This is a genomic window from Pseudomonas sp. RIT-PI-a (genome assembly GCF_001187875.1).
Taxonomy (GTDB): Bacteria; Pseudomonadota; Gammaproteobacteria; order Pseudomonadales; family Pseudomonadaceae; genus Aquipseudomonas; species Aquipseudomonas coleopterorum.
This window is the reverse complement of the sequence record NZ_LGIR01000011.1, coordinates 625,174-854,624: the sequence shown is the minus strand read 5'-3', so window position 1 is coordinate 854,624 and position 229,451 is coordinate 625,174. Positions and strand designations below refer to the sequence as shown.

The 229,451-nt window shown below is 62.3% G+C and carries 209 protein-coding genes, 2 tRNA genes, 3 pseudogenes and 2 riboswitches (2 of these 216 only partly in view); of the genes and pseudogenes, 110 read left to right on the top strand and 104 right to left on the bottom strand.

What is annotated here, in order from left to right; genetic code table 11:
* The 3 genes from AC788_RS06090 to AC788_RS06080 all read right to left on the bottom strand — a co-directional run.
* Positions 1-1,507: the 5' portion of an ABC transporter substrate-binding protein gene (locus tag AC788_RS06090; RefSeq protein WP_049859705.1), read on the bottom strand. The gene continues 38 nt to the left of window position 1, outside the view; the window shows 1,507 of its 1,545 coding nt (coding positions 1-1,507); its start codon is at positions 1,505-1,507; its stop codon lies beyond the left edge, outside the window.
* Entirely contained in the window at positions 1,500-2,426 is a 927-nt protein-coding gene (locus tag AC788_RS06085) for a homocysteine S-methyltransferase family protein (protein ID WP_049859704.1), read from the bottom strand. Before AC788_RS06085 ends, AC788_RS06090 begins: the two co-directional genes overlap by 8 nt.
* A 279-nt stretch (positions 2,427-2,705) precedes the next feature.
* The gene (locus AC788_RS06080) at positions 2,706-3,620 is read right to left on the bottom strand and encodes a LysR family transcriptional regulator (protein WP_049859703.1); all 915 of its coding nucleotides are present in this window, start codon (positions 3,618-3,620) and stop codon (positions 2,706-2,708) included.
* A gap of 104 nt (positions 3,621-3,724) precedes the next feature.
* Between AC788_RS06080 and AC788_RS06075 the strand changes: the two genes are divergently transcribed.
* On the top strand, positions 3,725-4,603 hold the full coding sequence (locus tag AC788_RS06075) for an MBL fold metallo-hydrolase (RefSeq protein WP_049859702.1): 879 nt from the start codon (positions 3,725-3,727) through the stop codon (positions 4,601-4,603).
* Positions 4,604-4,809: 206 nt separating this feature from the next.
* Positions 4,810-5,394, top strand: a complete 585-nt coding sequence (locus tag AC788_RS06070; protein ID WP_082223580.1) for an AAA family ATPase — start codon at positions 4,810-4,812, stop codon at positions 5,392-5,394.
* Here the strand turns inward: AC788_RS06070 and AC788_RS06065 are convergent.
* Entirely contained in the window at positions 5,389-6,291 is a 903-nt protein-coding gene (locus AC788_RS06065) for a helix-turn-helix domain-containing protein (protein WP_049859701.1), read from the bottom strand. The genes AC788_RS06070 and AC788_RS06065 overlap by 6 nt on opposite strands.
* 306 nt (positions 6,292-6,597) lie before the next feature.
* Here AC788_RS06065 and AC788_RS06060 point away from each other — a divergent pair, with 306 nt between their 5' ends.
* From AC788_RS06060 to AC788_RS06040, 5 genes are all read left to right on the top strand, one after another.
* Positions 6,598-7,908, top strand: a complete 1,311-nt coding sequence (locus AC788_RS06060) for an ABC transporter substrate-binding protein (RefSeq protein WP_049859700.1) — start codon at positions 6,598-6,600, stop codon at positions 7,906-7,908.
* A 59-nt stretch (positions 7,909-7,967) separates the two neighbouring features.
* Positions 7,968-8,894: a carbohydrate ABC transporter permease gene (locus AC788_RS06055; RefSeq protein WP_049859699.1), complete on the top strand. Its 927-nt coding sequence runs from the start codon at positions 7,968-7,970 to the stop codon at positions 8,892-8,894.
* A 10-nt stretch (positions 8,895-8,904) separates the two neighbouring features.
* Positions 8,905-9,738 carry a carbohydrate ABC transporter permease gene (locus AC788_RS06050; RefSeq protein ID WP_049859698.1) on the top strand — a complete coding sequence of 278 codons (834 nt, stop codon included), beginning with the start codon at positions 8,905-8,907 and terminating at the stop codon, positions 9,736-9,738.
* Positions 9,739-9,832: 94 nt separating this feature from the next.
* Positions 9,833-10,930, top strand: a complete 1,098-nt coding sequence (locus tag AC788_RS06045) for an ABC transporter ATP-binding protein (RefSeq protein ID WP_049859697.1) — start codon at positions 9,833-9,835, stop codon at positions 10,928-10,930.
* 55 nt (positions 10,931-10,985) lie between these two features.
* A complete protein-coding gene (locus tag AC788_RS06040) occupies positions 10,986-11,759 on the top strand; it encodes an L-iditol 2-dehydrogenase (RefSeq protein WP_049859696.1) in 774 nt (257 codons plus the stop codon).
* Between the two features lie 43 nt (positions 11,760-11,802).
* Here the strand turns inward: AC788_RS06040 and AC788_RS06035 are convergent, their stop codons facing one another.
* The 4 genes from AC788_RS06035 to AC788_RS06020 form a co-directional block, all read right to left on the bottom strand.
* On the bottom strand, positions 11,803-12,933 hold the full coding sequence (locus AC788_RS06035; protein WP_049859695.1) for a Gfo/Idh/MocA family protein: 1,131 nt from the start codon (positions 12,931-12,933) through the stop codon (positions 11,803-11,805).
* A 181-nt stretch (positions 12,934-13,114) separates the two neighbouring features.
* Positions 13,115-14,212 (bottom strand): HlyD family secretion protein, encoded by a 1,098-nt coding sequence (locus AC788_RS21745; RefSeq protein ID WP_049859694.1) that lies wholly within the window; start codon positions 14,210-14,212, stop codon positions 13,115-13,117.
* Positions 14,209-15,777, bottom strand: coding sequence for a hypothetical protein (locus tag AC788_RS21740; RefSeq protein WP_049859693.1), 1,569 nt, complete (start codon positions 15,775-15,777; stop codon positions 14,209-14,211). The genes AC788_RS21745 and AC788_RS21740 overlap by 4 nt, the downstream gene beginning before the upstream one ends.
* A 200-nt stretch (positions 15,778-15,977) precedes the next feature.
* On the bottom strand, positions 15,978-17,060 hold the full coding sequence (locus AC788_RS06020; RefSeq protein WP_049859692.1) for a Gfo/Idh/MocA family protein: 1,083 nt from the start codon (positions 17,058-17,060) through the stop codon (positions 15,978-15,980).
* Between the two features lie 354 nt (positions 17,061-17,414).
* Here AC788_RS06020 and AC788_RS06015 point away from each other — a divergent pair, with 354 nt between their 5' ends.
* Complete coding sequence (locus tag AC788_RS06015) at positions 17,415-18,437, top strand: zinc-dependent alcohol dehydrogenase family protein (RefSeq protein WP_049859691.1); 1,023 nt, start codon at positions 17,415-17,417, stop codon at positions 18,435-18,437.
* A 59-nt stretch (positions 18,438-18,496) separates the two neighbouring features.
* Here AC788_RS06015 and AC788_RS06010 read toward each other — a convergent pair whose 3' ends face one another.
* Positions 18,497-19,405 (bottom strand): LysR family transcriptional regulator, encoded by a 909-nt coding sequence (locus AC788_RS06010; RefSeq protein ID WP_049859690.1) that lies wholly within the window; start codon positions 19,403-19,405, stop codon positions 18,497-18,499.
* Positions 19,406-19,578: 173 nt separating this feature from the next.
* Between AC788_RS06010 and AC788_RS06005 the strand changes: the two genes are divergently transcribed.
* The gene (locus tag AC788_RS06005; RefSeq protein ID WP_049859689.1) at positions 19,579-20,412 is read left to right on the top strand and encodes an SDR family NAD(P)-dependent oxidoreductase; all 834 of its coding nucleotides are present in this window, start codon (positions 19,579-19,581) and stop codon (positions 20,410-20,412) included.
* Between the two features lie 63 nt (positions 20,413-20,475).
* Here AC788_RS06005 and AC788_RS06000 read toward each other — a convergent pair whose 3' ends face one another.
* Together AC788_RS06000 and AC788_RS05995 are read right to left on the bottom strand one after the other, a co-directional pair.
* The gene (locus AC788_RS06000) at positions 20,476-20,769 is read right to left on the bottom strand and encodes a DUF1330 domain-containing protein (protein ID WP_049859688.1); all 294 of its coding nucleotides are present in this window, start codon (positions 20,767-20,769) and stop codon (positions 20,476-20,478) included.
* Positions 20,770-20,833: 64 nt separating this feature from the next.
* Entirely contained in the window at positions 20,834-21,667 is an 834-nt protein-coding gene (locus AC788_RS05995; RefSeq protein WP_049859687.1) for an enoyl-CoA hydratase/isomerase family protein, read from the bottom strand.
* Between the two features lie 518 nt (positions 21,668-22,185).
* Between AC788_RS05995 and AC788_RS05990 the strand changes: the two genes are divergently transcribed.
* Positions 22,186-24,372 (top strand): beta-glucosidase, encoded by a 2,187-nt coding sequence (locus AC788_RS05990; RefSeq protein ID WP_049859686.1) that lies wholly within the window; start codon positions 22,186-22,188, stop codon positions 24,370-24,372.
* Between the two features lie 65 nt (positions 24,373-24,437).
* Here the strand turns inward: AC788_RS05990 and AC788_RS05985 are convergent, their stop codons facing one another.
* From AC788_RS05985 to araD1, 4 genes are all read right to left on the bottom strand, one after another.
* Positions 24,438-26,018, bottom strand: a complete 1,581-nt coding sequence (locus AC788_RS05985) for an aldehyde dehydrogenase (NADP(+)) (RefSeq protein ID WP_049859685.1) — start codon at positions 26,016-26,018, stop codon at positions 24,438-24,440.
* A gap of 109 nt (positions 26,019-26,127) precedes the next feature.
* The gene (locus AC788_RS05980) at positions 26,128-27,681 is read right to left on the bottom strand and encodes a UxaA family hydrolase (protein ID WP_049859684.1); all 1,554 of its coding nucleotides are present in this window, start codon (positions 27,679-27,681) and stop codon (positions 26,128-26,130) included.
* Between the two features lie 55 nt (positions 27,682-27,736).
* Positions 27,737-29,056: an MFS transporter gene (locus AC788_RS05975; RefSeq protein WP_152965715.1), complete on the bottom strand. Its 1,320-nt coding sequence runs from the start codon at positions 29,054-29,056 to the stop codon at positions 27,737-27,739.
* A 70-nt stretch (positions 29,057-29,126) separates the two neighbouring features.
* Positions 29,127-30,125 carry an AraD1 family protein gene (gene araD1 / locus AC788_RS05970; protein WP_049859682.1) on the bottom strand — a complete coding sequence of 333 codons (999 nt, stop codon included), beginning with the start codon at positions 30,123-30,125 and terminating at the stop codon, positions 29,127-29,129.
* 103 nt (positions 30,126-30,228) lie between these two features.
* On the opposite strand from araD1, the gene AC788_RS05965 reads away from it, so the two are divergent.
* The 3 genes from AC788_RS05965 to dmeF all read left to right on the top strand — a co-directional run bounded on the left by AC788_RS05965 (position 30,229) and on the right by dmeF (position 32,501).
* Positions 30,229-31,158 (top strand): LysR family transcriptional regulator, encoded by a 930-nt coding sequence (locus AC788_RS05965; RefSeq protein ID WP_049859681.1) that lies wholly within the window; start codon positions 30,229-30,231, stop codon positions 31,156-31,158.
* Positions 31,159-31,279: 121 nt separating this feature from the next.
* A complete protein-coding gene (locus tag AC788_RS05960) occupies positions 31,280-31,555 on the top strand; it encodes a metal/formaldehyde-sensitive transcriptional repressor (protein WP_049859680.1) in 276 nt (91 codons plus the stop codon).
* Between the two features lie 7 nt (positions 31,556-31,562).
* Positions 31,563-32,501, top strand: a complete 939-nt coding sequence (gene dmeF, locus AC788_RS05955; protein ID WP_049859679.1) for a CDF family Co(II)/Ni(II) efflux transporter DmeF — start codon at positions 31,563-31,565, stop codon at positions 32,499-32,501.
* Between the two features lie 96 nt (positions 32,502-32,597).
* On the opposite strand, the gene AC788_RS05950 is transcribed toward dmeF, so the two are convergent.
* From AC788_RS05950 to AC788_RS05935, 4 genes are all read right to left on the bottom strand, one after another.
* Positions 32,598-33,395 carry an SDR family oxidoreductase gene (locus AC788_RS05950; protein ID WP_049859678.1) on the bottom strand — a complete coding sequence of 266 codons (798 nt, stop codon included), beginning with the start codon at positions 33,393-33,395 and terminating at the stop codon, positions 32,598-32,600.
* A gap of 77 nt (positions 33,396-33,472) precedes the next feature.
* Complete coding sequence (locus AC788_RS05945) at positions 33,473-34,231, bottom strand: alpha/beta fold hydrolase (protein ID WP_049859677.1); 759 nt, start codon at positions 34,229-34,231, stop codon at positions 33,473-33,475.
* 101 nt (positions 34,232-34,332) lie between these two features.
* On the bottom strand, positions 34,333-36,435 hold the full coding sequence (locus tag AC788_RS05940) for a putative bifunctional diguanylate cyclase/phosphodiesterase (RefSeq protein ID WP_082223578.1): 2,103 nt from the start codon (positions 36,433-36,435) through the stop codon (positions 34,333-34,335).
* Positions 36,436-36,725: 290 nt separating this feature from the next.
* Positions 36,726-37,820 (bottom strand): NADH:flavin oxidoreductase/NADH oxidase, encoded by a 1,095-nt coding sequence (locus tag AC788_RS05935; protein ID WP_049859673.1) that lies wholly within the window; start codon positions 37,818-37,820, stop codon positions 36,726-36,728.
* Positions 37,821-38,123: 303 nt separating this feature from the next.
* Between AC788_RS05935 and AC788_RS05930 the strand changes: the two genes are divergently transcribed.
* Positions 38,124-39,176, top strand: a complete 1,053-nt coding sequence (locus tag AC788_RS05930; protein ID WP_049859672.1) for an aldo/keto reductase — start codon at positions 38,124-38,126, stop codon at positions 39,174-39,176.
* A 55-nt stretch (positions 39,177-39,231) separates the two neighbouring features.
* Here the strand turns inward: AC788_RS05930 and AC788_RS05925 are convergent, their stop codons facing one another.
* Positions 39,232-40,290: an AraC family transcriptional regulator gene (locus AC788_RS05925; protein ID WP_236690470.1), complete on the bottom strand. Its 1,059-nt coding sequence runs from the start codon at positions 40,288-40,290 to the stop codon at positions 39,232-39,234.
* A gap of 270 nt (positions 40,291-40,560) precedes the next feature.
* Here AC788_RS05925 and AC788_RS05920 point away from each other — a divergent pair, with 270 nt between their 5' ends.
* Positions 40,561-41,529 (top strand): XdhC family protein, encoded by a 969-nt coding sequence (locus AC788_RS05920; RefSeq protein ID WP_049859671.1) that lies wholly within the window; start codon positions 40,561-40,563, stop codon positions 41,527-41,529.
* Positions 41,530-41,615: 86 nt separating this feature from the next.
* Here the strand turns inward: AC788_RS05920 and AC788_RS05915 are convergent, their stop codons facing one another.
* Positions 41,616-42,254, bottom strand: a complete 639-nt coding sequence (locus AC788_RS05915; RefSeq protein WP_049859670.1) for a hypothetical protein — start codon at positions 42,252-42,254, stop codon at positions 41,616-41,618.
* Between the two features lie 339 nt (positions 42,255-42,593).
* Here AC788_RS05915 and AC788_RS05910 point away from each other — a divergent pair, with 339 nt between their 5' ends.
* The 3 genes from AC788_RS05910 to AC788_RS05895 all read left to right on the top strand — a co-directional run bounded on the left by AC788_RS05910 (position 42,594) and on the right by AC788_RS05895 (position 47,237).
* Entirely contained in the window at positions 42,594-43,550 is a 957-nt protein-coding gene (locus tag AC788_RS05910) for an ABC transporter substrate-binding protein (protein ID WP_049859668.1), read from the top strand.
* A 52-nt stretch (positions 43,551-43,602) separates the two neighbouring features.
* Positions 43,603-44,928 carry an LLM class flavin-dependent oxidoreductase gene (locus AC788_RS05905; protein ID WP_049859667.1) on the top strand — a complete coding sequence of 442 codons (1,326 nt, stop codon included), beginning with the start codon at positions 43,603-43,605 and terminating at the stop codon, positions 44,926-44,928.
* 737 nt (positions 44,929-45,665) lie between these two features.
* Positions 45,666-47,237 (top strand): DUF4041 domain-containing protein, encoded by a 1,572-nt coding sequence (locus AC788_RS05895; protein ID WP_049859662.1) that lies wholly within the window; start codon positions 45,666-45,668, stop codon positions 47,235-47,237.
* Positions 47,238-47,932: 695 nt separating this feature from the next.
* Here the strand turns inward: AC788_RS05895 and AC788_RS22190 are convergent.
* Positions 47,933-48,100, bottom strand: a pseudogene (locus AC788_RS22190) (DUF6429 family protein); the annotation flags it as partial.
* Between the two features lie 444 nt (positions 48,101-48,544).
* Positions 48,545-49,315 carry a GntR family transcriptional regulator gene (locus tag AC788_RS05890; protein WP_049859660.1) on the bottom strand — a complete coding sequence of 257 codons (771 nt, stop codon included), beginning with the start codon at positions 49,313-49,315 and terminating at the stop codon, positions 48,545-48,547.
* 69 nt (positions 49,316-49,384) lie between these two features.
* On the opposite strand from AC788_RS05890, the gene AC788_RS05885 reads away from it, so the two are divergent.
* From AC788_RS05885 to AC788_RS05855, 7 genes are all read left to right on the top strand, one after another.
* A complete protein-coding gene (locus tag AC788_RS05885) occupies positions 49,385-50,668 on the top strand; it encodes a M20 family metallopeptidase (RefSeq protein ID WP_049859656.1) in 1,284 nt (427 codons plus the stop codon).
* Positions 50,669-50,761: 93 nt separating this feature from the next.
* Positions 50,762-52,333, top strand: a complete 1,572-nt coding sequence (locus AC788_RS05880) for an ABC transporter substrate-binding protein (RefSeq protein ID WP_049859655.1) — start codon at positions 50,762-50,764, stop codon at positions 52,331-52,333.
* A 15-nt stretch (positions 52,334-52,348) separates the two neighbouring features.
* Positions 52,349-53,296 (top strand): ABC transporter permease, encoded by a 948-nt coding sequence (locus tag AC788_RS05875; RefSeq protein ID WP_049859654.1) that lies wholly within the window; start codon positions 52,349-52,351, stop codon positions 53,294-53,296.
* On the top strand, positions 53,289-54,122 hold the full coding sequence (locus AC788_RS05870; protein WP_049859653.1) for an ABC transporter permease: 834 nt from the start codon (positions 53,289-53,291) through the stop codon (positions 54,120-54,122). Before AC788_RS05875 ends, AC788_RS05870 begins: the two co-directional genes overlap by 8 nt.
* Positions 54,119-55,753, top strand: a complete 1,635-nt coding sequence (locus tag AC788_RS05865) for a dipeptide ABC transporter ATP-binding protein (RefSeq protein WP_049859652.1) — start codon at positions 54,119-54,121, stop codon at positions 55,751-55,753. The genes AC788_RS05870 and AC788_RS05865 overlap by 4 nt, the downstream gene beginning before the upstream one ends.
* A complete protein-coding gene (locus AC788_RS05860) occupies positions 55,743-56,969 on the top strand; it encodes a M20 family metallopeptidase (RefSeq protein ID WP_049859651.1) in 1,227 nt (408 codons plus the stop codon). Before AC788_RS05865 ends, AC788_RS05860 begins: the two co-directional genes overlap by 11 nt.
* A gap of 90 nt (positions 56,970-57,059) precedes the next feature.
* A complete protein-coding gene (locus tag AC788_RS05855) occupies positions 57,060-58,307 on the top strand; it encodes an OprD family porin (RefSeq protein ID WP_236690469.1) in 1,248 nt (415 codons plus the stop codon).
* Between the two features lie 54 nt (positions 58,308-58,361).
* Here the strand turns inward: AC788_RS05855 and AC788_RS05850 are convergent, their stop codons facing one another.
* The 10 genes from AC788_RS05850 to AC788_RS05805 all read right to left on the bottom strand — a co-directional run bounded on the left by AC788_RS05850 (position 58,362) and on the right by AC788_RS05805 (position 69,091).
* Positions 58,362-58,832 (bottom strand): Lrp/AsnC family transcriptional regulator, encoded by a 471-nt coding sequence (locus AC788_RS05850; RefSeq protein ID WP_049859649.1) that lies wholly within the window; start codon positions 58,830-58,832, stop codon positions 58,362-58,364.
* 27 nt (positions 58,833-58,859) lie between these two features.
* Entirely contained in the window at positions 58,860-60,158 is a 1,299-nt protein-coding gene (locus tag AC788_RS05845; protein ID WP_049859648.1) for an NAD(P)/FAD-dependent oxidoreductase, read from the bottom strand.
* A gap of 70 nt (positions 60,159-60,228) precedes the next feature.
* On the bottom strand, positions 60,229-61,068 hold the full coding sequence (locus AC788_RS05840) for a transporter substrate-binding domain-containing protein (protein ID WP_049859647.1): 840 nt from the start codon (positions 61,066-61,068) through the stop codon (positions 60,229-60,231).
* 87 nt (positions 61,069-61,155) lie between these two features.
* Positions 61,156-61,926, bottom strand: a complete 771-nt coding sequence (locus AC788_RS05835; protein ID WP_049859830.1) for an amino acid ABC transporter ATP-binding protein — start codon at positions 61,924-61,926, stop codon at positions 61,156-61,158.
* A 54-nt stretch (positions 61,927-61,980) separates the two neighbouring features.
* The gene (locus tag AC788_RS05830; protein WP_049859646.1) at positions 61,981-62,946 is read right to left on the bottom strand and encodes an amino acid ABC transporter permease; all 966 of its coding nucleotides are present in this window, start codon (positions 62,944-62,946) and stop codon (positions 61,981-61,983) included.
* A 146-nt stretch (positions 62,947-63,092) separates the two neighbouring features.
* Complete coding sequence (locus AC788_RS05825) at positions 63,093-64,139, bottom strand: AraC family transcriptional regulator (protein ID WP_049859645.1); 1,047 nt, start codon at positions 64,137-64,139, stop codon at positions 63,093-63,095.
* 165 nt (positions 64,140-64,304) lie between these two features.
* Entirely contained in the window at positions 64,305-65,492 is a 1,188-nt protein-coding gene (locus AC788_RS05820) for an acetyl-CoA C-acyltransferase (protein ID WP_049859644.1), read from the bottom strand.
* A 15-nt stretch (positions 65,493-65,507) separates the two neighbouring features.
* The gene (locus tag AC788_RS05815) at positions 65,508-66,269 is read right to left on the bottom strand and encodes an SDR family NAD(P)-dependent oxidoreductase (protein ID WP_049859643.1); all 762 of its coding nucleotides are present in this window, start codon (positions 66,267-66,269) and stop codon (positions 65,508-65,510) included.
* Positions 66,270-66,284: 15 nt separating this feature from the next.
* Complete coding sequence (locus AC788_RS05810) at positions 66,285-67,925, bottom strand: AMP-binding protein (RefSeq protein WP_049859642.1); 1,641 nt, start codon at positions 67,923-67,925, stop codon at positions 66,285-66,287.
* Between the two features lie 203 nt (positions 67,926-68,128).
* Positions 68,129-69,091 (bottom strand): DNA-binding protein, encoded by a 963-nt coding sequence (locus AC788_RS05805; protein ID WP_049859641.1) that lies wholly within the window; start codon positions 69,089-69,091, stop codon positions 68,129-68,131.
* Between the two features lie 78 nt (positions 69,092-69,169).
* Here AC788_RS05805 and AC788_RS05800 point away from each other — a divergent pair, with 78 nt between their 5' ends.
* Positions 69,170-70,264: a site-specific integrase gene (locus AC788_RS05800; protein ID WP_236690468.1), complete on the top strand. Its 1,095-nt coding sequence runs from the start codon at positions 69,170-69,172 to the stop codon at positions 70,262-70,264.
* A gap of 120 nt (positions 70,265-70,384) precedes the next feature.
* On the top strand, positions 70,385-70,708 hold the full coding sequence (locus AC788_RS05795; protein ID WP_049859639.1) for an RcnB family protein: 324 nt from the start codon (positions 70,385-70,387) through the stop codon (positions 70,706-70,708).
* Between the two features lie 76 nt (positions 70,709-70,784).
* Here AC788_RS05795 and AC788_RS05790 read toward each other — a convergent pair whose 3' ends face one another.
* Positions 70,785-71,252 carry an Lrp/AsnC family transcriptional regulator gene (locus AC788_RS05790; RefSeq protein WP_049859637.1) on the bottom strand — a complete coding sequence of 156 codons (468 nt, stop codon included), beginning with the start codon at positions 71,250-71,252 and terminating at the stop codon, positions 70,785-70,787.
* A 184-nt stretch (positions 71,253-71,436) separates the two neighbouring features.
* On the opposite strand from AC788_RS05790, the gene AC788_RS05785 reads away from it, so the two are divergent.
* The 3 genes from AC788_RS05785 (at position 71,437) to aroQ (ending at position 73,881) form a co-directional block, all read left to right on the top strand.
* On the top strand, positions 71,437-72,579 hold the full coding sequence (locus tag AC788_RS05785; RefSeq protein ID WP_049859636.1) for a cysteine desulfurase family protein: 1,143 nt from the start codon (positions 71,437-71,439) through the stop codon (positions 72,577-72,579).
* A gap of 295 nt (positions 72,580-72,874) precedes the next feature.
* Positions 72,875-73,216 (top strand): hypothetical protein, encoded by a 342-nt coding sequence (locus AC788_RS05780; RefSeq protein WP_049859635.1) that lies wholly within the window; start codon positions 72,875-72,877, stop codon positions 73,214-73,216.
* Between the two features lie 212 nt (positions 73,217-73,428).
* Positions 73,429-73,881 (top strand): type II 3-dehydroquinate dehydratase, encoded by a 453-nt coding sequence (gene aroQ / locus AC788_RS05775; protein WP_049859634.1) that lies wholly within the window; start codon positions 73,429-73,431, stop codon positions 73,879-73,881.
* A gap of 254 nt (positions 73,882-74,135) precedes the next feature.
* Here the strand turns inward: aroQ and AC788_RS05770 are convergent, their stop codons facing one another.
* Positions 74,136-75,854: a thiamine pyrophosphate-dependent enzyme gene (locus tag AC788_RS05770; RefSeq protein ID WP_049859633.1), complete on the bottom strand. Its 1,719-nt coding sequence runs from the start codon at positions 75,852-75,854 to the stop codon at positions 74,136-74,138.
* A gap of 167 nt (positions 75,855-76,021) precedes the next feature.
* Here AC788_RS05770 and copC point away from each other — a divergent pair, with 167 nt between their 5' ends.
* Positions 76,022-76,381, top strand: coding sequence for a copper homeostasis periplasmic binding protein CopC (copC, locus tag AC788_RS05765; protein ID WP_049859829.1), 360 nt, complete (start codon positions 76,022-76,024; stop codon positions 76,379-76,381).
* A 2-nt stretch (positions 76,382-76,383) separates the two neighbouring features.
* A complete protein-coding gene (gene copD / locus AC788_RS05760) occupies positions 76,384-77,235 on the top strand; it encodes a copper homeostasis membrane protein CopD (RefSeq protein ID WP_049859632.1) in 852 nt (283 codons plus the stop codon).
* A gap of 148 nt (positions 77,236-77,383) precedes the next feature.
* Here the strand turns inward: copD and AC788_RS05755 are convergent, their stop codons facing one another.
* Positions 77,384-77,599: a TOBE domain-containing protein gene (locus tag AC788_RS05755; RefSeq protein ID WP_043189662.1), complete on the bottom strand. Its 216-nt coding sequence runs from the start codon at positions 77,597-77,599 to the stop codon at positions 77,384-77,386.
* A 160-nt stretch (positions 77,600-77,759) separates the two neighbouring features.
* Complete coding sequence (locus AC788_RS05750; RefSeq protein ID WP_049859631.1) at positions 77,760-78,302, bottom strand: DUF4946 domain-containing protein; 543 nt, start codon at positions 78,300-78,302, stop codon at positions 77,760-77,762.
* A 105-nt stretch (positions 78,303-78,407) separates the two neighbouring features.
* Here AC788_RS05750 and AC788_RS05745 point away from each other — a divergent pair, with 105 nt between their 5' ends.
* Together AC788_RS05745 and AC788_RS05740 are read left to right on the top strand one after the other, a co-directional pair.
* Positions 78,408-79,430, top strand: a complete 1,023-nt coding sequence (locus AC788_RS05745) for a GlxA family transcriptional regulator (protein WP_049859630.1) — start codon at positions 78,408-78,410, stop codon at positions 79,428-79,430.
* Between the two features lie 77 nt (positions 79,431-79,507).
* Complete coding sequence (locus tag AC788_RS05740; protein WP_049859629.1) at positions 79,508-80,632, top strand: mechanosensitive ion channel family protein; 1,125 nt, start codon at positions 79,508-79,510, stop codon at positions 80,630-80,632.
* 30 nt (positions 80,633-80,662) lie between these two features.
* Here the strand turns inward: AC788_RS05740 and AC788_RS05735 are convergent, their stop codons facing one another.
* Entirely contained in the window at positions 80,663-82,486 is a 1,824-nt protein-coding gene (locus tag AC788_RS05735) for a monovalent cation:proton antiporter-2 (CPA2) family protein (RefSeq protein WP_049859628.1), read from the bottom strand.
* Between the two features lie 89 nt (positions 82,487-82,575).
* Positions 82,576-82,799, top strand: a riboswitch (cobalamin riboswitch).
* A gap of 129 nt (positions 82,800-82,928) precedes the next feature.
* On the opposite strand from AC788_RS05735, the gene AC788_RS05730 reads away from it, so the two are divergent.
* From AC788_RS05730 to AC788_RS05710, 5 genes are read left to right on the top strand one after another with little or no spacing between them, the layout of a single operon-like run.
* Positions 82,929-83,120, top strand: coding sequence for a CbtB domain-containing protein (locus AC788_RS05730; protein ID WP_049859627.1), 192 nt, complete (start codon positions 82,929-82,931; stop codon positions 83,118-83,120).
* An 11-nt stretch (positions 83,121-83,131) separates the two neighbouring features.
* Positions 83,132-83,809 carry a CbtA family protein gene (locus AC788_RS05725; protein ID WP_049859626.1) on the top strand — a complete coding sequence of 226 codons (678 nt, stop codon included), beginning with the start codon at positions 83,132-83,134 and terminating at the stop codon, positions 83,807-83,809.
* Positions 83,810-83,814: 5 nt separating this feature from the next.
* Positions 83,815-84,240: a cobalamin biosynthesis protein gene (locus tag AC788_RS05720; protein WP_049859625.1), complete on the top strand. Its 426-nt coding sequence runs from the start codon at positions 83,815-83,817 to the stop codon at positions 84,238-84,240.
* Positions 84,241-84,274: 34 nt separating this feature from the next.
* Positions 84,275-85,021: a precorrin-4 C(11)-methyltransferase gene (gene cobM, locus AC788_RS05715; protein ID WP_049859624.1), complete on the top strand. Its 747-nt coding sequence runs from the start codon at positions 84,275-84,277 to the stop codon at positions 85,019-85,021.
* A 25-nt stretch (positions 85,022-85,046) separates the two neighbouring features.
* Positions 85,047-86,033, top strand: a complete 987-nt coding sequence (locus AC788_RS05710; protein WP_082223576.1) for a GlxA family transcriptional regulator — start codon at positions 85,047-85,049, stop codon at positions 86,031-86,033.
* 54 nt (positions 86,034-86,087) lie between these two features.
* Here the strand turns inward: AC788_RS05710 and nfuA are convergent, their stop codons facing one another.
* Positions 86,088-86,672 (bottom strand): Fe-S biogenesis protein NfuA, encoded by a 585-nt coding sequence (gene nfuA, locus AC788_RS05705; protein WP_049859622.1) that lies wholly within the window; start codon positions 86,670-86,672, stop codon positions 86,088-86,090.
* Between the two features lie 77 nt (positions 86,673-86,749).
* On the bottom strand, positions 86,750-87,772 hold the full coding sequence (locus tag AC788_RS05700; RefSeq protein WP_049859621.1) for an acyltransferase family protein: 1,023 nt from the start codon (positions 87,770-87,772) through the stop codon (positions 86,750-86,752).
* A gap of 273 nt (positions 87,773-88,045) precedes the next feature.
* Here AC788_RS05700 and metH point away from each other — a divergent pair, with 273 nt between their 5' ends.
* Complete coding sequence (gene metH, locus AC788_RS05695) at positions 88,046-91,738, top strand: methionine synthase (RefSeq protein WP_049859620.1); 3,693 nt, start codon at positions 88,046-88,048, stop codon at positions 91,736-91,738.
* Between the two features lie 220 nt (positions 91,739-91,958).
* On the opposite strand, the gene otnC is transcribed toward metH, so the two are convergent.
* Positions 91,959-92,597: a 3-oxo-tetronate 4-phosphate decarboxylase gene (gene otnC, locus AC788_RS05690; protein ID WP_049859619.1), complete on the bottom strand. Its 639-nt coding sequence runs from the start codon at positions 92,595-92,597 to the stop codon at positions 91,959-91,961.
* The gene (otnK, locus tag AC788_RS05685) at positions 92,594-93,883 is read right to left on the bottom strand and encodes a 3-oxo-tetronate kinase (RefSeq protein WP_049859618.1); all 1,290 of its coding nucleotides are present in this window, start codon (positions 93,881-93,883) and stop codon (positions 92,594-92,596) included. The genes otnC and otnK overlap by 4 nt, the downstream gene beginning before the upstream one ends.
* Positions 93,884-94,124: 241 nt before the next feature.
* Between otnK and AC788_RS05680 the strand changes: the two genes are divergently transcribed.
* The 5 genes from AC788_RS05680 to AC788_RS05660 all read left to right on the top strand — a co-directional run bounded on the left by AC788_RS05680 (position 94,125) and on the right by AC788_RS05660 (position 99,656).
* Entirely contained in the window at positions 94,125-95,498 is a 1,374-nt protein-coding gene (locus AC788_RS05680) for a homoserine dehydrogenase (RefSeq protein WP_049859617.1), read from the top strand.
* A gap of 74 nt (positions 95,499-95,572) precedes the next feature.
* Positions 95,573-96,922, top strand: coding sequence for a GntT/GntP/DsdX family permease (locus AC788_RS05675; RefSeq protein WP_049859616.1), 1,350 nt, complete (start codon positions 95,573-95,575; stop codon positions 96,920-96,922).
* 41 nt (positions 96,923-96,963) lie between these two features.
* Positions 96,964-97,773 carry a DeoR/GlpR family DNA-binding transcription regulator gene (locus AC788_RS05670; protein WP_049859615.1) on the top strand — a complete coding sequence of 270 codons (810 nt, stop codon included), beginning with the start codon at positions 96,964-96,966 and terminating at the stop codon, positions 97,771-97,773.
* A gap of 78 nt (positions 97,774-97,851) precedes the next feature.
* Positions 97,852-98,283 carry a DUF1810 domain-containing protein gene (locus tag AC788_RS05665; protein WP_049859828.1) on the top strand — a complete coding sequence of 144 codons (432 nt, stop codon included), beginning with the start codon at positions 97,852-97,854 and terminating at the stop codon, positions 98,281-98,283.
* A 185-nt stretch (positions 98,284-98,468) separates the two neighbouring features.
* Positions 98,469-99,656: an MFS transporter gene (locus tag AC788_RS05660; protein WP_049859614.1), complete on the top strand. Its 1,188-nt coding sequence runs from the start codon at positions 98,469-98,471 to the stop codon at positions 99,654-99,656.
* On the opposite strand, the gene AC788_RS05655 is transcribed toward AC788_RS05660, so the two are convergent.
* On the bottom strand, positions 99,650-100,687 hold the full coding sequence (locus tag AC788_RS05655; RefSeq protein ID WP_049859613.1) for an alpha/beta hydrolase family protein: 1,038 nt from the start codon (positions 100,685-100,687) through the stop codon (positions 99,650-99,652). The genes AC788_RS05660 and AC788_RS05655 overlap by 7 nt on opposite strands.
* Positions 100,688-100,972: 285 nt before the next feature.
* Between AC788_RS05655 and AC788_RS05650 the strand changes: the two genes are divergently transcribed.
* From AC788_RS05650 to AC788_RS05640, 3 genes are all read left to right on the top strand, one after another.
* On the top strand, positions 100,973-101,674 hold the full coding sequence (locus AC788_RS05650) for an OBAP family protein (RefSeq protein ID WP_236690486.1): 702 nt from the start codon (positions 100,973-100,975) through the stop codon (positions 101,672-101,674).
* A 91-nt stretch (positions 101,675-101,765) separates the two neighbouring features.
* Positions 101,766-101,987 carry a PLD nuclease N-terminal domain-containing protein gene (locus tag AC788_RS05645; RefSeq protein WP_049859611.1) on the top strand — a complete coding sequence of 74 codons (222 nt, stop codon included), beginning with the start codon at positions 101,766-101,768 and terminating at the stop codon, positions 101,985-101,987.
* 128 nt (positions 101,988-102,115) lie between these two features.
* Positions 102,116-102,625 carry a DUF4142 domain-containing protein gene (locus AC788_RS05640; protein ID WP_049859610.1) on the top strand — a complete coding sequence of 170 codons (510 nt, stop codon included), beginning with the start codon at positions 102,116-102,118 and terminating at the stop codon, positions 102,623-102,625.
* Between the two features lie 83 nt (positions 102,626-102,708).
* On the opposite strand, the gene AC788_RS05635 is transcribed toward AC788_RS05640, so the two are convergent.
* The gene (locus AC788_RS05635) at positions 102,709-103,152 is read right to left on the bottom strand and encodes a DUF1294 domain-containing protein (RefSeq protein ID WP_442965523.1); all 444 of its coding nucleotides are present in this window, start codon (positions 103,150-103,152) and stop codon (positions 102,709-102,711) included.
* Entirely contained in the window at positions 103,139-103,969 is an 831-nt protein-coding gene (locus tag AC788_RS05630) for an undecaprenyl-diphosphate phosphatase (protein WP_049859826.1), read from the bottom strand. Before AC788_RS05630 ends, AC788_RS05635 begins: the two co-directional genes overlap by 14 nt.
* A gap of 242 nt (positions 103,970-104,211) precedes the next feature.
* Between AC788_RS05630 and pnuC the strand changes: the two genes are divergently transcribed.
* Both pnuC and AC788_RS05620 read left to right on the top strand, forming a co-directional pair.
* Positions 104,212-104,775 carry a nicotinamide riboside transporter PnuC gene (gene pnuC, locus AC788_RS05625; RefSeq protein WP_049859609.1) on the top strand — a complete coding sequence of 188 codons (564 nt, stop codon included), beginning with the start codon at positions 104,212-104,214 and terminating at the stop codon, positions 104,773-104,775.
* Positions 104,772-105,299, top strand: coding sequence for an AAA family ATPase (locus AC788_RS05620; RefSeq protein ID WP_049859608.1), 528 nt, complete (start codon positions 104,772-104,774; stop codon positions 105,297-105,299). Before pnuC ends, AC788_RS05620 begins: the two co-directional genes overlap by 4 nt.
* Before the next feature lie 7 nt (positions 105,300-105,306).
* Here AC788_RS05620 and AC788_RS05615 read toward each other — a convergent pair.
* Positions 105,307-106,194 (bottom strand): annotated as a pseudogene (locus AC788_RS05615) (sigma 54-interacting transcriptional regulator); the annotation flags it as partial.
* A 253-nt stretch (positions 106,195-106,447) separates the two neighbouring features.
* On the opposite strand from AC788_RS05615, the gene AC788_RS05610 reads away from it, so the two are divergent.
* A complete protein-coding gene (locus AC788_RS05610; protein WP_049859605.1) occupies positions 106,448-107,140 on the top strand; it encodes a DUF421 domain-containing protein in 693 nt (230 codons plus the stop codon).
* A gap of 2 nt (positions 107,141-107,142) precedes the next feature.
* On the opposite strand, the gene AC788_RS05605 is transcribed toward AC788_RS05610, so the two are convergent.
* The 9 genes from AC788_RS05605 to AC788_RS05565 form a co-directional block, all read right to left on the bottom strand.
* On the bottom strand, positions 107,143-107,706 hold the full coding sequence (locus tag AC788_RS05605; RefSeq protein WP_049859604.1) for a vWA domain-containing protein: 564 nt from the start codon (positions 107,704-107,706) through the stop codon (positions 107,143-107,145).
* 92 nt (positions 107,707-107,798) lie between these two features.
* Entirely contained in the window at positions 107,799-108,800 is a 1,002-nt protein-coding gene (locus tag AC788_RS05600) for an ATP-binding protein (protein ID WP_049859603.1), read from the bottom strand.
* A 13-nt stretch (positions 108,801-108,813) separates the two neighbouring features.
* Positions 108,814-112,566, bottom strand: coding sequence for a cobaltochelatase subunit CobN (gene cobN, locus AC788_RS05595; protein ID WP_049859602.1), 3,753 nt, complete (start codon positions 112,564-112,566; stop codon positions 108,814-108,816).
* A gap of 3 nt (positions 112,567-112,569) precedes the next feature.
* Positions 112,570-113,634, bottom strand: coding sequence for a cobalamin biosynthesis protein CobW (gene cobW / locus AC788_RS05590; protein ID WP_049859601.1), 1,065 nt, complete (start codon positions 113,632-113,634; stop codon positions 112,570-112,572).
* 89 nt (positions 113,635-113,723) lie between these two features.
* A riboswitch (cobalamin riboswitch) is annotated at positions 113,724-113,919 on the bottom strand.
* 31 nt (positions 113,920-113,950) lie between these two features.
* A complete protein-coding gene (locus AC788_RS05585; protein ID WP_049859600.1) occupies positions 113,951-114,706 on the bottom strand; it encodes an ABC transporter ATP-binding protein in 756 nt (251 codons plus the stop codon).
* On the bottom strand, positions 114,703-115,743 hold the full coding sequence (locus tag AC788_RS05580; protein WP_082223574.1) for a FecCD family ABC transporter permease: 1,041 nt from the start codon (positions 115,741-115,743) through the stop codon (positions 114,703-114,705). Before AC788_RS05580 ends, AC788_RS05585 begins: the two co-directional genes overlap by 4 nt.
* Positions 115,740-116,768 carry an ABC transporter substrate-binding protein gene (locus tag AC788_RS05575; RefSeq protein ID WP_049859599.1) on the bottom strand — a complete coding sequence of 343 codons (1,029 nt, stop codon included), beginning with the start codon at positions 116,766-116,768 and terminating at the stop codon, positions 115,740-115,742. Before AC788_RS05575 ends, AC788_RS05580 begins: the two co-directional genes overlap by 4 nt.
* A gap of 218 nt (positions 116,769-116,986) precedes the next feature.
* Positions 116,987-118,159 (bottom strand): HlyD family secretion protein, encoded by a 1,173-nt coding sequence (locus AC788_RS05570; RefSeq protein ID WP_049859598.1) that lies wholly within the window; start codon positions 118,157-118,159, stop codon positions 116,987-116,989.
* Positions 118,156-119,817 (bottom strand): MFS transporter, encoded by a 1,662-nt coding sequence (locus tag AC788_RS05565; RefSeq protein ID WP_049859597.1) that lies wholly within the window; start codon positions 119,815-119,817, stop codon positions 118,156-118,158. Before AC788_RS05565 ends, AC788_RS05570 begins: the two co-directional genes overlap by 4 nt.
* Positions 119,818-120,125: 308 nt before the next feature.
* Here AC788_RS05565 and AC788_RS05560 point away from each other — a divergent pair, with 308 nt between their 5' ends.
* The 3 genes from AC788_RS05560 (at position 120,126) to AC788_RS05550 (ending at position 124,822) form a co-directional block, all read left to right on the top strand.
* Positions 120,126-121,181: a hypothetical protein gene (locus tag AC788_RS05560; protein WP_049859596.1), complete on the top strand. Its 1,056-nt coding sequence runs from the start codon at positions 120,126-120,128 to the stop codon at positions 121,179-121,181.
* 126 nt (positions 121,182-121,307) lie between these two features.
* The gene (locus tag AC788_RS05555) at positions 121,308-122,792 is read left to right on the top strand and encodes an ATPase domain-containing protein (RefSeq protein WP_049859595.1); all 1,485 of its coding nucleotides are present in this window, start codon (positions 121,308-121,310) and stop codon (positions 122,790-122,792) included.
* A 2-nt stretch (positions 122,793-122,794) separates the two neighbouring features.
* Positions 122,795-124,822: a hybrid sensor histidine kinase/response regulator gene (locus AC788_RS05550; RefSeq protein ID WP_049859594.1), complete on the top strand. Its 2,028-nt coding sequence runs from the start codon at positions 122,795-122,797 to the stop codon at positions 124,820-124,822.
* 1 nt (position 124,823) lies between these two features.
* Here AC788_RS05550 and AC788_RS05545 read toward each other — a convergent pair whose 3' ends face one another.
* From AC788_RS05545 to AC788_RS05525, 5 genes are all read right to left on the bottom strand, one after another.
* A complete protein-coding gene (locus tag AC788_RS05545; protein WP_442965533.1) occupies positions 124,824-127,241 on the bottom strand; it encodes a UvrD-helicase domain-containing protein in 2,418 nt (805 codons plus the stop codon).
* 247 nt (positions 127,242-127,488) lie between these two features.
* Entirely contained in the window at positions 127,489-129,129 is a 1,641-nt protein-coding gene (gene pgm, locus AC788_RS05540; RefSeq protein WP_049859592.1) for a phosphoglucomutase (alpha-D-glucose-1,6-bisphosphate-dependent), read from the bottom strand.
* A gap of 147 nt (positions 129,130-129,276) precedes the next feature.
* Positions 129,277-130,830: a galactarate dehydratase gene (gene garD / locus AC788_RS05535; RefSeq protein WP_049859591.1), complete on the bottom strand. Its 1,554-nt coding sequence runs from the start codon at positions 130,828-130,830 to the stop codon at positions 129,277-129,279.
* Positions 130,831-130,917: 87 nt separating this feature from the next.
* On the bottom strand, positions 130,918-132,279 hold the full coding sequence (locus AC788_RS05530; protein ID WP_049859590.1) for an MFS transporter: 1,362 nt from the start codon (positions 132,277-132,279) through the stop codon (positions 130,918-130,920).
* 314 nt (positions 132,280-132,593) lie between these two features.
* Positions 132,594-133,334, bottom strand: a complete 741-nt coding sequence (locus AC788_RS05525) for a FadR/GntR family transcriptional regulator (protein ID WP_049859589.1) — start codon at positions 133,332-133,334, stop codon at positions 132,594-132,596.
* A 215-nt stretch (positions 133,335-133,549) separates the two neighbouring features.
* Between AC788_RS05525 and AC788_RS05520 the strand changes: the two genes are divergently transcribed.
* From AC788_RS05520 to AC788_RS05490, 7 genes are all read left to right on the top strand, one after another.
* A complete protein-coding gene (locus AC788_RS05520) occupies positions 133,550-133,912 on the top strand; it encodes a YkgJ family cysteine cluster protein (protein WP_049859588.1) in 363 nt (120 codons plus the stop codon).
* Positions 133,913-134,045: 133 nt separating this feature from the next.
* Entirely contained in the window at positions 134,046-134,897 is an 852-nt protein-coding gene (locus AC788_RS05515; RefSeq protein ID WP_049859587.1) for an STAS domain-containing protein, read from the top strand.
* A gap of 4 nt (positions 134,898-134,901) precedes the next feature.
* Positions 134,902-135,264 carry an STAS domain-containing protein gene (locus AC788_RS05510; protein ID WP_049859586.1) on the top strand — a complete coding sequence of 121 codons (363 nt, stop codon included), beginning with the start codon at positions 134,902-134,904 and terminating at the stop codon, positions 135,262-135,264.
* The gene (locus AC788_RS05505) at positions 135,261-135,665 is read left to right on the top strand and encodes an anti-sigma regulatory factor (RefSeq protein WP_049859585.1); all 405 of its coding nucleotides are present in this window, start codon (positions 135,261-135,263) and stop codon (positions 135,663-135,665) included. The genes AC788_RS05510 and AC788_RS05505 overlap by 4 nt, the downstream gene beginning before the upstream one ends.
* Entirely contained in the window at positions 135,662-136,672 is a 1,011-nt protein-coding gene (locus tag AC788_RS05500) for a SpoIIE family protein phosphatase (protein ID WP_049859824.1), read from the top strand. Before AC788_RS05505 ends, AC788_RS05500 begins: the two co-directional genes overlap by 4 nt.
* The gene (locus AC788_RS05495; RefSeq protein WP_049859584.1) at positions 136,665-137,540 is read left to right on the top strand and encodes a sensor histidine kinase; all 876 of its coding nucleotides are present in this window, start codon (positions 136,665-136,667) and stop codon (positions 137,538-137,540) included. The genes AC788_RS05500 and AC788_RS05495 overlap by 8 nt, the downstream gene beginning before the upstream one ends.
* The gene (locus AC788_RS05490) at positions 137,530-139,494 is read left to right on the top strand and encodes a response regulator (protein WP_049859583.1); all 1,965 of its coding nucleotides are present in this window, start codon (positions 137,530-137,532) and stop codon (positions 139,492-139,494) included. The genes AC788_RS05495 and AC788_RS05490 overlap by 11 nt, the downstream gene beginning before the upstream one ends.
* A gap of 213 nt (positions 139,495-139,707) precedes the next feature.
* Here AC788_RS05490 and AC788_RS05485 read toward each other — a convergent pair whose 3' ends face one another.
* From AC788_RS05485 to AC788_RS05455, 7 genes are all read right to left on the bottom strand, one after another.
* Positions 139,708-140,166 carry an REP-associated tyrosine transposase gene (locus AC788_RS05485; RefSeq protein ID WP_049859582.1) on the bottom strand — a complete coding sequence of 153 codons (459 nt, stop codon included), beginning with the start codon at positions 140,164-140,166 and terminating at the stop codon, positions 139,708-139,710.
* Between the two features lie 85 nt (positions 140,167-140,251).
* On the bottom strand, positions 140,252-141,097 hold the full coding sequence (locus tag AC788_RS05480) for a glycosyltransferase family 2 protein (RefSeq protein WP_236690466.1): 846 nt from the start codon (positions 141,095-141,097) through the stop codon (positions 140,252-140,254).
* 1 nt (position 141,098) lies between these two features.
* Positions 141,099-141,746 carry a glycosyltransferase gene (locus tag AC788_RS05475; RefSeq protein WP_049859581.1) on the bottom strand — a complete coding sequence of 216 codons (648 nt, stop codon included), beginning with the start codon at positions 141,744-141,746 and terminating at the stop codon, positions 141,099-141,101.
* Positions 141,747-141,853: 107 nt separating this feature from the next.
* The gene (locus AC788_RS05470; RefSeq protein ID WP_049859580.1) at positions 141,854-142,999 is read right to left on the bottom strand and encodes a PQQ-dependent sugar dehydrogenase; all 1,146 of its coding nucleotides are present in this window, start codon (positions 142,997-142,999) and stop codon (positions 141,854-141,856) included.
* A gap of 32 nt (positions 143,000-143,031) precedes the next feature.
* The gene (locus AC788_RS05465) at positions 143,032-143,364 is read right to left on the bottom strand and encodes a hypothetical protein (protein ID WP_376787059.1); all 333 of its coding nucleotides are present in this window, start codon (positions 143,362-143,364) and stop codon (positions 143,032-143,034) included.
* A 125-nt stretch (positions 143,365-143,489) separates the two neighbouring features.
* Positions 143,490-143,981 carry a GFA family protein gene (locus tag AC788_RS05460; protein ID WP_049859578.1) on the bottom strand — a complete coding sequence of 164 codons (492 nt, stop codon included), beginning with the start codon at positions 143,979-143,981 and terminating at the stop codon, positions 143,490-143,492.
* 72 nt (positions 143,982-144,053) lie between these two features.
* Positions 144,054-145,205, bottom strand: coding sequence for an MFS transporter (locus AC788_RS05455; protein WP_049859577.1), 1,152 nt, complete (start codon positions 145,203-145,205; stop codon positions 144,054-144,056).
* 170 nt (positions 145,206-145,375) lie between these two features.
* Here AC788_RS05455 and AC788_RS05450 point away from each other — a divergent pair, with 170 nt between their 5' ends.
* Positions 145,376-147,409, top strand: coding sequence for a mechanosensitive ion channel family protein (locus AC788_RS05450; RefSeq protein WP_049859576.1), 2,034 nt, complete (start codon positions 145,376-145,378; stop codon positions 147,407-147,409).
* Positions 147,410-147,472: 63 nt separating this feature from the next.
* Here AC788_RS05450 and AC788_RS05445 read toward each other — a convergent pair whose 3' ends face one another.
* Genes AC788_RS05445 through AC788_RS05430 form a run of 4 tightly spaced genes read right to left on the bottom strand, consistent with a single transcriptional unit; the run spans position 147,473 to position 151,185 of the window.
* A complete protein-coding gene (locus AC788_RS05445; protein WP_049859575.1) occupies positions 147,473-148,474 on the bottom strand; it encodes an ABC transporter substrate-binding protein in 1,002 nt (333 codons plus the stop codon).
* Between the two features lie 29 nt (positions 148,475-148,503).
* On the bottom strand, positions 148,504-149,370 hold the full coding sequence (locus AC788_RS05440) for an ABC transporter permease (RefSeq protein WP_049859574.1): 867 nt from the start codon (positions 149,368-149,370) through the stop codon (positions 148,504-148,506).
* Between the two features lie 38 nt (positions 149,371-149,408).
* Entirely contained in the window at positions 149,409-150,290 is an 882-nt protein-coding gene (locus AC788_RS05435) for an ABC transporter ATP-binding protein (protein WP_049859573.1), read from the bottom strand.
* A gap of 13 nt (positions 150,291-150,303) precedes the next feature.
* Positions 150,304-151,185, bottom strand: coding sequence for a TauD/TfdA dioxygenase family protein (locus AC788_RS05430; protein WP_049859572.1), 882 nt, complete (start codon positions 151,183-151,185; stop codon positions 150,304-150,306).
* 279 nt (positions 151,186-151,464) lie between these two features.
* Here AC788_RS05430 and AC788_RS05425 point away from each other — a divergent pair, with 279 nt between their 5' ends.
* Positions 151,465-151,707 carry a DUF1654 domain-containing protein gene (locus tag AC788_RS05425; protein ID WP_049859571.1) on the top strand — a complete coding sequence of 81 codons (243 nt, stop codon included), beginning with the start codon at positions 151,465-151,467 and terminating at the stop codon, positions 151,705-151,707.
* A 4-nt stretch (positions 151,708-151,711) separates the two neighbouring features.
* On the top strand, positions 151,712-152,401 hold the full coding sequence (locus AC788_RS05420) for an endonuclease (protein ID WP_049859570.1): 690 nt from the start codon (positions 151,712-151,714) through the stop codon (positions 152,399-152,401).
* 28 nt (positions 152,402-152,429) lie between these two features.
* On the opposite strand, the gene AC788_RS05415 is transcribed toward AC788_RS05420, so the two are convergent.
* Positions 152,430-153,002: an SPOR domain-containing protein gene (locus AC788_RS05415; protein WP_049859569.1), complete on the bottom strand. Its 573-nt coding sequence runs from the start codon at positions 153,000-153,002 to the stop codon at positions 152,430-152,432.
* Positions 153,003-153,143: 141 nt separating this feature from the next.
* Here AC788_RS05415 and AC788_RS05410 point away from each other — a divergent pair, with 141 nt between their 5' ends.
* Positions 153,144-153,440 (top strand): DUF6388 family protein, encoded by a 297-nt coding sequence (locus AC788_RS05410; RefSeq protein ID WP_049859568.1) that lies wholly within the window; start codon positions 153,144-153,146, stop codon positions 153,438-153,440.
* Between the two features lie 88 nt (positions 153,441-153,528).
* The gene (locus AC788_RS21735; protein ID WP_161804287.1) at positions 153,529-153,702 is read left to right on the top strand and encodes a hypothetical protein; all 174 of its coding nucleotides are present in this window, start codon (positions 153,529-153,531) and stop codon (positions 153,700-153,702) included.
* 4 nt (positions 153,703-153,706) lie between these two features.
* Here AC788_RS21735 and AC788_RS22040 read toward each other — a convergent pair whose 3' ends face one another.
* Positions 153,707-153,835, bottom strand: a complete 129-nt coding sequence (locus AC788_RS22040) for a hypothetical protein (RefSeq protein ID WP_269082565.1) — start codon at positions 153,833-153,835, stop codon at positions 153,707-153,709.
* 164 nt (positions 153,836-153,999) lie between these two features.
* Here AC788_RS22040 and AC788_RS21245 point away from each other — a divergent pair, with 164 nt between their 5' ends.
* Both AC788_RS21245 and AC788_RS21585 read left to right on the top strand, forming a co-directional pair.
* Positions 154,000-154,233, top strand: a complete 234-nt coding sequence (locus tag AC788_RS21245) for a DUF6555 family protein (RefSeq protein ID WP_056842728.1) — start codon at positions 154,000-154,002, stop codon at positions 154,231-154,233.
* Positions 154,234-154,295: 62 nt separating this feature from the next.
* Positions 154,296-154,502, top strand: a complete 207-nt coding sequence (locus AC788_RS21585; protein WP_152965707.1) for a hypothetical protein — start codon at positions 154,296-154,298, stop codon at positions 154,500-154,502.
* Between the two features lie 63 nt (positions 154,503-154,565).
* Here AC788_RS21585 and AC788_RS05400 read toward each other — a convergent pair.
* Positions 154,566-154,642 (bottom strand) — tRNA-Val (locus AC788_RS05400).
* A gap of 173 nt (positions 154,643-154,815) precedes the next feature.
* Between AC788_RS05400 and AC788_RS05395 the strand changes: the two are divergent.
* Positions 154,816-156,099: pseudogene (locus AC788_RS05395) on the top strand (NAD(P)/FAD-dependent oxidoreductase).
* 254 nt (positions 156,100-156,353) lie between these two features.
* Here AC788_RS05395 and AC788_RS05390 read toward each other — a convergent pair.
* Positions 156,354-157,025 carry a hypothetical protein gene (locus tag AC788_RS05390; RefSeq protein ID WP_049859566.1) on the bottom strand — a complete coding sequence of 224 codons (672 nt, stop codon included), beginning with the start codon at positions 157,023-157,025 and terminating at the stop codon, positions 156,354-156,356.
* A 211-nt stretch (positions 157,026-157,236) separates the two neighbouring features.
* Between AC788_RS05390 and AC788_RS21780 the strand changes: the two genes are divergently transcribed.
* On the top strand, positions 157,237-157,419 hold the full coding sequence (locus tag AC788_RS21780; RefSeq protein WP_049859565.1) for a hypothetical protein: 183 nt from the start codon (positions 157,237-157,239) through the stop codon (positions 157,417-157,419).
* A gap of 69 nt (positions 157,420-157,488) precedes the next feature.
* Here AC788_RS21780 and AC788_RS05380 read toward each other — a convergent pair whose 3' ends face one another.
* Positions 157,489-158,244, bottom strand: a complete 756-nt coding sequence (locus AC788_RS05380) for a TerC family protein (RefSeq protein ID WP_049859564.1) — start codon at positions 158,242-158,244, stop codon at positions 157,489-157,491.
* Between the two features lie 181 nt (positions 158,245-158,425).
* Between AC788_RS05380 and nhaR the strand changes: the two genes are divergently transcribed.
* The 3 genes from nhaR (at position 158,426) to AC788_RS05365 (ending at position 163,533) form a co-directional block, all read left to right on the top strand.
* A complete protein-coding gene (nhaR, locus tag AC788_RS05375) occupies positions 158,426-159,328 on the top strand; it encodes a transcriptional activator NhaR (protein WP_049859821.1) in 903 nt (300 codons plus the stop codon).
* A 68-nt stretch (positions 159,329-159,396) separates the two neighbouring features.
* Positions 159,397-160,638, top strand: coding sequence for a cytosine deaminase (gene codA, locus AC788_RS05370; protein ID WP_049859563.1), 1,242 nt, complete (start codon positions 159,397-159,399; stop codon positions 160,636-160,638).
* Positions 160,639-160,860: 222 nt separating this feature from the next.
* The gene (locus tag AC788_RS05365) at positions 160,861-163,533 is read left to right on the top strand and encodes a two-partner secretion domain-containing protein (protein ID WP_152965706.1); all 2,673 of its coding nucleotides are present in this window, start codon (positions 160,861-160,863) and stop codon (positions 163,531-163,533) included.
* Positions 163,534-163,873: 340 nt separating this feature from the next.
* Here the strand turns inward: AC788_RS05365 and AC788_RS05360 are convergent, their stop codons facing one another.
* The gene (locus tag AC788_RS05360) at positions 163,874-164,581 is read right to left on the bottom strand and encodes a GntR family transcriptional regulator (RefSeq protein WP_049859561.1); all 708 of its coding nucleotides are present in this window, start codon (positions 164,579-164,581) and stop codon (positions 163,874-163,876) included.
* A gap of 154 nt (positions 164,582-164,735) precedes the next feature.
* Here AC788_RS05360 and AC788_RS05355 point away from each other — a divergent pair, with 154 nt between their 5' ends.
* The 3 genes from AC788_RS05355 to hyi all read left to right on the top strand — a co-directional run bounded on the left by AC788_RS05355 (position 164,736) and on the right by hyi (position 168,205).
* Complete coding sequence (locus tag AC788_RS05355; RefSeq protein WP_049859560.1) at positions 164,736-165,947, top strand: pyridoxal-phosphate-dependent aminotransferase family protein; 1,212 nt, start codon at positions 164,736-164,738, stop codon at positions 165,945-165,947.
* A gap of 96 nt (positions 165,948-166,043) precedes the next feature.
* The gene (locus AC788_RS05350; protein WP_049859559.1) at positions 166,044-167,330 is read left to right on the top strand and encodes an MFS transporter; all 1,287 of its coding nucleotides are present in this window, start codon (positions 166,044-166,046) and stop codon (positions 167,328-167,330) included.
* Between the two features lie 92 nt (positions 167,331-167,422).
* Complete coding sequence (hyi, locus tag AC788_RS05345; protein WP_049859558.1) at positions 167,423-168,205, top strand: hydroxypyruvate isomerase; 783 nt, start codon at positions 167,423-167,425, stop codon at positions 168,203-168,205.
* Positions 168,206-168,214: 9 nt separating this feature from the next.
* Here hyi and AC788_RS05340 read toward each other — a convergent pair whose 3' ends face one another.
* A complete protein-coding gene (locus AC788_RS05340) occupies positions 168,215-169,891 on the bottom strand; it encodes an NAD-dependent malic enzyme (protein WP_049859557.1) in 1,677 nt (558 codons plus the stop codon).
* Between the two features lie 244 nt (positions 169,892-170,135).
* Between AC788_RS05340 and AC788_RS05335 the strand changes: the two genes are divergently transcribed.
* On the top strand, positions 170,136-172,490 hold the full coding sequence (locus AC788_RS05335) for an FdhF/YdeP family oxidoreductase (RefSeq protein ID WP_049859556.1): 2,355 nt from the start codon (positions 170,136-170,138) through the stop codon (positions 172,488-172,490).
* A 130-nt stretch (positions 172,491-172,620) separates the two neighbouring features.
* On the opposite strand, the gene AC788_RS05330 is transcribed toward AC788_RS05335, so the two are convergent.
* Positions 172,621-173,517 carry a LysR substrate-binding domain-containing protein gene (locus tag AC788_RS05330; protein WP_049859555.1) on the bottom strand — a complete coding sequence of 299 codons (897 nt, stop codon included), beginning with the start codon at positions 173,515-173,517 and terminating at the stop codon, positions 172,621-172,623.
* A gap of 222 nt (positions 173,518-173,739) precedes the next feature.
* Here AC788_RS05330 and AC788_RS05325 point away from each other — a divergent pair, with 222 nt between their 5' ends.
* The 14 genes from AC788_RS05325 to AC788_RS05260 all read left to right on the top strand — a co-directional run bounded on the left by AC788_RS05325 (position 173,740) and on the right by AC788_RS05260 (position 186,913).
* On the top strand, positions 173,740-174,792 hold the full coding sequence (locus AC788_RS05325) for an ABC transporter substrate-binding protein (RefSeq protein ID WP_049859554.1): 1,053 nt from the start codon (positions 173,740-173,742) through the stop codon (positions 174,790-174,792).
* A gap of 70 nt (positions 174,793-174,862) precedes the next feature.
* Complete coding sequence (locus tag AC788_RS05320; protein WP_049859553.1) at positions 174,863-175,936, top strand: ABC transporter ATP-binding protein; 1,074 nt, start codon at positions 174,863-174,865, stop codon at positions 175,934-175,936.
* Positions 175,923-176,795 (top strand): ABC transporter permease, encoded by an 873-nt coding sequence (locus tag AC788_RS05315; RefSeq protein ID WP_049859552.1) that lies wholly within the window; start codon positions 175,923-175,925, stop codon positions 176,793-176,795. The genes AC788_RS05320 and AC788_RS05315 overlap by 14 nt, the downstream gene beginning before the upstream one ends.
* Before the next feature lie 6 nt (positions 176,796-176,801).
* Positions 176,802-177,599: an ABC transporter permease gene (locus AC788_RS05310; protein WP_049859551.1), complete on the top strand. Its 798-nt coding sequence runs from the start codon at positions 176,802-176,804 to the stop codon at positions 177,597-177,599.
* Positions 177,596-178,735: an NAD(P)/FAD-dependent oxidoreductase gene (locus AC788_RS05305; RefSeq protein WP_049859550.1), complete on the top strand. Its 1,140-nt coding sequence runs from the start codon at positions 177,596-177,598 to the stop codon at positions 178,733-178,735. Before AC788_RS05310 ends, AC788_RS05305 begins: the two co-directional genes overlap by 4 nt.
* Complete coding sequence (locus tag AC788_RS05300; protein ID WP_049859549.1) at positions 178,725-179,093, top strand: (2Fe-2S)-binding protein; 369 nt, start codon at positions 178,725-178,727, stop codon at positions 179,091-179,093. Before AC788_RS05305 ends, AC788_RS05300 begins: the two co-directional genes overlap by 11 nt.
* Positions 179,090-180,466 carry an FAD/NAD(P)-dependent oxidoreductase gene (locus tag AC788_RS05295; protein WP_049859548.1) on the top strand — a complete coding sequence of 459 codons (1,377 nt, stop codon included), beginning with the start codon at positions 179,090-179,092 and terminating at the stop codon, positions 180,464-180,466. Before AC788_RS05300 ends, AC788_RS05295 begins: the two co-directional genes overlap by 4 nt.
* A complete protein-coding gene (locus AC788_RS05290; protein WP_049859547.1) occupies positions 180,459-181,628 on the top strand; it encodes an NAD(P)/FAD-dependent oxidoreductase in 1,170 nt (389 codons plus the stop codon). The genes AC788_RS05295 and AC788_RS05290 overlap by 8 nt, the downstream gene beginning before the upstream one ends.
* 11 nt (positions 181,629-181,639) lie before the next feature.
* The gene (locus AC788_RS05285; RefSeq protein WP_049859546.1) at positions 181,640-181,993 is read left to right on the top strand and encodes a RidA family protein; all 354 of its coding nucleotides are present in this window, start codon (positions 181,640-181,642) and stop codon (positions 181,991-181,993) included.
* 372 nt (positions 181,994-182,365) lie between these two features.
* Positions 182,366-183,328, top strand: coding sequence for a LacI family DNA-binding transcriptional regulator (locus tag AC788_RS05280; RefSeq protein WP_049859545.1), 963 nt, complete (start codon positions 182,366-182,368; stop codon positions 183,326-183,328).
* Positions 183,329-183,393: 65 nt separating this feature from the next.
* Positions 183,394-184,176 carry a sugar phosphate isomerase/epimerase family protein gene (locus AC788_RS05275; protein WP_049859544.1) on the top strand — a complete coding sequence of 261 codons (783 nt, stop codon included), beginning with the start codon at positions 183,394-183,396 and terminating at the stop codon, positions 184,174-184,176.
* Positions 184,169-185,110 carry a sugar kinase gene (locus tag AC788_RS05270; protein ID WP_049859543.1) on the top strand — a complete coding sequence of 314 codons (942 nt, stop codon included), beginning with the start codon at positions 184,169-184,171 and terminating at the stop codon, positions 185,108-185,110. The genes AC788_RS05275 and AC788_RS05270 overlap by 8 nt, the downstream gene beginning before the upstream one ends.
* Before the next feature lie 81 nt (positions 185,111-185,191).
* Positions 185,192-186,496: an MFS transporter gene (locus AC788_RS05265; protein ID WP_049859542.1), complete on the top strand. Its 1,305-nt coding sequence runs from the start codon at positions 185,192-185,194 to the stop codon at positions 186,494-186,496.
* A gap of 141 nt (positions 186,497-186,637) precedes the next feature.
* Complete coding sequence (locus AC788_RS05260) at positions 186,638-186,913, top strand: DUF1652 domain-containing protein (protein ID WP_049859541.1); 276 nt, start codon at positions 186,638-186,640, stop codon at positions 186,911-186,913.
* On the opposite strand, the gene AC788_RS05255 is transcribed toward AC788_RS05260, so the two are convergent.
* The 3 genes from AC788_RS05255 to AC788_RS05245 all read right to left on the bottom strand — a co-directional run bounded on the left by AC788_RS05255 (position 186,900) and on the right by AC788_RS05245 (position 190,269).
* Positions 186,900-187,964: a hypothetical protein gene (locus AC788_RS05255; protein ID WP_236690465.1), complete on the bottom strand. Its 1,065-nt coding sequence runs from the start codon at positions 187,962-187,964 to the stop codon at positions 186,900-186,902. The genes AC788_RS05260 and AC788_RS05255 overlap by 14 nt on opposite strands.
* Positions 187,957-189,027, bottom strand: a complete 1,071-nt coding sequence (locus tag AC788_RS05250; protein ID WP_236690464.1) for a glycosyltransferase family 4 protein — start codon at positions 189,025-189,027, stop codon at positions 187,957-187,959. Before AC788_RS05250 ends, AC788_RS05255 begins: the two co-directional genes overlap by 8 nt.
* A gap of 189 nt (positions 189,028-189,216) precedes the next feature.
* Positions 189,217-190,269, bottom strand: a complete 1,053-nt coding sequence (locus tag AC788_RS05245) for an NAD(P)-dependent alcohol dehydrogenase (protein WP_049859820.1) — start codon at positions 190,267-190,269, stop codon at positions 189,217-189,219.
* Between the two features lie 170 nt (positions 190,270-190,439).
* Between AC788_RS05245 and AC788_RS05240 the strand changes: the two genes are divergently transcribed.
* Entirely contained in the window at positions 190,440-191,324 is an 885-nt protein-coding gene (locus tag AC788_RS05240; RefSeq protein WP_049859538.1) for an AraC family transcriptional regulator, read from the top strand.
* A gap of 90 nt (positions 191,325-191,414) precedes the next feature.
* Here the strand turns inward: AC788_RS05240 and AC788_RS05235 are convergent, their stop codons facing one another.
* Complete coding sequence (locus AC788_RS05235) at positions 191,415-192,431, bottom strand: LacI family DNA-binding transcriptional regulator (protein ID WP_049859537.1); 1,017 nt, start codon at positions 192,429-192,431, stop codon at positions 191,415-191,417.
* Between the two features lie 181 nt (positions 192,432-192,612).
* Here AC788_RS05235 and AC788_RS05230 point away from each other — a divergent pair, with 181 nt between their 5' ends.
* Together AC788_RS05230 and AC788_RS05225 are read left to right on the top strand one after the other, a co-directional pair.
* Positions 192,613-193,143 carry a gluconokinase gene (locus AC788_RS05230; protein WP_049859536.1) on the top strand — a complete coding sequence of 177 codons (531 nt, stop codon included), beginning with the start codon at positions 192,613-192,615 and terminating at the stop codon, positions 193,141-193,143.
* A gap of 105 nt (positions 193,144-193,248) precedes the next feature.
* A complete protein-coding gene (locus AC788_RS05225; RefSeq protein WP_049859535.1) occupies positions 193,249-194,601 on the top strand; it encodes a GntP family permease in 1,353 nt (450 codons plus the stop codon).
* An 81-nt stretch (positions 194,602-194,682) separates the two neighbouring features.
* Here the strand turns inward: AC788_RS05225 and araH are convergent, their stop codons facing one another.
* From araH to AC788_RS05210, 3 genes are all read right to left on the bottom strand, one after another.
* Positions 194,683-195,648, bottom strand: coding sequence for an L-arabinose ABC transporter permease AraH (gene araH, locus AC788_RS05220; RefSeq protein WP_043189427.1), 966 nt, complete (start codon positions 195,646-195,648; stop codon positions 194,683-194,685).
* Between the two features lie 21 nt (positions 195,649-195,669).
* Positions 195,670-197,169, bottom strand: a complete 1,500-nt coding sequence (gene araG, locus AC788_RS05215; protein ID WP_049859534.1) for an L-arabinose ABC transporter ATP-binding protein AraG — start codon at positions 197,167-197,169, stop codon at positions 195,670-195,672.
* A 76-nt stretch (positions 197,170-197,245) separates the two neighbouring features.
* A complete protein-coding gene (locus tag AC788_RS05210) occupies positions 197,246-198,247 on the bottom strand; it encodes a substrate-binding domain-containing protein (RefSeq protein WP_049859533.1) in 1,002 nt (333 codons plus the stop codon).
* 292 nt (positions 198,248-198,539) lie between these two features.
* Between AC788_RS05210 and AC788_RS05205 the strand changes: the two genes are divergently transcribed.
* Entirely contained in the window at positions 198,540-199,691 is a 1,152-nt protein-coding gene (locus AC788_RS05205) for an aldose epimerase family protein (RefSeq protein WP_049859532.1), read from the top strand.
* Positions 199,692-200,014: 323 nt separating this feature from the next.
* Positions 200,015-201,310: an MFS transporter gene (locus AC788_RS05200; RefSeq protein ID WP_049859531.1), complete on the top strand. Its 1,296-nt coding sequence runs from the start codon at positions 200,015-200,017 to the stop codon at positions 201,308-201,310.
* Here the strand turns inward: AC788_RS05200 and AC788_RS05195 are convergent, their stop codons facing one another.
* From AC788_RS05195 to AC788_RS22035, 3 genes are all read right to left on the bottom strand, one after another.
* The gene (locus tag AC788_RS05195; protein ID WP_049859530.1) at positions 201,311-201,580 is read right to left on the bottom strand and encodes a DUF1652 domain-containing protein; all 270 of its coding nucleotides are present in this window, start codon (positions 201,578-201,580) and stop codon (positions 201,311-201,313) included.
* Between the two features lie 141 nt (positions 201,581-201,721).
* Complete coding sequence (locus AC788_RS21845) at positions 201,722-201,889, bottom strand: DUF6021 family protein (RefSeq protein ID WP_167375933.1); 168 nt, start codon at positions 201,887-201,889, stop codon at positions 201,722-201,724.
* A gap of 50 nt (positions 201,890-201,939) precedes the next feature.
* A complete protein-coding gene (locus AC788_RS22035) occupies positions 201,940-202,065 on the bottom strand; it encodes a hypothetical protein (RefSeq protein ID WP_090358366.1) in 126 nt (41 codons plus the stop codon).
* 184 nt (positions 202,066-202,249) lie between these two features.
* On the opposite strand from AC788_RS22035, the gene AC788_RS05190 reads away from it, so the two are divergent.
* Together AC788_RS05190 and AC788_RS05185 are read left to right on the top strand one after the other, a co-directional pair.
* A complete protein-coding gene (locus tag AC788_RS05190; protein WP_049859529.1) occupies positions 202,250-203,536 on the top strand; it encodes a DUF2254 domain-containing protein in 1,287 nt (428 codons plus the stop codon).
* A gap of 120 nt (positions 203,537-203,656) precedes the next feature.
* Positions 203,657-204,196 carry a hypothetical protein gene (locus AC788_RS05185; RefSeq protein ID WP_049859528.1) on the top strand — a complete coding sequence of 180 codons (540 nt, stop codon included), beginning with the start codon at positions 203,657-203,659 and terminating at the stop codon, positions 204,194-204,196.
* 100 nt (positions 204,197-204,296) lie between these two features.
* Here the strand turns inward: AC788_RS05185 and AC788_RS05180 are convergent, their stop codons facing one another.
* Both AC788_RS05180 and AC788_RS05175 read right to left on the bottom strand, forming a co-directional pair.
* A complete protein-coding gene (locus tag AC788_RS05180; protein WP_043189409.1) occupies positions 204,297-204,545 on the bottom strand; it encodes a CsbD family protein in 249 nt (82 codons plus the stop codon).
* A gap of 160 nt (positions 204,546-204,705) precedes the next feature.
* Entirely contained in the window at positions 204,706-205,383 is a 678-nt protein-coding gene (locus AC788_RS05175; protein WP_049859527.1) for a glycosyltransferase, read from the bottom strand.
* 243 nt (positions 205,384-205,626) lie between these two features.
* Here AC788_RS05175 and AC788_RS05170 point away from each other — a divergent pair, with 243 nt between their 5' ends.
* A complete protein-coding gene (locus AC788_RS05170; RefSeq protein ID WP_049859526.1) occupies positions 205,627-206,277 on the top strand; it encodes a DUF2238 domain-containing protein in 651 nt (216 codons plus the stop codon).
* 13 nt (positions 206,278-206,290) lie between these two features.
* Here AC788_RS05170 and AC788_RS21730 read toward each other — a convergent pair whose 3' ends face one another.
* Together AC788_RS21730 and AC788_RS05165 are read right to left on the bottom strand one after the other, a co-directional pair.
* Positions 206,291-206,458 carry a hypothetical protein gene (locus AC788_RS21730; protein ID WP_161804286.1) on the bottom strand — a complete coding sequence of 56 codons (168 nt, stop codon included), beginning with the start codon at positions 206,456-206,458 and terminating at the stop codon, positions 206,291-206,293.
* A gap of 91 nt (positions 206,459-206,549) precedes the next feature.
* A tRNA-Ser gene (locus tag AC788_RS05165) sits at positions 206,550-206,640 on the bottom strand.
* 142 nt (positions 206,641-206,782) lie between these two features.
* Here AC788_RS05165 and AC788_RS05160 point away from each other — a divergent pair.
* The gene (locus AC788_RS05160) at positions 206,783-207,454 is read left to right on the top strand and encodes a Bax inhibitor-1/YccA family protein (RefSeq protein ID WP_043189407.1); all 672 of its coding nucleotides are present in this window, start codon (positions 206,783-206,785) and stop codon (positions 207,452-207,454) included.
* A gap of 159 nt (positions 207,455-207,613) precedes the next feature.
* Positions 207,614-208,978, top strand: a complete 1,365-nt coding sequence (locus tag AC788_RS05155; protein ID WP_049859525.1) for a nucleobase:cation symporter-2 family protein — start codon at positions 207,614-207,616, stop codon at positions 208,976-208,978.
* 11 nt (positions 208,979-208,989) lie between these two features.
* Here the strand turns inward: AC788_RS05155 and AC788_RS05150 are convergent, their stop codons facing one another.
* Positions 208,990-209,943, bottom strand: coding sequence for a site-specific integrase (locus AC788_RS05150; RefSeq protein ID WP_049859524.1), 954 nt, complete (start codon positions 209,941-209,943; stop codon positions 208,990-208,992).
* Between the two features lie 53 nt (positions 209,944-209,996).
* A complete protein-coding gene (locus AC788_RS05145) occupies positions 209,997-210,404 on the bottom strand; it encodes an SRPBCC family protein (protein WP_049859523.1) in 408 nt (135 codons plus the stop codon).
* A gap of 219 nt (positions 210,405-210,623) precedes the next feature.
* Here AC788_RS05145 and AC788_RS05140 point away from each other — a divergent pair, with 219 nt between their 5' ends.
* Entirely contained in the window at positions 210,624-211,823 is a 1,200-nt protein-coding gene (locus tag AC788_RS05140) for a hypothetical protein (RefSeq protein WP_049859522.1), read from the top strand.
* 21 nt (positions 211,824-211,844) lie between these two features.
* Here the strand turns inward: AC788_RS05140 and AC788_RS05135 are convergent, their stop codons facing one another.
* Entirely contained in the window at positions 211,845-212,978 is a 1,134-nt protein-coding gene (locus AC788_RS05135; RefSeq protein ID WP_049859521.1) for a glycerate kinase, read from the bottom strand.
* Between the two features lie 225 nt (positions 212,979-213,203).
* Here AC788_RS05135 and AC788_RS05130 point away from each other — a divergent pair, with 225 nt between their 5' ends.
* Positions 213,204-215,471: a heavy metal translocating P-type ATPase gene (locus tag AC788_RS05130; protein WP_049859520.1), complete on the top strand. Its 2,268-nt coding sequence runs from the start codon at positions 213,204-213,206 to the stop codon at positions 215,469-215,471.
* Here AC788_RS05130 and AC788_RS05125 read toward each other — a convergent pair.
* From AC788_RS05125 to AC788_RS05115, 3 genes are all read right to left on the bottom strand, one after another.
* A complete protein-coding gene (locus tag AC788_RS05125; protein ID WP_049859519.1) occupies positions 215,466-216,434 on the bottom strand; it encodes an XdhC family protein in 969 nt (322 codons plus the stop codon). The two genes, AC788_RS05130 and AC788_RS05125, sit on opposite strands and share 6 nt — an antisense overlap.
* 174 nt (positions 216,435-216,608) lie before the next feature.
* Entirely contained in the window at positions 216,609-217,010 is a 402-nt protein-coding gene (gene uraH, locus AC788_RS05120; protein WP_049859518.1) for a hydroxyisourate hydrolase, read from the bottom strand.
* Between the two features lie 14 nt (positions 217,011-217,024).
* Positions 217,025-217,492 carry a GlcG/HbpS family heme-binding protein gene (locus AC788_RS05115; protein ID WP_049859517.1) on the bottom strand — a complete coding sequence of 156 codons (468 nt, stop codon included), beginning with the start codon at positions 217,490-217,492 and terminating at the stop codon, positions 217,025-217,027.
* 134 nt (positions 217,493-217,626) lie between these two features.
* Here AC788_RS05115 and AC788_RS05110 point away from each other — a divergent pair, with 134 nt between their 5' ends.
* The 3 genes from AC788_RS05110 to AC788_RS05100 all read left to right on the top strand — a co-directional run bounded on the left by AC788_RS05110 (position 217,627) and on the right by AC788_RS05100 (position 220,343).
* Complete coding sequence (locus AC788_RS05110; RefSeq protein WP_049859516.1) at positions 217,627-218,301, top strand: heavy metal response regulator transcription factor; 675 nt, start codon at positions 217,627-217,629, stop codon at positions 218,299-218,301.
* A complete protein-coding gene (locus AC788_RS05105) occupies positions 218,294-219,718 on the top strand; it encodes a heavy metal sensor histidine kinase (RefSeq protein WP_049859515.1) in 1,425 nt (474 codons plus the stop codon). The genes AC788_RS05110 and AC788_RS05105 overlap by 8 nt, the downstream gene beginning before the upstream one ends.
* Before the next feature lie 94 nt (positions 219,719-219,812).
* A complete protein-coding gene (locus AC788_RS05100; RefSeq protein ID WP_043189385.1) occupies positions 219,813-220,343 on the top strand; it encodes a Dps family protein in 531 nt (176 codons plus the stop codon).
* Between the two features lie 47 nt (positions 220,344-220,390).
* Here AC788_RS05100 and AC788_RS05095 read toward each other — a convergent pair whose 3' ends face one another.
* The 4 genes from AC788_RS05095 to AC788_RS05080 form a co-directional block, all read right to left on the bottom strand.
* Positions 220,391-220,867, bottom strand: coding sequence for a copper chaperone PCu(A)C (locus AC788_RS05095; RefSeq protein WP_049859514.1), 477 nt, complete (start codon positions 220,865-220,867; stop codon positions 220,391-220,393).
* A complete protein-coding gene (locus tag AC788_RS05090) occupies positions 220,867-221,472 on the bottom strand; it encodes an SCO family protein (RefSeq protein ID WP_049859513.1) in 606 nt (201 codons plus the stop codon). Before AC788_RS05090 ends, AC788_RS05095 begins: the two co-directional genes overlap by 1 nt.
* Before the next feature lie 162 nt (positions 221,473-221,634).
* Complete coding sequence (gene glsB / locus AC788_RS05085) at positions 221,635-222,543, bottom strand: glutaminase B (protein ID WP_049859512.1); 909 nt, start codon at positions 222,541-222,543, stop codon at positions 221,635-221,637.
* A 236-nt stretch (positions 222,544-222,779) separates the two neighbouring features.
* Positions 222,780-224,591, bottom strand: a complete 1,812-nt coding sequence (locus AC788_RS05080) for an ABC transporter ATP-binding protein (protein WP_049859511.1) — start codon at positions 224,589-224,591, stop codon at positions 222,780-222,782.
* A 118-nt stretch (positions 224,592-224,709) separates the two neighbouring features.
* Between AC788_RS05080 and AC788_RS05075 the strand changes: the two genes are divergently transcribed.
* The 3 genes from AC788_RS05075 (at position 224,710) to AC788_RS05065 (ending at position 227,511) form a co-directional block, all read left to right on the top strand.
* Positions 224,710-225,783, top strand: a complete 1,074-nt coding sequence (locus tag AC788_RS05075; RefSeq protein WP_049859510.1) for an FUSC family protein — start codon at positions 224,710-224,712, stop codon at positions 225,781-225,783.
* A 115-nt stretch (positions 225,784-225,898) separates the two neighbouring features.
* Positions 225,899-226,204, top strand: a complete 306-nt coding sequence (locus AC788_RS05070) for a DUF6482 family protein (RefSeq protein ID WP_049859509.1) — start codon at positions 225,899-225,901, stop codon at positions 226,202-226,204.
* A 176-nt stretch (positions 226,205-226,380) separates the two neighbouring features.
* Positions 226,381-227,511, top strand: a complete 1,131-nt coding sequence (locus AC788_RS05065; RefSeq protein WP_049859508.1) for a lactonase family protein — start codon at positions 226,381-226,383, stop codon at positions 227,509-227,511.
* 9 nt (positions 227,512-227,520) lie between these two features.
* Here AC788_RS05065 and pcsA read toward each other — a convergent pair whose 3' ends face one another.
* Entirely contained in the window at positions 227,521-228,240 is a 720-nt protein-coding gene (pcsA, locus tag AC788_RS05060; protein WP_049859507.1) for a phosphatidylcholine synthase, read from the bottom strand.
* Between the two features lie 413 nt (positions 228,241-228,653).
* Between pcsA and ppnN the strand changes: the two genes are divergently transcribed.
* A protein-coding gene (gene ppnN / locus AC788_RS05050; protein ID WP_049859505.1) for a nucleotide 5'-monophosphate nucleosidase PpnN crosses the window boundary here: on the top strand, positions 228,654-229,451 show its 5' portion. Its footprint extends 576 nt past the window's final position; the window shows 798 of its 1,374 coding nt (coding positions 1-798); the start codon lies at positions 228,654-228,656; its stop codon lies off the right edge, out of view.

Here is a 229,451-nt window from a genome sequence, read left to right as displayed (position 1 = left end):
CGCTCAGCGGCACGCCAGGCACCGACTTGAAGCCCTTCACATTGCTGCGCGTGGCCGCCAGCGCGTCGGCGTACAGCGGGATGATTTCACTGCTCTGATCCACCAGCATCAGCTGGATGTCGTGGTAGATCTGGCGGCGCTTGTCTTCATCGGCTTCGCCGCGCGCAGCCTTGACCAGTTGATCGAACGCCGGGACCCGCCAGGCCGATTCGTTCCACGGCGCATTGCTGGTGAACACCATGGACAGCAGGGCATCGGCAGTGGGCCGCGCGCCCCAGTTGGAGGTGCAGAATGGCTTCTTCAGCCAGGTATCGGTCCAGAAAGCGTCGTTCGGTACGCGTTCGATGGCCAGGGGAATGCCGGCTTTCTGCGCCGACTGCTGATACAACTGGGCGGCATCCACCGCCCCCGGAAAACCGGCGTCTGCCGCGTGCAGCGTGAGCGGTCCGGCGAAGCCCGCCTTTTGCCAGTGAAAGCGCGCGCGATCGGGATCGTAGGGCCGTTGCGGAATGTCCTTGGCGAAATACCGGTTCGAGGGGAAGACCGGGTTGTCGTTGCCCACCGAGCCATAGCCGCCCAGCACCGTGTCGATCAGCTGTTGCCGATCCACGGCGTACTTGAGCGCCAGTCGCCCATCAAGGGAATCGAACGGCGCGACATTGGCCAGGCCCGGCAGCGTGAAGATCTGGCTGTCCTTGTCGCGGATCAGCTGGATCGACGGCATCTTTTCGATGCGACCGACAATGCGTGGGTTGACCCGATTGATGATCTGCACCGAACCGCTGACCAGCGCCGCCACCCTTGCGGTCGAATCATTCATGGCCAGGGTTTCGACCGAATCGACGTGGCCGCGGGAAGGGTTCCAGTGATTGGGATTGCGCCTGACCAACATGCGCACCCCCGGCTGGAAGTTTTCCAGGATGAAGGCCCCGGTACCGATGGCTTTTTCGAAAGGTTCGTTTTCGGCAGTGATCACGAAATGGACCGCCGAAAGCAATGCGATGAACTCGACGTTCGGATCTGCCAGCGTGATGGTGACTTCGTGCTCGGCGCTGGCCCGCAGGTCCGTGACCGGCTCCAGATACACCTTGACGGGCGACGACGATTTCTCGTCGCGGTGGTGATTGAGCGACCACACGACGTCCTTTGCGCTCAACGACCGGCCGTCATGGAATTGCACGCCTTTACGGATGTTCAACACCCATTTGCGGCCACCGTCGGCGCTGGACCAGGATTCGGCGAGTGAGGGAACTATGGCTCCGGTGTCATCGACTTCCACCAGCGCGTTGAACAGCTGGCTGCCGGTGACGTACATCCAGCTTTCGAACCAGAAGGCAGGGTCGAGGCGGTCGGTGGTGGAGGCGTTGTCCAACCCGACCACCAGATGCCCGCCTTTTTTCGGTTCCAGGCTGTCCTGTGCGAAGCCTCGCAAAGGCCAGGCAGAGGCCATCGCCGCCGTCATGGCCGCCGCACCGGTGCCCTTGATGAAAGAACGACGATCAAACATGCAAGGCATCCTGTGCAGCGGGGGCAAGGTCAGCGTCGACCAGGGCGCTCGACAGCGCGTGAATGTGTTCCGGGCCGATGCCACAGCAACCGCCGACGATACTTGCCCCTTGGGCGACCCACTCCTGAGCCCAACGCAGATAGTTGCCTGGCTCGGTGTCCCGCCGCATCGCACTGAGGCCGACGTTGGCCCCACGTTTCTGATCCGAAGGTTCGAAGGCGTTGGCATAGATGCCCAGCGCGGAATTGCTCTGGGTGCCCGCTTCGAGCAGGGCCGCACTCATGACTTCAGGCGGGCTGCAGTTGAACAGAATGGCCGCCGCGTTCAGCTGCGTCGCAGCCGCGACGGCTGCAGTGATGCTTTCCCCGGAGCGCAGTTGAGCTTTGCCCTGAGTATTGAGTGCATCATCCAGGGTGAAGGAAAACCAGCGCGGACGTGGGTCGTCCTTGAGCAGATCGGCGACCAGCCGCACCTCGGCAATGGAACTCTGGGTCTCGGCCAGCCACAGATCGACCTGATCACTCAAGGCATCGATCAGCACCTGAAGAATCCTGGCCGCCTGCACCGGCTCGAACAGATCCGGACGATACGAGCCCAGCGCAGGAGGTAACGACCCCGCAACCCGAACGCTCTGCGCGCTGGCATCGGCCGCATCGCGAGCGATGGCACCCGCCAGGCGCGCCAGGGCCGCCCCATCGCGTTCGAAGCGCGCATCGCCGATGTGAAAGGGCACCACGGCGTAGCTGTTGGTCGTGATGATCTGCGCACCGGCCTCGATGAAAGCGTCGTGGGCCCGCCGCACATATTCAGGTGCCTCGATCAACGCCAGTGCCGACCATTCCGGCTGCCGAAACGGTGCGCCATTGCGCGACAACTCACGGCCCATGCCGCCGTCGAGAATTTGAAGCTGTTTGGCCATTGTTGGTATCCGAGATCCAGATAAGAAGTAGGTCGGTCCTGCAGCACCGATAGATAAGTGCTGTATTAACGCGTAGGGGTCCGACACAAAGAGCAGCGATAGTGTGTTGAAGCCGCCGCCATACAAGGCGTGCTTAGATTGAATAGAAATATAAATGCTGCTGCAACTTCCATGGTGGAATAGCGAGCTGAGTTTTAGCTATATATTGAAGTGCTGTTTGCTGAGCAACAGTGATTCAACACTTTGCGATGTAGCGGATCATATTTTCGCTATTAACGATTAGCGTGCGACCACTGCGCTATCCCACGCAGGCTCTTCCGGAAACCGTACGACCAGAAAATCCAGCATCGCGCGCAATACCGCCGATACATGCCTGCGAGACGCATACACGGCATGGATGCTCAACGTCATGGGCTGGTAGTCGGGCAACAGGGCGACCAACTCTCCTTTGCGAACAAGAGGCGCTGCCAGGTAGGTCGGCAACAGCGCGACGCCTGACCCGCACAACGCGGCCTGCAAGGTCGTGACGGAGTCGTTGGTGCTGACATTGCCATTGACTGCAACACTGCTGGGCTCGCCGTTGCGGGTGAAATGCCACAGGCTGCTGCCGTGATAGGAATGCGTCAGGCAATTATGCAGGGAAAGGTCTTCGATCGTTTTCGGCTCAACGTGGGTTTTCAGATAGCTGGGCGCGGCGCAGACCACCGAGCGGCAGGTGGTCAGCCGCCGTGCGATGAGGTTGGGGTCAAGCTCGTTGGTGATGCGAATCGCCAGATCCACGCGCTCGTCGACCAGATTGACCGTGCGATCGAGCAGCTGCATGTCGATCCGTACCTTGGGGTAGCGTGCGACGAATTCGGTAACGGCCCCAGTGAGCTGGGCCTGTCCGAACGAGGTGCTGGCCGTGATGCGCAGCAGTCCTTCGGGCTCGTCTTCGGGATGAGTCGCGATCGCCTGCATGTCCTCGGCCAGGTCGAGCATTCGCCGGCACAGTGGCAGCATTTGCGCGCCCACTGCGGTCAGGGTCAGGCGCCGCGTCGTGCGGTGCATGAGCCTGGCGCCTGTCCAGTCCTCGAGCTCCGCCAGAAACCTGGAAATCACCGGCCGTGAGAGCCCGAGCTTATCGGCGGCAGCCGTCTGACTGCCGCAGTCCACGACGGTGACGAAGGCTTGCATCGCCAACAACTTATCCATGATTAGGTCTATTTCTCGAAACAAATATGCAGCAAATCTACTGTTTTTCGAGCGATAAATCTCATCTAACCTCCATCCACCTCAACCTTCGAGATGGAATGTCCATGATCCACTTCATCGCACGACGTGTGTTTGCCAGCCTGATCCTGCTGGGAGGCGCAGGCGCGGCCCTGGCCGCAGAACCTCTGCGCGTAGAGGTCTACAATCCGGGCCCGGAGGCGATTTTTCCGGTGTCCTCGGTAATCGTCACCGGCGAGAAAGAGGCCGTTTTGGTCGACGCACAATTTGCCCGGCCGCAGGCCGAAGAACTGGTCAATCGCATCCACCAGAGCGGCAAAACACTGACTGCCATCTACATCAGTCACGGCGATCCCGATTACTACTTCGGCCTGCAAACCATCACCGAGGCCTTTCCCAAGGCAAGAGTGCTGGCGACCGCGCAGACCGTCGCGCACATCAAGCAAACCAAGGACAGCAAGCTGGCCTATTGGGGCCCCCAAATGGGGGACGGCGCTCCAGGCAAACTCATCGTGCCGCAGGTGCTGGAAGGCAACCGTCTCGAACTGGAAGGTCGACAGCTGCAGATCATCGGCCTGGACGGCCCACAACCCGAGCGTACCTTTGTCTGGATACCGTCAACGAAAACGGTACTCGGCGGCGTTGTGCTTTCCAACAACATCCACGTCTGGATGGCCGACACACAAAGTGCGAAATCCCACGCCGACTGGCTGGCCACGCTGGCCCATATCGAGAAACTCCAGCCTGTAACTGTCATCCCCGGCCACTTTCTGCCCGGTGAACGCAAGCCAATCGACGCGGCACGCTTCACGGCGGACTACATAAAAACTTTCGATGCCGAAACAGTCAAAGCCAAAAACTCGAACGCATTGGTCGCGGCGATGAAGGCGCACTATCCGGCGTTGGGCGATGAGTCGTCACTGGAACTCAGCGCCAAGGTCGCCAAGGGGGAGATGGAGTGGTAGTTAACAAGCGGACCTATTAGCGCCACAGCAAGTTGACCTGGCTGGGTGTGTTTGGCGGAACAAAGCGTGGTTCAGGTGTTGGATATTGGACAGTAGACAGGCGATGCCTCGCCGATTTCATGGGCGTCAGGACGGCATGTTTTTTGTACACGCTTTCTGTACAGTAAAACGCAACATTGTCCCGCTCATGGGAGGCATCATCTTCAATGACACGAACTTTCGCCCTGTCGGGCCTGACCCATGTTTGTGCGTTCGGATCCGAGGAGCAATTCCATAACACCAACGGCGGCACCGCCGGTCTTCCAATAGTGATCAATCCCGATGATTTCCTGGAAACCGAGTCTGGCAGGCAGTTCACGCCGGAAAGGAATCGTCGTGCGTGGAAGCTCGCCTATGCGCGCTTGAACGAAGCGCTGTCGAAAGCGGCCGAAGGCACCCATGTTTATCTGGTGATGGGCGTGCAGGGGGCGGGCAAGTCTCGCTGGGTGTCCGAGAATCATGGCCGGTTGGGTGAGCGGGCAGTCGTGTTCGATGCGGCGCTGCCTGCGCAACGGCACCGGGAAAAGCTACTCGCCATTGCCCGCACGCATCAGGTTCCAGTCATCGCCGTCTTCGTGAAGGCTTCCCTGGAGCTTGCCCGAGCCCGGAATGCCCAACGCACTGCTGACAAGCGCGTTCCCGAGGAAGCCTTGCACAGCGTGTTCCAGATGCTCGAACCCCCTACGCAGGAGGAAGGGTTCGTTTGGGTACAGACCATTGAGCAAACCGCGAGCTTGCCCGCGTCGCTATAGAGCGTGCGGGCGAGCGCGCCGATAGTCACTGGGCGTCTGGGCCATTTCGTGGCGGAAGTGGCGATTGAAGTTGGAGACATTTTCGTAGCCCACTTCAAAGCAGATTTCCGCCACGGAGAGCTGGGTCTGGACGAGCAGCCGACACGCGCGCTGGATTCGGAGTTTGCGCATCAGGTCGATGAAACCGTGGCCGGTGATGCGTTTGAAGAAGCGCGAGAAGCCTGCCTCGCTCATGCCGACGCGCGCGGCGATGGTCGAGAGGCGCAGATCGGTTGTGAGCTCGTTGATCAGGTAGTCGAATGCCTGATTGATACGTTGCGAACTGCGTGCGTCCAGCGATGGCGAGTAAAAGGCGCTGGCCAACACTCGAACGTCGCGCTTGGGCGCTCTGGCCAACGTGGACAGCAATTGCATGAACGCAATCAGCCGCTGCAGCCCCTGGGCCTTACCAATGCCCTCCAGCAAGGCGGCCGCTTGCAAGGCAGTGCTGCCGGTAAATTCGATGCCGCGTCGTGCCTGTGCCAACAGGCCGTTCAGATCTGAAAGTTCAGGCAGCGAGCCACGCAGGTTGAGCAGGGCCGCGCCATCGAACTGCAGGACCACGTCACGGCCGTAGATGTGTTCACCGGGCGCAACGTCGCCCATCCAGTCATGGGGAAGGTCCGGCCCGATCAGCGCCACATGCCCTGCGCCGAAGGGGCCAATGTAGTCACCCGCCAGAAGCTTGCCGCTGCCTGCTCGGATCAGGTGGATTTCATACTCGGGATGATGGTTCCAGCGGGCGAGCTCGTAGGGGTAGTCGTGCTCATACCAGCGGAAACTCTGGTCAGGGCCAGGCAGGATGACCTCGAGATCGGCGGGCCGATGCTCGAACAGGGCAGCGCGGTTATCAGGCATCGAGTGCCCCTTTTTTGTTTGTGGTGCGGATCGAGTACAGCGGCTCCAATTCACGCACCATACGCTGACCCTGCCCTGAGCAGCTAGTCCCTGCGTTGCGCCGGTTCAATACTTTTTTGATCGCACGCGTCGATGGATAGGACGGTCAAAAAAGTATCGAAATGACGTTCGCCATTCGTTTGAGCGGGAATATCGGGGGTGATCTAATCGGCTCGTACAGCGCTGCGGCCACGGCACGATCCGCGCGGCGATGGTCGACAACAACAATAACAGCTCCGGTCGAATCGGCCGGGAGCGGAGAGCCCCATGAAGATTACCCCTGCGCTAATTCTTTCGGCTGGTCTGTCAGTCGCCTTCGCCAGCCATGCTGCCGAGACCCTGACGATCGCGACGGTCAACAACGGCGACATGATCCGCATGCAGCGGCTGTCGAAAATCTTCGAGCAGCAGAATCCCGACATCAAACTCAACTGGGTCGTTCTCGAAGAGAACGTGCTGCGCCAGCGCCTGACAACCGACATTGCCACCCAGGGTGGCCAGTTCGACGTGTTGACCATCGGCACCTACGAGACACCACTGTGGGGGACCAAGAACTGGCTGGAACCCATGCAGAATCTGCCGGCCGACTATGATGTCGATGACATCTTCCCTGCAGTCCGCCAGGGTCTTTCGGTCAACGATACTCTCTACGCATTGCCGTTCTATGGCGAAAGCACCGTCACCTACTACCGCACCGATCTGTTCAAGGCCGCGGGCCTGACCATGCCGGAGAAACCGACCTGGTCTCAACTGGGTGAATTCGCCGCCAAGCTCAATGATCCGTCCAAGGATCAGTACGGCATGTGCTTGCGAGGCAAAGCTGGCTGGGGTGAAAACATGGCATTGCTCAGCACCATGGCCAACGCCTTCGGGGCGCGCTGGTTCAACGAGCAATGGCAGCCCGAACTCGATAGCCCAGAGTGGAAAGCCGCGGCGAATTTCTACGTCGATACGCTGAAGAAATACGGCCCTCCCGGCGTATCCAGCAACGGTTTCAACGAAACGCTGGCGTTGTTCAACAGCGGCAAGTGCGCGATCTGGGTGGATGCCAGCGTGGCGGGTTCGTTCACCACCGACAAGGAGCAGAGCAGGGTGGTCGACAGCGTGGGCTTCGCGCCTGCGCCCACCGAGGTCACCGACAAAGGCTCGTCGTGGTTGTACGCCTGGTCGCTGGCCATTCCCGCCACCTCCAAGCACAAGGCGGCCGCCAAGACGTTCGTTACCTGGGCAACTTCCAAAGCCTACATCCAGTTGGTCACCGAGAAGGATGGCATCACCAACGTTCCGCCTGGCACGCGCCTTTCGACCTACAGTGACGCCTACCTGAAGGCGGCCCCATTTGCCGAAGTCACCTTGCAGATGATGAAGCACGCCGATCCTTCCAACCCGTCAGCCAAACCGGTGCCGTACGTGGGCATCCAGTACGTGGTGATTCCGGAGTTTCAGTCGATCGGCACCTCCGTGGGCAAGCTGTTCAGTGCAGCGCTGACCGGGCAGATGTCGGTGGATCAGGCACTGGCATCTGCTCAGTCCACTACCGAACGCGAGATGAAGCGCGCGGGCTACCCCAAGAAGTAATCCGCCCACGATACCCGCCGGCCCGACGCCGGCGGTCACCGCCGCACAGGTAAACGCCCATGAACACGTCCCTCGTTCGAGACCAGCCTTTGGTTTCGGCCCCGTCACGCACGCGCCGGCTCCGCAACCCAGGCTGGTTTCTGGTATCGCCCTCGGTTGCACTTCTGTTGCTGTGGATGATCGTCCCGCTGGCCATGACGGTTTATTTCTCGGTGATCCGGTTCAACCTGCTCAACCCAGGGGAGAACGAATTCGTCGGCCTCGAGAACTTCACCTATTTCGTCACCGACACGGGCTTTCTGCCCGGCGCCCTGAATACACTGGTCCTGGTGGTCAGCGTGCTGCTGATCAGTGTGGTTCTGGGCGTGTTGATCGCCGCGTTGCTTGAAGCGAGTGAGTTCTTCGGACGTGGCATCGTCAGGGTGCTGCTCATTTCACCGTTTTTCATCATGCCCACGGTGGGGTCGCTGGTGTTCAAGAACCTGATCTTTCATCCCGTTTCCGGCGTACTTGCGGCGGTTTGGAAGTTTTTTGGCGCGCAGCCGGTCGACTGGCTGGCGCACTATCCGCTCCTCTCGATCATCTTGATCGTCTCGTGGCAATGGCTGCCTTTAGCAATCCTGCTGCTGATGACTGCAATGCAGTCGCTTGATCAGGAGCAGAAAGAAGCCGCACGGCTGGATGGCGCAGGCCCCGTGGCGATCTTCTGGCACCTCACGTTGCCCCACCTGGCCCGGCCGATTGCGGTGGTCGTCATGATCGAGACGATATTTTTGCTCTCGGTATTCGCCGAGATCTTCACTACCACCAATGGCGGGCCAGGGTTTGCCTCGACCAACCTGGCGTACTTGATCTACAACCAGGCCCTGGTGCAATTCGATGTGGGAATGGCCTCGGCAGGGGGACTCATAGCGGTGGTGATAGCCAACATCGCGGCGATCGTGCTGGTACGCATGATCGGCAAAAACCTGACCGACAACGCTTGAGGACGACGCCATGATGACACTCAAACAATCCCGGCGGCTGCAAAGCATCGTGCTCGGTACCCTGGCCTGGGCCGCAGCCTTGCTGCTGTTCTTTCCAATTTTCTGGATGGTGCTGACCAGTTTCAAGACCGAGATCGACGCCTTCGCCACGCCGCCGCAGTTCATCTTCACCCCGACGCTGGAGAATTACCTGCACATCCAGGAACGCAGTGACTACTTCCACTTCGCCTGGAATTCGATACTCATTTCCTTCACCGCCACGGCGTTGTGCATGTTGATCGCGGTTCCGGCGGCCTATTCGATGGCGTTCTACGAGACCAAACGCACCAAGCAGACACTGCTATGGATGCTGTCGACCAAGATGCTGCCGCCCGTGGGTGTACTGATGCCTATCTACCTGCTGGCCAAAGGCGCCGGTCTGCTGGACTCGCGGCTGGCACTGATCGTGATCTACACCCTGATCAACCTGCCCATCGTGGTCTGGATGGTCTACACGTACTTCAAGGACATCCCGCGGGAAATCCTGGAAGCTGCGAGGTTGGACGGCGCGACGTTGCGGCAGGAAATGGTGCGCGTGCTGCTGCCCATCAGCAAGGGCGGTCTGGCTTCGACCATGCTGCTGTCGTTGATCCTGTGCTGGAACGAGGCTTTTTGGTCGCTCAACCTGACGAGCTCCAGCGCTGCGCCGCTTACCGCGCTCATAGCTTCCTATTCAAGCCCAGAAGGTTTGTTCTGGGCGAAGCTGTCCGCTGTCTCGACCTTGGCCTGCGCGCCGATCCTCATATTCGGCTGGATCAGCCAGAAGCAACTGGTGCGCGGCCTGTCCTTCGGTGCAGTCAAGTGACCCATACATTATTGTGCGACGCCCCCCTGTGGGAGCGGGTTCTACCCGCGAAGACGCCCGCTCGAACACCATCTCCTTCCAAAGGACCACACCCATGGCCACTCTGAAAATAAAAAACCTGAAAAAGGGCTTCGAAGGTCTGCAGATCATCAAGGGCATCGACCTGGAAGTGCACGACCGCGAATTCGTGGTGTTCGTCGGCCCGTCGGGCTGCGGCAAGTCGACCCTGCTGCGCCTGATCGCCGGGCTTGAAGAGGTGAGCAGCGGCACCCTCGAGCTGGACGGCCGCGACATCACCGAAGTACCACCGGCCAAGCGCGACCTGGCTATGGTGTTCCAGACCTACGCCCTGTATCCGCACATGAGCGTGCGCAAGAACCTGTCGTTCGCGCTGGACCTGGCGGGTGAGAAGAAGCCCGACGTCGACCGCAAGGTCGCCGAGGCTGCCCGAATTCTCGAACTCGGAGCGCTGCTCGATCGCAAGCCCAAACAGCTGTCGGGGGGACAGCGTCAGCGTGTGGCCATCGGGCGGGCCATCGTTCGCAACCCGAAGATCTTCCTGTTCGACGAGCCGCTGTCCAACCTCGATGCCGCGCTGCGTGTGCAGACCCGCCTGGAGTTGGCCCGGCTGCACAAGGAACTGCAAGCGACCATGATCTACGTGACCCATGATCAGGTCGAGGCCATGACCCTGGCGACCAAGGTCGTGGTGTTGAACGGCGGACGGATCGAGCAGATCGGCTCGCCTCTGGAGCTCTACCATCATCCGGCCAACCTGTTCGTCGCAGGCTTTCTCGGAACGCCCAAGATGGGTTTTCTGCAAGCCCGTGTGACGGCCGTTCACTCCACTGGTGTGGAGGTCGAGTTCACCGCCGGCGCAAGGCTGCTGATACCCCGCGCAAGCGGTGCGCTGTCCGTCGGCCAGGCCGTGACCATCGGCATACGACCTGAACATCTGAGCCTGGGCGAACAGGGCCATGTGCCGGTGACTACAGATGTCACCGAACGTCTGGGCAGTGACACCTTCTGCCACGTCAACATCGCCTCCGGGGAAAGCCTGACGGTACGTGTCCAGGGAGACTGCGAGGTGCCCTACGGCGCTGCGCGTTACCTGACCCTCGATGTTGCCCACTGCCACGTGTTCGATGACAGCGGCCTGGCCGTAGCGCCCGCTGCATCGCGAGCCGCATGAATTCCAACAGGCGCGCTCGTTGAAGCCACGCGCCCCGCACCTCAAGGTAGACCCAATGAAACGTCTCGAAGGAAAAAGCGCCCTGATTACCGGCTCGGCACGGGGCATCGGTCGTACATTCGCCCAAGCGTACATTCGCGAAGGCGCCACGGTCGCGATCGCCGACATCGATCTGGAACGTGCCCGGGCGACCGCGGCCGAACTGGGACCGCAGGCGTATGCGGTTGAAATGGATGTCACCGACCAGGCATCCATCGATGCCGCCATGGCGGCGGTGGTCACGCAGGTCGGCAAGCTGGACATCCTGGTGAACAACGCGGCGCTGTTCGATCTGGCGCCGATCACCGAGATCACAAGGGCCAGCTACGACAAGCTGTTTGCCATCAATGTCAGCGGCACCTTATTCACGCTCCAGGCCGCCGCCAGGCAGATGATCGCGCAGGGGCATGGCGGCAAGATCATCAACATGGCCAGCCAAGCCGGTCGCCGAGGTGAGGCCTTGGTGGGTGTCTACTGCGCGACCAAGGCGGCGGTGATCAGCCTGACCCAGTCGGCAGGACTCAACCTCATCAAAGACAAGATCAACGTCAATGCCATCGCCCCCGGTGTCGTGGACGGCGAGCATTGGGATGGTGTCGATGCCTTGTTCGCCAAGCACGAGAACCGTCCTCTGGGCGAGAAGAAACGCCTGGTTGGCCTCGAAGTTCCCTTCGGCCGAATGGGCACGGCCGAAGACCTGGTCGGGATGGCGGTATTCCTGGCCGGCCCGGAGAGCGATTACATCGTTGCGCAAACCTACAACGTCGACGGTGGCAACTGGATGAGTTGAGCATCGCAGGGATGCGCACCGGATATCGGCTGCGCATCGGGGATCAAGTCTGGTCGCCGACCTTACCCTCCAACTTTAGTCCGCCCAGATCGGTAGACTTCTGGACAGTGTCGAAGAAGCGATGCAGCCTCAACGCATCGGCAAACGTGGCAGCAGTGTGACTGCCACTTCGTAGGTCCTCCGCGAAGGCTTTATAGAGGTGCCCCAATTCGAGGACCGCCGAGGGTAGCGAGGGGTCGGATATCCATTCATAATCCAGAGGTATGTCCAACACTTTGAGACTCTGGCCTGCGTTATTCGAGCCCTGGATGATGTAGTCATCCCCAACTTCGCCAAATGCCGAACGATTTGTGATCCGAAGATCACCTTCGCGGCCGGTGATGTCGATCTGAACACCGAACCCGTTGGCTTTTCCGCCTTCAATATGGGCGGTTACCAGGGTGTTCGTGCCTTTCTGTCCTATCAAGACCAGTTGATCCGGACTGGTGGCCATGACCTTTTGGCCTTCTTCGTCCAGGACCGTGGGAAACTGGTTTTTCTGCAGGGCACTGAGGCTGTCAGGCCAACCAGTCGCCTCGAAAACCATGTCCAGAAAATGCCCGGCATAGATGCTTACGACATTCGAGAAGTTTTCGACCGGTGCTGTCCAGTGTGCAGCCTTTCCGCGTTCGGCTCCCAGCAGCGGGATACTGACGTGAACACGAATAGAGCGAATTTCTCCAATCCAGCCTCGGGCCAATAGGTCTTTGAGGTAGCGATTGTGCGGAGCCAGGCGACGCTGCAGGCCCACGGCGTGCCGAGCGTTCTTGCGCTGCGCAAGTTCCAGCAGTTCCTGCGCAGTGTCAGTGTTGGTCGTCAGGGGCCATTCGCAGTAAACATCCTTGCCTGCTTCCAAGGCCATTTTGACTGGATCGGCATGTTCAGGTGTCGTTGTCGCCACGACGACGAGATCTACTTCGGGATGTCTGCAGAGCTCCGCGACCGTGTTTGCCACGAATCTGAAACCATGATCGGAGGCAGCTTTTTCGGCGACTTCACGGCGTCGAGCGTACACCGCAACCAGCTCATACTCCGCAAGCAAGTTGAGCACTCTGACATGACCATGCAAGGCCCAAGTTCCAGCGCCCACCAGGCCGATACGAATTTTCTTTCCAGGCGATTTTGAGTCCGGCACTTTCAATCCTCACGGTAGACAATTATTCCAATAGGGTGTGAAAAGATCATATTCCGACTGCCTGTGTGGAAGAAGGCAGGTGTGATTCAGTGCATCCATGACAGCCTCGTCATTAATTTCGCGCCCGACAGTGCCTGTGCTGAGTGATTGAAGTCGCGTGGGCTCGATGCCTCAGGCGTCCCTATTGAGCATCGGTATCCACCCTTATCTCCACCGACATACCCGGCCGCAGGCGCTCGAACAGCGGCTGATCACGATCGATGGCGATGCGTACACCCAGGCGCTGGGGCACCTTGACGAAGTTACCGGTGCCGTTGTCGGCGGTCATTGCCGAGAATTCCAGGCCGGTGGCCGGTGCCATCCGTTCAACGATCCCGCTGAACGTCGTGCCGGGGAGGGCATCGACCTCGAAATGCGCGGTCTGGCCGAGGGTGATGCCATGGGTCTGCGCTTCCTTGTAATCGGCAATTACCCAGCGGTCCGTTTCGACCAGGCTGAACAGTGCAGTACCGGCGCCGACGTAGCGGCCGACATGGGATTCGACACGGCCGAGCTGACCGTCAGCCGGCGCCACGATTCGTGTCCTGGAGAGCTGTATCCGGGCCGAGTCCAGCGCCGCTTTGGCCTGCTGCACTTTGGCACTCAACCCCTGTGCCGCCACCTCTTGGGTACGCACGTCGGCGCGCGCCACCTTGATATTGGCCTGCGCTTCGGCAAGCGCGCCTTTGGCACTGCGCAACGCCGCCAGCGCGGTGTCCCTCTCCTGGATGGACACCCCACCTTCCTTGACCAGCGCTTCGCTACGGGCGTAATCCCCTTGGGCGCGAAGCAATTCTGCATTGGCGGTGCCGAGTGCCGCCTGCCGTGCGCTCAAGGTCGCCACGGCGGACGCTTGAGACTGGGCATTATTGGCCAGGTCGCTCTTGGCGGCGTCGAGGTCGGCGACCGCCTGCTCGACACTGGCGGCGTAACTGGCAGGGTCGATCTGCGCCAGCAACTGGCCTTCGTGGACAGTTTCATAGTCCTTGACCAGCACGTTGGTGAGGTGCCCGGAGACCTCCGGTGCCAGAGTCGTGACATAGCCACGCACGTAAGCGTTATCGGTGTAGGGACCGTCATCACTGAAAGGAAAGAAACGCCATATGTAAAGCACCAACGTCACCGCCAGCAACGCAACCAGGGCAATTGCACCGAGCTGGATCAGGCTGGGCTTGGCAGGCTTCCAGGTATCGTCGGACGACTCGGACGGTGACGATTCGGAAGGAGAGTCCTTGCTCACGTGGGTTTCCTCTTTGGATGGCGATTGGAGTAGCTGGAATAAGCGGCGGCGGCCAGCACCACCAGCGTGGCGGCCAGTGCAATCACCAATACCAGGCGAAAGCTGTTCAGGTAGCCGATCACACTGGCCTGGCGGCTCACCTCGCTGGTCAGCGTGGAAAGCGCTGACGGATCGACGCGCGGATCGGTTGCGCTCAGGCGATTGGCATAACCGGAGATCGCATAGCGTTGCGTTGCGTACTGGACGCTGTTGAGCAGGGCCGAGCCAATCACACTGCCCAGGTTCTGCGTGGCGGCGAAAATCAACACGGTCGGCACCAGTACCTGCGGCCCCTGCTTCAGCACCTGCGAGACGCTGTAGAGCAGCGCCGGGCCGACGAACAGCGTGGCACCGAAGCCGATCAGGCACTGGGACACGATCAGATCCTGCGGGCGAACCGAACCGTTGCTGAAGCACGCCAGCAGCGCGCCCATGGCAATGCAGCCCAGCGCGGCGACCATCTGATACAGCAACGAACGCGGGTTCAACGTCGCCAGCATGATCACGATGCCTGCCAGCATCGCCACGGACACCCAGCCAAACAGGGCATGGTACTGATCGTTGTTGAGGCTGCGCAGTGCGAACAGGCCGGGCACACTGCTGGTCTGCACCGCCAGCGAGACACGTTCCAGCAGCGCGATACCCATGAACGTACAAATATGGCGATTGCTCAGCCAGCCGATGTCGATCTCGGGTCGCTTGCGGCACGCCTCGACCAGCAGGGCTGCACCGATGGTCAACACAGCGCCCAGCATCAGCTGGCCAACGAACGGAGCATCGTTCCACCAATAGGTGGACGCGGTAGCCAGCGCGCATCCCAACATGACGGCGCCACATGCCACGAACACACCCGTGATCAGATCCACCCACTCGAAGGTCTTGATGCGGTAGGTGGGTGGTAGTGGATTCAGGGCCAAGATCACGATCTGCAGGACAGGTATCAACAGCACCAACAGACGCAGAGTGGTGTTGCCGTCGGCAATGAGAAAGTCGACCGGCACCAGGCGTGCCAGTGGCTGAGCCAACTGGACACAGGCGATAGGCGTCGCCACCGCCAGAATCCGTTTGCTCTGGGGCAGCGCCGACATGAGGTAATAGACACTTGAAGCCACCGCCGTCGAGGTGGCCAGACCGTTCGCAGCGCGGGACAGTATCGCGGTAGTCAGATTGGCGAACAGCACATCCGCCGCCGCGGCCAGCGCGTAGAGCCCAAGAGCGCCGAACAGCATGAGCGGCAACCCGAACTGCTGTCGCCCCTTGATCACGAACAGGTTGCTGCAGGCACCGACGCCGACGAACACCCCGGTAAGCCAGACCATCTGGGCCGAATACGCCGAATAGCCGCCGGCCAGTTGCGCCAGGTTTTCGGTGATCAAGCTGTTGCCGAACGTGCCTGACAGGCTCATCAGCAGCGCAACGATCACATAGGCCACCCGACGGCCAAGGGTGTGTGGCGGAAGATAGGGCGCACCGGCAACGTTCGGGCGCTGGTCCTCGGTGAAATGGTAAGCGTGGTCAGTGGACATGCAGGTGGGCTTCGGGAACTTGAACGATCTGAACTTTGGTTCAGCTGAAGCGATTTAGTTCGAGGCGGTGTGGCGGCCGGTGCGCGGCGGAACGTCGCGTGCCGTTTCAATGCGCAGTTCCCGATTCTCCAGAAGCGCTTAATGCGTCTGGAATGAGAGATGCTGCTTGCCCACGTATTGTCCAGCGATGACCACGTTATCTATCTCTCGTTTGCTGCGGACGATTCGACCACGCGATCCAGTAAGCGATGCATGCGCAACGCATCTTCGAACGTGGTGACGTCACTGTCGCCCTTGGTTTTGCTCCGCGCATAGGCATCGTAGAGATAGGCGACGTCTTGCGCGCTGGCATCAAGGTGCGTCACCGGCAACGAGTTGTAACGACCTGGTACCGGCAACTCCACGAACGCCGTCGCGCCATCTTTCATGCCATAGACCTGCCCATCGTCGACGTTTTGGAAACCCCGCGGATTAAGAATACGCAATACCCCGTCAGTGCCAGTGATTTCGATCTGCAATCCGGTGGGGTGCCTTTGTCCGCCTTCCAGTTGCAGCGTGAAGGTTCCACCGCTTGGGAACGTGCCGATCACCAGCACTTCGTTCGCCGCCGCGTAGGGAATCTGTTCGCCTGTCTCCTTGATTGTGGTCACAGGCAGTTGGTTCTGAGATAGGGAGACCAACTTCTCGGGAAATTCAAGCCCATGGAACAACATGTCGAAGAAATGACCGCCGTAAACCGGCAGCAAATGAGTGAAATTGTCAGGATCGACCGCCCATCTGGCTGCCTCTGGCATCACGGCGCTGAACGCCTCGACGCCTACGGACATGCGAACGGCTCTCAGTTTGCCAACATAGCCTTGGCGCACGAGATCGTGCCAGTACCGCGAGCTAGGCGAGAACCGCCGCTGCAACCCGACCACATGGGTTACACCTTCGGTCTGAGCCAGTGCCAAGACCCGCTCGGACTCGGCTGTATTGGTTGACAGCGGCCATTCGCTATAGACGTCCTTGCCTGCCTCGACGACCTTTTTCGACAGGCGACCGTGTTCGGGGGTAGGGGCGAGCACCACTACCAGGTCCACCTCGGGATGGTTGATCAATTGCTCGGCATCATCGAAGGCATGTGCAATACCGAACTCGTCCGCGTAGCCGCGCACCTTCGCCAGGTTTCGCCCTGACAATGCCACAACCTCGAAGGCGTCCAATGCTTGCAGCGTCGGGATGTGCCCGTAGCGCGCCCATCCTCCTGTACCGATGATGCCGACGCGAATCTTGTTTGCCATGATGGATGCTCCTTGTTCATGAGGGTCGCGTGCCACCCGCAAGGCCGTGTCTTGCCTGAGGTCGATCAGGCCCAGAGCTTGCGGAACGCTCGGATGACGTCTCATTCTAGTCATCGAGTTTGGTCTGATTAAGTAGGCAGCAGGTCACAGCTCAGGTGACAGGCCTTCATCAATTCCGTACGCCCTGGCTCAGGCTGGCGCCGACCCGAAGACCGGTGATTAATGACGCGCAAGTCAACACTGTTATTCGGACAGGATGGATTAACACTCGGCACTGTTGGCTCTAGGGTAGGGGCATGAAAGTGGCACGTTGCAAATAGCGCCTTTCTACCCATCCACACACTGAGGCATGACATGAAGGCATATCATCTAGGCGCTCTCGACGGGCTTGAAAGCTGGCGTCTGGTCGACGTTCCGGAACCTGTACCCGGTCACGGGCAGATCCTGATCCGAGTGCACGCGGTTTCCTTGAACTACCGCGACGTGGTGATCGCCAACGGTCACTATCCGTTTCCAGCGCCGACATGCGACATGATCCCGGTGTCCGACGGTGCAGGCGAGATCATTGGCGTGGGGCCGGGCGTTCGCGGCTGGAAAGTCGGCGATCGCGTCGCCGGCATCTTTTCGCAAAGCTGGCAGGGCGGGCGGCAGCCCGACGATGCCTGGATAACCACGCTGGGCGGCGCGGTCGACGGCATGCTTGCGCAACAAGTGGTCCTCGATCAAAGCGGTCTGGTACGGGTGCCGGCACACCTGACGTGGGAAGAGGCCGCGACGTTACCCTGCGCAGGGGTTACCGCCTGGAATGCCCTCAACGGCCTGGGTACCCTCAAAGCAGGTGATACCGTGCTGGCTTTGGGTACGGGCGGGGTGTCGATTTTCGCCACACAACTGGCGGCAGCGGCAGGGGCCAGAGTTATCGTGACCTCGTCAAGCGACGCCAAGCTGAAGCGCGCCAAGGTGCTGGGCGCGCACGATCTGATCAACTACCGTACGACGCCGGATTGGCACAAGGAAGTCCTCCGTATCACAGAGGGCCGTGGGGTTGATCGGGTCATCGAGATTGGAGGGTCGGGGACCATCGCCCAGTCCATCGGGTCGGTACGCCCCGGTGGGGTCATCGCGCTGATGGGTCTGTTGGCCGAAGGTGAACCGGTGGATCCGGGCGCCATCCTCATGGCAGGTGCGATCGTTCGCGGAATCATGGTGGGCTCGCGGGAAATGTTCGAGGACATGAACCGGTCTATCGGGCTGCATCGTCTGCGTCCTGAAATCCAGCGTGTCTATGCGTTCTCGCAAGCCCGGACCGCACTTGCCGATCTGGCCAAAGGGCAGCATGTGGGCAAGCTGGTCATCCGCGTCAGCGAAAGCGGATAGCAGTCCGGCGCTCAGCTGTGTTCAGCATCGAGTGGCAGTCGAGCGTTCGTCCGCGCACATCAGGCTTTCTTCTGCACAAGGCCAGTGGCGAAATGCTCGACCATGAAGTCGACGAAAACGCGCACCTTGGGTGCCATCTGCCTGCTGCTGGGCCAGACAACGTGAAAGGTGCCGCCACCGGTCAGATGCGTATCAAGCAGCAACTCGAGACTCCCTTCGGCTAGCGCATCCTTCACGGCGAAGTCAGGAAGGCAGGCGATACCACGACCAGCGATGGTCAAGTAGAGCAGCGCTTCTACATCGCTGCAGACCATGGCGATCGGCAGCGCGACGCCATTGTGCTGAGACGTTTTTTTCTTGAACGGCCATTGGTACAGTTTGCCGGAGTTGCGCCAGCGGTAATGCAGACAAGCGTGTTCCATCAGGTCTGATGGTTTGCTAGGACGACCCTGCTTCTCCAGGTAACCGGGAGCGGCCACCAAGCAAGGCCGATAGGGGCCAAGAGGCCGAGACATGAGGCGTGAATCGCTGAGGTCGCTGCCCCTGATGACGACATCGAAACCCTCGTCGATGACGTCTACCAGGCGATCGGTGAAGTCCAGATCGAGCTCGATTTCCGGGTATCGCTCCATGAATGCGGCCAGACACGGCAATGGCAGGCCTGCGGCCAGTGCCAGGCCCACCCGCAAACGCCCGCGAGGAAACTGAGTCATGGCCGAAAGGTCATCTTCAGCGGCTTGGATCTCGCTGAGGATACGCTTGCAGCGCTCCAGAAATACTTCGCCTTCGGTGGTCAACCTGACCGTGCGAGTACTGCGCTGGAAAAGCCGAACGCCAACGCGCTCTTCCAACCTGGAAATACTCTTGCTGACAGCCGAAGCAGAGATACCCAACTGCCGGCCAGTGGCGATGAAGCTCTGAGTTTGAGCTGTCTCTACGAAAATCCCGATACCACCCAAGGTTTCCACGCGCTGCTTTCCTATTGATGACTTGGCTGTCACTAGTGTTGTTCACCTTAGCGATCTTATAGGCCTGGAGTCAACTCGCTAACATGCAGGCGTTACTGATCGATACAAGACTTGCCCGCAGGTAAGTGACTTTCAACAACTTTCAGTTACCACGCTTAGAGGACATCAGACCCATGAAGGCAAACCCATCCGCAAAAGTATGGTTCATCACCGGCGCCTCCCGCGGCTTTGGCCTAATATGGGCGATGGCGGCACTTGTGCGCGGCGATAAGGTGGCTGCCACTGCGAGAAATATCGATAGCTTGGCAAGCCTCGTCGAGCGGTTTGGCGACGCTGTAATGCCAATAAGACTGGACGTCACTGATCGCACAGCGGTATTCGACGCTATAGCGCAGGCCAAGGAACAGTTCGGGCGAGTCGATGTAGTGTTGAGCAACGCAGGTTACGGTCATCAGGGTGCGGTAGAGGAGGTCAGCGAGGCTGAAGCCAGATCACAACTGGAGACCAATTTCTTCGGAACGCGTTGGCTCGCACAGGCCGCCACCGCTTTGTTTCGTGATCAACGGTGCGGCCATTTTCTAGCAGTTTCCAGTGTCTTGGGGGTGTTCTCGATTCCCAGTTTCGGCATCTACAGCGCTTCCAAATTCGCCGTCGAAGGGTTGCTTGAGGCGCTGGCACAGGAAACGGCTGGCTTCGGTATCAAAACGACACTCATCGAACCTGCGGGCTACGCAACCGATTTCAACGATTCCTCGTCTGCCAGATACTCCGAGCCGCTAGCGGTCTATCAGCCTGTACGTGAAGGACTGGCTGAAGCGTTCAGTAATTACGCCATGGGCAACCCTCAAGCTACCGCCGACGCCATCTTGAAGGTGGTGGACAGCCAGGAACCACCGTTGCGTATTGCGTTGGGCGGTACGGCTATAGATGAGTTGTCGGCCACCCAACAAAAGCGCATGGCCACTTGGGAGACTTGGCGAGAAGTTTCGGTAGCCGCTCAGGGCTGAGTCGCTGCGGAACCGGCCGCACGAGCGGTTCCGCAGTCTGGTTGGGTGTTACAAAAGCATCGATCAGGGCGCAATGCCCTCGACGATGAATACTCGGTACTTGGCACCGCGCAAGCGGTGCTCAAGTGCCTTCTGGTACAGGGGGCTTTCATAGGCCGCTTTCGCTTCGGTTATCGATGGAAATTCAACGACAACCGCGCCATCGACAGACGGGCCCTCCAGTGTTTCCACTCGACCGTAAAATGCCAGAGGGGTAACTGGATGGCCTGCCGAAGCCGCGGGGGCCAGTTCCTCATACTTCGCGAATTCGGCCGGATCCGTGATGCTGTCACGGACATAGATCATATAAGCGCTCATGCTCGAAACCTCGCTGCGGGCCGGCCACCAGACCGGCCCGCCTTCATACGTACTGGAAAGGCGTTCACCGCGGAGGCAAGTCGCCAAGGCGCTCGGCAAAATTGAGCTCAAAATCACCGACCTTGCCCAGTCCGGCATCCAGCATGTGCTTGAAGGCATCTTGCGCCTCAGGCCACAGATCCACACCCTGAAGAATATGATTGGACGTCCACAAGTCGCCTTCCGACGGAACCCCCGCCCGACCGTTGACCATTTTCTTTCCGGTTTCAAGTGCTCGTTTCTCGAAGCGACTCATCCGGGTCGCAAGCGCATCGACAAAAGCATTCAGTTCGGCATCTGGCAGCGCCCGATTGACGAAACCGTAACGCTCGCCAATGTCAGCATCGAAATCCTCGGAGCTGCAGACGATCTCCAGCGTACGCGAGCGGCCTACCAGCGCACTCAGCCACTCCACGCCGCCGCCACCGGGAATCGATGATCCACCCACCTCGATCAGCGCAAACCGGGCACGTTCCCTGGAAGCGAAACGCATATCGCAGGCAAGTGCAAATTCAAAGCCCTGAGCGCGAGCACGTCCGCGCACCTTGGCGATGCTGATGACGGAAGATTGAGCCAGACGTGTGACGAATCGCGGCCAGTTCCCGAAGAAGGGCATGGCACCAGGCTGGTCTGGAACCGTGGTGCGGTTTTCGACGTCATGATGATTCATGAAAAAATCCTCGTCGCCGCTTTCGAACACGACCACTTTCAGGTCTTCGTCTTGCTCGATGTCGTCCATCAATACATTCAGCTCGGCGAACGTCGAGGGGTCGAACAGGTTCAGCGGCGGATTACTGAACACCACACGCCAGTATGATTTCGACTCGTGGATGATGTTGAGGCGTTTTTCCGTATTCATGGGGCACTCTCGTTTGCAGTGGCAGGCTGCCGATGCAGGTCGGCAGACGTCGGTTGGACGGATTCATGCTACGTCGTTCAGTGCGGCTGATTAAGCCGGTCAAACCGCACAATACCAGTGACTTTATTGTCATCAATCGCGGTGCTTCGAGTGCGCAACACGACCGCCCTTGCATCCGTGTCTGTACCACTGCAGAACGTAGACGATTGGTATTGATTACGCTTCAGGCACAGCAGCACTGACACGTGCGTCCCGGAAATAATGCAGTGCTGAGCACTCAAAGCCTTGCACCGACTGAATCGCAGACAAATCGCTGGAAATTAGCTGAAACGGTTCTTCTTCACTACGGTCACTTTTTAAGTCCGTCATTGCCGGCAATCTAAAATGCCCGGTGCGTTGGTGAAGATCCTGCGAGTGATGCGGGGCACGCCTAGGCATTCAATCGGGCCATCGAGCCACCTTCAAACGGCTCACCACATTCACCCTGCAAGCCTGGAAGGCCAGTTGGAATTCGCCTTATGAAAAGTACACCGCAGAACAGTTTGCACCCTGCCATCTTTGTCGATGCTCAAACCCTGCGTGCGCAGGCTCAGCTTCTGGTCGCCGAGATGAGCGAAGACGAGAAGTTTTCCTGGCTGTCCGGCCCGATGGCCATTCCCGTCGGGGACACGCAGAAGCCTGCAGGTGCCATTGGCTCCGCCGCTTATTACCCAGCCATCCCGCGCCTGGGCATTCCGGCCTTACAGCAGGCTGACGCGAGCCTTGGCATAAGCAACGTCGGTAACGTGCGTCCGGGCGATCACGCCACCGGCTTGCCCAGTTCATTGGCCTTGGGTGCGTCTTTCAACACCCGGTTGGCCTATGAAAGCGGCGCTCTGGTCGGTCGCGAAGCGCGCGCGAAAGGATTCAACGTGCAATTGGCGGGCGGCATCAATCTGATCCGTGAGCCACGCTGCGGCCGAAACTTCGAATATGTTTCCGAGGATCCACTGCTCTCCGGTGTAATGGGAGGCCATTCGGTCGCCGGCATCCAGGCGCAGGGCGTGGTGTCCACGGTGAAGCATTTCATCGCCAACGGGCAGGAGACTGGGCGAGTGATGGTCAGCTCCAATCTGTCGGAGCCTGCCATGCGCGAATCGGACCTCCTTGCGTTCCAGATCGCCATCGAGTTGGGTAGCCCTGGCGCGGTGATGCCGGGATATAACCTGATCAACGGCGACTACGCGTCGGAGAACGAGTTTCTCCTGAACCACGTACTCAAGGGGCAGTGGCATTACCCAGGCTGGGTGATGTCTGACTGGGGCGCGACCCATTCCACGGTCAAGGCCGCGCTGGCCGGACTCGATGTGCAGTCGGGCGCCAACCTGGACGACCAGGAGTATTTCGGCCAGGCTCTGCGCGACGCAGTCACAGACGGCCGGGTGCCGCAATCGCGTATCGACGACATGGTCACCCGGATCCTCACCAGCCTACTGGCAGTGGGTATCCTCGACCAGGCCGGGGCTGAGTCGAAGCCTCAGCCGATCGATTTCAGCGCTCACAAGCTGATGGCGCAACGTCAGGCTGAAGAAGGCATCGTGCTACTGAAGAACGATGCCGGGTGGTTGCCGATCCCGCTGAAGCGCAAACGGATACTGGTCATCGGTGAGCACGCTGACCACGGTGTGCTCTGTGGTGGCGGATCTTCGGCCGTCACGCCGCTGGGCAGCCTGAAGAAGGAAGGCACTACGATCATGGGTGTTGGTGTGGACAAGGTCTATCAACCTGCTCCTTTGGTCGCCGCTATTGCCGAGGAAAGTTCGGCCGAGGAGGTGACTTTTCTCGACGGTAGCGACATCAACCGAGCGGTGGTCGAGGCCGGCCGCAGCGACGTGGTGATCGTATTCGCTCAGGAGTGGCGTTCCGAAGGCCTGGATGCCGTAGGCCTCGGTCTGCCGGGTAACCAGGACGCGCTGATTGGCGCGGTCGCAGCGGCAAACAGAGCTACCGTCGTGGTCATTCAATCCGGCGGCCCGGTGCTCATGCCCTGGAAAGATGAGGTGGGTGCAATTCTGGCGGCGTGGTACCCAGGTTCAGGCGCTGCCGCAGCCATCGCCGGGGTGCTGTTTGGCAGGGTCAATCCCTCCGGCCGTCTGCTGCTGACCTTCCCAGCCAGCGAAGCCCAATTGCCCAGACCCGAGCAGATAGACCCCGAAACCACCACTTCCAACCCCGGTATGCCGCGCAAGGGCGGTATCATCCCGATCGATTACGACATTGAAGGTTCGGACGTCGGCTATCGCTGGTTCGCGCGCGAGGGGCTCAAGCCATTGTTCCCATTCGGCTTTGGTTTGTCCTATACCCAGTATGAGATTTCCGGCCTGAACGTGGCATACGGGGAGCACATCAAGGCGTCTGTGCAGGTTATGAACAGCGGCAAGCGGGCGGGCAAGTTGGTCGTCCAGTGCTACGTGGCCAAGCTGGGCGAAAAGGGTTTCGTTCGCAGGCTGGCAGGCTTCGCCAAAGTCGACCTGGATGCCGGGCAGCACAGTATTGCCGAGCTGGAACTGGAGCCTCGGGTGTTCGCCAGGTACGAGGAAGGACCTGATGGAGGTTGCTTCAAGATAGGCAAAGGCACTTATCGGGTATGGGCTGCACAGCATGCCGAGGCAGAGGATGCCTATCAGGATATTGTGGTGGACGAGGACCGTTTCATCGCGCCTTGAGGCGTGGCAGCCCTGACAAGAACCGCCTTGGACAGGCGGTTCTTATTGCCGGCTCGACCTGACCGTCAAAGTGCTACATCGGTATGTTTCCCATCGATCAACCGTTGAATGCCCAAAGGGTTGGCGTTTTGCAGCGCCGGTGGCAGCAGGGCGTCCGGGTAATTCTGAAAGCAGATCGGGCGCAGGAACCGATCAATGGCCAATGTCCCCACCGACGTCCCGCGCGCGTCCGACGTCGCTGGGTAGGGTCCGCCATGCACCATGGTGTCAGTCACTTCAACCCCGGTGGGGTAGCCATTCAATAGAATCCGGCCAACTTTCTCCTGCAAAAGCTCAGTCAGCCATCGATATCTCAACAGTTCATCGGCCTCACCGATAACGGTGGCGGTCAATTGCCCACGTAGACCATCGAGCGCAGCACCTAGTTGCGCATCATCGGCGGCTTCGATGACGATCGTGGCGGGCCCGAATACTTCTTCTTGAAGCAGTTCATCACGCTCCAGCAGCAGGCTGACGTCCGCTTTGAACAAGTGTGGCTGGGCCTGTCTACCTTGTTGCGGACTGCCCGCCAGCTGTTTTACGCCTGAGTGGGCCAGCAAGTGTTGCAGTCCCTTGCCGTAGCTTGCCAAAGCACCGACATTGAGCATGGTCTGAGCCGCTTGCCTCTTCATTTGCGCCGTGAAGCGCTCAAGGAAGGCGGTGAAACCGGCTGATTGCACACCGATGATCAACCCCGGATTCGTGCAAAATTGCCCGCACCCCAAGGTGACCGAACCCGCAAGTTCGCTGGCGATGGTCTCGCCACGGGCATTTAGCGCCTCGGGAAGAATGATCACCGGGTTAATGCTCGACATTTCCGCAAAGACCGGAATCGGCTGGGAACGCTCCGCAGCCATCTTGCACAAGGCATTGCCACCTTTGAGAGAGCCGGTAAACCCCACAGCTTTGATGGACGGGTGCTTGACCAGCCATTCACCAACGCCTCCGCCATAGATCATATTGAACACTCCGGCAGGCATATCGGTGCGCTGCGCGGCACGCATGATCGCGTCCGCGACCCATTCGGCGGTGGCCATGTGGCCGCTGTGGGCCTTGACCACCACCGGGCAGCCCGCCGCCAGCGCAGAAGCGGTGTCCCCACCGGCCGTGGAGAAGGCCAACGGAAAGTTGCTCGCGCCGAACACGGCAACCGGCCCCACAGCGATTCGGAACTGGCGCAGATCTGGACGGGGCAATGGTTTTCGATCCGGGAGGGCGCGGTCTATGCGCGCCCCATAAAAGTCCCCTCGTCGCAGCACGTTGGCGAACAGCCGCATTTGCCCGCTGGTGCGGCCACGCTCACCTTGTATGCGCCCGGTGGGTAACGCCGTCTCCCGGCACACGGTGGCGATGAAATCCTCACCCAAGGCGTCCAGTTCGTCGGCGATTGCATTCAGGAAGTCAGCGCGCCGGAAGGCGGGCAGATTACGATAGCGCAGGTAGGCATCGGCGGCGGCTTTGGCAGCCGCGTCGACTTCCCCTTGCGTGGCCTGTGTGAAATGGCCTGGCAGCGCCTCATCCGTGGTCGCATCGAAACTTTGCAGTTGCACGCTGCCGGCGCCCAGTCGCTGTCCGCCGATGTAGTTCAGACCGATAATCCGGGTCATGTCAGGGCTCCTGATTTGATGATTGGGGACGTGTCGAAAACCGCTTCGGAACGCGGCACCGTGCCCTGCCGAGCGGTGGTGGCCGGATTGTCGAAGCGCACTCGAAGTCTCAAGTGATCGCACCGATCTGCCATGGCACAAACTCGTTCTGGCCGTAGCCATGCTGTTCGCTTTTGCTTTTGTCACCCGAGGCGATCCGCAGCATCATCCGGAAGATGTACTCGCCACGTTCTTCGATGGTCATGGAACCGTCGGCAATCCCGCCGCAGTTGACGTCCATGTCTTCTTCCTGGGTTTCCCAAAGACGACTGTTGGTGGCCAGCTTGATTGAGGGCGAGGGGGCACAGCCATACGCCGAACCGCGCCCGGTGGTAAAGGCAATCAGGTTGGCCCCGCCTGCGACCTGGCCGGTGGCCGAGATAGGGTCATAGCCGGGCGTGTCCATGAACACCAAGCCGTGTGCCTTGACCGTTTCCGCGTATTCGTAGACATCCACCAGGTCGGTGGAGCCTGCCTTGGCCACCGCTCCCAGGGACTTTTCCAGAATCGTGGTCAAACCACCGGCCTTGTTGCCTGCTGAAGGATTGTTGTTCAGCTCAGCATCCATACGCTTGCAATAGGCTTCCCACCACTGAATCCGTGCGATGAGCTTTTCCCCGACGCTTCGACTTACGGCACGGCGGGTCAGCAGGTGCTCGGCGCCATACACCTCTGGTGTCTCCGACAGAATGGCGGTGCCTCCTGCGGCCACCAGACGATCGACTGCATTGCCCAATGCGGGGTTGGCCGTGATACCGGAGTATCCATCCGATCCACCGCACTGCAGGCCGACGACCAAGTGCTTGGCGCTGACTGGCTCGCGGTTGACCTGGTTGGCTTCGGCCAACAGCGACTTGACCTGGGCGATGCCGCTGGCAATGGTTTTGGACGTGCCGCCTGTGCCCTGAATGGTGAATGTACGCAGCGAATCGCTGCTGGTCAGGCCCTGGGCCGCCAGCAGATCCGGAATCTGGTTGGTCTCGCAACCCAGGCCTATCATCAGCACCGAGGCGAAGTTGGGGTGAACGGCATACCCGCCCAGCGTCCTGCGCAACATGGCCAAGGCCTCGCCACCGGGGTCCACCGCGCAGCCCACACCGTGGGTCAGTGCGACGACGCCGTCGACATTGGGGTACTCGATCAATGCTTCCGGGTGGATGTCGCGGCGGAAATAGTCGGCAATAGCCCGTGCCACGGTCGCCGAGCAGTTGACGGATGTCAGGATGCCGATGTAGTTGCGTGTCGCCACGCGGCCATCGGCGCGTACGATTCCCATGAACGTTGCTTCTGTAGGCGAGGGTCTGCCTTTGGCGTCGACACCGAAGGCATAATCCCGAGAGAAATCGCCCATGACCACGTTGTGGACGTGCACGTGTTGTCCGGCGGCGATTGGCTGACTCGCGAAACCGATAATCTGCCCGTAACGGCGCACTGGCTGACCCACGGCTATAGGCCGAGCCGCCACTTTGTGTCCAGAAGGCACAGGCTCCAACACCTCGATACCTTCGTTGAGCACCAGATCTTTGACCAGCGGTTGCCGCGCAATCAACACATCGTCCAGCGTGTTGAGTCTTATCACGGCATTGGCAGCAGTTTCGCTGCCTGTTGTAGTTATGAGTTGCATCACGGTTGCCTCGCTTTTGCAATGGGCGCAATGGGAATGGAGCCTGCAGGGCAGCTCACGCCAATCCACGCTCGCGATAATCGATAAGACTGGAGAAAAGCATCAATCCCGACGCCATGACCACGAAGAAAATCAGTGCCAGGAAGTACGAGCCGGTGTATTGCACGATCAAGCCGATCAAAATGGGTACGATCACGCCGACCATGTTCCCGCAGAAGTTCATGCTTCCGCCAAGCACGCCGGCTTTGGACTGGCCGCCGAGGATGGCTGGCAGGCACCAGTACATGCCGCACCAGCGAATGAAGAACAGGGCCACGCACAGCAGCGAAATCACGGTCAGCGCGTCGCTGCTGTAAGCCACGGCGAGAATGCAGATGGCGGCAATCGCTGCAGAACCTGCGAACATGCTGCGCATGACGGTATTAGGTTGGCCGCCGGCCGCTTTCCATTTGTCGGAGATCCAGCCGCCGAACAATTCGCCGATGAAACCGCACATGAAGATCAGAAAGGTCGCACCGCCCATGGCCTTGATGTCCAGGTTGTGAGCTTTGTGCAAGTAGCTCGGCATCCAGGTGAGCAGCCCGTAGAACACGCTGTTGTAGCAGGCATACCCGGCAAACATGGCCAGCACCGAACGGCTTTTGAGCAGTTCCTTGAGGACCGCTTTGCGCCCACCCGTAGCTTTTCGGGCCGCTTCATTGGCCTCGGTAATGTAAGCCAGCTCTGCGGCGTTTACCTTGGGGTGTTCACTTGGATGGTTTCTGATGTACCACCAGGCCCATATCCCGGCGACCATGGTGCCAACGCCGGCAATGACGAACGCGATGCGCCACGAGTCGAGCCAGGTGATCAATCCTGCGATCAGAATGGCGCCGAACGCAGTACCCAGTGGTGCGCCGCCATCGACCAAGGTTGCGCCGCGCCCACGCTCGTTGGGCGTAAGCCAGGCACCGTTGAGCTTGGCTCCGGCGGGCATGATCGGCGACTCGGCGACGCCCAGCCCGATACGCGTGATCAGCAAGGTGACCCAATTGTGTGCGGCGCCTGCAAGGGCCTGGAAAAGCCCCCAGCCAACGGTTGCGATGCCGACGATGTTGCGGGTCTGAAAGCGGTCGAGCAGCATACCGCCAGGAATCTGCATCAATGCATACGACCAGAAAAACGCACTGAGCATCAATCCTTCAAGCGCCGGCGTCATGTTGAAATCAGCGGAGATCAGCGGCAGCGCCACCGACAGCGAGGCGCGGTCGATGTAGTTGATCGCCGAGAGGAGTAGTAGCAGCAGGAATATCCGCCAGCGCACCGTGGTTGGACGTGCACTCGCCGCATTCGTCGATGCAGCAGCCGTAGCGACCTGTACATTGCCAGTGGTCATATTCATCTCACTCTTATGTTTATTATGAAATGCGTTATTTGCAGGTGGCCCCCTCAGGGACTTCTACCCGTCACAGTGATTTCACGTCGCCAACGCTGAACGCCGAGGCGGCAACGTCGATGGTATTAACCAGCGATTTGCCGAACTCGTTCATGCTGACTTCGAAGCGATCGCCCGGCTGGGTTTTCACATTGTCCGCTACGGACAGGGTAGCCGTGCCGAAGAAGTGCACATGCACATCCCCCGGACGCAGGAACTGGTTGTACTTGAAATGGTGATACTCGAGGTTCGTCAGGCTGTGGCACATGTTGTCCTCGCCACTGAGGAATTCTTTTTCCCATAACACCTTGCCATCGCGCCAGATCCGGCTGGTACCGACCAAGTCGCGGGGTAATTCACCTACACGCAGCTCGGGCCCATAGGCGCAGTTACGCAACTTCGAATGCGCCAGATACAGGTAGTTGCGACGCTCCATGACGTGGTCCGAGAACTCGTTGCCCAATGCGAAACCCAACCGGTATGGCTTGCCGTCTTCACCGATCACGTAGAGGCCGGTCAGCTCAGGTTCCTCGCCCGCATCCTCGGCGAAGGGAGGTGACTGGAAGGCCTGGCCTGGACGTACCACGATCGAGCCGTCGCCCTTGTAGAACCATTCAGGCTGAGCGCCGACGGTACCGGCTGCCGGGCGGCCACCGTCGATACCCCATTGGAACATCCGTGCCGTGTCAGTCAGTGCGGCCTGATCGTCAAGCTTGTTCTGGTGCATCTTGTCGCGAGTCGAAGCGCTACCCAAATGCGTGAGGCCAGTGCCACTGATCAGGCAGTGAGCCGGGTCTTCATGGTCCAGTGGCGGCAGCACACGGCAGGCCTCCAGCAGCTGGGTATAACTTTCTGCACCCAGCGCGGTGCCCACGCTCTGTATTTCCTGCTGCAGGCTGCGGCCGTTGGCGATCGCGGCCAGAGCCAGGGTGCGAGTACTGGCAGTACCTTTGATGACTTGGATCGAGTCACCTTCGACCGCGCCCACGCGGCGTTCGCCGGAGGCATCTTCAAACTGGATCAAGCGCATGGTGAGTCCTTGATTTGTTGTTATCGTTGGGCCCACTTTAAATTTCCATGACCTTGTTGCCTAATGAGAGTTACGACCCTAGCGATAACTTTTAGGTATACCCATGCTCCCGTCCGTTTCATTGATCGTCTCTCGCCTGCGGCTCAAACAACTGAGACTGTTGATTGCTCTCGACGAGCATGGCTCTGTGCGCAAAGCTTCCGAAATCATGGCGTTGTCGCAACCGGGCGCCACCAAGGCATTGCAGGAAATCGAGGCCGTCTTCGGCTCTAGCCTCTTCGAACGCACCAGCAAAGGTCTGGAGGCCAACGATCTGGGGCGCTGCGTCATTCGCTATGCGCGTTTGATCCACACCGATCTGGAGCATCTTCGCGAAGAAATGGTCGGGATCCTAAAAGGGCAAGGCGGCCGCCTGGCCATCGGCACGATCATGGGGGCTGTGCCGGCGCTGGTAGATAGCCTGGGACGATTGCGTGAAAAACAACCGGAGCTGTCGATCAGCATCGTCGAGGACACCAGTTCGCGACTATTGAGCTTGCTGGATCAGGGGAGGTTGGACGTCGCGATCTGCCGAACCAGCGTGAGCCCACGCCCTGGTGCCTATACGACGCGCTTCCGCGCCCAGGAATCTCTGGTAGTAGTCACCAGCCCCGCCCATCGCCTGGCGCATGCGCAGGATCTGCAATTGGCCGACCTGATGGACAGCCGCTGGGTCGTCTTCCCGGTGAACATGCCCATGCGCTTGACACTGGAGCGAGAGTTTCGTCAGGTAGGCCTGAGTTTCCCGCTCTACGCGATCGAAACCTCTTCGACGTTCACGACGTTATCTTTGTTGCTCAAAGACCCCAACCTGGTGGCCGTGATGCCAAACGACGTCGCCCAAACAGCGCTGGACCACGGCATGTTGGTCAAGCTGGCGCTGACCATCGAATCAACTAGCGAGCCTTATGAGATCGTCACCCGGGCCAACGTTGAATACACGGCCTCGATGGTCTTGCTGATTGAGGAGATGACCGGGGCGGGTTTGCGCTGACCCTTCAGGAAGGTTCGCCGGGCGTGATCCAGAACATTGCTAGAAATGACCTTGCCGGTGACTTGCGACTGCCTCAGATACGGAGCATGATGCCTCCCACTATAGGGTAGGGGGGTATGGTATGGCGCACACCAAAGCGGCGAAAGAACAGTTGCTCAAACGGGTCAAACGTATCGCTGGCCAGGTCCAGGCCATCGAACGGGCACTCGAGGACGACGCCGAGTGTGCCAAGACCCTTCATTTGGTGGCAGCCACCCGTGGTGCTATGAACGGCTTGCTTGACGAGATCCTCGAGGACCATGCCTGGGAGCACGTTGCCAAGCCTGGCTTGAGCGATGAAGAACGAGCCAAAGGCACCGAGGAACTGCTCGAAGCCGTTCGCCGCTATGGGAAATGACATCGCCATGACCAACGCCTCGCTCCAGCACAGCCACAGTCATGACTTCCTCGGCGTCGACCATGATCACAACGCTCGGCGTACGCTGTGGGTTGTGGCACTCACCGTGGTCATGATGATCGGCGAAATCGCAGCTGGCTACGTCACCGGTTCGATGGCATTGCTTGCCGACGGCTTCCATATGGCCACCCATGCAGCTGCTTTGGGAATATCTGCGGCAGCCTACGGATTTGCGCGCAAACACGCGGCCAACGATGCCTTCAGTTTCGGCACGGGCAAGGTAGGGGATCTGGGTGGGTTCGCCTCAGCGCTCGTCCTGGGTCTGGTTTCGGCGGGTATCGGCGTCGAGTCAGTCATGCGCCTGTTCCAACCGACGTCGGTTCAGTTTGGCACCGCGACGCTTATTGCGGTTGTCGGCTTGATCGTCAATATCATCAGTGCGCTACTGCTATCGGCCGGCGGTAACAGCCATGGTCATGGTCATGGTCATGGTCACGATGATCATCATCATCACCACGAACCGGCCCATGGTACGGACAACAACCTGCGCTCGGCTTACGTGCACGTCATGGCTGATGCAGTCACGTCGGTGCTGGCCATCGCTGCATTGCTGGCCGGCAAGTTCCTGGGTTGGGTGTGGCTTGACCCATTGATCGGTCTGGTAGGTGCCGTGGTCATCGCCCGTTGGGCGTATTCACTGATGAAAGACACCGCGGCTGTCCTGCTGGACAGAACAGACGAGCATGTAGCGCAGGAAATTCGCGAACTGCTACAGGGCGAAGGTATTGAAATCACCGACCTGCACGTCTGGCGGGTCGGTCCGCAGGCGCGAGCGGCGATTGTCAGCGTGCACGGCGATTCTGGACGCTCTGCAGATGACGTTCGGACCGCACTGAAGTCTGTGCATGAGATCAGTCACCTGACAGTTGAATATCGACTGGCATGACACCTGGGCGGCGCAGATTTCGTCTACTTGAATTCATAGCCCGCTTGGCGGGCTACTGAATCCGGTCCTGAACTAAAACCAGCGATCCAACCTCGGTCAGTTCTGCAGCGCCTGCACCGAACCGCCGTCGACACGAAGGTTGCTGCCGTTGATGAAGGACGCGCGTTCAGACACCAGCAACGCGATGGCGGCGGCCACTTCTTCTGGCTTGCCACGGCGTTTCTGGACGATGCCAGGACGCTCTTCTTCGAGGAAGCTTTCAATGGCTTCTTCGAAGGACACGCCCAGTTCTTCGGCGCGCTTCTTCATCATCCCGTCGGTCATGGGTGTCTCGATGAACGCTGGAGCCACGGTATTGCACAGTACGCCGTGAGCGGCTTCTTTGTAGGACAGGTTCTTGATGAATGCACCCAGCGAGGCCTTGGCAGTGTTGTAGACCGCTTCTTCCCAGTACGGCTGCACGGCGTTTTCGGACGTGATGCAGACGAAGCGGCCCCAGTTGCGGGTGCGCATATCAGGGATGGTTGCCCGAGCGACGCGCACGGCAGAGAAGAAGTCCGTGTTCCAGGCTTCCAGGTAGTCCTCGTCCGAGAGCTCCAGCGGATCACCCTTGGCACCCGTGACGCCCGCAGTGTGAACGACGATGTCGATCTTGCCGAACTTGTCTCGACCAGCCTCGACGACGCGCGCGACCTGGTCCTGCTGAGTCATGTCGGCGGCCACGAACACGCTGTCGGCTTTCAACCAGGTGTAAGCCTCTTCCAGCTTCTGCTGATCCATGTCACTGAGCACCAGTTGCACGCCTTCTTCATGCAGCTGTCTGGCAGTCGCCAAGCCAACGCCGCCGCTGGCACCGGTAATGAGTGCAACGCGGCCTTTGATTCCCAGATCCATATTCACCTCGCTCAACGATTATGCCGACATGGCGGCGTTCAAATGCATGTTTCAAACCGGGTGTAGCTAGAAGATGGTCATTTACTGCACTGTTCCTTCGCGAACGTCAGCATCAACTTCGCCAGTGCTTGAGGCGTCTGCATCGGCATCAGATGACCCGCGTTCGGAATGACTTCCAACGTACTGCGCGTAAAGGCCGCCAGCGTGGTGAGGCGCTGCTCTTCGGGCCCCGGCACCTGCTCATCGAGCTCGCCACAGACCAGTAGCACCGGGTAATCGATCGTCCCCAATCGGGCAGTCCAGTCTTCACGACTGCCGTGATCGACCCAAGCGCACCAGGCATCGAGGTTCAGCCGTTGGGCATCGGCGATGGCGACTTCGCGAACGTCGTCAGGTAGGCGCAACGTGCTGGATTCATCGACGAAGGCTTCAGCCTCGGGACGCGTCTTGGCATAAGCGCGTTGCTGGTCTCGGTCGGCATCGCTCATCGGCTGTGGGCCGGGGGGCGAGGGCGCGACCAGTACAAGCCCGCTCAGGTAGTCGGGCCGGCGTGACGCCAGCACCACGGCGACCTTGCCTGTCATCGAATGACCCACCAACACGCAGTTCGTCAGGCCCAGTTCCCGGATGCATAGATCCACGTGCTCGACCATTGCTTCGACGCTATACCCCTCGACCTGCGCCGCATCGCCGAATCCCGGCGTGTTGATCGCTATGCACTCATGTTGGCCGTCGAGATAGGGAAGGGTAGGAAACCAGGTACGGTGGGACCCGCCCAGGTAATGCATCAGCACGAAGGTGGGCGCCCCGTGGCCTTGTCTGCTGTGTGGAAGCATGGATATGACTCGTGAGGGTTTGCCAATTGAGGGGGGCGAAGAAAGCAAAGTTCAGTCGGATTGCGAGGGCACGCCAGAGCAGGAAAATCAGATACGCATTATCAATGGCTGTCGAGAGCCGACGGCATGTCTATGCTGCCGGCGATGAGTAACGTGGTCATCTGGAGCTCGTTCAGTGGCCGGCTGAACAGATAGCCTTGCCCTTCATGACAGCCATTGCGCTGCAAGAAACCGAGTTCCAGGACATCCTCGATACCCTCCGCTACTACACAGTGCTGCAGGCTCGTGCCCATGGCGAGAATCGCGGCGACCACTGCAGCGTTATCTGAGCGCGAATCAACATGTCGAATGAAGGATTGATCAATCTTCAAGACGTCGAACGGCAGTTGAGTGAGATACGCCAGGCTGGAGTAACCGGTGCCAAAGTCGTCCAGCGCCAGACTCAGGCCAGCGCTCTTGAGACTCGCCAATATTCGGCGATTGAAGGGCAGGTCAGACATCAGCACGCTTTCGGTCAACTCAAGTTGCAGCGTACCTTGGGCGATCCCCGTTTCCTGGAGAATCGACTGGATGTCATTCACATAACCGGCGTGCGCCAACTCGATCGTCGACACGTTGACGGCAATGCAGACATTTTTCAGCCCCTGCTGCTCCCATCGCCGAATTTGCCGACACGCCGTCTGTACCACCCAGTTACCGATGGGAATGATCAACCTGCTGTCTTCGGCAATAGCGATGAAGCGTGAAGGGGCGATTAGGCCCTCGCGCGGATGTGACCAGCGCAACAAGGCCTCCACCCCAGTTATTTGGCCTGTACTCAGATCCACTTTGGGTTGGTAATAAAGCATGAACTGGTCAAGCCGCAGGGCATTGCGCAAGTCAGCTTCGATGGCCTGACGCTCCACAACATTGGCATTCATGGTGGGTCGGAAAAACTGATAGCGATTGCGACCTTTCACTTTGGCATCGTAAAGCGCGGTGTCGGCATGCTTGATCAGGTCTTCAACGTTGGAAGCATCGGTGGGGAAAAAGCTGATACCGATACTGGCGGATATATGAAGCGTACTTTGGTTTATCTGATGCCCCGCATTGATGGCTTCCAAAATCTTCTTGGCAATGACTTCGACGTTATCGTCCACCTGCAAAGCTGGCAGTAACACCACAAACTCATCGCCGCCCTGACGACTTACGGTATCCGAAGCCCGAACGCTGCGGGTCATGGCGGTCGCCACAGCGAACAGAAGTTGGTCGCCTACCGTATGGCCGAGCGAATCGTTGATGTACTTGAAATTGTCGAGGTCGATAAACATCACGGCCAAGCGCTGATTATCGCGCCGTGCGGTGCGGACGGCCTGTTCCAGACGATCCTGGAACAACACTCGATTGGGCAACCGAGTCAGGTAGTCGTGCTCGGCCAAGTAGGTCATTTTCACTTTCATGGCGCGCGCCTCGGAGACGTCATGAAACACCACCACGGCGCCAGTCAGATCACCCCGATCATCAATGATTGGAGCAGCTGAATCTTCGATATCCACCCGGTTGCCATTACGTTTTATCAGTACCGCCCCCGCACTCAGACCCGCTGCCGAACGCTGCTGCATAGCCAATTGCACAGGATGTAGCTCATCTCCAAGCGGGTCGTTGATATCAATGGACATCACTTTGGTGATGGATTGTCCTTTGGCCTCGGCGCTGGACCAGCCAGTCAGCACTTCCGCAGCCGGATTCATGAAATCGACGTTGCCGTTGGCATCGGCGCCGATCACGCCATCGCTGATGGCATTGAGCGTGACCTCGGCTCGCACCGCGCGCAGCTCCATTTGCCTGAGCATGCGAAAGCGCGAGATCAGATCGCGAATCAGCTGGACGCCGATACCCTGTTCTTTCGGCTCAGTGGAACTGAAACCCTGCGCACCCATAGCGACGAAAGCCTCGGCGGCTATGCGCTGGGCTCCCGTTCCACTCATCAAGATGGGTGTGGCCGACACCAATTCATAAAACGCAGCGAATCCTACGAGATCTCTGAATCGTCCGCGGGTCATGCTGACGATAATGAGTTCGACCGAATGCTCTTTCAGGTAGCTGACTACCGACGCGGTATTGTCGAAAAAGCTTATCTGCCAGTCTTCGCCGGCATCGCAAAACTGTTGAAGAAATCGAGTGTTTTCTCGAGCTCCACAAAGAATCACTATTGAGATAGTCATGCATCCTTGCCCCGTCACGATTTCAAAAGCATGAAATCAGAAATGCCTGTGCGGCAGGATACGACGCAGGGTGGGACGCACATTTCAACAACATCTCACCTCCCGAGCTAAATAGATAGGCAATTTCGGATTGAGGCTTGGATGAGCGAGCCTTTCGTATTCTCCATGGCGGGGCGCATCACGGTCACAGACATGACACGTGAGATGATGGTCGCAGCAAACGCCTGAGTCATTGAAGTCACGAAAAAAAAAGCCCCGATACCAACGGTATCAGGGCTTTCGAAACGCACTCAGGCCGACCAGTTCTGCAGCCAGAACGCATAGGGCGTGGGCAGCACCGCTTCGGGTTTCTCTATCCCCAGCTCCCGAGCAGCATGGAAGGGCCAATGTGGGTTGGCCAGTAGCGTACGAGCGAAGAACACCAGGTCCAGCTTGTGCTCACGGACGAAAGCGTCAGCTTCTTTCGGGTCAGTGATCATCCAGCTCGTCGCAACCAGCAGGCCTGTCTCCAGCCGCACGCGTTCAGCGTACGGGACCATGAAGTTAGGGCCCCAAGGTACCGGATCATTGGCGCTGGTGAGGGCCAGCCCTACGTCGACCAGGTCCAACCCCGCTTCCTTTGCCCACTTCAGAAGCTGCAGGGATTCGGAAAACGACTGATGTGTGTTTTCGCCGAATTCGGTCACGCCCAGGCGCATGGTCAACGGCAGATGTTCCGGCCACACCTCCCGCACCGCTTTCAGGGTTTCGAGCAGAAACCGGGCACGGTTTTCCAACGGACCGCCGTACTGATCCTCACGGACGTTCGATTGCGGTGACAGGAACGTTTGCCCGAGAAAGCCGTGTGCGAAGTGCAATTCAAGCCATTCGAAACCTGCTTGTCGTGCACGCACGGCCGCGTCGACGAAGTCTTGCTGAGTCACCAGGATCTGTTCCTGAGTCAGTTCCGCCGGTACGTAATCCGAGCCAGGCACATAGGGCAGGGCGCTGGGGGCTACCGGTGTCCATGCCTGCGGATCGGAGCGTTCCAGCGGCGCGCCTCCTTCCCAGGGTGGTGTGCAGCCTGCCTTGCGGCCTGCATGCCCGATCTGAATGCCGGGAACGCTGCCCGCCGCCTTGATCGACTTGGCGACGGCTGCGAAACCGGGTACGTGTTCGTTACTCCACAAGCCCGCATCGCCCGGCGTGATTCGACCTTCGGGGGCTACGGCGGTGGCTTCGACGATCACCAGCCCCGCACCGCCACGTGCCAGCATGGCGTAGTGGGCCTGGTGCCATTCGTTGAGCAGTCCATCCCGTGCCTGGTACTGGCACATGGGTGAGGCGACGATACGGTTACGCAGGGTGACGCCTTTTACGGCGAGCGGATCGAAAAGTGAGGCCATGACAGGGGCTCCGATAAAGGGGTAGCCCACGTTAGAAGGAATCACGAAATCGGGCTTGCCCTATTCAGGGTCATGATTGCCTAAAACGATTTTTTATTGGTCCTGCAGGGCTGGTGTGGCGCGTTCCTCATGGCGTCTCGGCAAACGTCGTCAGTATGGGCAATCATCAGCTTCGATCCGACAACCCAGAGCGTTGCTGCAAGGGGACACTGGCAATGGGGTCTGCACTGCAGGTCACCCTCCAAACCAAGTCCCGCGTCTTCAGGAATCACGAAGGCGGCGGCCTCAAAGGAGCAGGATCACATGAACTATCGAAAGTTGGGTCATTCCGGATTGTCCGTATCGAGCCTCATTCTGGGCACCATGGGGTTGGGTACTGAAACGAATGAGAAAGAGGCGTTTGCCATACTCGATGCGTATCTCGATGCCGGTGGCAACACCCTTGATACAGCCGACGTCTATGGCCAGGGTGCCTCCGAAGAGCTGATCGGTCGGTGGCGAAAGAGCCGGTCCGGCGACATTGTCGACCGCACCGTCATTGCTACCAAGGTTCGCTTCGGCACCGGGCCGGACGTTAACGATGTAGGGCTGTCACGCCGCCACCTGCAGCGTTCACTCGACACCTCACTTATCCGGCTCAGCGCACAAAGCATCGATCTGTACCAACTGCATGGTTGGGATCCACTGACCCCCGTCGAGGAAACGCTGTCCTTCCTGGATGCGGCATTGCGTGCAGGCAAAATTCAGTACGTGGGCGTCTCCAACTTCACTGGCTGGCAACTGCAACTTTTCATCTCTACCGCCAAAGCCATGGGCGTGCCTTTGCCTGTAACGATGCAGCAGCAGTACAGCCTCGCTTATCGCGAACTCGAATACGAAGTCATCCCGGCCGCCCTTCATAACAACGTCGGTTTGCTACCCTGGTCGCCACTGGCTGCGGGATTCCTGACCGGCAAATACATCCGCGATAGTGAATCCGGGCGCGGCGGCCGGCTGACTTCCGACAACCCCATGAATCAACACATCGCCAGGCAACTCCATATGAGCGATCGGAACTGGGCGACTCTCGACGTGATCAAAGACATTGCTCAACAACTCGGCGCTACGCCCAGTCAGGTGGCACTCAGTTGGCTGACATCGCAACCTTCGGTCACCGCTCCCATCATCGGCGCCCGCACCATCGAGCAGTTGCAGGACAACCTCGGCGCAGTGGATGTGGTGCTCGATGAGTCAGCGCTGCAGCGCCTGACCGAAGTCAGCGCGCCAACGCCTGATGATTACCCATATGGGCGTTTCGGTGCACTGCAGCGCAAGCGCTATATCGACTCCAGCGAACAAGCGTTGCGCGAGCTGTAAAGTCGCAGGAGCCCTGGAAGTCCGCGCCGGCATGATCGGAGTGGATTTCAAGGGTTCATTGAACCCGCATGCGCTTGATATCGCGCTGCGGTGGATGGCCGAACAGGCGGCTGTATTCGCGACTGAATTGGGAAGAACTTTCATAGCCCACCAGACCGCCTGCGCTACTGGCATCGATGTTTTCGCTGTACATCAACTGGCGTGCGGCCTGTAGGCGCAGTTGTTTCTGATACTGCAAGGGGCTCATTCCCGTGACGGTACGAAAGTGCTGGCGGAAAGTAGAAGGGCTCATATGGGCAATGGCCGCAAGATCATCCATGCGCAGCGCCTCGCTGTAATGAAGTTTGAGCCAGGCGACGGCTTTGGCGATGTTCTGGCTGGGCGACCCTGCGCTGACCACATGAAGCATATGAGGCCCGTGAGCGCCGTTCATCAGCCTGATGATGATTTCTTCCTTGATCAACGGCGCCAGCGATTTGAGCAGTTCGGGGTGATCAAACAAGGCAATCAGACGTTCGAGCGCCTCCAGCACCCCGCTGTCCAGTTCATTCACGGACAAGGGTTTGAAGGCTTCGTCCTTGAGCATCTGCGACAACTGCAGCCGCTCGGCGATTTCGACGACCAGCGCATTCTCGAAGGTCAGCATCATGCCCAGAAAAGGCTGTGCAACGCTGGCCTGGATGACATTGGAGATCACCGGCATATCGATGCTGGTGACCATCGATTGCCCCGGCCCATAGGTCATCAGATCTTCGCCCACGATCACCTGTTTGCGCCCTTGCACGGTCAGGCCCAGGCCCAGACCGTAGATACAGTGCAGGGGCATGGTGAGTTTATGGCGGCGGTGCAGCGTGAGGCCAGGTACGGGCGTTTCGTGATCGCCGTCGTTGCGTGCCCACCGGCTAAGGGCCTGGGCCAGCCTGCGGGTATCGTTGGCCACGAGCGGCTCGGCATTGCCGGAGGAGCTGCTTTGCAGCTCGATAGAATCGGTGGGGTGTTCACGGTGAGCCACAAGCTCTTCCTCCATGCTTGGTCTGGAAAGAGGCTGAAGAAAGCGCCAGAACGCCCTGATTAACGCAGCTGGTTCAAGAGCATCTAAACGGATCAGGCCCACGTTGCACGACTGGGTTTCATCGACGCCAGTATTGCAGGGCAATCGAGGGGCAAATTGCCTGAACAGACGTCTTTTTTGCCTATTCCGAGCGTAGACCGCAATAGTAAAGCCCGACCCAACGAGGTGTCAGCTCCGACCCAAGGTCCCAAGGAATAGGCAAGAACCCGCGTAGATCAGGCAATTCTGCGAGGCGACTGTCCCTCATACTAAACCGGGTAATTACGCCCCATTCGCCAGGGGATGTTGCCAACACAGCGGACCGTAACTCCCATGAACAGTCTCGACCTCCAAGTCGTCCAGCAAGCACAGCAATGGCTTGAGCAGGGACGATCCGTGTGCCTGTCTACCGTTCTGTCGACGTATGGCTCCGCGCCGCGCGGGCCGGGTGCGATGCTCGTTGCCTTGGCAGATGGGCGTTTCTGCGGATCGCTGTCGGGCGGGTGCGTGGAAGATGATTTCCTAGAACGCCTTAGCCGTGACGAATTCGGGCCTGACAACCAGGTCGTTCGCTATGGGGAAGGGGGCATGGCGCCGTCTTTGAAGCTACCCTGCGGTGGCGTGCTGGACGTCCTGGTTGAGCAGTTCGTCCCCGGCTGCGAGGCACTCGAGCATTTTTCCCTCATGTTGCAGGCGCTCCAGGGCCAGCAGCGGATCATCCGCACAGTTTCTCTGGACACCCTTGACCGGACACTCGACGTCTGCTCTGCACAGGGTTCGACGGTCGAACTGTCCGAGCGGCAAATCGCGATTCGCATCGGCGCAGCCCGGCGGCTATTGATAGCGGGACTCTCGCCCGTCGCAGAGTTCTGCGCAAGCTTTGCCGTGTCTCTGGGTTATGAAGTGATCGTCTGTGACCCTCGCACCGAGTTGCTTGCTGGCTTTGGCCTCGAAGGGGTCAAAGTTATCGAGCAGCTCCCGGCGACCTTCATCGCCAATGGCGGCTGCCACGCCAGTACCGCCGTCGTCGCGCTGACCCACGATCCCCGCCTGGACGACCTGACTCTACTTGAGGCGGTGAGAACGCCGGCGTTCTACATCGGCGCCATGGGCTCGCAGCGCACCAGCGAGAAACGCCTGGAACGCGTGCGCCGCATCGGCGGCCTGGATGATGAGGCGATCGAGCGGATCAGCGCGCCGGTGGGCTTGCGGCTAGGTAGCAAGACCCCGGCGGAGATTGCCTTGGCCGTGATGGCTGACATTGTTCGGGTGGGTAATGGGGTGGGTCGAGGCGCGCTGTGAGTGTTGAGTGCGATGCCTGGAAATCGGGCGGTATCAGGGCTTTTCAGCGGCACTCGCAACCCAGTGGTTCTCTGATCGGGCAATGATCACTGATCAGTCTCCGTCATCTGGGCTTGCAAGTTCAGGTATCGCTGCGCCCGTGTCACGATAAGGTAGTCGATACAGTCGGTCGCCAAATACCTTGCGAGCAGAATTGCCAATCCAAACAGCAATAGCCCGAAAATCCACATGAGAGGCACACCGGTACTGGCCATCAGAGTCATACACCCGACGCCCAACAACAGAGTGAGAAGTGTACTGATACCACCCGTCCAGGCGCTCAATTTATCCAAGGAGGTCACCGACAAGACTGGAGTCTCGCTACCAGGCTGCATCGCCAGAAACTTTGAAAGGCTTCGCAGCTGCATGCGGTTCCACCGCCCAGTTTCATCCAGCTCGAGCAGGTACTCCATCTTCGAGCGGCTAGTGCTGACGCCGGAGGCGATTCGAAACAGTTCAAGCTCCGTAGCGTCATCCAGATATCGAATGAGCCTCGTGTTGGTCGCACCCGATCGAATGTCTCTGAGGCGGGACAAGCGTTTGCGGACGAAGTGCTTATCGTGCCAGTCCATTGCCTTGATGATGTGAGATGCAATCTTCAGAAGCACTGCCAGCGTGGCTGCGGCTGCAACGAAAATGCTGTAACTGCTGTTGAGCAGTGGTTGTAGCTGCTGAATGACGTCCATGTGTTCGCTGCTTCCCTGTTTTGAGTGCGCGATTCTATCTCGACTTTGTCAGATGTTAATAAGCAGATCGGCATGAGCAGCAAGGGAATGATGCTGTCCTGCCTTCTCTATCAAACATCTCTCGCCTTCGCCCGAAAATGCGCACAACGCATCTTTAGTAATAGGATTATGCGCATTGGGTATTTCACCTCTTGCCCGAGCGTCTCTATCTTGTCGCAGCGTCCATGGGAGTTCTCCTCTCGAAGCGCTGGCGGCCTCGCTGCTGACCACATCCTAAATTCCCCGAGACCGTACCCGCGGATCGATCCTCACCGTCCTGAATGGGCTTTGGAGACAACCGTGCGTTACCTGAAGAAACTGGCGATCGGAGTAGCCACGTCCTTGCTCTGCCTTTCGGCGAGCGCGCAGACGCTGGTAGTGGGAGACCAGAGCTATAACGCACAAGCTGTCATGGAAGCGGCAGGCGTGCTGAATGACCTGCCTTACACCCTTGAGTGGAAACAATTCACAGCAGGATCGCCCGTTGCAGAGGCCCTGAACGTCGGCAGTCTGGATATCGGCTTGCTCGGTGACGCGCCTGCTCTGTTTCTGGGCGCCCTGGGTGCGCCGATCAAGGTGATTGCGGTAGGTCGCCAGAGCCTTGATGGCGTTGCCATCCTGGTAAGCAAGGACTCACCGATACGCAGTATCGAAGATCTCAAAGGCAAGCGCGCCGCGATCTGGAAAGGCTCCTGGAGCCAGCAGTTGTTATTCACTGCGCTGGATAAAGCGGGCGTTCCGAGAGACTCGCTTGACCTTCGCTATCTCAGCGCCCTGGACGCCTCTCATGCCTTGGACGGTGGTTCAGTGGACGTGATCGCCACCTGGGAACCTTACGTCACCCAGCAGGAAAGGCAGGGCGCGCGCATCCTGGCGACGGCAGACGGGCTGATTCCTGCGCAAAGTTTCATTGCCGCCAACGCCAAGGCCATCGATCCCAAGCGTGCACTGATCAGCGATTTCCTGCAGCGATTGAAGAAGGCTCGCGACTGGACACTGCAAAATCCTGCCAACACGGACGCCTATGCCGACGCCTGGTCAAAGCGCACCCGCGCGAACGCCGACATCTCACGAGCCTGGTTTGCCCGTGCGCGAACCACCATCGAGCCGCTGAGCCCACAAGCCCCCCTCCAGGCCCAGAAGACCGTGGACTTCTTCGCCAGCCTGGGCCTGGTCAAGGCCTACCCGGCGGCGAGTCTGTTCGATGATTCCTTCGCAGCGTCGCTCCAGCCCGCTGTGGCAAAAGCTCAACCCTGAACCGGCTGACAGCATCCCAGGCTTTTACCTACTCGCAAGGAACACGACCAACATGACGTCACGAAAGCTCAAACTCGGTGCTCTGACAATGGGCTGCGGCGGCCCGGGCCGGCACAACCTCTGGCTCGACCCCGAGTTGCCGGCTGACGCCAGTGTGAACGTCGATTGGTACATCGACATCGCGCAACAGGCAGAGGCCGCGCTGTTTGACCTGATGTTCATCGTCGACAGCCAGTTCATCACGCCAGGCTCTCCCTCGCACTATCTCAATCGGCTGGAACCCCTGACGCTTCTATCCGCGCTCGCGGTCACCACCCGACATCTGGGCTTGGTGGGCACGCTCACCACTTCCTACAACTCGCCTTACAACGTCGCGCGTCGACTCGCGTCGCTCGATCTGATCAGCAAGGGACGGGCGGGGTGGAACGTGGTCACCAGTGGCGATGCAGGTACCGCAGGAAATTACAGCAGGGACGAACATTTCGACTACGACACCCGATACAGCCGGGCTGCAGAGCATGTGCGGGTCGTCCAGGGACTGTGGAATTCCTACGAGGAAGATGCCTTCGTACGCGATCGGCAGACTGGGCAGTTTCTCGACGCGAGCAAGCTGCATGCGCTCAACCATACGGGTGAACATTTTTCCGTGGTCGGCCCGTTGAACATCCAGCGCTCCCCGCAGGGACAGCCCGTTATTTTCCAGGCCGGTGATTCCGAGCAAGGACGCGACCTCGGCGCCGCCACCGCCGACGTCGTATTCACCCATGCGGCCAGCATCGAGCAGGGCCAGGCGTTCTATCGCGATATCAAGGGGAGGGCGGAGCGCCTGGGGCGAGATCCCGAGCAGCTGTTGGTCATGCCAGGCGCTGAAATCCATGTCGGCGACACCGACGACCACGCGCGTGAAATCGAGCGGCACTACCATGAGGTCGACCACAGCTTCGAGCTTGCACTCAAGGAGTTCGGTCGCAACTTCGGCTGGCACGACTTCAGCCAGTACGATGTTGATGCACCTTTCCCACAGGAAAGCCTCGAAGCCGCGCGCAGCAGCTTCTTCACGGCCGCCAAACGGATCGCCGATCAAGCCTGGGAAAAAGGATTCACGCTGCGCCAAGCCGTGGAATTCGGCCGGCAGTTGCGGCCGGGTGCATTCGTGGGATCAGCAGAAACGGTCGCTCGAAAGATGGCGGACTGGTTCGAGGCTCGGGCGGTGGATGGGTTTAATATCTACATTGGGCACCCATCGCAGTTGAAGCGCTTCACTCAGGAGGTTGTTCCGTTGCTGCAAGAGCGCGGGGTGTACCGCACGGCTTACGAGGGGACGACGTTGCGGGAGAGTTTGGGGTTGGGGATTCCGGGGTTTGGTCGAACAGCCTGACTTGGTGGAGCGGCAAAAAATGGCGCCGGCCGCATTATTTCAATCTAGGCTTGGCGCCTGCGGGTGGCGAGGAAAAACTTAACGCCGTGTCCGGGGTTGGTTGACCACTACAACAAGGCGTTTGTCAGGGGCGCATTGGGGACCGCAGCAAGCATAGGCCAGAGTAGCTAGCTAGCTGAGGCGCTCAAATCTGAGCTGATCATCACCGCCATACATTCGCCTGGTGGTGACGACGGATGCTGCAGCGAATGAAGGGTTGTTACGTTTGGAGGCTTGTGAAGGAGTGATTTCCTGATACCCTTCGCTGATCGTATCGCACTAATAATTGCCAGCCGCTACGAGCGATCTGGCGATTGGCCATGCTCGCTTGTATGCTGAGCCACTTAACTTTGGAAACGGAATCCAAGATGAAATTCAGCGCTCGACTTGTCCTGCTGTCCATCACAGCCATCTCTGGTTATATACAAACTGCCTATAGCGAAAGCATCCCGGTCACCAAGAGTGCAAAAGGCCAGATCGTTCAAACGGTTGAGACTGAAACCGTTACGTAGCTTGGTCAGGGTTACCAAATAAGACTTGGGGAAATCCAAGGTGCTCAGCCCTAAGAAGCTGCCCGAGCGCGCTGGTGATCACTAGGCGTTCAATAGGTTATTTGTCGGCCCCCCTTTGAATAAACCATACCCTCAACCAACGTAGTGCTGTAGGAACACTTGTTCCTATAGAAGGGACGATCTCACATGGAACTCATTGCCCTCATTGCAGGCATAGCCACAGTCGTGCTTTTGATTAGAAGCACCAAAGCCAATGGCAAGGTAGCTCAACTGACTCTTGAGCTTAATGCGAGGAAAAACGACCTCGACAAAACTGAGGACGAGGTCAGCGAACTTCGGAAACAGCTTCAGCTACGAACCCGGGAGCTTGAACGCTTCAAAGATATCGTTGATGTTGAGGCAGAGGCCGCACGGCTTTCAACTACAGCGAGCTCTGAGCGTAACCGCCTGCTTCAGCTTGCCCAGTCCCGAGTCGATCAGGCCGAGACTCGCTTGGCTAAAGCTATCGCTGACGCCGACAAAATTGTAGCGACCGCGAACGAGCGTGCCCAGGAGATCGCCGGCGATGCTATGGAGGCTATGGGTAAAGCGAAGCAGTATGCCAATGCTGCCAAGGCCATGAAGAACATCATCGAAGGCTATGGTGATGCTTACATTGTCCCTACCTACCACCTCTTGGACGACCTAGCTGAGGAGTTCGGATTCATTGAGGCTGGGCAGAAGCTCAAAGAAGCCCGCGAACTTACCAAGGTTTTGGTGAAGACGGGCAGGGCGGCTAGCTGTGATTACGCCGAAGCGAATCGCCGTGAAACTGCAATTCGATTTGTGGCTGATGCCTTTAACGGCAAAGTTGACTCCATTCTGTCTCGCTCCAAATCAGACAACCACGGCAAGCTTGAGCAGGAAATCCTCGACGCAGCCGCAGTGGTCAACCAGTTGGGCGCTCCTTTCCGAAATGCCCGAGTGAATGATGAGTACCTCAGAGCACGCCTTGAAGAGTTGCGTTGGGGAGTGACCGCCAGGCTTTTGAAGGATCAGGAGCGCGAAGAGCAGCGACAGCTACGCGAACAAATGCGCGAAGAAGAGAAGGCCCGTCGTGAATACGAACGTGCCATTAAAGACGCTGCCAAGGAAGAAACGACACTGCGTAGTGCTTTGGAAAAGGCCCAAGAGCAGGTAGCCGCAGCTAACGCTGCAGAACGCGCCAAGTTTGAAGCTCGCCTAGCTTCGCTCCAAGACCAACTGAAAGCAGCTGAAGAGAAAAACAAACGAGCTCTGTCGATGGCCCAGCAAACGCGGGCAGGCCACGTGTATGTGATCTCCAATACAGGATCGTTCGGAGAGGAGATATTCAAGATTGGTATGACTCGCCGTCTCGAACCACTAGATCGTGTTCGTGAGCTGGGCGACGCCAGCGTCCCATTTGAGTTTGATATACACGCGATGATTTTCAGTGATGATGCGCCAGGCTTGGAAAAGCAGCTGCATCGCCATTTCCTAAGGGAGCAGGTCAACAAAGTGAATCCTCGCAAGGAGTTCTTCCGAATTGACCTACCGTCGATTCGCAAAGAGCTTGAATCACTAAATGTCGAAACTCAGTGGACGATGGTTGCGCAGGCACTCGAATATCGCGAAACCCTGCGGATCGAAGAGCAGATTCGTGAAAATCCAGCGGTCGCTGCTGAGTGGACGCGACATCAGTTGGCAGTCGAAGAAACCATTGCACACGAAGAAGAGGCAGCGTTGGAGGCTGTGTGAGCAAGCGTTCAGACTCCACAAGGCGGGTATTCGTACCTTCGTGTACATTGCCGAGTTTCTATCTTCAGTTTTCTAATCAACCCAGCTGCGCGTGCAGGCTGCTGTAGCATAAGCACTCATGGCGCTAGTAGAAGGTCATCATTCGCAGCACGGCTGTGACTGAGCGCGCAGGCCGTGAGGCCGAAGGCAGAAGTATTATAGGTGGGTGAAAGCGGCTAGGTGCTGATGGAAATATCTAGCATGGCATTTTATTTAACATAATATACATTATGCGTAACTTTATGATACGCGATCCGCATGGCAGGGTTGCCCCCGGTCTCCAGGCTTCGTTGCTGTACCAGACGATCCTGGTCCTCCGGTAACCTCACTCTCATACGCATCATAAACACTCGAGTACTCATCGCCCGCTGTGCCCATCGATTCGTGGGAGCATCTGCTCAGCCTCTGTCCATCCCACGTCAAGCGCTTGGGACCTGCGTAGCGTCAAGTACGTTTCGAAAGCTGTTAATCATCCTCGTCAAGATTCACGTCTTGCAGCCGCAGCGCTAAAGCTGCCCGTTGGCTGGCCAGTCAATCATGACTTGGGCATACCAGGTGTTATCACGCCTTCGGCGATCGTAAATCTGGGCGAGATCTCCGATAACTCAAAACCCGATTAATCCACAAACCTGTCCAACCTATTGGGGAGTATGCGGTCAGCTATCGGATTCAGATCTCCGGTCCGTTGGAGTTCTCATACCGAACAAGCGGTCGGCTATCTGTCGACCTCGGGCCAGTCCTTCATCTGTCACCCAGACAGATTTGTTCTTGTTGACCGGATCACTAATTAACCCGGACGCATGCAGTCGGTTCATGATTTCGAAGTCGAACCCTTTCTATGCATTGCCTGTATCGGAGCTGTAGGTTGCCAACAGCGCAAGCGCGGCATCTTCAACCAGTTGTCGTCGTATTCCATGTCGCTACCTACCCATGCCACATTGACTGGAGATCGGGTTCTGCGGTGCTGGCGAGCCATTCACGGCGGCAGAGCTCGTATTTCTCAATCAGCACAGCGTAGCCATCAACCAATACGCGGTTCCACAGGCAAAACTTACAACGTGACGACACGAATCAAGCGTACCTAGTCAACGCGTGAGTGACGCTCTTAAACTGAAGCGAAAATCCCCTATCACCGCTCAAAACTCTCCGAAAAAAACGATAACTCTACTAAATAAGCATTTAGTAGAGTTACTAGTGAAGCCCTTCCACGAGCTCCACCCGCCTGCCCCGAAGTCACACGCACAGCACGCTTTCCTTTAACGCCCTGATCACCGAATTTCGTTCACATACATGAAGTGCTCCGTACTCGCGCGCTGGTGCGTGATCATCACTGGCGTTGCCGTCTGGTCGAAGGATATGGCGTCGATGACCATCACGGCATGGGGCGCCTCCAGCTTCAGCAGCTTGCAGTCCTCTGCCGTGGCCAGGCCGGCGGTCAGCTGTTCGCGCACCGCCGCTACGCGTATGCCGTAGTGTTCGAGCAAGTGGCGATACAAGAGTTCGGGAAAGGCTTCCGGCCCGGGGAAGTCCGGGACTTTGCTTGCCACTACCGTGAAATGTTCGTGCATGGCGGCAACGCCGCCGATGGTGCGCAGTCGATGCAGACGGTAAACGGGACTGGCAGGATCGATGAGCAGTTTGTCGGCCTCCTCCGCCGTGGCCTTGCCTGTCTGGTAGTCGAGCAAGGAGGTGCTGGATTTCAGCAGTGCGCCTTCCTTGTTATGCAGCCGGAAGTACTGGAAGAAATAGCGCAGGTTGTGCAGCGGCGCCCAGCCGGTGACGACGGTACCGGTCTTGCGACGGCGCATCAGCATGCCTTCTGTCACCAGTTCGGCCAGTGCGCGGCGCACGGTGCCTACCGATACGCCGAAGTCTGCGGCCAATGCGTTCTCACTGGGGATCACTGTGCCACTCGCCCACTCCCCTAGCAGGATCGCCTCTGAGACGCGCCGCTTCACCACCTCATAAAGCGGTGCGCTGTCCTGTTCGCTCAGTCGGGCAAAGCTGGCGTCGGCAGCCGGTGCATTGCTGTTGGTCATCGTTTTTCCTTGACGGGCCATGCGGTGGTGTTTAACTATAAACTATATAGAAATACGGCGAGACTCAAAATGACGATGAATACGGCACTTGAGCAGGCACTCGAATCGATCGAGACGGATCATGATGGGCTGATCGACGATCTGCAACGCATGATCGCGGTCGATACCTGCTTCCCGCCGGGCGCAGGCTACGGCGCCTTCGCCGACTTGATGGAAACCCTGACTGCGCCGCTTGGCTTGCAGGCGACACGGGTTTCGGTACCCGAAGCTCTGTGGCAGACCCGCAGCGGCGAGGCCCATGGCGAACGCATCAATCTGATTGCCCGACATCCTGGAGACCAAGAGGTCTGCAGCCTGTATTTCCATGTCGACACAGTGCCGGCCGGTGACGGCTGGAACCACCCTCCTCTGCAGCTGACCGAAGCTGACGGCAAGCTGATCGGGCGCGGCACGGCCGATATGAAAGGCAGCATTGCCGCCACCTTGAGTGCCTTGCGTGCGGCGGCACGTTTCGACCTGCCGCTGCGCTACTGCCCTTCCCTGCTGCTGTGCACTGATGAGGAAGGCGGTCTTTATCCGGGTATCCGCTACCTGGCCGAACAACGCCTGGTCGAGGGCCATATCCTGAGTTTCAACGGCGGTGCCGCGCCGAGGATCTGGGCTGGGTGCTTTGGCAGTGTCGACCTGAAGATCACGGTCAAGGGTCGCTCTTCGCACTCCGGTGAACCGGTCGATGCCATCAACGCCATCGAGGAAAGCCTGCCCCTGCTCAATGCCTTGTACGCACTCAAGCAGCAGGTGGAACAGCGGGCATGGCCGATGCCGGCGCCGCCCCATTACAACGGTGCACCTCTGATTTCGCGCATGACCTTGGCCGCGGCCCATGGCGGTAGCAAAGGCTCTACCGTTCCAGCGCAGTTCGAGGTGCTGATCAACCGTCGCTACGCTCCGCAAGAACCCTTCGATCAGGTGCTGGCAGAACTGCACCATTGCATCGACACCGCCATGGCCGGAAGCGCGGCACTCGCGGTGGAAGCTGAAGTGATCGGCCATCTAGCGCCGGTTGCGGACCCGACCGGTCCTCATTGGCCGCGCTGGCAAGCCGCACTGGGCGTGGGTTTCGGTTTCACCGACGAGCAGTTTCAGTGCTATGGCTCCAGCAGCAGCTCGGATATGGGCTGGGTGCAACAGGCCGGTATCCAGGAGATTTTGTTGGGCGGCCTGATTCGCCCGCACAGCCGCATTCATGCCAGCGACGAATACACGACCCGCGAAGATCTGGTCGCCCTGGCCAAGTCGATCCTGGTCTACCTGGCTGCAGACTTCACCCCTGGGACCGCCGCAACAGGCTAACCCCAAGCGACCACCGAAGACTGGCATCAAGATCGGTCATCGGCACTTTTTACCTAGCTGCCCCACAATCTCTTTGCTAAGTGAAGTATCGCCATGACTACCGTTTTCCGGCTCAACCGTCGCCGCTTTCTTGCAACTACGGCCATCGTCACCGGCGCTGCCATGCTGCCGTTCTCCAGCACATTGTGGGCCGCCGGCGCCGCGCGCAAGGGCGGTACGTTGCGCATCAGCGTCGACCAGGCGGTGGGCATGCTCAATCCGCTGCTGGCTCGGGTCAATCCCGAGTACCTGCTCAGCGAACTGCTCTACAACGGGCTTACACGCCTGAGTCACGACATGCAGGCCGAGCCCGATCTGGCCACGTCCTGGAGCCACAACGAAGCGCTGACCGAGTGGACCTTCAGCCTGCGCGACAACCTGCTTTTCCACGACGGCAGCCGCTGCACATCCAGGGATGTCGTGGCCAGCCTGCAGGCGATCCTCGATCCCAAGACCGCGTCGCCCGGCCTGCGCAACATCGGCCCGATCAAGTCCGTGGAAGCGATCGACGAGCTTCACGTCAAGCTGACCACCACCATGCCCTACGCAGACCTGCCCATCAGCCTGGCCTACCCGGACGCCAAGATCGTGCCCGCGGCGATCGTCCAGGGGGATATGGCCCGCCTGACGCGCGAAGCCGTGGGCACAGGGCCGTTCAAGCTGACCTCGTTCGAGCCCGAGCGGCTGGTCGTAGTCACTCGCAACGAACAGTTCCACGACCACGAGCGTCCGTTTCTGGATCGCGTCGAAATCCGTGTCTATCCCGATCCGACTGCGGAGAGTTCTGCGCTGATGTCCGGCGACATCGATCTCATGCTGTCAGCCCAGGCCACCGAGTTCAGCCGCCTTGGCCAAGCCAGCGGCGTGACCGGACTGCGTGCACCTTCCGGGCAGTTCCTCAACATCAACATGGCCTGCGACCAGAAGCCGTTCAACGACGTGCGGGTACGCCAGGCGCTGTCGCTCTGTGTCGATCGGGCGGCACTGGTGGACTTCGTGGCGGAAGGCTTTGGCACGCCGGGCAACGATACACCGCTCAATGCCGCTTACCGTTACCACGCCGATATCGAACTGCGTCAGGCCGATATCGCCAAGGCCCGGGAGCTGTTGGCCGACGCCGGCTATCCCGATGGCCTGGACATCACCTTGGTTGCCTCCGATAAGCCCTCCACGCGCACCCAGTTGGGCATCGCCGTACGGGAAATGGCCAAGCCAGCCGGGTTCAATATCAAGGTCGAGACCATGGCCAACAGTACCTACCTGGATCAGGTCTGGAAGAAAGGCAATTTCTACGTCGGTTTCTACAACATGCAACCTTCGGCCGACGCGGTGTTTTCTCTGCTCTACACCTCGGACGCCGCCTGGAACGAAACGCGCTGGAACAACAGCGAATTCGATGTCGCCGTGGCCGCTGCACGGGGCACGGACGATCCGGTCAAGCGTGCGGCGCTGTACGGCACGGCCCAGCGCCTGATGCACGAGCAGGTGCCATCGCTGATTCCGACCTTCTTCGATGTGCTGGCGGCCCAGCGCAACTATGTTCAAGGCTATCGATTGCACCCTCGCGGCGCGGTGTTTCGCCTGGACCAGGCCTGGTTGGATGAAGGCGCCCCGAAGCGCGGATGAATCGAGGGTAATCCTGTGACTGCTGCCTACCTGACCAAGCGTTTGCTTCTGGTCGTCTATACCCTGCTGATCGTTTCGCTGCTGGTGTTCGCCATCACCCAGTTGCTGCCGGCCGATGCCGCCGTGACGCTGCTGGGCCAGAACGCCACGCCTGAAGCGCTCGCCGCCCTGCGCGCCAAGCTCGGGCTGGACCAACCGGCGTGGCTGCAATTCGGCCACTGGCTGATGGCCGTGCTGCAAGGCGATCTGGGCCTGTCGATGCGCAACGGCCAACCGGTGCTGGGTTCATTGCTGGACGCGCTGGGCCGCTCCTTGTTGCTGGCGGGATGTTCTCTGCTGCTGATGCTGGCCGTGGCCATTCCGCTGGGCATCCATGCCGCCGTACGGCGCGGGCGACCGGTGGACCTGATCATTGCCCTGTTCTCCTACATCGGCGTGTCGCTGCCCGAGTTCGTCACGGCAACCCTGTTGGTGCTGCTGTTCGCCGATGTCTGGCAACTGCTGCCGGCCACCGGTTACGTGCCGCTTTCGGAAAACTTCGGCGAGGGCCTGCGGCACCTGATCCTGCCCACGCTCACGGTGTCGATGATCATGGTCGCTCACGTGTCGCGGATGGTGCGCTCCGAGATGATCGACGTGCTCGAGACCGACTACATCCGTGCGGCGCGGCTCAAGGGATTGTCGCGGCGCCGGGTGCTGTTGCGTCATGCGCTGCGCAACGGCCTGTTGCCGACCATCACCATCGTCGCGCTGGACGTGGGCTATCTGCTGGGCGGCATCGTCGTGGTGGAAGAAATCTTCAACATTCCAGGCATCGGCCGGGAGCTGCTGGTGGCAGTCGCGGCCCGCGATCTGCCGGCCATTCAAGGCGGTGTGCTGATCCTCGCCGCGACCTATTGCGTGGTCAACTTCATCGCTGACCTGACCTATGCCTACCTTGATCGGCGGATTCAATATGCGTGACATCATCTACCGACTGCTGAGCTCGCCGCAGGGTCTGGTGGGCAGCATCATTCTGCTGCTGGCGATCGTGCTGGTCTGTGCCGGGCCGGCGCTGGCCCCCTACGACCCGGAAGCGATTTCCATCCTGGCCCGGTACAAGGCACCCAGCCTGGTGCATTGGCTGGGGACCGACCAGCTGGGGCGCGACATTTTCAGCCGCCTGCTCATCGGAGCCCGCGCGACCATTTCGCTGTCGGTGCTGGCCACCGCGATGGCGATGCTGCTGGGCGCATTGCTCGGCACGGCCAGCGGCTATCTGGGCGGGCGTATCGATGAAGCGCTGATGCGCACGCTGGACGCCGTAATGTCGATCCCCAGCCTGCTGTTCGCGCTGCTGATCGTCAGCACCCTGGGCAAAAGCGACCTCAACGCCGTGCTGGCGATCACTATCGCCTTCGTCCCCGGCATGGCGCGGATCGCGCGCAGCGTCGCCCTCGCCGCTCGCCGTCAGGACTACGTCAGCGCTGCCATTGCCCGCGGCGAATCCACTGCCTACATCGTGGTGCGGGAAATGCTGCCCAATATCGTTGCGCCGATCATTGTCGAGGCCACTATCCGCGTCGCGTTCGCCATCATGTTGTTTGCCACCCTCAGCTTCCTCGGCCTGGGTGCGCAACCGCCGCAGCCGGAATGGGGGCTGATGGTGGCCGAGGCCAGACGGTATTTCTTTCAGGCGCCGTGGATGATGCTCATGCCCGGCCTGGCCATCGCCATCATCGCGATTGGTTTCAATCTGCTGGGCGATGGCTTGCGCGATGCCCTCAATCCCAAGGGGCACCGCCAATGACTGCCGTGTTGCAAGTGGCTGACTACAGCCTCGACTATCAGCTGCCAGGCGGCCCGCTCCACGTCTTGCAGAACATCGACTTCCAGGTCGGTGCCGGTGAAGTCGTGGGCCTGGTCGGCGAATCCGGTTCGGGCAAGACCACCCTGGGCTTTGCCATCATGCGCTACCTGGCGAGCAACGCTCGCGACGTGGGTGGCAGCATCATTCTGCAGGGTGAAGACCTGCTGCAGATGCCGCAACGCCAGGTCGAGCAGTTACGCGGCGGACGCCTGGGAATGATCTTCCAGGACCCGAGCGCGTCGCTCAACCCGACTTTGAGTCTGGGCGAACAGGTAGTGGAAGTGCTGACCCGCCATCGCGACCTGAGCTATCGGGACGCCTGGGCCCTGGGTGAGCAACTGCTCGCCGATGTCGATCTCAAAGACCCGGCGGCAATGATGAAGCGCTTTCCCCACGAAGCCTCCGGCGGTGAAAAACAGCGCGTGCTCATCGCCACGGCGTTCGCCTGTCGCCCGCAATGCCTGATCTTCGACGAGCCAACCACGGCGCTTGACGTGATCAGCTCTGCACAGATCCTGCAGCTGTTCCGGCGTCTGCGCGAGGAAACCGGCGTGGCCTCGCTGTACATTTCCCACGACCTGGCCCTGGTATCGCGGGTGGCGGATCGGGTCTGCGTCCTGAATCAGGGGCGCATCGTTGAACAGGCGGCCGGTGCGCGGATCTTCAGCGCGCCCAGCGATGCGTACACGCAACGACTGGTAGCCGCCGTGCCGGCTGCGGATAAGCGTCTGCTAAGCGAAACCGTTGCGCCGAGTCTGCCGCTGCTGCACGTCAACGGACTCAGCGTGCGTTACGGTCGTCCTGGTTTGCTCGACGGTCTGTTGCGACGTGCCGCCGAGCCTTCCCTGGCTGCCCGGGACATGACCCTGAGCATGGCGCGTGGCGAGATCCTCGGCATCATCGGCGAATCCGGTTCGGGCAAGTCGACCTTGGCCAAGGCTTTGACCGGTCTGACCCCATTCACCGGAAAGGTGCAGTTCGAGGGCGTCGACATTCGGGGCGCCGCCGACATGAGCCGTGACTACCGGCGCAAGGTGCAGATCATCTTTCAGCACCCGGACGCCTCGCTCAATCCGCGTCAGACCATCGGCCAGATTCTCGCTCGCCCGCTGCGGCTCTATGGCCTGCCCGAGGGAGAAACCGAGCGCCAGGCCGTCGCCCGACTGCTGCGCGAGGTCCGCCTGCCCGAGGATTTCGCCGATCGCTATCCACACGCCCTGTCCGGCGGCCAGAAACAGCGGGTGGCGATCGCCCGCGCGTTCGCGGCGCGACCTGAGCTGGTGATCTGCGACGAGATCACCGCCGCGCTGGACGTGTCGGTGCAGGCCACGGTGATCGAGTTGTTGCTGGAGCTGCGCCGCAAGCATGGCACCGCCTACCTGTTCATCACCCATGACCTGAACCTGATCCGCCAGATCGCTCACCGCATCGCCGTGATGTACCGCGGCGATCTGCTGGAAATCCTGCCCGCGCAGGACATGGCCGAACAGTCCCGGCACCCCTACACCCGTGCCCTGCTCCAGGCAGTGCCGCAGCCCCTCACCGAAATGGAGCAACTCGATGACGCCTGATGCGCTGATCCACAGCATCGATGAGGCCTACTGCCTCGACTTTCTTGCGCGCATGGTGCAGCACAAGAGCTACAGCGCCACTGCCGAGGAGCGTCGGCTGGCCGAATACATGGCTGGGCAGATGAGCGAGCTGGGGCTGCACAGCGAGCTGATGCCGGTACCCGGCGAACGCCTCAATGCCATTGGCACGCTCAAGGGTCAGGGCGGTGGTGGCCACAGCCTGTTGTTCAATGGCCATCTGGACACCAACCCAGTCACCGAAGGCTGGACCGTGGACCCGTGGGCCGGCAAGGTCGATGACGAGTTCATCTATGGCATCGGCGTCTCCAACATGAAGGCCGGTGATGCCGCCTACTTCTGCGCGCTGAAAACCTTGATAGACGCCGGGGTCAAGCTCAAGGGCGACGTGATCCTGACCTATGTGGTCGGCGAGCTGCAAGGCGGGATCGGCACCATCGCGGCGATCGAACAAGGCGTGAAAGCCGATTACTTCATCAACTGCGAACCGACCGACCTGCAGGCGGTGACCCTGCACGTGGGCTCGCTGATGTTCGTCATCGAGCTGACCGGCGACACCCGCCACCTGTCCAAGCGCGAAGAAGCGGTGGACGTCATCACTGCAGCGGTGCAGCTCATTCCGCAGATCAACGGCATCACCTTCAGCGGCGCCCGCACGCCGGAACACGAGCAGGTCAACCGCGGCCACATCGGTGTGGTCCACGGCGCCCTGGGTCGCGACCTGGAAGAGTGGCGTCCGCCGCAGGTCGCCGACTTCCTGCGTCTGCGCGGCTCAGCCCGCTACACCCCTGGGCAGACCGTCGAGTCGGTGCTCGCCGACCTGCAAGGACTGCTCGATCGCCTGTGCGAACAGTTTCCGGGCCTGCAAGCCAAGCTGATCAACGACAGCGACAACCAGCCGCTGATGCCGCCTTTCGAAGTGGCGCTCGACTCGCCCATCGTCAAGGCGGTGAACGCCGCCTATCAGCAGGTGCGCGGTGAACCGCAGCCCACCGGAATCATCACCCCGCCGGCGTACTTCGGCACCGATGCCGCGCATTTCTACCAGCGTCTGGGCATGCAGGGCGTGGTCTGCGGGCCTGGTGGCAAGTTCAACACGATGCCCGACGAGCGTGTTCACAAGCGCGATTACCTGGACATGGTCCGCGTCTACATCCTGGCCATTCTGAGCATCTGCGAAGTGGCCGAAAGCAACTGATTCACCGCTGCAGGGCATGGACGCCCCATAACAATAATCTTGCTTCAAGCCTTCGCCATCTGCTGATTATTCTCGATAAGGGTCAACACCATGCGGTCAGCTTTAATGCTTGGCAGTGCAACACTGTGCGCGGCCATTTCCCCTGCGGCTTTTGCCGACGACGTGCTCGACAACCCGTTCTTCAAAGACAGCAGCACGCAGGTCATGGCGCGCAACTTCTACTTGAACCGGGATTTCCACAACACCGGCCCGAACGCGCAGAGCTATCGCGAAGAATGGGCCCAGGGCTTCATCGGCACCTTCACCTCGGGCTTCACCCCAGGCACCCTGGGCCTTGGCATAGACGCCATAGGCCTCTATGGCATGAAACTCGACAGCAGCTCGGACCGCATCGGTACCGGCCTGCTTCCCAGCAATGGCCGGCACACGCCTGGGGTCGATCGGGCCGAGGACGACTACTCCCGCGCCGCGGCTGCGGTAAAGCTCAAGGTCTCGAACACGGTACTCAAGTACGGCGAAATGACCCTCAATCTGCCGGTCTACTCGACCGGGGACAGTCGCCTCTTGCCCGAGACGACCGAAGGGTTCTACCTGAGCAGCAAGGAAATCGACAACCTGCGCATCGATGTCGCCCACCTCACCTCGCTCAGCACGTACGCGCAAAGTGGCCACAATGCCGGCGGCATGACCCGTGCGGACGTCTATGGCGCCACCTACAACTTCACCCCGGCCTTGACCGGCGCGCTGTATGCCTCGGACGTGCAGGATCTGTGGAAGAAGAAATACGCAGGGCTGAGCTGGGTCAAACCCATCGATGACCAGCAGGCGTTTTCCGCCGACTTCCGCTTCTACAACCAGAAGAGCACCGGCACCGAGCGCGGCGGGGATATCGACAGCAATTCGTTCAGCCTCAAGACCGCCTACAGCTACGGCACGCACAAACTGACGCTGGCCTATCAGGCCATCACCGGCAAAGGCGGTTATGTCTTCTACACCGACGGCGGCAATACCAACTACATGGCCAACTACGTGCAGTACGCCGAATTCACCCGCGAGGACGAACGTTCATGGCAGGCACGCTATGACTTCAACTTCGCCGGCCTTGGGGTGCCGGGGCTGGATGTGTTCGCCCGCTACCTGCGTGGCGACAACATCACCCTGGCCAACGGTGCGAGTGGCCAGACCGAATGGGAACGTGACCTGGAGGCAGCCTACACGGTGCAGAGCGGTCCTCTGAAAAACCTGACCTTCCGCCTGCGTCAGGCCACCTACCGCAACTCGTTCAGCGGCGATCTGGATGACGTTCGGTTCATCACGCAGTACCCGATCAATCTGTAGGTGACTCCGCAGGCACTCCGCCCGGTGAAATCTCTCGCCGGGCTTTTGCCCCTGCTACACACTCAACCGACGACTGAACTTGGTCTCCATCACGATATGCGACGCGGTGTGCGCCACGCCCTTGATCATGTTGATCCGGGTCAGCTCGGCATTAAGTTCGCCCAGGGTCCCGGTGGCCAGGTGAATGATGAAGTCCGACTCCCCAGACACCGCGTACACGGCCTGCACCGCGTCGATCTTGCGCAGCGTCGTCATGACATCGGTGTAGCTTTTGTTGGTGCACGAAGTCATGGTGAAGCAGTTGATGGTCGGCTGTATCCGGTCGTGGTCGATGCGCACGCTGTAGCCGGTGATGATGCCGGCTTTCTCCAGCCGCTGGATGCGCTCCTGCACCGAGGAGCGCGACACGCCCAGCTTGCGTGCCAGCGACGCGGTCGGCTCGCGAGCGTTGGCCTGTAGTAGCGCCAGCAACTGGCGATCGTTCTCGGTCAGGTTGAACAATGTACGGGGTGAGTGTGCTTCCATGCCGTATCGACCTTGCGTGAGGAGGCGTTAGCGCGGCCCTGCGCCGGCGTGTCGTTCCTGGAATCTGTCCATCATCTTCAAACCGGTATACACCAATTGCGCCGCCGGTGGCCCGAATGGGCCACCATTCCATTGCAGACCATAGCGATCGAACAGGCGGTAGCGATCCGATTCACCGCAGATGGCCTCGGCGATCACCCGCCCGCCTGCTGGCGCAGTGTTCATACCGTGCCCCCCGAACGAAGCGCAGGACCACAGCCCTGGGCCGATTGGGCCGATGTGGGGCATTTTGTGCCGCGCATAGCCCATCAGTCCAGACCATGCCTTGTCGATCCTCAGGCCTCGAAGTTGCGGGTAAACGTCGAGGATATCGGCAGTGAGCAGTTGTGCCAGGCGCTGTTCGTCCTGCAGGTTGTGGGTAGTGATGTGGCCGCCCCATAACAGCCGGTCGCCGTCGACGATACGGTAATAGTCCGAAGCACGGCGGGAGTCACCGACGGCTTCTGAAGTGCGCACCGCCTGCTGCAGGCGCGCGCCCAGCGGCTCGGTGAGGACCACGTAGGTGGCAATGGGCAGGAAGGCGCGGTGCAGTTTGCCGAACTCAGGGCCGCCGTAGCCGCCGCAGCAGTACACCACGTCAGCGCAATCGACACTGCCGTGGGCGGTCGATACCTGCGAGCGCCCTGCCCGGCTGACGACTTCGAGCATGGCGCACTGCTCGTGAATCATCCCGCCCTTATGCTCGATCAACTCGGCCAAGCCAAGGCAGTAGTTCAGTGGGTGGAAATGGAAGCCGTGGGTATCACGCAGCCCCTGATGGTAACGCTGGGTGTTGAGCAGAGTGCGCAAGGCATCGCGGTCGAGGTAGTCGAGGGTAAAGCCGAAATCGCGGTCCATGCGCTCGCTGAAGCGCTTGAGGCTGTCGGAATTGTCGAAGCGGCTGACACTCAGCTTGCCCCGACTGGGCGCGCAGCCGGGCAACTGGTGCCCGATGATGGTCTCGCGCACACTGTCCACGCCCTCCAGGGACAGTTTGAACAGGGCCCCAGCGGTGTACTTGCCGCAGCGCTGCTCGATGGCCGACAGGCCTTCGGACCAACCCTGCAGCACGAACCCGCCATTGCGACCCGACGCCCCCCAGGCGACCCGCGCCGCTTCCAGCACGACCACGGACTTGCCACGCGACACCAGCTCCCATGCCGTGCTCAGCCCCGCCAGGCCACCGCCCACGATGCACACGTCGACGCTGACTTGGCCAGCGAGCGGCGGGCGCACGGGGGCCGCGCGCATGGTCGCGGTGTAATAGTTGTCGATATAGCTGAACATGAAGACCTCGTCCTTCGTCGGGCGTCTACCTTGCGCGTGCCGGGCCAAGGGACACGCGCAGGGGATTGGTTCACTGCACCTTGGTGAGGTCGGCGCCGTACCATTTTTCGGACAGCTGCTTGAGAGTACCGTCGGCTTTCATCTCTTCGACGATTCTGGTCAGCGCCCCGTTGAAGGCGTCATCGCCCTTGTCAACGGCGATCGCCAGCGGCTCGTAGTAGGCCGGCTTACCCTCGACCTGAACGATCGGGTAGCCGTTCTTGATGGCAGCGGTGATGGTCGGCAGGGCCGACAGGGTCGCGTTCAGACGCACACCGTTGCCCATGCGCAGATCATCCAGCGGGCCCATGCTGTCGCCGTAGGTTTTCACTTCGCCAGGCTCCACGTCATAGGTGAAGGACGGCACGTCGGCCGCATCGATGGTCAGCCGACGATTGATGTAGTCCTCCGACGTGGTGCCGGCCTCGACGCCGATGATCTTGCCATTGAGGTCTGCGGTCTTGGTACCGGCCGCGGCCTTGTGCACGGCGAATACATACGGGGTGTAGTAATAGACCGCAGGGAAATCCAGAACCCGGCCGCGCTCGCGGGTCGGGGTCATGGAGCCGACGGAGATGTCCCAGCGGTTCGACCAACGCCCGGCGGTGATGATGCCGTACTCGGGCGTGACGAACGCGACCTTGCTACCGAGTCGCTTGCCGATCTCGGTGGCCACGTCGATATCGAAACCCTGCAGGGCATTGTCCGGCCCGAGAAACGACTGCGGTGGCCAATTGGCCGCCGTGGCCACTTTCATGACCTTGGTCGAGTTGATGCGATCCAGGGTGGTGCCGGCCCAGGCAACTCCGGCCCCGGTCATGAAAACACCAGCCAGTGCGGCAGCGGTGAACAAGCGAGTCAGCGACGTCATGGTGAACCTCCAGAGAGCAGCGATACGCAGTTGTCGTTGTTGTGGCGTGTGCAGCGTTTGAAGCCATGTCCGGCCCTGACGGATCACTCAGTGGCTGAGAATCTGCGAGAGAAACTCGCGGGCACGCTCGTGTTGCGGGTTGTCGAAAAACGCCTGCGGCGAGGCCTCCTCAACGATGCGGCCCTGGTCCATGAAGATGATCCGGTCGGCAACGCGCCGGGCGAAGCCCATTTCATGGGTGACGCAGAGCATGGTGATCCCGTCCTCGGCCAGTTCGCCCATCACGTCGAGCACCTCCTTGACCATTTCCGGATCTAGTGCCGAAGTCGGTTCATCGAAGAGCATGATGCGCGGGCGCATGCACAGCGCCCGGGCAATGGCCACGCGTTGCTGCTGGCCACCGGACAGCTGGCCGGGGTACTTGTCGGCCTGGTTGCCGATACGCACCCGTTCCAGGTACTCATGGGCCAGAGCGCGGGCTTCGGCATCGCTGAGTCGGCTGACCAGGCGCGGCCCGAGCATGAGGTTGTCAAGTACGCTCAGGTGCGGAAACAGGTTGAACTGCTGAAAAACCATCCCGACCTGGCGGCGTATGCCCGCCACGCACGCCGCGCCGCGGGTCAGCGGGGTATCGCCGATGATCACCTCACCTTGCTGGAAGTCTTCCAGCAGGTTCAGGCAACGGATCAGCGTGGACTTGCCGGAGCCCGACGGCCCGCAGATCACCACGATCTCACCGCTGGCAATGTGCAGATCAATCTCTTTTAGCACATGAAACTCGCCATACCACTTGTTCAGCCGACGCACCCGAACAGCGGCTGAACGGGGGGACGCAGCAGGGACGGTCGATCGATTCATGGCAAGCTCCAGGTTCATAGCGGGCGCCTTTTTCATATCAAGAACTGGCCCTACTCAGCGGTGGGCACGGTTGAAGTGCTTTTCCAGGCGGGCCTGGACCGTTTCCAGAACGATCGACAGCAGCCAGTACAGCACCGCCGCAGTGATCAACATCTCCAGATGGCGAAACTCCGCGCGGCCTTGGGTACGCGCCAGGAACATCAACTCCCAGACGCCTATCACCGACACCAGCGAACTGTCCTTGAGCATCGAAATGAACTGGTTCCCGGTGGGCGGGATGATCAGCCGCATGGACTGCGGCAAAATCACCCGCATCATGGTCTGCAGCGGCGACAGGCCTATGGCTCGCGACGCTTCCCATTGCCCTCGGGGAATGCTGCTGATGCCAGCACGGAAGATCTCGGTCATGTAGGCGCCATAGCACAGCGACAGAGCCAAAATACCCGCAGGCACCGCGCCGACCACATAGCCCAGTTGCGGAATGCCCAGGTAGATGAGGTAGATCTGGATCAGCAGCGGCACACCACGAAAGAACGAGGTGTAAAAGCTGGCGATCGCGATGGCGAAGCCGTTGGACGACAGGCGTGCGGTCGCACCCAGCAGGGCAAGCACGAAAGCGATGGTGATGGAGATCGCCGACACATACACGGTCGTGAATACCCCTTGGGTAATCATGAAGCCGACCTTGGTGGCGATGAATGAATAGGAAAGGTCAAAGGTGTCGAAGAACAGCAGGAACATCAGCAGCAGTTCGCACCACACAGTGATGATCTGCGCCCGCAAGGGGAAGCGACCGAGCACGAACAGGTTGAGGACCAGCGTCAGGGTGAAGGTGACCGCCACGGCCACGTCCCTTGCCAGGGGCGCCTGCAGATCCAGCAGTACGGGTGCCATCAGCCGGGCCAGGCCACTCTCGCCGAGGCCGGCGAACAGCGTCACCGCGAAGCACACGGTGGCTACTGTGCCCATGAACACCGGACTGTCGGTGGCGCGGGGCTTGACGATGTGGTCCTTGAACATGGCATGGACACCTTTGTTGTTGTGTTTTCATTATGGGCGCGCAAAACGCCGGACGGCACCCTGCGTTATGGGTCCATTCAACGATGAATGAAGCGGATTTGCCGGCTTTACCCTGACAAATGCAAGAACATACCGGCGGATGATTTTTAGCGGATCGTCTGTTGCGGCAGCACGCGCGGCCTGGTGAATGGTGGATCCTCCGCATCGAGAATCAGACTGCGGTAATGCCCGGGACTGGCACCGGTCCACTTGCGAAACGCCTTGTAGAAGGAGCTGGCATCGGCGAAGCCCAGGCGCTCGGCGATGTCTTCGAACGTTGCCTGGGGTTCAGCCAGCCACAGCACCGCACGCTCGCGGCGCACGCTGTCCTTGAGGGCCTGATAGCCGGCGCCCTCCTCGGTCAGGTGCCGGCGCAGCGTGGCCACCGAAACGCCACAGTGGGCCGCCATCGCTTCGATGGCTGGAAAATCGGCAGCCGGCAGGTTGCGCAGGTGTTGGCGGATGCGCCAGCCGAGGCTGTCGGGATCGCGGTAGCGCACCAGGATGTTGGCCGGGACGCGGGCCAGGAAACGGCGCAGCTCCGTTGCGCTGCGACGGACGGGAATGTCGAGGTGCTCGGCGGCGAAGATCAACCGCGTGCGCGGCCGCTCGAAGCGCAGGTTGGGCGAAAACATCACCTGGTAATCACCGACGTATCGAGGCGCAGGGCCGCGCAGTTCCATCGCCAGGATCGGGATACGCCGGCCAGCCAGCCAGCAGGCGATACCGTGCACGATCATCCAGTAGGTGAAACAGGAAAATGCGCGTTTGGGGTCGGCGCTGCGCTCACGTAGGACGATTTCCGCAAGCGACTGCTGGGTCGCCAGACGGCCGTCGTAGTCGCTGAGCATCAGTGCAAGGAACTCCAGCGCCAGCTTGAGCGCGGCGCCCACGGTCGGCTGTTGCCGGCAGGCCTGGCACAGGAAGGCGAAGCTGCCGCGGCGCAATGGCCGCGCATCCATGGCGAAGAACTCGTCATCCAGCGCCCTGGCCAGTTGTCGCCAGAGCCGGGCGTAATGCTGAACGGGGACCCGGGCCTGATCATCCAGCAGCAGCTGTCCATCGATGCCCGCCGCCTGAAGGATTCGCTCCAGGTCGACATGGCTGTCGCGTACGGCTTCACGTACCAGGTGGATCGAGATCGTGTCGCGCATCGACGGGCTGTCGAGCGGTGTTCGGGTCAGGCTCACTCATCCTCGCTCACCGCTTCTGCGCGAAACGGACCGAATAGGCTGCGGGGCAATCATTGCCCCGCCCCTGCGGTCGTCATTTCTAATCCATCCGTTGGCGCCGAGCAAGCACCCCGACCACAGGCCTCCTCAATAGAGGCATTCGACCGCGATGGCCGTGGCTTCACCGCCGCCGATACAGATGGCAGCGATGCCGCGGCGCAGGTTGCGTTGCCGCAATGCCGCCAGCAACGTCACCACGATGCGCGCCCCGGACGCGCCGATGGGGTGACCCAGTGCGCAGGCGCCGCCATTGACGTTGACCTTGCTTGCCGGCAGGTCGAGGGCCTGCATGGCGGCCAGGGTGACCACGGCGAACGCCTCGTTGATCTCGAACAGGTCGACGTCTTCCAGCGCCCAGCCGGTGTTTTCCACCAGCTTGCGAATGGCACCAATGGGCGCCACCGGGAACAGGTGCGGTGCATCGGCGAAGGCGGCATGCCCGTGAATGACCGCCAGCGGCGCAAGTCCGCGAGCCTGGGCTTCGCTTTGGCGCATCAGCAGCAAGGCTGCGGCGCCATCGGAAATCGAGCTGGAATTCGCCGCCGTCACGCTGCCGCCCTCACGAAAGGCCGGTTTCAGCGTGGGGATCTTGTCCGGGTCGGCCTTGGGCGGCTGCTCGTCATCGCTGATCATCTGTGGCTGCTTGTTGCGGATGACCTGCACCGGCACGATCTGCGAGGTGAAACTGCCGTCGCTGATGGCCTGGCGTGCGCGGGTCAGCGAAGCCAGGGCGAATTCGTCCTGCGTCTGACGGCTGAAACCGTGCGCCTGGGCGCAGTCCTCGGCAAAGGTGCCCATCAGGCGACCGGTTTCGTAGGCGTCTTCCAGGCCATCGAGGAACATGTGATCGAGTACCCGGCCGTGGCCCATGCGATAACCATCGCGGGCGCGATCCAACAGGTAGGGCGCGTTGGACATGCTCTCCATGCCCCCGGCCACCACCACCCGAGCGCTGCCTGCGAGCAAGGCGTCGTGGCCCAAAAGCATGGCTTGCATGCCCGACCCGCACATCTTGTTCAGGGTGGTGCAAGTCGTGGCATGGGACAGCCCGGCGCCCAGTGCCGCCTGGCGCGCCGGTGCCTGGCCCAGCCCGGCCGGCAGCACGCAGCCGAACAGGACCTGGTCGACGCTGCCGGCATCGATACCGGCGCGCTCGACGGCGGCCGCGATGGCCGCAGCGCCCAGCTGAGGCGCGGTCAGGCTGCGCAGGTCGCCCTGAAAGCCACCCATGGGTGTGCGCACGGCGCTGACGATAACGATCGGATCTTCATTCATCTGTAGTTTTCCTTATTACCTGGCCGCCATGCGCAAGGCGCCGTCGAGACGGATCACCTCGCCATTGAGCATGCTGTTTTCGATGATATGGCGCACCAGAGCAGCATATTCCTCCGGCTTGCCCAGGCGCGGCGGAAAGGGCACGTCGGCGCTCAGCGCAGTGCGCACCTCATCGCTCATCCCGGCCATCATCGGGGTTTCGAAGATGCCCGGCGCGATGGTCATCACCCGAATGCCGTAGCGCGCCAGTTCCCGTGCCGCCGGCAAGGTCAAGCTCGCCACCGCGCCCTTGGATGCGGCATAAGCGGCCTGGCCGACCTGACCGTCGAAGGCGGCCACCGAGGCGGTGTTGATGATCACGCCGCGTTCGCCCTCGGCGTTCGCGGTGCTCTTGGCAATAGCCTCGGCGGCCAGGCGCAGCAGGTTGAAAGTGCCGATCAGATTGATGTTGATGATGCGGCTGAAACTGTCCAGCCCGTGGGCGCCCTGCTTGCCGAGGATCTTCTCGCCGGCCACCACGCCGGCGCAATTGACCAGCCCGTGCAGTCCGCCAAAGCTGGTCATGGCCATGTCTACGGCGGCCTTGGCGGCATCGGCCTGAGTGATGTCGGCTACCGCGTAGCCGGCTTCCAGTTCACTGGCCTGCGCCTTGAGCGCCTCGGCGTTGAGGTCCACCAACATCAGGCGTGCGCCTGCACGGGCCAGCATCCGCGCGGTGGCGGCACCGAGCCCGGATGCAGCGCCACTGACCATGAAAACCTTGTCTTGGATGTGCATGAAACGGTCTCCTCGTCAGGCGCTGGACGCCTGCTGCTTGGCAATTTCCTGGTTGCGCAGGATGAAGCGCTGCAATTTGCCGCTGGGGGTTTTGGGTAGCTGTTCGACGAATTCGATCTCGCGCGGGTAGGCATGGGCGGCGAGCCGCTGACGTACGTGCAGGCGAAGGGTTTCGGCCAGCTCGGGGCCTGCCTCGAAACCCGCCTGCAGCACCACGAAGGCTTTGATCACTTCGGTGCGCTCCGGGTCGGGCTTGCCCACCACGGCGGCCTCGACCACCGCCGGATGCTCGATCAAGGCGCTTTCCACATCGAAGGGCCCGACTCGGTAGCCTGAGGTGGTGATGACATCGTCGTTGCGGCCCACGAAGCTGATGCTGCCGTCGGCATTGAGCTCGACGGTGTCGCCGCTCAGGTAATACTTGCCTTTGAACGCCTTGGTCGGCATCCCCAGGTAGCCGCCGAACCAGCACAGCGGCGAGCGCTCGCGGTCTACCGCCAGCACCCCGGGTTGACCGGCCTCCAGTTCCTGCAGGTCCGCGTCGAGCACCACGATGCGATGGCCAGGCACGGCAAAACCGGCCGAGCCTTCGTGCACGGGATGATCGAGGTCGTGGTGGTTGCACAGCACCATGCCTAGCTCGGTCTGGCCATAGTGATCGTGGACCACAACGCCCAGCTGTTCGGCGAACCAGCGGATCACCTGCGGATTGAGCGGCTCTCCGGCGCTGCTGGCAATGCGCAGTCGCCCGCGCACCCCGGCCGCGAAGCGATCACCAGCAGCGATCAGCATGCGATAGGCCGTTGGCGACCCGGCGAGGTTGGTGATCGCGTACTTGTCGATCACTCGGCAGGTGCTGTCGACCGTGAAGCCGCCGTCGTAGAACAAGGTGGCATGACCCAGGGCCAGCGGGCCGGCCACGGCATAGTAGAGCCCATAGGCCCAGCCCGGATCGGCCAGATTCCAGAACCGATCGTCGCTGCGCAGTTGGACGGCATCGCGCAGATAGCCTTTGAACGCCAGCAACGCGCGCAGCGGCACTTCCAGCGGTTTTGCCGGCCCGGTGGTGCCGGACGTGCACATCAGCATGAAAGGCGCATTGCCGTCGAGCATCACGGGCTCGCATTCGCGGCTCTGCCCTTGCAGTGCCGTCCAGAAGTCGTGTTCGCCGGTGCCCGCAATGGTGCAGCCCACGGTCATCACGTTGGGACGGTGATCAAGTTCGTCGAGCTTGTGGCGATTGTGCTGATCGGTCACCACCCAATTGGCCCCCGAGCAATGCAGGCGCTGCTCGATGGCCTTGGGACCGAACGCGGTGAACAGCGGCTGATAGACCGCGCCGATGCGCCAGGTACCCAGTATCGCGATCAGCAGTTCGACCGTGCGTGGCATCAGCCCGGCAACGCGATCACCGGGCTTGACGCCCTGACTGCGCAGGAAATTGCCGAACTGTGCCGCATGGATCTGCAGGTGCTCGAAGGTGTACTGCGTGGCAACGCCTTGCTGCGACTCGCAATACAGGGCCACTGCCTGTTCGCCCACGTGGCGGTCGCAGCATTCGACACAGGCATTGAGCTGATCGAGGTTGCCGTGCAGGTCCTGCGCGGCAGTTTGCGGGTAATCGAACGCCTGAGCGGTGGTGAAATAATCGCGCATCACATGACCCTGCTTGTTGTTATGGGATCTGGGTGTTGTGAGATCGTTGTGACCTTGAAGGCACTGGCCGATAGTGATCCGCCTGTGCTTTCGCGACAATGTTTTCAGCGCTCAGACCGTTTGAGCGGTTTAGCCAGTGCGGATATTTTTGAGCCCGCATTCTTCGAGCACTGCGGCTGTTACACGCTTGCTGGAACCCCCCCTCATTCCGTCTTCCGACTCCGCGTCTTGCGCGGCGGCAGGCGCAGCAGGGCCAACTGGGCGTCCAGAGTCTCGGCGCGTGCCTGCTGGGCGGCGGCGGTTTGCAACGCTGACGCCTGCCCTGCTTGCGCGGCCTGAAGCTGGGCTTCGAGCTGCTGTCGTGCATGCTCCCCCTGCTCTACCGCCAATGCCGAGCGTGCTTCACGGGCCGCCGCCTGTAGCTGCGCTTCGCCAAGCGCGATTTGCGCGTGCTCCAGACGCTTCTGCAACGCTTCGAGTTGCTTGTGTTGCTCACGGGCCTCGAGGCTGCGCGACTTGAGGTCTTCGCGGGCGCGGTCGACCTCGCGGTGCGAACGCTCTTCGACGCCCCGCACATAGGCCTCCTGAGCCAGGCGATTGTGCTCGGCCTGCTGCTGTTGCTCACGGAGCGCTTTTTGAAGGGCCGCTAGATCGGCCTGCAACTCGCTGCGCGCGCCCTGCAGATCGACGCGCTGATGCTGCAGATCGTCGATCTGCTCCTGGCGCTGGGCCAGCAATTTCTCCAGATCGGCCAGGCGGGTTTCGGCGTTGCCACGGGCCGTTTCCGCCTCGGCCACCTGGCGACGAGCCTGGGCAGCGTCGCGGCGGGCTTGTTCCTCGACCTCCGCGACCCGCTCGTACTCTGCCGTCAGTTGCTCACGCTGGGCCGCCAACGAGTGTTCGACAACACCTTGGGCCAGCGTCGTTGCCTGCTGCCAGATCGCAACGAACGCCTGGGCCACTTCAGCCGGCAACCCCGGCAGCCTGGTTTCCCCGCGCAGCCGCTCGGCCAAGCGCCCCCACCACTGATCCAGCAAGGCGCCGACCCTGGCCGGGCTGCCGCGACCCAGCTCCAGGCGCACACGTTCAACCGTTGGCCGCTCTCCTCGGGCCAGCACGGCATCTGCCGCGGCAAATACGTCATTTTCCGGTACGCCTACTGCCATGGCCTGCTCTCCGTTGGATTAGGTATGATAATGAAAGATTATCCGACCTTATAAATCTGAAACTAAGAATATAATACGTTGAACGTAATGAATAGTACATATGACATCTCAGCGGTTAATGCAAACCCTCTGGACCTATATTCATTGGCGGAAAGCACCGCTCGTGCGGCCCAGGCTTTTGTTGCTGCGGGCACTGCAGCGAATACGGTACGCAGCTATCGCAGTGCCCTGGCGTACTGGTCCGCGTGGCTGAAGCTGCGTTACGAACAGGTGCTGGGTGATGCTGCACTGCCCGCGGCGGTGGCGGTTCAATTCGTCCTGGACCATCTGGCCCGGCCGCTGGAGGACGGCACCTGGAATCACCTGCTGCCCGAAGCCATCGACACCGCTTTGGTCGAGGCCGGTGCCAAGTCACGGCTGGGTGCTTTGGCCTACAGCACCGTGCAGCATCGTCTGGCGGTGCTGGGCAAGTGGCATCGGGTGAAGGGCTGGGACAGTCCGACCGAGTCGCCAGCGCTCAAGACCCTGTTGCGCAACGCGCAGAAAGCCCAAGCACGCCAAGGCGTGACCGTGCGCAAAAAAACGGCCATGGCCTTGGAGCCGCTGCAGGCCATGCTGGCAACCTGCACCGACGGCCTGCGCGGCACCCGCGATCGCGCCCTGCTCCTGTTGGCCTGGAGTGGCGGTGGTCGGCGCCGCTCCGAAGTGATCGGGCTACAGGTGGGTGATGTGCGGCGTCTGGATGCCGACACCTGGGTCTACAGCCTCGGTGCCACCAAGACCGACACCGCCGGTACGCGACGAGAGAAGCCCCTCCGCGGGCCTGCGGCCCATGCCTTGGCGGCGTGGCTGGCTGCCGCGCCGGCGACCACGGGCCCGCTGTTTCGTCGTCTGTACCGTGGCGACAAGGTGGCAAGCCAAGGCCTGGGCGGCGATCAGGTGGCGCGTATCGTCAAGCGTCGGGCTCAGCTTGCAGGTCTGGAGGGGGACTGGGCCGCCCACAGCCTGCGCTCGGGTTTCGTGACCGAAGCGGGCCGGCAGGGTGTGCCGCTGGGCGAGGTGATGGCGATGACCGAGCACCGCAGCGTGGCGACGGTCATGGGTTACTTCCAGGCCGGATCGTTGCTCAACAGCACCGCCACGCAACTGTTGAAAAGCAAGGATGAGGAATGAGTTCTTGGCAGGTTGTTGAAAGATGGACGGAAACAAAGTCATCAGCGTCGGTCAATAGTCTGTCGACGCTGACGCTTGCGCGTACCGCGTCGCCCTACTCGAACATCCAGGATAATCATTATGACCACTTCCAAGCTGTTGCCTCGCCTTGCTCTCGCTGCCCTTTGCGTCTTGAGCGTACCTGCCTTCGCAGCCGAAACCGGCGCCAAGGAAGAAAGCGTCACCTTGGACCGTCCAGGCAACGGTGATCATGAAATCAAAGAGGGCGACAAAGTGCCCGACTCCTACAAGCGCAAGGAACTGGCGATCGATCCAGCCAAGCATGGCTTGAAGCAGCCCGACGAGAACGAGCAGTGGGTCGAGATCAAGGACAAGTACGTGCGCGTGAACATTCCCAACGGCACCATCGTCGAGATGATCGACAAGTCTTCGGTCAAGAAGTGAGTTTTTGGCCCCGGCTTGGGTAATTCCAGGCTGGGGCCGTTTGCCTGGGTACCTGGTTCGCGGCCGGTGACCGCCCCTACGGGCGCTTGGCGTATTGCAGCGGCAAGACCGTGGTCGACTTGATGCGCTCCATCGCAAAGGTCGAGCTGATGTCGGAAATGCCCTCCACCTGAATCAACCGTTTGTACACCGCGTCATAGCCGGCGATGTCCGGTACCACAATACGCAGCATGTAGTCCGTATCCCCCGCCATTCGATAGCACTCCACCACTTCGGGCAATGCCTCGATGACCCTGTGAAAATCCTCCAGCCATTGCGCGTTGTGCCGTTGCGTGCGCAGCTCGGCAAATACCGTTACGGCAACATTCAACTCGCGTGCATCGAGCAGCGCGACGCGCTGGGTGATGACCCCCTGCTGTTCGAGCTTCTGGATGCGACGCCAGCAGGCAGTGCCGCCCAGGCCGATCTGCTCGGCGATGTCAGCCAGCGGACGGGTGCAGTCTGCTTGCAGGATATCGAGGATGGCCATGTCGAACTTGTCCATGAAAATGCGAGCCTGAGTGGGTCTTTATGGGTGGCGATCAGTATGCCGGAAAATATTTCTCCCATATCGTCAATCTAAGCAATAGTTTTGCGTACCTAACCGGTCGATCAGTACAGATATCAAATTTTTTCACCGCGTTCATCGCTAGCATAAGTGGTACGAAATCAGCACTGGTCGAGACGCTATGCCTACCCTCCCCGTATACCTGGATTACGCCGCCACCACGCCCATCGACGATCATGTCATCAGCGCCATGCTGGCCTGCATGGGGCGCGATGCCGTCTATGGCAACCCCGCCTCCAGCGCCCACGCCTACGGCCAACAAGCGTGCCAGGCCGTTGAACTGGCGCGGCGGCAAGTGGGCGAACTGATCAATGCTCCAGGCGAGGATATCGTCTGGACTTCGGGCGCTACCGAGTCCAACAACCTGGCGATCAAGGGCTGTACCCGTCCCGGCGATCACATCATCACCAGCGTGCTGGAACACAAGGCGGTCATCGACACCGTGCGCGAGCAGCAGGCGGCCGGCTGCGAGGTCACCTGGCTCAGCCCCGACGAACGCGGGCTGATTCAACCACAGGCCGTGGCATCGGCACTGCGACCCAATACGCGTCTGGTGTCGCTGATGTGGGTGAATAACGAGCTGGGCACACTGACTGATGTTGTGGAGATCGCACGACGGGTACAGGCGCATGGCGCGCTGCTGCATGTGGATGCCGCCCAGGCGGCTGGCAAGGTCGAGATCGACCTGGCTCAGGCCGGCATAGATCTGCTGTCCCTGTCCGCCCACAAGCTGTATGGACCCAAAGGGATCGGCGCCCTCTATGTCGGGCCATGCGCTCGCCCGGTACTGCGCGCGCAAATGCATGGGGGTGGCCATGAACAGGGCCTGCGTTCAGGCACGCTGCCGACGCATCAGATCGTCGGCATGGGCGCAGCATTCGCCCAGGCCAGCGCGCAGATGCAGAGCGATAACCGGCAAATCCAGGCACTGGCCCGACGATTACGCGAAGGATTGCTGGCGCTGCCAGGCGTATCGCTCAACGGGTGCGCCGAGCATCGGATTCCCCACACGCTCAACGTCTGCATCGACAGCCCGACCTTTTCCATGCAGGCGGTGGCCGGACGTATCGCGGTGTCTTCGACCTCGGCCTGTAATTCGGCAAGTGCCGCCGCGTCGCACGTGTTGTTGGCACTGGGTTTGAGCCAGGCTCAGGCGCTGAGCAGCTTGCGGGTGAGTCTGGGTCGCTATAGCACGCAGGACGATGTCGACCGAGCCATCGCCGTCATCAACGACGCCCTCCAAGCCCCCGCGCCATTCTGGTGATCCCCGGATCGCATGCATTCATCAAGGCCCCCCAATCCCCGTAGCAGCGGCGCAAGCCACGTCCGGCCGCACCGCGTTCATTCAGGCGCACCGCACACACCGCCGACGCGGCTCGCGCCGCTGCTACAGCGACCGCGTGCGCCTGTAGCAGCGGCGCGAGCCACGTTCGGCCGCACCGGGTGTATGGATGGGGTCGGGGGGGATCCTGGGTGCTACCGTTCGTCGGAATTGCGGCACCGATCATGGCCATTCACTGCCCAAATCTGCGTACCGATTCCTATAACGGAGAAATACCATGGTCACTCGCACAATTACTCGCTTTGCCCTCGTCGGCCTGCTGTCTGCCACCAGTATGTATGCGTTGGCCGGTTCGGTGCCTCCAGGCAAGGAAATCAGCCCTTCGTCGCCAACCACCAGCACTGACACCCGCACGGGCAACCAGATGGGCAGTGGTCGTACCAACGACGCCAACAGCAGCAGCGGCACCACCACCTCCGGCACCCCGAATGGCTCGGGCACCTTCAGCAATGGTACCGGCAACAGCAGCGGTAGCGGTGCGGTAGGCAGCGGTACTGGCAATGGCGCCAGCTCCGGTAAAGGCGCAGGCAGCGGCGCGGGTGGCAGCAGCGGTAACTGATCAAGCGGCGGCTCGAGGGCATTGCGTTCGAGCCTTCTGCGTTGCCGTGATCCAAGCGGGTGGCTGGGCCAAGATGCGTATCACCGCATCCGCTCAGGCCACCCGTTTTCACATCCATTCCTTTTACCGTTTTTTTGGGTATTCTTCCGGTCTCGATGCCACGGTGCAGCCGCCCTGCCCCATGGCCCCATCACCTCCGACCAGGAAGCCCCATGTCCCAGATCATCCTCGTACTCAATGGCCCCAACCTGAACATGCTGGGCTTGCGTGAGCCTGCCGTGTACGGCAACGAAACCCTGGCCGATGTAGAAGCCATGGCGGTGCAGAGCGGCCAGGAATTGGGTCTGAGCATCGAATGTCGACAGACCAACCACGAAGGGCAAATGATCGACTGGATCCACCAGGCCCGCCAGCGCGTGGCCGGCATCGTCATCAACCCGGGTGCGTGGACCCACACCTCAATCGCCATTCACGATGCACTGATCGCCTGCGAAGTACCGGTGCTGGAAGTGCATATCTCCAACGTCCACCGCCGTGAAGAGTTCCGTCACCACTCATTCGTCTCGAAAGTGGCGGTCGGTGTCATTGCCGGTTTCGGCACCCACGGCTACAAGCTGGCGATCAGTCACTTCGCCAAATTGCTGAACGCCAAGCCCGCCATCTGATCCGGTTTTTTCAGCGCCTTCTGGATCTGTTTTACCTTGCTCGGAACGTCCATAGTCACCTGAACGAAATTTCATGTTCTGGAGGTGTGTTATGGACGGTGTGATCATGTTGACCATCATCACCGCTACGCTCGGCTCGTTCGGCTACGTGATGTACCTGATCCATAAGGAGAGCAAGGAAAACAAATAGCCTGAGAACAAAAAGGCCGCTGCGTTCGCCGCAACGGCCTGGTCTGTACTGCTTGCCACCGCGCTTACTTGATGAAGTTGTCCACCAGCATGTGCGCCACGTCATCGGCGCGCCCGCTGAGCATGGCCTTGGCTGAATACAGGGCCATGTTCGAGACTTGCGAAAGCTCGATCTTGGGCGGCATCACCAGTTCTTCCGGGTTGACCTTGACGTCCAGCAACGCGGGGCCGGGATGACTCAGAAAGCGCTGCACGGCCTGCTCCAGGCTCGCGCCGTCCGAGACCTGTTCGCCGTAGAAACCCATCACCTCGGCCAACTTGGCGAAATCGGGGTTGTGCAGGTCGGTGAAGTTGTCCAGCAGGCCTTCGACCTTCTGTTCGATCTGGACGAAGTTCAGCGAACTGTTGTTGAACACCACCACCTTGATCGGCAATTTTTCCTGAACCGCTGTGAGCAAGTCGCCCAGCAGCATGGCCAGGCCTCCGTCGCCAGACAATGATATGACCTGGCGCTGCGGGTAGGCCTTCTGCAGACCCAGCGCCTGTGGCATGGCATTGGCCATGGTGCCGTGGCGCAGGCTGGTGAGCGTGCGACGTTGGCCGTTGGTGTTGATATGGCGCAGCACCCAGACCATGGGCGAACCGCCGTCGGCGGTGAACAGCGCATCTTCGCTGGCATGCTTGTCCAGCAGATGGGTCAGATACTGCGGATGGATCAGATGCCCGTCGGTATGACGCTGATCGTGGGCCAGGGTCTTGAGAGTCTTCTGACGCACCTTGAGGCAGTCTTCCAGAAAGCTGTGCTCGGTACGCTCGGCCAGCAAGGGCAGCAGCGCCTTCAGGGCGGGCAATACGTCACCGACCACGCCCAGATCGATGGGATGACGACGTCCCAGATGGGCGCCCTTGCGATCCACCTGAATGATCTTGGCGTTCTGCGGATAGAACTGGCCCCAGGCGAAGTCGGCACCCAGCAACAGCAAGGTGTCGCACTCCATCATGGCGTGGTAGCCGGACTCGACCCCGAACACGCCCGTCATGCCCATGTTGTAGGGGTTGTCGTACTCGACGAAGTCCTTGGCACGCGAGGTGTGAGCGATGGGCGCTTTCAGGCGCTGGGCCAGTTCGATCAGTTCGTCGTGGGCGCCTTCGCAGCCAAAGCCGGCATAGATGGCGATCTTCTTACCCTTGCCCAGCATGTCGGCGATTTCGTTCAACTCATCCAGGCTGGGTTGCAACACCGGACGCGGCTGATGGACGCTGAAAGGACGATCGTTCTTCACCTCGGCGGAGCTGATGTCCGACGGCAGGATGATCACCGCCACGCCGCCTTCATTGAGCGCGGTCTGCGCAGCCAGCGTGGTCACCCGGCGTGCCTGCTCCGGGGTGTACACCTGCTCGCAGAACACCGTGCAACTGCCGTAGATGGCTTTGAAGTCTACTTCCTGGGGAAAGTCCATGCCCAGTTCGCTGGTGACGATCTGGCTGGCGATCAGCACCATGGGCGCGTGGTTGCGCTGGGCTTCGAAGATGCCGTTGATGAAGTGCAAGCCGCCAGGCCCGCACGATCCGGCGCAGGCCGTCAGGCGACCGCTGATGAACGACTCGGCGCCAGCGGCGAATGCGGCCGCTTCTTCATGGCGGACGTGCACCCATTCGATCTCGCTGCGCGAAATCGCATCGGTCACGTGATTCAGCGTGTCGCCGACGATGCCGTAGCAGTTGCGCACACCTGCTTCCTGCAGGGTCTGGATGACGATGTCGGCTACTTTCTTGCTGGCCATGAAGGCCTCCTGGTCAGTGAGTCATGCAGCTTAGGCTGGAGCACGCCTAGGGAGTTCAGCCCGACTGGCGCCTCGCCATGCCTTCGCGCGTCGAAACCGGGCGGCGTTGCCCAACGGTGCGGATCATGCTTTATTGGCGGCCTTTTTCACTGTTCAAGGCCCTCGTCATGTCTGCCCGCAAGTTGCTCAGCGCCGCCCTCCTCGTGCTTGTTTCCCCCCTGGCCATGGCCCATGCCCATCTGACCCATCCGGTGCCCGCCGCCGATGCCTCTGTCGCTGCGCCAGCGCAAGTGAGCCTGGGCTTTTCCGAAGCCATCGAAGTGGGCTTCAGCAAGGTCACGCTGACGGCCGCGGGCGGTGAGCCGGTCGCTTTGCAACCCTTGGCCAGCGCCGTCGACGATCGCAAGACCCTGGTGGTCAAGCCTGCCGCGCCATTGGCGGCTGGGCAGTACACGGTGCACTGGCAGGTGGTGTCGGTGGACACGCACAAAAGCGCCGGTGAGTACCGCGTCACCGTGAGTCCTTGAGCATGAGTGTGTTGATCGTTCTGCGCTTCCTGCATTTCACCAGCCTGATGCTGGTGTTCGGCGCCTGCATGTTCCGCCCGCTGCTGCTCGATCAGCCCGCCCAAAAAGGTCGGCTGCGCAACCTGATCGATCCCCTGGTGTGCCTGTTGGCAGCGCTCGCGCTGATCAGCGGTGTCGCCTGGCTGTTCGCCGTGGCCTTCGAGATGGGCGGGTCGCTGGACATGGCGCTGGTGCGCCGGGTCCTGGGTGAAACCTTTTTCGGCAAGGTCTGGACCCTGCACCTGTTCGCCTGTGTGGCGGTCCTGGTGTGCCTGCGAATTCCTCATCCAAAACTTCAGGTGGTGGCCCGCCCCCTGAGTGCATTGGCCCTGGCCACGCTGGCACCGGTCGGTCATGCAGCGATGTTTGAAGGCTCGGCGGGCACCTGGCTGGTGATCAACCAGTTGATCCACCTGCTATGTGTCGGCGCGTGGCTGGGCGGCCTGATGCTGTTGATGTTCGTGCTTGCACGCCCCGGCGATCAGGATCTGCGCGTGGTGCTGGGTCGCTTCAGTGGCGTGGGGTGTGTGCTGGTGGCGGGGTTGCTGGTGACCGGGCTGATCAACACCCGGGCGTTGACTGGCTCCTTCCTGCCGGTGCCAGGTGCGTCCGGGTTCGCCACGGTTCTGGCAGTCAAGCTGGCGCTGGTGCTGGCCATGCTCGGCCTGGCTGTGTGGCACCGCCGGCAACTGGCTCGGGGTCCGCTGGACGTGCAATCGTTCAAGCGCACGGTCACCCTTGAATGGGCCTGCGGACTGGGCGCGGTGGCGGCTGTCGCCCTGCTCGGCACTCTGGCGCCGACGCCGCTGGGGTGAGTCACCTGCGGCGCATACAACCTGCGGCGAATAAAAAAAGGGCCGTGCTCCCCTGCAAGAGCACGACCCTCAAGATTCTTTCGGCTTCAAACGTGACAAGACACCACGTGGTCAAACGTGGGGACCGAATCAGTATGCGGGTGAATTGTTACAGTTTGGCGATGGACACTTCGGTGGATTTCACGAAGGCGATGACTTCGCTGCCGATCTGCAATTCCAGCTCGTGCACCGAGCGGGTGGTGATGACCGACGTCACGATACCGGCTGGCGTCTGCACATCGATTTCCGAGACCACCGGGCCTTCGATGATTTCCTTCACGGTGCCTTTGAACTGGTTGCGTACGTTGATCGCTTTGATGGTCATGCAGTCATCCTCGTTAGACATTCGGTCGCACCGCAGTGCGTGAGGTAGAGATTGCACCTTCGGCCGAATATTTAAAAAGAATAAATAATGCTTTTTATATGTCTTTTGGAGATATGCCACCCTGGATGCCCGTGTGCGATACAGGCGTCAGCTCGTGAGCTTATTCGGACTTGGCAAAGCGTAGACCCTGACGGATCCCCATCACTTCGGCTTCCAGCTGCGGATAACCCACTGCCGAGCCGGCATAGCTGAAGCCATAGGCCATGCCGGGCTGCACCGCCGCAACGAGGGTCTGCGTGATGGCCAGGGTGCCGTTGCGGGTGACCTTGCAGGTGGTCTGCGCCGCCGGCAGGTTGCCCAGCGTCGTCGATTTCACCTTGGTGCACACACTCTGGTAGCCGGAGCGGGAAAAGTTGATCTGGATCGCTTTGCGCATCTCCAGCAACACCGCTTCCAGGTTCACGGCATGGTCCTGGGCCAGGGCGCCACGGGTCATTTCCACAATCATCAAGGGGTCGCCATTGGCGTCCGTCTTGGTCGCGCGCTGTCGGCTGCCGCTGGGCTGGCCCTGGGCGTCGGACGCGTCAGGCAGGATCTGCACGTCCCAGTCGGCCGGCCAGACGATCACGCTGTCGTCGGCCCAGGCCGGTGCGCCGATTAGCCAGCACAACAGCAGGCAGTGGGCGTGTCGCAGATAAGGCATCGCAGTTTCCTCCACGGCAAAAGGGCCATCAGTCTCGCAGACCCGCGGGCGCAGCACTACGGTAATATCCGCAGCGATCGATGGCCATTCAGGGAGCAGGTGTCAATGACCCAACGGATCTTCAGCGGCGCCGGGCAAAGCAAGAACCTGCTGTACCTGGCTTCGGCCAACGAGCGCCTGCGCGACGGCACCCAGGCCAGCCTGCGCGTGGGGTTCGTGTTGCTGGAGCATTTCTCCCTGGCGGCCTTCACCGCCAGCCTCGACACCCTGGTCACGGCCAACCTGATCAGCTCGGGCGCCTATGCCATTCGTTCCTACGGGCTGGCGCCCGGGCAGGTCATCAGTGACCTGGGCATCCTGCTGCAGCCGGATGCGCCGTTGATGCCTGGCGTGCATGACGGACTGGACCTGTTGATCATCTGTGGGGGCTTCCGGACCCCGCTGCGCGCCTCCGTGTTGCTCAATCGCGTGCTCGGCGACTGTGCTCGACGCGGCATCGCCCTGGGCGGTCTGTGGAACGGTGCCTGGTTCCTGGGTCAGGCGGGCCTGCTCGATGGCTATCGCTGCGCGGTGCACCCGGAGAACCGCGCTTCGCTGGCCGAACTCAGCCCGCAGATCACCGTCACTCCGGCCAGCCAGGTCATCGACCGTGACCGCTTCACCGCCGCCAGCCCCAACGGCGGCTTCAGCATGATGATGGCGCTGATCCGCGCCCAGCGCGGCGACACGCTGGCCGACGGCGTCGAGCATATCCTCGCCTTCGAAGGGCTGCGCTTTCGCCGCAGCGGCGCGCAGGCCAGTGGCAAGCTCAGCCAGCCGCTGCGCAATATCATCGACCTGATGGAGAGCAATCTGGAGGAACCGCTGTCGCTCGACCAGCTGGCGGAGTTCGTCGGCCGCTCGCGGCGCCAGATCGACCGATTGTTTCAGGACCAGCTCGGCACTTCCCCCCATCGCTACTACATGGAACTGCGGGTCACCGAAGCACGGCGACTGCTGCAGCATTCACAGCTGTCGATCATGGAGGTGGCGATCGCCTGTGGATTCGTGTCCGTCAGCCATTTCAGCAAGTGCTACAGCGGCTATTTCGGCCACTCGCCATCGCGTGAAAGCCGCCTGGCAGACTGATCGGCTGCGGGTGACGGGGAACCGTAGCGGCATCTGCCGGTCGACTTCAGTTCATGCCACACGCGAGCCTTCGACCCATGGAATACGCCCTTCCCGACTCCTTGCTCGCCCGCGTGCCGCTGCCCTGGCTGAGCACGCTGATTGCCGCGGTCCTGGCGGTATGTGTCGTTCTGCTGATCCGCTGGGTCGGCCTGATCATCCTGCGCCGCGTATCGAAGTCATTCGTCCTGGCCCGGCAGCTCATTCTGCGGGCCGAGCAGCCGACGTTGTGGCTGATGCCGCTGATGAGCCTGCAGGCGGTGTGGACCTCGGCGCCCGACGACCTGCTGATGATCAACACCGTGCGCCACCTCAACGGCATGCTGGTGACCGCCTGCCTGACCTGGCTGGGCCTGCGTTGCGTCAAGGCCGTAGCCACCACCATGACCATCAAGCATCCGCTGGACATCGAGGACAACCTGGCGGCGCGGCGGATTCAGACCCAGGTGCGGGTGCTGGTGCAGTGTCTGAACGTGCTGGTGCTGATCTTCGGCATTGCCTTGATCCTGATGACCTTCCCGGCCGTGCGGCAGATCGGCACCAGCCTGTTGGCGTCCGCTGGCCTCGCGGGACTGGCCGCCGGCTTTGCCGCCAAGCCGGTGCTGGGCAACCTGATCGCCGGTTTGCAGATCGCCATTTCCCAGCCGATCCGCATCGATGACGTGGTCATTGTCGAGGGCGAATGGGGGCGCATCGAAGAAATCACCGGCACCTATGTGGTGGTGAAAATCTGGGACGAACGGCGCATGGTGGTGCCGCTGCAATACTTCATCGAAAAGCCCTTCCAGAACTGGACGCGCAGCACGTCGAGCATCATAGGCTCGGTATTTCTCTGGGTGGACTATTCGGTGCCGCTGGAAGCGCTGCGCGCCGAAACCCGGCGCCTGTGCGAAGAAATCCCGCACCTGTGGGACGGCCGCGTCGAGGTGTTGCAGGTCACCGACACCAGCGACAAGGCGATGCAGTTGCGCATTCTGTTGAGCTCGGTGGATTCGTCGCGCAACTGGGACGCGCGCTGCTATGTACGCGAGCGCTTGATCACCTTCGTCAACAACCGCTACCCCGAATGCCTGCCGCAGCTGCGCGCCGAGATGTCGACGCGCACCCTGCACCCGGCGAACGAGGAAGGCCCGAGCGACGTGGTTCGCCAGCCGCCGGTCTGAGGTTCACCGGCGGCTTCTTAACACTGGACATCAGCGGCGCGGAGCATCCTTCGCCGCCGCTTTTTCGTCCTGGCGATCGGACTCGAACAACCGCGCCAGCTCGGCCCGCGCTTCCTGGGCGGTCTGCATGACCTTGGCCTCATCGTCGTAAATCGCGTGCTGGGCCTGCAGCACCTGTTCATCGTGACGTTTGAAGCGGTTGATCCGCGCATCGGCCTGGGATTGGCTCAGACCCAGCCCCACCAACGTTCGCCGGGTGATCTCCAGGCTTGAGTAGTAGGTTTCGCGAACCGCCTGCGCGCCGTGGTCGACCAGCCGGTGCACATGCTGGCGGTTACGCGCGCGGGCGATGATCTTCACGTGCGGGTACAGGCGGTGGACCAGTTCGGCAGTCTTGATGTTGATTTCCGGATCGTCGGTGGCGATGACGAAATACTCGGCCTGCTCCACCTTGGCCGCGCGCAGGATCTCGGGGCGCAGCGGGTCGCCGTAGAACACCGGCAGGTGGCCAAAGCTGCGCGAAAACTCGATGGATTCCACCGAGGTGTCCAGGGCCACGAAACTGATCTTCTGTGCACGCAGGATACGCGCCACGATCTGCCCCATCCGGCCCATGCCGGCAATCACCACGCGGGGCGCGTCGCTGTCGATCTCCCGGTATTCCTCGGGCACTTCCACTGGCGGCGTCTTGGTCCGCAGCAGCCGTGCGCACAGCAGCAACAGCAAGGGCGTGAGCGCCATGGACAGGGTGATGGTCAGCAGCAGCGTGTCGTACAGACGCGCATCGAACAGCCCCTGCTCGCGGCCGATCTTGAACACCACGAAGGCGAATTCGCCACCGGCGGCCAGCACGATGCCCAGGCGCACCGCGCTGAGCCGACCCAGACCACCGGCCAGACGCCCGATCAGCATCAGCAGCGGCAGCTTGATCCCGATCAGCAGGACTGTGAGGCCCAGCACCAGTGCCGGGCTTTCGAGTAACAGGCCCAAGTTGGCGCCCATGCCGACACTGATGAAGAACAGGCCCAGCAGCAGCCCCTTGAAGGGTTCGATCTGTGATTCCAGTTCGTGCCGGTATTCCGAGTCGGCCAGCAGCAAGCCGGCGAGAAACGCTCCCAGGGCCATGGAAACACCGGCCAGTTCCATCAGCCAGGCGGTGCCAATCACCACCAGCAAGGCCGTGGCGGTAGATACCTCCTGCAGACCGGTGCGGGCGACGATGCGAAACACCGGACGCAAAAGATAGCGCCCGCCGATCACCACCACGGCGATGCTGCCCAGTACCCGCAGGCTGTGATCCAGGGTACTGCCCTCGCCGGCATCGCCGCTTCCGCCGGCCAGCAATGGCACCATGGCGATCAGCGGGATCGCGGCAATGTCCTGGAACAGCAGAATGGCGAACGCCAGGCGGCCATGGGGACTGTTCAGTTCCTTGCGTTCGGCCAGGCTCTGCAACCCGAACGCCGTGGATGACAGCGCCAGCCCCAGGCCCAGGACCACGGCGCTGTTCAACGGCTGCCCGAAGGCCAGCAATGCCACGGCGCCAATGACCACAGCGGTCAACAGCACCTGGGCCAGACCGACGCCGAACACCGCCTTGCGCATGACCCACAGCCGTTTGGGCGACAGTTCCAGGCCAATGATGAACAGCAACAGCACCACGCCCAGTTCGGAGATGTGGCTAACGCTTTGTGGATCGCCCACCCAGCCCAGCACCTGCGGGCCTATGACCACACCGGCGAACAGGTAGCCGAGCACCGCGCCCAGTTGCAGGCGCTTGGCCAGTGGCACGGCGATCACCGCAGCCAGCAGGAACACCACGGCAGCTTGTAGCATGTTGCCTTCTTCGGGCATGGGGAACTCCATTTCGTAGGGAGAAAGCGCGAACCGCGGGCGCATTCTACAGCGCGCGACGCATTGACGATGCTGCGGCGACATGATTTGCTAGGCGCCATCGTTTGGGTGCCCTTCACAGGGTGAAACGGGAAACCGGTGCGTGCCAGCCTCCAGGAGGGATTGGCACAAGTCCGGTGCTGCCCCCGCAACGGTAAGCGAGAGAAGTGTCAGATCCACTGTGCCCCTGCGGGCATGGGAAGGCGATGCTTTCAAGGCGGGCTTCATGCCGCCCCTCGCAAGCCCGGAGACCGGCCCAGACAATCGTTGATCGACAACCCTGCGGTGGGCGGGCGCTGTTGCGAGCATGGCGCGCCCGCGCCAGGCTTTCTTCGTGCGCGTGCCCGATCGATGGTGCCACATACCGTGGACCACCGCCGCAGGCACCACACGAGGGAACGCCATGTCTACCACCGCCTCCACCCCCGAACACGCCCTGCCGTCCGCTGGCACCTTGTCTCAGCGCATCGCCCTGGCGGTCGGCACCTTCCTGCTGGGCTGCTGCCTGGTGGGCTTCGCCGGCTTCTCGCACATCGAGGCGGTGCACAACGCCGCTCACGATACCCGGCACAGCGCCGCCTTTCCGTGCCATTGAGGAGCGCCGAGATGATCAGGCACATCGCCCGTACCGCTGGTTTCAGCGGATTGTTGGCCGCCCTGCTGCTGACCTTGCTGCAGAGCCTGTGGGTCTCGCCGCTGATTCTTCAGGGCGAAACCTATGAAACCGCCTCGGCCCAGCACTCGCATGACGAGGTTTCCGCTGCCAGGCACGAACACGCCGAGGCCTGGGAGCCGGAAGACGGCTGGCAGCGCGTGCTGTCGACCGCCGGAGGCAATCTGGTGGTGGCCGTGGGGTTCGCCCTGATGCTGGTGGCGTTGTATACGCTGCGTGCTCCTGGGCGCACTGATCAGGGCCTGTTGTGGGGACTGGCCGGATTTGCGGTGTTCTGTCTGGCGCCGAACCTGGGGCTACCGCCGGAGCTGCCCGGCACCCAGGCAGCGGACCTGGTGCTGCGCCAGACCTGGTGGATCGGTACCGCGGCCTCCACTGCGGCAGGTCTGGCATTGCTGGTGTTCGGCCGTGGCACGTTGCTCAAAGCCCTGGGACTGGCCATCGTGTTGGTACCGCACCTGATCGGCGCGCCCCAGCCCGAGCATCATTCGAGCCTGGCACCGCAGGCTCTGGAGCAGCAGTTCATCATCGCTTCGCTGGTGACCAACGCCGTGTTCTGGCTGGCCTTGGGGCTTATCAGCGCCTGGTTGTTCCGCCGAGCCGGTCGCTGAAGCCGATGACAGCGCTGTGGGTCGGGTTCGGCTGTCGTGCGGGGTGCAGCGCGCAAGCGTTGCACGATCTGCTGGAGCAAACCCTGCTCGAACACGAACTGCCCTGGGCTGACGTGCGTGGCATCGCCAGCATCGATGTGAAGGCGCATGAACCGGGGCTGGTGGCGCTGGCCGAACGTCTCGGCTTGCCGTTCGCCACCTATGGCGCCGCGACCCTGGCGCCTTATCAAGATCGCCTCAGCCATCATTCCGCGCGCTCGTTCGCCGCCACCGGCTGCCTGGGCGTGGCGGAAAGTGCCGCGCTGGCCATGGCCGAGGATGGCACCCAGCACGCCTCGATGCTGCGCGTCAGCCGACGGCATTCGGCGGTGGCAACCCTGGCCATCGCCTGCACTGAACGTCACCGCGGCTGCACGCAGCGCCCAACTTGAATATCATTCACCCCTCCGCCCGTCAGGAATACCCATGACCGTTTACTTCATCGGCGCCGGACCGGGTGATCCGGAGCTGATCACTGTCAAGGGTCAGCGTCTGATCCGCCAATGCCCGGTGATCATCTTCGCCGGTTCGCTGGTGCCCGAAGCCGTGCTCGAAGGGCACACTGCGCATCAGGTGCACAACAGCGCCGAGCTTCACCTCCAACAGATCATCGAAATCATCCAGCAGGCCCACGCCCGTGGCGAAGACGTGGCGCGAGTGCACAGTGGCGATCCCGGGCTGTACGGCGCCATCGGCGAGCAGATCCGGTGCCTGCGCGAGCATGGCATCGACTATCAGATCATTCCGGGCGTTACCGCGACCGCGGCCTGTGCCGCGTTGCTTGGGGTGGAACTGACACTGCCCGACGTTTCGCAAACGGTGATCCTGACTCGCTATGGCGACAAGTCGCCGATGCCGCCGGGAGAAAGCCTGGCCAGCCTGGCCCAGCATGGCGCCACACTGGCCATTCATCTGGGGGTGAAGAATCTGGGCAGGATCGTCGCAGAGCTGTTGCCCAGCTATGGCGCTGGGTGCCCGGTCGCGGTGATCCACAAGGCCAGCTGGCCGGATCAGGATTTCGTGCTGGGCACCCTGGCCGATATCCAGGACAAGGTCGCGACCAAGGACTTTCGTCGCAGCGCGCTCATACTCGTGGGCCATGTGCTGCAAACGGACAGCTTCGCGGACTCCGCGCTGTACCGCGCCGGCCATGCTCACCTGTACCGTTCGTGAATCACCACGCTGCGAGGTCGTTTCCATGAAAGTGATCGCTTGCCTGGTCTACCCCGGCGTGATGAGCCTGGATGTGACCGGCCCGATGCAGGTGTTCGCCTCGGCCAACGTCGAGCTGACGCGTCAGGGGCTGGCGCCCTTCTATGACCTGCAACTGCTGGGCGAAACCCCGGGACCCGTCGCGACCTCGGCCGGGCTCAAACTGCACGCCGATGCCAGCTGGCAGTCAGTGGACTGCGCCACTTTGGATACGGTATTGCTGCCCGGCGGCAGCAGCGATGCCGAACAATGCGCCAACACCGCCCTGCTTGCTTGGCTGCGCGCGGCGGCGCCTCAGGTACGGCGATTGGGCTCGGTGTGTTCGGGCGCATTGATGCTTGCCAGCGCCGGGCTATTGGACGGCTTGATCGCCACCACCCACTGGGATGATGTCGAGGCTTTGCAGACTTTCGCCAACGTACAGGTCCAGGGCGATCGTCTGCACACCTATGATCCGTCGGACAAGGATGGCCACAGCCACATCTTCACCTCGGCCGGCGTCACGGCCGGCATCGACCTGGCACTGGCCTTGATCGAAGCCGATCTGGGCCGACCACTGGCGCTGGCTGTGGCGCGCCGCCTAGTGCTGTTCCTCAAGCGCTCGGGCGGACAGACGCAGTTCAGCCCGCACCTGGCACGTATCAACGGGCCGACGTCAAGGCTGACCGAACTGCTGGAGTGGATCGCGCACAACCTCAGCGCCGACCTGTCACTGGAAGCACTGGCGCAGAAGGCCAATATGACGCCACGCACGCTGTATCGCGTGTTCTTCGCCGAATTGAACATCACCCCGGCGCGACACATCGAGCGGGTGCGCCTGGAAGCGGCCAGGGCCATGATTCAGGGTGGGCAGTTGTCAGTACAGAGTGTGGCGCGGCTGTGCGGCTACGGGCATGCAGAGAACCTGCGCCGCAGCTTTCAGAAAGTGCTCGGGGTCAGTCCCCAGGGGTATGCGCAGCGCTTCGGCCAGTAAGGCCGGGCACCGACGCTGCACAGAGGCAGCGAGTCGGTGCTGGCGCCACGCCGATCAGTAGTAGGCGTTTTCTTTCTGAGTGTGGTCGGTCACATCGCGTACGCCCTTGAGCTCGGGGATGCGTTCGAGCAAGGTGCGCTCGATACCGTCCTTCAGGGTCACGTCAGCCTGCCCGCAACCCTGGCAACCACCACCGAACTGCAGCACGGCGATGCCGTCCTCGACCACGTCGATCAGGCTGACCTGGCCGCCATGGCTGGCCAGACCGGGATTGATCTCGGTCTGCAAGTAGTAGTTGATGCGCTCGTTGACGGGGCTGTCGGCGTTGACCATCGGCACCTTGGCGTTGGGTGCCTTGATGGTCAGCTGCCCGCCCATGCGGTCGGTGGCGTAGTCGACCACGGCGTCGTCGAGAAAGGCTTCGCTCACCGCGTCGATCCAGGCGGTGAAGCTCTTCAGGCCCAGGGCGGTGTCTTCCGGCTTCTCTTCACCCGGCTTGCAGTAGGCAATGCACGTCTCTGCGTACTGGGTGCCTGGCTGGGTGATGAACACGCGTATGCCGATACCGGGGGTGTTCTGCTTGCTCAGCAGATCGGCCAGGTAATCGTGCGCAGCGTCGGTAATCGTTATAGCGCTCATAGTGGTTCCTCACAGACTTGCCAGGAGTTTACGCGAATCCGGCGACGCTGACAAAGCCTGACTGTTTTGGTCGGGAATCAGTTGATACGCGCCATCGCATTCGAATCCAGACGTGCGTCGGTCCAATGCTTGACCCGGCGATACAGGCGCTTTTCGATCCACACGTAGCTGGCCCAAGACACCAGGGCGATGGTCGGCACGCAGAACGCAAACACCCAATACGGGTTCAGGTGCCAGCGCACGCTGGCCAGCCAGCCGCCATAGAGCACCAGCACGTGTACCAGATACACCGAGTAGGAGCAGTCGCCCAACGCCTTGAGGATGCGGCTGCCACGGAAGTGCGGCTCCATGGCCACGCAGGCCAGCACGATCAAGGCGCTGGGCAGGCCCCAGTGCAGCAGACGGTCGCTGGAATCCAGGTGATAGATCAGCAGCGCCGACACGATGATCACCGCCAGCGGCAGCCACAGGCCTTGGGCGATCCAGCCACGGCGATACAGCATGCCGATACCGATGCCGAGCAGGAACTCGTAAATGATGTTGTTCTGGTAAAAGCGGCTTACCACCCCATAACGTCCGAGCACTTCGCTGACCGCCACAAGGGCGGCTGCGACGATCAACGGCCGGTAGCGCTGCGGCACGGTGAACACCAGGGAGAACAACAGGTAGAAGAACATCTCGTAGTTGAGCGTCCAGCCCACGTTCAGCGTCGGGTAGAGGCCGTAGCCGCCCGGGTTTTCCGAGGGGATGAACAGCAGCGACAGGATGAAGTGCGGCAGGTCGATGGCGGCGTGCGGCAGCCATTGCCCCAAACTGACCAGCATCAACCCCATCAGCGCGGTGTACAGCCAGTAGGCCGGGACGATGCGAATGATGCGGTTGAGCAGGAAGCGCCCTGCGGGCATCTGCTTGTCCTGGGTCGAGAGGTGGATCACCAGCCCACTGATGACGAAGAAGATGTCGACGCCCACCGCACCCCGGTCAGTGAAGAACTGACCGATAGGGCCTGAGGCGTGAAAGTCGAAAAAGATCTGCATGAAGTGATGACAGACCACAATCCAGGCGGCCAGGGCCCGTAGAGCTTGAAGCGAAATCAGCATGCGTACCGCCTTTTGAAACGAGAATTCGCGCCCCTTTTCGGGGCATTCCGGGGGGTGGGACTGCAAAAATCCGGAAAAGGTCGCGCATTTCGTCGATGCCTGAGCTGATGCGCTGATGTTTCACAGTCGGCAGGAAGCACGTAATTCGACTAAATGGCGGACTCTCAACATGAGCGAAATTCATGGACATGCCCTTCGTGATCAAATAGCGCACAGGTTTGCTATTATCCGCACCCTGTCACAGTGTCCGAATTTTCTGAAAGAGTGGTTCCCATGTCCGACCGCAGTGCTCGCCTTCAAGCTCTCCAGCAAGCCCTCAAAGAGCGCATCCTGATTCTCGACGGCGGCATGGGCACGATGATCCAGAGCTACAAGCTCGAGGAAGAGGATTACCGCGGTGAGCGTTTCGCCGATTGGCCCAGCGACGTCAAGGGCAACAACGATCTGCTGCTGCTCAGCCGCCCGGACGTGATCGCCGCCATCGAGAAGGCCTATCTGGACGCCGGTGCGGACATTCTGGAAACCAACACCTTCAACGCCACCCAGGTGTCCCAGGCCGACTATGGCATGGAATCGCTGGTGTACGAGCTGAACGTCGAAGGTGCGCGCGTGGCGCGCCAGGTCGCCGATGCCAAGACCCTGGAAACGCCGGACAAGCCACGGTTCGTGGCCGGCGTGCTGGGCCCGACCAGCCGCACCTGCTCGCTGTCCCCGGACGTCAACAACCCCGGCTACCGCAACGTCACCTTCGACGAGCTGGTGGAGAACTACACCGAAGCCACCAAGGGCCTGATCGAAGGCGGCGCCGACCTGATCCTGATCGAGACCATCTTCGACACCCTCAACGCCAAGGCAGCGATCTTCGCCGTGCAAGGCGTCTACGAAGAGCTGGGCTTCGAGCTGCCGATCATGATCTCCGGGACCATCACCGACGCCTCGGGCCGGACCTTGTCCGGGCAGACCACCGAAGCCTTCTGGAACTCGGTGAGCCATGCCAAGCCCGTTTCGGTCGGCCTGAACTGCGCGCTGGGTGCCAGCGAGCTGCGTCCGTACCTGGAAGAGTTGTCGAACAAGGCCGGTACGCATGTGTCCGCCCACCCCAACGCCGGCTTGCCCAATGCCTTCGGTGAATACGACGAACTGCCGTCGGAAACCGCGAAGATCATCGAAGAATTTGCCCAGAGCGGCTTCCTCAATATCGTCGGCGGCTGCTGCGGCACCACGCCCGGGCATATCGAAGCCATCGCCAACGCCGTGGCCGGCTACCCGCCGCGCGCCATTCCGGAGATCCCCAAGGCTTGCCGCCTGTCGGGCCTGGAGCCGTTCACCATCGACCGCCAGTCGTTGTTCGTCAACGTCGGCGAGCGCACCAACATCACCGGTTCGGCGCGCTTCGCCCGGTTGATCCGCGAGGAGAACTACACCGAGGCCCTGGAAGTCGCCCTGCAGCAGGTGGAGGCCGGCGCTCAGGTGATCGACATCAACATGGACGAGGGCATGCTCGACTCGCAGAAGGCCATGGTCACCTTCCTCAACCTGATCGCGGGCGAGCCGGACATCTCCCGGGTGCCGATCATGATCGACTCCTCCAAGTGGGAAGTGATCGAAGCCGGGCTCAAGTGCATCCAGGGCAAGGGCATCGTCAACTCGATCAGCATGAAGGAAGGCGTCGACGCGTTCATTCACCACGCCAAGCTGTGCAAGCGCTACGGCGCTGCGGTGGTGGTGATGGCCTTCGACGAGGCCGGCCAGGCCGACACCGAAGCGCGCAAGAAAGAGATCTGCAAACGCTCCTACGACATCCTGGTGGATCAGGTCGGCTTCCCACCGGAAGACATCATCTTCGACCCGAACATCTTCGCCGTGGCCACCGGCATCGAGGAGCACAACAACTACGCCGTCGATTTCATCAATGCCTGCGCCTACATCCGCGATGAGCTGCCTTATGCGTTGACCAGCGGCGGCGTGTCCAACGTGTCGTTCTCGTTCCGCGGCAACAACCCGGTGCGAGAGGCGATTCACTCCGTGTTTCTGCTGCATGCCATCCGCAACGGTCTGACCATGGGTATCGTCAACGCCGGCCAGTTGGAGATCTATGACCAGATCCCCACCGAGCTGCGCGAGCGTGTCGAGGATGTGGTCCTCAACCGTACGCCCGAAGGCACCGATGCCCTGCTCGCCATCGCCGACAAGTTCAAGGGCGACGGCAGCGTCAAGGAAGCCGAAACCGAGGAATGGCGTGGCTGGCCGGTCAATCAGCGCCTGGAGCATGCGCTGGTCAAGGGCATCACCACCCACATCGTCGAGGACACCGAGGAGTCGCGGCAGTCGTTCAAGCGCCCGATCGAGGTCATCGAAGGCCCGCTGATGTCGGGCATGAACATCGTTGGCGACCTGTTCGGCTCGGGCAAGATGTTCCTGCCCCAGGTGGTCAAGTCGGCGCGGGTGATGAAGCAGGCCGTGGCCCACCTGATTCCGTTCATCGAACTGGAAAAGGGCGACAAGCCCGAGGCCAAGGGCAAGATCCTGATGGCGACGGTGAAAGGCGACGTGCACGACATCGGCAAGAACATCGTCGGCGTGGTGCTGGGCTGCAACGGCTACGACATCGTCGACCTGGGTGTGATGGTGCCGGCCGACAAGATCCTTCAGGTCGCCCGTGAGCAGAAGTGCGACATCATCGGCCTGTCTGGGCTGATCACCCCTTCGCTGGACGAGATGGTCCACGTCGCCCGGGAAATGCAGCGCCAGGATTTCCACCTGCCCTTGATGATCGGCGGCGCGACCACGTCCAAGGCGCACACTGCCGTCAAGATCGAACCCAAGTACAGCAACGATGCGGTCATCTATGTCACCGACGCCTCACGGGCGGTCGGGGTTGCCACCCAGTTGCTGTCCAAGGAGCTCAAACCTGCCTTCGTCGAGAAGACCCGCCTGGAGTACATCGATGTTCGCGAACGTACCGCCAACCGCAGCGCACGCACCGAGCGTCTGAGCTACGCCCAGGCCGTGGCGGCCAAGGCCAGCTTCGACTGGAGCAGCTACAACCCGGTGCAGCCGACCTTCACCGGCGCCAGGGTGCTGGACGATATCGACCTCAACGTCCTGGCCGAGTATATCGACTGGACGCCGTTCTTCATCTCCTGGGACCTGGCCGGCAAGTACCCGCGCATTCTCACCGACGAGGTCGTGGGTGAAGCAGCCACGGCTTTGTTCGAGGATGCCCAGGCGATGCTGCGCAAGCTGATCGACGAGAAGCTGATCCGTGCCCGTGCGGTGTTCGGCTTCTGGCCGGCCAATCAGGTCGAGGATGATGACATCGAAGTCTACGGTCACGACGGCCAGCCGCTGGCGCGTTTGCATCATCTGCGTCAGCAGATCATCAAGACCGATGGCAAGCCGAACTTCTCCCTGGCCGACTTCGTGGCACCCAAGGACAGCGGCGTGACGGACTACGTGGGCGGCTTCATCACCACGGCAGGCATCGGTGCCGAAGAGGTGGCCAAGGCCTATCAGGACAACGGCGACGACTACAACTCAATCATGGTCAAGGCACTGGCGGACCGTCTGGCCGAGGCCTGCGCCGAGTGGCTGCACCAGCAGGTGCGCAAGGAGCACTGGGGTTATGACCCCGAGGAGACCTTGGACAACGAGGCGCTGATCAAGGAACAGTACAAGGGCATCCGCCCTGCCCCCGGCTACCCGGCCTGCCCGGACCACACCGAGAAAGGCACACTGTTCGACCTGCTCGATCACAACGGGCAGAGCGGCGTGACGCTCACCGAGCACTACGCGATGTTCCCGGCGGCGGCGGTCAGCGGCTGGTATTTCGCTCACCCCCAGGCACAATACTTTGCCGTGGGCAAGATCGATCGCGACCAGGTGCTGAGCTACACGGCGCGCAAGCAACAGGATCTGGCCGTCAGCGAGCGCTGGTTGGCGCCGAATCTGGGTTATGACAACTGAGGCAGATGCTGTTGCCGGTACTGGGTCAGCCTCGGCTGAACCAGTACACCGCTGTCGCCAAGACCACCACGATCATGAAGCCTATGGCCCAGGCATCGACATGGCTGTCGTGTTTGCGGGTTTTCAGGGAGTTGCTCATCGGCATCGTCTCTTGTGATTTTGTTGGACGCTGGTTCCAGTAAAGATCACTAAAGGCCTTTTCACAAGTAAGGTCAATGCCTCACCAGGCGCACCCGAACACCGCCTTGAGTTCTTCGATGGCCTCCTCGCTCAAGGGTACAGGCCGTGGCTGAGTCATCAGCCACAGCCGTGCGGTTTCCTCCAGTTCTTCCAGTGCATGGCTGGCCTTCGACACGGAGCTTTCCCACACCACCGGGCCCAATCGTTCCAGCATGACCCCCCTCACCTGATCGGCCAAGGCCGCGACTTGTGTGGCGACGTCGGGCGAGCCCGGACGCTGGTACTGGATCAATGGGATGTGCCCCACCTTCATCACCTGATAAGGCGTGAGCGGCGGCAGAATGTCCTGGGCGCTCCACACCCCAGCCAAAGTCAGGGCCACCAGATGCGTGGAGTGGGTGTGGACCACGCCATTCACTTCTGGGTTACGGTCGTACACCTGGCGATGCAGGGCCAGGGTCTTGGATGGCTTGTCGCCGCTCACCCATTCACCCGCCGTGGTGACTTTGGCGATGGTGTGTGGCTGCAACCTTCCCAGACAAGCATCGGTTGGTGTGATCAGCCAACCGTCGTCGAGGCGCGCACTGATGTTGCCGGCGCTGCCGACGGTATAACCACGCTGGAACAGGCTCAGACCCACTTCGCAGATTTCTTCGCGCAAGGCGTGTTCGTTTCTCACGAAAAATCTCCCGCCAGGCAGGCCAAGGCCTTGGCAAAAAAGTCCACGCTGCCAAAGTTGCCCGACTTGAGCGTCAGCGCAAGCGCAGTGGTGCCGCCGAAGGCCACGGTGGCCGGCACGCCAGGATCGATCTGACGGCCGATACGCAAGCCTTTGACCTGCAGCGCCTGTACCACCGAGCCCGACGTTTCGCCACCTGCGATGACGAAGCGGCGCCAGCCTCCATCCTGCAGCTGTGCCGCGACCTCGCCAAGCGCCTTCTCGATCATGGCGCCAGCCTGCTCCGCACCTAGCTCTCGCTGCACGGCGGCCACCTGCTCGGGACTGCTGGTGGCGTAGATCAGCACCGCTTCGTCGCGATCGGCGAAGGCCACGGCCTGGGCCACGACCGGCTCGCCACGGGCGATTGCCAGCGGATCGATGCGAAAGGCCGGGCGACCTGCTTCCAGCCAGGCGGCGACCTGGCCATTGGTGGCCTTGGAGGTACTGCCTGCCAATACCACGGCGCGGCCTTCGATAATAGGCATGGCAGCGGCATCGCCCATGCGCAACAAGCCCTGGCGGCGGAAGTTCTCCGGGAGGCCCTGGGCCACCCCCGAGCCGCCGGTGATCAAGGCAAGGTTCGCGCAGGCACGTCCCAGGGTCTGCAGATCCTCGTCACTCACGGCGTCGGCAATGGCCACGCTCACGCCTTCGGCTCGCAGTTCGTCCATACGCATGGCCACCGCAGAGGCGCCCTGCCCGACCACGTCGTAGCGCAACAGACCCACCGCACCGATGGTTTGCTCGTCCAGCACGCGGACCAGGTTGGCATCTTTCATCGGTGTGAGCGGGTGATGCTGCATGCCGCATTCACTGAGCAGGCTGTCCTGAACGAACAGATGACCACGGAACAAGGTGCGGCCGGTCTCCGGGAACGCCGGACAGGCGATGGTGAAATCGCTGCCAAGGGCTTCCAGGAGTGCCTCGGTCACCGGGCCAATGTTGCCCTCTGCGGTCGAATCGAACGTCGAGCAGTATTTGAAGAAGAACTGCTGGCAGCCACGTTCGCGCAACCACGCCAGCGCCTGCAACGATTCGGCAACGGCGCTGGCCGCCGGCGTGGTACGGGATTTGAGGGCGATGACGATGGCATCCGCCTCCGCGAATTCCGCCAGATCACTGTCTGGAACGCCAATCGATTGCACCGTGCGCATGCCGCCGCGCACCAGGATGTTGGCGAGATCGGTAGCGCCGGTGAAGTCGTCGGCAATGCAGCCGAGCAGCGGGCGATGGACAGCGGTCATGAGTGGCATCTCCTGCACAGGTCACCGTGGCGGGCACGGTGCATGTTAATTATTGGTTCATCTGAGCGATTCAATGGCCCAATACTACAAGCGAAAGCGACCGGAGTGTTAATCCATGTTAAATAAATTGACCTGAATGTGAAATCCGCACTATCGTGCTGTCACTCGGGAGCTACGAATCCATAACAAATATTGTTCATCCGGTGGTCGCTGCCGATTTTCCCTTCACCGAGGACGAACCATGAATTTCGAATTGCTGTTCGCTGCACAAGCCGATCAGGCCGTACGTTACGCACTCACCGGCGCCAAGGGGGGGTTCTCGCGCACCTTGCTCGCCCAGACCCGGCTGATGCCCAATCTGGTCCCCGCCGTTCTGTGCGACCTGGACGTGCCCGGCCTGCATGGGCTGTGCGTCGAACTGGGCTTTGCCGCAGAACAGCTACACATCTGCAACGACGCCGCTGCGGTTGCCAGTGCACCGGCCGATGCCATTGTGCTGGTCGCGGACGTCGCCCTCCTGCAGGCAGCCCGCTACGACATTCTGGTGGAAGCCACCGGCAACCCTGCGATTGGCTATCAAGTCGCCCGGCGCGCCATCGAGGACGGTCGTCACGTCGCCATGGTCAGCAAGGAAGTGGACTCGGTTGCGGGTATCGCCCTGTCCCGCCTGGCTGCACAACACGATGTGGTCTACACCACCGCCGACGGTGACCAGCCGGCGAACCTGATCGGCTGGGTTAGCTGGGCGCGTGTGCTCAAGCTGGACATTGTCGCGGCGGGCAAGTCCAGTGAATACGATCTGGTGTTCAACCCCGAGGACGGCAGCATCACCCAGCTTGACACCACCATTTCCGCGCCGGCCATGGGCGAATTGCTACGCCTGGGCGACGACATTCCCGCTACCCTGGAGGCGCGTCGCGCTGCCCTGAACGGCCTGAAGACGTCCGCTACAGCCGACTATTGCGAAATGTCGGTGGTCGCTACCAATACCGGTCTGGTGCCCGATGTGGAGCTGCTGCACTACCCGATTGCCCGTACCAGCGAACTGGCCGACATCTACGCCTTGCGTGAAGACGGTGGTGTGCTGGGTCGTAGCGGCGTGATCGAGGTGTTCAACGTGCTGCGCCTGCCAGACGAGGCCAGCTTTGCCGGGGGGGTGTTCGTGATCATCCGCACCCACGACAAACCGACCTGGGAATTGCTCGCGCAGAAAGGCCACGTGGTGAGCCGCAACGGACGTTACGCCTGCCTGTACCTGCCCTACCACTTCATGGGCGTGGAAACGCCGATCACCCTGCTCAACGCCGTGCTGCACAAACGAGCTTCGGGCACCGACAAGCCGAGCCAGTCGACCATTCTGGCCGGACGCGCCACGGTCGATATCACTGCAGGCACCGTGCTGAACATGGGTGGCCACCACCACGACGTGACTGGTGTGCAGGCCGTGCTGCTGGGGCGTTCGGATGCCCCCGACGATATCGCTCCGTTGTACCTGGCAGCCCACGCCACCGCCGCGCGCAACATCAAGGCTGGCGAGCTGCTGCTGATGGGTGACATCGAACAGTACAACGATGAATTGCACCGCGCCTGGCAGACCGGCCTGCAACCGGCCTGAACGCACAGCGGCCTTGAGCCGATACCGGTGCCTGACACGGGCACCGACGTCCACTTCACAGGTTCCATAAAAACATGAATAGCGAACTGCTGATTTTCGCGATGGCCGCCGGCGCCATCGTGGTGTTGATCCTGCTCATCACCAAGCTCAAGCTCAACCCATTCCTGGCCCTGACCCTCACCGCGATCGGCCTTGGCCTGCTCAGTGGTGCGGGCGCCGGCGAGACCATTGACAGCTTCGCCAAGGGCTTCGGCTCGGCGCTGGCCAAGACCGGGCCGGTCATTGGTCTGGGTACGCTGCTGGGCGGCATCCTGCTGGGGTCCGGAGGCGCCGACCGCATCGCCAACGCGTTCATCGGCCAGCGTCCGGTGCAGTACGCGCCCTGGGCGATCTGCGCCGCCGCCTTGCTGATCGGCATGCCACACCTGTTCGACGTCAGTTTCATCATGCTGGCGCCTTTGGTGTATACGGTGGCCAAACGCACCCATAGCCATCTGCTCTACATCGGTCTGCCGCTCGCCGCGGGCCTGTACGTGTCCCACGGCCTGCTGCCGCCACATCCCGCGCCGACGCTGGCGGTCGCCGCGTTCCACGCCAACACCGGCCTGACCATCTTCTACGGCTTGTTGATCGCCGTGCCCACCGCGATCATCTGCGGGCCGATCTTCACCCGCCTGATCAGCCCCTGGTTCGGCCCGGCGCCTGACCTCACCGCCGGCCCGGTGGGTGCGCGTGAAGTCATCCCCGATCAAAACCAGGGGTCACTGCTGTCGTCGATCATCGCCGTGCTGCTACCGCCCGGCCTGATGCTGGTCGGTACCCTGGGCCTGGCCTTCAGCGTCAAGGGCTCGCTAGCCTATGCGGTATTCAACGCCTTGAACAACCCGATCCTGTCGTTGTTGATCGCGGTCATCTTTGCCTTCTTCGCCTTGGGCCTGCGCGCCGGGTTTAACCTGGGCCAGGTGCAGAAGATGGCCAGCCAGGGTCTGGCACCGCTGGGCGCGATCGTGATGATCCTGGGTGCCGGCGGCGGCTTCAAGGAAATGCTTACCACCATTCACCTGGATGCACTGATCACTCACCATGCTTCGGGCTGGGCGGTGAATCCACTGATTCTAAGCTGGGGCGTCGCGGCGCTGCTGCGCATCTGCGTCGGTTCGGCTACCGTCGCCACCGTCGCTGCCACCGGGATCGTCGCGCCTCTGGCACTGGCCTATCCGGGCCTGTCACCGGAGTTGCTGGTACTGGCGACCGCCTCGGGTGCCGTGATGCTGTCCCACGTCAACGATTCGGGCTTCTGGCTGTTCAAGGAATACTTTCAGCTCAGTGTGGCGCAGACCTTCCGCACATGGACCCTGATGCTGTGTCTGCAATCGGTGATCGGTTTGCTCGGTGTTCTATTGATCGAAGCGGTGATTCGCTAAGATGTCCGCCTGACTATCTGCCTGCACGCCACGGAGCCTGAATGCCCACCGACGAGGATCTCGCCATCACTGGCGCCGCACCGATGATTCCGGACCAGCGCCGGGAACAGATCCTGCGCCAGTTGCGCAAGCATCAGGTGCTCAGCGTGCACCAGCTGACGGAAATGTTCGACTGCTCGCACATGACCGTGCGCCGCGATATCAGTGTGCTGGAGCAGGAAGGCCGGGCGTATTCGGTGCCTGGCGGTGTGCGCATCGCCAGCCAGTTGCACAGCGAGCCCAGCCACCAGTCCAAGGCGGTCGCCGAACAGCCACAGAAACAGGCCATGGCGGTTCTGGCGGCAGGTTTGCTGCGCGACGACATGACGGTGTATCTGGATGCCGGCACCAGCACGCTGGAGATCGTCCCGCACATCGCTGCCCTGTCGGGCATGACCGTGGTGACCAACGACTTCGGCATCGTGCATGCGCTGGCTGAAGCGGTGCATGTGGATGTCATCCACACCGGCGGCCTGCTGGATCACCCCAATCGTTCCTGCGTCGGGGGCTTGGCGGTGGCGACGTTACGCCAGCTGGCCACCGACATTGCCTTCATGTCCACCAGTTCCTGGGACCTGCAACGGGGCATCACCACCCCTTCGGCGCTCAAGGTCGAGGTCAAGCAGGTGGCGATGCAGGCGGCGTCGCAGCGGGTGCTGATCACCAGCAGCTCCAAGTACGGCACGTTCGGGATGTACAAGATCGCTGGCCTAGAGCAGTTCGATGTGGTCATCAGCGACAGTGAGCTGACCGAGGTGGCCGCCGAGGCCATTCGCAAGCTGGGTGTGGAAGTGCTATTGGCCGAAGGCTGACGGTCTGGTCTGGTTGATGGAACTCCCTTGCGCGACCGTGGCCAGAACTGCACACAATCCCTGCGGGATCTACTGGCCATGAACGATACCTTCGATCTGAACCGCTTCATCGACGCCCAGCGCGCCGTGTACCCCGATGTCCTCGAAGAACTGCGCAGTGGTCGCAAACGCAGCCATTGGATGTGGTTCATCTTTCCCCAATTGGCTGGCCTCGGTCATAGCGAGACGGCGCGCTTCTATGCGATCAGCGGCGCGGCCGAGGCAACGGCTTATCTGAACAATCCATTATTGGGTGCGCGCTTGCTCGAATGCACGCGCACGGTGCTGGAGCATTCCGGTCAGAGCGCCAAGGCGATGTTCGGCACCCCCGATGACATGAAGTTGCGCTCGTGCATGACCTTGTTTGCCAGCGTTGCGCCGGAGCAGGTGTGCTTCCAGCAAGTGCTGGATCGGTTTTTCGACGGGGAGAGCGATGCGAAAACCATCGCGTTGCTGGAACAACCCGTGTAGCAGCGGCGCGAGCCGCGTCGTAGGTCACGCGGTATGCCTGATGCAATGCGGTAAGGCCGGACGCGGCTTGCGCCGCTGCTACAAAAGCGCGTTGTGTTGAGGTTGCAAATAATCGATAGCCTGCTTTGCTTTAACCAACGTTCCCTGTGCAAGGGGACCTCAACCGCACGCCTGCGAACGAGCCCATGACCGAGTCTGCCCAACCTGCAACGCCCTCTTCGTCCTCGATCACCCTGCAAATCATCTCCATCGTGTTCTACACGTTCATTGCCTTCATCTCCATCGGACTGCCCATCGCGGTGCTGCCCGGCTACGTGCACGACCAGTTGGGCTTCAGCGCGGTGGCCGCAGGCGTGGTGATTGGCGCCCAATACCTCGCAACGCTGCTCAGCCGCCCCAGCGCCGGACGCATGGCCGATGCGCTGGGCACCAAGCGCACCATTGTCTACGGCCTGATCGGTATCGGCATCAGCGGAGCGCTGACGTTCGTCTCGGTGTTTCTGCACAGCGTGCCGCAGTGGAGTCTGGGGGTGCTGATCGCCGGGCGTGTGGTCCTCGGCCTGGCGCAGGGCGCCATCGGGGTGGGTACCAGCAGTTGGGGAATCAGCCGCGTCGGCGCCGAACACATGGCCAAGGTGATCTCATGGAACGGCATCGCCTCCTACGGCGCCATCGCCATCGGCGCCCCGCTGGGTGTATTGATGGTGGGCTTCGCCGGGTTCTGGAGTCTTGGTATTGCGCTCATGGCCCTGAGCGCTCTGGGCTTGCGGATGATCCGTGACACACCGGCGTCACCCGTCGTGCGGGGTGAGCGCATGCCGTTCTGGTCCGCCTTCGGCCGAGTCGCGCCCCATGGCATGAGTCTGATGCTGGCCTCGATCGGCTATGGCACCCTCACGACGTTCATCACCCTGTATTACGTGGAGCGCGGCTGGGAAGGCGCGGCGTGGTGCCTGACTGCCTTTGGCATCAGTTTCATCGCGGCGCGCCTGGTGTTCATCAACAGCATCAACCATCTGGGTGGCTCGACCGTGGCCATGGCCTGTATCGCCACCGAAGTGGTCGGCCTGGCCATGCTGTGGCTGGCTCCTTCACCGATCTTCACCCTGGCGGGCGCGGCTTTGGCTGGGTTGGGATTGTCGCTGGTCTATCCAGCCTTGGGCGTGCTGGCCATCCACAAGGTGCCCGGAACCAGCCGAGGCGCAGGACTGAGTGCGTTCGCGGTGTTCTTCGATTTGGCCCTGGCGATCGCCGGGCCGGTGATGGGCGCGGTGGCTGCCGGATTTGGCTATGGCTCGATCTTCGCTTTGGCGGCCGGCCTCTCCCTGATCGCCCTGGGGCTGACCGCATGGCTGTCGCGGCAAGATCAGTGATCGGCGGTCTGCAGGCCGGCGCGTGAAGGTCGACCCAGGGTGTGGGTGAAAAACTTGCCCGCCTCGTGGATCAGGTCGCGATGGATGCCTTCGCGGTCCACGCCGTCGGCATCGGTGCACAGCGCCGGCGAGGCGCTACGCTGTTCGTCCGTGCACGGAGCCATGAACACGAAGTGACCGGCGCCGGGCAGCAAGCGATAGTCGGTGTTGCCCGGCAGCTTGCGCGCCAGCGCTTCGGCATTCTTGTCGATGGCCACAAGTTGGTCATTGTCGCCGCTGTAGATCAGGGTGGGCAGATGGACTTCGGCCAGGGTCTGGCGGCCAAACATCAGGCTCAACGGCGCCATCAACAGCAGTGCACGCACCCGTGGGTCGGCCTCCGGGGTCAGGTCATCCCGATCGGCTTCCAGTTCCCCGCGGGTCTGGCAGGCATCGGCGTCGTAGGGTCGCTCTTCGCAGTATTTGCGCAGGCGCTGCAGATCAGGCCGTGCACCGGACAGAATCAAGGCCGTTTCGCCCCCGGCCGAATAACCGATCACACCGACCGCATGGGGGTTCGCGAAAGGCGACAGCATCGAATCACCCAGCGCTGCAGTAATGGCTTGCGAGATCTGCAGCGGCCGTCCATAGAGATTGCTGAGCTTGCCCAACCGGCTGTGATCCTGGGCATTGTCGCCCGGGTGTACGACCGCTACCACGACGAAGCCCTTGCGGGTCAGCGCGGTGATCAAGTCGTGCAGCGCCAGCGGCGTGCCGGTATTGCCGGGGGACAGCATCAACAGCGGGAAGCGACCGATGGCGACTGCCGCATCCTGCTGCGCGTCGATGCTGTAGCCGCCCAGACGCGCCGGATGTGTGCGGTCCTGGGTCGGATAGAAGGCATAGGCGTGCATCGGCTGATCGTCGAGCGGGTCGTTGAAGGTCAGCAGGTGATAGCCCACGTTCCAGCGGGCGTGAGGATTCGCTTGAGCCTGCACCGAAAGCAGGCTCAACAGCAGCAGAGAAACGATTACTGCACAACGACGGACCATCGCGGCGCTCTTCCTTGGCAAAACCTCGGGGGTAGGTTCTGACACAGCATAGGATGGGCCAAGTCACACCCCGGTTCCGTGAAATATTGTACAGACGGGCGCGCGACCCTCGCCGAGCTGAACCCTGACTGTGCCGGTCACTCTATGAAGTGCCCTGTGTGGCCTGATCGTTCTATCCAGGGCCGCACTTTCCTCACTGAAAAGGACTCCAGCATGAGCACCCGCTCGCTCTTCTCGCCACGCCGCACCGCGCGCACTCCATTGCTGTGCCTGGCCGCCCTGGCCATGGCCGGATGCGCCGGCAACAACAGCGCATCCAAGGTGGACGCGCCCGGCGCGCCGACCACGGCCCTGACCAAAACCCTCGACGCGGGCGCCAATGCGCTGCAGTCACGTCCGCCGATCAACGAGTTGAACGCCTATCTGGATGGCTTTCATTTCTACAACGGACACCCCGGCGCGCAGATGGAAGCCCATCACTACTGCGCGATCCTCAACGAGGAAGTCATCCAGTGCGTCATTTATGACGGCAACGTGAAGGACGCCAAGCTGATGGGCGTTGAATACATCATCAGTGCCCGGCTTTTCGCTCAACTGCCCAAAGCCGAAAAAGCGTTATGGCACAGCCACGTTCACGAAGTGAAGTCTGGCCAGCTGATCGCGCCCGGCATCCCCGCGCCTGCCGAGCATGCCCTGATGGACAAGCTGGTGAACACCTACGGCAAGACCTGGCACACCTGGCACACCGATCTGGACAAGCAGCTGCCGTTGGGCGTGCCGCAACTGATGATGGGCTTTACCGGTGATGGACAGGTCGATCCGGCGCTGGTAAGCGAGCGGGACAAGCGTTTCGGCATCGACAGCGCGGAGAAGAAACGGCAGCGTGCCGACATTCCAACACCCCAGATCGACCCCGGTGCAGACGCATGGAGCAAAGGCCAGATCATCCAGATCCAGGACCCGACCGGCAGTCGACACGCCCATTGAGGCGAAAACGGCACCACCGACCGATCCGGTTGAACTTGCCGAGCACGGTGACCCTCCCCTGTAGGACCTACCTTGATCAATGAGCCTACACATGGAAACGTCGATTTTCTGGACCGCCGCAGCGGTCATCGTGTTACTGCTCGATCTGTGGGCGCTGGCCAGCGTCTGGAAAAGCACCAAGAGTTCCGGCACGAAGATTGGCTGGACCGTACTGATTTTCATCTTTCCGCTGGTCGGGCTCGCCATCTGGGGCTTCGCCGGACCACGGGGCGTCGCCATTGCCCCGACGTCCGACGAGCACAGCAAGGGCTGAATGGCCACGCGCCACGTGCAATCCAGCGATGGATGCACATCCGATGAAACTGCTGCGTTCCGGCGGCAGTCACACTTTCACGGCCTGCAACGCTCAGTCCGCTTCATACCCTACACAAGGAATTGACCATGAAATCCAAATTCTACGCCGCTGCCCTCGCCCTTTCCGTCTCGCTCGCCAGCCATGGCGCCTTCGCAGCCTCCGATGATTTCGTCGAGGACGCCTCCGCCAAAGGCGTTGCCGAAGTCGAAGCAGGCAAGCTGGCGCTGGAAAAAGGCACCGCCGCGGACGTCAAGACTTTTGCCGACATGATGGTCAAGGATCACACTGCCGCCAACCAGAAGCTCAAGGCACTGGCTGACAAGAAGAACATCGACGTCTCGGACGATGCCGAGCTGCTGGACAAGGCGAAAGCGATGATTCTGGAGCTGCGCTCGGCCAAGTCGTTCGACCAGGCCTATGCCAACAACCAGGTCAAGGCGCATGAAGCGACCATCGAGATTTTCGAAGACGAAATCAAGAACGGTGAAGACGCAGAGCTCAAAGCATTCGCCACCGAGACCCTGCCCAAGCTGAAAGCCCACCTGGTAGAGGCCAAGAAGCTGGCCGCTGCCCACGGTGGTGCGGCTGCGCACTAAGTACTCAGCCAACGCGCGCAACACCCGATGCCCCCGCACACTGTGCGGGGGCATTTTTCATGGGGAAAGGCTTGAGGCCAGGGTCAGAACGTAAGCCCCAGGTGCTGCCCGGCAAAGATGACCTGATCGAACCAGAACGCCTGGTGCAGTGCTACGATCAGCCAGAACACCAACTGATAGGAAACCTTGCGCGTCTTGTGCCGGAACAGTTGCTGGGCGATGAGTGCGCCTGGCCAGCCGACCAGCAGTTCGGCGCCGTGCAGCAGTTTTTCCGGGGTGCGCTGGCCCTGCCCTTGGGCCTGGCGCTTGTCGTGCCAGTACAAGCCCACCGTCAGCAGGCTCATCAGTGCATAGACCGCCAGCACCGACGGGTGCCCGGCCATCGCCAGGCGCAACAGGCCAAAAAAGGGCAGCAGGCACAGCACGACGAATACCGTGATTTTCAGCGACAGGAATTGCACCGGGCGTTGCTGACCACCGCGCGGTCGCGCAGACGCCCGTTCGGGCGCCGGATTAGCCTTGCGCACTGGACCAATCGATCCAGCCGAACTGCCAGGTCGCCAGGATGATCAGGCCGAAGGCAATGCGGTACCAGGCGAACACGGCGTAGCTGTGGGTGGCGATGAACTTGAGCAGACCACGCACGGCGATCATGGCGAAGATGAACGACACCACGAAGCCCAGCGCGAACACCGGGAAGTCGGCTGGTTGAAACAGGTGATGAAACTTGTAGCCCGAATACACCGCGGCACCGACCATGGTCGGCATGGCCAGGAAGAACGAGAACTCGGTGGCGGTCTTGCGCGACAGACCGAACAGCAGGCCGCCGATGATGGTCGAGCCCGAGCGCGAGGTCCCTGGAATCATCGCCAGACACTGTGCGAAACCGACCTTGAGAGCATCGGTCCAGCGCATGTCGTCGACATGGTGCACGCGCACGGCGTGTTCGCGCTTCTCGGCCCAGAGCATGATGAAGCCGCCCAGTACCAGGGCGACCGCCACGGTGATGGGGTTGAATAGGTATTCGTGGATCTTGTCGGCGAAAATCACCCCCAGCACGACCGCCGGCAGAAAGCCGATGAAAAGGTTCAGGGTAAAGCGCTGGGCGTTGCGTTGAGTCGGCAAGCCAGTGATCACTTCGAGGATCTTGCGACGGAATTCCCATACCACCGCCAATATCGCACCCAGCTGGATGATGATATTGAAGGCCATGGCCCGTTCGCCGCCGAAACCGATCAGGTCGGCCACGATGATCTGGTGGCCGGTGCTGGAAATGGGCAGGAACTCGGTCAAGCCTTCCACGATGCCTAGAATCAGCGCCTGCATGGCGGTCCAAAAATCCATCATTCCCCCAATTGGACCCGCGCCTGGCGTGGTCCTGTCTGTTTAATAGAACTCATTGCCGTCGGGCCCCGCGATGCTAACAGAGCAGCTTGTGCAAATCCGCACGCGAGCGTCGGTGAGTGTTGGTTGAGTTGAAGTTTCATCTTTGCAGCGGGTGTATCGCGCAAGACGCGCGCAGTATCGGCGGCGCAGGTTACAATCCCGGCTTTGCATGCATCGCATGCACCTGCCTGAGATTGCCCATGTCGCCTTTGGAATTGTTCGCCGCCACACTGGGCGTGATCGCGGTGTGGTTGACCGTGAAGCAGAATTGGCTGTGCTGGCCGATCGGCCTGGTCATGGTGCTGATCTATTCGTACGTGTTCTACGACTACAAGCTGTACTCCAACATGCTGTTGCAGGTGGTGTACGCTGGCGTCCAGGTGTACGGCTGGTGGCAGTGGACCCGTGGCGATGGGACAGCCGTGGGCCCAGCGGTGACCCGCTTGGCGCTCAAACCTCTTCTGGGTGGGCTGACAATCGGCCTGGTAGCGGGCTTGGCACTGGGCGCGGCGATGGCTACCTGGAGCGATGCCAGCCAGCCGTGGCTGGACGCGTTGCTCACCGGCTTCAGCCTGGTGGCGCAGTGGTGGATGGCCAACAAGCGCGTGCAATGCTGGCCGCTGTGGATCGTGCTGGATGCCATTTTCGTCGGTCTGTTCGTCCATCAGGGCCTGTACCTGACGGCTGCGCTGTATGGCCTGTTCCTGATGCTGGCCGTTCACGGCTGGCACCAGTGGCGCAACAGCGAAGCGATGTCGCGATGAAAGTGGTTGTGCTGTGCGGGCCGGAGTCGTCGGGCAAGAGCTGGCTGGCCGAACGCATGCGCGTGCGTTTGGGCGCCGTGGTCGTGGGCGAATACGTGCGCCATTTCATCGAACGAGAGCAGCGCGACACCTGCTATGCCGACATCGACACCATCGCCCGCGGTCAGCTGGCCTGGGAGGATGCCGCTCGCCGCAGCCAGCCCGCACTGTTGCTGCTCGACACACACCTGCTGAGCAACCTGCTGTGGAGCCGCACCCTGTTCGACGACTGCCCGGCGTGGCTTGAGCCTGCGCTGCTGGAGCGCCACTACGATGCCCACCTGTTGCTCTCGCCCGAAGGCGTCGAATGGTCCGCGGACGGCCAGCGCTGCCAGCCTGACCTGGCTCAACGGCAAACCTTTTTTCGGCAAAGCCAGGCGTGGCTGCAGGCCCACGCGCTGCCCTGCACCGTGATCAGCGGTGACTGGCTGGCGCGCGAAGCGCAGGTGCTGGCGAGCATTCGACATGTTCTGGATCAACCCTAGCGTGCAATCAGCGCATGTGATGTTTGTGCAGCAGGCGGTAGAGCGTCGGGCGTGAAACGCCGAGCACCCTGGCCGCCGTGCTCAGGTTGCCGCCGTGGCGCAGCAGCACATCGCCCAGCGCCTGACGCTCGGCCCGGTGCTTGTAGTCGTTCAGCGTGCCCATCGGCGCGGTGACCAGGGTTTCGATACCCAGCCCCAGGTCGATGGCTTCGATCTGATTGCCGGGGGCCAGCGCCTGCGCCTGGCGAATCCGGTTCGCCAGCTCGCGGACGTTGCCCGGCCAGTCGTGCTCACCCATGGCAATAAGCGCCTCTTGACTGAAGGGACGATGACGTCGGCCGTTCTCGCGGCTGTAGCGTTGCGCGAAATGGTTGGCCAGCATGGCCAGGTCGCCATAGCGTTCGCGCAAGGGCACCGCGACGATCTCCAGCACGTTGAGTCGATAGTAGAGGTCTTCGCGCAACTGTCCCCGGCTCATAGCCACAGTGAGGTCGGTGTCGCTGGTGGCCAGCACCCGAACGTCCACTTCCCCTGAAGCCTTGCGCTGGAGAAAGCGCAGCAGTTGCTCCTGAACGTCCAGCGGCAAGTCTTGCACCTGTTGCAGCAGCAAGGTTCCCCGGTCGGCAGCCTGCAGCACGCTGCCGGACAGCGGATGCACGTTGCTCTGCCCGCAGCCGGGTGCGAACAACGGCGTCTGGCCCAGACGATGGGTGCGAGCCTGGCAGTCGAACACGATGAATGGCTGCTGCCTGCGTTGGGACTGCTGGTGCAGCGCACGCGCGATCAACTGCTTGCCAGTGCCCGCCTCGCCGTGGATCAGAACCGGTGAGTCGGTGGCGGCGAATTTGCTGATGAGCTTGTACAGGTCGCGCATGGGCTGACTATCGCCCAACAGTCCGCAAGGCTCGCAGGGGTAGGCATTCGAATTCACAGGCATGGCCTTTCCTTGCATGGACGTGCTCGGGAAAATACATCAAAAACAGCGGGTTGCAACTTACGTCAAAATGGTAACGGAAAATTGACGTTTAACCCCCGCCAAGGCTTCAGCACGGACCCTTGACGCCACATAGGGCGTCAGCGGTACGTCTCGCAGACAGCCAGCACCGCCGGTGTACAATCGGCGCTTTTGGTCAGGCAAAGGATTGGAAATGCAGGCGTTCGATTGGCATCGTGTGCTGCTGGGTGAAGTCAACATGGGCTTTCTCGGCGAGGTGGTCGCCCGCACGCTGATGGCCTATGTGGTGGTCTTCCTGTTCCTGAAGATCGCCGGGCGACGCGGGGTGCGCCAGCTTTCGCTGTTCGAGCTGGTGGTGATCCTGACGCTGGGCTCGGCGGCAGGCGACGTGACCTTCTATGAAGACGTGCCCATCCTGCCAGTACTGGTGGTGTTCGTGGCGATGATCATCCTCTATCGCCTGACCACCTTTCTGACCGAACGCAGCGGTCGCTTCGGCGAATGGCTGGAAGGCAAACCGTTTCTGATCATCCGCGACGGCGTTTTCGAGCTCAAGGCGCTGCAGAGCGGCAACATCACCCACGCCGAGTTCCTGATGGAACTGCGCCTGCGCGGCGTCGAGCACCTGGGGCAGGTGCGCCTGGGCATTCTGGAGGTCAATGGCGATGTCAGCCTGTACTTCCACGAGCGTGAAGACGTCAAGCCGGGGCTGTCGATCCTGCCGCCCGAGCATCGTGTGTCACTGACCAAGGTTGACCGTGAAGACCTGTATGCCTGCGAATACTGTGGTCACCTGGAAACCCTGCGTAATCAGCAGGCACTGCCCTGCCCTCGCTGTGACAATCCTGTATGGAGCAAGGCCCTGAGCAACCCCCGGGCCAGCTGAGGCTAGGCCCGTGGCAGATCTTCCAGATGCCGGTACTCGGCGTTCAACGCCGATGCCAGGGTGCGGGCCCGACCCAACCGGATCGGCCCCCCCTCCATGTCTACCAGCAATGCCGGGCACCCCAGTGGCGCCACGCCGTCCAGCGACTTGAGGCGCCCGTCGGTGAACACCAGGCAGCGCTGGGCTTCCTCGGGATAGCGTCGCCCGCGCTGCTCCAGCCAGTCACGGGCCTGATCCAGCGCCGCCAGCAGCGGCGTGCCGCCACCGGCGCCCAGCTCGGCGAGCCAGGGTTGCAGAGCTGCCGAGGCTTTCAGGCCGTGGCATTGCCAGGCCGGCCCGCTGCCACTGGCGGTCAACAACGCCAGTCGTGCGCGCTGCCGGTAGGCATCGTCGAAGACCTGCGCCAGGACACCCTTGGCCTCGGCCAAAGCGCCGTGCCGGCGGGTCGAGGCAGAGGCGGCGACCACCACCAGCCATAGTTGCTGCGCCGCGCTGCGCCGTTGCTGCCAGCGCAGGTCATCGCGCTGGCGAGGTCGTCCTTGCAGCAGCGTGGCCGGCCAGTCCACCGTACCGGCCGCCGCCGCGCGCGCCGGACCCTGTCGCCCTTGTTCGAGGTGGCCCTTGCCGGGCCGAGCATCCGCTGGGCGCGGACGGATGCTCAGGGCTTTTTTGGCCAGCTCGGTACGCTGCGGCGTTCACCTACCGGAACGGCCTGGGCGGGCATGTCGCCCCACTGGCCCTGACCCGGATCGGAAGGTTGCGCGGCACTCGCAGCGGGCGGCGGCGCTGGCTTCGACTCGGGCTGGCGCGGTGCCTGGCGGCGATGGCGCAGGGCGAACTCGGCCACGGCTTCGACGTCCTCCTCGAGAATCTGCTCAGCCCCCCGCCAGGCGGCGTGGGCACGTGCCGCGCGCAGCCAGACCAGGTCGGCACGCAGGCCATCCACGCCCGCGGCGAAACAACGGGTGGTGATGGCTTCCAGCGCCTGATCGCACAGCGGGATCGATTCGAGGCGTTCCCGCGCCTGCTGGCAGCGCAGCCGCAGCGCTGACTGCGCTGGAGCCCACTGTTCACAGAAGCTTTGGGGATCGCTGTCGAAGGCCAGGCGACGGCGGATGATCTGGCCACGTTCGGCGGGCGCCGGCTGGCCGTCCAGGGCGATGTTCAAACCGAATCGGTCGAGCAGCTGCGGGCGCAACTCCCCTTCCTCCGGGTTCATGGTGCCGATGAGCACGAAGCGCGCTGCATGAGCATGGGAAATACCGTCACGCTCGATGCGGTTGACGCCACTGGCGGCAACGTCCAGCAGCAGGTCGACCAGATGGTCGGCGAGCAGGTTGACCTCATCGACGTACAGCACGCCGCCGTCGGCCTTGGCCAGCACACCGGGCGAAAAGCGTGCACGCCCTTCACCCAAAGCGGCTTCCAGATCCAGCGTACCCACCAGGCGGTCTTCACTGGCACCCAGGGGCAATGTCACCAACTGACCATCGGCAAGCAGGTCGGCCAGGCCGCGCGCCAGCGTGCTCTTGGCCATGCCCCGCGGCCCTTCGATCAGCACGCCGCCGATGCGCGGGTCGATGGCGGCCAGGCACAGCGCCAGCTTCAGCGAATCGGCGGCCACCACGGCGGCCAGCGGAAAGTGCACGGTGTCGGTCATTGCAGGGCTCTCTTCAGGCATCTTCTTCGGTATCCAGCAGCAGGTCTTCCACGGCCTGACGGTAGTCACCGGGCTCGGCCCACAGGCCACGTTGCTGAGCTTCGAGCAGGCGTTCGGCCATGTCGCGCAGGGCCGCAGGGTTGTGCTCCTGCAGGAAGCCGCGGGTGTCCGGGTCGAGCAGGTAGGCGTCGGTGAGCAAGGCGTACTGATGGTCGTCGATCAGGTGGGTGGTGGCATCGAAGGCAAACAGGTTGTCGACCGTCGCGGCGAGTTCGAAGGCGCCTTTGTAGCCATGTCGCTTGACCCCTTCGATCCACTTGGGATTGGCCGCACGGGCGCGCACCACCCGGTTCAGCTCTTCCTTCAGGGTGCGCACGCGTGGCAAGTCGGGTTGGCTGTGGTCGCCGTGGTAGCTGGCCGTCGTCTGTCCGCTCAGGGTTTCCACGGCGGCGAGCATGCCGCCCTGGAACTGGTAGTAGTCGTTGGAATCGAGCAGATCGTGCTCGCGGTTGTCCTGGTTCTGCAGCACCGCCTGGACCTGGCCCAGGCGCCGCGCGAACGGCGAGCGTGCCGCAGTGCCCTCGTCATCCGCGCCGTAGGCATAGGCACCCCAGTTTAGATAGGCCTCGGCGAGGTCTTCGCGGGTCTGCCAAAGACGGCCGTCGATGGCGCCTTGCACACCGGCGCCGTAGGCACCCGGCTTGGCACCGAAGATCCGCCAGCCCGCCTCGCGGGCGGCCTGCTCGGCCGAGACACCCTCGGCCAGCAACTGCGCCTGTTCACTGCGAACCTTGGCCGCCAGGGGGTTGAGGTCGTCGGGCTCGTCCAGCGCAGCCACGGCCTGCACCGCGGCATCGAACAGACGCAGCAGGTTGGCGAAGGCATCGCGGAAGAAGCCGGACACACGCAGGGTGACGTCCACCCGCGGGCGGTCGAGCAGGCTGAGCGGCAGAATCTCGAAATCGTCCACGCGCTGGCTGCCGGTGGCCCACACCGGGCGCACGCCCATCAGGGCCATGGCCTGCGCAATGTCGTCGCCACCGGTGCGCATGGTCGCCGTGCCCCATACCGACAGGCCCAGCTGACGCAGGTGGTCGCCATGGTCCTGCAGGTGCCGCTCCAGGATCAGGTTGGCCGAGGCGAAGCCGATCCGCCAGGCGGTGGTGGTCGGCAGGTTGCGCACGTCCACGGAAAAGAAGTTGCGCCCCGTGGGCAACACGTCGAGACGGCCGCGGCTGGGCGCCCCGCTCGGCCCGGCGGGCACGAAGCGGCCTGCCAGGGCGGCGAGCAGCCCGTGCATCTCGGCCGGCCCGCAGGCATCCAGGCGCGGCGCCACAGTGTCGCGCAGGTGACCGAGAATGAGCTGCACGTCATCGAAGCCATCACCCAGCTCGATCGGGCCGTCCAGTGCGCGTTCGATCAACTGTGCGGCGTACAGCTCGAGTCGTTCGCGACCGTCACCGGCGCTGCGCCACGGTTCGGCGGTCAGCTCGGCCAAAGCTGCGGGCCGCGGCCCGCTCCAAGGGGCGCCGAGATCGCAGTCGAGCGGGTCGAAGCCCAGCGCGAAGGCCTTGGCCAGAGCGCGCAGCAGGCTGGCCTGAGCGCCCTGGCCGTTGCCCCGTGGGATGCGCAGCAATGCCAGCAGGGTATCGGCGCGCAGACGGCCCTGGGGCGACTCGCCGAACACGTGCAGACCGTCGCGAATCTGCGACTCCTTCAGATCGCACAGGAAGGTGTCCAGGCGCGGCAGCCAATCCGCCGGCTCGGCCCCTTCGGCCATCTGCAGTTCGTGGTCGATGCGGGTCTCGCGCACCAGCGCCAGAATGTCCTTCTCCAACGCCTGGGCGCGGCGCGGATCGAGCATCTGTGCGTCGTAGTACTCGTCGGCCAGCAGTTCCAGGTCGCGCAGCGGCCCGTAGGTTTCGGCGCGAGTCAGCGGTGGCATCAGGTGGTCGATGATCACCGCCTGGGTGCGGCGCTTGGCCTGGGCGCCCTCGCCCGGATCGTTGACGATGAACGGATAGATGTTGGGCATCGGCCCCAGTATCGCGTCGGGCCAGCACTGTTCGGAGAGGCCCACACCCTTGCCCGGCAACCACTCCAGGTTGCCGTGCTTGCCGACATGGATCAGCGCATCGGCGCCGTAGGTGTGGCGCAGCCAGAAATAGAACGCCAGGTAGCCATGGGGCGGCACCAGGTCGGGGTCGTGATAGACCGCGCTGACGTCCACCTGGTAGCCACGGGCCGGTTGGATGCCGACGAAGGTCAGGCCCATGCGCAGACCGGCGATCATCATCCGGCCATTGCGGAACATCGGATCGGCTGCCGGCTCGCCCCAGCGTTCGCGGACGGCGGCCTGATTGGCTTCGGGCAGCAAGGCGAACGCGGCCAGGTAATCGTCCAGCGCCATGCTCTGGGCACAGGGGCGCAGGTCCAGCTGTTCCAGGTCGTTGGTCACGCCACCGAGCAAGGCGTGGATCAAGGCCGTGCCGCTGTCGGGCAGATCGGCGACCGGGTAACCCTGCTGCTGCATGGCGCGCAGGATGTTCAGCGCCGCCGCCGGGGTATCCAGACCGACGCCGTTACCGATGCGACCATCGCGGGTCGGGTAGTTCGCCAGCACCAGGGCGACACGCTTGTCGGCATTGGGCAGGCGCGCCAGGGCGGCCCACTTGCGCGCCAGTTCGGCGACGAAATCCATGCGCTCGACATTGGCGCGGTAGCACACCACGTCGCTCTGGCTGCGCTCGTTGTGCCAGGCCAGGTCCTTGAAGCTGATGGCGCGACTGATGATGCGCCCGTCCAGCTCCGGCAAGGCGATGTGCATGGCCAGGTCGCGCGCACCCAGGCCTTGGGCGTTGGCTTGCCACAACGCCTGGTTGTCCTGGGCGCAGATGGCCTGGATCACCGGAATATCGCGGCGAAACGGGCGCAGATGCGGGGTTTCAGGGCTGGACTGGGCGAAGCCGGTGGTGTTGAGGATGATCGCGGCATCCACTTCGTCCATCCACGCCTGGACCTGCTCCAGGCACCCCGCTTCCTTGAGGCTGGCCACGGCGATCGGCAACGGGTTGAGCCCGGCCGCCTGCAGCCTGGCACAGAAGGTGTCGACGAAACCGGTGTTGGCCGCCTGCAGGTGCGAGCGATAGAACAGCAACGGCACCACAGGCCAGTGCGCTTGCCACTGCGCCTGCCAGTGGGCCAGATCGGCGGTCGGTTGCGCCGGATGGTAGATGACCGTGCGTGGCAGGGCCTGAGGCGCCTCGCTGGGTTCGGCGCGACCGAACCAGGTATTGCCGAGGTAGCCGAACAGGTTGCGCGCGTTTCCCATGCCGCCCTGGCGCAGGTACTGCCACAAGCGGTCGGCCTGTTCGGCAGGCACCGTACAGCGCTCGGCCAGTTCGGGATCGGGGCGATCGCAGCCCGGTACCAGGATGACCTGCACGCCCTGCTCGGCCAGTTGCATCAACTGCTCGACGCCGTAGCGCCAGTAGCCGATGCCGCCGTGCAGGGAAATCAGGATGACCTTGGCGTGGCGCAGCACCTGGTCGACGTAGAGGTCGACCGAGGCATGGTTCTGCACCTGCATGGGGTTGGCCAGGCGCAGGCTGGGGTAGTCCGTCGGCAGATGCCCGCTGGCCTCGGCGAGCAGCGCCAGGTGCGAATCACCGCTGCAGAGAATCACCAGTTCGGCAGGCGTCTGGCCAAGGTCGGCGATGCTGTCGTCCGGCACGAAGCCGCCCGGCTGGGTTCTCAGCAGGTGCATGGGTCAGGCTTCCAGGGCCGCGCGCAGTTGCGCTTGCAGCGACTGCGCGTCGAGGTCCTGGCCGATCAGCACCAGGCGCGTGCTGCGTGCTTCGTCAGCGGCCCAGGCGCGATCGAAGTGCTTGTCGAAACGCGTGCCCACGCCCTGGATCAGCAGGCGCATCGGTTTGCCCGGAATCGCCGCGAAACCCTTGACCCGCAGGATGCCGTGTTGAACCACGGCGGCGTTGAGCGCCTGCAGCAGCTTGGCCTCCTCAGCCTGGGGCAGCTCGATGGAGATCGAGTCGAAGGCATCGTGGTCGTGATCGTCGTGGTCGTCACCCTCGTGATGGTCATGATGGGTCTTGCGTGCGTCGATGTGCTGCTCCGATTCGGCACCCAGGCCCAGCAGCACCGCCAGGGGCAAGCGACCGCTGCTGGCTTCGACCACCTTGACCGCTGCCGGCAGTTCTTCGGCCACCTCGGCGCGCACGGCGGCCAGGGCCTGGGCATCGATCAGGTCGGCCTTGTTGAGGATCACCAGGTCGGCGCTGGCCAATTGGTCGGCGAACAGCTCGTGCAGCGGCGACTCGTGGTCCAGGTTGGGATCGAGCTTGCGCTGGGCGTCGACCTGGTCGGGGAATGCGGCAAAGGTCCCGGCCGCCACTGCCGGGCTGTCGACCACGGTGATGACCGCATCGACCGTGCAGGCACTGCGGATTTCCGGCCACTGGAAGGCCTGGACCAGCGGCTTGGGCAAGGCCAGCCCGCTGGTTTCGATGAGAATGTGGTCGAGGTCGGCGCGGCGGGCGACCAGCTCGCGCATGACCGGAAAGAATTCGTCCTGAACCGTGCAGCACAGGCAGCCGTTGGCCAGCTCGTAGACGCGGCCGTTGGCCTCCTCTTCGGTGCAACCGATGGTGCACTGCTTGAGAATTTCGCCGTCGATGCCCAGCTCGCCGAATTCGTTGACGATCACGGCAATGCGCCGACCCTGGGCGTTGTCGAGCATGTGCCGCAGCAAGGTGGTCTTGCCCGAGCCGAGGAAGCCGGTGACGATGGTGACGGGTAGTTTGGACAGCGTTTTCATCGGGTCGCCCTGATTGCGCGGCAGGGCACGAGACGAGCGCCGCTACGGCAGGCGCCGGCATTCGTCACCGGATCACCCCGCCCGGTTGAATAGGAAAGAACGGCGAGGCAGGTCTCCTGGCTCGTGATGCCGGCCCCGCGGGCCGAGGCTGCAGCGCCTTCCCGCGAACGATCGCAGTGGCCTAGGCGCAGCCTTCATCACTTACAGTTGCGGGGGCAGCCGCGGCTTGGACCGCGTTCCCGTCTTAGCTCTGCCGGGCAGAGAACCTCGAACGCGCAAGGCTAACACAGGGCACGAGATGTGTCAGTGACGCGGCTCAGACCCGATAGCGCACGTGCGGTCGACCGTCGGCCAGACTGACTTCGGCGTGTACGCCGTAGACCTCGGCGATCAGGCCCTCGGTCAGGACCTGGGCCGGCGCGCCGCTGGCCACCAGGCGCCCGTCCTTGAGCACCACCAGCACGTCACAGAACATGGCTGCCAGGTTCAGGTCGTGGATCGCCATCACGCAGGTCAGCGGTAGGTCCTGGATCAGGTGCAACAGTTCCAGTTGATGCTGGATATCGAGGTGATTGGTCGGCTCGTCGAGCAGCAGTTCGCTGGGCTGCTGGGCCAGGGCGCGGGCGATCTGCACCCGCTGCCGCTCGCCGCCGGACAAGGTGTGCCAGCGCCGCTGCGCGTGGCCGCCCAGGTTGACCTGAGCCAGTGCCTGGGCAATGGCCCGATCGTCTTCGCGCAGCCACGGTGCGAACGGCGAGCGATGGGGCGTACGACCCAGGCGCACGACCTCCTCCACGCGAATGTCCACCTCGGTGCTGGCGTGCTGCTCCACCATCGCCACTTGCCGGGCGATGGTGCGCCGCGCCAGGTCGGCCAGCGGCTGATCGTCGAGGCTGACCTGCCCGTGGCTGGGACGGTCCAGCCCGGCCAGCAGGCGCAGCAGCGACGACTTGCCCGAGCCGTTCGGGCCGATCAGCCCGACCAGGCTGCCCGGTGTGATGGCCAGGCTGACGTCGTCGAGAATCAGCAGCCCACCGGCCTTCCAGCTGACGTGGTGCAGGTGCAGGCTCATGCTCGACGCCTCGCTCGGTACAGGATCAAGGCAAACGCCGGGGCGCCGACCAAGGCCGTGACCACGCCGATGGGCAATACCTGGCCTGGCACGATGATGCGCGCGACGATGTCGGCCAGCACCATGAAATTGGCGCCGATCAGCACCGAGGCGAGCAACAGCCGAACATGGCTCGGACCCACCAGAAAGCGGGCAATGTGCGGTACTACCAGACCGACGAAGCCCACCGCGCCGACGATGCTGACCAGGGTGGCAGTGATCAGCGCGGTGGTTGCAAACAACACCAGGCGCACCGCCACCACCGGTACGCCCAGAGTTGCGGCAGCGTCCTCACCGAAAACGAAGGCATCCAGGGCGCGAGCGAAGTACAGGCACAGCAACAGGCCTGCGCCGACCACGACTGCAGCCAGGCCCACGTCGGGCCAGCGCACCCCGCCCAGGCTGCCGAGCAGCCAGAACATCACGCTGCGGGCCTGTTCGGCATTGGCCGAGGTCGAAACGATGTAGGCGGTCAGCGCATTGAACAGCTGCGATCCGGCCACGCCGGCGAGAATCACCTGGGCCGGACCGCTGCGGGCACCCGCAGCCAGCAGCAGCACCAGGCCGAACGCCAGCGCGGCGCCGAGAAAAGCCCCCAGGGAAATACCGATCACGCCGCCGCCCAGGCCCAGCAGCATGATCATCACTGCGCCGGTCGATGCGCCGGCAGAGATGCCCAGCACATAGGGTTCGGCCAGCACGTTGCGCAACAGCGCCTGCAGCACCGCACCACAAATCGCCAGACCCGCGCCACAACAGGCGGCCACCAGCGCGCGGCTCAGGCGGTACTCCCAGATGATTCCCTGGACGATACGGGGCACCGCGTAGTCGCCCAGGCCGAGGCCGTTGAGCAGTGCCTTGCCGACCGTGCCCAGGTCGATGCCCATCTCCCCTACCGATACCGCCAGGGCGATCGATACGCTCAGCGTTGCCAGGGCCAGCACAGCCAGCAGGCAGCGCCAGATCCAGCCATCTTCACGGGCCAGGCGCTGGATCAAGGGGTGGCCCGTGTACGCTCGAGGCCCGCCGCGATGTCTTCCACCGCGCGCACCACATCCATGGACGGATTCAGCGACTGGGCATCGACGACGATGATGCGGTCGTTGCGTACCGCATCCAGCTCACGGGTCACCGGGTCGCTGCGCAGGAAGGCCAGCTTCTTCTCGACATCGTCGGCCGGATACAGTCGACGTTGCATGCGGGCGACGACGATCACGTCGGGGTTGCTGGCAGCGATGCTTTCCCAGCTCACGCCAGGCCACTCCTCGTCACTGTCGACGATGTTGCGCAAACCCAGCAGGCGATTGATATAGCCCGGCGCGCCGTTCTTGCCGGCCACCCACGGGTCCCCTTCCAGGCGCGTGCTGGAGAACCAGTACACCACTGACAAGGGTTTCTGCCCGGTGCGGGCGGCGCGTTCGGTGGCGGCCTGGATGCGCGCCTGCAGCTGGGCGGTCAAATGCTCCCCGGCAGGCTCGACGTCGAAAATGGTTGCCAGCTCGCGAATTTCCTTGTTCACCAGGTCCATCGAGAACATCTGACTGCGACTGCCGTCGGCATTGGAAGTGGCGGTAACCTGCTTGCCGTCGCAGTCGCTGGGCGATACGTAGGACGGGATGCCGAGGCTGGCCAGTTGCTCGGGTTTGGCGACTTCACCGTTGGGGCCGACATGGTAGGTGTACTGCGCCACCACAATGTCGGGCGCAGTATTGGCCACGGCTTCGAAGCTGGGCGCATTGTCGGCCAGGCGCGGCACCTTGGCATTGTCGGCGCGCAGGTGCTCGGGCAGCGGCCCGAACCAGACCCCGGTGCCGACCATGCGCGGTGCCAGGCCCAGTGACAACAGAATCTCCGTGCTCGCCTGACCCAGGCTGACCGCGCGCTGTGGCGCCGCCTGGATAGTCATCGGCGCTCCACAGTTGGGCAGGGTCAAAGGGTAGTGGGTGGCGGCGAGGCTGGCACCGGCGGCGAACAGACCGACGACAGCGACGCTGGCGTGGGCAAAGACGGCAGAAAAACGCATGGCAACTCCTTGGATGGCGCGTCCAACAGGTTCAGGAAAATCCCAGGGGCAAGGTCTGGCTGACGACATGTAACATGCCGATCACAGTGGCGCGACCGCGCCGGATTCGAACCGGCTTCCTGCACTGGGCGAAGACAAACGGCGCTGACGGTAGGCGACCCGTCGGCAAAGATCAAATGGTTTAGCCCCGACTAAGGGGTGCAACCGCATTGGCCGCCCTAGGGCGCGCCGTCGCTCGGCGGATCCGTGCGGTCCTGCTCGACCACATAACCGGTGTCGATGCTGACCACGACCGACATGCCGGGCCGCAGACGTTGCGCTGCGGCCTGGTCCGGGTCCACGGTGATGCGCACCGGAATGCGCTGGGCGATCTTGACGAAGTTGCCGGTGGCGTTGTCGGCCTGCAACAGGCTGAATTCCGAACCCGTCGCCGGCGATATGCGCTGCACGTGCCCGCGCAGTCGCAGGTGATTGAGCGCGTCCACGGTGAAGGTCACCGGCTGGCCGATTCGCACGTTGGCCATCTGGGTTTCCTTCATGTTGGCCACTACCCACAGCGTGTCGGGGACCAGCGCCATCAATTGCGCCCCGGAGTTGACGTAGGCGCCCAGGCGCACGCCGATCTGCCCCAACTGGCCGTCGCGCGGCGCTACGATGCGGGTGTTGTCCAGGTCGATGCGGGCCAGCTCCACGGCGGCCTCGGCGTTGGTCACGTTGGCTTCCAGCGAGTCGCGGTTGACGATCACCGTCTGCAGGTCTTCGCGAGCGATCGCCAATGCGGCCTTGGCCTGCGCCACCGACGCCAGCGCCTGGGCATTGGCGGCTCGGGTCACATCCAGCTCGCGGCGCGACACCGAGCCATCGCTGACCAGGTCCTGGTTACGGCGCAGGTCCGCGGCGCCCTTGCGGGCCTGCGCTTCACTGTCGACGACCGCCGCCTGGCGCTGGGCGATGGTGGCTTCGGCACTGCGGCGCTGTTGCAGGTTGTTGGCCAGTGCGGTTTTCTGCACTTGCACCTGGGCCAGCGCCTGGTTCAGGCGTTGCCTATAGATGCGGTCGTCCAAACGCACCAACAGGTCGCCGGCCTTGACGAACTGGAAGTCCTGCACCGGCACTTCGTACACATAGCCCGCCAGCTGCGGCCCGATGATCGTTACCTGGCCACGCACCAGCGCGTTCTCGGTGCTTTCGATGTGGCTGCTGAACGGTGGTAGCTGCCAGGCATACAGCACGATCGCCACGCCCACCAGCGCCACGCTGGCGAAGATCAGGCTGGACAGTACCCGCACCCGTCGCGAGCGCGGTTCGGTGGCTGCCGGATTGGGCGGCGGAGTCTGGCCTTCGGGCGTGGCGGCGATGGCGTTGGTGGTCGTGGACGTCGGTTCGGTCATGAAGTGCTGGCGCCGCTGGTGGATACAGTAGGTGTCGCGGCGGTGGTGACCGCCCGGGTAGTGCTCATCAGCCACAGGCTGCGTACGAAGATCCACAGCATGGTCAGTACGGCAATGATGCAGATCAGCATGAAGACATCGTTATAGGCCATGACGTTCGCCTCGCGGGTGGCGGCGGTGGCCAGGGCGCGGGTGCCCAGAGTCGTGCGCAACGCGGGGTCGGCGACGCTCGCCAGGTAGCTCGCGGCGGAGCCGCTGATGCGCGCTTGGACCAGCGGATCCAACAACGTCAGGTGCTCGACGATCATGCTTGAGTGGTATTTCTCGCGCACGATCTGGAACGTGCCCAGCAACGCCGCGCCGATCAATCCGCCGAGGTTGTTGCAGATACCGAACAGGACCGAAAAACTCACCAGGTTGCGCGGGTTGGTCAACACGTGGCGCATGCCCAGCACCATGGTCGGCCCCAGGAAAAACGTGCCGCCAAAACCCAGCAGGAACTGGCTCAGGTACATGTTGGCCGGACGCGTGAGGTTGCTGGAGAAACTGTCCATCGCCGAGCCCACGGCCATCAGGGCCAGGGCGATGATCAGCGGCATGAACAGATGCTCCGGGTTGATCGTCCAGGCGCTCACGGCCAGCCCGGCCACCGCGCCACAGAGCATCACCACATAAAGGGTGCGCATCTGCTCCTGGCCCATGTTCAGCACCTGCAACAGCCCCACCGCCCCGGTGGACTGCTCCGACAGCACCATGCGCGTGAGAATCACCGCCAGGGCCAGGCGGATGGCGACGCCGCTGCCCAGCCAGCGGGTCATCAGCATCGGGTTGCTGCGATTGTGCTCCACGGCCAGCCCACCGAGGATCAGTACGATCGCCCCTGCCGACGCCCAGCCGATCCAGTCCGCCTCCAGCCACCAGTCGATCCGCCCCAGCGACAGCACGGCGCAGAGCAAGGCGATGCCCGTCGCCAGGATGGCGAAAATCAGGAAATCCAGCGGTTCGAAGGTCTTGAAGCGGTCGCCCGGCGGCAGCTTGAGCAGGAACACGCAGCCCAGCGTCAGCAGCGCCATGCCCAGCTCGAACAGATACAGGCCGCGCCATTCGGCGATCTGCAGCAAGTCTTCGGAGAATACCCGAGCCAAGGGCAGCGCCAGTTGCGAGGTGCCCAGGCCCAGCACCAGGGCCTTGAGTCGCCACTTGGCGGGAAAGGCCTGGATCATGTAGTAAAGGCCGAGGGAACTCAGGGCCGCGCCGACCATGCCATGTGCGGCCCGCACGGCGATGGCCGAAGCCAGGTCGTTGACGAACAGATGGCCGAAGGTCACCAGGGCGTAGAGCACCAGAAACAGTTCGGTGAAGGTGCGCAGCCCGAATTGCTGGCGAAACTTGACCAGCAGCAGGTTCATCGACACGTTGGTCATCACGTAGGCGGCCGGCAGCCAGGCCATCTCTGCGGCCGTGGCGCCGAGCGCGCCTTGCAGAAATTGCAGGTTCGCCACCACCAGTGAGTTGCCCAGGCCACCGGTCAGGGCCACCAGCAAGCCCACGATGCCGAACGCAAGGCGCTTGGGAGTCGAATGCAAGGGCGTCGAGGGCGAGCCCGGCAGGTTCGGCTTTTCGTGAGGCAGCCAGTCGCGGCTCGTGTAGCGGGACATGCGGTGGCCTTGGCAGGTGGCGAGCGGAACGTTGGAAAGGGTGCGCTAGGGTCTGTGTGAAAAGTCTTGAGACGAAGGTCAGGCAAGGCGAAAACAGCCGAGGAAGCGGAGTTTACGGGTTGTAAATGAGCATTCCGAGGCTGTTTTCAACGCAGCATCACCGAGTATCAAGGCTTTTCACACAGAGCCTAGTAAACCTCACCCATGGGTGGCTTGCCAATGGTCGCCGCCCTCTTCGATTTGACTGCGCCTCGGCAGTGACCCAAGCTGAATACCCCGGCCAAGCCTGCGCCTCTTCGGATACCTGCATGTCTAAACGCGTTCGCCTTTCGCTGATCTTGATTGTGTTTTCTCTGCTGCTGGCAGGCCTGTGGTATGCCTTGCGCCCCGCCGCCACCACGGCGCCGGTTGCACCGCAACAGGGCTACACCAAGGCCCTGAACCAGGCCCGCAACGGTCAACCAGGCGCGGCCCGCGTGCTCTATCAGCAGCTGGCGCGCAGCGATCTTGCACCCGAGCGCCGCGCTGCGCTGTATGCCCAACTGCACAACTACCCCAGCCCGCAGGCGCTCAAGCTGGCCAGCGCCGATCTGCACAGCGACGAGGCGCAGGTACGACATGCCGCGATCGATGCGGTAATCGGGCTCGTCCCCGAAAGTCAGCGCAGCGTGCTGCTCGGGCCGTTGCTGGAAGACGAGGACCAGGCCATCCGCTTCCATGCCGCCCGTGGCCTGCTCGGCCTGCCGGTCGATGAGTTGGGGCTGTATTTCGCTCACCTGGACAAGGTGGTGAACGCCTACATCGCCGACCTGCAAGGCCACACCGACGACGCCACCGCGCAGCTCGAACTGGCGCGCCTGTATCTGCACGATGCAGCCTACGAGCAGGCAGAGGAGGCCCTGACTCGCTACCGCACCTTGGCGCCGGACGACCTTGAAGCCATTGCCGTGCAAGTGGAGCTGCTCGAACGCCAAGGCAAAAGCGACTCGGCCCGCGCCTTGCTGGCTGAGCAGTTGCTCGCCCATCCGCAATCGGCGCTGTTACAGCAGCAACTGGGCCTCTGGTTGATGGCCCATGACGAGGACGAATACGCCCTGCTCGCCCTCGCCCGAGCGGTGGAACTGGCACCGGACAACAACGATTACCGCTACGTGCTGGCCACCAACCTGCACGACCTGCAGCAGATCGAGGCCGCACAGAAACAGCTGGAAGAGATCCTTCGCCGTGATCCGGCCAACCGCCGCGCCCGGGTGCTGTTGATCCAGTACTGGAAAGAAACCGGGCAGTTGCAGAATGTGCAGATACTGTTGGCCGAACTGGAACAGCAGAACGCCGACGATCCAAGCCTGCAACAGGGCCTGTAAAATCGCCTGGGTCCAATGGTGAATTTCGGTCATGCCACACAGGAACCCCGCTACCGGCACGGTGTCCAGTATCATGCTGTAGCACATTGCGCAACGCAGCCCTTCCCGCTACCCGAGGACACCTTTTTGAAGACGGCCAAAGCAGCCACCGGCATTGCCGGGCTGGACGATATCTTGGGCGGAGGTCTGACCCGCAGCCATATCTTCCTTCTGGAAGGCCAGCCGGGCGCAGGCAAGACGACGGTAGCGCTGCAATTTCTCCTCGAAGGCGTTGCGCAGAACGAGACCTGCCTCTATATCACCCTCTCCGAAACCGCCAGGGAGCTGCGCGAAGGCGCCCTTTCCCATGGCTGGGAGCTGGACGAACGGGTCACGGTGTTCGAGCTGACCCCACCCGAATTGGTGCTGGACCTGCAACAGCAGCAAAGCCTGCTGTACAGCAGCGACCTGGAACTAGGCGAAGCGACCCGGCAGATCTTCGATGAAGTGGAACGGGTAAAACCCTCCCGAGTGGTGTTGGACAGCCTCTCGGAGGTGCGTCTGCTGGCTCAGGGTTCGCTGCGCTATCGCCGGCAGATCCTGGCCATCAAACACTATTTCGCCCGCTTCCATGCCACGGTGCTGCTGCTCGACGACATGACCAGCGAGCCGCTGGACAAGACGTTGCACAGCATCGCCCACGGCGTGATTCGCCTGGAAGAAACCGCACCCGACTACGGTGCCGAACGGCGCCGTCTGCGCATCATGAAATACCGTGGGCAGAAATACCGCGGTGGCTATCACGACTTCACCATCCAGCCCGACGGTATTCACGTTTACCCACGTCTGGTGGCGGCCGAGTTCCGTGCTCGCTACGAACGCAGCCAGCTAACTTCGGGCATCGCCGAACTGGACGCGCTGCTGGGCGGCGGTGTCGAGAACGGTTCGAGCACCTTGATCATCGGCCCTGCCGGTACCGGTAAATCCTTGCTCTCCATGGTCTTCGCCGCCGCAGCGGTGGAGCGTGGCGAAAAAGTCGCGCTGTTCATCTTCGACGAAGAACTCAGCCTGCTCTTCGAGCGCATGAAGAACCTGGGCATCGACCTCGAGGCCTACCAGCATCGCGGCCAGATGATCATCCAGCAGGTGGACGCCGCCGAGCAGTCGCCCGGCGAGTTTGCCCACATGGTGCGTACCAGCATCAACCTGCACTCCATCAAGACGGTCGTGATCGACAGCATCAACGGCTACCACGCCGCCATGATGGGCGAAAGCACGCCGGTGCTACACATCCACGAGCTGCTGCTCTACCTCAACCGCCTGGGCGCCTCCACCTTCATGACCGTGGCTCAGCAAGGGCTGGTCGGCGACATGAAGGCGCCGGTGGACATCACCTACCTGGCCGATACGGTCATCCTGTTGCGCTACTTCGAGGCGCTCGGCAACGTACGCCGTGCAGTGTCGGTGATCAAGAAGCGCTTCGGCAGCCATGAAAACACCATCCGCGAATACAAGATCAGCAGTCAGGGCATGACCGTTGGCGAACCACTGAGCGCGTTCCAAGGGGTGCTGCGCGGCGTACCGACCTACATCGGTGAAGCCCGCCCCCTGCTCGAAGCAGACGATCAGTGAAGATGTCCATACCCACCTCGGAGCGGGTGCTGGTCCTGGCGCCCCTGGGACGCGATAGCCAGGTCGCCTTGCAGATCCTGGGCCAGGCGGGCATCGAGGGGGCTGCGGTGGCGGATGTCGACGAGCTTTGCACACACCTGCAACGCGAGGGCGCGGGCGTGTGCCTCATCGCCAATGAAGCGCTGTCCGAAGCCCGGATGCAGCCCCTTCTGGTGTATCTGAGTCAGCAACCGGCCTGGTCCGACCTGCCGATCGTGCTGATGACCCACCAGCGCGCCGCCGATCAGGCGCAGTCCATGCACCTCGCGGCGCGCCTGGGCAACGTGACCTTCGTGGAGCGCCCGTTCCACCCCATGACCCTGGTCAGCCTGGCCAAGACCGCCATTCGTGGCCGTCGCCGTCAATACGAAGCCCGGGATCGTCTGCTCGACCTGAGTGAAAGCGAACAGCGCTTGCAACATGCCATGAGCGCCGGTCGCCTCGGCGCCTGGGAACTGACCTGCCACCCGCTGCAGTTGAATTGCTCGAACCGGACCCGCGCCCATTACGGCATCGAGGCCGGCGCTCGCTTCGATTACTCAGATTGGCTGTTGTGCGTTCATCCCAGTGATCAAGCGATGATGCAGGAGGCGCTGATCGACAGCCTGCAACTGGGTGCCGATTTCGCCGCGCAATTCCGCAATCGCTGGCCCGACGGTTCGCTGCACTGGGTCGACGTGCGCGCCCGGGCGATCCCTGACGAGAAAGGCCTGATCCAGGCGTTGGTCGGGGTGACCACCGATATCACCGAGCAGAAGGCCGCCGAACAGCAGTTGCGCGAACTCAACGGCAACCTGGAACAGCAGGTCGAAGAACGTACCGCTCAGGTGCGCATCAACGAAGAAGCCCTGCGCCAGGCGCAGAAGATGGAAGCGGTCGGCCAGCTGACCGGGGGCATTGCCCACGACTTCAACAACATGCTCACCGGCATCATCGGCAGTCTGGAACTGATGCGTCGACGCATGAAGCGCGATCAGTTCGACGACCTGCCCAAACTCATCGATATGGGGATCAGCTCGGCCAACCGCGCGGCGTCGCTGACCCACCGGCTGTTGGCGTTTTCTCGCCGTCAGTCTCTGGATTCCAAGCCGGTCCAGGTCAACGAGCTGGTCCGCTCGATGGAAGAGCTGCTGCACCGCAGCCTCAACGAGAGCATCACCTTGCACCTGCGCCTCGATCCGGAACTATGGATTGCCGAAGCCGACCCGCATCAGCTGGAAAGCGCCCTGCTCAACCTGGTGATCAACGCCCGCGACGCCATGCCGGGGGCTGGCGAGGTGATCGTCGAAACGGGCAATCGTCATCTCGACGAAGGCTTCACCTCCGCCCAGCAGAATCTGGAGCCGGGCGACTATATCCTGCTCAGTGTCAGCGATACAGGGCTGGGCATGGACCCCGCCGTGGTCGACCGTGCGTTCGACCCGTTTTTCACCACCAAACCCATCGGCCAAGGCACCGGGCTCGGCCTGTCGATGATCTACGGCTTCAGCAAGCAGTCCCGCGGGCACGTGGCCATCGACAGCACACCCGGCCAGGGCACCACGGTGCAGCTCTATCTACCGCGTTGCTACGCCTCGCAGCTGCCGCACGCGCTGGTGCCGGTGATCGAGTCACCCATGGCGCGCAATGGCGAGACGGTGTTGATCGTGGAGGACGACAATGCGGTGCGCACCTTGGTCTGCGAAGTGCTGCGCGAGCTGGGTTACGGCTACCTGGAGGCAGCCGACGCCAGTGCCGCACAACCGATTCTGGCGTCCGGGCAGCGCATCGACCTGCTGATCAGCGACGTCGGTCTGCCCGGCATGAATGGCCGGCAATTGGCCGAAGTGGCGCGCACCCTGCGGCCTGGGCTCAAGGTGCTGTTCATCACCGGCTATGCCCAGGACGCGGAAGTGCGTGCCGGTTTCCTCGATGACGGCATGCAGATGATCACCAAGCCGTTCGCCTTCGACGTCCTCACCGCCAAGGTCCGGGAGATGTCCCAGGCCTGATTCAGCGCTTGGGCTTGATCCGCAGATCACTGAAGCATGGCAGGCTGGCGTCGACGCGGTCGGAGGCGCGGGCGCCGGGCCTGGTCGCCGTCTCCACGTACCAGTAGCAGCTGTGGATGGCCCGGGTGATCCCGACGTAGGCCAGGCGCAGCGCTTCTTCATGCTGAGCGCTGTCGTAGCCGTCCACCTGCCCCGGCGGCGCCAGACCGGCCAAGGCATATACCTGATTCTTGTAGGGCGAGCGACTGGCGTACTGGCAGTCACCCAGCAGAAACACCGCATCGGCCTGCAGCCCCTTTGCGCTGTGGAAGGTGAGCTGACGCAAGCGGCGCTGTTCTACGGGCAGCGCCTGCTCAAGCTGCAACAGGCCCTGGATATGTTCGGCCAGTGCCTGGCGATCACTGTTGCGGCGATACAGCACCAGAATCGAATCGCCCGCCGCATGATGCTCGGCAGCGCGTCGGGCAAGGTCTGCAAGGTCCCGAGTCAGCACGGTGACGGGCACCGGCTCGCGAGTGAACGTCGTGCGCGCCTGGGCTTTCTTGCCCGGTATGGCCGGCGCTGATGCGACGACATGTTCGGCGGCGTCGATCACGACCTGGTGGCTGCGGTAGTTGTCGATCAGCAGGATGCGCGTGTGCTTGTGGGCACTGAAAGTGCGATTGAATTGCATGAAGTAGCTGGGCGTACTGCCGCGCCAGCCGTAGATCGATTGCCAGTCGTCACCGACGCACATCAGCGAACTGTGCTGGGCCGCTCGCTCACCGGCCAGAGAAGAACCTCGACGAAGGATTTCGGCAAGGCTTGCCTTAAGCCAGCCGACGATCTGCGCAGAAATGTCTTGGAATTCATCGACCAGCAGATGGGACATGGGGCGCAGGGCTTCATCAGGCAGCTCGCCAACCTTGGAGTCAGAGCCCTCTCCCAACAGCGCGAACATGCGGTTGAACAGCATGATCGGCGGGGTCTGCCGTTGCAGGTGCGCCTCAAGCGCTGGCCAGTAGGTACGTAGTGCGGCAAAGAAGGCCGCTTCGGGGTCATCGGTGTCCCAAGTCATTCGGTCGATGGCATCGACTACCTGCAACCCGAGATTCTCGATGAAGGTTGCGGCGCCCACGAAACAATCGAGCAGTGGCGCTGGAGAAAGCTCGCCGGGGAGCTGGTACTCGAAACCCGGACCGGACAGCGCCTTGCTATTCAATGCGCTCAAAACTTTTTTCGCATCGACTGGGTTATCCAGCCAAATTAGTGGCTTATCGCAGAAAGCTTGAAACAAGGTGCGCTTGACGGCCCATTCACCCCAGACCGGTATCTTGGCGCCCGGCCGGGTCAACTGGGGGTCGGTATTGGCATCGAAACCCAATACAACCCATGTGTCGAGTTTGGCAATGTACCCATGGGTATGGAATGTAAATCCTTTTATATCAATTGGTTGACGATCAATCTTGATCCCTTTTATAGGCCAGGCGTTCGTGTTGCGCCATTGATCTTCGATCAGGTCACACAGTTCGAGATCGCGAGCACTGGCCAGGCTCAGGGCTTTGAGGCGTTTCTGTACATCAGGGTCTTGCGGGTCGAGCTTGCGCAACTGGGCTGCGCCTTTGCGCAGGCTGGCGATATGACTGGCAAATGCAGGATCGCTGGTCATCAGATCGCGATAGCACTCGTTCATCAACTGGCGCTGGGTATCGTTGAGACGCAGCTGGAAGGGGTTGGCTTCTTCGGCGCCTGCGCCAGCGGCGCCCAGATTCTCGAAGGCGCGTACGTCGGACAGGCCAGGAAGCGCGTGGACCATGGGCAGAACCAGCGAATGGTAGGTTCTGACGACTTCACGCAGATTCTCGAATAAATAGGAAATCTCCCACTTATCAAAGACTTCACACAACTTCTTGATAAAGTCTCGACGTGACTCCCGGGTGAAGGTTACGACGCTGAGGCTGTCGAGTTCGAATCCCAAGTAGTGGTGCAGGACCAGCACTCTGAGCACCAGCGACGTGGACTTGCCCGCGCCGGCGCCAGCGACTACGCAGGTGGCGGGTGTGGTGCTGAAGATCATCTTCCACTGGGCGGCGCTGGGTTGAGCGTGTTCGGGAAGCCGTGCAGCGACGTCGGCCTTGATGGTCTTTTTCAGGGCTGGGGTGAGTTCCAGTTGCCAGGGGGCGAAGAGCAAAGGCTGTGGCGCAGGTAGCGTGGCGGGCTTCTTTGGCGCACGGGCGGGCCGCTTCGACGTTGATGCGGGCGAGGGTTCGCAGGAGGGTTCGGGCGCAGGTGACTCGATCAGTGGCGTATGGAACCAGGCATCACGTTGCTGCGAACGCAGCCAACGCCAGCCCCGGGCAATCAGGCCCTGAGCCGGACGGTCTTTGTCGGTGGGTTGCGATGACACGAAAACTCCTGGGCATGTCGCGAGAGCCGCAATATACCAAAGATCCTTATCGCTGACGCTGAGCGGGTCAGGCGGTGTGCCTGGGGCCCCGTGGTGCCTGCCGACGCGGCTTGCGCCGCTGCTACAGAGGCCGTGTTTGCCATCGGTCCGCGTGTCGGCGGCGCATGCGGTGCATCTGGAGGACCGCGTTGAGGCCGGACGCGGCTTGCGCCGCTGCTACAGGGATCGCGGTGCTTCTGTAGCAGCGGCGCACGCGGTTTATCCAGGAGGACGCACGAAATCAACCGATGGCGGAATCCACCAACACCTGCGCTTCGGCCACCAGACGCTGCAGGTGGGCTTCGTCGATGAAACTTTCGGCGTAGATCTTGTAGATGTCCTCGGTGCCCGATGGGCGCGCGGCGAACCAGCCGTTGGCGGTGATGACCTTCAGGCCGCCGATGGCCTGGCCGTTACCAGGCGCATGGCTGAGGATCTGTTCGATCGGCTCGCCGGCCAGCTCGGTCGACTTGACCTGCTCGGGCGACAATTTGCTCAGGGCCGCCTTCTGCTGCGGATTGGCCTTGGCTTCCACACGGGTGGAGAACGGCTCGCCCAGGGTTTGCGTCAATGCGTCATAGGCCTGGCTTGGATCGCGACCGGTACGAGCGGTCATTTCAGCTGCCAGCAACGCAGGGATCAGACCGTCCTTGTCGGTGGTCCAGACACTGCCATCCATGCGCAGGAACGACGCGCCGGCGCTCTCCTCTCCACCGAAACCCAGCGAACCGTCGAACAGCCCATCGGCGAAATACTTGAAGCCCACCGGCACTTCATGCAAACGGCGACCCAGGCGTGCGGTCACACGGTCGATCAGGCCACTGCTGACCACGGTCTTGCCCACAGCCGCGTCGTTGCGCCATTGCGGACGGTTCTGGAACAGGTAGTCGATGGCCACGGCCAAATAATTGTTCGGCGCCAGCAAGCCACCGGTTGGCGTCACGATACCGTGACGGTCGTGGTCAGGGTCGCAGGCGAACGCCACATCGAAGCGATCCTTGAGGCCGATCAGCCCCTGCATGGCATGGCTGGAGGACGGATCCATCCGAATCTGTCCATCCCAATCCACGCACATGAAACGGAACGTGGAATCGACTTCGGTGTTCACCACCTCCAGATCCAGCTGATAGTGCTCGGCAATCGCCGACCAGTAGCGCACGCCTGCCCCACCCAGCGGATCCACACCCAGACGCAGACCGGCTTTGCGGATCACATCGAAGTCGATCACGTTGACCAAGTCAGCCACGTAGTGATGGATGTAGTCGTGACGATGGGTGGTCGCCGCTTTCAGTGCTTGCTCATGGGGCATGCGCTTCACATCGCGCAGGCCATCGGCGAGCAATTCGTTGGCTTTGGCTTCGATCCACTTGGTCACGTCACCGTCGGCAGGCCCGCCATTGGGTGGGTTGTACTTGAAGCCACCGCTTTGCGGCGGGTTGTGCGACGGCGTGATCACCACGCCATCCGCCAGGCCGCTGGTGCGACCGCGGTTGTAGCAGATGATCGCGTGGGAGACGGCTGGAGTCGGCGTGTACTCGTCGTCCTTGGACAGCATGACCTGCACACCATTGGCGGCGAACACTTCCAGCGCGCTGGCACCGGCAGGTGTTGACAGCGCGTGGGTGTCGATGCCGACGAACAGCGGGCCGTCGATGCCTTTGCTGCTGCGGTAGAGGCAGATCGCCTGGCTGATGGTCAGAACGTGATTTTCGTTGAAGCTCAAGTCGAATGAGCTGCCACGGTGGCCCGAAGTGCCGAACGCCACACGCTGGGTAGGCTCGCTCGCGTCCGGTTGGCCGGTGTAATAAGCCGTGACCAGACGCGGGATGTCGATCAGCAGCTGGGCTGGGGCAGGTTTGCCCGCAAACGGACTGAGCTTCATGCAAAAACCTCTAATGTAGGTACCGAAACGGAGAATGACAGTTTAGTGGCACTTCGACACTGGATGTAGGGATTTGATTCCCTTTTTTGACGCTTATTTATCGAGCCGACCGGCAGCGGAGTGCCCGCCGCCCGTCGCAGCGCCTGATCAGGTGATCGGCGCAGGGTTGAACAAGGTGATGTCGTTGTGCAGGCGATAGCGCTCGGCCCACGTCTGCTTTTCCCCGCTGGCCACGGCCAGGTAGTAGTGGAATAACTCCCAGCCCAACTCCTCGATGGTGGCGCGCCCGGTCGCAATGCGCCCGGCATCGATGTCGATCAGATCAGGCCAGCGCTCCGCCAGCTCGGTACGGGTGGAGACCTTGACCACAGGTGTCATCGCCAAGCCGTAAGGCGTGCCACGGCCGGTGGTGAATACATGCAGGTTCATGCCCGCGGCCAGTTGCAAAGTGCCGCAAACGAAATCGCTGGCGGGCGTAGCGCAGTAGATCAGCCCCTTGCGATTGACCCGCTCCCCCGGGCCGAGCACGCCGTTGATCGCGCTGCTGCCGGACTTGACGATCGAGCCCAGGGACTTCTCGACGATGTTCGACAACCCGCCTTTCTTGTTGCCCGGCGTGGTATTGGCACTGCGGTCCGCGGCGCCGCGCTCCAGGTAGTTATCGTACCAGTCCATTTCACGTACCAGCTCGGTCGCCACTTCGTGGGTTTCGGCCCGCGAGGTCAGCATGTAGATGGCATCACGCACTTCGGTGACCTCGGAGAACATCACCGTGGCACCGGCCCGAATCAACAGGTCCGAGGCGAATCCCAACGCCGGATTGGCGGTGATGCCGGAGAAGGCGTCGCTGCCGCCGCACTGCATGCCCAGAATCAGCTCGCTGGCGGGCACGGTTTCGCGGCGACGCAGGTCGAGCTTGGCCAGGCGGGTCTCGGCCAGGGCCATGATCTGCTCGACCATTTCCCCGAAGCCATGTCCCGAATCCTGCAAGCGGTACAGCCACGGTTCGCTCAGGTCCACCGAGGGATCGTCCTCGTGCATCACCTGCCCGGCCTGCAATTTCTCGCAACCCAGACCGATCACCAGTGCCTCGCCGCCCAGGTTGGGGTTGCGTGCCAGATTGCGTACGGTGCGAATCGGAATGTAGGCGTCGCGCGCATTGATCGCCACGCCACAGCCATAACTGTGGGTCAGGGCTACCACGTCATCGACGTGGGGATACTTGGGCAACAGCTCTTCACGGATACGTTTCACGGCATGGTCCAGCACACCGGTCACGCACTGCACCGTGGTGGTGATCCCGAGAATGTTGCGGGTACCGACGGTACCGTCGGCGTTGCGATAACCCTGGAAGGTGAAGCCTTCGAGCGGCGGCAGCGCAGCCGGCACCGCGTCGGACATCGGCAGGCTGTCCAGCGGCGGTGCCGACGGCATCGCCAGTTGGCTTTCCTTGACCCAACTGCCTTGGCGAATGGGTTCCAGCGCGTAGCCGATGATCTGCCCGTAGCGCACCACCGTGCCGCCTTCGGCGATGTCGACGGTTGCGACCTTGTGGCTTTGCGGCACGCCTTCGATGACGGTCAGGCCATCAGGAAAGCGACTGCCTTCGGCCACGCCCTGATCGTTGACCACGACCACGACGTTGTCGTCTGCGTGCAGGCGCACGTAGCGGGGAGAATCGGAATGTTCGATCAATTGCATGGCTTGGCCCTTCCAATCAACTCAGGCTGAATCGAGAGCCGCGTGCCGGCACTGCCGGCCGCGGTCTTGTCGTTGGCTGCAGACGCTTCAGGGACGCGCGCCGCTCAGCTGCGGTGCATCGTCGACGATCGGATCGCCGTTCTCTTCGCGCAAGACCACACGCTTGATCGGGCCGACGATCACCAAGTAGCTGAACACCGCGACCAGGGCGTTGGCACCCACATAGACCAGCGCGTCCTTGAACGAGCCGGTGGCGCTGATGATGTAGCCGATCACGATCGGCGTGGTGATGGAGGCCACGTTGCCGAACATGTTGAACAGCCCGCCACTGATCCCGGCGATCTGCTTGGGCGAGGTGTCGGACACCACGGCCCAGCCCAGCGCGCCCACGCCCTTGCCGAAGAACGCCAGCGCCATGAACGCCACCACCATCCATTCGGCCTGCACATAGTTGCAGATGACCATGGTGGTCGACAGCATCAAGCCGCACACGATCGGCGTCTTGCGAGCGAAGGTCAGCGAATGACCGCGACGCAGCAGACTGTCCGAGATCACCCCGCCCAGCACGCCGCCGATGAAGCCGCAGATGGCCGGCAGCGAGGCGATGAAGCCCGCCTTGAGAATGGTCATGCCGCGCTCCTGAACCAGGTACACCGGGAACCAGGTCAGGAAGAAGTAGGTGATGCCGTTGATGCAGAACTGACCCAGGTACACGCCCAGCATCATGCGGGTGGTGAGCAGTTGGCGAATGTAGTTCCACTTGGGCTTGGACTTGCCGCCCTTGGCCTGGTCCATGTCGACCAGCCCGCCGTTCTTCTCAATGAAGTCCAGCTCTTCGGCGCTGATGCTTGGGTGTTCCTTGGGGTTGTGGATGTACTTGAGCCACACCGCCGAGAACAGGATGCCCAGGCCGCCCATGACCACGAAGACGTGCTCCCAGCCCCAGGAATGGACGATCCAGCCCATCAGCGGAGCGAACAGCACGGTCGCGAAGTACTGCGCCGAGTTGAAGATGGCCGATGCCGTGCCGCGCTCGGCAGTCGGAAACCAGGCGGCAACGATGCGCGCGTTGCCGGGGAAGGATGGTGCCTCGGCCGCACCGACCAGAAAGCGCAGCATGAACAGCGCGATCACCGCGTTGGCCATCGGCAGGTAGCCGACGAAACCCTGCAGCACAGTGAACAGCGACCAGGTGAAAATGCTCCAGGCATAGACCTTCTTCGAGCCGAAGCGGTCGAGCAGCCAACCACCGGGGATCTGCAGCAGGACGTAAGCCCAGCCGAACGCGGAAAAGATGTAGCCGAGGGTCACGGCGTCGATGCCCAGGTCTTTCTGCAGACTGGCACCGGCGATGGAAATGGTGGCGCGATCCGCGTAGTTCAGGGTGGTCACCACGAACAACAGAAACAGGATCATGTAGCGCACGTGCGTCTTCTTCGTCGCTGGCATGCGAAGGTACTCCCACGAGTTATTTTTATGCGGGTAGAAGGTAGGTAGCCGGTGTTTCAGATCTTGCGCAGTCAGCTAAAGACTGTACTGGGCGTCTGAGAAACGGAAGAAGTCGGACAACAGCGGAAGGACATCGCGCGGATAATCATGGTTGCAGCACCCTGGACGTTGGAATTATTAGGGGACACCGGTCTGTGCCGGTACTGCAGTTACGTTATCGTACAACGCTACGGATATCCATACCTCGAAGATGAATTATTTCCAAAGATGTAGCGATATCGCCGGGGAGTCATCATACTACTGCGATAGAACTGTCAGATCGACAGATCTTCGTGAGCCTTGACCACCCGCGCCCGGCTGTTGGCGAGGTGAATGCGCATGGCCGCCCGGGCCGCGTCATAGTCGCCACGGGCGACTGCGTCGAAGATATGCGCATGCTCGCGCACCAGTCGCTCGTGCTTCTGCTGCCGGTCCAGCCGGGCGATGGCCACCGTGTCCAGGCGCGCCCGAGGAAACATGCTGGTGCCGAAGTGGGTGATGATGTCGACGAAGTAACGATTGTTGGAGGCTTGCGCGATCTGCAAGTGGAACTGGAAGTCGGCGACGATGGAACCGCTGGTGTCGCAGGCCTGCTCGAAACGCTTGACTGCTTCTTCGATGCTCGCCAGCTGTGCATCGGTGCGACGCAACGCCGCCAGCCCCGCGGCTTCGATCTCGAAGCTGATGCGCACATCGAGAATGGCGATGACGTCCTGCAAAGTGACGATGGTGGCAGGGTCGAGACGCGACACGGTCGAGCCGGGCACGTTGAGCACGAAGGTGCCGATCCCGCGGCGGGTTTCGACGATGCCCGACACCTGCAGCCGCGACAGCGCCTCACGCACCGTGGCCCGGCTGACCCCACCCACCGCCATCAATTCCAGCTCGGTGGGCAGCTTGTCACCGGGCTTGACCACGCCCTGGCTGATCATCCTGCAGACATCGTCCACCAGGCTCTGGGCCAGGTTGCCTGGCCTGCGGCGAGTGATGTCGGCGGTGACGGTGTCGTTGCTCATGGAGGGGCAATCGTGGCGGCAAATGGAAAACCGATCATATATCAGGGTGTTGTGTGATGACAGCGCGAACACGTCGTCCCTTTGGTGCATTCCCAGGCTCCGCAGCGGCCGTGAAATATACCTCGCAGCCCCCCTTCACAAAGGCCGCGGCAGCACTAGAATGGCGGCGTGGTCGCGGTCCCCAATAACGCTGTCGCCTCCCCTCCCGAGCCAACATGTCCAGAGTCAATCCCTGCCTTGAGTGCGGCGCCTGCTGCGCGCATTTCCGTGTGTCCTTCTATTGGGGCGAATGCCAGTCCGCGGGCGGCCCGGTGCCCGACGAGCGCGTCATTCAGGTCACCCACAACCGAGTAGCGATGCTCGGCACGGACGTCAAGCCTTCGCGTTGCACCGCTCTCGTCGGTGAAGTGGGCAAACCCGGCGTCAGCTGTTCGATGTACGCCCAGCGCTCCAGCACCTGCCGCGAGTTCGAGGCTTCGTGGGAGCACGGCGAACACAACCCGGCCTGCGATACGGCGCGCGCGGCCTATGGTCTGCCGCCACTCCCCGCGCCCGTGATCATCTCGCTGGCCAGCTAGGCGCCCCTCTTTCGTCGCGGGCCAGAGCGACACGCTTAGGTGCGTGGCGATGGTCATCGACGGGGTCTGGCGTTTAGCAGATAATCCGCCATCATTACGCTATCTTGCCCCATCTCTGTACAGGAGTTCCTGCATGGCCGCGCTGAACACGCAAACCGTTGACGCTTTCAAATCCCAACAAAACGCCATCGTCGAGCAATGGCTCGCAGGCCTCGAAGCCAGCGGTGCGACGCGCAACATAAAGGAAGCCGACCTTCAACAACAGAGCAGCGAACTGCTGAGCCAGTTGATCATTGCCCTGGAAACCAGCCAGACCCACAACATTGCTGGCAGCCAATGGGCCGACGTGCGTCAGGTGCTGGAAAAGCTGTCCCACAGCCGGGCCTTGCTGGGCCACGATTCGCACCAGACCGCGCATTTCATCTTCGCCCTCAAGCGTCCGCTGTTCGCCGTGCTGCAAACGACGTACGCCAACCAGCCGACAGAACTGGCCGAGCAGGTGCTGCTGGTTTCCGACCTGCTGGACGGCCTGGGCATGCACACCATCCGCACCTTTCAGAAGTCGCGCGAGATGGTCATCAAGCGCCAGCAGGAAGAACTGCTCGAGCTCTCCACCCCGGTGGTGAAGCTGTGGGAAGGTGTACTGGCGCTGCCGATGATCGGCACGCTCGATTCGCAACGTACCCAGGTGGTGATGGAGTCGCTGCTGCAGCGCATCGTCGACACCGGTTCGGAAATCGCCATCATCGACATCACCGGTGTGCCGACCGTGGACACCCTGGTGGCCCAGCATCTGCTCAAGACAGTCACTGCCATTCGCCTGATGGGCGCCGATTGCATCATCAGCGGCGTGCGTCCGCAGATCGCACAGACCATCGTTCATCTGGGCCTGGACCTGCAAGGTGTGGTCACCAAGGCCAACCTCGCCGACGCCCTGGCGCTGGCCTTGCGCCGCCTGAATCTGACCGTCAGCAAGGCGGTCTGAGGCCATGGAACGCATCCCTATATTGCGGATGGGGCCGTACCTGCTGGTGACCATCCAGGTCGACATGCACGATCAGCTGGCAATGACCTTGCAGGATGACCTTGCGGAGAAGATCAGCAAGACTTCAGCCCGTGGCGTGTTGATCGATATCTCGGCGCTGGACATGGTCGACTCGTTCATCGGCCGCATGATCGGCACCATCTCCGGGCTGTCGCGGATCATGGACGCCGAGACCGTCCTGGTCGGGATGCAGCCTGCCGTGGCCATCACCCTGGTCGAGCTGGGCATGAACCTGCCCGGCGTCAGCACCGCGCTCAACGTGGAGCGCGGCATGCGCCTGCTGCAGGCTCGAGTGAACGGCTCATGAACGTCGAAAGCAGCGGCAGCCAACCGGTGCGCCTGGAACAGGACGTGGTGCTGGCTCGCCAGACCGCGCGCAAGCTGGCCCAGGACTGCGGCATGCGTCTGATCGACCTGACCAAGCTGGTGACTGCGGTCAGCGAGCTGGCACGCAACACCGTGGTCTATGGCGGTGGTGGCGACATGGACTGGCAGATTCTCGACGACGGCGTACGCAAAGGTCTGCGCCTGACCTTCCGCGACGAAGGCCCGGGCATTCCCGACCTCAAGCTGGCCCTGACCGACGGCTGGACCTCCGGCAATGGCCTGGGTCTGGGCCTGACCGGCGCACGGCGGCTGGTGGAAGAATTCGAACTGGACACTGCGCCCGGCCAAGGCACTCGCGTGACGATCACTCGATGGACCTGACCTTGCGCAGCGCCATCACTCAGGTGATCGCGCTGCAGGACTCCAGCCAGGTCGGCGAAGCCCGTCGCGCCGCGCAGCAGATGGCACAGGCCCAGGGCCTGGATGAAACCGACTGCGGCCGCGTGGCGCTGGTCGCGACCGAGCTGGCCAGCAATGTCCTCAAGCATGCAGGCCATGGCGAGTTGCACCTGCGTGCCCTGCCCCATCCCACCTCGCCGGGCGTGGAACTGCTGGCGCTGGATCGCGGTACGGGCTTCGAGCTGCAGGAATGCCTGGCCGACGGCTACTCTACACGCGGTACCCAAGGCATCGGCCTCGGCGCGCTGGCGCGGCAATCGGAAATCTTCGACGTCTACAGCGACGCGCGCGGTTCGGTGGTGCTGGCACGGCTGTACCGCAAGCGCGACGCGCAAGTCGACCTGCGCCTGGGCGTGACCCAGCGCTCGCTGCACGATGATCCGGCCTGCGGCGACGCCTGGCAGGTGGCCTTCGCCGGCGAAGGCATCAGCGCACTGGTGGTGGATGGCCTGGGACATGGCGAGGAAGCCGAAAAGGCTGCCCGTGCAGGCTGCCAGGCATTCGCGCAGGCGCCGTTCGCGCGGCCCGAGCAGGTGCTCGATGAGTTGCATCAGGCCATGAACGGCACCCGTGGTGGGGCGGCGGCCGTGGCCCAGTTCGACTATGACTCGGCTCAGTTGCGTTTCGCCGGCATCGGCAACATCGGCGCTACGCTGGTCTCGCCCGGCAAGAGCCGCGGGCTGGCTTCCCATCCAGGGATCGTCGGCGCGCAGTTCCGGCGCGCGCAGACCTTCACCTTCGATGACGCCAGCCAGCAGGTGCTGATCCTATACAGCGACGGCCTGCAGTCACGCTGGAACATGGCGGACTACCCCGGCCTGATCCACCTGCATCCCGCCATCATCGCGTCAGTGCTGTACCGCGACTTCTGTCGCGGTCGTGACGACATCACCGTATTGGTTATCGCTCTGGAGCCCGCCCATGTCTGAACCCCTCGAACTGGACGCCCAGGCCAGCGCGGCCCTGATCGCCCAGTTGCGTGCCGAAGCACAAGCCCTGCGCGAAGAACTGGATGAGACCAACCAGGGCGTGCTGGCGCTGTACGGCGAACTCGACGGCCAGGCCGAAGAACTGCGCCAGGCTTCGGACCTCAAGAGCCGCTTCCTGTCGTACATGAGCCACGAGTTCCGCACGCCGCTGGGTTCGATCCTGAGCATCACCGGTCTGCTCGCCGATGAGCTGGACGGCCCCCTGGCGCCGGAACAGCAGAAACAGGTGAGCTTCATCACCAACGCTGCGCAGGAACTCAGCGACATGGTCGATGACCTGCTCGACCTGGCCAAGATCGAGGCCGGGCGGATCACCATCTCGCCCGCCTGGTTCGACATGTTCGATCTGTTCTCGGCGTTGCGCGGCATGTTCCGGCCGATCGTCAATGCCAGCGCTGTGGACCTGATTTTCGAAGAGCCCGCCGGGCTGCCAAGGCTGTACACCGATGACAAGAAGCTGGCGCAGATCCTGCGCAACTTCATTTCCAACTCGCTGAAGTTCACCCTCGCGGGCGAAGTGCGGGTGTCGGCCAAGCTGGAATCGCCGTCGCAGATCCGCTTCGCCGTGACCGATACCGGTATCGGCATTCCCGCAGAACTGCATGGCACCCTGTTCGAGGACTTCGCCCAGATCGATTCTCCGGTGCAGAAGCGCCTGCGCGGCACAGGGCTGGGCCTGTCGCTGTGCAAGCGCTTTGCCGAACTGCTGGGTGGCACAGTAGGCGTGGAGAGCAGTCCAGGCGTGGGTTCGACATTCTTTGTGATCATTCCGTTGGCCATCGCGCCGGAGCCTGGCCATGACGCCTGAAGTGCGCGTCCTCATCGTCGACGACAACAGCGCCACGCGCTACGCCTTGCGGCGCCGATTGGAGCAGCACGACATCACCATTCTGGAAGCCGGCACCGGTGGCGATGGCCTTGCACTCATTGCCAGCGAGCCGCTGGATGCGCTGATCCTGGACGTCAACCTGCCGGACATGAGCGGTTTCGACATCGTCCGCCTGCTGCGCGCCAAGCCGGCCACGGCCTTGCTGCCGATCATCCATGTCTCGGCGGCCTCGATCCAGACCGGCGATATCATCACCGGGCTGGAAGCCGGTGCTGACGCGTACCTGATCCATCCGGTCGATGCTGACGTGCTGCTGGCGACGCTGCGCACGCTGTTGCGCGTGCGAGATACGGAAAACGCGCTGCGCGAGAGCGAGGCACGTTTTCGCGAGATTTTCGCCAACATCGCTGCCCCCATCGCGGTGATCGACGAGCAGTTGCAGGTGATCGAGTGCAACCATGCCTTCTCCCAGCTCTTGCCCACGCCGGTCTCGCTGACCAGCCTGCAGGCGCAACTTGCGGCGGGCCAGGAATCGGTGCTGGACGATCTGCAGGTGCGCTTGAGCAAGGGCGAACGCTGGCGCGGCAACCTGACCCTCAAGGTCGACGAACAGCTGCGTGAAACCGAATGGCAGGTCTCGCCCTACCGCGCTCCTGGCCATAGCCTGGTGTTCATCGAGGACGTGACCGAGCATCGCCAGCGCGACCGTCAACAGCAGATCCAGTTGGCCGACGCCCAGACCTTGCTGGCCCAGGAAGTGGCAGAGCGGGCACGCACCGAAACGCAGCTGCTGCAGGTGCAGAAGATGGACGCCCTGGGCAAGCTCACCGGAGGCATCGCCCACGACTTCAACAACCTGCTGACCGGTATCATCACGGCGCTGGAATTGATCAAGAAACGAGTGGAGCCCGCCGGTGCCGCAGCCAGCGTCGACAAGACCGTGTCGCGCTACGCCGACGCGGCGCTGCAGTCGGCCACCAACGCCGCCGCCCTCACCCATCGCATGCTCGCCTTCGCTCGCCAGCAGCCGCTGGACACCCGGCCGATCGCGATCAATCAGCACGTGCATTCATTGGAAGACCTGCTGCGCCGCACCATCGGCGAGCGGATCACCTTGAGCCTGGACCTGACCGACAGCGCGGCGATTGCCATGGTCGATCCGATCCAGTTCGAAAACGCCGTGTTGAACCTGGTGATCAACGCCCGCGATGCGCTGCCGGAAGGTGGCAACATCCGCCTGTCGACCTTCGCTGCCTATTCGCGAGGCGACACGCGCCTGGCCGACGGCGACTACGTGGTGTTGTCGGTGCGTGACGACGGTACGGGGATCGATCACAGCATCATCGACAAGGTCTTCGATCCGTTTTTCACCACCAAGGCGGTCGGCAAGGGCACGGGGTTGGGTCTGTCGACGATCTACGGCTTTGCCCGGCAGTCTGGCGGTGATGTGAGGATTCGCAGTCTGCTCGGTCATGGCACCGAGGTCACCTTGATGCTCCCGGCCGGCCTTGCGCTGCTGCCGCTGCCCAGCGAACCGGTGCAGTTGGAGAATCGCGGCAAGGGTGAGCACCTGTTGATCGTGGAAGACATGGCGTCGGTACGGATGTTCGTGGTCGAGGCGCTGACCGATGCGGGCTATCGCTGCACCGAGGTAGACAGCGCGCTGGATGCCTTGCAAGCCCTGCGCAACGACCCGTCGATCCAGCTGCTGCTGACCGATGTGGGCCTGCCGCAAATGAACGGCCGCGTCCTCGCCGACGCTGCCCGCGACATGCGCCCCGAGCTGCCGGTACTGTTCATGACCGGCTACGCCGAAAACGCCCTGGACCTGCAGCCCTTCCTCGCCGAGGGCATGGACCTAGTCATCAAACCCTTCCGCATGGGCGACCTGGTCGGCCGCATCGCCCACCTCCTCGAACGCGATTCCCTGTAGCAGCGGCGCAAGCCGCGTCGGCGGTCTACGCACTCCTCCTGACCCACCGCGCCGCCCCCGGACGCGGCTCGCGCCGCTGCTACAGGTGGGCGTGCATGTCGGCGATGCACAGAGGTCCCGGCAAACGCGGACCCTGTAGCAGCGGCGCAAGCCGCGTCGGCGGTGCATGCGATATCTCTGACACAACGCGTCGGCAGTCGATGCGCTTGCCGATCACAGCCAGATCGCATCCCACAGCGGATAATCACCGACCTTCTCGACCAGGCCAGCGCGAACGGGGTTCATGATGATGTAGCGGGCTGCCGCTCGCAGGTCGTCTTCGCGGCGCATCGCTCTGTCGTAGTAGCCTTTCTGCCAAAGGCGGCCGCAAGTCGCGTTGCGGCGATTGATGGCCAGGCTGCTGCGCGCCTTCATGCGACAGATGACCGTGGCAAGGTCGCCCTTGCGCAGTTGAAACAACCAATGCACGTGATCCGGCATCACCACCCATGCCAGTGACTCGACATCCCCCGACTCATGCATGGCCCGCAACTGAGCCACCAACAACCGAGCACTTCGCCAACAGGCAAACACCGATTCCCGGTCTGCCGTCACACAGGTGATCGAATACACCTGACCCACTTCGCTCACGCCCCCCTTGCGCAACCCACAGGCTCTCCTGCACGCCGACATTCCCTGGCCTCCGAAAAAGCCGTCAAGGTAGGAAACCGGTGAACCGTGAGCAAGCCGGCAATCGTTGCCGAATCGGACGGCCGCTTCAGAACCCCGACCCTGCACGATCCAGGCAGGCGTCGACTTCCGCATCGGTCGGATGGCGCAGAATCTGCAACGATTGCGCAGACCAGCTCACCAGACCCAGCTCGACGAACTCGCCAAGCCAGCCCTCCATGGGCCACTCCTGCCAGCGTTGATGGAAGCGCTGCGCATTGGCCACGATCGCGGAGAAATGGTTGAGCGGCGGACGCCAGGTGGGGGGGTATTGATGGAAAGCCTGTGCCGCCGCCGTCCTCAACTCGACACCCTGCCGACGCGCACTGAAAGCGAAATCGGTGTCTTCAGCACCGTAGCCCAGATAACCCTCGTCGAACCCACCGATGCGTTCGAACACCGCGCGCGTACAGGCAAAGTTCAGCGACCAGAACAGATGATGGGGCAACAGCGAACCCGGTGCGCCCCGGTATTGGCTCAACGGGTGGGCTACCCCATCGCGGGCCAGCGTGGCATGGGTCCAGCCCTCCATCTGCGCGGTGCTGGGCAGATAGCGCACCTCACCCAGATGCAAGGATTCAGGCATCTCGCGTAACGCAACCGCGTAATCGGAAAGCAGGCTTTCGCCAGGAATGCAGTCCACGTCGAGAAACACCCACTGCTCGCCTTCGCACTGGCGCACTGCATTGCGCGCTTTGGCCAGCGGCAGACCGTGGGAAGCATCGTCGACCACCAAGCAGTGAATCGGAAAACACTCACTGTGCAGATCGCGCGCAGGCTGGTTCATGAACACCACCCAGAACGCCTCCGGCATCAGGCTACCCCGCTCCAGTCCGCGGATGACGTTGTCCAGCTGCCGCTCGCGGCCATGCACCAGCGTGATCACATTCAACATTTCAGAACCCACTGACCTTGCTCAATGCCGGAAGCCGCGCCGGCTCGCCATAACCACTGCCAACCGGTGTACCGCGCCTCACCCGCACCGAACCACTCCAGGCGATACGCCGACCACTGGATTCAATCTGACGAACCAGCTGCACCTCATCCTGCCCCGCCTTGAGCCCACCGGCCTCCGTATACGCCGCAGAACTGATGCCCAGGTTTGCACCATGAACACTGGGCCGTGGCTCGTCAAAGGCAATGGACCGTCGGCGACGCTGGCCGGCAACTGCCTTCAGCATGCCCGGTTCGAGGTCCACGCGACCACAGACCGCATCCACCCGGTACGCCAACTGAGCCGCCAGCCAGTCATCGGGAACGCGAGCGTCGGCCTCGGTCCAGGCCAGCCAACGCGCTCCAGCCTGGACCAGATGAGCAGCGCCCGCCGCCCGGGCAGTGACTTTGCTGCCAGCGCCAATATCGATCAACCGCACCGGGTAGCGCTGGGCAATGTCCCGCGACCGATCGCTGCAGTTATCCAGCACCACGACGATACGGACCAACTCTGTGCACAAGGTGCCATGCTCGGCGGCCAGCATGACCGATTGCAGGCATCGGTCCAGGCTGGCCTGCTCGTTGTGCACGGGGATGATGACGCCGATCATGCTGAACCTCTTGAGACCATGGAATCGCCAGGACCCTGCAAGTCGTTGACCAGCAATCGACTCGAAGATGGCCAAGAGGTTTCACGGCGTCGATCAAATGAGCCGATTCATTCCAGGCCGATCTTGAGCAATTCGCCGTCGTCGTCATCGGTCAGCACGTAGAGATAGCCGTCGGGACCCTGACGCACGTCGCGGATACGCTCACCGCGCTCGCCCAGCAGACGTTCTTCGTGCACCACCTTGTCGTCTTCGAACTGCAGGCGGATGAGGTCTTCGGACGCCAGCCCACCGATGAACAGGTTGTGATTCCAGCGCTTGAACTTGTCATTGTCATAAAACGCCATGCCGCTGATGGCCGGCGACTTCTCCCAGACATGGTAGGGATCGGTGATGCCCGGACCGGTTTTCCCTTTCGCTTCGGGAATCGGCTCGCCGGAATAGTTGATGCCGTGGGTGTAGAGCGGCCAGCCGTAATTGGCCCCCTTCTCGATGATGTTCAGCTCATCGCCACCTTTGGCGCCGTGCTCATGGGTCCACAGGGTGCCTGTCCAAGGGTTCAAGGCCGCACCCTGCTGGTTGCGGTGGCCGAACGACCAGATTTCCGGGCGCACGTTTTTCTGTCCTACGAACGGGTTGTCCTTGGGCACCTTGCCGTCGGGGAAGATACGCACAACCTTGCCCTGCAGCTTGTCCAGATCCTGGGAAGTCGAGCGCTGGTTGTTTTCGCCCAGAGCGATGAACAGGTAGCCGTCGCGGTCGAACACCAGCCGCGAACCGAAATGGTTGCCAACCGACAGCTTGGGCTCCTGACGGAAGATCGTGGTGAAGTTTTCCAGGTGAGTCAGGTCCTCGGACAACCGGCCGCGCCCCACCGCCGTACCTCCATTGCCGTCCTCACCCTGCTCGGCATACGACAGATAAACCATACGGTCAGCCTTGAAGTCGGGGGACAGCACCACGTCGAGCAGCCCGCCCTGGTTCTTCGCCCAGACCTGCGGCACGCCGCTGATGGGCGACGAAATTTTGCCTTCGGCGCTGACCACGCGCAGATCACCTGGTTTTTCGGTCACCAGCATGCCCTTGTTGTCCGGCAAGAACGCCAGAGCCCATGGGTATTTGAGGCCTTCGGCAACGGTAGTGACCGTCACCTGGCCCAGTTCGCTCTGATAGGTTTTCACCGTGGCCGCCGAAGCGGCCATTCCATAGAGGGCAAGGCCGGCGAAGGCTGAGGCGAAAAGGGTTTTCTGCAACATAGGGCTTATCCTTCAGCGGAAAAAAAGAGGAATCACCGCGTGCCAGGGGCAGTGCGCGGTTGCTGGGTGCCGTTGGCCGGCCGGCGCAGGTTATCGCCGTTGCCGATGCCACGGTTTTCCAGCGTCGGCGGCCGCGGGTTATCGGTGCGCGGTGTCGGCTGGCGCAGCTGCGGATTGGGCGCAGTGGTGCCTTGCCGACTGTTGGGGTTGATCCGTCGGATCGGGCTGTTATAGGGGTTGGAGGTGTCGTTTGCAGCCAGGCTGATGGGCTGGCGTAGTGGCGCGTGTGCAGCGGCCACGTCGGCCAATGCCGAATGGGACAGCATCGCGCCAAGAAGCACGGTCGCCAATAGGGACAACTTCATGAAGGGCGTGTCCTCGATCACGGTGGGTTCAGGCCTTTGAGGCCGAATCGTCCTCGGCGTTCGCCGCGGCATGGCCTGACGACACCCCCGAGGTGATTCACCATGTTTCCGAACGGCCCGCGGGCTCAGTCCTGAGTCAAGCCGAGCCGCTCGTGCCATTGAGCCAAAGATTCGTCAGGATACTGCTGGAATTGCCGGTCATTCTTGCCGGCTTCCACCTCAACCCACCCTGCCTTTGAGTCCAACAGCAGGTGAGTGTGCTCCGGCGGCACGGGCAGCTCGCTGTCGATGGCGCTGGCGAAAGGATGCACCAGCTCCGGCCAGGCCGGATCGAACAGCCACAAGGCGCTGCCGCACAGATGACAGAAATGCCGTTCGGCGGTGCTGGCGTGAGTGCCAGTGCCGTCTTCGTCGGGCATCCGGGCGTGGTAGACGGTGATGTGGCTGCGGCCCTGCACATTGAGGCTCGCGGCCTCGCCCCCCAGGTTGATCGCGTAGCCACCGCCGCCCTGGGTCTTGCGGCAGATCGAACAGTAGCAACGCTGATAAGGATAAGGGTGGGCGCTGTGCAGGCTGAAGGTGACGGCACCGCAGTGACAGGATCCGTGCAATTGCATGGCTGAACTCCGTATCGAATGACCATGAAGGGTCGGCTGGACCCCGTTCAGCGTAGACCCTGCACGGTCGCTTCAGTTTCGCAGGTAGCGCCCGCTGGCGGCGACGAACAGCAGCAGCACGATCAGCACGCCCAGCGCGATCGACAGGCTGCTGCCGTGGGCGACGAAGCCGATGAACGCCGGCCCTACCAGAATCCCCGCATACCCCAGCGAGGTCATGGCCGGGATGGCCGCGCTCTGCGGCATGGTGGTCTGCCGGCCGACAGCGGTGAACAGCACCGGGACGATGTTGGAGCAACCGGCGCCGATCAGCGCATAACCCAGCAACGCGGCAGGCCAGGCCGGGATGGCAAGCGACAGGGCCAGTCCGGCAGCGGCGCACAGCCCACCGAACAAGGTCACCCGCGCTCCACCGAAGCGAGCGACGATCCTGTCGCCGGTCAGACGGCCGATGGTCATGGCAGTGGCGAACGCCGCATAGCCAAGTCCAGCATAGGCCGGTTGCATGTCCCGCTCGGAGACCAGGAACACCGCACTCCAGTCGAGCATCGCGCCCTCGGTGAGAAAGACGATGAAGCACAGCGCACCGAGAAACAGCACGATGCCGCGCGGCATGGCGAACAACGGGCCGTCGCTTTCGTTGCCATAGGGCAGCAGGTGGGGTGCGGCCTTGAATACCGCCAGCAGGGTCACTGCCACCACACAGGCCACTGCCAGCAGCGGCGTCAGGCCCAGCGCGAGCAGTGCGGTCATGCCGCCCGCCCCGAGTATGCCGCCAACGCTGAACAGGCCATGGAAGCCCGACATCATCGGTCGGCCACTGGCCTTCTCGACCAGCACTGCCTGGATATTCATGGCGCAGTCGATGGCCCCCATCCCAGCACCGAACAGCAACACCGCACCGATCAGCAGCGGCAGGGTCCCGGCCGTGGCCAGCAGCGGCAACATCAGGCAGATCAGCACGCCGGCACCGACGATGACACGTCGGCAACCCCAGCGGGCGCACAGATAACCGGACAACGGCATGGCCAGAATCGAACCGGCCCCCAGGCCCAGCAACAGCAATCCCAGGCTGCCATCGCTGAGTTCGGCCCGCGCCTTGGCCAAGGGCACCAGCGGGGCCCAGGCGGCCATGGCGAAGCCGGCGATGAAGAAAGCGATACGGGTGGAAAACTCCTCTCGCCGCCCGGGTGCGGCGGTGGCGTAGGTGCTGCTCGACGACATGATCAAAGCCTTGGATGAGAAACGTATGAACGGTAGCAGACCCGCCCTCAACACATGGCGGATGCTCCAAATGCAAGATGAACAATCCCGACAAATGCCGCCAATCGGCGAACTTGCCCGGCAAAATTCAATCAGTGACTGGTGTACCGACCAATAGAGCGACCCGCATTGTGTTCAGTTCCCGCGCCAGATTCACCCTCTTCCTGCTGTCAGTGCTGCTGAGTTTCAGTCTGCAGGCCGCCGAAGCACCCGCAGCCGATACACCCGCCGAAGACCCCGCGCCGCTGGTGCAGGGAGGTCTGCTGGGCGCCCTGAGCAACGGCATCGATGATGTGCAGAAAAAGCTCGACCTGGACGAGCACGTGCTCGACACCTGGCGCTTGCGCACCGACCGCGCCGCCAGCGAGGTCGACACGCTGATCAATCGGCATTCACGCTCGGCGCTGGACCTGACGACCGATTTCATCCTGCTGTCGGTGTGCTGGATGGCCACGTTTCTGGCCGTGCATTTCCTCGGGCGCTTCATCGTCGCGCGCAGCGCACGCCGCCGATTCGTCCGGGAACGTCCCCGCCTGCACAACTTGCTGGGCTATATCCTGCCCTTCACACTTGCAGCCATCGTCGCACTTCCGGTGACGCTGTACGCCAGTCATTCCCTGGACATGTCCATCGCCCGCGCCATCGGCATGTCGCTGGCCTACGCCACCAGCAGCGGCATTTTCTCAACGTCAGTGATCATGTGCGTGATCACCCTGTTCGACAGCGGACACAAGCGCGCTGCCGTCGGCGCCTTGCGACGCTATGCGCCACGGCCGCTGTTCATGATCGGCTTTCTTGCCGCCCTCAGCGATGCGCTGACCAGCCCGCAGATCGCCCGGCAACTGGGGACCAATTTCACTGCCAGCCTGGCGGTGGTCGCGGGTCTGTTCGCCACTCTCTCGTTCGCCGTATTGGTGGTGCGCATGCGCAGGCCGGTGGCCCACCTGATCCGCAACCGGCCACTGCCGCAGCGTCTGCAGCATCGTGCGGTGCAGGAATCGCTACGGCTGTTCTCATCCCTGTGGTACCTGCCCATTCTGCTGATGATCCTGGTGTCGGCGGTGCATCTGATCGGTGCGGGGGAGGAAAGCCAGAAAGCCTTGCAGAATGCGCTGCTGACCACGGTCCTGCTGATCGCCACGGTGTTTCTCAGCACGGTCATGCAGCACCTGTTCAAGCCCCCTGCTACGGCCACGCCGCGCCTGCGTCCCTATAAAGAGCTGCTGCGCAGCCTGGGGCACGCGGTGGCACGCATCGCCATGGCCATCGCCTTCATCGAGCTGCTGGGGCGGATCTGGGGCGTGTCGATGCTGGAGTTCGCCGCGCGCAACAGCATGGGCCGCGCCATCAGTGATTCGCTGAGCAGCATCGGCTTGATCCTGCTGGTCACCTGGCTGCTGTGGGTGGTCCTGGACACCGCCATCCAGGAGGCGCTGAAGCCCTCGGTGGGCAAGCGCGCCACGCGTCAGCCGAGCACGCGGGTGTTGACCATCCTGCCGATGCTGCGCAACGCGATCAAAATCATCCTGCTGGTGATCTGCACCATCACCACCATGGCCAACCTGGGCATCAACGTCGCGCCGCTGCTGGCCGGTGCCGGGGTGGTCGGCCTGGCCATCGGCTTCGGCTCGCAACAGTTGGTGCAGGACGTCATCACCGGGTTGTTCATTCTCATCGAAGACACCATCGCCATCGGCGACTGGGTGGTGCTCGATTCCGGGCATGCGGGCACTGTGGAGAGCCTGACCATCCGCACCCTGCGCCTGCGCGACGGCAAGGGCTTCGTGCATTCGGTGCCGTTCGGCCAGATCAAGGCAGTGACCAACCAGTCCCGGCAGTTCGCCTATGCGTTCTTTTCGGTGCAGTTCACCTACGACAGCGACATCGATACGGCCCTGGACCTGATCAAGCAGGCGGGCCAATCGATCGTCGACGACGTGATGCTCAAGCACAACCTGCAGGGGCCGCTGCAGGTGTTCGGGGTGGACAAGATGGACCTCAACGGCATCGTGCTCACTGCGCAGTTCCGCACGGTGTCCGGCGGGCAGTACGGTGTCGGGCGGGCGTTCAACGAGCGGCTGAAGAAGCTCGTCGACCAGCACGACAACGTGCGTTTCGCCCAGTACTACCCTGCCCTGGGCCTGCCCGCACCCGCCGCCGTCTGAAACGCAAGACGCCGACGCTCACAGGGCATGTGAGCGTCGGCGTCGATGCTTTCAAAGCAATGATCAGCTGCCGTCGCCGCCGTGCGCTTCTTCGAAGAAGTAGTCCTTCCAGCTCTGCGCCTTGTTCTTCAGCACGCCCAGCTCATGCAGGCGTTCGGCGTAGATGAAGGTGCGTTGCGGGACCACGGTGAAGTCGATCTCCGGGTCCTTCACGATCTTCTCGACGAAGGCCTCGCTCAGGGTGGATTTCTCGACACGGATGTAGGTCTTGGCGGCGGCTACCTTGTCCGCCTTGACGATCTGCGCCGCTTCCACCAGCGCGTCATAGAACGCCTTGTAGGTCTTAGGGTTTTCGTCGTGGAATTTCTGCGTGGTGTACAGCACGTTGAAGGTCGCCGGGCCACCGAGGATGTCGTAGCTGCTGAGCACCTTGTGCACCTTGGGGTTTTCCAGGGCCTGGTACTGGAACGGCGGGCTGGAGAAATGCGCGCTGATTTCCGAACCGCCGGCGATCAGTGCCGAGGTGGCATCCGGATGGGGAATGCTCACCGAAATGTTGTCGAATTTCTTGAATTCCTTGTCGCCGTACAGCTTGGCTGTTTCCAACTGCAGGGTCCGCGACTGGAAGCCCACGCCAGCGGCGGGCACCGCGATGCGATCCTTGTCGGTGAAGTCTTTCAAGGTCTTCACGTCTGGATTGTTGCTGAGCAGGTAGTTGGGCATGGAGCCCAGCGAGGCAATGGCCTTGACGTTCTGCCGGCCCTTGGTCCGATCCCACACGGTGAGCATCGGCGGCACACCGGCCGAAACCACGTCCAACGCACCGGCGAGCAACGCCTCGTTCATCGCGGTCGCGCCGGAAATGCTGTTCCAGTCCACCTCGATGTCGATGCCCTGCTGCTTGCCGTGCTTCTCGATCAGGTGCTGGTCACGCACCACATCGAGGATGAGGTAACCGATGCCGAACTGCTGGGCGATGCTGATCTTGCCTTCGGCGCTGGCCCCACCGGCCAGCAGCGCAGCGGCGAGGCCGCAGGCCAGGGAAAGCTTGTTTGCAAATACCATGTTGAATGCTCTGGACAGGGATTGAGGGATCAGCGCTGCATGCCCCAGCGCTTGATGGTCAGTCGTTCGAAGGTGTTGAACAGCAGGTTTTCCACCAGCAGGCCGATCAGGATCACCGCAGCCAGACCGGCGAACACCTTGTCGGTGTACAGCTCGTTGCGGTTCTGGAAGATGTACCAACCCAGGCCGCCCTTGCCGGACGACGCACCGAACACCAGTTCGGCGGCGATCAATGTGCGCCAGGCGAACGCCCAGCCGATCTTGAGGCCCGCCAGGATCGACGGCAGCGCCGCCGGTATCAGGATGTACCAGACGAAGCGCAAGCCACGCAGCCCATAGTTGCGCCCGGCCATGCGCTGGGTTTCAGAAACGCCGAGGAACCCGGCGTAGGTGTTCAGGGCAAGCGCCCACAACACCGAATGCACCAGCACGAAGATCAGGCTGTTCTCGCCCAGGCCGAACCACAGCAACGACAGCGGCAACAAGGCAATGGCCGGCAGCGGGTTGAACATGGCGGTCAGCGTGCTGAGCAGGTCGCGCCCAAGCTGGGTCGAGACCGCCAGGGTAGTCAAACCGAACGCCAGGACGATACCGATCAGGTAGCCCTTGATCAGCACGGTCAGCGAGATCCATACCTTGCTCAGCAGCTCACCACTGGCAATGCCATCGATGAAGGCGTTGGCGGTCTGCAGGAAACTGGGCAGCAGCAGATCATTGTTCTGCCAGCGGGCCGCCAGTTCCCAGATCACGGCCAGGGCGAGCAGGATCACACCCTTGCGCACCCACGCCTGTTGCCAGATACGTCGAGGCAGGGAAATATCCCGAACGAGTTCGGATTGAGTGAACGGCTCAAGAGTAACTTCGTACTCTTGACGCACGGGTGGGGAAAGGCTCATGGATGTGCTCCGAATGCGGCGAGGTCAGTGCAGCGATATCAATAGGCGATGCGCAAATGCTGGAAATCCACCGGGCGGTCCATCACCGGCTCCTCACCTTCATCGAACAGCAGCCGATGAATGCGCTGAGCACTGGCCTGGAAGTCCACGCCGCCCAGGCTGCCCAGGTCAAACTGGTGGCTGTTGATCTCAGCCCGCACCCGGCCCGGATGAGGTGAGAGCAGCAGAATGCGATTGCCCACCACCAAGGCTTCCTCGATGGAATGGGTGACGAACAGCAAGGTGAAGCGCACTTCCTGCCACAGCTCCAGCAGCTCTTCCTGCATCTTGCGTCGCGTCAGCGCATCGAGTGCAGCGAACGGCTCGTCCATGAGCAGGATCTTCGGTTGCATGGCCAACGCCCGGGCGATCGCCACCCGCGCCTTCATGCCGCCGGAAAGGGTATGCGGATAGGCATCGGCAAAGGCACTCAGGCCGACCTTCTCCAGGTAGTAGCGGGCACGCTCGTTGGCCTCGGCACGCTTGAGCGTCCGCGACGCCAATAGCGGAAACATCACGTTCTCGATCACGGTTTTCCAGGCCGGCAGCTGGTCGAACTCCTGAAACACCACGATCCGGTCGGGGCCCGGCTCTTCGATCCGCTCACCCGCGAGGCGGATCTGACCTTCACTGGGCTTGATGAAACCGGCCACGGCCTTGAGCAAGGTGGATTTGCCGCACCCGGACGGGCCCAGCAAGACGAAGCGATCGGCCCGATCGACTTCGAAGCTGACCTGGTGCGTCGCACGCACCACCCGTTCGGAGGTGCGGTATTCGAGGCTGACGTTCTCTACCTGCAACAGGGTTTCGGGAGTCGCCCGTTGTCCGGTTGCCGAATCGGTCCCAGCGCTGGCCGTGTGGCCTGGCAGTGCAGCGTTCATGCAAGACTCCCTATCAAAACGGCGCATCGCCCTGGATGGTGGTGCGGTACAGCTTGCGCCGCAGGTGGTCCGGGCAGCCGGCCGCGAGGTGAATCAACGAGCGGTTGTCCCAGAAGACCATGTCGTGGGCTTGCCATTGATGCCGATAGACGTTGTCTTCGCGCACGCTGTGGGCATAGAGCTGCTGCAGCAGATCACGGCTTTCGTCTTCCGGAAGGCCGACGATGTGGGTGGTGAACCCTTCACTGACGAACAGGGCCTTGCGGCCGTTTTCCGGATGGGTACGGACCACCGGATGGGTCACGGTCACCACCTGAGCCAGCTGCTCTGCCGTCAAGGTCGGCCGCCAGTTGGCCGCATTCTTGCCCTCGCTGTAGCGCGCGGTGTACGAGTGCACGGCCTGCCTGCCTTCGACCGCCGCGCGCAAGGCTGACGGAAGAGTGTCCCAGGCTCGATGCATGTCGGCGAACAGGGTGTCGCCGCCCTCGCTGGGCAACTCCTGCGCATGCAGCATGGAGCCCAGGCTGGGCAGCTCTTTGTACGACAGGTCCGAATGCCAATACTTGCCCGCGTCACCCAGCCCTACCGGCTGGCCGTTCTCGACGATGTTGGAAACGATGAGAATCTCTGGATGCCCGGCCAGCAGAAACTGCTTGAGCACATGGATCTGAAGCACACCGAAACGGCGGCTGAAGTCGATCTGCTGCTGGGGCGTGATGCGCTGGTCGCGAAAGACCACGACGTGATGATCGAGGTGGGCCCGGTGGATGCTGGCGAAATCCTGGTCGTTGAGCGGCAGGCGCAAATCCAGACCGATGATTTCGGCCCCGACATGGCCGGCCAACGGACGGATCTCGAAGGACTGACGAGGGATTTCTGTAAGGGCGAGGGCCATGTTGTGCTCCGACTCTGGCTATTGAGTACGAGTGAATGGCCGAACTGTAGAGGTATAAGAACGGAATTTTAAATATCGTTATCGAATAACGATATCACTGCCGGGACTTTCGATTCGACGCGACTTGTCGGATGTCTCTGATCGGATTCAAGTTTTTTCGTAAACATGGAAGAAAAATCGCGAATCCGCTGTCAGAAACCCGCTATTTATCCAGGGCTATTGCGAAACGTCTTACAGTCAAATACTGTACGCACGTACAGCCCATCAAGGAAACGCGTCGTGACCACTGCCACCCCCGCCGCGCCGAGCGCCTATGAACGTCTAGGCGTGCGCATCCAGAAGATCATCAACTCGCCCACCGCGCAGAAATCCCGTGCGGCTCTCATCTTTCGGCTCGAACACGAGAGCGAAGATGACTGGGCGCAAATGCTCGAAGAAATCGCCGAGAACGACAACGTCACCCTTGCCCACCGCGACGACGGTGGCGTGCAGATTTTCTGGGTTGTACCGAAGGAAGATTGATTCAATGATGGTTCGCAGTCTGTTCGTCAGTTTGATGCTGTTCAGTTTCACCGTCCACGCCGATGCTCCGCGTACCTTCAGCGAAGCCAAGAAGATCGCCTGGAAGCTGTACGCGCCACAATCCACGGAGTTCTATTGCGGCTGCAAGTACAGCGGCAACCGCGTGGACCTTGCCGCCTGCGGTTATGTCCCGCGCAAGAATGCCAACCGCGCCGCGCGTATCGAATGGGAACACATCGTGCCCGCCTGGCAGATCGGCCACCAGCGCCAATGCTGGCAAAACGGAGGGCGCAAGAACTGCACCCGCAATGACAAGGTCTACCAGACCGCCGAGGCCGACTTGCACAACCTGGTGCCGAGCATCGGCGAAGTGAACGGCGACCGGAACAATTTCAGCTTCGGCTGGCTGCCCGAACAGCGCGGGCAATACGGTTCGTGCCTGACCCAGGTCGACTTCAAGGCGAAAAAGGTCATGCCCCGACCGTCGATCCGCGGCATGATCGCGCGCACCTATCTGTACATGAGCAAGCAGTACGGGCTGCGTCTTTCACGCCAGGACACCCAGCTGTACCAGGCGTGGGACAAGACCTATCCGGTGCAGGTCTGGGAGCGCCAGCGCAACCAGCAGGTGGCCTGTGTGATGGGGCATGGCAATGCGTTCGTCGGGCCGGTGGACCTCAAGGCCTGCGGCTGACGCCGCGGCCCTGAAGTGCACACTGGTTTCAGGGCTTGTCCGCCTTGCTGAACGGCATCACCACCGACTCGATTCCGCGCGACCCCATCAGACGTGCCCGCTCCTTTTCAGCTTCGGCTTTGCTGTCGAATGGCCCCAGATAGACGATGGTCTCGCCGTCATGCTGGACGAAGCTGGCGACGAAACCATTTTCTACCAGCCGGGCGGCCATGTCGGTCACCGAGCCCATGTTGCGGCCAGAAACGATACGCACCTCCCATTGTTGCCCCTGCTGCTCGGCGACATCCACTGGCGGCAGCAGCTCCTCGGCACTGCCGCACACCTCGCGCACGCGCGGATCGTTGCCGTCATTGTCGATGACGACCTCGAACTGGTCGCCATGGGGAATCGCCGCGTAGCTGCGGTAAGGTCCGTAGACGCCTTGGGCGTCCTTACCCTTCACCTGGCCACAGTAGTTGCCCTGGTCGGTGGTGCGCACATTGGTGAAACGCGCCGTCTTGGGGTTCTCCAACAACTGCGAGACCGCCTCGTGGGCTTTTTCGAACGCCGTGCCGCACCCGGCCAACGTCAGCACTGCCATCACCATCATCAACTTGCGCACGCGTCTACCTCCAGAATTCGAGGCGCAGATTTTATCACCATCCGCCCTTCCCGCGCCCGCCCACCCGTTGACCGTCGCTGACGGGCCGGCGGCGCCATGGCATCATGTCTCTTTATTTCCAACAATCAGCAGGGCCTAGACATGATCGCCAAAGAAGACCGCAACCAAGCCGCATTGGCGATATTCCTCGATGCACATCCCGAATTGCGCGAAGAGATTCAGGTGCTGAACGCCCGCGAGCAGGCAGAACAGGTGCAGTGGGCGTTCGAGGACGAAGCTCAGGCGCAGGGGCTGGAACCCTGGGAGCTGGCGCTGCAATTGATTGCTGAAAGTCCGGAAGAACTCAAGGCCATGCGTCTGGAGGTGCATCAGGAAGTGGCCGATGCACTCGGCCTGAGCTGGGAGGATTACTGCGAATTCAACGAAGTCGAACCCTGACATGACCGACGGTCACGGATCGAACAGAACCTGCCGCCTCGCGCACGCCTCGAATGCATGAACCCACCGTCAACGTGCGAGGCATGCCATGAATACCGATATCGACCCAATCCCGCTGATCGGCCAGGCCGAGGCTGATCCGCTGGCAGATGACCTGACCAGCGATGGCGCCGCGCTCAACGATGCCGATGACGGCGAGCCCGAAGTGCTTCCGGACGATCCGGACATCGATGGCGCCGATGCCTCCACCGAGCCCAGCTGAACGCTTACCGACGATCCGGTAATTCGCCATGGCGGCTGTAGGTCAACCCTTCCAGGTCGATCACCATGGCGAACCAGCCGGCAGTGGCCAACAGCACTACCAGCGCCATGCATGCGATCCATTTGTTCATCATTCTCAAGCATCCTTGCCCAGCTCGAACCGCCTGCGTTCGACGTCCTGTCCATCGTCTCCATCGCCTTCCCGATAACCCGGTCTGATCGATAGTAGTTTTGTGCCATCATGACGGAACTGGCCAATGGCCTGCATGTCTGATGCCCGGTAAAGCGGGAGCATTATATGACAAGCCGGTTCACGGATTACGAGATTCGCTATGTACTCAACGGTGAGTCCCGGCGCTTTCAACAGCGAGACACGCACATGAGCGACGCCGATGCCTGGTACTACGCGGCCTTGCACTCGGGAATCGGGCTGGTCTATGGCGGCACCAATGCGGGGGAACATGCTGAGCAGTTGCGCCGCCACGTCGAACGTCGAGGGCTGCGCGATGTGCAATGGCGGCCGTTGAATTGAATCCGCGACATCCAGTGCCGTGCATTGGTAGGCTGCCGTAACACTGCACGAAGGTGGCCGCGATGTTCCAGCAAGAACTATTGGCGCTGCACCTGATGCGCCTTCACCAGCATCAGCAGGCGTACACCGGCGCCTTGGCCGATGTCCGGCGCTGCCTGGATCGACCAGAAACAAACGCGGAGCTTGGCGACTTGCTCGCCGAGATTGAAATGCGCGGCGCTCAACTCGAAGCCTTGGTGGAACGCCTCCGGCAACTTTCCGATGGTTGAGCACAAAAAAGGGCGACCCTTTCGGATCGCCCTTTCATACCGCCCAGCAGAGCGGATTTTGTTTGGTAGGCGCGATTGGACTCGAACCAACGACCCCCACCATGTCAAGGTGGTGCTCTAACCAACTGAGCTACGTGCCTGCTGTGAGGCGGCATTCTACGGAATCGAAGCTGCCTGTCAACTCATTTTTTTGCGCTAAGCCTATGAAATGCGGAATTATTTTCAGCGCGTACCAATCCGGTCCGCTGGTGAGGCGCAGGCAACTGCGATAGCATCCGGGCACAGGCGAATTCCACCGAGCCGAGGTTGCCGGATGTCCAGCATGCAGTATCCACCGTCCTTCTATGCCGCTTCCGCCAACGCGGCGCCGCCCCGCCCTGCCCTTCAAGGCGAAGTCGAAGCGGATGTGTGCATCATCGGCGCGGGCTACACCGGATTGTCCAGTGCGCTGTTTCTGCTCGAGCGGGGTTTCAGCGTTTGCGTGCTGGAAGCGGCCAAGGTCGGTTTCGGCGCTTCGGGACGCAACGGCGGCCAGATCGTCAACAGTTACAGCCGGGATCTGGATGTGATCGAGCGCAGCGTCGGCGCTGATCAGGCGCGGCTGCTGGGCGACATGGCCTTCGAGGGTGCACGGATCATCCGTGAACGGGTGACCCGCTACAGTATCAACTGCGATCTGAAGAATGGCGGTGTGTTCGCGGCGCTTACCGCCAAGCAGCTCAAGCACCTGGAGGCCCAGCAGCGTTTGTGGGAGCGCTACGGCCACACCCAGCTGGAACTGCTGGACGAGAAGCGCATCCGCCAAGTCGTGGATTGCGAACAGTACGTAGGCGGTCTGCTCGATGTCAGTGGCGGTCATATCCATCCGCTGAACCTGGCCTTGGGCGAAGCGGCGGCAGTCGAGTCGCTGGGCGGCCGCATTCATGAGCAATCGCCCGCCATACGCATCGAGCGCGGCCCAAGCCCGGTGGTCCATACCGCTCAAGGCAAGGTGCGGGCCAAGTTCGTTATCGTCGCCGGCAACGCCTATCTGGGCGACCTGGTGCCGGAGCTGGCGGCCAAGTCCATGCCTTGCGGTACCCAGGTCATTGCAACCGAGCCCTTGGGCGAGGATCTGGCGCGCAGTCTGCTGCCGCAGGACTACTGCGTGGAGGACTGCAACTACCTGCTCGACTACTATCGCCTGACAGCCGACAAGCGTCTGATCTTCGGCGGTGGCGTGGTGTATGGCGCGCGAGATCCGGCCAACATCGAGGCGATCATTCGGCCGAAGATGCTCAAGGCGTTCCCGCAGCTGGCGTAGGTTAAGATCGACTACGCCTGGACAGGCAACTTTCTGCTGACCTTGTCGCGCCTGCCGCAGATGGGCCGCCTGGGCGACAATATCTATTACTCTCAAGGCTGCAGCGGGCATGGTGTGACATACACCCATCTTGCGGGCAAGGTGCTCGCCGAGGCCCTGAGCGGCCAGGCCGAGCGCTTCGACGCGTTTGCCGACCTGCCCCATTACCCCTTCCCCGGCGGCCGCGCCCTGGGCGCACCCTTGACCCAGCTGGGCGCCTGGTACTACAGCCTGCGCGACCGTCTGGGATTCTGACCCGGACGCGTTCATCCAGGCGCACCGCAAGTGCCGCCGACGCAGCTTGCGCAGCTGCTACAGGATTGCAGTTGATTCCCCTGTAGCAGCGGCGCGAGCCTCATCCGGGTTCGACGCGTTCATCCAGGCACACCGCGAGTGCCGCCGACGCAGCGTCCGAATTCTCAGGATTCCCCTGTAGCAGCGGCGCGAGCCGCGTCGGGGTGGGTGCGGTCCTTCGGCATGACTGCCGCGGCCTCAAGCGTGGTATGCGGTTACGGGCCAATGGCCTTGCGAGCGCGAGCGGCGGCGGGTTCCTGGCCGGCTGCGGCGGTTTCGCGGGCGGCGTCGAGCCAGCGCTGGCGGTCGACCTGTGCCGGCAGCTGGTTGGGCTGCTGAATCAGGATGGCCCAAGATCCTGCACTCTTCCACGCGGACGCAAAGCTGTCGAAATCCATCGGCAGACGCCGGTTCATCCCCGAGCGCAGCAGCACGTGCCGCTTGAACCGGTCGTAGCCCACCAGCAAGGCGTAGCGAGGTTGGGACCACAGGAACGAGCCTTCGCTGTAGCGCAGCAACACGGGATTGCCTGCGGCCACTTGAGCCAGCAATGCGTTCAACTGCGGATCGAGCGGATATACCAACAGCCCATATTCACGGGCCACCTGGGTAATGTTCTGTTGCAGGCGATCCGTTTCGCCGGGCAGTTTCAATGCCGGGTCGAGTAGCCCGGGTGTAATGGTAATGCCTTGTTGCGAGAGCATGCTGGCCAGCACCATCGAACCGCTCTGGTTGGCGTTACCGCGATAGAACGGTACGCCGTTGAGCTCCACCCGGTCCGCCAGACCCGGCAATGCCGGTCCATTGTTGGTGGCACAGCCAGCCATGCCTGCCATCAGGCTGCTGGCCAACAGCAGCCTGAGCAGGACGTTCGATTTGCGCAACATCGTGTTCCTCGGGACGGGGCGGCGCACAACGTGCCGCGCGAACGGCCATCATAGGTTTCCCGCGGCCCGCGGTATAGCAGCCCGCTGATCCATTGTTTGGGAGCAAGATCGATTCACGCAAATGACCTTTCGTCAATAGGTTGAAACGCTCGCAAACCCTCAGGGTCATCTATTACGTGACCGAGAAGACGCGAAAGCAATGGAGGTAGTGATGAGCCTTGCAATGATAATCTTCAGCCTGATCGCCGGCTGGATGGCCGTGGCGGCTGCCATGCTCTGGGGCGTACTGCGCATCGCGCGTCGCCATCAGCACCATGAGCCGCAGGTCCGGCAACACCTCAAGCCAAAAGCCGCTGTAACGCTGCGCCGCACCAGCACCCCGCAACACATCTGAATCAACCCGCACAAAGTACCAGGCGAAAAAAAAGGGGGCATCCATGCCCCCTCGCTTTGTCCACCTCGCTTACACCTCGCGATTGGCCGCCAGCTTGCGCTGCTTGGCCCTGCGCGACAGCATGTTCAAGCCTTCGATGGTGGCCGAGAACGCCATGGCTGCGTAGATGTAGCCCTTGGGTACATGGGCACCGAAGCCTTCTGCAATCAGCGTCATGCCGATCATGATCAGGAAGCCCAGGGCCAGCATGACGACCGTAGGGTTGTCATTGATGAACTTGGCCAAAGGTTCGGCAGCCAGCAACATCACCACGACGGCGCTGACCACGGCGATGATCATGATCGGCAAGTGCTCGGTCATGCCCACGGCGGTGATGATGCTGTCGATGGAGAATACCAGGTCCAGCACCAGGATCTGACCGATCGCCGAAGCGAAGCTCAGGCTGACCTTGTCGCCGATCTTGGCTTCTTCCTGCTCGACAGGGTCCACGGTGTGGTGGATTTCCTTGGTCGCTTTCCACAACAGGAACAGACCACCGGCGATCAGGATCACGTCTTTCCACGAGAACCAGTGATCGAACACGGAGAACACCGGCTCGGTCAGCTGGACGATATAGGCCACGGTGCTCAGCAGACCCAGGCGCAGGATCAGCGCCATGCTGATACCGATACGACGGGCCTTGGCCTGTATTTCCTTGGGCAGCTTGTTGGTCAGGATGGAGATAAAGATCAGGTTATCGATACCGAGTACGACTTCCATGATCACCAGGGTTATCAACGCCACCCAGGCGGTGGGGCTTGAAGCCAGTTCCAGTAGGTATTCCATGTATCGTTCCTGCCCTTATCACGGTTTGCTGAATGTCTGGAGAGGCTCGGCCGGTGCCGCGCACAGTAGCGAGCCCCAAATACTGGCTCTTTGCTAGCGAGGCATTCTAGAGAGATGAACAGTTCTGGAAAATTCGTATTTTTACCAGCTACACTTCGTTTTTTACGAAGTGTAGGTGCCCGTGCTCAACTATCGTCAGCTTCACTATTTCTGGGTTGTCGCGCGCACTGGAAGCATCGTGCGCGCCAGTGAGCAACTCAACCTCACCGCACAAACCATTAGCGGTCAGATCAGCCTGCTCGAAGAAACGTTCTGCGTGAAATTGTTTCGGCGTGTTGGCAGACATCTTGAGCTGACCGAGGCCGGTCGTCAGGCCCTCCCCTATGCCGAACGCATGTTCCAGATGGCCGGTGAACTGGAAGCGGTGCTGCGCACTCAGCCCGATGAGGAGCAGATCCCCTTCCGTGTGGGCGTGGCCGACGTGGTGCCCAAGTCGATCGTCTACCGACTGATCGCACCGACCATGGAACTGAGCGAACCCCTGCGCATCACCTGCCGCGAAGACAAGCTGGAACGCTTGCTGGCCGACCTGGCAATCCAGCGCCTGGACATGGTCATCTCCGACAGCCCCATGCCTTCGCATCTGGACATCAAGGGCTACAGCCAGAAGCTGGGTGAGTGCGGCATCAGTTTCTTCGCCACCGAGCAGTTGGCTGCTCGCCATGGCGGGGATTTCCCGCAATGCCTGCACGGGGCGCCGCTGCTCATTCCCGGTCAGGAAAGCGTGTTGCGCAGCCGCCTGATGCGCTGGTTCGGCGACCAGGGCCTGCTGCCGCGAGTGGTCGGGGAATTCGACGACAGCGCCTTGATGCAGGCCTTCGGCCAATCCGGCAGCGGGATCTTCATTGCGCCTAGCGTCATCGCCGATGAAATCATGACGCAGTATCGCGTCCGCTTGATCGGGCAGACCGAAGCGGTCACCGAGTCGTTCTACGTGATTTCGGTCGAGCGCAAGGTCAAGCATCCCGGCATCGTGGCGATCACCGAGGGCGCACGCCGGGAGCTGTTCACCCCGCCCGCCTGAAGGTTTTCCAAGCGCCGGAGACAAATATGGCAACATGGCCCCTCGGCACCCAGAAAGAAGGATTCCCCATGAAGATCATCAACGCCCGGTTGCGCAAGACCGATGGATTGCACACTGTCACCTGCGAGGGCGCCGTCATTGCCTCGATCCAGGCGCAAGGGGACACGGTGACAGCCCAAGGGGATGACATCGATGCGCAGGGAAATCTGCTGATCGCTCCATTGGTCGAGCCGCACATTCATCTGGACGCCACCCTCACCGCCGGTGATCCGCAGTGGAACATGAGCGGCACGCTGTTCGAAGGCATAGAGCGCTGGGGCCAGCGCAAGGCCAGCATCACCCACGAAGACACCAAACAGCGTGCCTTGACTACCATCGGCATGCTCGCCGAGCACGGCATCCAGCATGTGCGCACGCACATCGACGTTACCGACCCTACCCTGGGCGCGCTCAAGGCCATGCTCGAAGTACGCGAGGAAGCGCGCCACCTGATCGATCTGCAGATCGTGGCCTTTCCTCAGGAAGGCATCGAATCCTACCCCGACGGCCGCGAACTGATGGAGCGCGCGGTGGCCATGGGCGCCGATGTGGTCGGCGGCATTCCGCACTTCGAAAACACCCGAGAGCAAGGCGTTAGCTCCATCGGTTTTCTCATGGATCTGGCCGAGCGCACCGGCTGCCTGGTGGACGTGCATTGCGACGAGACCGATGATCCGCATTCGCGGTTTCTCGAAGTGCTCGCCGAGCAGGCCCGGGTGCGCGGCATGGGTAGCCGCGTCACTGCCAGCCACACCACCGCGATGGGCTCCTATGACAACGCCTATTGCTCGAAACTGTTCCGCCTCCTCAAGCAGTCGGGCATCAGCTTCGTGTCGTGCCCGACCGAGAGCATTCACTTGCAGGGTCGCTTCGATACGTTTCCCAAGCGCCGCGGCGTGACCCGCGTGGCCGAGCTGGACCGGGCCGGCATGAACGTGTGCTTCGGTCAGGACTCCATCAAGGACCCCTGGTACCCGCTGGGCAACGGCAACATCCTGCGGGTGCTGGATGCCGGTCTGCATATTTGTCACATGATGGGTTTCGAGGACCTGCAACGTTCGCTCGACCTGGTCACCGACAACAGCGCCCGCGCGCTGAACCTGGGCGAGCGCTACGGCATTGCCGTGGGACGTCCGGCGAATCTGGTGATTCTGGGTGCGCAGAACGACTACGAAGCGGTACGCCAGCAGGCCAAGGCGCGGGTATCGATTCGCGCTGGTCGGGTATTGATGAAGCGCATACCCGAGCGGGTCGAGTTCAGCCTCGGTTGACTGAGGACGCCATACCGTCTTGACCGCTATTGTTGCCTTGAAGACAGGTAAGACAGGTAAGACAGGTAAGACAGCCCTCTGACATCGCGCCTGACAGATACGTCCTACACTACAAGGATCGTTCCTACACTCATTGCCATGCCTCACACCTCTCTAGAGTGGCCTGCGGCGGATTCGTCCATCCGCCCTGCCAACTCATAGCCCCCAGAGAGGAGCATCATCGTGCAACAAGCAGCTTTTTCTACCCAATCCTTCACTCGACACGGACTCGGGCTGGCCGTCTCGGCGGTCCTGCTGACTACCCTCGGCTCAGCCTCGGCCAGCGAGCTGATTGCAGCTGATGGCCCAATGGGCACGGCCATTCTCGGCAACCAGGCCGGCGTACCGGTCGTCGATATCGTCGCGCCCAATACGCAAGGTCTTTCCCACAACCGCTGGCAGGACTACAACGTCGGTACAGCCGGTCTGGTGCTGAACAACAGCCTGGCGGCTGGGCAAGTACAGCTCGACGGTGTCGCCCTGGATATTAGCGCCAATCGGCAGTTCGCTGACGTCGCCGCCAGCACCATCCTCAATGAGGTGGTGGGCACCCGCGGCTCCACCATTGCCGGCTCGCAGGTCATCTTCGGTCAGGCGGCGGACTACGTCTTGAGCAACCCCAACGGCATCGAACTCAACGGCGCACGCATGACGCTGGACTCGGCCCACACGGCAACCTATGTGGTCGGGACGCCCGCGTTCAGCGATGGCGTGATCAGCCAGTACGATACACGTTCGCAGTCCCCCGCCGAACACCGCCTGGTGGTTGGCCAGAACGGCCTGGATGTCGGGACCGGATCGGTGCGTCTGATCGCTCCTACCGTGCAGAAAACCGGGGCCATTACTGCGGGCGGCGACTTGACCTTGCTGCTGGGTAATCACTTGGTCGACGCACGTTCTCTGTCCACCGAAGCCGTTGCTCGGTCATCCGCGGCGGTGGATGCCAGCCTGCTGGGCGCCATGCATGCCAGGCGCATCAAGATCGTCAGCACCGACCAGGGTGTCGGCTTGAACATGGGCATCACGCGACTGCGCGGTGACAAAGGTATCGAGATCAGTTCGGCCGGGGCATTGTCCATCGGTTCCAGTGTGGTCAACCAAGGACAGTATGGGCAGGCGGCGATCGACGCCGGCGAACAGGACCTCGTGCTCTCAGCGGGTGGTGACATGTCACTCACGTCCGTGGCGATCGATGCACAGAACATTGACGCACGGTCCCGCGGGCTGCTGAAGCTGGATGCATTGAGCAACCAGACCGAAACGCAGCGCCAGGCCAGCGCCGATGAACATTGGTTCACCCTCGCAGCTGGAGAATCGGACGCACAGATCACCGAACGCAGCTTGACCCATATCGGTAACCGGTTGACCGCAACGCGCAACGTACGCCTGGACGGCCGCAGCGGTATCGAGATGGCAGCTACCCGCATCGACGGGCCGGAAAATGTCGGACTCTACACCGTTCGGGGCGGCGTGCAGCTCGGGGCCAAGATGGACCAGTCGTGGCGTACGGTGCGGGTGCCTTCCCTCGATGGCTCCGATGACAGCGCCTCCACCTACACTGAAACCGCTCAGGCTACGCACATTGAAGGTGGTACGGTCAGCCTGCCTACGGCCACATTGCTGGGCGCCACGATCAATGCGACCCACTCGATGGATATAGGCGGCGCGGGGGCTACCCACATCGGCAGTCTGGATTTCAAACGTACGCTCACCCAGGGAACCGGCGCCCGCCGGGTCAGCCTGACGGACACGCTCGCCCACGAGGCGCTGCAGGAGCGCCGGTATCAGCGACCATCGCAGCTGCAGGCCCCCAACGCCAGCCTGTCGCTGCATGGCACGGAAATTCGCATCGTCGGCAGTCAGCTTTCGGCGAAAGACGTTCGTTTGCAATTCGACGGCACCGTGGCCATCGAAGGTGGCAGCGAAGACGCTCGCATCGAAGGGGCGAGACCGGCAGCACAGCAGTTTCAGCGCAGTTTTGATCGTAGCGCGCAGAGCAACGTCGCCAGTTTCGTTCAGGCTACGGACACGCTGGCAATACGGGCACGCCGCTCGACCTTCCGCGAGGGTAGCGTATCGGTCAGCGGTTCACATCTGCTGGGCGGCAAGGCTGTCATCGTCAATGCCGAGGACAATGTGTGGATCAGCAGCGCCGACGAAAAGCAGAGTTTCAACCTGAGCGGGCCGCAGTGGGGGCCGGTACCGGGTGAACTGCCGCAAACGGGTGCCTGGAGCCGCAAAGGCTTCCGGGAGTCTCAGGCACGCAGCACGCTCGGTGGCGCGGGCTCCCTGCACGTTTCTGCCGGTGGCATGCTCGACGTGGCCGGTTCGTACCTGGATGCCGGAGGGGATATCAAGTTGGCGGCCGCCGACATTCAGTTGACCGGTAGCCTGGCGCCGACCGGCCCGCGCAATGAAACCATATGGTTGGACAACGACCTGCCTGGGTACTATTTCGCGCCAGTTGCCGGCGGAACCGATGCGCGGGTGACCGACCGAGTCAATAATGGCTTCGCGATGAAGGCCGGAGGCAGTATCGATATCACGGCGAAGCGCCTGGCTACCCATGCCGCTTCGGTGAATGCGGCAGGGCAATTGACGCTGCCGAGCGGTCTGGCGCTGTTCAAGGACACCCCAGTGGAAGACGCCGATGCGATTCGCAGCAACTACCATGGCTACGTGGCGCCGCGGCCGTCGAGCTGGCAGAGCCTGGCAGGCCTGCCCTTGGCAGCGTTGGATATAGCCGTGCCATCCAGCAATGGCACAACCCGCGAGTCGACATTCGTGGCCGGGGAAGTCAGCGCCGATACCGCTCGGCGCATCCAGGCGCTGAACATTCCCCTGACCCTGCGTTGACCGGTGTATCCGCCATCCGAGACCGCGTGGACCGCCGACGCGGCTCGCGCCGCTGCTACAGGAGCGCGGGGTGGCGGATATCGGGTGTGAATCGCCGGGCGAGGCCGCCGAACCCAGGAGCGCATCGCGGATACCGGGTGTGAATCGCCGGGCGAGGCCGCCGAACCCAGGAGCGTATCGCGGATACCGGGCGTGAATCGCCGGGCGAGGCCGCCGAACCCAGGAGCGTATCGCGGATACCAGGCGTGAACACCGGGCGAAGACGCCGCATCTGCGCTTGGATCGCGGCTCCTGTAGCAGCGGCGCGAGCCGCGTCCGGTGACACTGCGGTGGGTCTGGATCAAGAGCGGTCGCTGCTCTGTACCAGCAACATGATCGCGTCCCGCTTCTCCAGCAGGTGCTGACGCAGGATGGCGCTCAGGCGCTTGCCATCGCGGGCCTGCAGGGCCTCGATCATCTGTTCGTGGTCGTGCAGGGCGCGGTCCCACTTGGGCGCCTGCTGATTGGACAGGAATCGCAACGCCTGCAGGCGGCGGTTCACCGTGAGGTACATCTGACGCAGTGCGGAATTGCGCGAAGCCAGGCTGATCAGGTCGTGGATCGCGCGATTGCGCTGGTAGTACCCGACCAGATCCTGCTGGCTCTTGCTCACCACCATGGCGTTGTGCAGCGCCTTGATCTCGTCGAGCTCCGCGTCGGTCATGCGCTCGCACGCCAGCTCGCCGGCAAACGCCTCCAGGCCGCTCATCAACTCGAACGCTTCGCGAATCTCCAGCTCGCTCATGCGCGCCACACTCGCCCCTCGGTTTGGATTGATTTCGATCAAACCCTCCCCGGCCAGTACTTTCAGCGCCTCGCGCAGCGGCGTGCGGGAAATGCCCAGGGTTTCACACAACTCACGCTCGTTCAGCTTGGTCCCGGGCGGCAGCACGCCTTCGGTGATAAAGCCACGCAAGTGCTCTACCACGGTGTCGTGCAGGCGTTGACGTTCTACCCGTGGCAACTGCAACGCAGGCGCGGGCGCTGAAGCCATTGACGAAGACTGCATGCAAACTCCTTGTATCGACAGGTCAACCAGCGCTCTTCTTATTCTAAAAAGCACGAATTCGACTCGATATTAGCGCAAACGAGCCGTTTGACACAGGGTGACCAACTGCTAATGTAATTTTGCATTCAAAATACAACAACAAAAGGATTACCCCATGCTCAAGCTCGATTTCCATCCTGCCGGCCGTCACTTCCTGCAGATCCCCGGGCCCAGCCCGGTGCCCGACCGCATCCTTCGCGCCATGAGCTACCCCACCATCGATCACCGCGGCCCCGAGTTCGGCCAGCTCGGCCTCAAGGTGCTCGCGGGCATCCAGCAGATCTTCAAGACCCGCCACCCGGTGATCATCTACCCTGCCTCGGGCACGGGCGCCTGGGAGGCCGCGCTGTGCAATACCCTGAGCGCAGGTGATCAGGTGTTGATGTTCGAGACCGGTCATTTCGCCAGCCTCTGGCAGAAGATGGCCGTCAGTCTGGGGCTCAAGCCAGAGTTCATCGGCCTGCCAGGCATCGAAGGCTGGCGCGGTGGTGTACGCGCCGACATGATCCAGGCCCGCCTGGAACAGGACAGCGAGCACCAGATCAAGGCGGTGTGCGTGGTCCACAATGAAACCAGCACCGGCGTGACTTCAGATATTCCCGCCGTGCGCCAGGCCATCGATGCCGCCAGCCATCCGGCGCTGTTGCTCGTGGACACTATTTCCGGCCTCGCCTCTGCCGACTATCGCCACGACGAATGGGGCGTGGACGTGACCATTTCCGGCTCGCAGAAAGGCCTGATGCTGCCACCGGGCATCAGTTTCAACGCCCTATCGCCCAAAGCCATCGAAGCCAGCCAGCGCGGTGGACTGCCCCGCAGCTTCTGGGCCTGGGACGAAATCATCGAGATGAACAAGACCGGTTACTGGCCCTACACCCCTAACACCAACCTGCTCTATGGATTGTCCGAAGCGCTGGACATGATCCTCGGCGAGGGCCTGGACAATGTCTTCGCCCGGCACCAACGCCTCGCGCACGCCTGTCGCACCGCCGTGCAGGCCTGGGGCCTGCCCATTCAGTGTGCCAACCCCAGCGTCTACAGTCCGGTGCTCACCGGGGTCATGACGCCTGAAGGCGTCGACGCAGACCAGGTGCGCAAGACCATCTATGAGCGCTTCGACATGTCGCTGGGGACCGGTCTGGGCAAACTCAAGGGGCGCATGTTCCGCATCGGCCACTTGGGCGACTGCAACGACCTGACCCTGATGGCAACCCTGAGCGGGTGCGAGATGGGCCTGCAGATGGCCGGGGTGAAGCTTGAGGCCAGCGGCGTACTGGCGGCAATGGATTACCTGGCCGGGCAACACGTGCCGCTGCGCCGCGAATGACATCAACGGCGCCGCCGTCCCTGGCTGGCGCTCATGCGACTGACTATCCCGACTCAACGCCTGCGGGCGTAAACAATAAGAAACTGGAGATAGAACATGAAGCGGTTATATCTGCGCCCTACTACCGTGGTGCTCGTCATGCTGTGCGCCATGTATTTCATCACCTACCTGGACCGGGTCAACGTCAGCACCGCGGCGGTCGGTTTCGGCAAGGAATTCAACCTCAGCAAGACCGAAATCGGCATCGTCTTCTCGGCCTTCGCCTACCCGTATCTGGTGTTCCAGATCATCGGCGGCTGGGTCAGCGACCGTTTCGGCGCCAAGCGCACCCTGGTGGTGTGCGGGCTGATCTGGGCCAGCGCGACGGTGCTCACCGGCATGGCAGGCGGCTTCGTCTCGCTGCTGGTGGCGCGGGTCCTGCTGGGGTTGGGCGAAGGCGCGACCTTCCCTGCCGCCACTGCAGCGATGTCACGCTGGGTCGGCAAGGAGAACCGCGGTTTCGCCCAGGGCATCACCCACGCCTTCGCCCGCCTGGGCAATGCGTTGGCACCTGCAGCGATGGTCGCCGTGATGGCGGCGTATGGCTGGCGCGAATCGTTCTACGTCTGCGCCGGCATCAGTTTTGTCTGGGTGGTGCTGTGGGCACTGGTGTTCACCGAGCAACCCAAGGATCACCCGCGTATTACCCAGGCGGAACTCGCCGCCCTGCCTCCGCCCAAGCCCAAGAACACCCGCAAGTTGCCCTGGGGACGGCTGTTCCGGCGCATGGCGCCGGTCACCATCGTCTACTTCTGCTACGGCTGGACCCTGTGGCTGCTGCTGAGCTGGGTGCCGATGTACTTCATGAACATGGGCCTGGACCTGAAGAACACTGCGATCTTCGCCTCCACCGTGTTCTTCGGCGGCGTGGTGGGCGATACCCTGGGCGGCATCGTCAGCGACCGCATCTACAAGCGCACCGGCAACCTCAACCGCGCCCGCAGCCTGATGGTCGCCATCTGCCTGTCCCTGACCCTGGTAGCGCTGCTGCCGCTGATGTTCACCCACGACATGTACGTGTCCCTGGCCTGCCTGGCCATTGCATTCTTCTTCTCCGAGATGACCATCGGCCCGATGTGGGCCATCCCCATGGACATCGCGCCGGACCACTGCGGCACCGCCAGCGGCATGATGAACACCGGCTCGGCCATGGCCGCGATCATCAGCCCGGTGGCCGCCGGACTGCTGATCGACAAGTTCGGCAACTGGCAGCTGCCGTTCATGGTCAGCATCGTGCTGTTGGCCATCGGTGTGGTGCTTTCGTTCCGCATGCGCCCGCAGAACCGGTTCGTCTACGACCTGCCGGCCAATCCCGTCACCACCGCCGTGGCGATGCCCAAATGACCCGCTGACGCCCAGGTAGGCGTAGGATGGCACGGATGTGCGCGGTGACACGCCAGGACGGTCACCGCGCTCCCTGACAGAAGGAGCCTGCCATGCCGCGCTTGTGTGCCAACCTTTCCATGCTGTTCACCGAACATGCCTTTCTCGACCGTTTCGCCCTCGCTGCACGGGCGGGCTTTCGCGGGGTGGAGTTCTTGTTTCCCTACGCATTCGACAGCACCGAGATCAAGGCACGGTTGCAACACCATGGCCTGACCCAGGTGCTGTTCAACCTGCCACCTGGCGACTGGGACAACGGTGAGCGCGGCATTGCCTGTTTGCCCGATCGCCGCGAGGAATTTCGCGCCGGCGTGGCCACGGCCATCGAGTACGCCAAGGTGCTGGGCAATACCCGAATCAATTGCCTGGCCGGTATCGCGCCGTCAGGCAGCGATCCGCAGCAGGTGCAGCAGACCCTGGTCGACAATCTGCGCTATGCCAGCGAGGCACTGGCGGCTCACGGTATCCGCTTGGTCATGGAAATGATCAACACCCGCGACATGCCAGGTTTCTATCTGACTGGCACCCAGCAAGCGCTGGCGATTCGGGAACAGGTGGGCCACGAGAATCTGTTTCTGCAATACGACATCTATCACATGCAGGTGATGGAGGGAGATCTGGCGCGCACGCTGCAGGCGCACCTGCCTGCGATCGGCCACGTGCAACTGGCGGACAACCCCGGCCGGCACGAACCGGGCACCGGGGAAATCAACTTTCGATTCCTGTTCCAGCACCTGGACCGGATCGGCTACCAGGGCTGGGTCGGTTGCGAGTACAAACCGTTGAGCGGCACCGAGGCCGGGTTGGGCTGGATGAAGAGCCACAACCTGGCCTGAGTCTGGCGGTTACAACGGCTGGCGTTCGTAGGCGCGGTATTCCGGCTTCCAGAAATGCACCTCGATCGCTTCGCGCAGTGCGGCTTCATCCATCGGCGCTGCCACACCATCCTTCTGTGCGGCCAGGCCTACGGCCAGGGCGATGCGCTTGCTGACCGACTGCACGTCGCGCAGCGGTGGCAGCATCTGCCCTGGCGCCGCGCTGTCGGCCAGCGCCTGGGCCGAAGCCATGAGCATGCCGTCGGTGATGCGCGTGGCCCGACTGGCAATGGCGCCCAACCCGACACCGGGGAAGATGTAGGAGTTGTTGCACTGGGCGATGGGAAAGGTACGACCCAGCACCTCGATCGGCAGGAACGGACTGCCAGTGGCCACCAGTGCATTGCCCTCGGTCCACTGCAGGATGTCCTTGGGGTGGGCTTCGATCTGCGAGGTCGGGTTGGACAACGGCATGACGATCGGCTTGGAGCAATGCTGGTAAAGCGTCTTCACCACTTCTTCGGTGAACAGCCCGGCCTTGCCGGAGACGCCGATCAGCACGCTCGGCTTGGCGTTGCTGACCACTTCCAGCAGGGTTGGCCACTGTCCGGCGAACGACCAGGACGTCAGGCTCTGGCTGTCGTGGGCCAGGCGCTGCTGAAAGTCGTAGAGGTCGGGCTGGCGATCGGTCAGCAGCCCCTTGCTGTTGAGCAGATAGACCCGGCTGCGGGCCTCGCTGTCGCTCAAGCCTTCCAGCTGCATGGCGGTGATGATCTGCTCGGCGATGCCACAGCCAGCAGAGCCGGCGCCGACGAAGGCCACGGTTTGCTCGGAGAGTTTCTGGCCTTTGACCTTGCACGCGGCCAGCAAGGTGCCAACGGTGACCGCGGCGGTGCCTTGGATGTCATCGTTGAAGCAGCACAGCTGATCGCGAAAACGCTCCAGCAGGGGCATGGCATTGCTCAGGGCGAAATCCTCGAATTGCAGGATCGCTTCCGGCCAGCGGCGCTGCACGCCTTCGACAAAGGCCTGCACGAACGCTTCGTAGCGCTCGCCGCGCACTCGTTCCTCGCGACGTCCGAAATACAGCGGGTCGGCCAGCCGCTCGGGGTTGTTGGTGCCCACGTCCAGCACCACCGGCAAGGTATAGGCCGGGCTGATGCCACCACACGCGGTGTACAGCGAGAGCTTGCCGATGGGGATGCCCATCCCGCCCACGCCCTGGTCGCCCAGGCCGAGGATGCGCTCACAGTCGCTGACGACGATGACCTTGACGTTGTCCTTGGTCACGTTGTTGAGAATCTCGTCCATGCGTTCGACGTCGTCGATGCTGATGAACAAGCCGCGATGGCTGCGGTAGATGCGTGAAAATTCCTGGCAGGCCTTGCCGACGGTCGGGGTGTAGATGATCGGCAGCATCTCGTCGATGTGGTCATCGACCAGGCGGTAGAACAGGGTTTCGTTGGAATCCTGGATCGAGCGCAGCAACACGTGGCGTTCCAGATCGGTGGAACAGGCCTGGAACTGGTGATAGGCGCGCTCGCATTGCTGGTCGATGGTTTCGATCTGTTGCGGCAGCAGGCCTTGCAGATGCAGGACATCGCGTTCCTGAGCGGTGAAGGCAGTGCCCTTGTTGAGCAACGGCGTTGCAAGCAGTGCCGGGCCGGTGAACGGGACCTTTACAGGGCGTTTGGCGGAGCTGGTCATGCTGTTTCTCCCTTGCTTATTGTATTTTGCATTCAAAATAGACGCCTTTGCCAAAGGATGCCATCGGTTTTAGCGCAATCGCCGCCATGACGCCAGCCATGCGCTCTGTTCCCTGTCGTTTGCGCTAGCCGCGGGAAGGCCCGCATAACGCCGGAGAATAAAGCGCTTCGAACCTTTGCCGATCCTGCACCGTCGTAAATGCAGGCCCCTCGTCACGGGGCTTCCATAGCCAAGGACCACGACCATGCAGATCATTCATCCCAAAGCCCGCTACCAGCCCTATAGCTCGTCCTCTGGAGGCTGGGGATCGGCGTTTTCGGTGATGAACATCCTCTGGCGTCAACAGGCGCTGGGCAAGGGTCCTGCGGCACTGTTGAAGCAGAACAAGCCCGACGGCTTCGCCTGTGTCAGCTGCGCCTGGGCCAAGCCGGGCAACCCGCACGCCTTGGAATTCTGCGAGAACGGCGCCAAGGCGACCGCCTGGGAGCTGACCGCATTGCGCACCGGTCCCGAACTGTTTGCCAAGCACAGCCTGACCGAGCTGCGGACCTGGAGCGATTACGAACTCGAACGCCACGGCCGCCTCACTCACCCGATGCGCTATGACGCGACCCGCGACCGCTACGTGACCACCACCTGGGAAGAGGCGTACCGCGGGATCGGTGAGCAACTGCGTGGGCTGGAACCCGACAGCGTGATCTTCTACGCCTCGGGGCGTGCCTCCCTGGAAACCTCGTTCATGTACCAGCTGCTGGCGCGCGCCTACGGCACCAACAACCTGCCCGACAGTTCGAACATGTGCCATGAAAGCACCTCGGTCGGCTTGCAGGAAAGCATCGGCGTGCCGGTCGGCACGGTGTCCCTGAATGATTTCGAACGCACCGACTGCATCTTTTTCTTCGGTCAGAACGTGGGCAGCAACAGCCCGCGCATGCTTCACCCGTTGCAGGAAGCGCGCAAGCGTCAGGTGCCGATCATCAGTTTCAACCCGCTGCGCGAGCGTGGCCTGGAGCGCTTCGTCAATCCGCAATCGCCGGTGGAAATGCTCGGCCCCGATTCCACGGTGATCAGCACGCAATATCACCAGGTCGCCATCGGCGGTGACACGGCGGCGGTGATGGGCATTGCCAAGGCGCTGCTGGCCATGGATCGGGCGGCACAGGCCGAGGGTCGGCCGGCGGTGATCGATCACGCTTTCATCGCCGAACACACCGAAGGCGTGGACGCGTTCCTGGCTCAGGTAGACCAGCATGAGTGGATCACCCTGGAGGAACGCAGCGGCCTCAAACGCGCGGCACTGGAAGCCGCCGCCACCGTCTATGCCCGCAGCGAGCGGGTGATGATCATTTACGGCATGGGCCTGACCCAGCATCGGCATGGCGTGCAGAACGTGCAGATGCTGGTCAACCTGCTGCTGTTGCGCGGCAACATCGGCAAGCCCGGCGCCGGCATCTGCCCTGTGCGCGGGCATTCCAACGTGCAGGGGCAACGGACCGTAGGCATCACCGAGGACCCGGCCAAGGTCCCTGCGGACAAGATCGAATCGCTGTTCGGCATCCAGGTGCCGAAGAACAAAGGCATGGCCACGGTGGACGCCTGCGAGGGCATCGTAGCCGGTACGGTGAAAGGCTTCATCGGCCTGGGCGGCAACTTCCTGCGCGCCGTCCCCGACACCGATCGCATCGAGCCCGCGTGGGCCAAGCTGACGCTGAACGTACAGATTGCCACCAAACTCAACCGCACCCACCTGTTCCCGGGCCAGCATGGCTGGCTGTTGCCCTGCCTGGGTCGCATCGAAAGCGACGTGCAGGACGGTCGCCGTCAGGTCTACACCACCGAGGACAGCACCGGTTGCATCCGCGCCTGGGAAGGCCGTGCGGAACCTGCCAGCGAGCACCTGCGCGCAGAGCTGGCGATCATCGCCGGCCTGGCCCAGGCGACCCTCAGTGGTCGCGAGCAGATTCCGTGGGAGCTGTGGCGTCAGGACTATGCCCGCGTGCGCGAGGCCATCGCCCAGACCTACCCGGAGATCTTCCATGACATGGAAAAACGGATGTGGGAACCCGGTGGCTTCCACCGCCCCCTGGGTGCCTGCGAACGCAAGTGGACCACGCCCTCGGGCAAGGCTCAGTTCGTCACGGCCAAGACCCTGGACGAAGACGACGACATCTCGCAGAACAGTGATCAGCGCGATGTATTGCAGCTGATGACCCTGCGCAGCAACGATCAATTCAACACCACGGTGTATGGCTACGAAGACCGCTTCCGCGGCGTCAAGGGCACGCGCAGCGTGATCTTCCTGAACCGCAATGACATCGTTCGGCTGGGCTTCCATCCCGGTGACTGGGTCACCATCCGCACCGCCATCGAGCCTGGAGTGCGGCGCGAAGTGGGACCGATGCAGATCATTGCCTACGACATCCCGATCAATTGTGCGGGCGCCTACTACCCCGAATGCAACGCGTTGATTCCCTTGTGGCATTACGCGAGCAAGAGCAAGGTACCGGCCGCCAAATCGATCCCGGTCACCCTGCACAAGGCCCAGGCCCGCGGCGAAGACATGGCCCACGCCGTTCCGTTGTCCGATCAGGTGATGTAACTCACTTTCCCCTGTAGCAGCGGCGCAAGCCGCGTCGGCGTCACACGCGATGCGCCTGAAAAAACGCAGGACCCAGACGCGGCTTGCGCCGCTGCTACAGGGGGTCGGTCCATGCCGATGCGGCGGCGCGTCAGAAGGATTTCGTCAATTGGCGAAAATACGCCTTCAAGGTGTCGATGAAATCCTCGGCCAGCAGGGTACGGTTCTCCGTGTGCGGCCAGATCACATAGGTGGGCAAAAGAATGTCCGGGCGAAATGGCCGCACCACGATCTCCCGGTGCAGGTAATCCCTGGCCACCAACGGGTGTACCAAGGTGATGCCCATGCCATGGGCGACCATTTCGCAGTTGATTGCGCCGTACTGTGCTTCTACCGCCATCACTCGCTCGACGCCGGCCTGCTCGAACAACCTGTCAACCAAGGCCCGAGTGCCATCGCCGTGGCACAACGACACAAACGGCTGCTGGTGCAGATCGCCGAAGGTGATGCTCTCGCGCTGGGCCAGTGGATGCGCCGCTGGCAATACGCAGACCGCCGGAACTTCGGCCAACAACTCGACCTGATGGTTCACCACATCGCCCGGATGCACCACGATGCCGATCTCGCAGAATTGCGATTTCACCCATTGCTCGACGGTCTGCGACGAGTTGACGTGCAGCGACACCGTCAATTCCGGACGGGTCGAGGTGAAGGTCTTGAGCACCTCCGGAATCACGCTCATGCCCATGGAAGGCACCGCCGCGACGCGCAGCCGTCCAGTGCCCAGGTTGCGAATGTTCTTGGCCGAGTGCTTGAGGCTGTCGAGCCCGACGAACGCCCGCTCCACCTCCTGAAAGAACGCCCTTCCCTCCTGGGTGGGGATCAGTCTCACCCCGGCGCGCTTGAACAAGGTCAGCCCGGTACTCAACTCCAGTTGCGCGATCAGTCGGCTCACATTGGGTTGCGAGGTGTACAGCACATCGGCTGCCGCCGTCATCGAGCCCATGCGCATCACGCTGCGAAACGCTTCGATCTGCCTCAGGTTCACTGACGCCTCCATATCAAATATGCATGACTAGGCCAGATATCCGTATTTGACCATATACCGCCGCCCTCGCAATACTCAAGCCCAGCAGTACCTAGCGCACACCAAGATGCGTTACCCCGGCGAGGCTTACGGCCGGGAGCATGCACAGCGCATGCGTGGCCCCGGTTCGCCGGAGCGACCGACGCATTGTTCGATCTGCCCCCTGCACTTCGGAGATAGTCTGTGAATAGCCAACAACCGTCCTTTCGCCTCACCGTCCTGCGCGTCGCCCTCGCTGTCGCGGCGCTGACCAGCACCGGCGCCCACGCCGCCCCTACCCTCTATGTCGCCGGTGTCGGCGGCTCGACCGAACAGATGTACAAGAGCAAGATCATTCCGGCGTTCGAAAAGCTGCACGATGTCAAGGTGGTCTACGTGGCCGGCAACTCCACGGAAACCCTGGCCAAGCTGCAAGCGCAGAAAGGCCGCCAGCAGATCAACGTCGCCATGATGGACGACGGCCCCATGTACCAGGCACTGCAGCAGGGCCTGTGTGGCGAACTCAGCGATGCGCCCGTCTACCAGGAGCTCTACCCGTTGGCCCGCCTCAGTTCGCAAGCCACCGGCATCGGCATGGTCGCCACCGGAATCGGCTACAACGAGGAAGCCTTCAAGAAGCGCGGCTGGGAGGCGCCCGATTCCTGGGAAGACCTTGCTGACCCTCGCTACAAGCAATTGCTCGGCATGCCGCCGGTGACCAATACCTACGGCCTGCACACCCTGGTGGAAATGGCCCGCCTGCGCGGTGGCGGCGAGAAGAACATCGACCCCGGGTTCAAGGCCCTCAAGGACGAGATCGGCCCGAACGTTCTGGCTTGGGTGTCGGCACCCGGGGAAATGGACGGCATGATGCAAAATGGCGACGTAGTCATGGCCGTCTATGGCAGCGGCCGCGCCGTGGCCCTGCAGGGCACTGGCTTCCCTCTCAAGTTCATCTATCCCAAGGAAGGCGGCGTGGCCTTGCTGCTGGCCGCCTGCGGCGTGACACCCAATGCCGAGCCGGCGTTGTCGCAGGCCTTCATCCAGTACGTGCTGTCGCCCGAGGTTCAGGCCATTCAGGCCCGCGAGAACGGTTTCGCACCGGTCAACAAGACCGTTCAGTTGAGCCCCGAGCTTGCCGCGCGCATGCCCTACGGTCCGGACAAGGTCAGCGCCTTGATCAAGGTCGATTGGGAGACGATCAACCAGCAGCGCAGCGAATGGACCACGCGCTGGAACCGTACCGTCGAACGCTGATACACCCGCCCCGTTCGATCTCTCCCGACCCTTTCCTGGAGCCGCAGGCGCACGCCTGCGTGGCAACGCCATGGCATTTTTGACACTGGAAGGCCTCGTCAAGAACTACGGTACGTTCAAGGCCATCGACGGTTTGAGCCTGGAAGTTCAGCACGGTGAGTTCGTCGCCCTGCTCGGTCCTTCCGGGTGTGGCAAGACCACGACCCTGCAATCGATCGCTGGATTCGTGCAGCCCACTCAAGGGCGCATCGTCCTCGACGGCCGCGACATCACCCACGTCCGTCCGGAAGATCGTGGCCTGGGCATCGTTTTCCAGAGCTACGCGCTGTTCCCGCACATGACGGTGGCGCAGAACATCAGCTTCGGCCTGGAAATGCGTGGCATGGCCAGGGCCGAGCGCGCCAGGCGCGTGGCCGAGGCACTGGAACTGGTGCGGCTCGGCGGGCTGGGTGAGCGCTACCCCAAGGCCCTGTCCGGTGGCCAGCGCCAACGGGTGGCGATTGCCCGAGCTCTGGCGATTCGCCCCAACCTGCTGTTGCTCGACGAACCGATGTCCAACCTGGATGCCAAGCTGCGCGAAGAAATGCACATCGAGCTGCGGGCGATCCAGCGCGAGCTGGGTATTACCACCATTCTGGTGACCCATGATCAGGTCGAGGCGATGACCATGAGCGACCGCATCGCTGTCATGCAGCGCGGCCGCATCGTGCAGATCGATACGCCCTTCGAGGCCTATGAACGACCTCATTCGCCGTTCGCGTCGGCCTTCCTCGGCAAGACCAACGCCTTCGCCGGTGCCGTGCAGCTGCGCAACGAGCGCTGCTGCCATGTGCAGGTGCGCGACACCCTGCTGCATGTGCCCCACGAGGACCGTTCGCTGGGGCTGGACGTCAATGTGTACATCCGCCCCGAGAAAATCCGCCTGACCGAACCTGGCCTGGGCCGCATCAACGGTCGGATAGCCCTGCGGGTGTTCCTCGGCAACCTGTGGTTGCTTGCCGTGGACAGCCACTTTGGCCTGGTCCACCTGACCCAGCCGAATCTGGGGCATGTACCGCCTGCCGAGGGCAACGAAGTCGGCCTGGACTGGTCGGACGACGACCTGCGTCTGCTCGATCGGGAGGCTACCCATGGCCAGGTATGACGCCGAACGCGTTGGCGCAGCGCCCTGGCTGCTCAGCGGCCCTGCCTTGCTGGTATTCATCGCCCTGTTGCTGGCGCCGTTGCTGCTGACCGCACTGCTCTCGCTGAACCTGTTCAGCGACACCGAGGGCGTGCTGCCGGTGTACAGCCTGGCCAACTACATCGAGGTTTTCAAGGACGACTATTTCCACGAGATCTTCCTGCGCACCGGAGCCATGGCCCTGGCGGTCACGCTGCTGTGCGTCGCGCTTGGGGTCCCGGAAACCATCATCATCGCGCGCATGGCGCCGCGCTGGCGTTCGACCTTCCTGCTGGTTGTACTGGGTCCGCTGCTGATTTCAGTGGTGGTACGGACCTTGGGCTGGGCGATTCTGCTGGGCAACAACGGTTTGATCAATGATGCCTTGCAAGCCCTGGGCATCACCGACCAACCGGTGAAGATCCTGTTCACCCAGGTGGGCGTGATCATCGCCCTGACCCACGTGCTGGTGCCGTTCATGGTGATCGCGGTATGGGCCACCTTGCAGCGTCTGGACCTGCAAGTCGAATGGGCCGGTCTGTCCCTGGGCGCATCGCGCCTGACCGTGTTCCGGCGCATCATCGTGCCGCAGATCATGCCGGGCATTCTCTCCGGCTCGATCATTGTCTTCGCCCTGGCCGCCTCGGCCTTCGCCACCCCGGCGATCATCGGCGGACGCCGGCTCAAGGTCGTCGCCACCGCCGCCTACGACGAGTTCCTCGGCACCCTCAACTGGCCCCTCGGCGCGGCGATCGCCGTGCTGCTGCTGGTGGCCAATCTGATCATCATCCTGGGTTGCAGCAAGCTGGCCGAGCGCCGCTTCAAGCAAGTCTTCGAGTAGGCCGCCATGCACAAGAACGGTTTTTTCTCGCTGCTGTTCCATATCCTGTTCATCGCCTTCATCGTCGCCCCGTTGCTGGTCGTGATGGCCATGGCGTTCACCGACAAGGGGTACCTGTCCCTGCCCACCGATGGCCTGTCGCTGCGCTGGTTCAGAGCCTTGCTGGACAACCAGGAAATGCTCGACGCGTTCGTGTTGTCGATCAAACTGGGGCTGGCCTCTGCCACCATCGCCACGTTGCTGGCCATCCCGGCAGCCTTGGCCATCAGCCGCTACGACTTTCCCGGCCGGGGCACGCTCACGGGCTTTCTGCTGTCGCCCCTGATGATTCCCTCGGTGGTGTTGGGGATCGCCTTCCTGCGCTTCTTCTCCCTCGCCCAGATCGGCGGTTCGTTCTGGGCGCTGTGCCTGACCCACGTCATCGTCGTGCTGCCCTATGCCCTGCGCCTGACCCTGGCGTCCACCATCGGCCTGGAGAAAGACATCGAGCAGGCCGCGCTGTCGCTGGGGGCCAAACGCTGGACTGCATTTCGCCGAGTCATCCTGCCGCGCATCCGCACCGGTGTGGTGGGCGGCTGGATGCTGGCGTTCATCCAGAGCTTCGATGAACTGACCATGACCGTCTTCGTCGCCACCCCCGGCACCACCACCTTGCCGGTAGCGATGTACAACCAGATTTCCCAAACCATCGATCCATTGATCACGGCGGTATCGACCGTGTTGATCGTCGGCACGGTGATCCTGATGCTGGTGCTCGATCGCCTGGTAGGCCTGGACCGTGTGCTCATAGGAGAAGGCAAATGAAGCGCTCGACGGCAGCGATCAATGCCGACGTCATCGTCGTCGGTGGCGGGCTGGTAGGCACCGCCGTGGCCTACGGCCTGGCGCGCGAAGGGGCCGACACGGTGGTGCTCGATCAGGGTGACGATGCGTTTCGTGCCTCGCGCGGCAATTTCGGCCTGGTCTGGGTACAGGGCAAGGGCTACAACCTTCCCGACTATGCGCGCTGGACCCGGTCTTCAGCGCAGCGCTGGGCCGGCCTGCGCGATGCGCTGCTGGCCGACAGCGGCGTGGACGTCAGCCTCAAGCAGCCAGGCGGTTTTCACATGTGCTTCAGCGATGAAGACTTGCTGGAGCGCGAGGCCCGGCTGCGGCAGTTGCAGGTCGCAGTCGGCGACTATCCCTTCGAGATGCTCGATGCCGCCGAGCTCAAGGCGCGCCTGCCGCTGATCGGCAAGGCCGTGGTCGGCGCCAGCTACACGCCCCAGGACGGCCACGTGAACCCGCTGAAACTGCTGCGCGCTTTGCATGCTTCGGCGCAGCGCCACGGCGCGCGTTTCGTCGGTGGCCAGCACATCGGGCGTATCGAAGGCAGCGCCGGCGACTTTCGCGTATGGGCGGGCGAACAGGCCTATTGTGCGCCCCGCGTGGTCTTGGCCGCCGGGCTGGGCAACCCAGGGCTCGCCGCGCAGGTCGGTCTGCATGCGCCAGTTGCGCCCAACCGTGGGCAGGTTCTGGTCAGCGAGCGGGTCCAGCCGTTTCTCGACTACCCCACCATCAATGTTCGCCAGACCGACGAAGGCACGGTGCAACTGGGCGATTCCATGGAAGAAGTCGGCTTCGACGACAGCACTTCCACCGGCGTGCTCTCGGCGATTGCCCAGCGCGGCGTGGCGACCTTTCCACTGCTGCGCGATGTGCGCCTGATCCGCGCCTGGGGAGCGCTGCGGGTGATGAGCCCGGACGGTTTCCCGATCTACCAGCAGTCGACAACTCATCCCGGCGCTTACGTGATCACCTGCCACAGCGGTGTGACCCTAGCCGCCGCTCATGCCCTGCGCATCGCGCCGTGGGTGATGGGCGGCGCGCAACCCGACGAATTGGCCGTGTTCAACGGTGACCGTTTCCTCAGCGACAAGGTGCTTGCCCATGCCCACTGAAGCCCCCCTCCGCGCCCCGCTGTTCCAGGCGCTGGCCAGCGAAACCCGCAGTATCCGCCGCGTGACCTTGAGCTTCAATGGCGAGCCCCTCAGTGTCCCGGCCGGCATCAGTGTCGCTGCGGCCCTGTTGCTGTCCGGCATCGAGCGCTTTCGCGCCACGCCGGTGAGCGAATCGCCGCGCGCGCCTTATTGCATGATGGGCGTGTGTTTCGAATGCCTGGTCACGATCGATGGCGTGCCCAACCGGCAGAGTTGCCTGATCGATGTGGCCGAGGGCATGCAGGTGCGCTCCCAGGAGGGCGCTCGCGATCTGCCCTTCGACATGCCGGTGGTCGCTACTCTGGAGGTGCAGCCATGACAGCGGAATCGGTCGACGTCGTCGTCGTGGGTGCGGGCCCGGCGGGCATGGCCGGAGCCAGCGACCTGGCCGGACTGGGCATGAGTGTGGTGCTGCTGGACGAGCAAGGCAGCCCTGGCGGGCAGATCTACCGCGGCATCACGCTGGCCCCGCTGAGCCGCCGCGATCTGCTGGGACCGGACTACGCCCATGGCAACGTGCTGGCCAAGGCGCTGGCGGACACGTCGGTGCGGCACGTCAACGAAGCCGCAGTATGGCAGGTGAGTCGCGATCATCAGGTAAGTTATCTGCACGGCGGGCGCATGCACACCCTGCAAGCCCGCGCGGTGCTGTTGGCTACCGGCGCCATGGAGCGGCCCTTCCCCATCCCCGGCTGGACATTGCCAGGCGTGATGACTGCGGGCGCCGCACAGATCCTGCTCAAGAGCGCGGGCGCCGCGCCAACCGAACCGGTGGTGCTGGCCGGCTGCGGACCGTTGCTGTACCTGCTGGGCTGGCAGTACCTGCGCGCAGGCGTGCCGATCAAGGCATTGGTCGATACCACCCACCGCGACGACTATTGGCGCGCGCGGCGGCACCTAGTCTCGGCACTGCGGGCGTGGCCCTACCTGCGCAAGGGTCTGCAGCTGATGCGCAGCCTGCGCCAGGCGCGCATCCCCCATTTCACGGGCGCCACGGCCCTGGCAGTCGAAGGCAGTGATTCAGCCCAGGCGCTGAGCTTCAGTATTCAGGGCAAGACCGAGCGCATCGCTACCCGGTGCGTGCTGCTGCATCAAGGTGTGGTGCCCAATATCCAGTTCAGCCAGTCCTTGCGGGCCACCCATGCCTGGGATCCGCACCAGTTGTGCTTCAGCCCGCTGCAAGACAGTTGGGGTGAACTGGACGTGCCGGGGGTCTTCGTAGCCGGTGATGGCGGCGGTATCGGCGGGGCCCAGGCGGCGGCGCTGCAGGGTCGGCTGGCAGCCCTGGGCATTGCCGCGCGACTGGGCACCCTCGGGGCGCCGCAACGCGACCGGCGCGGGGTGCGTCTGCGCCAGGAATTGAACGACAACCTGCGCATCAGGCCGTTTCTCGACGTGCTGTACCGCCCCCGCGACGAGCATCGCATTCCGGCGGACGAGGTCATCGTCTGCCGCTGCGAGGAAGTCACTGCCGGCCAATTGCGCGAATTCGTTGCTTTGGGCTGCGCCGGGCCGAACCAGGCCAAGTCGTTCGGACGGTGCGGCATGGGGCCGTGCCAGGGACGGCTGTGTGGCCTGACGGTGACCGAAGTGATCGCCGATGCCCGCGCCGTACCGGCTGGCGAGGTGGGCTACTACCGGATTCGGCCGCCGATCAAGCCCATTACGTTGGGAGAGCTGGCCGGTGACTGAGTCTCTGCGCAAAGGCGCTGACGTACTGGTCATAGGCGGTGGTATTCACGGTCTGAGCACCGCCCTGCACCTGGCTCGCGCCGGCGTTCGGGTAACTGTGCTTGAGGCCGAATACTGCGGGCGGCATGCCTCCGGGGTCAACGCCGGTGGCGTGCGCACCTTGGGTCGCCACGTGGAGGAAATTCCCATGGCACTGGCTTCGCGAACGCTTTGGCACGGCCTGCAGGACGTGCTCGGCGAAGACGGCGGCTTCGTCGCCAGCGGCCAGCTGAAACTCGCCGAGAACGAAGCGGAGTTGCAGGAGTGCCAACGGCGCGTGGAGCAGTTACGGGCCTTGGGTTTTACCCATGAGGTGTTGATCGATCGGCAACAGGTACTGGAGCTGGTACCTACGGTGGTGCCCCATGTGGTGGGCGGTATCTGGGTCAGCGGCGACGGCTACGCGGTGCCCTACCGCACTGTTACCGCCTTCCGTTTGGCAGCGCAAAGGCTGGGTGTGCAGATCTTCGAGCAGACGCCGGCGCAGCGCATCGAGCGTTCCGCCAACCACTGGCGCGTGGACACGCCTACGGGTGGATATCAATCCGAGCATCTGGTGGTCACGGCGGGTGCCTGGGCCGGGCAACTGGCGGCGCAGGTCGGCGAGCCGGTGCCGGTGCACCCCGAGGGCCTGATGCTCATGGTCACCCACCGCGTGGCACCGTTCTGCGCACCTGTGCTGGGAGCCACGGGCCGAGCGCTGTCGTTCAAACAGTTCGCCAATGGCACGGTGGTGATCGGCGGCAAGCTGGTGGGGTCGGTGGAATTTGCCGCCCGTCATGGCGAGGTGCAGATGGACCGCCTGAGCACCAGCGCACGCACCGTGACCGACCTGTTTCCGCACCTGCGTCATCTGGGCGTCAACCGCGTCTGGGCCGGCGTGGAGGCGTTCACCGCCGACGATATTCCGGTGATCGGCGCCAGCGGCAAGGCCGACCGGTTGAGCTATTCCTTCGGCTTCTGCGGCAGTGGTTTCCAGATGGGCCCAGGCACCGGCCAACGCCTGGCCCAGCAGATTTTGGGCGAGCACTCGCCGATCAGCCTCGACCCCTTTTCCATCGGACGCTTCGCCCAGCAGGCGATGACGCTCGAACAACCTGCAACAGCCCTTATCCACTCGTGAGGAAATACACCATGCTGGACATCAAACGCATCGAGACCAATCAGCGCATGAGCCGTGTCGTGCAGTGCAACGGCTTCACCTTTTTGGGCGGTCAGACCGCCACCGACCGCAGCCTGGACATCAAGGGGCAAACCGCGCAGGTGCTGGCCAAGATCGATAGCTTTCTGGAACAGGCCGGTCTGGACAAGACGCGTATCGTCACCGCGCAGGTGTGGCTGTCGGATATTCAGGCCAATTTCGCCGGCATGAACGAAGTGTGGGACGCCTGGGCCCCCGAAGGCCATGCCCCAGCCCGCGCCACCGTGGAATCGCGCCTGGCCGCCCCGGACCTGCTGGTGGAAATCACCGTGGTCGCAGCCGGCTGAACCGCGTCGCCTGATTCGCGGGCAGAGGGCTGCGCTGCGGTACATCAGACAGACCGCATGCGCCGCTGCTACAGGGGTACCGCACTCCCCCTGTGGGAGCGGGGCGGGCGGCGAGCCCTCTGCCCGCGAAGGCTGCGCTGCGGTACCTCAGACAGACCGCATGCGCCGCCGACGCGGCTTGCACCGCTGCTACAGGGCACAGCCCGCACGCCCCAATCGCCTGCGCAAATATCCCTCTTCCCCAGTTGACGACCTCGTCGATTTGGTGTTTCCTGAAACCGGTTTCAAACTATCGATCGCCTGCCCATAACATCCATAAAAGGACCCAGGCCCGTGACACGTCTCTCCCTCACTGCGCGCCCCCGCGTGACCATGCTCGACGTTGCCGAGCGCGCCGGTGTGTCCAAAGCCAGCGTCTCGCGCTTCATCGGCGAAGACCGTGGCCTGCTGTCCGATGCCATCGCCGGTCGCATCGCTCACGCCATCGATGAGCTGGGCTACCGTCCCAACCAGATGGCCCGCGGCCTCAAGCGTGGTCGCACGCGTCTGATCGGCATGCTCATGGCCGACATCCGCAATCCCTACTCGGTGGCCGTCATGCACGGTGTGCAAACCGCCTGCCGCCGCCATGGCTACAGCTTGGTGGTGTGCAACACCGATCGCGATCCGGAACAGGAGCACCAGCAGTTGCAGGCGCTGCGAGCCTACAACATCGAAGGCTTGATCGTGAACACCTTGGGCCACCATCAGGACGAGTTGCGCGAACTGCAACAGGAACTGCCAATGGTGCTGGTCGACCGCAAGGTCGCGCACCTGCCCAGCGATCTGGTAGGTCTGGACAACCAGCTGGCCGTCGACATGGCCCTGGACCACCTCCTTGAGCGCGGCTATCGCCACATCGCGCTGGTCAGTGAACCGGCGGACGGCACCAGTTCACGGGTCGAGCGCATCGATGCGTTCAAGCGGCGCGCCGATGGCCCGGTGTTCTTCACCGAGGCCGACCTTGGCGAGCGCCTGCGGGACTTTCTCGCCGACGCCCATTCCGGACCCAAGGCGCTGTTCTGCGCCAACGGTGTCGCGGCACTGGCCTGCACCTTGGCGCTGCGCGCGCTGGACACATACCGCTGCGAAGACGTCGGGCTGATAGCCCTCGACGACCTCGACTGGTACCCCCTGGTCGGTGATGGCATCACCGCCCTCGCCCAACCTACTCACGCCATCGGCGTGCAAGCCCTGGAGTGCCTGCTGGAGCGACTGGACGGCTCGCAGGCCCCGGCGCAGACGTTTCATTTCACCCCAGAGCTGATCATCCGAGGTTCGACACCGCTGCGCTGAGCCGATTCGGCTGCATTCTGCTTACGTATATCTAAAATTGAAACCGGTTTCAGAGGACAATAACAATGCATCTCTATCCCGTCTCCATCAGCCTTTCCAGCTTCGGCGCGGACTATGTCCGTGCACAGGGTCAGGCCAGTCTGGCGCCGTTGGTTGCCCAGAGCGGCGCCAGCCACCTGGAACTGCGCGAAGAATTGTTCGACCACTTTGATGCACCTGCCCTGCGCAGCGCAATCGCCGACCAGGGACTGACCTGCGTCTATTCCTCGCCGCTCGAGCTGTGGCAGCCCGGCCAGGCCGCACCCAATCCACAGCTGCAAGAGGCGCTCGCCCGAGCCGTTGCCTGCGATGCAGTGTGGCTCAAGGTGTCGCTGGGCTTCTATTCATCCATCAGCGACCTGAATCTGCTGCACCAGCAACTGCGCGACCAGCCCGTGCGCCTGCTGATCGAAAACGACCAGACCGCCCAGGGCGGACGAATCGATCCCTTGGTCAAGTTCTTCACCGCGATCGCCGAACAGGGGCTGCCCGTGGGCATGACCTTCGACATCGGCAACTGGCAGTGGCAGCAACAATCGGTGTCGAGTGCGGCGCTGCAATTGGGCCGTTTCGTCGAGTACATCCATTGCAAGGCGGTACAGCGCACGGCGACCGGTAAACTGGTCGCCACACCGCCGGAGCTGACCGACCTGCACCAGTGGTCGCGCCTGCTGCGCCACATGGCGCCGGGCCTGGTACGGGCCATCGAGTACCCGTTGCAGGGCGCCGATCTGCTGGCCGTCAGCCAAGTACAAGTGGCAACCCTGGCAGCGCTCGGCCAGGCCGCCCAGGAGGTGGCCCATGGCTGAGTTCGACGTACTGAGCTTCGGCGAAACCATGGCCATGTTCGTCGCCGAGCAGACCGGCGACCTGGCCGATGTCACCCGCTTTCACAAGCGCATCGCCGGGGCCGACAACAACGTCGCCATCGGCCTGTCGCGCCTGGGTTTCAACGTCGCGTGGCTCAGCCGCGTGGGCGATGACTCTCTAGGCCGTTTCATCGTTGCGGCCCTGCAGCGCGAAGGCCTGGATTGCAGCCATGTCGGCGTGGATCCGCAACACCCCACCGGCTTCCAGTTCAAGTCGTTGCAGGACGATGGCCGCGACCCCTGCGTGGAATACTTCCGCCGCGGATCGGCCGCCAGCCACATGGGCATCGCCGACGTGCCCCCACGCTTGCTCGATGCCCGGCACCTGCATGCCACCGGCATCCCCCCGGCACTTTCGCCGAGCATGAACGCCTTGACCCGAGGCTTGATGACCGCGATGCGTTCGGCAGGCCGCAGCGTCTCGTTCGACCCCAACCTGCGTCCGTCACTGTGGCCCAGCCAAGCCAAAATGATCGAGCAGATCAACAGCCTCGCTGCCCTTGCCGACTGGGTGCTGCCGGGGCTGGCCGAAGGGCAGCTGCTGACTGGGCAAGAACGCTGCGAAGACATCGCCCGCTTCTACCTGGACCTGGGCGTGCAAGCCGTGGTGATCAAGCTGGGCGCGGACGGTGCCTTTTATTGCAGCGCCCAGCAGCAAGGCTATGTAGCCGGGCGCCCAGTGAACAAGGTCGTCGACACGGTCGGTGCCGGTGACGGTTTCGCCGTCGGTGTCATCAGTGCCTTGCTCGAAGGCCGCGACCTGCCTCGGGCCGCCGCCCGCGGCAACTGGATCGGCAGCCTGGCGGTGCAGAGCCCCGGCGACATGGAAGGCCTGCCGACACGCGCCGCGCTGACGGCGGACGAACACCGATGATCTGAACACACGCCACCCCAGACCGTTGATTCAGCACCCTCTACCTGTTGCGACAATTACAAAATGCTCAGGAGTCAGACCATGCAGAGCCAGACCGCGAAACTCGCCAGCCGTCGCTGGTGGTACATCATGCCGATCGTTTTCATCACCTACAGCCTGGCCTATCTGGACCGGGCCAACTATGGTTTCGCCGCCGCCTCGGGCATGGCCGCCGACCTGAACATCACGCCGGGGCTGTCCTCGCTGCTCGGTGCCCTGTTCTTCCTGGGTTACTTCTTCTTCCAGGTTCCCGGCGCCATCTACGCGCAACGACACAGCGTCAAGCAACTGATCTTCGTCAGCCTGATCCTCTGGGGCAGCCTGGCGACCCTGACCGGCGTGGTGTCCAGCGCCTACTGGCTGATCGTGATCCGCTTCATGCTCGGGGTGGTCGAAGCCGTGGTCATGCCAGCGATGCTGGTCTACCTGTGCCACTGGTTCACCCGTGCGGAACGCTCACGGGCCAACACCTTCCTGATCCTCGGCAACCCGGTGACGATGCTATGGATGTCGGTGGTGTCAGGCTATCTGATCCAGCATTACAGCTGGCGCTGGATGTTCATCATCGAAGGGCTGCCAGCGGTGATCTGGGCGTTCATCTGGTGGCGCCTGGCCGACGACCGCCCGGCGCAGGCCAAATGGCTCAGCCAACAGGAAAAAGATGACCTGCAAGCCGCCCTGGCCGCCGAACAGGTGGGCCTCAAGCCGGTGAAGAACTATGCCGAAGCCTTCCGCTCGGGCAAGGTGATCACGCTGTCGCTGCAGTTTTTTCTGTGGAGCGTGGGCGTCTACGGCTTCGTGCTGTGGCTGCCCTCGATTCTCAAGCAGGGCGCGCAGATGGACATGATCGAAGCCGGCTGGCTGTCGTCCCTGCCCTACCTGGCAGCGGTGATCGGCATGTTGGTGGTGAGCTGGTTTTCCGACCGTCTGCAAAAACGCAAACGCTTCGTCTGGCCGCCACTGCTACTGGCCGCGCTGGCCTTCTATGGTTCCTACGCGTTGGGCAGCGAACACTTCTGGTGGTCCTATGCGCTGCTGGTGATCGCCGGGGCCTGCATGTACGCGCCCTACGGGCCTTTCTTCGCCATCGTGCCGGAAATCCTCCCGGCCAATGTGGCTGGCGGTGCCATGGCGCTGATCAACAGCATGGGCGCCCTGGGCTCGTTCGCCGGTTCCTACCTGGTCGGCTATCTGAATGCCAGCACGGGCAACCCCGGCGCGTCGTACCTGTTGATGAGCGGCGCCTTGCTGCTTTCGGCCCTGTTGACCCTGCTGCTCAAGCCCAGTGGCTGTGATCTGGAGGTAAAACAATCAACGACGGCAGGCCTGAAACCCTGCAAACACTGACCCAGATCATGAAACTCGATGAAATCATTCTGGAATCGCGGCAAACCACACAGCTGTCATCCAAGGGGTGCTACGTTTAATACTCCAAACGCAGCACTCGACAGGCCATCGGTCCGGATGGCCTGTCCCACGGCAGGCGACATGCGACAGGTGGGCGCGATGAACAAGATGACATTTCCCAATGCGTGCCAGGTGATGCGCTGGCACTTTCATCCCATGGGTTTCGAGGGCAGCATGGATGCGCCCAGCAGCATGGTCGCCCGGCTGTTCGATCGCAGCAGCGGCGAAACGCTGCTGACCATCGCCGGTCTGCCCTGCGCGGCCGTCATGAACGCCGCCGACGTGGAGCGCATCATCGAGGCGGTGGAAGCCGAGCTCGAGGCCTTCATTCCGCCCCAGGCGCTCAAGGCGGGCTGAGGGCTGCGCCGAAATGACTCCGCACAGTGGTCTGAATGATCCCGGCGGCGTCTTGCGCGGCCTGATCATTGAGCAGCGCCTGCCAGGCGCTGGGCCCGGGCAGATGCCGGGCTCGCTCCAGCAGGGCCGGCCACTCCTGCGCAGGCGGCACGCCGTCCACTCCCAGTGCCACTCGCAACCGCTCCAGTTGCATGGCCTGCAGACGTTGCTCGTCGAACGGACGCTGCTCGGCAATCGCGATCAGGCGGCCACCCAGGTGGGCCACTTCGGCAACGACGTTATCGCCCGCACTGCCCACCACGATCTCGGCGCGCAGCAACTCGGGCAATGGATCGGCCAACTGCCCCAGCAGCGTCAGGTTGACAGGTAATGACAGGTCACTGCTTGGCAGCGGCCCGGCCACGCGGAATCGATACTGCGGACAGCAATCAGCAATGGCCACCAGCGAATCCACGGTAAACGCAGTGCCGCCCTGCCCCGTGATCACCAGCACGCTGCCCTGCTCGGCCTCCACGTGTCCGCGGCCCTGCCCACTGTAACGGGACACCCAGCCGCAGTGATCGGTCTTGCTCGACACCCAGTCGGGCATCTGGCTGCACTCCATGGCCGCCGGATAAGGCGCCAACAGACGCGATGCCGAAGCGTAGGCCTGCAAGTGGGCGGTGTCGGTGCGTTCACCGTGCTGACGCATGTACACGCACGGCACACCGAACAGGCGCGCCAGCATCGCCACCTCGACCGATACGTCCACCACCAGCAGGCACGGCCACGCGTTACGCATCCAGTCGGCCAGAATCCCCATGCGCTCCCGCAGACCGTCCACGGCCAGAGGTGCGTAATGCAGCGCGGGGAAGCTTTCGACGTGCATGCCCGGCGCCGTGTCGCCGGGCAAGAGCAGGCTTCTGACGTTGGACGTATACGGACCGTCAGGCAAACGCGAACCGATCAAGGTGACATCGCAGTCCAGATGGCGGGCGATGGCCAACGCGCGCATGCCATGGCCTGAGCCGTGGTGATGGACGTAATAGCCGACTTGCGGACGCTCAGGCACCGGCTTGGGCCACCTGCCGCAGCAGCGCATCGTAGCGATCGAGCATGACCTCGTGGCTCCACTGCGTTTCGGCATGCAGGCGGCAAGCCAGGCGCGACTTGCGCCGAGCCAGGCGCAGCGCCTGGGCCAGGCCCTCGACATCGCCGCCCGCAGCCAGCGCACCGGTGGCATCGGTCAGCAGATCGCCAACAGCACCACGGGCAAAGGCGGCTACCGGCGTGCCGCAGGCCAGGGCTTCTGCCACTACCAGACCGAAGGGTTCTTCCCAGCAAGGTGTGACCAGCGCCGCGGAGGCACTGGCCAATTCGATGGCCAGTTCTTCGCGCCCCAGATGGCCAAGGTACTGGCACTGGTCACTCAAGCGCGGCTGAATCTGCTCCTTGAAGTAGCGAGGATCGACCGCCTGACCGGCCAAGCGCAACGGCACACCCGCCAGCTTCGCGGCGTCCATGGCCAAGTGGGCGCCCTTGTCAGGTACCAGTCTTCCGAACCAGATGGCGTGTTCCAGCGGTGCAGCGCGCGGTGACCAGGTCTGCAGGTCGATACCGTTGGGAATGATGTGGCACTCGGGTATGACGTCCTTCCACTGCCGTGCATTAGCCTCGGAAATGGTCGCGAAATGCCCCGCACGGCGTTCGCCACTGTAGGCATTGATCAGCTCGAAGAACGGTGGTGTGTGCAATACCGTCAGCATCGGCGTACGAATCATCGATGCCATGGTCGCAGGCACATAGTGCAGGCTGTTGTTGAAGATGACATCGAAGCGACGGTCGTCGATGTTCTGCATGGCCTTGAGGTAGGCGTGGTGCTCCTCGATGTACTCGGAACTCAAGCACGCACGGCGACCATCTTTATAGGTGGCGTCGTCCCACACCGGCACGATATTGAGGGCTGGGTCACTGGATGAGCTGGCAAACAGGGTGACGTCGTGACCACGTTGCATCAGCCCGGACGTCACATCGTGGGTGAACGCTTCCAGGCCGCCGGCGAACGGCTGGCGAATGGGATGTTTGATGTGCGTCAGCACACCGATGCGCAACGGGCGAGCGGAAGATGAAGACATCGAGGACGTTCCTGGCACGGATTGCAGCTTTGAGGCTGCGGCACAGGAATGGTTGCATCTAAAGCACCCCCTCGGCCCCTGTAGCAGCGGCGCAAGCCGCGTCCCGGTCAATGCGGTCACCTAGACACACCGCATTGGCCGTCGACGCGGCTTGCGCCGCTGCTACAGGGCAAGGTCGACGAGACCATGTCAGGCCTTGAGGCTGGCCATGTCGATCACGAAGCGGTACTTAACATCACCGGCGTGCATGCGCTCGAAGGCTTCGTTGATGTTCTTGATGTCCAGCATTTCGATATCACAGGTGATGTTGTGTTCGGCGCAGAAATCCAGCACTTCCTGGGTTTCCTTGATGCCACCGATCAACGAACCGGCCAGCACACGGCGCTTGAGCACCAGGTTGGCTGCGTGCAGCGCAGGGTCTACCGGCTGGATCAACCCGACCAGAATGTGCACGCCGTCGAAACGCAGGGTTTCCAGGTAGGGGTTCAGGTCGTGAGGCACCGGAATGGTGTCGAGCAGGAAGTCGAAGGTTTCGGCAGCGGCTTTCATCTGCTCGGCATCGGTCGACACGATGACATGGTCCGCGCCCTGGCGGCGGCCTTCGGCAGCCTTGCTCGCCGAACGGGTGAACAGCGTGACTTCGGCGCCCAGCGCCTTGGCGAACTTGATGCCCATGTGGCCCAGGCCACCCATGCCCAGAATGCCGACCTTGTCACCCGGCTTGACGCCGTAGTGCTTGAGCGGCGAATAGGTGGTGATGCCTGCACAGAGGATTGGCGCAGCGTTGGCCGCATCGAGACCGTCGGGAATGCGCACCACGAAGTTCTCGCTGACCACGATGCTGTCCGAGTAGCCGCCCATGGTGTTGGTGCCATCGATACGGTCGGGCGTGGCATAGGTCATGGTCGGACCTTCCAGGCAGTATTGCTCGAGGTCGGCGTGACAGGCATCGCAGTGCTGGCACGAGTCGACCATGCAGCCCACGCCCACGCGGTCACCGACGGCGTACTTCTGCACCTGGTCTCCGACGGCGACCACGCGGCCAACGATCTCGTGGCCCGGTACCAGCGGATACACGGCGATGCCCCAGTCGTTGCGAGCCTGGTGCAGGTCGGAGTGGCAAACGCCGCAGAATTCGATGGCGATGCTGACGTCGTCGGGGCGCAGGGCACGACGTTCGAAGCTCAGGGGAGCCAGTGGCGTGGTGGGCGAAAGCGCGGCGTAGCCGAGTGCCTTGGACATGTTGAAACCTCTCGAAACGAAGATGATCAGGCGCCGATTGTGGCCCTCACGTGCGCTCGCGGCCATGTCCGATCCTGCGCGATGCATGCCCATTCCTCCGGGCACCCCGCAAACGGGGCCCGAACGTGCGATCATGGACGACTGATTTCATGCCTGATCCGTGGTATCCCATGAGCCTGACCAAACACCTAGACGCCAACGCCCGCCTGGTGGATCTGATCCGTCCGCTGGCGGTTGCCGATGACTGGATCCCCACCTCCATCGACGGCTTGCGGGTGGTTTCGTGCCGCAGCCATATCGCGCGCACCGCGCAGATCTACGAACCCAGCCTGATGGTGATCGCCCAGGGCAGCAAGCTGGCGTACCTGGGCGAGCGCACCCTGGAATATGGCGCCGGGCATTACCTGATCCAGGCCCTGCCGGTGCCGTTCGAGTGCGAGACCTTCGCCAGTGAACAGCTGCCCCTGCTCGGCGTGTCGATACCGATCGATCGCACGTTGCTCGGTGAATTGGTGCTGGCCATGGAGCCCGGGCCGAGCCAGGCGCAGACCACCGAGTCGATGACCGCCGTGCCGCTGGACGATTCCATGCGCGGGGCCGTAGAGCGGCTGCTGCAGTGTCTGCACGATCCCCAGGACCGCTTGGCCATGGGCCAGGCTCGCCTGCGCGAAGTCCTCTATACCGCTTTGCGCGGGCCCAATGGCCATGTGCTGCGTGCCTTGGTGGAGCAACAGGGCCAATTCGCCCGCATCGCTGGCGCGTTGTCCTGGCTGCATGCGCATTACGAAGAGCCGTTGCAGGTCGATGACCTGGCCCGTCGCGCGAACATGAGTGCCTCGACCTTCCACGAGCATTTCAAGCGCAACACCCTGGCCTCGCCGGTGCAATACATCAAGCGTCTGCGCCTGCTCAAGGCCCGCGCGCTGCTGGTGGCCGACGGCATGAACGTCAGCCAGGTCGCGTTGAGGGTGGGCTACCAGAGCAGTTCGCAGTTCAGCCGCGAGTACAAGCGCCTCTTCAACCACAGCCCCGCCCAGGAACGCGACCTGCGCTGAATCCCAGCGCAACGTCAGGTCCAGCACCGCCCCTGTAGCAGCGGCGCAAGCCGCGTCCGGCTTCACCACGTGGCATCAGGCGTTCCGCCGTCAGGTTTCGCGCACGACCAATTCGAAGCCCAGATCGATCGCCTGGGCGCAATGACGCTTGCCATCCATGCTGTCGAGCAGCATCTGCGCCGCCTTGCGGCCGATTTGCGCACGCGGGGTGCGGATCGAGGTCAAGCGCGGTACCAGGTGGGCCGACCCCGGCAGATCATTGAACCCCACCATGCCGACTCGATCAGGAACGGCAATGCCCTGGCGCTGCGCTTCGTAGATCGCGCCCTGGGCCAGATCGTCGTTGCAGAAGAACACGCCGTCCACATCCGGATGCCGACGCATCAGGTCGGCGAACAACTCGCCACCCAGGCCGATCGACGAAGGCTGCGGGCACAGCACTTCAAGTTGCGGATCATGCACCCCTGCCGTCTCGAGCGCCGCCCTGAACCCCTCGGCCCGCTGCATCACGCGCGGATCGAGCTGCGCCGCCACGTACCCCAGGCGCCGACGCCCGGCGTCCAGCAGATGCCGCGCCGCCACACTTCCGGCCTGCTCCTGGGAAAAGCCAACGCAGGCGCCTTGGCCCTCAGCACCCAACTCCATCATGTGCACGCACGGCACACCGCTGTTGTGCAACATGACCTGGGAGCGTTCGCTGCGGCTCATGCCCGTCAGCAGCATCCCACCCGGCTTGTAGGCCAGGTAGTTGCGAATGAGGTTTTCCTCTTCGTCGACATCGTAGTGGTAGTTGCCGATCAGCACTTCCAGTCCACGCGGACGCATCACTTCATGGATGGCTTCCAGTGTGTCGATGAACAATTGGTTGGAGAGAGAAGGAATGAGCACCACCACCGACTGACTCTGCGCCGACGCCAGCGCCCGTGCCGCCGGATTGACCACGTAACCCAGTGCTTGCGCGGCTTCCAGTACTTTGCTGGCCAGTTGTGGAGCAACCGTGGACACCCCGCGCAATGCGCGCGAAGCGGTAATGGGAGAAACACCTGAAAGTTTGGCAACTTCGGCCAGGGTCGGCAGGCCGGTTGCGCGTGAGCCGATTCGCGCCATGATTCTTGTTGTTATCTACTTGCAATGAAAAAGAGTTGAGGTAAGGTAGCGCTGTCTCGAATCCAGAGCAATAATGATTTGTGCCTTGCTATTACTGCAGGCTGCACCAGACTGCTTTGACAAGATCAATAAGATGAGGGCGCCGTATCCATACCCGGTGCGCCCCAGCAGGAGTGACTTGATGAATGCCCCTCTGAACGCTTTGGTGGTGATGGGAGTATCCGGCTGCGGCAAGAGCAGCGTCGGTGCCGCCATCGTCGGTCGCAGCGGCGGCCGCCTGATCGAAGGCGACAGCTTTCATCCCGAAGCCAACATCGCCAAGATGAGCGCCGGCACTCCCCTCGACGACCAGGACCGCGCCGGCTGGCTGCTGCGTCTGGGCGAAGAAATGCGCGCCTGTATCGAATCGGGACAGCGCCCGGTACTGACCTGCTCCGCCCTCAAGCTCAAGTATCGCGAAACCCTGCGCAACGCCGTGCCCGGCCTGGGCTTCGTGTTTCTCGAACTGACCCGCGAAGAAGCCGCCAATCGCGTTGCCCACCGGCCTGGCCACTTCATGCCGGCCAGCCTCATCGACAGCCAGTTCGCTACCCTGGAACCGCCCACCGGTGAAGCATTGACCCTGCCCCTGGATGCCACAGTCCCCATCGTGGAGCTGGCGCAACAGGTAGAAAACTGGCTGGTCGAGCATGGCGCCTCCACGCTGGCTTGAACGGCTTTTGAAGACAGCGCTGTCTGAGCTTTCCGCCCGGCAGCGCCCGATGTTCCCAACCACAACCGTTGCGCCCACAACAACGACAACACGAGGCAGACCTTTATGTTTGGCTTAGCTCACGACACCTACTTGCTGCTCGATGCACTGGTCACCATCATTGGTCTGATCGTGCTCATCACCCAGTTCAAGGTTCACCCCTTCGTCGCCCTGACCATCGCGGCGATCTTCCTGGGCCTGACATCCGGTCTGCCGGTGGTCAAGGTCATGAAGTCGTTCCAGGATGGCTTCGGTGGGGTCCTTGGCTTCGTCGGCATCATCCTCGCGCTGGGCACCATGCTCGGCAAACTGATGGCCGACTCGGGCGGCGCCGACCAGATCGCGCAGACCTTGATCCGCAAGTTCGGGGTCAAGCGCATCCACTGGGCGATGATGTTCTCCGCCTTTCTGGTGGGTATCCCGCTGTTCTTCGAGATCGGCTTCGTACTGCTGATCCCCTTGGTGTTCATCGTCGCCCGCCGTTCCGGCGTGTCGCTGGTGAAGATCGGTATCCCGCTGCTCGCCGGCCTTTCGGTGGTGCACGGGCTGGTCCCGCCGCACCCGGGCCCGCTGCTGGCCATCGGCATCTTCAACGCTGATATCGGCAAGACCATTCTCTACGGGCTGATCGTCGGCCTGCCCACTGCGATGATCGCCGGCCCGATCTTCGGTTCGTTCATTTCCAAATACATTCCGGGCAATCCTTCCAAGGAACTGATGGACCAGATCGCCAAGGAGTCGGACAACCAGAACCTGCCCAGCTTCGCGGTGACCCTGATCACCATCCTGCTGCCCGTGTTCCTGATGATGCTCAAGACCTTCGCCGACGTGGCGCTGCCGGCGGAAAACCTGTTCCGCCAGTGGATGGACTTCATCGGCCACCCGATCACTGCCCTGCTCGCCGCCCTGCTGCTGGCCTTCTACACCTTCGGCGTGGCGCGCGGTTTCGACCGGGCGAAGATCATGAAGCTGCTGGACCAGAGCCTGGCGCCCACTGCGGCCATCGTCCTGATCGTCGGTGCCGGCGGTGGCTTCAAGCAGATGCTGGTGGACACCGGTGTGGGCAACATCATTGGGCAGATGGCCGTGCAGGCCGAGGTCAACCCGATCCTGCTGGCCTGGCTGGTCGCTGCGGTGATTCGCGTCGCGACCGGTTCGGCGACGGTAGCGACCATTACCGGCGCGGGCATCGTCGCCCCGGTCATCGGCATGATGCCCGGCGTGAACCGTGAGCTGCTGGTGCTGGCTACCGGCGCCGGCTCGGTGATCCTGTCCCACGTCAACGACGCCGGTTTCTGGCTGGTCAAGCAGTACTTCAACATGACCGTCACGGAAACCCTGAAGACCTGGACCGTGATGGAAACCATCCTGTCGGTGGTGGGCCTGTTCTTCATCCTGCTGCTGTCGCTGGTGGTCTGATCCCCAGCCCGCTCCCACACAGGGCCCGTAGGGCATTGCAATGTGGGAGCGGGTCTCTGCCCGCGAAAGCCGACCCGCAAATCAACGCCGCTTCAAACGATCGATGATCACCGCGATCAACAGGATCGTCCCGCGGATCACGTACTGGTAAAACGTGTCGATGTTCTTCAGGTTCATCGCGTTCTCGATGATCGCCAGAATCAGCACCCCGGCGATCACATGACGGATCATGCCGATCCCCCCTGCCAGCGACACCCCGCCCAGCACACACGCTGAAATCACCGTCAATTCGAAGCCCTGGCCGATCATCGGCTGGCCCGAGGTCATGCGCGACGCCAGCACCACACCGGCCAGCGCACCGATCACGCCATGTACGGCGAAAATGATGATCTTGGTGCGATCCACATGCACACCGGCCAGCAAGGCAGCTTCCTGGTTGCCACCGATGGCCATGGTGTTGCGGCCATAGGTGGTGTAGTTGAGCAGCCAGCCGAAGAAGATGAAACAGACGATGGTGATTAGAATCGGTACCGGCACGCCCAGCAACTGGCCGTTGCCGAAGACGAAGAAGTCCTCCTGCATCACCCCGACCGCTTTGCCGTTGGAAAAGATATAGGCCAGCCCGCGCACGATCTGCATGGTGGCCAGGGTCGCGATCAGTGCATTGATGCGCAGCTTGGCAATGACGATGCCGTTGATCAGACCGACGATCAGCCCCATCAACAGGGCCGCGCCAACACCCAGCAGCACGCTGTCGGTGTCGCGCATGACCACCGCCGCAATCACCCCTGCGCAGGCGATCACCGAACCCACGGACAGGTCGAAGTGCCCCGACGCCAGGCAGTAGAGCATGGTGCAGGCGGCGATGCCGGTGGTGGAAATGGCCAGCCCGAGCCCGCGCATGTTCAGCGGCGAGAGAAAATTGTCGATGAACATCGTGCACAGCACGAAAATCGCCAGCGCCGCGAGCAGCATGACCCACTCGTCCAGAAAGCGACGCAGGTTGAGGCCTTGGCGGGGCGCCGGCAGCGTGTTTTGCGTAGACATATGCACCTCTATTGTTATTGTTCAGCCGCGAGTGCGCGGCAGTGCCAATTGCAGCAACCTGGATTCCTGCGCTTCTTCGCGCAGGACTTCGCCGGTCAGCGCACCTTCGCTCATCACCAGGATGCGATCGCTGATGCCGATCACCTCCATCAGGTCGCTGGACACCACGATCACCGCGATGCCGTCGGCGGCCAGCCCATGAATGATCTGGTAGATCTCGGCCTTGGCGCCGATGTCGATGCCGCGCGTGGGCTCGTCGAGCAGCAACACTTTCATTGGCATCGACAGCCATCGGCCGAGAATGGCCTTCTGCTGATTGCCGCCTGAGAGGTACATGATCGGCTGCTCGGCAGACGGGGTCTTGATATTCAGCGCCTTGATCTGGCGCGCGGCGTTTTCCTTCTCCCACGGGCCCTGCACCAGGCAGCCCAGCGTGAGATGGCGGTCGCGGGCACCGATATTGATGTTTTCGGCAACGCTGGCCAGCGGCACGATGCCTTCCTTCTTGCGGTCTTCGGGACACAGCAGAATGCCCGCAGCGATGGCGTCGCGCGGATTGGCCAACGTCAGCGCGCGGCCGTCCAGGGTCAGGCTGCCGGCCTTGCTCGTCGCCAATCCGGACAGCAGCCGCAGAAGCTCGGTGCGGCCCGCCCCCACCAGACCAAAGAAACCCAGCACCTCGCCTTTGGCAACACCGAAGCTGATCGGCTCCTGCAACCCTGGGCCCAGCAAACCCTCGACACTCAGTGCCTCGCCCTGGTGAGGACGGGCACGATAGTTGTAGATGTCCTGGATATCGCGGCCGACCATGCAGGTCACCAACTGGTCATGGGTCAGCTGGGCCATGTCGTCGAAGGTGCGCACGTAGCGCCCGTCCTTGAACACCGTCACCGCGTCGCAGATGCGGAATATCTCTTCCATGCGATGGGACACGTACAGCACCACCCTGCCCTCGTCGCGCAGCTTGGCGATGATCGCCATCAGCCGATCGATCTCTCGCGCCGAAAGGCTACTGGTCGGTTCGTCGAAGGCAATCACATGGGCATTGCGCGACATGGCCTTGGCGATCTCCACCAACTGTCGCTGCCCCAACGACAGACTGCCCAGCCGCTGGCGCGGATCGATCTCGTCGGCCAGCCCGGCCAGCAATTCGCTCGCGCGGCGCAGCATGGCGCCGCGATCGATCAAGCCGAACCGCGACGGCATGTGCCCGAGCAGGAGGTTCTCGGCAACGCTCATCTCCGGCACCAGGTGCAGTTCCTGGTGGATCACCGCGACGCCACTGCCGATGCTTTCTGCCGCCGATTTGAAGACCAGGGTCTGAGCGCCGATCTGCAGGCTGCCGACACTGGGCTGGTAGGCACCGCCGAGTATCTTCAGCAAGGTGGACTTGCCGGCACCGTTTTCGCCCATCAGCGCATGGACACTGCCGGGACGGACTTCGAAGTTGATGTCCGACAGAGCGCGCACGCCTGGAAAATTCTTGCCGATACCGTTGAAACGCAATGACTCTACACGCATGGATACCACTCCAGAGCAGGCATCACGGCAAGCCGTGAAGAAGCGGCCTCTGCCGGGGCAGAGGCCATGGGTCAGATCAGTTCCACAAACCGATCTTTTCCAGTTCCTGCTTGAAGTTCTCGCGCGTGATCAAGGTCACGTCATCCATGGCGGTGTATTTGGGCGGTTCTTTGCCGGTGGTGACCCACTCGAACATCATGCTCGCCGTGTTGTAGCCCTCGGTATGGGGGCTGGGCAGCATCGAGCCGAAGAAGCCGCTATTGGCCTTCTTCAGTTCACCGATGGCATCGGTGCCATTGATGCCGATACCGATCACGTTGGCAGCCGCAAACCCGGCGCTTTCGGTGGCGCGCACGCCGCCCAGCACGGTGTTGTCGTTCATGCCGCCGATGATCAGGTTCTTGGCGCCAGCCGGCAGCTTGACCAGGGTCGAGTTGGTGGCGTCCATGCTGCCCGGCACGTCGAGGGTCTTCTGCGGGGCGAAAAGAATATGGTCAGTCGGCAGACCAGCAGCCTGCAAGGCCTTCACCGAACCGTCGGTGCGCTTCTTGCCGGTGTCCAATTCGTTATAGGTGTTGATGATCGCGTAGGTGTCTTTCCAGTCCCAGCCGCGCTTCTTGGCTTCCCCGGCCATGGCCATGCCTTGTTTCTCTCCGACCTCGAAGGCCGCCATGCCCAGGTAGGGCACATCCTCCATGAACTGACCCTTGGCATCGACGAAGCGATCGTCGACGGCCATTACCTTCATGTCGTTGAGCTTGGCCTTGGCGACGATGGCAGGGCCCAGCGCCACATCCGGCGGGCAGATGACGAAGCCCTTGACGCCGTTGGCGGCCAGGCTGTCGATAGCGGAAAGGGTTTTCTCGCCGTCGGGCACGGCGATCTTGATGACCTTGAAGCCTTTGTCCTTGCCGGCTTTTTCGGCGAAGGCCCACTCGGTCTGGAACCAGGGCTCTTCAGCCTGCTTGACCAGGAAACCGATCTTGACCTCTTCGGCCCAGGAAGCCGCTGGGCCTGCGAACATCGCGGCGGTCAGGGCGGCACAGCACAGGGAACGGATCCCGTGACGACTCAACATAGCTAACTCCTTATTTTTATTGAATAGCTACAGCGTCCAGCAACATCAGCGAATAGTCATACCATATATCAGGAAGTGCATTTGTAACGTAACGTCACGTTTATGCCGTCGACAGCGGCGTGTCGTCGATCCTGTCAGAAATGACACCACGATCGATCTGCCAAATAGTATTACCATTTATTTTTACGGACGTCGAATTTCAGCTATACCTGCCAGTGCAGCCATCGCCGGAGCCCGGTTGTCCAACCCCGGGATCCAGCCATTTCCTATAAAACACTACGGAACGCCTTACATGCCTATTCATCAAAAACTGCTCAGCGCCATTGGATTGACCCTCATGACTGCTTCCATTTCTGCCCACGCGGCAGGCTTGACTTCGACCCGCGAAAGCTTCGGCGCGCTGCCCGACGGCACGCCGCTGGAAAAGATCACCCTGAGCAACAGCCATGGTATGAAAGCCAGCATCATCACCTACGGCGCGACCCTGCAGGCGCTGCATGTGCCTGACAAAAAGGGCGAGGTTGCGGATGTGGTACTGGGCTTCGATGACATCAAGGGCTACCAGGCCAACCCCACCGTGTATTTCGGCGCCACCATCGGCCGCTTCGGCAACCGGCTGGCCGACGGCAAGTTCAGCCTGGATGGGCAGACCTATTCGGTGCCGCTCAATGACAAGAGCAATGCACTGCACGGCGGCACACGCGGATTCGACAAGCACGTCTGGGCCGTCGAAGCCAAACAGGATGGCGACCGTGTCGCTGCGACCTTCACCTATCGCTCGCCCGACGGCGACATGGGCTTCCCCGGCACGCTGGCGACCGAAGTCACCTACAGCCTGAACGAGCGCAACGAGCTGCGCGTGGAGTACAAGGCCACGACCGACAAGCCGACCGTGCTCAACCTGACCAACCACAGCTATTTCAACCTGGCCGGCGCCGGCAGCGGCGATGTGCTCAAGCAGGTTGCCACCCTGCATGCGAGCCGCTACACACCGGTCACGGCGAAGTTGATCCCCACCGGCGAGCTGGCGCCGGTGAAAGGCACGCCGATGGATTTCCTGGCGCCCACTGCCATTGGCAAGAACATCCAGGCCAAGCATGAGCAATTGACGTTCGCCGAGCCCAAACAGGGTGGCTTCGATTTCAACTGGGTACTGGACACCGAAGGCGACCTGAAGCGCGAAGCGGCGAAGGTGACCGACCCGGCATCGGGTCGTACCCTGACCCTGTACACCACTGAACCGGGTGTGCAGTTCTACACCAGCAACTTCCTCGACGGCACGGTTCGCGGCAAAGGCGGCAAGCTGTACCCGCACTGGGGCGCTTTCACTCTGGAAACGCAACACTTCCCCGATGCGCCCAACCAGCCCAACTTTGCCAGCACCCGCCTGAATCCCGGCCAGACCTACACCCAGACCACGGTGTTTGCGTTTTCAGCGGAATGAGTGCCCGTTCGCGGCCGCGGATCGTGGCCGCATTTTCGCTGGGCAAAAAAAAACCACCGCACTGACGTGAGGTGGCTGAAAATTAACCAAAGAGAGTCGAAGCAGAGCACTTGGCCAGTCGCCATGCGGGGGGAAGAATCAGCGCCTGGCCCTGTATTCATCTTCGACAGCAAAGATACCAGCCGAAACAACCCGCCACTATTGCGTTCGTCAATAGTCATTATCGACATATCGAGCGCATCTTTCGTAATCACCATCGCGGCTGCACCTGCACACCCCCGACATCATCACGTACACTCAATTACGTTAACATCTTGAAACGTATGCGCTCATCGCGTGACCCATTGACTGGCACAAGAACGTCGACTTTGAAACGCACCTCTACCGCTATCTTTTCCCAGCCCGGTTTCCGCGCTTTCCTCATGGTGCGCCTTGCGGCCATGTTCGCCATGCAGATCCAGGCGATCGTCGTCGCCTGGCACATGTACGACATGACTCGCCACCCGTTGACCCTGGCCTATGTCGGCCTGGCTCAGTTCATCCCAATGGTGCTGTTGCTGCTGCCAGCGGGCGATCTGCTGGACCGCTTCGATCGACGCCGGATTCTGCAGATCAGTTGGGGGGTGTCCGTACTCTCCTCGGCCGCATTGCTGTGGTTGGCCCTGACTGAAACCGTCGACACCTGGCCGTACTATGTCGCGCTGTTCGTGTTCGGCTGCACCCGTGCCTTCACCGGGCCGGCGGTGCAAAGCTTGCTGCCGCAGATCGTTGCCCGCGAACACCTGGCCCAGGCCATCGCCACCAACAGCATGATCATGAAAGTGGCGGTGATCGCCGGCCCATTGCTGGGCGGGCTGTTGTATGCCGCCATCGGCGGCTGGACGTTCGGCGTCTGCCTGCTGGGCTTCGCGATCGGTGTCCTGCTGTTGCAGTGGGTACCCAGCGTGCGCATCGTTCGCCCGGTCGACGATCAGACCACTGCGGTGAGTCGCTTCACCGCCGGTATCCGCTTCATCACCTCACGCCCCATCATTCTGGGCGCGATCTCTCTGGACCTATTCGCAGTGCTGCTGGGTGGCGTCGTCGCTCTGCTGCCGATCTATGCCGCCGAAATCCTGCATGTGGGCCCGGCCGGGCTTGGTCTGCTGCGCAGCGCCATCGCACTGGGCGAGCTGGGCATGGGCTTCTATTTGAGCATCCGGCCGCTCAACGCGCGCATGGGCCAGCGCATGTTCCTGGCTGTGGCGGTGTTCGGCGTGGCCAACCTGGTGTTCGCCTTGTCGACCTGGTTCTGGGTGTCCTGCGCGGCACTGTTCGTCGCAGGTGCGGCGGACATGATCAGTGTGTACATCCGCTCTTCGTTGATCCAGTTCGCCACGCCCGATGACATGCGCGGACGGGTCAGCGCCGTCAACATGCTGTTCATCGGCTCTTCGAACGAGTTGGGCGAGTTTCGCGCCGGCGTCAGTGCTACCGCGCTGGGCACCGTACCGGCGGCGCTGTTCGGCGCCATCAGTACCTTGGTGATCGTGGGGCTGTGGACGCGCTTGTTCAGGCCGCTCTGGACCATCGAGAACAACGAGCAGGCCCTGCCGGAACGTCAGAAGCAGCCAAGCTGATCAAGGCCTGGCGGCACCGCGCGGGGCGTTGCTGCGGAACCACTCTTGGTTGGCTTTGAGCTCGGCACGCAGTTGGGCGACGAGTTCCGCGATGGCGCGGCTGTTGGACAGCGGCTGGGTATTCACGCCTACCATCAGCAGGTCGACCTGCCCACTGGCCGGGTCCGATACCTCGACCGTCATGGTGCCGCCGGGATTCAACGTGCAATGACAGCACAGCGGGGCAAAGCTGGCTTCGACGATGCGGCGCATTTCGTTGGTGGGAATCATGTCGCGGTTCTCCTGGCAATGTCATGACTGGAGACTTGTCGCAGCGGGTGTGCGCCGTCACGGGACTTGGAAGGCGCAGACACGCTTCACGCGTGGTCACGGCAGGCACACGGCGAGCGGTGCCTGCACAGGCTAACAGAGTCAGTCCTTGGTGCCATAGGGCGGATACGCGTCAGTGTCACCCGTCTCGTCGGATTGCTCGCTTTCAGGCTTCTTTGCCGGCTTGGGCGGATCGATCTGCGGATCGGCCAGATCGGGTGAGTCCGGATCGAAACCCAGGTCGTCGTCGGGCTTGGTGTCGTTGCTCATAAATGCTCCGGTCGTGGGTGTGCCAATCGGTGGGATGCCTCGGTGCAGCCTCAGGCCACCCCTGGTGGAATCCCGTCCTTGTTGAAGTCCTTGAGCCGCTCCTTTTCTTCCGGTGTGGAATGGGCAGGGGTCTGGTCCTCGGTGTCCTCGGCGGGCGGTTGCTTGTCATCGGCCATGATCGGTTCCTGTCGGTGAGGGGTTCAAGACTGTGAGCCTGCGGACCGATGCAGGGTTCCGTCCAATGTCACAGCGGTGTGACTGACGCATCGGCAGCATGAAACTTTCACCGAGGTCAGGGACTCAATGTGCAGCCGCGCCCCTACGAGCGCTGCAGGCATATGACTACCCGAGGAATACACGATGATCGCACGCTGGCGCTGGGCCCTGGGTCAGATGACCAAACGCTTGTGGTTTCGCGCAAGTCTGTTTTCCCTGGCGGGCATCGCCACGGCGCTGATCGCCATCGTCTTCAAGGATTTCGTTCCCGCCGATCTGCCGACGCGGATCGGCGCCGACTCGGTCGACAAGATCCTGGCAATCATCGCCTCCAGCATGCTCGCGGTAACCACCTTTTCGCTCAGCACCATGGTCAGTGCCTACAGTGCCGCCAGCAGCGGCGTGACGCCTCGGGCGACCTCGCTGGTCATGGAGGACACCACCACCCAGAACGCCCTGGCGACCTTCATAGGTTCCTTCCTGTTCAGCCTGGTCGGCATCATCGCCTTGAGCACCGGCGCCTATGGCGCGCAAGGGCGGGTGGTGCTGTTCGCCGTCACCATCGTCATGATCATCCTGATCGTCTACACCCTGCTGCGCTGGATCGATCACCTGTCGAAGCTCGGTCGCGTCGGCGAGACCATCGACCGTGTCGAAGTTGCGGCGCTGCAATCACTGAAGAACCGTGCGCAGTGGCCGTACATGGGCGCTGCGCCCTACCCTGTCGACCGGGCCCTGACGACGTCCGGTCACAGCGTGCGCAGTGATCAGACCGGCTACGTCCAGCACATCGACGTCGCCGCGCTCGGCGTCCTGGCCGAGAAGCACGGGCTGCGCATCTATATGGAAGTGCTGCCCGGCGCATTCCTGCATCTGGGTGCGCCAATCGCCCGACTCGTGAGCGACGAGGGTGCCCAAACCGGGACCTCCGAAGCGCTCGCACCGGCCATCCGCGACGCCGTGACCGTCGGCCTGCGTCGCAGTTTCGAGCAGGACCCGCGCTTCGGCATTTCGGTGTTGGCAGAGATCGCGTCACGCGCCCTGTCGCCGGCCACCAACGACTCGGGCACGGTGATCGACGTGATCGGCCGCGGAGTCAGGTGCCTGACCGCCTGGCACGTTCACGGCACCGTTGAGCACCAACCATCCGAGATCGACGCCAACTGCCAACGCGTCTATGTACACGGCCTGCTGCTGGCCGACCTGTTCGATGACTTTTTCACCTTGGTGGCGCGCGACGGCGCCGGGCTTCTGGAAGTCGACATTCGCATGATCAAGGCGCTGATCAGCCTGAACGACATCAGCCCCGACGTGTTCGGCGCGCAATGCCGCCTTCATGCTCAGTGGCTGCTGAAGCGAGCAGATCTCGCCCTCACCCTGGATGAAGAAAAACAGCGATTGCATAGCCTGGCCAAGCCATTGCTTGACTGAACATGCCTGCGTCCTGCCCGTGCAATCCGCTTGACCAATGTCCCTGAACTTGTCTCCCACGTCAGGGGCCTTAGTTGACACTGCACCTGCAGACAACGGCTGTTCAAACAGGAATCGATTATGAAGATAGCTTGCCTGGCGTGGGGATCACTCGTCTGGAAGCCCGGGGTATTACCGGTCTGCGGTCCGTGGCATGAAGATGGCCCGTGCTTTCCCATCGAGCTTTGCAGAGTGGGAGATGGCGGTGAACTGGCCACGGCAATCTGCCTGAATGCACCCTCCCGCCCCGCGCTTTGGGCCATGCTGGACAGCGCGAGCCTCGAGCACGCCTGCGAGGCGCTGCGTGAACGTGAGCAGATCCCGCGCAGCCGCGACGACGGAATCGGCACCTTCATCCGCAGTGAAACGGACACGGGTGTAATTGCCAGATGGGCTCAAGCCAAAGAAGTGGACGCGGTGATCTGGACAGCTCTTCCTCCCCGCTTCGCTGGAATCGAGGCACGGGTGCCCAGCGTCGATAACGTGATCGGCTATCTAACGGGATTGACAGGGGAAGTTAGGGAACACGCAAGAGAATACATAGAACGACTATCGCAACAAATTGATACGCCTTATCGAGAGGCAATCGAGAACTCGCTGGGCTGGAAAAGACAGATATAAGAGGAAGAACATAGCCGCATTATTGCGGCACTTCCCGACCGTTCGACCGGCACCGAGCCTGGCGTCGAACGATCTGGAAGAAGCAGTGCTACACCACAGATCAGCGACGCAGGAAGCGGCTGACCAGTACGAACACGGCGGCGCCGATGGCCAACGAAGCGCCTGGCTTTTCCTTGACGAAAGCGGACACATTGTTCAAAGCGTCGCCATAGGTCTTGGTCAGTTGGCCAGCCGCTTCGCGACCTGCGCCTTCGGCTTGCAGGGAATGGTCACCGACCAGTTTGCCGACGACACCTTGAGCCTTGCCAGCAATCTTCTCTGCTACGCCTTCGATCTGTTCGCTTTTCATGTTAGTCCCACCTTGATCAATATTGAGTGACAGTATTTAAAGTATGTAAGCGGAAAAGCTACGTACTTATTGCATCATCTTAGGGCGTTGCGTCCTGCAAATAGTTCCAACGCTATTTTCTACTTTCATCCTTGAAAGATTCTTGCGGACAATCCTCGTGTCAGGGACTCACGGCTTCGAGTGGCGCGCTGATCGACAGCGATCGCAGGTAATCGCCGAATCCTTCGCGGCAGCGGCAATCCAGACGTGCGCTGGTGGTCACGCAATTCATGGAGGTCCAGGTGATGGAAGCACCCGCCTCGTTCAGGTCCGCTACCAGATGGACGTCTTCGTGGGCTTTCAAGGGTTTGAAACCGCCCACCTGACGGTACGCCCGAGCACTGACACCCATATTGGCGCCGTGTACGTGCTTGTGGCCTTCGACAGGGGTATAGAGCGCGTCGTAGCGGGTGCGCACTTCTTCGGCGTGCAGCGACCAGTCATCGATCCGGACCGTGCCGCACACCGCGTCGGTCCGAAAGCGCAGCTGATCCACCAACCAGGTGGCGGGCACTACGGTATCCGCGTCGGTGAACGCAAGCCAGCGCGCGCCCTGCCCCAGCATCAACTCGGCGCCCGCAGCACGGGTACGACCGACATTGCAGTGGGATACGTCCAGGCTTTGCACCGGATAGCGGCTGACCACCCGTTGAGTCCCGTCGGTGCATTGATCCAGCACGATGACTACGCAGACCTCTTCACCTGCCAAAGCCGGATGCTCACCCGCAATCAGCAACGACTCGATGCATTGGGCAACCACAGCTTCTTCATTATGGGCTGGGACAATGATTCCGATCATGGACAATACCTGTCGTGGGGAGGCCGGCATCCGGCGGCTGTAAGTCTCTTGACCTATCTATGGCGCGTTCGTTACAGATAGATACGACGGGTGGTAGTGCGCCAAATGTTCATTCTTTTTTATCACTCGGACGCTTCCAGCCTATTCCCGTTGATTGCCGGTCACAGGCAGTCACAAGACCGAGCGAATTAATGGGAGGCCAGGGGATCAACCAAATCAGTCACCTTGATGAGGCAGGCAGCGATGAACACTCGAACGACCGGCGTGGGCTACCTGCACTGCATTGTGCTGCTGGCCCTGATCGTCTCGGGCTGGCAGCCAGTGGACCGGCAGACCTGGCTGATCGAAAACATCCTGGTACTGGTCGGGGCCGTGGCCGTATGGACCACTCGCAAGCAGTTTTACTGGAGCCGTCGATCGTGGATCATGGTGATCGGGTTCTTGTGCCTGCATGAGGTGGGCACCCACTTCACCTATCCCGAGGTGCCCTACAACTCGGCGGTCTATCTGATCAGCGGTATGGACGTGAATGCCGCGTTCGGCTGGGAGCGCAATCAATACGATCGCTTCGTCCACCTGGCCTATGGACTGCTGCTGAGCTTGCCGCTGCGGGAAATCGTCAGCAAAAAATGTCATCTGAAGGGTGCATGGGCGTCGCTGATCGCCTGGTCGCTGGTGCTCTCGACCTCGATGCTCTACGAACTGATGGAGTGGGCTGGGGCTGCGTACGCAGGCGGTGGCGACTCGGCCTTCGTCGGCGCTCAGGGCGATATCTGGGATGCTCAGAAGGACATGGCGGTGGCCGCTGCGGGTTCGCTGGTGGTGTTGATCTGTCGCGGCCACGCCTTGCGCGACAAGGTTTCGGCACTGCGCGGCCGCCTGACGCCGAACTGATCCGGCGCAACGGTCAGTGCATCAGGACGTAACCCAGCATCTGCTTGGCCAGACGCCACGGCTGCCAGGCCGAGAGGTGGTCGAAGATCCTGCCGGAGTTGCCCATCACACCCATGACGGTCACGTAGACGACGCCCTTCCTGATCAATCTCGATAGCTTCTTCTTGCTGTAGCGCAACAATCAGGACACCTGCACAAGTGGGGTTCACAACGTGGCATTTCTGCAGGAGCAGAAACGAAAAAGCCCCGCCAATGCGGGGCTTCACGATGTTTGGCGGGAAACCAGGGATTCGAACCCTGGAGACGCTATTAACGTCCGCCGGTTTTCAAGACCGGTGCATTCAACCACTCTGCCAATTTCCCGATGTCTTGCTGGTTGCTTTGCGGGCGCCATAATACCGTAATGAAACACGCTGTCAAACTCTGGATAGAGCGGCTGCACAGGGGTCTGATATGATCTTTGCATCTGAACGTTTCAGACGTGTTCAATCAAAGGAGTCTCGCCATGCGCGAACAGGATTATGCAGTTAATCAAGGCTCGCAGGTGCAGCAGCTAGAAGTTAGCCGCGTCCTGCGCAACACCTACGGCCTGCTGGCCCTCACCCTGGCTTTCAGTGGTGTAATGGCTTATGTCGCGCAGCAGATGCGCGTCGGCTACCCGAACATCTTCGTCGTGCTGATCGGCTTCTACGGGCTGTTCTTCCTGACCAACAAGCTGCGTGACTCGGCCTGGGGCCTGGTGTCCACCTTCGCCCTTACCGGCTTCATGGGCTTCCTGCTGGGCCCGATCCTCAATCGTTACCTGGGGATGCAGGGTGGCGCCGAAGTGGTCAGCTCGGCGTTCGCGATGACGGCGCTGGTGTTCGGCGGCCTGTCGGCCTACGTGCTGATCACCCGCAAGGACATGAGCTTCCTGGGCGGCTTCATCACCGCAGGCTTCTTCGTGCTGCTGGGTGCCGTGCTGGCGAGCTTCTTCTTCCAGATCGCCGGCCTGCAGCTGGCGATCAGCGCCGGCTTCGTGCTGTTCTCGTCGGTGTGCATCCTGTTCCAGACCAGCGCGATCATCCACGGTGGCGAGCGCAACTACATCATGGCCACCATCAGCCTGTACGTGTCGATCTACAACCTCTTCGTGAGCCTGCTGCAGCTGTTCGGCATCATGGGTCGCGACGACTGATCCACCGCTGTGAAGTCGAAGCCCGCCTCGTGCGGGCTTTTTCTTGTCTGCAGCTCACAGAGTCTGCGCAAAAAACCGTTTTGCCGCGTCGACGACGCGCCGTAGAATCGCGCTCTTTTTCCAAGAGCCATCGCGCGCTCGTTTTCCGGAGCCCTTGCCATGACCGCCCCATTGCCGCCCAGCGACGAATTGATCCTGGGCCTGGAAGACCGTCCGCGGCCATTACTGGGCCTGCTTGCCGCCCTGCAGCATCTGCTGGCGATCATCGTGCCGATCGTCACGCCGGGTCTGTTGATCTGCCAGGCGCTCGGCGTCAGTGCCCGTGACACCAACATGATCGTCTCGATGTCGCTGGTCATCTCGGGTATCGCCACGTTCGTGCAGTGCCGTCGCATCGGCCCGTTCGGCGCGGGCCTGCTGATCGTGCAAGGCACCAGCTTCAACTTCGTCGGGCCGCTGATTGCCGGGGGTGCGCTGATGGTCCAGCAGGGCACGCCGGTAGAGGCGGTAATGGCCGCCATCTTCGGCGTGGTCATTGCCGGCTCGTTCGTGGAGATCGGGATTTCGCGGATTCTGCCCTTCGTCAAACGACTGATCACCCCCCTGGTCACCGGCATCGTGGTGTTGATGATCGGCCTGACCTTGATCAAGGTCGGGCTGATCAGCATGGGCGGCGGTTTCGGCGCCATGGCCAACGGTACCTTCGCCAATGGCGAAAACCTCATGCTCTCCGGGCTGGTATTGGCGATCATCGTGGTGCTCAATCGCATTCCAGTGACCTGGATGCGCAGTGCGGCCATTGTCATCGCATTGGCCATGGGTTACGCGCTCGCCGGCTACCTGGGTCGATTGGACTTCACCGGCATGCATCAGGCCGCGCTGTTCCAGGTGCCGATGCCTCTGCACTTCGGCCTGGGCTTCTCATGGGCATTGTTCATTCCGATGCTGGTGATCTACCTGGTGACGTCTTTGGAAGCCATCGGTGACGTAACGGCTACCAGCAAGGTGTCGCGCCAACCTGTCGAAGGTCCACTGTGGATGCAGCGCATCAAGGGCGGCGTCCTGGTCAACGGTGTCAACTCGATGCTGGCCGGGTTGTTCAATACCTTCCCCAGCTCCATCTTCGCCCAGAACAACGGCGTGATTCAGCTCACCGGCATCGCCAGCCGACACATCGGCGTGTGGATCGCGGTGATGTTGATTCTGCTTGGCCTGTTCCCCACCGTCGCCGGAGTGATCCAGGCGGTGCCCGAGCCGGTGCTCGGCGGTGCGGCCATGGTGATGTTCGGGGCGGTAGCTGCGTCGGGTATCAATATCCTCGCCAGCGTCGACCTCGATCGCCGGGCGCTGTTGATCATCGCGGTATCGCTGGCGCTGGGCCTGGGTGTGGCCCAAGTGCCGGAATTCCTGGCGCACATGCCGGGCGCGCTGCGCAACGTTCTGGAATCGGGCGTGGCCACCGGGGGTATCTGCGCGCTGGTGCTGAACTGGTTCCTGCCGGCCGCGCCTGCGGCTCGCCAGTAAGCCGCGCCCGCTTAGAGGTCGAAGCGGTCCACGGCACGCCGACGTTCGTTGTCGTCGCGCATGTCGTAGGCCGCCGTGGTCTGGATGTTGGTGTGGTGCGCCAGTTTCTGGGCGATCGACAGGTCGTGCTCCTCGATCACCCGAGTAATGAACGAGCGGCGGAAATCGTGGGGCATGATCTTCACGCCGACCTGAGCACCGCGCTGCCGGGCGATGTAATAGATGGCGTGTTTGGTGATGCGCTCGCGCGTGATGTGCGCGCCGCGGCGGATTCGGTTGAAGAGGAAGTCGTCGTCCGCCTGACCGGCCGGCAGTTGGCTGCGGCGGAACGCCAGCCAGGTCTGCAAGTGGGTAAAGGCCCAGCTGGGCGCGTACTTGATCAGCTCCTTGTTGCCCTTGCCTACGACCCGCAGGCTGCGCTCGGCGAAGTCGACCTGGGTCAGGTCCAGGTTGACCGACTCCGACTTGCGCATGCCCGAGCCGTACAGAATGGCGATCACAGCCGCATCGCGCAGGCCCTGGGGCCGCGGATCGCTGGCGCAGACTTCCATCAGGTCGCGGATCAGACTGCGCTTGAGGTTGCGACCATTACCCAGGCGCGTGCCCTGCATGGGCTTGACCGAGCGGATCTTGAGCAGGTGATCCTGGTCGATCAGGCTCAACCGCCAGGCTTCGTTCATGACGCCGCGCACAGCGTTGACGTAGATCGAGGTGGTGTTGGGCGCATAACCGTCTTCGCGCAGCGCGGCCACCAGCGAGGTGACATGTCCCGGCTCCAGCAGGTGCCAGGGGACCTCGCGGATATCGGCGTCCTCGAAGCCGAGGCGGTCGGCGGCGTCCTGCAATACATATTGCATGGTCGTACGGCTGGACGGCATCAGCCGGGCGAGGTATTGCAACAGAGGGTTTTGCAGATCAGACAAACCGTGGGGATCCTTTAGAGCGTCGAGGTGAACACCGAACATTCTAACACCCGCATCCCTGCCTGACCTGCACGCCGTCACCCGGTCGGGTTTGATCAGAAGTTGTCGCGCAGTGCCTGCAGGCCGCCTTGATAGACGCCGTCGAAGATTTCCACGGCCTCGGCGTCGGAAATACCTGCCGGGGTGAATCGACCGCCCCACTCCACGCGACTGTTGCCGGCGTCCATTTCGATCACCTTGAGGGTGGCGAGGTAGTCGGTCACCGGGAACGGACCTTCGGTGATCGAATAGCTGTAGGTGCGCGCCGCGTTGTCGTAGCTTTCCAGGCGCTCGACGATGACCGTGCCATCCACCGTGGTCAGGTGACGCAACCGGCCATGCTCCTGGGCTTCGCTGTGCTGGATCATCGGCAACCACTGGGCCAGGGAATTGAACCCGGCCACCAGGTTCCAGACCTGATCGGCCGATGCCGGAATGTCGATGCTCGCTTGCGTGCTTGCCATGTCATGGCTCCTGTCGATGAGGTGGGGTACAACGGTAGCGAGGGTTCGAGTGCGCAGCAAGCCGTTAGTGCCTTCGTTCTTGCCTTCGATGGTGCCGCCAGTGCGGCTGGGGCAGCGCACCGGGCTGGGGCGCGAGCAACGGAAACATGGCGCCGAAGCGTTGTCCCATGCAAGCCAACCCGGCCTGAACCCGTTCGTCGAAGGGGCGTTTGCAGCGTCATGAGAATCATCGAAAAGACCGGCGCCCAAGTGCGCACCCTCTCCCCTGCGGAGCAGCAGTTGGTGACCGAGTTCGCCGAAGGCCGCAGCGAAGGTCCGAAGCTGCTGCAGGCCAACCAGTGGCTGATGAAGGTCCGCACCCAGGGCCAGTGGCTGGCGTGCGATTGCCGGCCCGGCACGCTGCCGGTGATGAACGTGACCCTCAACAGCAGTACCGGCACCCTGTTCCTGAAGAACAACCCTGGTACGGCCGAGCACGCACCAGGCTGCCCGTTCATCCATGACGAGCGCGAAAACCCGTCGGCGCGTGGGGACGACGCGCCACTGCCTGCCGCCTGGCTTCCTCCTGACGTGCCGCTCAAGCTGATAGGTGACTTTCGCGCACCTGCTACGCTGGGCGCTCCGGCGAACGCGCTGGCAGCGAGCCAGCGTCGGGAACAGCATCGGTTGCTGTCGTTGCTGCTGACCTTCATCGAAGCCTCCGGGCTCAACGTGTATGCCACGCACTTGAAAAAGGACCTGAGCCGCCAGTTCTCTGATCTGCGCGCCGTGGCCACGCGTTACCCGCTGATCGATCGGGTGCCGGCGAGCAACTATCTGGAGACCCGCATCGACATGAAGCACATGATGATGCTCAAGTCGCGTCTGAAGGACTCCACCGCGTTCATCGGGCAGCGTCGCTACGGGCTGCTGCTCGATTGCGTGGCAGATGTGGTGGGCCGCAAGGTGATCACCGACCGCAGCAGCGCCGGGTTCGACTTTCAGGGTCATCATCTTCTGTGGGGCGGGGCGCGCAGCAGCGGGCCGTTGCTGGCACTGGCGCTGTACTCGCCGGCCACCGCTGGCAGTCAGTTCTACGAGATGGTCCATGTGGCCACGGTGCCGGTGCTGACCCGCGGGCATTTGTTCCCGGTGTTCCGCGACGAGGAGCGGGAGCCATTGAAGATGCTGGTGTCGCTGATCGACTGGATGGCCAGCAAGGGCGTCAAGGTGGTGATGCGCCGACCGGTGATCGGCGCCATGGTGATGGATGAGCTGGTGCTCAGTTCGGACCTGGACCGCGTGCTGTCGGTCTCGCTGATGAAGGAGCCGCTGGGCCCGGAGCCCAGCTCCGAGACCTTCAAGCGTCTGGCCGACTTCAAGAGCCTGGACACCTTCCGCAAGTACGTGGCCGGTTTCTTCATGCGCGAGCGGGATTGACCGTCGGCAGCGGATTCGCTGCTAGCGGCGCAGTTGCCAGAGCAGGGCGATATCCCGGGCGCGAGCGCTGAGCAGCTCACCTGCATCGCTGCAGGCCTGCTCCAGGGTCATCGGCCCGGAGGCCAGGGAAAAGGCGGCGTCGATCCCGTGGTTGTAAAGCTCTTGGTAACCCTCGCCCAGCGTGCCGGCCAACACCACCACCGGGACGCCTGCGTCGCGCGCGATGCGCGCGACACCGAAGGGCGTTTTTCCCCGCAGGGTCTGCGCATCGAATCGCCCTTCCCCCGTGATCACCAGATCGGCACCTTCCACAGCCTGGGCGAGGCCGACCAGTTGCGCCACGACCTCGACGCCTGGGCGAAACGAGGCGTCGAGAAACGCCTTGGCCGCGAAACCCATGCCGCCGGCCGCTCCGCACCCCGGCAGGTTGCGGTGATCGTGGCCCAGAAGTGGTGCGCAGTGATCGGCAAAGTGGTCCAAGGCTTTATCCAGGGCCAAGACCTGTTCGGGCGTGGCGCCTTTCTGCGGACCGAAGATATGCGAGGCGCCATGCGGGCCGCACAAGGGGTTGTCGACATCGGCCGCGACTTCGAACTGCACGTCGGCCAGGCGCGGATCGAGGCCGCTGATATCGAGCGCGCTCAGGTTCGCCAATGCCAGCCCACCACGCGGCAAGTCGGCGCCTTGGGCGTCGGTCATACGCAAACCCAGCGCGCAGAGCATGCCGGTGCCCGCGTCATTGGTGGCGCTGCCGCCGATGGCGAGAATGACACGCTGCGCGCCGGCTTCCAGCGCGGCAGCAATCAGCTGTCCAGTGCCGTAGGTGCTGCTGGCGCAGGCATCGCGCTGCTGCCGTTCGACCAACTGCAATCCGCTGGCTTCGGCCATCTCGATGATTGCGGTACGTTCGGCCGACAGCCAGCCCCAATGCGCTTCGGTGGGCTGGCCCAGGGGGCCTTCCACGGTGAGGCTGCGCAGCTCGCCCTGACAGGCGGCCATGATGGCCTGCATGGTGCCTTCGCCGCCATCGGCCATGGGCCGTTCGACGAGTTGCGCATCGGGGAGCGCCTGGCGCATTCCGCGGGCAATGGCCGAAGCCACATCGGCGGCGCTGAGGCTGTCCTTGAATGAGTCAGGTGCGATAACGATCTTCATGGCCGTTCTCCAGTTCTTGTACGTCCATGCTGCCAGTTTCACCGCGCCGGCGCGACTCCCGCAGGAGCGGTCATCGGCCGCGAAAGGCGTGATGCGGTGTGGCTGGTACACCGCTGTGCCCTTTTCGCGGCCACGGACCGCTCCTACGCAGAGTGTTGTCGGGCTTGACCTTCCCATGATGGGAAGGGTCAAAGTCGAGGCTTGGAATGGAAGGAGGATGTGGGCATGGCGGCGAATGAAGGAGCGATCGAGCTGGGCATTCAGGGGATGACCTGTGCGTCCTGCGTGGGTCGGGTCGAGCGGACACTGAGCAAGGTGCCCGGGGTAACGGCGGTGGCGGTCAATCTCGCCACCGAGCGCGGCCGGGGGGAAGGCGATAGCGCGCTGGACGTGCAGGCACTCATCGCTGCCATCGACAAGGCTGGCTACAGCGCCAGACTGATCGAACACACCCACGAGGAGCTTGATCGAGCCAGCCAGGAACACCTGGACGACGCCACCCGCCTACGGCGCGACCTGCGCGGGTCGGTAGCGCTGTCGCTGCCCGTGGTAATCCTGGAAATGGGCACGCACCTGATACCCGGTTTTCACGCCTGGCTCGACCAGCACCTCGCTCAGCAGAGTAACTGGCTGCTGCAGTTCGCCCTGACCACCTTGGTGCTGCTCATCTGTGCCAAACGCTTCTACGTCAAAGGCGTCCAGACGTTGCTGCGCGGTGCGCCGGACATGAACTCGCTGGTCGCGGTGGGCACCCTCGCCGCCTACGGCTTTTCCCTGGTATCGACGTTCGCGGCCCACGTGCTACCCCCTGGCACGGCGACGGTCTACTACGAAGCGGTGTGCGTGATCATCTGCCTGATCCTGCTGGGTCGCACCTTGGAAGCCCGCGCCCGTGGCCGTACTTCCCAGGCGATCAAGCGCCTGTTGAACCTCCAGCCACAGACCGCCTGGGTGCAACGCCAAACTGGGCTGATGGAAGTCCCGCTGGCGCAATTGGTGCAGGGTGACGTAGTGCAGGTACGCCCCGGCGAGCGGATCGCGGTGGACCGCAGCGTAGTGGCAGGCGACAGCTTCGTTGACGAATCGATGCTCACGGGTGAACCCATGCCGGTCCGCAAGCTGCGCAACGACAACGTCGTCGGTGGCACGCTGAACCAGAACGGTACGCTGCAGATACAGGCGACCGCGCTGGGCAGCGCCAGCCTGCTCGCCCGTATCGTCGCCATGGTCGAACAGGCTCAGGGCAGCAAGTTGCCGATCCAGGCGCTGGTTGACCGGGTGACGCTGTGGTTCGTGCCGGTGGTCATGGCTCTGGCGCTGGCCACTTTCGTCGGTTGGTACTGGCTGGGCCCTCAGCCCGCGCTGGGCATGGCGCTGGTGCATGCCGTGGCAGTGCTGATCATCGCCTGCCCCTGTGCGATGGGCCTGGCAACGCCCACCTCGATCATGGTCGGCACCGGTCGCGGCGCCGAACTGGGCATTCTGTTGCGCAAGGGCGAGGCGCTGCAGCGGCTCAAAGAGGCACGTGTGGTCGCACTGGACAAGACCGGCACGCTCACCGAAGGCCAGCCGCGCCTGACCGACCTGCAGCTTGCACCTGGCTTCACCCGCGAAGGGCTGCTGCCACTGCTGGCAGCGGTCGAGGTACTTTCCGAGCATCCGCTGGCCCTGGCCATCGTGGCGGCGGCACAGGAGGAACAGCTGACCTGGTCTCAAGCGCAGGACTTCCAGGCGCACACCGGCTACGGCGTCAGCGCCACGGTGGATGAGCAAAACGTTGCAATCGGTGCCGAGCGCTACATGGCGCAACTGGGTGTGGATACTGCGGCGTTCGCCAGCGCCGCGCACGCGCTGGCCGAACACGGCAAGACCCCACTGTATGCCGCAGTGGATGGCCACCTGGCTGCAGTCATCGCCGTGGCAGACACCCTCAAGCCCTCTACCCAGGCTGCGATTCAGACGCTGCATGCACTGGGCCTGAAAGTGGCGATGATCTCAGGGGATGACCGCCGCACCGCCCAGGCCATCGCCGCCCAGTTGGGCATCGATCATGTGGTGGCCGAGGTGCTGCCCAAGGGCAAGGTGGACGCCGTTCAGGCCTTGCAGCGCGAGTATGGCCTGACGGTCTACGTAGGCGACGGCATCAACGATGCGCCGGCACTGGCCCAGGCCGATGTCGGCATGGCCGTGGGCAATGGCACGGACATCGCCATCGAGGCGGCGGATGTGGTGCTGATGTCGGATAATCTGGGCTCGGTGGCCACCGCCATCGCGCTGTCGACGGCGACCCTGAACAACATTCGTCAGAACCTGTTCTGGGCCTTCGTGTACAACGCTGCCCTCATCCCCGTGGCTGCGGGGCTGCTCTACCCGATCAACGGGCTGACCCTGTCGCCGCAATTCGCGGCGGGGGCCATGGCCTTGTCGTCGGTCTTCGTGCTGGTCAATGCGCTGCGGCTCAAAGGCTTTCAGCCGCCCGCCGCGCGGTCATAGGCGCTGCCGGTCGATGCCATTGGCCGCACGCAGGATATCCGCCATGACCGCAAGGGCGATTTCGGCGGGTGTCTTGCTGCCCAGGTTCAGACCGATGGGGGGCTGGATACGCTGCTGCGCATCGGCGCCCAGACCGCCGATGCGCTGAAGGCGCTCGAAACGCTTTTCACTGGTGCGCATCGGGCCCATGGCACCGATGTAGAAGGCTGGTGTGCGTACCGCTTCGAGCAGGGTCAGGTCGTCGAGTCGAGGGTCGTGGGTCAACGCCACCACGGCTGTCGCCGAATGGCAGCCGCCTTCGGCGATGAACACCGCGGGCAAGACTTCATGGACCTGCACGCCTGGCAGGTCGAGACGGGCCAGGACTTCGGGGCGTGGTTCGCAGAGGATCACTTCGTAGCCCAGGCTCAAGGCGAACCCGGCACAGAACTCGGCCACCGGCGACAGGCCGGCCAGGATCAGGCGCTGTACGGCGCCGATGCGGATGCGGATTTCTTCGTCGTTCACCAGCACACGCGCATCGCCCATGCTCCCGGGGCTAATGCTGCGTTGATCGCTTCCGGGTACGACCTGGCGAGCCACCAGCTGGCCGCCGGCGAAGGCGTGTTCCACCTGTTGCAGGTGCTCCCGCGTCGCGTCACCGGGCGTGAGGTATTCCACTAGCACATCCAGAACGCCGCCGCAGGGCAGCGCCATGGTCGGCGCCAGGCCGCCGTCGCCGTAGCGCACCACCTGATTGACCGGTGTGAAAAATCCGGCGGCGACGCGCTCCAGAAAATCGTCTTCCACACAGCCACCCGACAACGAGCCGCAATGTTCGCCATTATCCAGAGCGACCAGCATAGCCCCCGGCCCGCGTGGCGCCGAACCGAAGGTCGACAATACCGTGCACAGCCATACGCCCCGGCCCTGGCCAAGCCAGGCCTGGGCCTGTTGTATGACTTGCAGATCAAGCTGCTTCATCGATGGACACCCGTCATGATCCTGCGCAATTCCCCGGCGCCCTGCCCTGCGGCGCTGCTCTGGTGCAACAGACCGCAGGCAGGGGGCAATAGTTTTCCGGGTATGGCGAAAGCATGGCGGCCATCCTTGCAGGCACCCGACCGCAGCCGGGCACTCGCATCACTGCCCGTACGACTAGGAACCGCGATAGGTGCTGAAGCCGTAGGGGCTGAGCAGCAACGGGATGTGGTAGTGCTGCTCGGTGTTCTTGACCTCGAAGATCACCGGAATTTCCGGGAAGAACGTGTCATGGCCAACCTTGCGGTAGTAGTCGCCAGTCTTGAACACCACGCGGTATTCGCCCGCAGCGAACGGGCGCTGCTCTGGGAACAGCTCGGCGATGCGCCCTTGCTCGTTGGTAACGCCCTTGCCCAGTGCTTGCCACTGGTTGCCCTGATGCTGCTCCAGGGTCACTTCGATACCGGCCGAGGGCACGCCGGTTTCCAGGTTCAGTACGTGGACGCTCAGGGGATTGGCAGCCATCGCCAGGCCGGACAACGAGGCCAAGCTGATGGCCAGAAGAGTCTTTTTCAACATGGTGCAGCGCTCCTTCAAGGGTGAATGGCCAGACCGACGGATTCGGTGGCCTTGATTGCACAGGCTTCGTCCTGCTCGGCGCCGCCGGCGCCGGCAATGCCAACGGCGCCAACCAACTGCGTGCCCTCGTAGACCGGCACGCCGCCGCCTAGCAGCAGCAACTGCCCAAGGGAAGTCAGGTTGGCGGCTTCGGGGTTGTTGCGGGCGCGTTCGGCAAAGGCCCGGGTCGGGGTCTTGGTCGAGAGTGCGGTGTAGGCTTTCAACCGCGCCGCTTCGGTGTTGTGCGGGCCCACCGCGTCGCCGCGCTGCTGGACGATGACGTTGCCGCCACGGTCCAGGACCGCCACCGCGGCCACGCAGCCACTGCCGTTGGCCAGTCGCTGGGCGGTTGCCAGGTCCAGGTCCGGATGCTGGGCCAGCGCCGCATGGGCTTGCGTGGCCAGCAGGCAGCTCAGGGTGAATGTCATGCAAAGGGCTTTCATCGGGCTTCTCCGTGATCAGTGGCAACCACGTTAACAAGCACGCCCCGACAGAACCCCGTCGCAGGGATTACAACTTTGTAATAGGCAATCGGGCGGCGGAGGCCTAGCCTATGCGCGGGTACAGGAGCTGAACGATGCGTGTGTTGCTGGTTGAAGATGAAGCGAAGACGGCGAACTTTCTCGCCAAGGGGCTGGGTGAATCCGGCTTTTCGGTAGACGTGGCGCTCAACGGGCTGGATGGACGCTATCTGATCGAACAACAGGCGTATGACCTGGTGATTCTCGATGTCATGCTGCCCGGCCTGAACGGCTGGCAACTGCTCAAGCTGATCCGCCAGCGAGGCGAGACACCGGTGCTGTTCCTCACCGCCAAGGACGCCATCGAAGACCGTGTGCGCGGGCTGGAGCTGGGCGCCGACGACTACCTGGTGAAGCCGTTCGCCTTCGCCGAGCTGCTGGCGCGGGTGCGCACGCTGTTGCGTCGGGGCGCGGTACGCGAGGTCGAGCACTACCAGGTGGCGGATCTGGTGGTGGACGTGCTGCGCCGTCGAGTCAGCCGCGGTGGACAGCGCATCAGCCTGACCAACAAGGAGTTCGCCTTGCTGCACATGCTGATCAGCCGGCCCGGCGAGGCGCTCTCGCGCACATTGATCGCGTCCCAGGTGTGGAACCTGAATTTCGACAGCGACACCAACATGGTCGAGGTAGCGATACGCCGCCTGCGCGCCAAGGTGGACGATTCGTTCATGCCCAAGCTGATCCATACCGTGCGCGGCGTCGGCTATCGGCTGGAGCACCAGGATGAGTGAACGCCGCCATTCTCTGGCCTGGCGGCTGGCGCTGGCCGTGGCGGTGGTCTGCACGCTGGCGATGAGTGCGGTCGCGGTGTTTCTGTATCGCTCGCTGGCGGCCGAGATTGCCTACCGCGACGACCTCGCCCTGCTGGGTCGGCTCGAGCAGGTCCGCACCCTGCTCCACGACAGCGACAGCCTGGGCGTCCTGCAGCAGCGCCCTCAGTTGTACCAGAACATGCTTGGCAATCAGGAGAGCGTGCTGCGGGTGCGTCGCGCAGATGGCAGCCTGGTGTTCGAAATCAACCCCCATGGCGAAACACTGGGCGATCCGCCACGCATCGGTGTGAGTCAGCAGCCGAGCCGGACCGACATTCGTCAGGACCGTAACGCCTTGTTGCTGGCCGGTGACGCGGTCGGTCCGGCGGGCGAAGCGTTGACGGTAATGGTTGGCAAACGCCTGCACGAACGCGAAGCGATCCTGGCCAGCTATCGGCTGCGTCTGTACCTGGCCGTGGCGGCGGGCGCCTTGCTGGCCTGGATCATCGGTCTGCTGCTGGTACGACGGGCGCTGACACCCTTGCGCGATATGGCCGACGCACTGGCCCTCATCGATCTGCGCAATCTGCATCGACGGCTGGCCGATACCGCCGCGCCCCTGGAATTGCAGGCGCCCCTCCAGGCGCTCAATGGCATGCTGGCGCGGCTCGAACAGGGTTTCGAACGGCTCTCACAATTCTCGGCCGATCTGGCCCACGAAATTCGCACCCCGCTGCACACGCTGCTGGCCAGCACGGGCCAGGCCCTGAACCAGCCCCGCAGTTCGGATGAATACCGTGAATTGCTCGGTTCCAACATCGAGGAGTACGAGCGTCTGAACCGCATGGTGGAAAACCTGCTGTTCCTGGCCCGTGCCGACCACGGGCAGCGCCCGGTGCACCTGCAGGCCATCGACCTTGCTCATCTGGGCGAAGAGCTGTGCGACTACTTCCAACTCCTAGCCGACGAGCGCGGTGCATGCCTTGAGCATTCGTTGCATGGGACGTTGAACACCGACCTGCAACTGCTGCAACGGGCCTTGGGCAATCTGCTCGCCAACGCGGTGCGCCACGCCAAGCCCGGCACGACTGTGCGGTTGAGCCGACACGATGACGCGGCGTTCGTGCGCCTGTGCGTGCGCAACGAAGGTGACACCATTGCGCCCGAGCATCTGCCGAGGTTGTTCGATCGCTTCTTCCGCATCGACCCGGCACGCACGGAGCCTGGCGACTCCGGTGGCCTGGGGCTGGCCATCGTGCAGTCGATCATGACGTTAGTGAACGGCAAGGTGAGTGCGTCCAGTGACGACGGCGTGACGACCTTTACCTTGAGCTTCCCAAATGCAGGCGCTGTGCAGCTTGATTCCTACGTTGATAGCGACCCTTCATCGGCGTGATTGAAAAAATCTCTGAGCATTCCGGTTCACAGCGCGGTCGATTCAATTAGTGGTTACAAACCCTATCCCGCAAACCTGTACCAGGAGATTTCAAATGGCCGTTGCCAATGTGAAACAGGAACTCAAGACCGTATCGTCCGTCAAGGCCAAGGCCGAGAAAGGCGAAGGCGCCCGCTTGCAGAACCAAGCTGAAGTTGGTCAGGAACTGGCAGTGCTGCTGTCTGACGTCTTTGCGCTGTACTTCAAAACCAAGAACTACCACTGGCACATGAAAGGCTCGCATTTCCGCGACTATCATCTGCTGCTGGAAGAGCAAGCCACCCAGATCTACGCCATCACTGACCTGATTGCCGAGCGCGCCCGCAAGATCGGCGAGCCGACTGTCCGCTCGATGGAGCAGATGGTGCAACTCAAGCGTCTGGCCAGCAGCGAAGCTGCCGACCTGTCGCCGGAAGACATGCTGACCGAGCTGCATGACGACAACCAGTCCCTGGCTGCCTACATGCGCACTACCCATGGCGTCACCGACGAAGCCAACGACCTGTCCACCACCAGCCTGCTGGAAGAGTGGATCGACCAGGCCGAAGAGCGTGCCTGGTTCCTGGGTCAGACCGTCGGCAAGTGATTGCGACGGTGCAACTGTGATGCCGGCAACGCCCTGTTGCCGGTCATTCAGTGAGCGTGAGCGTGGTCAGGTGCATTCAGCGCCCTGGCCACGGCGTTCACTTCCAGCGTTTCTTCCTCTCCCTGTGCATTCTTGATCTTCAGGGTCAATGGCACTGCATCACCCTCTTTCACCTGCTTGACCAAGCCCATCAACATCACGTGATAGCCGTTGGCATCGAACACGACCGGTTCGCCTGCGGGTAGACTGACTTCGTCCACCGGCAACATGCTCATCACGTCGCCTTTCATGGTCGACTGGTGGATCTGCGTGTCCTTGGCAGCCGGTGACTGCACGCTGAGCAAGGTGCTGTCCGAATCCGCCGTCAGCGTCATGAATGCGCCGGTGGCCGGCTGGCCTGGAACCGTGGCACGTGCCCAGGCATCTTCCACGGTGGTTTGGGCCATGGCATAGCCGGAGAGGCTCAGGGCGACTGCCAGGAAGGTGGATTGGCGCAGGGCTTTCAAAGTGGCAACGGGTTTCATCAGCAGACTTCCATTACGGTGAGCAGGTCCTCGGCGCACTCTTGTGCGGTGAGGGAATGGGACAGACCCAGGCGCAGCACGCCACGAGAGTCATAGACGTAACTGGTCGAGGTATGGGAGATGGTGTAGGTATCCCCTACCGGGACCTTTTCGTAGAACACCTTGAACTCCTTCGCCACCTCGGCAGTTTGTTCAAGCGTACCGCGCAGGGCCACGAAGGTGGGGTCGAAGAGTTTGACGTAGGCGTCCAGCACTTCCGGCGTGTCGCGTTCGGGGTCCAGGGTGATGAAGATCACCTGCAGGCGGTCACCGTCGCGGCCCATGAGTTTCTTGGCCTGGACCGCACGCGCCAAGGTGGTCGGGCAGACGGCCGGGCACTGGGTGAAACCGAAGAACACCATGGGCATCATGCCGCGGAAGCTGGACAGGGTCTTTTCGTTGCCCTGCGGGTCCTTGAGCCGGAAGGTGCGGCCAAGGATCTCGTTGCTCAGGTCCTTGCCGTACTTGAACGACAGCGTATTGCTGTCGCCACATCCGGCCAGCGCACCGAGACCGAGAATGCCCATGCCGGCGAGTACTCGGCGGCGGGTCGGGAAATCGTTCATGCCATATCGCCCTCTGAAGAGGGCCGCAGTTTAAGGTCCACAGCGGCGCTTGGGCACTGCAACCTGTCACATTTTGTTTAATCGCGGACGCTCAGGCATACCGTGCCATGCCCTTCGCGGTCCGTGGCCGCGAAAAAGCACCCCGGTCACTCAGGCCTCTACCTAAAAAACCGACCAGCCGATCCGCTCGCTGAGCAGCTCCAGTGCAGCCATGCCGGCCAGCGAGTTGCCCGCCGGGTTGAGTTCCGGGGACCAGACGCACACCGTGAACTGCCCCGGCACCACCGCGACGATGCCGCCGCCTACCCCGCTCTTGCCTGGCAACCCGACGCGGTAGGCGAAGTTGCCCGCCTCGTCGTACAGCCCGCTGGTGGCCATGATCGAGTTGACCTGCTGGGTCTGGCGCCGGGTCAGTACCTGCTCGCCACTGTGTTTGCAGTAGCCGTCGTTGGCCAGGAAGCAGAAGGCGCGGGCCAGATCGACGCAGTCCATGCGCAACGCGCAGTGGCTGAAATAGCTGCGCAGCACCGCCTCGACATCGTTGTGGAAGTTGTCGAACGACTTCATCAGGTAAGCCATGGCCGCATTGCGCGCCCGGTGCTGGTATTCCGATTCCGCCACCCGGCCATCGACGATCACCTGAGGGTTGCCCGACAACCGCCGCGCCAGGTCACGCATCGACAGCGCAGGGGCGGCGAAGCGCGACTGGTTGATGTCGCAGATCACCAGCGCACCGGCGTTGATGAACGGGTTGCGCGGCCGACCCCGTTCGAACTCCAGCTGCACCAGGGAATTGAACGGCTGCCCGGACGGCTCGTGACCCAGTCGTTGCCAGATGTCTTCACCCGAGTGGCCGATCGCCTGGACCAGGCTGAACACCTTGGAAATGCTCTGAATGGAAAACGGCGTGTGGGCATCGCCGGCGCTGAACACTTCGCCATCGTTGCCGTACACGGCGATACCCAGTTGCGCGGCGGGCACATCGGCCAACGCCGGAATGTAATCGGCCACCTTGCCTTGTCCGATCAGAGGGCGGACGGCATCCAGTATTTCAACCAAAAGCGCTTGCATCGGGCTACTCGCATCAAGGGATCAAGCCGTAGACGGCGGCACTTGCAAACGCATCACAGATCCGCTCTGTCGGGGGTGGCGGTGCATCTGCCGGACCGTGGTGCACCCTTCGCGGGCAGAGGGCTCGCCGCCCGCCCCGGTCCCACAGGATCGCCACCACACTTTGTGGGAGCGGGCTCTGCCCGCGAAGAAGTCAACGCGGTGCATCTGCTGGACTTCAATAGCCAGCATCACGCTCAGCGATACCCCCGCGCCTGAAGGTCGAACAGTTCGGCGTAACGCCCCGCCTGGGCCATCAGTTGTTCATGGTTGCCGCGCTCCAGCACCCGGCCCTGTTCCAGAACAACAATATGGTCGGCATTGCGCACACTCGAGAAGCGGTGCGAAATCAACAGGGTCATGCGGCCCTTGGCGTACTCGCGGAAATGCTCGAACACCGCCGCTTCGGCGCTGGCGTCCAGTGCTGCGGTGGGCTCATCGAGAATCAGAATGTCGGCATCGCGCCGCATGTACGCCCGGGACAGCGCCAGCTTCTGCCATTGCCCACCGGACAGCTCCTGCCCACCCGCAAACCAGCGCCCCAACTGAGTGGCATAGCCGTGCTCCAGACGCTCGATAAACGGCTCGGCCGTGCCCTGCACCGCCGCCTCGCGCCAGCGCTGGGTGTCATCGAACGCACGGGTGTCACCCACCCCGAGGTTTTCCCCGACGCTGAACTGATAGCGGATGAAATCCTGGAAGATCACCCCGATTCGCTGACGCAGCGCTTCTTCCTGCCAGTCCTGCAGATCGCTGCCGTCGAGCAGGATGCGCCCCTCGTCCGGCCGGTACAAACGTGTCAGCAGCTTGATCAAGGTGGTCTTGCCTGAACCGTTCTCACCCACCAGCGCCAGGCTCTTGCCCGGCATCAGGTGCAGGTCGATACCCTGCAAGGTGGCGCGGTTGGCGCCTGGATAGCGAAAGCCCAGCCCTTCACAGCGCAGGCCGTCGCCCGGCTTCACGCCCTGAGTGAGATCGCCCCGAGTGGCCTGCACCGGGTAGGCCAGATAGTCATACAGGTCCGCCAGGTACAAGCCGTCTTCGTACAAGCCGCCGATCGCCGTAAGGCTGCTGCTGACCGCGCTCTGCCCCTGCTTGAACAACACCAGGTACATAGTCATCTGCCCCAGGGTGATATGACCGTTCACTGTGTCAATGACGATCCAGCCATACGCCAGATAGAACGCCGTCGTGCCCAATAGACCCAGCACGAAACCCCAGCCGTCCCGGCGCAAGGTCAGGCGGCGGTCCTCGGCATACAGCTTGGTGAAGGTGTCGCGATAGCGCTGCAGCAAGAGCGGCGCGAAGCCGAACAGCTTCACCTCCTTGATGTAGCCCTCGTGGGAAAGCAGTGTTTCGATGTAGTTCTGTCGACGGGTTTCCGGTGCGCGGCGGCTGAACAGGCGGAAGGCATCGCCGGAAAAATGCGCTTCGGCAAAGAACACCGGCAATGCGCCGATCACCAGGATCACCAACGCCCAAGGCGAGAAATGCACCAGCAACACACCGAAGCTGACCAGGGAAATCAGGTTCTGCACCAACCCCAGCGACTTGCTCACCAGCGCCAGCGGTCGCGTGGACGCTTCACGGCGAACGCGCACCAGCTTGTCGTAGAACTCCGAGTCCTCGAACTGCATCAACGAAAGCGTCTGGGCTTTCTCCAGAATCAGTGTGTTGACCTTCTGTCCCAGCTGGACACGCAGCAGCGCCTGTTGCACCGAGAGGCCGCGCTGCGCTGCGGCCAGCAGTGCCAGCACACCGGCTTCCATCAGGACATAGCGCAACACCGGCCACAGCGGCGCAGCGCCGGTCTGCTGGTGCAGTTGCATGGCTGATACCACTGCATCGACGATGCGCTGGCCCAGCCAGGCCGCCAGTGCCGGCAGGATACCTGCGGCTAGCGTGGCGATTACCAGCCCAAGCAGCAGGCCGGGTGAAGTCGCCCAAACCAGTTGCAAGGCACGTCGGGCCTGGCCCAGAAAATTCTTCAGGCGAGAGAAGTCGAGCATCGACAAAAGCGTTCCTTGAACAAGATATATGGCCGCAGCCATGACACAATTTACCTTCCAGCCCAGAGTCGACAGCTGTGTGGCGGACTTATTCCAGGTACCCATGGTCATTTAACGGATGAATGCATTCAAATCCATTGCTCTACCCTTCTGGTTGCGCCGCGTGCTGCGGCCGTTGCTCGATCCCTACCGTCGTTACCGGCACGCGCGCCTGATCCACGCCGCACGCATCGTCGCCGCCTTGCTGGTGTCCATTCTGCTGACCAGTGGCTTCAACCTGCCCCACGGCGAGTGGGCATCGGTCACCCTGCTGATCGTCATCGGCGGGCTCCAGCACCATGGCAATATCGGCAAGAAATCGGTGGAACGTGCCTACGGCACCCTCATCGGCGCCGCGCTCGGGCTGGCCGTGGTAGCCCAGCAGAACTACTTTGAACTGCCCATCGTCACTTACCTGCTGATGTCGGTGGCCTGCGGCTTCTTCGCCTACCATGCGATCGGCAAGGGTGGCTACACGGCGCTGTTGTCGGCCATCACGTTGTTCATCGTCGCCGGTCATGGCGACAATCCGATCACCGACGGCCTGTGGCGCACCGTCGACATCCTCATCGGCATCGCCCTGGCCCTGGCGTTTTCGTTCGCCCTGCCGCTTTACGCCGTGTATTCCTGGCGCTACAACCTGGCCACCGGGTTGCGCGGCTGCGCGACCATTCATAGTCGGATCGTCAGTGGCCAGCAGGTGTCAGCCGATGAACACCTCAAGCTGATGGCCAAGCTCAACGCGAACATGGTCCAGCTGCGCTCGCTGCTGCCGTCGGTGTCCAAGGAAGTGAAGATCTCCATGACCGAGCTGGACGCGATCCAGGGTCATTTCCGCATGTGCCTGAGCACTCTTGAAATCCTCGCCAACCTGCGCCCCAGCGGGACCGACCGCAACGCCATGGCGCAATTGCAGCAGTGCCTGAGCGGTGAGCACCGGCACATTCGTCGGCAACTGGTGGGCATGGCCCGCGCCTTGCGCGATGGTGCCACCGAACGGCTGGAGCGCAACTACGCCAGCGCCGATGCGGACGCGCCCAACGTGGTACCCGGTGAGCTGATCGGGTATCGCCTGCTGACGCTGCAATTGGTCAATAACCTCGACGGGCTGCAGCAACGATTGGCCAAGACCGCGAGCCGCTGGAAGATCTGATACGGCGCGCGCGAGGTGCCGCGCGATGGAACTCCCTCAGCGTGGCCAGCCTCAAACCTTGCATGGGGCAAGAGCGATGGCCACTCCGGTCCATCCCGCCATTTCGAGGTCGCGCATGAACATCGATAAATTGAGTAGCCACGTCAACAATGGCGAAATCCACGAAGTGAACCTGGTTTCCATGGAAGGTGGCTCCTACGTATTGCACGCCATCCTGGAGGGTGTGTCCCAGCCGGTGGCCAGTGACAATGGCGCAACGATTCACGTCGCCTCGGTCGAGGAAGCACGCAAAGTGCTGGCCGGTGTCGCCGACATCAAGTTGTTCCTGGTGCAGGGCAACGCTCATGACGAGATGATCGGCAACCCCGAGGAAGGCAACCACATCATGCGCGAAGAAATCCCCCTGCGTTCCAGCCTGTAATCATCACCCCTGTAGCAGCGGCGCAAGCCGCGTCGGCCACACCGCGTTCACACTGACCCGTTGCGCAGGCGGCCGACGCGGCTTGCGCCGCTGCTACAGGGGAAGGTGGAATTCTTTACTTCGGTGCAGTGCACTCATAGGATGACTGATCACAACAACAAAACCGAGGATCATTCATGCGTAAACATTTGCTTCTTGCCGCTGCCATTGGTTGCGCAGGCGGTATGGCTCAGGCCAACACCTTTGCCTATATCTCAAGCCCCGACGACGGCATGATCTCTCAATACCGCCTGGACGAAACCACCGGCTCCCTGACTCTGCTGCACCAGACCCCTGCTGGCGACAAGGTCAACCCCATGGCCCTCAGCCCCGATAACACGACCCTGTATGCCGCGCTGCGGGTCGAGCCCTTTCGAGTGATCGCTTACCGTATCGACCCCGGCACTGGCCAACTGACCGCCGCCGCCGAGGCACCGCTCGCTGCCAGCCTGGCGTACCTGAGCACCGATCGCAGCGGCCGCTACTTGATGGGCGCCTCCTACGGCGGCAACGTGCTCACCGTACAAGCCATCGATGCGGAGCATCGCCCGGCCAAGGAGAGCAAGGTCTACCCTACCGGCCCTTATGCCCACTCGGTGCGCAGCGACCCCAGCAACCATTTCGTCTACGCCACCTCGCTTGGGGATGAGAAGGTGATGCAGTTCTCCTTCGACCAGAAGAGCGGCGCACTGGAGCCCATCGGCCCTGCCCATGCGTCGGTGACAGCAGGTAGCGGCCCGCGGCACATCGCATTCGCGCCAGGAGGCAAGTTTCTCTACGTAGTGGGTGAGCTGAGCGGTACGGTCGACAGTTTTTCCATCGACTCGCAGACAGGCGCTCTGACCAAAGTGGCCCATGCCGAAGGCGTGCCCAAATCTCTGAATCTGGTACAGGGCGAAATCCGCAACGCGGCCAACAACGACCTCAAGGACGACCCTACCCCGCGGATCTGGGCGGCGGACATTCGCGTCTCGCCGGATGGTCAGTTGATCTACATCACCGAGCGCACCACCAGCTCCGTCTCGGCATTCAAGGCCGATCCGAACAGCGGTACGTTGAGCTTCCAGGGCAATTATCCGTTGCAGGAAAAACAACCGCGCAACATCGCCTTCTCACCCAGTGGACGTTGGTTGCTGGTGACCGGCGAGAAAGCCGACAAGGTGGGAAGTTATGCGGTGGGTGCGCAGGGTGCACTGACCCGCACCGCCGAGGCGCCTTCAGGCAAAGGCGCCCTGTGGATCGAGATGCTCAACCTGCCCGGCGTTTGAATCCAGGCATCAGGCGCGCAGACGGCCGAGCCATTCGACCACTGTGCGCCAGACGCAGATGCCCAGGAAATAAGCCGACATCAGGCTCCACAGCCCCATCGCTACCGGGTTGCTGGCCGGATGATTGAGGATCAGCACGAAGGTGCACAGCAGCCAGATCGAGGTCACGGCGATGTTGATCGCCATGAAGCGTCGGACCCGAAACGGGTGCAGGAACTTCATCTTGGTGACGGTCAGCAGGGCCAGACCGATCACGCTGAGCAGCGCCACCCACGGCGACGGCGAAATGATGTACATGCACAGCGCGACCACATTCCACGCCGCCGGGAATCCAACGAAGTAGTTGTCCTTGCTCTTCATGTTGACGTTGCAGAAGCAGAACAGCGACGACACCAGGATGATGCTGACGGTGATCAGCATGGTGAATTCGGGCAAGGGGATGTAGCGGTAGATGAACAGCGCCGGAATGAACACGTAGGTCAGGTAGTCGATCACCAGATCCAACGTGGAGCCGTCGAAGTGCGGCAGTACCGACTGGGTGTTGAGCTTGCGCGCCAGCGAGCCGTCGACGCCGTCCACCACCAGCGCCAGGCCCAGCCATAGCAGGCAGATCTTCGGCTGGCCATCGAAAAGCGCCAGTGTGGCAAGAAAGGCCAGCACCACGCCGGTGGCGGTGAAGCCGTGGGCGCCCCATGCTTTGAGCGTGGCCGAGGGTCTGATCAATATCACGGGGTGTTCTCCAGGAAGTAGACGGGCCAAGACAATCGCTGGCAGGTATCCACAGCATTGACCCGAAAGCGGCCTCTGTAAAAGGGTGGGCCGCAGCTATCGACCGGGCGTGTGGGGGTAAGGTTCACGACTCGGTCCCCGTAAGTGTCACAGGTAACGCGGTGCGCTGCCAAGCGATTCACTGCATTGGAGTTTTTCTGGCGACGGACGTTGACCGACGCGCAGCAGCCCGGAGTAAGATGAGACCAGTGTCGATCAGCCCCATGCCCAGGAGGAAACGGTTTTTCATCACCAGGACAAGCAGACCCGGCGCCCAGGCTTGAAAGACAGACAGCCTGGGGCCGGTGAAGTCGCTCATTATCCAGATGGGGCGGCCCGTGTGGCCGCGCTACAGTGCGTTAAGGGAATATAGAATGGCCCCAAGAAATGTGATCAATGCCTCGGTCAGCCCCAAGGGCAGCCTTGAAACCCTCTCCCAGCGTGAAGTCCAGCAACTCAGCGCCGCCGGTTCCGGCAGTACCTACACCCTCTTTCGCCAGTGCGCCCTGGCCATCCTCAACACCGGCGCCCATGTCGACAACGCCAAGACCATCCTCGATGCCTATCAGGATTTCGAGGTGCGCATCCACCAGCAGGACCGCGGTGTTCGCCTGGAACTGCTGAACGCTCCGGCCGACGCCTTCGTCGACGGCGAAATGATCGCCAGCACTCGCGAAATGTTGTTCAGCGCGCTGCGCGATATCGTCTACACCGAAAGCGAGCTGCACAGCCAGCGCATCGACCTGAGCGACTCCCAGGGCATCACCGACTACGTCTTTCATCTATTGCGCAACGCCCGCACCCTGCGAGCCGGTCTCGAGCCCAAGATGGTGGTGTGCTGGGGCGGCCACTCGATCAATTCGGACGAATACAAGTACACCAAGAAAGTCGGCCACGAACTGGGCCTGCGGAAATTGGACATCTGCACCGGCTGCGGCCCTGGCGTGATGAAAGGCCCGATGAAAGGCGCCACCATCGCCCATGCCAAGCAGCGCATGAGCGGCGGACGCTACCTGGGGCTGACCGAGCCGGGCATCATCGCGGCGGAAGCGCCGAACCCGATCGTCAACGAGCTGGTCATTCTCCCGGACATCGAGAAGCGTCTGGAAGCGTTCGTGCGCGTGGGTCACGGGATCATCATCTTCCCCGGCGGCGCGGGCACGGCCGAGGAA

Coding starts and splice junctions, on each gene's coding strand:
- AC788_RS06085 (WP_049859704.1), bottom strand. CDS start 2,426: ATGGCCAAACAGCTTCAAATTCTCGACGGCGGCATGGGCCGTGAGTTG.
- AC788_RS06080 (WP_049859703.1), bottom strand. CDS start 3,620: ATGGATAAGTTGTTGGCGATGCAAGCCTTCGTCACCGTCGTGGACTGC.
- AC788_RS06075 (WP_049859702.1), top strand. CDS start 3,725: ATGATCCACTTCATCGCACGACGTGTGTTTGCCAGCCTGATCCTGCTG.
- AC788_RS06070 (WP_082223580.1), top strand. CDS start 4,810: ATGACACGAACTTTCGCCCTGTCGGGCCTGACCCATGTTTGTGCGTTC.
- AC788_RS06065 (WP_049859701.1), bottom strand. CDS start 6,291: ATGCCTGATAACCGCGCTGCCCTGTTCGAGCATCGGCCCGCCGATCTC.
- AC788_RS06060 (WP_049859700.1), top strand. CDS start 6,598: ATGAAGATTACCCCTGCGCTAATTCTTTCGGCTGGTCTGTCAGTCGCC.
- AC788_RS06055 (WP_049859699.1), top strand. CDS start 7,968: ATGAACACGTCCCTCGTTCGAGACCAGCCTTTGGTTTCGGCCCCGTCA.
- AC788_RS06050 (WP_049859698.1), top strand. CDS start 8,905: ATGATGACACTCAAACAATCCCGGCGGCTGCAAAGCATCGTGCTCGGT.
- AC788_RS06045 (WP_049859697.1), top strand. CDS start 9,833: ATGGCCACTCTGAAAATAAAAAACCTGAAAAAGGGCTTCGAAGGTCTG.
- AC788_RS06040 (WP_049859696.1), top strand. CDS start 10,986: ATGAAACGTCTCGAAGGAAAAAGCGCCCTGATTACCGGCTCGGCACGG.
- AC788_RS21740 (WP_049859693.1), bottom strand. CDS start 15,777: ATGTCCACTGACCACGCTTACCATTTCACCGAGGACCAGCGCCCGAAC.
- AC788_RS06020 (WP_049859692.1), bottom strand. CDS start 17,060: ATGGCAAACAAGATTCGCGTCGGCATCATCGGTACAGGAGGATGGGCG.
- AC788_RS06015 (WP_049859691.1), top strand. CDS start 17,415: ATGAAGGCATATCATCTAGGCGCTCTCGACGGGCTTGAAAGCTGGCGT.
- AC788_RS06005 (WP_049859689.1), top strand. CDS start 19,579: ATGAAGGCAAACCCATCCGCAAAAGTATGGTTCATCACCGGCGCCTCC.
- AC788_RS06000 (WP_049859688.1), bottom strand. CDS start 20,769: ATGAGCGCTTATATGATCTATGTCCGTGACAGCATCACGGATCCGGCC.
- AC788_RS05995 (WP_049859687.1), bottom strand. CDS start 21,667: ATGAATACGGAAAAACGCCTCAACATCATCCACGAGTCGAAATCATAC.
- AC788_RS05990 (WP_049859686.1), top strand. CDS start 22,186: ATGAAAAGTACACCGCAGAACAGTTTGCACCCTGCCATCTTTGTCGAT.
- AC788_RS05985 (WP_049859685.1), bottom strand. CDS start 26,018: ATGACCCGGATTATCGGTCTGAACTACATCGGCGGACAGCGACTGGGC.
- AC788_RS05980 (WP_049859684.1), bottom strand. CDS start 27,681: ATGCAACTCATAACTACAACAGGCAGCGAAACTGCTGCCAATGCCGTG.
- AC788_RS05975 (WP_152965715.1), bottom strand. CDS start 29,056: ATGACCACTGGCAATGTACAGGTCGCTACGGCTGCTGCATCGACGAAT.
- araD1 (WP_049859682.1), bottom strand. CDS start 30,125: ATGCGCTTGATCCAGTTTGAAGATGCCTCCGGCGAACGCCGCGTGGGC.
- AC788_RS05965 (WP_049859681.1), top strand. CDS start 30,229: ATGCTCCCGTCCGTTTCATTGATCGTCTCTCGCCTGCGGCTCAAACAA.
- AC788_RS05960 (WP_049859680.1), top strand. CDS start 31,280: ATGGCGCACACCAAAGCGGCGAAAGAACAGTTGCTCAAACGGGTCAAA.
- dmeF (WP_049859679.1), top strand. CDS start 31,563: ATGACCAACGCCTCGCTCCAGCACAGCCACAGTCATGACTTCCTCGGC.
- AC788_RS05950 (WP_049859678.1), bottom strand. CDS start 33,395: ATGGATCTGGGAATCAAAGGCCGCGTTGCACTCATTACCGGTGCCAGC.
- AC788_RS05945 (WP_049859677.1), bottom strand. CDS start 34,231: ATGCTTCCACACAGCAGACAAGGCCACGGGGCGCCCACCTTCGTGCTG.
- AC788_RS05940 (WP_082223578.1), bottom strand. CDS start 36,435: ATGACTATCTCAATAGTGATTCTTTGTGGAGCTCGAGAAAACACTCGA.
- AC788_RS05935 (WP_049859673.1), bottom strand. CDS start 37,820: ATGGCCTCACTTTTCGATCCGCTCGCCGTAAAAGGCGTCACCCTGCGT.
- AC788_RS05930 (WP_049859672.1), top strand. CDS start 38,124: ATGAACTATCGAAAGTTGGGTCATTCCGGATTGTCCGTATCGAGCCTC.
- AC788_RS05920 (WP_049859671.1), top strand. CDS start 40,561: ATGAACAGTCTCGACCTCCAAGTCGTCCAGCAAGCACAGCAATGGCTT.
- AC788_RS05915 (WP_049859670.1), bottom strand. CDS start 42,254: ATGGACGTCATTCAGCAGCTACAACCACTGCTCAACAGCAGTTACAGC.
- AC788_RS05905 (WP_049859667.1), top strand. CDS start 43,603: ATGACGTCACGAAAGCTCAAACTCGGTGCTCTGACAATGGGCTGCGGC.
- AC788_RS05895 (WP_049859662.1), top strand. CDS start 45,666: ATGGAACTCATTGCCCTCATTGCAGGCATAGCCACAGTCGTGCTTTTG.
- AC788_RS05890 (WP_049859660.1), bottom strand. CDS start 49,315: ATGACCAACAGCAATGCACCGGCTGCCGACGCCAGCTTTGCCCGACTG.
- AC788_RS05885 (WP_049859656.1), top strand. CDS start 49,385: ATGACGATGAATACGGCACTTGAGCAGGCACTCGAATCGATCGAGACG.
- AC788_RS05880 (WP_049859655.1), top strand. CDS start 50,762: ATGACTACCGTTTTCCGGCTCAACCGTCGCCGCTTTCTTGCAACTACG.
- AC788_RS05870 (WP_049859653.1), top strand. CDS start 53,289: ATGCGTGACATCATCTACCGACTGCTGAGCTCGCCGCAGGGTCTGGTG.
- AC788_RS05865 (WP_049859652.1), top strand. CDS start 54,119: ATGACTGCCGTGTTGCAAGTGGCTGACTACAGCCTCGACTATCAGCTG.
- AC788_RS05860 (WP_049859651.1), top strand. CDS start 55,743: ATGACGCCTGATGCGCTGATCCACAGCATCGATGAGGCCTACTGCCTC.
- AC788_RS05855 (WP_236690469.1), top strand. CDS start 57,060: ATGCGGTCAGCTTTAATGCTTGGCAGTGCAACACTGTGCGCGGCCATT.
- AC788_RS05850 (WP_049859649.1), bottom strand. CDS start 58,832: ATGGAAGCACACTCACCCCGTACATTGTTCAACCTGACCGAGAACGAT.
- AC788_RS05845 (WP_049859648.1), bottom strand. CDS start 60,158: ATGTTCAGCTATATCGACAACTATTACACCGCGACCATGCGCGCGGCC.
- AC788_RS05840 (WP_049859647.1), bottom strand. CDS start 61,068: ATGACGTCGCTGACTCGCTTGTTCACCGCTGCCGCACTGGCTGGTGTT.
- AC788_RS05835 (WP_049859830.1), bottom strand. CDS start 61,926: ATGAATCGATCGACCGTCCCTGCTGCGTCCCCCCGTTCAGCCGCTGTT.
- AC788_RS05830 (WP_049859646.1), bottom strand. CDS start 62,946: ATGTTCAAGGACCACATCGTCAAGCCCCGCGCCACCGACAGTCCGGTG.
- AC788_RS05825 (WP_049859645.1), bottom strand. CDS start 64,139: ATGCGCGACACGATCTCGATCCACCTGGTACGTGAAGCCGTACGCGAC.
- AC788_RS05820 (WP_049859644.1), bottom strand. CDS start 65,492: ATGAATGAAGATCCGATCGTTATCGTCAGCGCCGTGCGCACACCCATG.
- AC788_RS05815 (WP_049859643.1), bottom strand. CDS start 66,269: ATGCACATCCAAGACAAGGTTTTCATGGTCAGTGGCGCTGCATCCGGG.
- AC788_RS05810 (WP_049859642.1), bottom strand. CDS start 67,925: ATGCGCGATTATTTCACCACCGCTCAGGCGTTCGATTACCCGCAAACT.
- AC788_RS05805 (WP_049859641.1), bottom strand. CDS start 69,091: ATGGCAGTAGGCGTACCGGAAAATGACGTATTTGCCGCGGCAGATGCC.
- AC788_RS05795 (WP_049859639.1), top strand. CDS start 70,385: ATGACCACTTCCAAGCTGTTGCCTCGCCTTGCTCTCGCTGCCCTTTGC.
- AC788_RS05790 (WP_049859637.1), bottom strand. CDS start 71,252: ATGGACAAGTTCGACATGGCCATCCTCGATATCCTGCAAGCAGACTGC.
- AC788_RS05785 (WP_049859636.1), top strand. CDS start 71,437: ATGCCTACCCTCCCCGTATACCTGGATTACGCCGCCACCACGCCCATC.
- AC788_RS05780 (WP_049859635.1), top strand. CDS start 72,875: ATGGTCACTCGCACAATTACTCGCTTTGCCCTCGTCGGCCTGCTGTCT.
- aroQ (WP_049859634.1), top strand. CDS start 73,429: ATGTCCCAGATCATCCTCGTACTCAATGGCCCCAACCTGAACATGCTG.
- AC788_RS05770 (WP_049859633.1), bottom strand. CDS start 75,854: ATGGCCAGCAAGAAAGTAGCCGACATCGTCATCCAGACCCTGCAGGAA.
- copC (WP_049859829.1), top strand. CDS start 76,022: ATGTCTGCCCGCAAGTTGCTCAGCGCCGCCCTCCTCGTGCTTGTTTCC.
- copD (WP_049859632.1), top strand. CDS start 76,384: ATGAGTGTGTTGATCGTTCTGCGCTTCCTGCATTTCACCAGCCTGATG.
- AC788_RS05755 (WP_043189662.1), bottom strand. CDS start 77,599: ATGACCATCAAAGCGATCAACGTACGCAACCAGTTCAAAGGCACCGTG.
- AC788_RS05750 (WP_049859631.1), bottom strand. CDS start 78,302: ATGCCTTATCTGCGACACGCCCACTGCCTGCTGTTGTGCTGGCTAATC.
- AC788_RS05745 (WP_049859630.1), top strand. CDS start 78,408: ATGACCCAACGGATCTTCAGCGGCGCCGGGCAAAGCAAGAACCTGCTG.
- AC788_RS05740 (WP_049859629.1), top strand. CDS start 79,508: ATGGAATACGCCCTTCCCGACTCCTTGCTCGCCCGCGTGCCGCTGCCC.
- AC788_RS05735 (WP_049859628.1), bottom strand. CDS start 82,486: ATGCCCGAAGAAGGCAACATGCTACAAGCTGCCGTGGTGTTCCTGCTG.
- AC788_RS05730 (WP_049859627.1), top strand. CDS start 82,929: ATGTCTACCACCGCCTCCACCCCCGAACACGCCCTGCCGTCCGCTGGC.
- AC788_RS05725 (WP_049859626.1), top strand. CDS start 83,132: ATGATCAGGCACATCGCCCGTACCGCTGGTTTCAGCGGATTGTTGGCC.
- AC788_RS05720 (WP_049859625.1), top strand. CDS start 83,815: ATGACAGCGCTGTGGGTCGGGTTCGGCTGTCGTGCGGGGTGCAGCGCG.
- cobM (WP_049859624.1), top strand. CDS start 84,275: ATGACCGTTTACTTCATCGGCGCCGGACCGGGTGATCCGGAGCTGATC.
- AC788_RS05710 (WP_082223576.1), top strand. CDS start 85,047: ATGAAAGTGATCGCTTGCCTGGTCTACCCCGGCGTGATGAGCCTGGAT.
- nfuA (WP_049859622.1), bottom strand. CDS start 86,672: ATGAGCGCTATAACGATTACCGACGCTGCGCACGATTACCTGGCCGAT.
- AC788_RS05700 (WP_049859621.1), bottom strand. CDS start 87,772: ATGCTGATTTCGCTTCAAGCTCTACGGGCCCTGGCCGCCTGGATTGTG.
- metH (WP_049859620.1), top strand. CDS start 88,046: ATGTCCGACCGCAGTGCTCGCCTTCAAGCTCTCCAGCAAGCCCTCAAA.
- otnK (WP_049859618.1), bottom strand. CDS start 93,883: ATGACCGCTGTCCATCGCCCGCTGCTCGGCTGCATTGCCGACGACTTC.
- AC788_RS05680 (WP_049859617.1), top strand. CDS start 94,125: ATGAATTTCGAATTGCTGTTCGCTGCACAAGCCGATCAGGCCGTACGT.
- AC788_RS05675 (WP_049859616.1), top strand. CDS start 95,573: ATGAATAGCGAACTGCTGATTTTCGCGATGGCCGCCGGCGCCATCGTG.
- AC788_RS05670 (WP_049859615.1), top strand. CDS start 96,964: ATGCCCACCGACGAGGATCTCGCCATCACTGGCGCCGCACCGATGATT.
- AC788_RS05665 (WP_049859828.1), top strand. CDS start 97,852: ATGAACGATACCTTCGATCTGAACCGCTTCATCGACGCCCAGCGCGCC.
- AC788_RS05660 (WP_049859614.1), top strand. CDS start 98,469: ATGACCGAGTCTGCCCAACCTGCAACGCCCTCTTCGTCCTCGATCACC.
- AC788_RS05655 (WP_049859613.1), bottom strand. CDS start 100,687: ATGGTCCGTCGTTGTGCAGTAATCGTTTCTCTGCTGCTGTTGAGCCTG.
- AC788_RS05650 (WP_236690486.1), top strand. CDS start 100,973: ATGGCCGGATGCGCCGGCAACAACAGCGCATCCAAGGTGGACGCGCCC.
- AC788_RS05645 (WP_049859611.1), top strand. CDS start 101,766: ATGGAAACGTCGATTTTCTGGACCGCCGCAGCGGTCATCGTGTTACTG.
- AC788_RS05640 (WP_049859610.1), top strand. CDS start 102,116: ATGAAATCCAAATTCTACGCCGCTGCCCTCGCCCTTTCCGTCTCGCTC.
- AC788_RS05630 (WP_049859826.1), bottom strand. CDS start 103,969: ATGGATTTTTGGACCGCCATGCAGGCGCTGATTCTAGGCATCGTGGAA.
- pnuC (WP_049859609.1), top strand. CDS start 104,212: ATGTCGCCTTTGGAATTGTTCGCCGCCACACTGGGCGTGATCGCGGTG.
- AC788_RS05620 (WP_049859608.1), top strand. CDS start 104,772: ATGAAAGTGGTTGTGCTGTGCGGGCCGGAGTCGTCGGGCAAGAGCTGG.
- AC788_RS05610 (WP_049859605.1), top strand. CDS start 106,448: ATGCAGGCGTTCGATTGGCATCGTGTGCTGCTGGGTGAAGTCAACATG.
- AC788_RS05600 (WP_049859603.1), bottom strand. CDS start 108,800: ATGACCGACACCGTGCACTTTCCGCTGGCCGCCGTGGTGGCCGCCGAT.
- cobN (WP_049859602.1), bottom strand. CDS start 112,566: ATGCACCTGCTGAGAACCCAGCCGGGCGGCTTCGTGCCGGACGACAGC.
- cobW (WP_049859601.1), bottom strand. CDS start 113,634: ATGAAAACGCTGTCCAAACTACCCGTCACCATCGTCACCGGCTTCCTC.
- AC788_RS05585 (WP_049859600.1), bottom strand. CDS start 114,706: ATGAGCCTGCACCTGCACCACGTCAGCTGGAAGGCCGGTGGGCTGCTG.
- AC788_RS05575 (WP_049859599.1), bottom strand. CDS start 116,768: ATGCGTTTTTCTGCCGTCTTTGCCCACGCCAGCGTCGCTGTCGTCGGT.
- AC788_RS05570 (WP_049859598.1), bottom strand. CDS start 118,159: ATGACCGAACCGACGTCCACGACCACCAACGCCATCGCCGCCACGCCC.
- AC788_RS05565 (WP_049859597.1), bottom strand. CDS start 119,817: ATGTCCCGCTACACGAGCCGCGACTGGCTGCCTCACGAAAAGCCGAAC.
- AC788_RS05560 (WP_049859596.1), top strand. CDS start 120,126: ATGTCTAAACGCGTTCGCCTTTCGCTGATCTTGATTGTGTTTTCTCTG.
- AC788_RS05550 (WP_049859594.1), top strand. CDS start 122,795: ATGTCCATACCCACCTCGGAGCGGGTGCTGGTCCTGGCGCCCCTGGGA.
- pgm (WP_049859592.1), bottom strand. CDS start 129,129: ATGAAGCTCAGTCCGTTTGCGGGCAAACCTGCCCCAGCCCAGCTGCTG.
- garD (WP_049859591.1), bottom strand. CDS start 130,830: ATGCAATTGATCGAACATTCCGATTCTCCCCGCTACGTGCGCCTGCAC.
- AC788_RS05530 (WP_049859590.1), bottom strand. CDS start 132,279: ATGCCAGCGACGAAGAAGACGCACGTGCGCTACATGATCCTGTTTCTG.
- AC788_RS05525 (WP_049859589.1), bottom strand. CDS start 133,334: ATGAGCAACGACACCGTCACCGCCGACATCACTCGCCGCAGGCCAGGC.
- AC788_RS05520 (WP_049859588.1), top strand. CDS start 133,550: ATGTCCAGAGTCAATCCCTGCCTTGAGTGCGGCGCCTGCTGCGCGCAT.
- AC788_RS05515 (WP_049859587.1), top strand. CDS start 134,046: ATGGCCGCGCTGAACACGCAAACCGTTGACGCTTTCAAATCCCAACAA.
- AC788_RS05510 (WP_049859586.1), top strand. CDS start 134,902: ATGGAACGCATCCCTATATTGCGGATGGGGCCGTACCTGCTGGTGACC.
- AC788_RS05505 (WP_049859585.1), top strand. CDS start 135,261: ATGAACGTCGAAAGCAGCGGCAGCCAACCGGTGCGCCTGGAACAGGAC.
- AC788_RS05495 (WP_049859584.1), top strand. CDS start 136,665: ATGTCTGAACCCCTCGAACTGGACGCCCAGGCCAGCGCGGCCCTGATC.
- AC788_RS05490 (WP_049859583.1), top strand. CDS start 137,530: ATGACGCCTGAAGTGCGCGTCCTCATCGTCGACGACAACAGCGCCACG.
- AC788_RS05485 (WP_049859582.1), bottom strand. CDS start 140,166: ATGTCGGCGTGCAGGAGAGCCTGTGGGTTGCGCAAGGGGGGCGTGAGC.
- AC788_RS05480 (WP_236690466.1), bottom strand. CDS start 141,097: ATGTTGAATGTGATCACGCTGGTGCATGGCCGCGAGCGGCAGCTGGAC.
- AC788_RS05475 (WP_049859581.1), bottom strand. CDS start 141,746: ATGATCGGCGTCATCATCCCCGTGCACAACGAGCAGGCCAGCCTGGAC.
- AC788_RS05470 (WP_049859580.1), bottom strand. CDS start 142,999: ATGTTGCAGAAAACCCTTTTCGCCTCAGCCTTCGCCGGCCTTGCCCTC.
- AC788_RS05465 (WP_376787059.1), bottom strand. CDS start 143,364: ATGAAGTTGTCCCTATTGGCGACCGTGCTTCTTGGCGCGATGCTGTCC.
- AC788_RS05460 (WP_049859578.1), bottom strand. CDS start 143,981: ATGCAATTGCACGGATCCTGTCACTGCGGTGCCGTCACCTTCAGCCTG.
- AC788_RS05455 (WP_049859577.1), bottom strand. CDS start 145,205: ATGTCGTCGAGCAGCACCTACGCCACCGCCGCACCCGGGCGGCGAGAG.
- AC788_RS05445 (WP_049859575.1), bottom strand. CDS start 148,474: ATGGTATTTGCAAACAAGCTTTCCCTGGCCTGCGGCCTCGCCGCTGCG.
- AC788_RS05440 (WP_049859574.1), bottom strand. CDS start 149,370: ATGAGCCTTTCCCCACCCGTGCGTCAAGAGTACGAAGTTACTCTTGAG.
- AC788_RS05435 (WP_049859573.1), bottom strand. CDS start 150,290: ATGAACGCTGCACTGCCAGGCCACACGGCCAGCGCTGGGACCGATTCG.
- AC788_RS05430 (WP_049859572.1), bottom strand. CDS start 151,185: ATGGCCCTCGCCCTTACAGAAATCCCTCGTCAGTCCTTCGAGATCCGT.
- AC788_RS05420 (WP_049859570.1), top strand. CDS start 151,712: ATGATGGTTCGCAGTCTGTTCGTCAGTTTGATGCTGTTCAGTTTCACC.
- AC788_RS05410 (WP_049859568.1), top strand. CDS start 153,144: ATGATCGCCAAAGAAGACCGCAACCAAGCCGCATTGGCGATATTCCTC.
- AC788_RS21735 (WP_161804287.1), top strand. CDS start 153,529: ATGAATACCGATATCGACCCAATCCCGCTGATCGGCCAGGCCGAGGCT.
- AC788_RS22040 (WP_269082565.1), bottom strand. CDS start 153,835: ATGATGAACAAATGGATCGCATGCATGGCGCTGGTAGTGCTGTTGGCC.
- AC788_RS21245 (WP_056842728.1), top strand. CDS start 154,000: ATGACAAGCCGGTTCACGGATTACGAGATTCGCTATGTACTCAACGGT.
- AC788_RS21585 (WP_152965707.1), top strand. CDS start 154,296: ATGTTCCAGCAAGAACTATTGGCGCTGCACCTGATGCGCCTTCACCAG.
- AC788_RS05390 (WP_049859566.1), bottom strand. CDS start 157,025: ATGTTGCGCAAATCGAACGTCCTGCTCAGGCTGCTGTTGGCCAGCAGC.
- AC788_RS21780 (WP_049859565.1), top strand. CDS start 157,237: ATGAGCCTTGCAATGATAATCTTCAGCCTGATCGCCGGCTGGATGGCC.
- AC788_RS05380 (WP_049859564.1), bottom strand. CDS start 158,244: ATGGAATACCTACTGGAACTGGCTTCAAGCCCCACCGCCTGGGTGGCG.
- codA (WP_049859563.1), top strand. CDS start 159,397: ATGAAGATCATCAACGCCCGGTTGCGCAAGACCGATGGATTGCACACT.
- AC788_RS05360 (WP_049859561.1), bottom strand. CDS start 164,581: ATGCAGTCTTCGTCAATGGCTTCAGCGCCCGCGCCTGCGTTGCAGTTG.
- AC788_RS05355 (WP_049859560.1), top strand. CDS start 164,736: ATGCTCAAGCTCGATTTCCATCCTGCCGGCCGTCACTTCCTGCAGATC.
- AC788_RS05350 (WP_049859559.1), top strand. CDS start 166,044: ATGAAGCGGTTATATCTGCGCCCTACTACCGTGGTGCTCGTCATGCTG.
- hyi (WP_049859558.1), top strand. CDS start 167,423: ATGCCGCGCTTGTGTGCCAACCTTTCCATGCTGTTCACCGAACATGCC.
- AC788_RS05340 (WP_049859557.1), bottom strand. CDS start 169,891: ATGACCAGCTCCGCCAAACGCCCTGTAAAGGTCCCGTTCACCGGCCCG.
- AC788_RS05335 (WP_049859556.1), top strand. CDS start 170,136: ATGCAGATCATTCATCCCAAAGCCCGCTACCAGCCCTATAGCTCGTCC.
- AC788_RS05320 (WP_049859553.1), top strand. CDS start 174,863: ATGGCATTTTTGACACTGGAAGGCCTCGTCAAGAACTACGGTACGTTC.
- AC788_RS05315 (WP_049859552.1), top strand. CDS start 175,923: ATGGCCAGGTATGACGCCGAACGCGTTGGCGCAGCGCCCTGGCTGCTC.
- AC788_RS05310 (WP_049859551.1), top strand. CDS start 176,802: ATGCACAAGAACGGTTTTTTCTCGCTGCTGTTCCATATCCTGTTCATC.
- AC788_RS05305 (WP_049859550.1), top strand. CDS start 177,596: ATGAAGCGCTCGACGGCAGCGATCAATGCCGACGTCATCGTCGTCGGT.
- AC788_RS05300 (WP_049859549.1), top strand. CDS start 178,725: ATGCCCACTGAAGCCCCCCTCCGCGCCCCGCTGTTCCAGGCGCTGGCC.
- AC788_RS05295 (WP_049859548.1), top strand. CDS start 179,090: ATGACAGCGGAATCGGTCGACGTCGTCGTCGTGGGTGCGGGCCCGGCG.
- AC788_RS05285 (WP_049859546.1), top strand. CDS start 181,640: ATGCTGGACATCAAACGCATCGAGACCAATCAGCGCATGAGCCGTGTC.
- AC788_RS05280 (WP_049859545.1), top strand. CDS start 182,366: ATGCTCGACGTTGCCGAGCGCGCCGGTGTGTCCAAAGCCAGCGTCTCG.
- AC788_RS05275 (WP_049859544.1), top strand. CDS start 183,394: ATGCATCTCTATCCCGTCTCCATCAGCCTTTCCAGCTTCGGCGCGGAC.
- AC788_RS05270 (WP_049859543.1), top strand. CDS start 184,169: ATGGCTGAGTTCGACGTACTGAGCTTCGGCGAAACCATGGCCATGTTC.
- AC788_RS05265 (WP_049859542.1), top strand. CDS start 185,192: ATGCAGAGCCAGACCGCGAAACTCGCCAGCCGTCGCTGGTGGTACATC.
- AC788_RS05260 (WP_049859541.1), top strand. CDS start 186,638: ATGCGACAGGTGGGCGCGATGAACAAGATGACATTTCCCAATGCGTGC.
- AC788_RS05250 (WP_236690464.1), bottom strand. CDS start 189,027: ATGTCTTCATCTTCCGCTCGCCCGTTGCGCATCGGTGTGCTGACGCAC.
- AC788_RS05245 (WP_049859820.1), bottom strand. CDS start 190,269: ATGTCCAAGGCACTCGGCTACGCCGCGCTTTCGCCCACCACGCCACTG.
- AC788_RS05240 (WP_049859538.1), top strand. CDS start 190,440: ATGAGCCTGACCAAACACCTAGACGCCAACGCCCGCCTGGTGGATCTG.
- AC788_RS05235 (WP_049859537.1), bottom strand. CDS start 192,431: ATGGCGCGAATCGGCTCACGCGCAACCGGCCTGCCGACCCTGGCCGAA.
- AC788_RS05230 (WP_049859536.1), top strand. CDS start 192,613: ATGAATGCCCCTCTGAACGCTTTGGTGGTGATGGGAGTATCCGGCTGC.
- AC788_RS05225 (WP_049859535.1), top strand. CDS start 193,249: ATGTTTGGCTTAGCTCACGACACCTACTTGCTGCTCGATGCACTGGTC.
- araH (WP_043189427.1), bottom strand. CDS start 195,648: ATGTCTACGCAAAACACGCTGCCGGCGCCCCGCCAAGGCCTCAACCTG.
- araG (WP_049859534.1), bottom strand. CDS start 197,169: ATGCGTGTAGAGTCATTGCGTTTCAACGGTATCGGCAAGAATTTTCCA.
- AC788_RS05210 (WP_049859533.1), bottom strand. CDS start 198,247: ATGTTGAGTCGTCACGGGATCCGTTCCCTGTGCTGTGCCGCCCTGACC.
- AC788_RS05205 (WP_049859532.1), top strand. CDS start 198,540: ATGCCTATTCATCAAAAACTGCTCAGCGCCATTGGATTGACCCTCATG.
- AC788_RS05200 (WP_049859531.1), top strand. CDS start 200,015: ATGCGCTCATCGCGTGACCCATTGACTGGCACAAGAACGTCGACTTTG.
- AC788_RS05195 (WP_049859530.1), bottom strand. CDS start 201,580: ATGATTCCCACCAACGAAATGCGCCGCATCGTCGAAGCCAGCTTTGCC.
- AC788_RS21845 (WP_167375933.1), bottom strand. CDS start 201,889: ATGAGCAACGACACCAAGCCCGACGACGACCTGGGTTTCGATCCGGAC.
- AC788_RS22035 (WP_090358366.1), bottom strand. CDS start 202,065: ATGGCCGATGACAAGCAACCGCCCGCCGAGGACACCGAGGACCAGACC.
- AC788_RS05190 (WP_049859529.1), top strand. CDS start 202,250: ATGATCGCACGCTGGCGCTGGGCCCTGGGTCAGATGACCAAACGCTTG.
- AC788_RS05185 (WP_049859528.1), top strand. CDS start 203,657: ATGAAGATAGCTTGCCTGGCGTGGGGATCACTCGTCTGGAAGCCCGGG.
- AC788_RS05180 (WP_043189409.1), bottom strand. CDS start 204,545: ATGAAAAGCGAACAGATCGAAGGCGTAGCAGAGAAGATTGCTGGCAAG.
- AC788_RS05175 (WP_049859527.1), bottom strand. CDS start 205,383: ATGATCGGAATCATTGTCCCAGCCCATAATGAAGAAGCTGTGGTTGCC.
- AC788_RS05170 (WP_049859526.1), top strand. CDS start 205,627: ATGAACACTCGAACGACCGGCGTGGGCTACCTGCACTGCATTGTGCTG.
- AC788_RS05160 (WP_043189407.1), top strand. CDS start 206,783: ATGCGCGAACAGGATTATGCAGTTAATCAAGGCTCGCAGGTGCAGCAG.
- AC788_RS05155 (WP_049859525.1), top strand. CDS start 207,614: ATGACCGCCCCATTGCCGCCCAGCGACGAATTGATCCTGGGCCTGGAA.
- AC788_RS05150 (WP_049859524.1), bottom strand. CDS start 209,943: ATGTTCGGTGTTCACCTCGACGCTCTAAAGGATCCCCACGGTTTGTCT.
- AC788_RS05145 (WP_049859523.1), bottom strand. CDS start 210,404: ATGGCAAGCACGCAAGCGAGCATCGACATTCCGGCATCGGCCGATCAG.
- AC788_RS05140 (WP_049859522.1), top strand. CDS start 210,624: ATGAGAATCATCGAAAAGACCGGCGCCCAAGTGCGCACCCTCTCCCCT.
- AC788_RS05135 (WP_049859521.1), bottom strand. CDS start 212,978: ATGAAGATCGTTATCGCACCTGACTCATTCAAGGACAGCCTCAGCGCC.
- AC788_RS05130 (WP_049859520.1), top strand. CDS start 213,204: ATGGCGGCGAATGAAGGAGCGATCGAGCTGGGCATTCAGGGGATGACC.
- AC788_RS05125 (WP_049859519.1), bottom strand. CDS start 216,434: ATGAAGCAGCTTGATCTGCAAGTCATACAACAGGCCCAGGCCTGGCTT.
- uraH (WP_049859518.1), bottom strand. CDS start 217,010: ATGTTGAAAAAGACTCTTCTGGCCATCAGCTTGGCCTCGTTGTCCGGC.
- AC788_RS05115 (WP_049859517.1), bottom strand. CDS start 217,492: ATGAAAGCCCTTTGCATGACATTCACCCTGAGCTGCCTGCTGGCCACG.
- AC788_RS05110 (WP_049859516.1), top strand. CDS start 217,627: ATGCGTGTGTTGCTGGTTGAAGATGAAGCGAAGACGGCGAACTTTCTC.
- AC788_RS05105 (WP_049859515.1), top strand. CDS start 218,294: ATGAGTGAACGCCGCCATTCTCTGGCCTGGCGGCTGGCGCTGGCCGTG.
- AC788_RS05100 (WP_043189385.1), top strand. CDS start 219,813: ATGGCCGTTGCCAATGTGAAACAGGAACTCAAGACCGTATCGTCCGTC.
- AC788_RS05095 (WP_049859514.1), bottom strand. CDS start 220,867: ATGAAACCCGTTGCCACTTTGAAAGCCCTGCGCCAATCCACCTTCCTG.
- AC788_RS05090 (WP_049859513.1), bottom strand. CDS start 221,472: ATGAACGATTTCCCGACCCGCCGCCGAGTACTCGCCGGCATGGGCATT.
- glsB (WP_049859512.1), bottom strand. CDS start 222,543: ATGCAAGCGCTTTTGGTTGAAATACTGGATGCCGTCCGCCCTCTGATC.
- AC788_RS05080 (WP_049859511.1), bottom strand. CDS start 224,591: ATGCTCGACTTCTCTCGCCTGAAGAATTTTCTGGGCCAGGCCCGACGT.
- AC788_RS05075 (WP_049859510.1), top strand. CDS start 224,710: ATGAATGCATTCAAATCCATTGCTCTACCCTTCTGGTTGCGCCGCGTG.
- AC788_RS05070 (WP_049859509.1), top strand. CDS start 225,899: ATGAACATCGATAAATTGAGTAGCCACGTCAACAATGGCGAAATCCAC.
- AC788_RS05065 (WP_049859508.1), top strand. CDS start 226,381: ATGCGTAAACATTTGCTTCTTGCCGCTGCCATTGGTTGCGCAGGCGGT.